Genomic DNA, 230,686 nt, shown 5'->3' with positions numbered 1-230,686 from the left:
ATCCTTTACCCGCAATTGAAACGGTATACTTAACCGGACCGTTGGTGAAATTGCTTGTTTTAGCGGTGACCGATACACCGGGATACGTAACTATACCGGGATTAAAATTATTTAGGTTTGTTCCCGGCATTACAGGGATCGTCACTGTTTTTTTTGCGGTATCAAAAACAACGTTGATGGGTTTAACCTGTTTTGAAGTTACATTGGTGATAACATCATCGAAAGGCAACCATTGCTTTACCAGTCTTTCCGCTTCCTGCCGGGTGATGGACATCACCGTGCCATGGCGGGGATGAAAGTTCATGGTCATGTCCTTATCTATCACCGTAAACTGCTGCAGGTCTTTTGTTTTAGTGAACTGGTATTTTCCTTTTGTGTACACGTCATACATCAGGATCCACTCATTCGCGTTGTTCAATTTAAATGTTCCTGCGCCTTCCACCGGATCAGTTGTTCCCTGCAGGTATTTATCTTCCATTACATAGCCTTCCGTTAAATTGTCAGAAACAGCTTGCTTAATACCATTGCCTGCGCCTTCTGTTTTGAAGAAGAGGTGATATTTGCCTAAGGCATACATGATATCGCCATCGATACAGCTTACATTCTGCGGATGAAAGAAGAGTTGTTTAGGCTCGCCTTCAAAATCGGTAAACTCCTTATTGGCGTACGCATAGTAGATCTTGTCGGGGTCATTGCCATGCTTCATGGAAAAATAGATCATGTATTTACCGGCTTTTGCATCGTAAATGGTTTGCGGCGCCCAAACGCGCAACAAACTGTCGTTACCCGGGTAACGCTTTTGAATGTTTATGACGCTGGAAGTCCAGTTAATAAGATCAGTCGACTTCAATAACACCATGGCCCGGTTCGAATTCCAGCCCAGGGCAGAAACCATATCGGTAACTACCATATAAAAAGTTTTGCCATCGGCGCCCCGGATAATATGCGGGTCACGAACGCCTCCTGTTGAACTGATCGTTTCTGAAGAAATAACAGCCTTATTGCTGTTCAGCGCCCGATAATGATAACCATCATTGCTAATGGCAAAACGAATGGCCTCATCGCTTTTGCTGTTACCGGTAAAGTATACAAAAAGATAAGCACTGTAAGGCTCTTTAACCGCATTACATTTACCAGATGGGTTGCTTTTGCTTTGCTGCGCCTGTACAAAATACACTATACTCAAGGCAAGCCAGGTAGATATAACCTTCTTCATCGTTAAGGGGTAATTTTTTGTATTAAATGGCAATTTAACAATTAATCCGATATAGTGCACTTCACCCCTTCGACTTCGTTCAGAGCATGGCCCGCGCAATGCTTTAAACCCGCATGCTCTTCGATCCTTCGACTTAGAATACTCGGAGTATAAAAATAGGCCACCCCGGTCTTACCCGGGATGATACGCCCAGTTTTGCCTAATTTACAATATTAGAATGCCTTTAAAGAGAGTGAAAAAATCGTGGGAGCCGTATAATGCTTTGACATTAAGGAGCCGGGCTTCAACCCTCTATTGATCACTCAAATTTCATGGTTGTAGTATCGCTATATACCGGCTGACGGTACTTCGTTACTTTTTCCAGGAAACTCCCGATCTCATCTTTTCTCCATCTGCTTAAAGCATTAATAACAGTACCATTATATTCATTACTTTTAAAAACTTCTATTTTAAATGTGTCTTTGGAGGTTGTTATAAAAACCATATTTGTTTCCCAAATTCTTGGGGGATGGCTGGGTGAATACACTTCTACCTTTCTTAATAGCTGCGTAATGGTGTCGATTTGCTTTTTATCAGTAATAATAAAATCCCTGCCCACTAAATTAACCTTCCAGTCTGGTTCGGAAGGTTGCAGGCGTATCTCTGAAATCACTTTACCATCCAACTCCGAAATTGAGTTCCATCTTCCAAATATTTGTCTGGGTAAAAAGGCCAGTGAGGCAACCATTATCAGAAAGGCAACAAATGTGAAACTGTTTTTTTTATTCCTTTTTTTATCAATTTTAAAAAAAGTTATTATTAAAATTGCAGCAAAAAGAAGCCAGATCAGGGGATAGTAATTCATTCAATTTCTTTTTAAGAAAAAGGCTTTTGTAAAAGGAAACATTCAAAAATTCGAATATACCATGATGAAAATAGTAAAAATCCTGCTTTTTATTTTACTGGCCGGTATGAAGCCGGCATTTTCTCAAAATGCCGATGCCGTAGTGGGCAACTGGCTCAACGCAGAAAAAGATGCGAAAGTGCAGATCTACAAAGCCGGCGGCAAATACTACGGTAAGATCGTTTGGTTGAAAGAACCCAATGAAGCTGATGGAAAAACACCTAAAAAAGACAAGAAAAACAGTTCGGAAGCTTTAAGAAGCCGGCCCATCCTCAACCTCGTTATTCTAACCGAGTTTACATACGATGACGGCAAGTGGGATGACGGTGAGATCTATGACCCTAAAAGCGGAAAAACATACAGCTCCAACATGAAACTGAAAGGAGATAAACTGGAGATCCGCGGCTACGTGGGCATCTCGGCGTTCGGAAGAACGACGACGTGGACGAGGGCGAGTTGAAACCTGGCGGTTGTTGTTTACTGCCATTTAACAAAAATCCCCTTTTCGACTACAACAACAGTAGATCAGGCTACAACTGTTTTCTGATAGTTGCAAACTTTGCAATATCAAAAAAAACAGCAATCATGAAAATAGTCGTTACAGGTTCGTTAGGAAACATCAGTAAGCCATTTTTTTATGGAATACGCCTTTAGCGAAAACAATAAAACAATTCGAATATTTTGATTACACGGTAAATGAAGCCTTGTTTGTTTCAGAAAAAGAAGAAGTAACAGTTACAGGCATTATTAAAAACATCGAGCAGGAATATCGTTCGAATATCGGCAAGTTCAGTCAGAACATCATCATTGCACAGCTTGAATTACTGCTCACCTATTCTGTAAGATTTTATCAACGTCAATTCATTACCCGCAAAATCAGCAATCATAAAATTCTCCATCGCCTCGAAGCGATTCTTGCAAACTGTTTCAATAGCGATACGCTGGCAAAAAAGGGATTACCAACTGTACAATACATAGCCAGCGCATTAAACGTATCGCCCAATTATTTAAGCAGTTTATTAAAAGTATTGACCGGACAAAGCACCCAGCAGCACATTCACAATAAGCTTATTGAAAAGGCAAAAGAAAAATTGTCGACCACCAATTTAACAGTCAGTGAAATTGCGTATGAACTGGGCTTTGAGCATTCACAGTCATTTAGCAAGTTGTTCAAAAGCAAAACCAATCTTTCGCCCCTGCAATTCCGGGATTCATTTAATTAAGCTCCATTGCTCATTTTCTTTTAAACGCTGCACTGAGCACTGCCGCCGGTTCGGGTTTGAACACGTATTGATTGGTTGTTTTATTAAACCAATAGATGCCGTATTCTGATTGATCACTATTTGTACGGTAAGTCCAGTAGGTAAACGGGATCTGGTATTGGTAAAAGATATCACATACATCGGTGAGATAACTTACGTTATTAGGACAACGGCTTCGGGCACCCATCTGGTTTACAAATACGGGAACGTTATACTTATTCCTGAACTGCACAGCCGGCTGAAGGATCTGCGTTAAATAGTCTTTATTAAGATTTACAGCATTGCCATTAAAATCGTTATAGGAACCCGGATACGAAACTATCGGCAGTCCTGCCTGCTCTCTTTTATCGGGTTTAATGTAATCGGTAGGCAGGTAGTAATTGAACGTGTAGATGATCTTTTTGTCTTTGGTGGTGATGGATTCTTCCAACAGGTTGATATCGTAATGGTCGTTGGGACCAATCATCAAAGGAGTGAGTGTATCGTGTTTACGAATGGCCGATATTACATCTTCATAAAAGGAAACTACCTGTTGATTTGTTACCGGCTTTTTGGGATGTGGTTCCGATAACAATTCATATGCTGCTATGTATGGCTTGTTCTTATACCGTTGCACCAAAAATTCCCATGTTTCAATAAACTCTTTTTTCAAGGATGCATTGGTCCAATAGTTTTCTGTTGAATCGCCTGCGCCCTGGTCGGAACCGGCAAACAAAAGCACCCATATTTTCTGCTCTGTACACCAGTTGATGTATTGGTCCAGCAATTGCAATCCTTCCGGTTTAATATGGCCCGGCGCATCGGTTTGGCGGATATTACTGCCGTCGCCACCAAAATACCACCGAAATGGCATACGAACAACGCGGGCGCCCATTGCTACCGCTTCTGTTGCATCCTGGGGTTGAGCGGTCTCCCACCATCCCCAGTTTACCCCGCGCAATTCAATGACGTTACCATCTGGTGTTTTAATATTCTTGCCTTCAATGGTAAGTCGTTGAGGCTTATCGTTTACAGGAGGGGGGTCATTGCTTTTTTGGCATGATGCAATAACAATCAGTGTAGAAAGTAAAACATACAGTTTCATAGCATTCAGGTTAAGCGAATTATCCATGGCCTCTTACCATGCTCACTATCGCCTGCTATGGACTGAAAAAAAGCGGTAAGGTTTAATGACGGCCTGACAACAAATGATTCCATGGCGCATGTGACTCAATTTAATTTGCTTAAAACTAACAAATTAATAAGACGATGGCGCAATCATGGCGCAATAAGGCAATAGGCAATTGCAATTAACAAACGAAAACACGACTGCACCACATCTTCCTTTCCCCCCTACTCTATCCAAGTCATTTCACCGTTCAAAAAAAGCTATCATTAATCGTGAACCCCGACGGTACCGCCGGGGATGGCCCTTCAATTCCGCAACCGACGGTTGCGGAATTACAAAGTGATGATAATCAAACCAATGCCAATAAACAGTTGCTGTTTTCCCAGATACCTTGGACCCACCACACTATACTTCTTGATAAAGCAAAAACGATGGAAGAGCGTATTTTTTACCCAAAAGAGGTTATTAGAAATGGTTGGACCAAAAATATGCTTAAAGTAAATATCGACACATGTCTGTATAACCGGCAGGGGAAGGCTATCACCAATTTCGATTCAAAACTATCAGAAAATCAGGCAGAGTTGCAACTGTAACAATGAAAAATCCATACATCTTTGACTTCCCCGATATTGAAACCCCAATACATGAGCATGATCTTGAAAGGGCTTTAACGAAACATATCCAAAGATTTTTGCTTGAACTGGGAAAAGGATTTGCTTATGTCGGCAATCAGATCAGGGAATTCAAACGCCTTTGGGTGTAGCCGAATATGAATTAATGCCTAACAAATAAAAGCCGAAATGCCAACCATTGAAGAACTGGAACAGGAGTTAGGAAAGGAAATAGAAACTATGCTGACCCCACTTGAGGAAAAGAAAAGCAAGTCTAAGGACATTCTTGCAGTAGTAAAAGATCAGAAAAATAAATAAAGGGAAGGGGATAATGACATAAAAGAAAAAAGACCGTGCGATGATGACGGTCTTTTTTCTTTTATAGGCTTCCAAATGTTATTACAATTTCGATATCGTAATATCTTCCACCATCCTCGATGTTGTGGCTATCTTATATTGCTCCACCGGTTTGTTTCCGGCTTTCAATTTAATCGTATACTCACTGATATAATTGTCTTTGGGAAATCTTAATCTTGAATGGAATCCTGCTTTATCAATTTCCTTTCTGAACAGCTCATCGCCACGTTCGTTTTCAATAACCAGTATCAGTCTTTTTGCTTCTGCATTGGAAACTTTTACTTCAACCAGTATTTCCACATCGGTAGAACCCGCCATGCTAACTTCCATTTGTGCTGCTTTTGTTTTATCGCCATCATGACCTGGCGTTGCATATACAAATGAAGTGCAGGTGATTGCAGCTACTAATAAAAGGCCGCTGATTAATTGGTTGATGCGGATGTTTGTCTTGCTCATATATTAACGTTTATTGTTACTATGGAAGGCAAACAATCTTGTTTTTTCGTTTACAGCACAAAGTTAATTCGCTGCTGCATTTGGCAATTATCATGCCACAGAGTTAATGCTTTGTTGATAAGGAAGTAACAAGAAGATAACATTAAAAATAATCATATTACATTTACGCTTCAGCGAATACTGTTTCCAGTTTGCTTTCCTGGATCATATCATTGAGAAATTCGTCTATTTTTTTCCTTTGATATTCCCGGCATACAGATCATGTGCGTCTATTCACCTTTGGTTAATACGGCAGACTTATTCATATGGCTTTTGCAATCTTATTAGGATACAAAATTTTAAAAAATAGTCATCACAACCATTCGATTTCACTTTTGCAGTAAAAAAAACTATAACCAGTCTAAAAAATGAGGAATTGAAATATTTTATCGTGTAATAAGGTGCGATGTATAATTGAAGACACGTATCTTAGTTGTTTTACCGGGTCATAAACACGGTGCTAAATTGATAAAAAAAATAAAAACCAGCTAAAATATTAAGCACTTATCGGAGCACGTTTATGCATTTTAGCCAATGGCTGCATCATAATGGTATTACAATAAAAAACAACAAGTTATGATCAGTTTTCTTGTACCCTACCTGTTCATCGTTTTAAATCACCTTAACATTAATAATGTACCTATGAACGAGTTTGAATTGCCAAAAACCTGGACAAAAGATTTTACCATTACTTATTCCTTTAGCACAACTAAATTTAAATTTTCCTACGATTCGTGTATTTATACAATACAACCTGGGATCAGCGTTCCCCAAACAGGCGTGTTTGCGATGACAGATCCCGACCGCACCGAAATCCTAAAAATGATGCATGAACTGAAAGTGAATACAATAAAATCTAAAAAGACCATAGCGGCGGTTTCTGATGGCTGGGAGAAGTCGCTTCACTTTGGCGTATATGTAATAGAGGCTGGAACCTCCTACACTATGAGCGATACGCATAAAGAAATATTTTCTAATGCCTGTGAGTATCTTCATGGTTTTGTACTTATGAAAAGAAGTAAAACAAAGTGATTAAAGTGAATTTTCATGGGCATTTTTTCTGTACGCATCTTTCCTTACACCTAAAACGTTGAGCCCTGTTCTTACATTCAATCCATTTCTTCATTATATAAAAAGTGTTTACCGTTAAACGATCTGGTCATTTCATTTCACGAAAGGTGTTTAACGATTTTTAATAGTGAACCCCGGCAATACCGCAGGGGTTGTTTTTATACAAATCCGACCAATTCTTTGTATTTTACATGCCTATTGCTTTATATGAATAGAAGACTATTAAGGCATTCATTTTCTTTATTGAACGTAGATCATGTTCGCCTGGATCAGAAATGGAACTACAAACATGTAATAAGCCCCTATTACCGGCTGTATTATATTGATGAAGGGGAAGGCTTCATATCAGGTGCGCACCAGAAACTGAAATTAGAGCCAGGCTATATTTATCTTATTCCCAGCTTTACCATCTTCAACATGCAATGCCCTTCTTATCTGAGCCAATATTTCATCCAGTTTTTTGAAGAGTCGCCCGATGGCATTTCGCTTTTCCAAAATAACAGAACGCTGGTGAAATTGAAAGCTTCGGAGCTCGACATAGCGAATTTCAAAAGGCTCCTGCATATAAATCCTGGCAGGGGCATCAACCGGTCCGATAACCCTAAAGTATATGAAAAGAATGTTTATTACAAGGAATACCAGGAACTGAATAACCGTCAAAGCGATGCTTTTTATATGGAAACACAGGGTATCCTTTTGCAACTTCTTTCGAGGTTCTTACCAGCGTCTCCATCACCGTTACCACAATCGCAACCCATACCATCGAAGATGCTGGATGTAATGAGTTATATTCAAATGCATTTGAAACAGCCCCTGACTGTGGCGCAGCTTGCAAAAAGAGTCAACCAGCACCCGGATTATTTTTCACGCGAGTTTTTAAAATATACAGGTGTACGGCCGCTTCATTACATCCATGAAAAAAGGATCGAAAGGGCACAGTATCTTATTACCACCACTAATATGCCTTATAGTGAAATTGCTTCGGAAACCGGCTTCGATAGTCTGCCGCACTTCTCGAAAATATTCAGGAAAGTAACCGGTTCAACACCCAACAGCTATCGCAAACAACACCAATCTGTGAATACGATTTGAAACAGATCTGTTCAACCCGCAGGTATCACTCCACCAAATTCATTTTTTTCAGCTCCGCCATCGCTTCAAATAACATGATGCCACTCAACTGTATGGTCAAATCAGTGGTATTGCCCGGCACTTTATCCCACGCACTGCCAAACAACACCAGGTTCTTATTGGTCCCTTTGCTCCAACATGTAGTGGCATTGCCGGTAATAAAATTCAGATACGCTGTTTTCTTCGTTGCATCGATACTGCCATCAATGATCAAACGGGTGAAATAACGGATAAAGATCCCTTTGAACAAACCGCCATCACCGCCACCTTCATCTTTAAGCACGCCGTTGTTTGTCAAAAAACCGCTGTTCAGTGTATAGTCTGTAACCTTATAGGCATCGTTCAGGTAATTGTTGTTACCGGTGATCAGAAACAATTCAAGCGCTGCTCCTAAAAAAGTACCCTGGTTATAAGTAAATTTCCAGGTGGTGTTTTTGGCACCGGTCTTGTCGATGTTATCATACACCCACCCGCTGGAAGCCTCATACAAAACCTGTTTCTGCCAATCGTAGATCTTTTGCGCCCATTGCAGGTCTTCGGCCTTATTGAATTTTTTATACAACCGGGCGGCCAGGATCGCAGCCGGCATGTTGGAGGGCGTATTTTTCGAAGAATTGTCTTTTCGCCACCAGACACCGCCACCCAGGTCGCTGCTCCATCCATTTTTAATGTCATTCCATAACAGGTCCGTCGCCTCTTTAAATTTCATTTCCCCGGTTGCGTTATAAGCGCGTAAACAGGCCAGGGCCATCCACTCCATATCGTCGTAATAATAATTGATCATGGTGTTGCCGTTCTTTGCCTTTACGCCGCCGATCAGGTCGAGCATTTGGGATTTCAAGGATGCGGAAGGATTGCGCAGGTAGGCATCTACCAACACATCAAGGCCATGCGCATTGGGCCAGTATTGCCCCCAATCGGAACTGGCGTTGGATGTAAAATAATATTTACCCGATGCAGACCAGAAATAATTGAGCGACCGTTCGGCCGAATCGGCAATTGCCGGCCAGTTATACGTGGCCGTTGGCTTGTTTTCCTCCGGCGGCGGCGGATCATCTGGTTTTTGTTTTAAACAGCAGGATAAAATGCATATCAATAATGCAGTTGGAATATACCATAGTAGAGAGAAATGTCTTTTATTCATAGTGTTTATTTTTTAGGCATCGCGGGAACGAGGCAATGATACAATGCGGCCCCTTGGTTCCTCGTTGCCTTTATGCCTAGTTGCCTAGTTGCCTTAATGCTTCTGATAATTAACCGTATACGCCGCATCGGTGGCGCGCAGGGAAACCCAGAAATCGGCTACACTGCCCTGTGTTAAATAGGTACGGTCAAATTTCCAGCTCCAGTCCCACTGACTGTCATCATTCCGCTCCATATTGATGGTTTTGTAAACCACGGTATGCGGATGTTGCCCCTCCTGGTCGGGACTATCGCTCGAAGCATAATTCAGCCAAAGGTTTTTATCACCGCTTCCTTCATTCAAGACCATTTTATATTTATGCCGTTGTTCAAAGCCCCACGGCATTTGCGTATAGTTTATCGTATGGTTATTGTATTTCCATACACCATTTCCGGCATAGGGAAGCGTAAACCAGAATGTATTGCCTGCACAATACCATAACTGTACTGATCTTACTTCCGTGAGCGCAGCAGCGAGGTTGTTGAAATCTATCTGGATACGCATTATTTTATCGGCGCCGGCGAAAGTAGTCTGCCCATTCATGCCAATGGTTTTATTACCATTGTCTTCATAGAGATAGTATTGTTTCGGCGAGCCGCTGTTACCATCAACCAATTTATACGTGCCGGCTTTTAGTTTAGTGAAAATTTCAAATACGCCATCTTTAAGTTTTTTCATTGGCAGTGCATTGGTGAGCACATCCCCGCCCTCGGTAGCATCGCCTGAAATATACAGGGTGGCAGGCAATACGACAAATCCGCCCGGCCGTTCCAGGTCGATGGTCCTTGCCGCTGCGGCCTGCTTCACATTAATACCTTTGGAAGCGAGCACCGTCCATTTGAATTTCTTTCTCTGGTAAAAGTCGGCGCCGCCCAGTGTAGCAATTTTATTCAGGTCGGCGTGGGTAAGCGTTAATTTATTCATCACGCCTTTGTTATCGGCTACTACTGTATAAAACGGGTGCGAAAAATCGCCATTCTCCTGGTCGAACGCTACTTCATATAATACAAGCGAGCCGTCTTCGGCTTTGGCCTGGCTCCATTCAAAACTTTCTGTTGCGCCCGACTTCGGGTCGAGCCTGATGTATTTTGCATCGGCAGGCGTAAACAGGTCAGCGACTTCTGTCAGCTGCAGGTTGATATCGCGTTCATCTTTTTTACATTGGAGATGTAGCAGGCAGATGATTGTTGTAAGAACGAGCAATAGTTTATGTTGCATAACAGGATTTTTTTACAGTCAGTTATTTTGTGAGCGGTGAGTAGTCAGTGGGAAGTGGCCGCTCAATTTTGAGCTTCGCTATTATTTCGAAGCCCATACAGTCGGGTTCTATTCACCATTCACCATCAATACCCACTATTCTGACTAAGATTATTATTCAATGCTCTTTCTGCAGGCGGCACAGGCCACAGGTAGTGCCGGGCTTTGTCGAATACCCGCAACTGTACCTGTATATAACCGTTATCAGTGGCCGGGTCGCCATATTTCGCTCCATGCACCCATCCGTTCATCACGTTCTCAGCCGTTTTCCAGCGGCGGAGATCATCTATGCGGATGCCTTCCATGGCCAGCTCTATCCTTCTTTCATTCCTGATAATTTCTGTGAGGTTGCTTCCTGTGCCGGGGAAGCTGAGCGCGGCCGCGTCGGTAAAACCGGCACGTGTGCGAATAGGCTTTATGGTTTTATCCCATACCCCGGCAGTCATTTGTCCCAATGCATTTTTCGCTTCTGCATACATCAATAATACTTCAGCATACCGGATCAGGTGCAGGTTCAATCCTGAGCTGAAACCAGGCGCCGCATAATTGGGGTCCCAGTATTTTCGCCAGTAGTAACCGGTAGCTGTTCCCTGTCCGGCCCTGCTGTATTCATTGGCTCCCTGCCCCGCGGGCGCAGAGCCCGGTTTGATATAAATGGTTTGTTTGGAATTATCAGGGTTTGTCCAACTGTACTGATCGTATACAATAGTTGCCGCCAACCTTGGATCGCGATTGTTGTAAGGATTGTTCTCATCATACCCGGAACCGGCATCGGTGATGGCTTTTCCATTGGTCATGATATAGGCATTTACCAGTTCCTGCGTGGGCGACAGGTTATTGGTACGGGCGCCGGCCGAGATGGGTGCGAAGTCGATATAATCGCCCCACACGCGTAACTGCGGAACGTATTGCAACGACAAAACCGACTCGCTGCTTTCCTTGTTCACCAATTTATCGCTGAACAAACCAGTATAGCTGCCAGCCAATGCATATGTTCCATTCTGCGCCTGATCGTTCATCAATTGTTCACAAACTGTTATTACATCAGCCATCCTGTTCCCTTCGTATAATAAGATCCGTGCTTTCAATGCCAGCGCGGCGCCCCGCGTAATACGGCCCAAATCGGCTTTGTTAATTTGCATGTTGGTGGGCAACAAAATGGCCACTGCATCTAGCTCATTCAAAATAAATTGTAGTACTTCGGCACGGGGTGTACGCGACACCGATTTTGCTTCGTTGGGCGTAATGTCTTTTTGCAACAAAGGCACGTCGCCCCACCACTTCACCAGGTTATAATGATGCCAGGCCCTTACAAAACGAACTTCGGCCTTCATGCGATCCTTAACAGTTTCCCCCAGCGTGCCGTTCTTATCAATGTTCTCTAAAAAAATATTGCACGATTTGATACCGCTGTAATAGTATGCCCAGTCGTTCTGAAAACGCGGCAGCGAAATGGTGAAGTTGCCGCTCGACAGGGCATCCACACCCGACGATACGCCCAGTTTGGTGAATGCATTATCTGAAAGGGCTTCATTGTAAAAGATGCGGTCGCTGGTATACAGGCCGCTGTAAATATTGTTCAGGGCGCTGTTCACATTATCGTTGCTTTGCCAGAACGTCAATTCGGTATACCGGTCGCTGGGCGCCAGGTCGAGCTTTTTGCAGGCAGTGACCAGCAGCAGCAAGGCCACTAACATGTTGGGATAATTTAACCGGGGGAGGATAAAGATGTCCTGGACCTTGTGCATTACTTTATGTGCCTTGTTTCTTTTTATAAACATATGGCGGTGCATTTTTCGTTGTTAAAAAGTTACATCCAGTCCGAACCCGTAAAAGATGGGCAGGAAATATGCCCGGGCGCTGTTGGCGCCTGCGCCCAGGTTGGTGTTATTATCAAACTCAGTGATCTCCGGATCGAGGAAAGTCAATTTGGTAAGCGTTACCAGGTTTTGACCGGTGAGGTATACTCTAACTTTTTGCATATGAGCCCTGGAACTGATAGTTGCCGGTATGGTATAACCCAACTGCACATTTTTTAACCGGGCATACGCTGCATTGAACAGGTAAAGGTCGGAACCTACGCGGTAGTTGTTTTTATTGGAAGCGGAACCATTCTCTGCCAGCCGCGGATATTTGGCATGAGGGTTCGAAGGCGTCCAGTAATCGGTTTGATGCGCATACATGGTACCGCCATAGCCTACGTGAAAAGGTTCTACCTGTTCGCCCCTGATCATGGCATCTCTTTTTCCCACGCCCTGGATGAATACCTGCACATCAAATCCTTTTGCCGTGGCCGTATAAGTGAACCCGAAAGTATACCGCGGAAAAGGATTGCCAAGGATGAATTTATCTTTATCATCAATGAGGCCATCGCCATTACGGTCAACATATTTAATATCACCCGGCGTTACTACCGAATTCGCAAACCTCGGCGCTTTATTAAGATCATCGAGCGTTTGAAAATAGCCATTGCGCTTATAGCCGCGATATAAGGTAATGGGTTGCCCTACCCTGCGTATGATCTCAAATTCTTCCTTAGGCTCCTTTTGTTCTCCGGTGCCGTAGGTAAGCGCCAGCAATTCATTTAAGTTATCAGCGAGGTTAACCGAAAAGGTCTGGCTTATTACTTTACCCGGCCAGTTATAGGAAGCGCGTACTTCCCAGCCCCGGTTTTTCACTTTTGCTACATTATAATCGGCAAACCCGGCGCCAAACAATTGCGGCACATCTTTACGGCCATATAAGATATCGCTGGTCGTTTTATCGAACCAGTCATAAGAAAATTCAAGTCGTCTGTTCAGTAAAGTAACATCTACACCTATATTGAAAGTGGCCGCTTTTTCCCAGGTAAGGTCGGGATTGCCGAGGTTATAGCCAGCACCACTTACAACAGAGTTATTAAAACCATAAGCACTTGGATAGCTGTTAAACGTGGTCTGGTACTGATAGGCGCGTACATTCTGGTTGCCCAGGATGCCATAGGAACCGCGCACTTTCAGGTTGTTTATTGTAGAGCGCAAATTGTCCATGAACGCTTCTTCGCTTATGCGCCAGCCGGCCGAAACAGAAGGAAAGAAACCCCAACGGTTGCCTTTGGCGAATTTGCTGGAACCATCGTACCGGAAATTAACTTCCGCAAAATACCGGTCGCTCCATGAATACGATCCACGGCCAAAAAGGGAGTGAATGCTTGTTTCAATAGTAGCTGGTGGGCGCGACAGATCAGAAAGATCTGTTCCATTGGAATTAAAACTGCGACCGGCATCTATTTTAGTACCCGTAACCGGAATACCCAATGCCGGATCGGTCAACGTCTGGTACAGGGCATTTTTTTCAGACCGGAACGATTCATTGGCAACACCTGCCAGCATCTGAACATAATGTTTATGAATAGTCTTACTGTATTCTGCAATCAACTGCAGATTGGTAAATATAGATTTATAGTTGTTATCGAAGATCTCGCGATCATCGCCGTACACGCCGCCCGGTATAAAGTTCAGTTGCATGCGACGGCCGAATGTATGGTTCGAGCGAAAGGTTCCGCCAAAAACGCCTTTTACTTTCAGGTCTTTTATCACCTGGTATTCTGCGCTGAGATTTCCGAATACTTCATCGTCATTGCTTTTGCGATAACCGCCTTTTTCCAAAATGGCTTTGGGATTGAACTGGGCCGAAACAGGATTGGTAAGGTAGTTGCCGGCACTGTCCTGATATGAATAATACAAAGGCACCCGGCTGGCGTCCACTATCAGGGTTCCGGCATTATAAGAGTGATCTTTACCCAGTACTTTTACATAGCTGAGAATGGTGTTCAGTTTCAGCCTGCCTATTTCATTTGTTTGATTCAGGCGCACATTATACCGCTTGTATCCGTAACCGGGACCGATAAAGTTATTCTGCTGATCGAGATACCCTACCGATAACAGATACATGTTATTAGCGCCACCGCCGCTAACGGAGATATTGTGTGTTTGCTGGGGTGCGTCGTGAAAAATATTATCAACGCGCCAGTCGCCATCGCCCCGGTTCTTAAATTCCTGTAGTTGCTCCGGCGTAAAGGCAGGCGACAAGCCTGAGTTTACCAGCGATTCATTTTTATAATAGGCATTTTCCCAGGCATGCACCGGTTTATAGGTGATGCGCGGTGTTTGAATACCATATATACCGGTATAGGCTACTGTGGGTTTTGCGTTCTTACGTCCTTTTTTGGTAGTGATCAAAATAACGCCGTTGGCAGCCCGTGAACCATAAATAGCCGCGCTACCGGCATCTTTCAGGATAGATACGCTTTCAATGTCATTGGGGTTGATCAGGTTCAGATCGCCGCCGAGGATACCATCGATCACCACCAGCGGCGTGTTATCGCCCAGGGTACCCAGGCCGCGGATATTGATGTTTACACCCTGCCCCGGTTCAAAATTCCGTTGCTGAATAATAAGGTTCGGCGATACGCCCTGCAATGCTGTACTGAGGTTGGTGACCGGACGACCCTCGATCGCCTTTTTGCTGATATTATCAACTGAACCTGTAACCGATATTTTGCGCTGCGTGCCATAGCCTATCACTACTACTTCACCAAGGTCTTTACTTTCTGCTTTCATTTGTATAAGCAATGGCCGCTTGCCGCCGAGCGGCACTTCCTGTGGCGTATATCCAATAGACGAGAAATGTAAAACACCATTCATTTGATCATCCCCAATACGTAATGAAAAGTAACCCCTGGCATTGGTGGTAGTGCCCAGTGAAGCGCCTTTTAACTGCACGTTGATATTGGCCAGCCCATGCTGGTTTTCATCAACCACCCGCCCTTCGATCAATGTATCGGTTTTCACCCGGGCAGTAGCAGCCTCAACCGTGCGGTTGGCCGTTACACCACTACTGCCTGCTGCTAAAGGGACGGATGTTCTCTCTCCTTTTAAAATGATCTTGTTCTTTATGATCTCATACCCAATGTGCAGCGGCGTAAATAATTCGCTCAATACATCCCGGAGCTCTTTTTCCTTAACCTGGATCGATAATTTCTGATCAGCGTCGATCTCATCGTTCGAGTAAACAAATGCATAGCCCGATCTCTTTTCGATCTTCCCCAGTATTACCTGTAATTTTTCATTTTTAATTTGCAGCGTGATCCTGGTTTCTTTTTCCTGGTAGAAGTGCATGGTATTGACCGGAGCCGCTTTGGCAAACTGGGCCGGTAAATGGGAAATGGTATGTAACAATAACAAAAGGGTTGTAAATTTTTTCAACATAACTTCTGTTTTTCTTAATTCATGACTAGGGCCCTATGGTTTGATGGCTTGATCATTTAGCAATCAACAACTCGCTGCTGTTGATCGTGTAATTAAAGTTTTTTGTTTTCGACAGGTAGAACAGGATCTCTTCCAGGCTGTTGTTCTCAAAAGCGCCGGTAAGCCGGTAATATTTGGGTTCGTCATCAATAAAGATCACCTGCTTACCAAAATTCCTTTCCAACTCTATGGCAATTTCTTCCAGGGTGATCGCTTTGAAGATCAGTTTACCTTCCGTCCAGGCTTTGTCTTCCGCCGCTGCAGTCGGTTCCACTTTAACCTGGTTGTCGCTGAGGGAATAACGTACCTTATTGTTCGGGGTTATATAAATTGTATCGGGTTGCTGTTTTGCAGTTGACCGATCGGGAATGAACGCCACCCGGCCGGTGGCCACAGAAGTTTCGATCAGTTTTTCATTATCATAGGCGCGCACGTTGAACGAAGTGCCCAGCACCTTAACAGTACCCTTGTTCAGGTGGATGATAAATGGTTTCTTCGGATCTTTGGCGACGTCGAAAAAAGCTTCTCCATTCAAATACACTTCCCGCAGGTGGCCGGTAAACGATGCAGGATATTTTATTTTACTATCGGCATTCAACCATATTTTACTGCCATCGGGCAGCACTATGGTGCTCTTGGTTCCTCTTGCATTTTGCTTTTCCAATAAGGAATCAGGAGTCGTATTTACATTTCGATTGGTAAAGTACCAAAGCCCCGTGCATCCCAATGCCATTACAACAACAGCCGCCGCCAGGCCACGCTTCCATAACCGGCGAGGATCTATTTTTTTTACCGGTGCAGACTGCTGCAATTGCAATTGCCCTAATACCTTTTGCAAAGCATCTTCTACCGCCGCCGGCGATACCGTTTCATGCTCGTTCCAGAACTGTTGCATCAATTTGTATCGCGCCAGCAAATAACTGTCCTGCGCAATCGCTATTTCCAGGACCGCCTGTTCTTCGGGCGTCGCTTCTCCCGACAAAACCCTTGACATCAGTTCTAATATATTTTCGTTATCCATGATTTTTGTTGTAAGAAATATTATTTATCCATTGTTTGATGGCTACATTGTTCGATGGTTAGCTCTTTGCGACTTATCAAGGTACACGGCTATTACTTTATCGAGCTTTTTAATAGCGCGAAACAATTGGGTTTCTACCGTGCGGGCAGAGATATTCAAAATTTCCGCTACCTGTTTATAGCGAAAGCCCTCCTCCTTGATCAGTTTAAATACTGTTCTACATTGCTCGGGCAACTGATCGATGGCCTGGTTGAGATGAAAACTGATCTCTTTCCATTCCAGTTGTTTTTCCGGATCGTTGAGGTTGATGATGGTCCCCTGCTCATGGGTGGCATCGGGCAATACATGCCAGGTGGAATATTTCGTCAGGTAATTGAGCGAGCGGTTGCGCACGGCTGTGAAAATATAGGTTTCGAGATGTTGCACCTGTTGCAGGGTTTGCTGCTTGTTCCAGATACTGATCATCACATCATTCACTACTTCTTCGGCAATCTCTCTTTTATGCACATACAAAAGTGCGAAATTAAGGAGGCGTGCATAGAACAACCGGTACAGGTCTTCAAAAGACCGCTGGTCGCCTTTGGCAACCTGTTGCTGCAGTTGCTGTAAAAAAACGGCGTCAATTTTCATTGGCAAGGCATTCAAATCGTTTCCCGATCCATTAAAGACCGGAAAATGATTTCGATTACTTACAACACTACAAAATATTTACAGAAATAATAGCGGGCCATATTGCTATAGAATTTTAGCTGAAGGTTTATATAACTGGGAACAATGGCCGGTGTAGTTGGTAAAATGAAAAAGACCGTCATTAACGACAGTCTTTTTCTTGTTGAGGTGATCAACCGGAAAGATCTTATTTGATAATATGCTTCGGCAAATCAATGATCTGCTCGCAACATACCTGCTCCATTACCTGCTTTAATTGTATTTTCAGCATTTCGATCACATGGTTGCCGCCTTCATCGCCCAGTGCGGCCACGCTGTACATAAACGAGCGGCCCATAAAAGTAAAATCGGCGCCGCTGGCCATTACCCGGGCCACATCGGGACCGGAACGCAGGCCACTGTCCATCATAATTTTTATTTTTCCTTTATAGCGATCTATGATCGGATGCATTGACTTTATGGCCGACTGACCAGCATCGAGCTGCCTGCCGCCGTGGTTCGAAACAACAATGCCATCTATGCCCAGCTTGATGCACATTTCGGTATCGGCCTCGGTGGCAATACCCTTCACTACAATTTTTCCTTTCCATTTATCGCGAATGGGCGCTATTTTATCTGCATTCAACCGGCCGGCAAAGGTGCGGTTCATGAAAAGCCCCAGTTGTTTCATATTTAATCCTTTTGGCATATATGGCTTTAACGTGGCAAAATTGGGCGTACCGTATTTCAGTGTTTTCAAAGCCCATTCCGGCCGCGTCATGATCTGAAGGATATTCCGCAGGGTCATCCTGGGCGGCATGGCCAGGCCATTGCGAATGTCTCTTGGCCGGAAACCAAAGGAAGGTACGTCGCTCAACAGCACCAGCACAGGGTATTGGGTGGCTTCGAGCCGTTTTAAAATATCATCACGCACCTCATCTTCGGCAGGATGATACAACTGGTACCAGGCCCGGCCTTCCGTTATTTTGCTTATGGTTTCAATATCGGCGGTAGTAACGGTACTCAATACAAAGGGAATATTATGCTTCAGGGCGGCTTTGGCAAGGATCTGCGGCGAATTGGGCCAGATGAGCCCCTGTAAACCAACGGGCGCAATGCCAAAAGGCGCATCATACACATGACCGAATAATTCGGTTTGCAGATTCGACCCCTTGTGTTTGCTCAGATAATAAGGGGCTAATTCCACCTCCCTGATCTCAGCCGTGTTCTTATGCAGGTTTACATCTTCATTACACCCCCCATCGAGGTATTCGAATGCAAATTTTGGGATCTTTCTCCTGGCTTTGCTGCGCAGGTCATCAATTGAAGGATAACTGGTGTTATACTTTACGGTCGGAACTTGTTTGCTCATTGACAGTTTGATTTCAAGTGCGCAAAAATAGTCCTTTTGTGCAGGCGGCGCATCCTGCTCTATGCGCTTCCGCGGAAAAGAGTAATTCAGCTTAGTAGCTTGTATATATAGCTTATAATTTTAAAATAAAGGGAGGGTAGATAGTGAATTCTGTTTGTGGTTTGTGGTTTGTGGTTTGTGGTTGATTCGTGCTTTGAATAGTTTTTACAATTTGCTGCAGCCCAATACACCATTGACCCGCTACCTGCGCCAGGCATTGACCTCAACTACCATTCCGCATGTCTCATTTTTAATTTTTCATCTCTTAAAGGAAGGGCAGGTAGACACAAGCCCTTTTTTTAAGTTTTTAATTTTACGTTCTTAGTTTACAGTTCTTAGTTGACGTTCGTAAGAAAGCCGATTTTCTCCTGTAAATAACGCTGGTACTTTGTAATGGATATAACACGGGCGAGCAGATGGCTGTATGAAGTAACTACATGCCCTTTGTTTTCATTGGTACCGAAAATGAGTGGTTCCCGATTGTTTTCATGAACGAAATAAATATGGTCCATTCCGGTGTAACCCTGTTTATAATACTGGCAGAATGCGCTGTGCTTCAATAAAAAATTTTTACAAATGGCCAGCTCCTCTTTCCAATACTCCATTTTTCCTTCCGAATCGTCGGGTTGAAACAAAACCGTTTTATATAATAAGGAGAAGAAATCCATGAGCCCGATAAATTTCGGCTTCAACGTTTTATAAAAATTGATCTCCTCCAGTTGATCGGCAAATTGATAACTATCAACTTCTGCCTGGATGCGAAACCAGGTTTTTGTAGCTACGCAGAATCCCCACTCTATCCATTTCTTTTCATCGGTTGCCGTGTTTTCAAAACCAGCTAATTGTTGCAGCATTTTTCTGTACAGCCGGGTACATTGTTGTTGAAAGCATAATTGGTTTGTCATAAGCATTGTACTTGTTCAATTAACAAAATCAATTGGTTATAAAAAAGGTAAGTGAATACAAACCTTTTAAAATGACATTCACAGGGCAGAATCAGCATTAAACACTAAAATAAAAACGGTAGTTCTTCACAGGTGCGTTACTATTTAAACGAATGCAAAATGATTTTTTACTATTGACTGAATAAATTTTAATCTCGTATGGCTGTGGCCTTTTAACTGCATTACTATTAAGACGAATGCAAAATGGCTTTCACACTATTTAATTACTGGAGACAAAAAAATTTTCCTTTCTTAAAATATCTAAAGTGGAGGTATTCTTCATAATCAGGCAGACAGTTAAGAGATCGATCAACGATTGCTAAAAACTCCTGTTTATTCAAGGGTATTTTCTTTTTTGGTAAGCGCGATTTATAATATGTGCAGAAAAAAGGAGGTATCCCCAAAAGGGTGGAGAAAAGTTTTTTGTGAGGTTTGTTCACACATAAGATGAAGATGCGTACTCTCAGAGTGTCTATGCTAAGTGTTTAAACATAATATAGGTATCTACCAGCCCCAGATCTTTATGTCTAAATCCTTTTGGAGTTGTACCGATTATTTCAAAACCGAACTTTTGCCAAAGTTTTACCGCATTTGTATTTGTGCTCACTACTATATTAAACTGGATGCCGAGATATCCTTTTTGTTTGGCGAACTCAATGGAATGTGCACATAAAAGTTTTCCTATTCCCCTACCCTGGTAATTGGGATTTACCATATAGCCGCAGTTCGCAATATGGCTGCCTAAGTCTATTTGATTGGGCTTTATTATATAGGTGCCACAAACTGTACCATCATCATCAACGGCAACAAACGTATCCATATAGTCGGCAAACCAATGCTTATCCAACGCCTCTTTCGGAGTATTTGGATCAAACACATACGTATCGCCTGTTTTAATAACACCCGAAAATATATTCCAAATATTTTCATAGTCCTTTACCCGATCTGCTTTTCTGATTTTCATATAACTTTTCTATAGATTTGTTTTTATAACAAATGGAAACTATCTGACTTAGCTGTTCCGTTATAATCATTTCAGCAAATCTACTGCATTGTATTGCTTAACCAATCGGGTGGCGCCTAAAGGTTAAATTCTCAAATATGCGTGGGTTATCTAAGCAGAAACTGAAGTATATGCAAACTTTTGCTTCAGCCTGGCCATTTTTCCCATTACACAGCAACGGCTGTAGAATTGTCTACCCGTGATGTTATCGAGGTTATATAGTCGTGTTGCGAGATAAAAATAATAACTTAGGGTATGTATACGTCAACGTTTCTTCTACTTCCCCTGCCGGCTATACGTCTTCTTCCCTGGTCCTGTACCGGTGATGGTTAATCTTTTCCAGGTGGAAGGAAGCGATGATTTCACCTGAATAATTCCTTTGGGGGTAATTTCCAATCCACCGAAGCCCATTAATACCGCTTGCAGTATACCACCAGCGCCGGTGGCGAAATAAGGATTGGTGCCGCCTTTTGTTTCGGCAATCACCCTGAACGGCGGGTTCAAATTGGGCAGGTACGCATCTTTAAACCAATGATAGGCTTTGTCTTCATCGCCCAGCCGCGCGTACAGCAAAGTAAAAATGGCTTGCGTCATAGCGGGTGTGCCTTCCGTTGGCACTCTTGTTTCGTAATACTCCAGGTCTCTTCGAATCTGTTTCGGGTCAGTGATCTCTTTTAACGGATAGGCAAGCAGGTTCACATCGGCCTGTTTAATGCCTTCTCCCTTATAGGTGGCATGCTCCTGTGTAACGCCGTTATCCATTTTTAAAACGGGGATGTTGTTCGCTACCTGCATCCAGTCTGGATCGGGCGTAATGCCTAAAATATTTGCCGCTTGGGTTGCATATTGCAGATTGGCCTTTGCTGCCGCATTGGTAAATGCATTGTTGTCTACATTCTCGGCCCATTCATCTGCCGCCACCACATTCTTTATATCATACTTACCAACACCATTCCGCTCTACCCGGCTTGCCCAGAAATCGGCTGTGGCGGAAAGTATCGGATAGCCTTTGTCGTGAAGCCATTGTTTATCCTGTGTTACGGCATAATAATTCCAGGCGGCAATGGCCACATCAGCCGTTATGTGATGTTCAAACGGTCCGCTCAATGCCCATACGGGTGTTTCTTCAACTCCGCTTTCTGCACTCTCCCAGGGATACATGGCTCCCTTAAATCCATTGGCAAATGCATTTCGCCGGGCAGCATCCAATCGTTGGAAGCGATATTCTATCATGCTTTTTGCCAATTCAGGATGAAGCACCAGCAAAGCGGGATACATCCATAGTTCTGCATCCCAAAATACATGGCCATTATAACCCAATCCGCTTAAGCCCATGGGCGAAGGAGAAAGCGCCGTTCCTTCCCGCACAAATGAATAAAGGTGGTACAGCATGCTGTGCACATCCTGCTGCGCCTGTGCATCGCCATCGATCACAATATCACTTTTCCAAAGACTGTCCCAGGCCTGCTGATGAAATTTCAACAACCGGTCGCGCCCTTCGAGCTTAGCATAAATGGTGAGGCGTTCTGCCGCATTCAACGGATCATCATGATGGGCAGAAGTGATGGAAGATCCTGCAATGGAGAAACGATACTGCTCGCCTGCTTTGATGGTCTTTGAAAATTTCATCAGGTGCATGTTGTTGTCCCACATTTCGTGGATAACCCGCGGCTCGCGGCCATGCGGTTCACTAAATAAAAAGGTGTTGGAAGCACACATCAGCAATTTTCCGGTGGGGGATTTTGCTGTAGAGGTAAGCAGGCTGAGCACCACATGCGGCCTGTCTATTTCGTTGTAATAATTCTGTACGTCTTTCAGGGCATCGGGCGCTTCCATTACACTGGCGCCGGTGATGGCAATGTCTTTTTTGGCGGTGATGCTTACTTCCATCAAAACGGTGTAAGGCAATTGGCGCAATGAATAATACGTATAACTGATGGTGGCTTTATCGGCATAGTCAAAAGAAGTGGCAAAAGCGGCCTGCCGCATATCGAGCTCCTGCCTGAAACCGGTAATGCTTTTGGCATCAACACGGCGGCCATCGATATCGAGCGACATGTTCAGCAGGTTGAAGCTGCGCAGAAAATTGCTCACGCGCCCGCGACCATACAGATCATAGGCGCCGGCCAGCACCACATCTTTTACCTTGAATGGTTCCGGCGACGACACAATTCCGATCATGCCATTGGCAACGGTGATGCCGTAATAGTTGGCGGGGTCAATTTGGGTGGCGGAAAGTTTCCAGGGATCCTGGGCAAATGCGCATTCAGCAATGAATAAGAAAATGACGAGGGCATGTTTCATAATGGCAATAGCTTTAAATAGTGAGGACTGAGGGTTATCCGTACTCAAAAATAATGTAGAAACATTCAAATAGCTCATTGCCTGGTGCTGCTAATAAAAGAAGAAGCCGCCGATTTTATTCGACAGCCCCTGTTAGATTACGGTCCGCCGAAGCAGATCGCATTAAGATCAATAAGTTATCCGCAAATTTTGTTATTCGCTATATACTGCTGGTATTTTTTTATAGCTATCACTTTCATCTTGATATAAACGGGGGAAGTTGTACTAATATTCAGGTGGTTAACATTAATTCCAAAAACAAGTGATTGCTGGTTGTATTGCGTTAAATACGAAAGCTCAGAAATTGAAGTTCGTTGATTATCACGGTAAAGCGTTTGATACTTTTCAATAAATTCTCCGCAACTGGTCAGTTCGCTTTTCCAATAATCCTTTTGCTTCGTCAGATCATCTGGCTGAAATAATACCGACTTATATAATAAGGTAAGATAATCGATCAGTCCGGTAAATTGGGGCTTCAGCGTTTTATAAAAATATATTTCCTCCTCATGGTCCGCAAAGATGTAGCTACCAGCCATTTTTTCTATCCGGTTCCAGGCCTGCATCGACAAGCTGAACGCCGATTCTATCCATGTAAGTTCATTTGATAGCGTTGCTGCATTTTCAATTACCTGCTGCATGGTTTGATACTCAATGCGGCATTGTTCCAATAACGACGGCTTTTTCATATGCGCTGCATTTTTTTTAAAACTTCAATGAAATTCAAAAAGAGAGGGTAAGTAAAAACAAACCCTGGCATTCAATCGTTCACAAGACGGATTTTAGTTGAAAATTTTGGCACTATGAATTTACAATCAGATAGATAAAAAGAGGGTAGTAAAATGTATTTCGTCAGGTATTCATACGTCTAAGCAGGGTATAAATTGTATTTTCAAAGGATATGTTTCGTCAACCCGTTCAAACGCCAGGTAGCATAAAGCTTTTAGCCAATCCGATTACCACAACAATCCTTCCTTTCACCACAATTGTTATAGCAGCAACCGGCCCCTGGTGCCTTCGTTACTGACCTGGTAAATTTAATGAGGGGGGTCTGCGAACAGTAAATACCCGCAATAAATTAAATCCCAAACGCACTTCGCCTTTTCCCCAGCCGCCTGTGGTATCGGTGATGAAGGCTTTTTCGTTCATGCCTGTGGCATTGGAAAAATGCAATTGAAATACGTGACCGCCTGTTTCAATATCAAAGCCTACCGACAAGGGGTCTTTGTACACATCTTTATCAAGTCCTTTTGCGATATAATGATAATCTGCAACAAAGGCTATTCGCTTTGAGAGTTTGAACACCGGGCGCCAATGCCCAGTGCATACACGTCGTTTTCTTCTGAAGCCAGCGCTACCAGGTTTCTATGAATAAAAATGGGCGACAACTGCAGGCTGAAGCGCTCACTGAACTTGCGGCCAGGGAAAGTGACCGGCGAATCCGTTCATTCAGAAGCTACATTTACCGTGTTGCTGGCTGATTATAAAATAGACATACCCTCGCTGGTAAAAGATAAAATTTCGCCGATTTCTTTCCTTTAGTTGATGTAATTCTTCACATTACTTTTTATATAAAGTTATTTTAAATAATTACCCGTTTCAATACTGTCATTTACTGTTAAAATGAAAATATATGCTTCATCAATTATTTATTATTATTTAAAATCAAACCAAAGCACGCCACTCATCGGCATATAGTTTAAATGGATGTTTTTTCCGCTTTGCGGGCCCATTACTTCGGCCGGCTGAAACTTGGTACCGATGGCACTGATGGCATGCATAAAGCCAATATTGCCTTTTGGAAATGCAGGATGTGTATAATCGTTAGGAGCTGCCGCCGGTCGTTGCGGTTGCAGCATTTGTAAAAAAACATTTTCACCGCCCGTATAAATAACAAAACCGGCTTCCTTGCTTTGCACCTGCACCCAGTATAGTCCGCCATGCCAACCCTTGAATTCAGGATACTCCCACGACTCACCGGTGATGGTATTATTGTAACTTTTTTCCCAGACACCAAACTGCTGTCCCTGCATCCTGTTTTTCCAAACACGATAGGGCCCCTGCCCCAGCCATTTCATTCCGGTAATTTGTTGTTCGGGGTAATTAAAAGTGATGCCCATATAATCTGCTGCCCCTTTGATCTTGTATGTATAATTCAGTTGCGGCAAACGCCCTTGTTGAAATGTCCACTTCACCCAAAATTGGTTGTCGCCTTTATAAACCGGTTCAACAATATACGTTTGGTCTTTGCGATAATGTTTGAATTCCGTTAATATCTGATCGGCTGTGGTAAGCACCGGGCCGCCGCTCAGTGAGATCTCCTGTTTACCATTGAACACTTTCTGCAGGTAACCGCTTGCTTTATCAAAATAATAAGTGATGCCATCCTGGTTGATGGTCAGCGTGGCTGCGTCTTCTTGTATATTAATGACAGCAGCAGGAACAACTGTGGCTTTTACTGATATGGTTTGCGGCAATTGTAATGGCCAGCTCCAGGCGGCAATTTCTTTATGACCGGCATCGTATGCGGTAAGATATATGGCATCAGTCAGGCTATCGGGTAATACAGGAAGTGATAGCCAGCCTTTTTCTCCCGGCGCCAGCGATGGCCCCTTTACAACGCCCCTGCTTTTTATAATGGCAACCGAAGAAGTATCATGCGCTTGGGGAAAGGCAGCCGTTTTCCATTCAAAGCTTACATTACTTAGGTTGGTGTACAGGTAACCATTCTCAACCTGTAGTTGACTGTTAGCAGGAAAAGTTTTGGAATGTACCATTACCGGCGACCATACCTTCTTTATTGTATAATAGCTTCCCTCCTTCTCCCGGTGCGGGCCAACAATGCCGTCGGGCGCCATATTGCCGGCAACATCAATTACTCCATCTTTATCGGTACGCACAATGCCCTCATCCACCAGCGACCACAAAAATCCGCCTGCGAAATAGGGATGCTTGCACATTTCATTCCAGAAATCTTCCAGGCTCGCGCCATGTCCGCCATCAAATAATCCATGCATGAACTCTGTTGGGAAAAATACCTCGGTCCCATACAACACAGCGTTAGCCACATAATTAAAATCAGGATAGTGCTTGGTATCGGTGCCATTGAATTTTTCCCAGGGATGAATTACAAACCGTTTCTGTGGGTCGTACAGGGCATAATCATTGTCCAGAGCCCTGTTCCACCCTCCTTCATTTCCGTTCGACCACATAATGATGGAAGGATGATTCACATCGCGCAACACCAGTTCCTTCACCAGCTTTTTTCCAACCACGGTATCATAGGCAGCCTGCCACCCGGTGAGCTCATCTATCACAAACAGGCCGAGCGAATCGCAGAGGTCTAAAAATTCAGGATCGGGCGGATAGTGCGACATGCGGACCGCATTCATGTTCATATCTTTCATGGCACCAATATCGAGCAGGTGAACATCGCGACTTAAGGTGCGGCCGCTTTCGGGCCAGATGCTATGCCGGTTCACCCCCTTGAGCAATACCTTCACACCATTTACATAAAAACCATCGCGGGCATGAAATTCGACCGTGCGAAAACCAAACCGCTGCGTAATGGTATGTACAACCGTATTTCCCTGCAAGATTGAGATAATGGCATTGTACAGGTGCGGCTGTTCAGGGTTCCAGGTTTTTACCCCGGGGAAATGGGCAGCTAAAGAAACACTATCCCCCGCCTGTATCGATACCTTCTGCCCTATTGCTGTGCCGTTCAGTTCCTGTAATTGCACCTCCACACTTTGCTGTTCATTCGTGTTTTGCGTATGTACCTGCAAGTTGAACTTTCCATCTGCCTTTGCATCAATGGCTACCTTGTTTATATGCGTGCGGGGACAAATTTGCAGATAAGCGGGCCGGTAAATACCGCCGAATTTCCAAAAATCGCCTTTTCGTTCCGCCCGGTTTACCGATTCATTCGCGGATCGTTTATTCACCTTTACTTCAAGCCGGTTGTTGCCATTCTTTTTTAACAGGTGCGTAATATCGTAGGAGAACCGGTAAAAACCGCCCTGGTGTTTATCGCCAGCCGATCGGCCATTAACAGTTACTTCCGCATCGGTCATCACCCCTTCAAATACCAACAGCACTTTCTTATTCGCCCAATTACCGCTGGGGAACGAATACCCGTAAATTCCCTGCTCATCGGTTTCTTTGTCAAAGCCGTAGACATAAGTACCAAAACCCTGCTGTTCCCATTGCGAGGGAACCGGTATGGTAGTGCGAACGCCGCTCCTGCGACCCTGGGTACAAACAAAATCCCAGTTCACCGGGTGATCTTTATCTGTTCCCGACAGGTATTGAATAATGGTTTGTTGTGCAAAAGAAAAGCTGCAGGCTGTAAGCTGCAGGCTGCAGGCAAAAACCAATGCTTTTAACAGGATGCCTTTTATGTTAGTTTTCATTCCAGTTTTTTTTCAATGGTAGCAGTATTGAATTCTGAGAACTGAAGATAGGAAAAGTTTGAAAGTCAATAAATCAGCTAATGCGTTTACAGGAGACGCAGTTAACAAAACGATACCCAGATTGAATCATCTCAATACCCTTGCTGCGTTCATTCAGTTATAATTTCCTCCTTTATTGCATGCCAAAACAAAATATTATACCCTCACTGTGGTCAAATTCCAGTCACCGGAAAATTGCTAACTTCATTGAAGTTTTTACCTGGTATTTTCATAATTGCCATATGCTTTCGCACTTAAAACCGAATATTAAAACAACGATTGTTGTATTGCTCTGTATTTGCATAGCTGGTATTTTACATGGGCAACAACAAAAAACGTATCATTTCGCACATCTTGATTTTAACCAGGGCCTGTCGAACAACCAGATAAGCTGTATTTATAAGGATACCCGGGGGTTTATGTGGTTTGGCACCATGAGCGGCCTCAACCGGTATGACGGCTATGCTTTTAAAACTTTCCGCCATTCAATAAAAGATACCCAGTCGATTTATGATGATTTTATTTCAAAGATTGTGACAGGCCCTGAGGAAAAGTTATGGGTGCTCACAAAGATGGGCTATAACATTTTCGATCCGTCAACTGAAAAATTTGATCGAAAGGTTGACAAACAGCTTATGCAGTGGGGACTTCCAGGGGCAGGCCTGAGTGATATCATTCAACAAGGGAAAGGTTTTTGGTTTATGTATCAGGACAGCGGCCTGTTCTATTTTGAAAAAAACAAGCCGGTTGTATCGTTGTTAAGCGGTCAATCGCTTTTACCCGATACCATTGCCGCAGTTAGAAAGGATTCAAAAAACAACATTTGGATTGTTTACAGCAACGGCATTATTGAAAAAGTAGATGGCGGAACAAAAAAAATCACCTTTCGAACCAATATCTTACAGCAAAAACAGGGAAGCAATAAAGTTATCTACAGGTTGTTCATAGATTCGGAAGACGATCTATACATTTATGCCAGCGGCATTTTCAATGGCATTTACAGGATCAACCCCAGGAATAATACATTGCAGCAAATAGCCAAAGATGAAGGCGTTCGTTTACTCAGCAGCAATATTATCTTTTATATAGAAGAAGACAACCAGGGTTTATTATGGATCTCAACCGATCATGGCGGATTGAACATCCTGAATAAGAAAAAAATGACCGTTCAGGTGTTGTTGAACAAACCCGGTGATGAAAAAACCATTACTCAAAACACCGTTACGGCATTATACCCCGACAATCTCGGCATTATGTGGGTGGGCACCTTCAAACAAGGCGTTAATTATTATCACGAAAGCCTCGTCAATTTCCCCTTATTCCGGCATCGGGAAGGAGATGCAACAAGCCTGCCCTACAATGATGTGAACCGTTTTGTTGAAGATGCAAAAGGCAATATCTGGATCGGCACCAATGGCGGCGGCCTCATTTATTTCGACCGCGCTAATAATAGCTTTAAACAATTCAGGCATAACCCCGCCAATGATAACAGCCTTAGCAATGACGTAATTGTAAGCCTTTTAATTGACCATAACAATATCCTTTGGATTGGCACTTATTATGGCGGACTGGACAGTTATGATGGAAAAACTTTTACGCATTACCGCCACCGCGCCGATGACCCTACCAGCCTGGCCGATAACCGGGTTTGGGAAATTTATGAAGACAAGAACTACAATTTATGGATAGGCACATTTGCATTTGGCCTCGACAGGTACGATCGAGCTAGTAACCGTTTTTTTCATTATAAACCTATGGCGCCTAACTCAGTGCATGTTAGCTATATTTCTTCATTCACAAATGACATACATGGCAATTTATGGGTAGGCACCGTTTATGGTGTAGATGTGGAGAACAAGAACACCGACTCTTTCACCCAACTCCTTCCAATCAATTCCAACCTCAGCAACGAAAATGTGATTTCCCTTTATACCGATAGCCGGGGCGTTACCTGGGTAGGCACCCGGGATGGCCTGAATATCTACAATTCAATAAACAAACGATTCCAGAATTTCAGAAAAGAAGATGGCCTTCCTGATAATACCATACTGAATATTGTTGAAGACAAATCTCAAAACATTTGGATAAGCACGCTCAATGGTATCAGCAGGATCAGTTACAAAGGCTCTATGAAAGATGGTTTTAAGATCAACTGCACCAATTACGACCGGCTGGATGGATTGCAGGGAAAAGAGTTCAATGAAAATGCAGCCCTGGTTACCCGCAAAGGAGAAATAATTTTTGGCGGCGCCAATGGGTTCAATCTCTTTAACCCGGCTACCTTGAAATCCAACACAAATATACCGTCGGTGGTATTGACTGGCCTGCAGGTGTTCAACCAGGATATTGAAGCGGGCAAAAAGATCGGTCCGCGGGTGCTGTTGAAAAAAGCGATCTCTGAAACAAATGCCATTACGTTGCGATACGATGAAAACATTTTTTCCCTGGAATTCGCAGCGCTTAGTTATATCAATACCCAAAAAAATAAATACGCGTACAGGCTGAAAGGGTTTAACGACAACTGGCTGTATACCGATGGCAATGCCCGCAAAGTAACGTATACCAACCTCGACCCGGGAAAATATACGTTCTATGTAAAAGCATCAAATGATGACGGCATCTGGAATGAACAGGGCATTGCTTTAGACATCATTATTCTCCCCCCCTTCTGGAAAACCCCGGCTGCTTATGCATTGTATCTGCTGGTTGCCTTAACTATATTGTTCTTTGCCCGGCAAATTGTGATTCAACGGGCAAGGATGCGGTTTGCACTGGAGCAGGAAAGAAAAGAAGCTCAACGCATGCATGATCTGGACATGATGAAGATCCGCTTTTTTACCAATGTGAGCCATGAGTTCAGAACACCGCTTTCCCTTATATTGACACCGCTCGAAAGAATGATCAGGCAATCGAATGAGCCGGCGCAAATCTCACAATATCAACTGATCCATCGAAACGCCCGCCGACTGCTCAACCTCGTAAACCAGCTACTCGATTTCCGTAAAATGGAAGTGCAGGAATTAAAGCTGCATCCAACCGAAGGCGACATTATAAAATTCATAAAAGAAACTGCTTGTTCTTTTATAGACATTGCTGAAAAAAAACGTATCCGGTTCTCTTATACTTCCACCCTGGAAAGCCTGCATACCAGATTCGACCACGATAAAATGGAACGCATTCTATTCAACCTGCTTTCCAATGCATTTAAGTTCACTTCTGAGAACGGAACAGTTACCGTTGAAATGCAGGCCACCCGACAGGCCGAAGAAACACTGCTTGAAATAATGGTAAAAGATACGGGAATTGGGATGCCGGCCGACCGGCAGGAAAAAATATTTGAACGTTTCTTTCAACATCATATGCCCGGCAACATCCTTAACCCGGGAAGCGGCATTGGACTGGCTATTACAAAAGAATTTGTAAACCTGTTCAATGGGACCATTTCGGTAGAAAGTACCGAGTTCAAAGGCTCTTGTTTTACGGTGCTGCTACCGGTAAAGGAAATTTCGCCCTCGGTCGTAATCGAGGAACCTGCTGTTGAAGAGCTATTGCCAGGCGAACAGCAGGTAACAGCCCAAGAGGATTCCGATGTGGTTGTTACATCACCAAAAAAACACACGCTGCTGCTGGTAGAAGATAATGAAGACTTCCTTTTTTACCTGAAAGACAACCTGCGGGAGTATTATAATATTGTAGAAGCCGCCGACGGATTAACAGGCTGGCAAAAAACACTGGCCACCCATCCTGATATTGTGGTAAGTGATATCAACATGCCCGAAATGAATGGCATTGACCTGTGTAAAAAAATAAAGACCGACCCACGCACCAGGCAAATACCGGTTGTTTTATTAACTGCCGTTACCAGCGAGGAGCAACAATTGCGCGGTATTGATACGGGGGCAGCCGACTACATCATGAAACCCTTCAACTTCGAGATCTTATTAAGCCGGATAAAGAATATACTGCAACAACAACAATCCCTGAAGCAAACATTTACTAAACAGGTAGCTGTAAAGGCGTCGGAAATTAAAATAGAGTCGGCTGATGAAAAATTTGTGCAGGATGCGCTGGCCATTGTAGAAAAAAACATTTCGAATGCCGATTTTACGGTAGATGACCTGAGCCGGGCCCTGCTGGTGAGCCGGGCGGCTGTTTATAAAAGAATTTTTGTACTTACCGGTAAAACGCCCACCGAATTTATTCGGCTGGTACGGTTACAAAGAGCCTCCCAACTTCTGGAAAAAACAAAAATGACTGTGGCTGAAGTGGCTTATGAAACCGGCTTCAATAATCCCAAATACTTTTCCAAATACTTCCGGGCTCATTTCGGGGTACTGCCCTCGGTTTACCAGACAGAAGCGAAGAAGAAAGGCAACGAGGCATAAAGGCAACGAGGGAAGCCAATTTGCAATTTGCAATTGACAAATTCCGGGGCTTAAACGGCCCGGGTTGACAAAACATGCCCTTTAAAAATACAATTAATACCCCTCCTTAACATATGATCACCTCACAATAGACGATTCATTACCATACTTTCATCTGTCTGGCTATATTTTCATATTGCCAAAACGTCCACCCAATTTTTAACTAACGACTAATTGTTTGCTTATGAGTTTATGTAAAATTTTACATGAAAACCGACTGCTATTCTGGAGTTTTTGTTGCCTGCTGGTGCTGTCCTTGCCCAGCTACGCACAGGAAACAACCCCTGCAAGAAAGATCACCGGTAAAATAACCGGCGCCAACGGCGAGCCGATTCCCAATGCAAATATTTCGGTAAGGGACAGCAAAAATTTTACTGTCACCAATCCGGATGGCTTTTTTGAAATTTATGCGGGCACCGGCCAAACACTGATTATTACAAAAGTTGGCTTCGACCAAATTGAGCGCGTGCTCAAAGCATCTGAGAATAATATCACCCTGACCCTTAAGCATGATTTCAATGATCTGAGCGAAGTAATCGTTATTGGGTACGGTAAAATGAAAAAAACCGATCTCAGCAGTTCGCAGGTCACTGTAACCAGCGAAGAAATGAAGCGCACCATTAACACTACCCTGGAGCATGGATTACAAGGCCGCGCTGCCAACGTGTACGTTACTTCAAACAGCGGTCAGCCAGGCGCTCCGGCATCTATAATGATACGGGGTGTAAATTCCATCAACTATAGTAACCAGCCATTATATGTTATAGACGGTGTGCAGATAAAACCTGAAAATCCGGCAGGTGGAGCATCCGCATCGTCCAATATACTGGCCGGCATCAACCCTGACGACATCGAAACCTTCAACGTATTGCAAGGCCCTTCTGCTACCGCTATTTATGGAGCTACCGGCGCCAATGGGGTTATTATGATCACCACCAAAAGAGGTAAAGTTGGTGAAACAAAAGTATCCTTCAATTCATTGACTACGGTACAAACCGAACCGGCAAAAGTTCCGGTAATGAACCTGCAGGAGTTTGCCGCGTACAGGAATGAAATGGCGAAAGCCGGCTCTATTGCGCCAGACCCTATGTTTTCAGATCCTTCTGTATTAGGCCCCGGTACTGATTGGCAGAAAGAATTATTCCGTAGTACGCTTTTGCAGAAATATGGCCTGGGATTAAGCGGCGGTACCGAAAAAACTACCTTTTACCTGGGAACAGAATATTTTAGCCAGCAGGGTGTGGTGCAGGGTTCCGGTTTTAAAAGGTATTCTGTACGCCTGAATGTAGATAATCAAACCCGCAAATGGTTAAAGCTGGGAACCAATTTGAGCATCAACCAAACGAAAGAAGTAGTAAATACTTCCAATGGCGATCTGCTGAATATTGCCATTAAACAAAACCCGGCCATATCGGTAAGAAATACCGATGGAAGCTGGGGCGGTCCTACCTCCACGCAATTCCAGTTCAGCAATCCGGTGGCGTTATCGAAGATCAACGACAACCGCAATAAATCAATGGCATTTATTGGCGGTATGTATGCCGATGTAACCCTGCTGAAAGGCCTGGTGTTACACAATGAACTGAATACATATTACCAGTTCACCAACAATTATATCTTCAACCCTTCGTATGAGTTTAATGGTTATAAAAATACCACCACCGTATCTACCCGAAGAAGCGGCAACAACTATTGGTGGGGTTTCAATTCCCGTTTGCAATATGATACCCGCATAGGCAAACACGGTATTTCGGTAATGGCCGGCCATGAATCATCTGAAAACGCAAGCGAAGGGCTCTATGGCACCCGGCAGAATTTTGTTACCAATAATATCCAGGAACTGACCGCAGGGGATGCCCTAACCGCTACCAATGGAAGCAGTAAAGGATCCAGTGCCAAGGAATCCTATTTCGGTCGATTGAATTACGTGTACAATGATAAATACATTTTGCAGGGTACAATGAGAGCAGATGGCTCGTCGAACTTCGGCGAGGAAAACCGCTGGGGTTATTTCCCTGCCCTTTCTGCTGCCTGGCGGATCTCGCAGGAAGCATTTATGCAGGACCTGTTACCTGTTGTCAATGATCTGAAATTGCGGGTTGAATGGGGTGTAAGCGGAAACTCAGCTGCCGCCGGTTACTATGCCGCTTTATACAGTGTGCCCACCGCCTGGGGAACCGGTTACCTTTCGCAAAATTTTTCCAACCCGTATTTAAAATGGGAAACCGATAAATCGACCAATATTGGTTTTGATTTAAGTATGTTCCGCAATAAACTGCAGGTGATAGCTGATTTCTATATAAAAGACATCTACGATCTGTTAACCACCAACGATTATCCTTTTTATTCGGGCGGCGACATGTCTTATAGCGCGGGATATATCCGTTTTCCCACTACCAACGTGGGTTCCATGCAGAACAAAGGTTTTGGTGTAACCATCAACACCGTCAATATTGAAAACCCATTCACCTGGAAAACCGGTATCAATTTCTCGATCGACAGAAATAAAATAACTTCTTTAAAGAACAATACACCTATCAATAGTACTTATGGTACCAGTTCGCTCATCAGTTCAACAAGAGTGAACGAACCGGCGGCATTGCTCACCGGCTATGTAGTGGAAGGTTTGTTTCAAAACATAGATGAAATAAACAACCATGCCGTGCAAACTGCCAATGGTGTGTTAACAGTTGATCCTTCACAGGGCTCCTGGGTAGGCGATCTGAAGTTCAAAGACATCAGCGGCCCTGCCGGAAAACCCGACGGCATTATCGATCAGAACGATCGCGTTGTCATTGGTAACCCCTGGCCCAAATTTACCTTTGGCGTAAACAACTCTTTTTCTTACAAAGGATTTGATCTGAACGTTTTCATTATGGGCGTACAGGGCAATGATGTATATAACTATACCCGTTACCTGAACGAAAATCCGCGCGGTACGGCCCCCTTCAGCAATTACTTTAAATCGGTAGCCAACTTTGCAAGACCAAGCAGTGTAACACCCGGCGATCAAACTGCTACGTTAACCAATCCAGGTCACCAGATCGCTCGCATTACCACCGGTGACCCTAACGGGAATTTCAAAGCGAACAGTTGGTATGTTGAAGACGGCTCTTACATAAGAGTGAAAAATGTAACCTTATCGTACACAGTTCCTGCAGAATGGGCAAAATTTGTTGCCATGAAATCGTTAAGGGCGTCGGTTGGTGTACAAAACCTGGCCACCATCACCAAATACAAAGGCTATGACCCTGAAATTGGCATGACGCCTAACTATGGTTCATTGACCGTAGGCGTTGATGATGCCAGATACCCTTCAACCAGAATGTACAACTTCAGCCTCGTTGCAGAATTCTAACCCAAAAATTGCTCAAAATGAAGAAAAGATATTTCAATTATATACTCCTTGCGATGGCAGTTGCTACTGTAACCGGATGCAAAAAAAATTTTTTAACCCGGCCGCCTGAAGATTCGATAGTAGCCGATGTTTTCTATAAAACAACCGATGAATTAAGAGCGGGCACAGCGCCGCTATATAATATTGTGTGGTTCGATTACAATGATAAAGCGGCATTGTCATTTGGCGACGCCCGTGCCGGCAACATGATCTCCAATGACCGCGACATGTTTTACAAGTTTGCTGTTACGGCAACCGATGTAAACACCTTGTTGCCTGCTTATAAGTCTTTTTACAAGATCGTTGCACAGAGCAATCAAACCATCCGGAACATTCAAAACAATGCCATTTCGGTAAAAGACAGTATTAAAAACGCAGGCATTGGGGAATGTCGTTTTATGCGCGCCCTGGCCTATTACTATTTGGTGAGCAACTGGGGAGCAGTGCCGATCATTTATGATAACCTTGCCCAGATGTCTGATGTGAATGTAAGGCGCAATACCGTTGAAAGCATCTGGCAGTTGATCATCATGGACCTGAAATTTGCCGCAGACAATTTACCGGCTGTAGCATTTGCCGACGGACGTCTTACCAAATATGCTGCAGAAGGCATGCTTGCCAGAATGTATTTAACAAGAGCCGGTGTAGGCAAATCGGGCGGCACACGTAACCAGTCGGATCTTGACAGCGCGAAGTATTATGCTGCAGATGTTATCAACAACGGGCCTTATGAGCTTCAGTCGAATTATGCCGACCTGTTTAAAAGTGAGAACCACAACAGCAGTAAGAACAATAAAGAAAGCCTGTTCTCTATTCAATGGATGCCGATCAAAGATCCCTGGGGCGTAAACAATTCCTTCCAGGCATACATGGCAAGGAACGGCGACATTACCGGCAGTTGGGATGGATGGGGCGCAGCGCATGGCGCCTCCGCCAATTTAATTGAATACTATCTGGATAACCCGGCTGATTCAATTCGCAGAAAGGCCACCTTCATGTTCAATAATGATTTTTATCCCGAGATCAGGAAAGACCTGGGTGGTTACAAGTTTACGGCGACAGATATTGCCAACACCAAGAAATACATCATTGGCTCGGTAAAAGACAATGGCGGCAAGGGAAGCGAAATGTGCGAGTATATCAATACCTATATGCTGCGCCTGGCCGAAGTGTACCTTATTTATGCAGAAGCTATCTTAGGCAACAACGGCAGTACTTCAGACGCCGAAGCATTAAAATATTATAATGCCGTTCGCACCAGAGTGAATCTGCCTGCCAAAACATCCATCACGTTCGATGATATTTTCCTTGAAAAACGAATTGAAACCGTATTTGAGGGCATTTACTGGTACGAGCTGATGCGGCTGTATTATTTCAACCCAGCTAAAGCGCAGTCGATTATAAACAATCAGAACAAGGGTTCGTATACCCTCACCCACAAAACAGGTACCGAAAATCCGCGGGAATACACAGTTACCTACGATCCGGTTAAATACCCCGTAACTAACAGCACCATGTACCTGCCGTTGCCCGAAGCAGAATTGGTGAAAGCGCCCAACCTGGCAGCCGAACCCGTAGCGTTTGATTTCAGTCTCTTGAAATGATTTTGAGATTCCAAAACCTGCCTGCCGGCAGGCAGGTTTTGGAATTTAGGGATTTTGAGATTTTATAAGGAAGCCAGCGGAGAAACAAATCCCGAGATCATAAAATTTCAAGATCAGAAATAATTAAACTAAAACTTCTTGCTATATGCGTACAAACAAATTAATAACCTTTATACTACTTGCGGCTGTTGTGTGTGCACAATATGCCTGCAAAAAAAACAGCAGCGAGGCGCCTGTTATTACAGGCATCAGGGCTTCTACTCCAGCACCGAATGACACAGCGCTTACCAAGGCAGGTCCGGGCCAGGTAGTGATTATACAGGGCGCCAACCTGGCTTCAGCCAAACAGATCTTTTTTAATGGTTATCCCGCTCCTTTTAACCCGGCATTGTTTGCCAACAATGCAATTATAGTGGCCATCCCTGCCGACATGCCTTTTGCGAAGCTTAACCCGGATGACCTCAATAAAGTGAAAGTTATTACACCAGATGGCGAAGCTGAATTCAGTTTTCCCATTGTTCCTTTTGCAGCAACAATCACTGCTATGAGTAATGAAAATGCCCTGCCGGGTGATCGCGTAACCATTTACGGCAGCAATTTCTTTTTTGTAAAGAAGGTAATTTTTCCCGACGGCAAAGAAGTAACTACCAACCTTACCGCCAATGATGCCGGTAACCAATTGCAGGTTACGGTGCCCGCCGGCGTTACTACGGGTGGCCCCATCACAATAGAAACGTCATATGGAACGGCCACTTCAGTGCTCCTGTTCAACGAGCTCACGCAAGGCGTACTACACAACAGCGACAATGCATCCAACTTCGTTTGGGGATGCAATGTAGTAACCGACGCCTCCTTATTTCCCGGCGGCCACGGTGCATATAACCAGATGACCTTTTCAAATGTGAATGGCAATGACTGGGGTTGGTGGAATAGCGGCCGTTCGTTGCATACAAGCAGCGTTCAATGGATCCCCGCAGCCAACCTGAATGACCCGGTAGCCAATTACGCGTTGAAATTTGAGATCAGCCTGAAAACAAGCTGGAGCGCCGGAAAACTATTTATTGTAAAGGATGGAAGCTGGAACTACGTAGCCTTGTACTCACCCTGGCTGAATGCCGACGGCACCACTGCAGCATTTACCACCAACGGCTGGCAAACGGTTACCATACCACTTACCAGCTTTAAAGGGAAAGATGGCAGCGGCAATGATGGTATGGGTACTTCAGCGGCATCATTGAAAGCATTAACCGGCAATAGCGGCGCGGGCGCCATAGATATCATGTTTATAAACAACAGCGCAACAGCCATTTCAAAATTCGATATGGCGATAGATAATATCAGGATTGTAAAAACCCAATGATCTGCGTGCACAGCAGATAAACCCAAGAACCGGGATGTCTATCCGGGTTCCTTTCATTAAGCGGTCATTGAACACAAAAATTATATGTATTTACTAACCCGTTCTTTACAATTTCCTGCAGCAACGATACGCATGGCTGTTTATGGCAACAGCGCCAACGTACACCTGGAAGAATTGTGAAAATTGAAGGGGGTGGTTTTATCTTAGGGCTCGTTTTTAATCCGTCATAAAATAAGGAAATGATGGCTAATGGGTGCTACGCTTAAAAAATACCATCGGTTGTCGGGGTTGGTCATTGCGGCCTTTATGCTGCTGCATATTACCAATCACCTGTTTGCATTGGGCGGGCCATCCCTGCACATAACCGTTATGAATTTTTTGCGGCACATTTACCTGTTCCCACCCGTTGAAATTGTATTATTGACGTGCGTGATGTTCCAGATCATAAGCGGTGTAACGCTGGTGTTTAGAAAAGGATTTTCACATCAGCCGTTCTATATAAAACTACAGGTGATGAGCGGCCTGTACCTTTCCTTTTTTATGATCATTCATGTGTGGGCTGTGTTAACGGCCCGTTATCACTGGAACATGGAAACCGACTTTTATTTTGCCGCCGGCGTAGTCAACCGTTTCCCTGAAAAACTATTTTTCATTCCTTATTATACCCTTTCGATCATCAGCACTTTTGTACATATAGCCAGTGCGCATTATGCAAAGCGGGTTGAACAATTGAAAGTGTTCCCCTACCCGATGTATGAAGAAATTTTCCGCAGTAAATACAGGCGGGAAGCGATCAATATTTGTATAGCCGGCTTCATCATTACCTTTTTAATAATGATTGCATTCAGCGGTGTGCTGTATGATATAAAATCCTGAGAAACCAGGTGGTCAGGGTTTCAAACCGTAGCACGGCGGATTTATTTCCCGCATCATATTGTTTGCATTACCCCAACGATAGGCGCCGCTAACATCAGTACGTGCGTAAATAAGATTGGGATCAATTTTACTGGTGATGGTTAATCAACCGGCTAAAAACACCCACTATACGGGTGCAATTTTTGCAATTATGAATCCGATGGCACAACAGCCTGAAAATATAGCCCTTTACGAGCAGCAAATGAAAAAGGGAACGCTCGACCCATTTCCATATGACCGGTTAATGATCTATTATCGAAAACAAAAAGAGTATAAAAAGGAATTGCAGATCATTAACCAGGCAATAAAGATCTTTAGCGACCAACTCGAAAAACAGGCAGGTCAACAAATTGAGGCTGCAAAATCCCGCGCATCTATTAAAAGACTTAGTGAAAAATTCAGTAAATTATCGGGGTTGGTGGATAAAAAGGGAAATCCGAAATATCTTCCCGAACCGCTTGCCCATTGGACGAAAAGAAAACAAACCGTTCAACAAAAATTAAAAAAGTAAAAATATGAGCCAGGCATTTGTAAAGGAAAATGATGAGCAGTGGTTGCATGAAATTCCGCCCACAACTACTGCCCTGGTCAATTACCTCACTAGAGAAAATAATGGCGTCCGGGTTTATGAGGTTAAAACCCAGGTTAGCCCTGAAGGAAAAACGTTGCACCACATGAGCAATGGTTTGCAATATTTTGTGAATGACCAATCACAATGGGAGATTAAGTGGTAATATGTTGTACGGCCGCTGTAATCGCAGCTTCAGCCATCTTCAGCCTCTGTATGATGGCATATAATCCCCTGTTACAAAAATTCCATCGTCAGATAGAGGAACAAATCCGCCGTTGCTAAAAAAAATGTTTCAGATGGGGAGGTAAAATATTACAAAGGAGTGATTTATAAAACGTCAACTTCCATTTCATGAGTTCACAATCAGTGCTTACAGCCATACCCGGCAATGGCTTTGTGCCAGGGCTACATGGCGTGCTTGCCACAAAAACGCCCAGGATGGAATAAACACGCTGGGTATTTTGTTGTGAACAGGAACTCGTTACTACAAGGGGCAATCTTCTAAAAAAATCCAATCTTATCTTTCTACAAAAGAAATTCCAGTGATCTTTTCACACAAGGCAAGGAACCTTTCCTGTACAACGGCATCATTAGCAGCCGGCAGATAAGGCACCTGTTTCTTATGATGGAAATAATGACCGCTAACGGTAGCTTCCCGGTCATTGCTCACGGCAAGCCATACCTGCGTTTCGAAACCTTTTTCAAGATTGTCGGGCGCACCGGCGCCACCCATTTTTGTTGGCACCCAACCCGGATTAACTGCATTGGCATATACCTGCTCCCATTTGCGCGCTACAGCCATTGAAAGAATTACATCATGCAGCTTGGTATCTGAATACGTGATATTTTGTGTACCTACTGCAATATTATTTAAGTTCGGATTGCCCTGACGATGCATGCCGGAACTCAGGTAGATGATCCGTTTCGGTTTATACATTAAACTGGTCAGGATATAGGGGGCCAGACTGTTCACGGCAAACAATAGCGGCAAACCGTCTGCAGTCATATTATTCCTGGGCACCTGGTAAACACCGGCATTGTGTATCACTGCATCAAAAGCGCCAGTCGCATTGGCCTTTTCAGCCAATGCTTTGGTTTCATCAATGCTGGAAAGATCTGCTGTCAATACATCTTGTGCACGATGCACTTTCACTAACGCCTGTTTTGCCCGCTCTGCATGGCGTGCATGAAGCACCACCTGATGGCCCAGGTTGATTAAGGCTTTTGCCGCCAACTGCCCCAGTCCATCTGCCGAGCCGGTGATAAATATTCTTGCCATGCTTTATTTTGTTTATCTATCAGTTTTTCGAGGATTTAGTTTATTGTACTGTTTAGTTGATCGTCTTAATAATTTTTGCAGGAACGCCAGCAAAGATAGTGGTGTTTTCATCTATTTGCCGGTTGATTATTTCACTCAACCGCTGCCTTATTTGGGTAACGTTTGTAGAAGTGTTGAGATCAGCCAACAGCGTTATTGTACGGTTCAACACCTGCAGCACTTTGAAGTATTCCGGGTCATTTAACCGGATGATTGCCGATTCACCATTCACCTTTGACCAATTAATAATTTAATAGTAATTTGATGGCAATCAGCATATTTAAACCCGCAAATAAAATGATAGTTGGTTTGGTTATATTCCTTATGGTTTCATGTAGTAAAGGGGGAGCTCCGGCTGCACCGCTACAACCATCAAACCCTTGTATAGTTAATGGTATCGACACCTGCGCCGCATCGAAAGTTATTAAAGCCAGTATTAATTTGAATCAGACATTCCAAACCATTCACAGTTTTGGCGCCTCTGATTGCTGGACGATCAAATTCGTTGGTAAAAACTGGCCTGAAGCAAAACGAAATGAAATTGCCGACCTGCTGTTTGGAAAAAGCTTTGATGCTAATGGTAATCCCAAAGGCATCGGGCTTTCGATGTGGCGAAGCAATATCGGTGCTGGAAGTTTTGAACAAGGAGCCGCAAGTAACATCAGTTCCGACTGGCGAAGGGAAGAATGTTATTTGAATAGTAACGGCACCTACGACTGGACAAAACAATCGGGCAATCGTTGGTTTTTAAAAGCCGCAAAAGACAGAGGTGTAGAAAATTTGTTGCTGTTCTCCATCAGCGCCCCGGTGTCGATGACTAAAAATGGTTATGCTTTCGGGCCCGATGGAGCAGAAAAAGGTAAATTGAACCTGGCAACAGGTAAAACCGACGCATTTGCCGATTTTCTTACCGAAGTAGTGAAACGGTATAACCAGGATAGTCTTCCCATAAAATATTTAAGTCCTGTGAACGAACCCCAATGGGACTGGACTGCCAATTCATCGGGCAAGGCATCGCAGGAAGGAACTGCTGCCACTAATGAAGAAGTCTCTAATTTTATAAAAGCAATCGATCAAAAAATAACCAATAAGGCATTGTCAGTTAAGATCACGGCAAGTGAAGTAGCTTCTTTGAACTATATGTACCAGACGGTGAGCGATAACCCTTTAAGAAGTGATGTTGTCAATTATTCCTGGAACCCGGCCAGCAGTGGCTATATTGGCAATTTGCCTTCCATGGAGAAAGCCGTTTTAGGGCACAGTTATTTTGCGCAACCGAATGTTTCAGGTCTTGTTTCCAACCGGGTTGCACTCCAGAATAAGATCAACGCTGTTAATCCCACACTTAACTTTTGGCAGTCGGAATATTGCATTCTTGGCAATGAAGACAATACGGCTGGAAATGGAAGAGACCTGGGCATTGAATCAGCGTTGTATATAGCAAGAGTTATGCATACCGATCTGGCATTGGCCAATGCAGCATCATGGTGCTGGTGGTTAGCGGTGAGCCCGGCTGATTATAAGGATGGATTGATTTATGTAGCCGATCTATCGGGTAATATGGGCGAATTGGAAGCCACAAAATCAGATGGCCTTATTTACAAGTCTAAAATGCTTTGGGCAGTTGGAAATTATTCACGATTTGTAAGACCAGGGATGAAGCGGGTTAGTGCTGCACTCGACAGTTACTCAAACGCCGAAGACGCAGCAAAAAATTTAATGATCTCAACATACAAAGATGAGGTCAATAAACAGGTTGTTATTGTTATCATCAATATGACTACGGCAGCTCAAAACATTAATCTCACAGGTGTGAACTTTGTTTCAGGGTCAGTAAAGTCATATACTACTTCTTATTCGAAAGATCTAAGCGTTTCATCCGTTTCTGATATAACGAAGATCCCTGTAGAAGGAAAGTCAATCGTTACACTGGTAGGCAACTACCAGTAATTTAATCACCCGTGCAAAATAAAAAAGCCCGTCCGGTAATTGCCAGATGGGCTTATAATGCAAACATTGCTTTAATAACTTTTACCCTTTATCTCCCTTAACAATTGTTATTTAAAATAATTTCTTATATGTTCTTCCGAAATATTAACCCCGGGCGCAAACGCTGCACTGTTCATATATTTCAACAAGCTGTATCTTAATTGCTTTGCCTGTGGCCGTTTGTCCAGGTGCGAGATAATATCAATACTGCAAAAAACCAGGCGACCCGTTTTCAGTTTTGCTTCAAACAAATTGGTAAGGCTTTGATTTCGCACAAAATTATCAATGACCCGTACGATAATTGCTTCATCTGGCAACGTACCGGCATTAAGCGTTTTGCTTTTTATTGTCAGATCCCACCACTGCCAGTTGCTATAGTAATCTGTTGGGAAATTATTTAATGCTTTATGCTTTTCTTTAATTAACAAGCCCATGGTGCCGGGTTGATCAGGAAAATGGACAGGGCTCCAGAAAACAGGAACAAACTTCCCTGTAATCCCTTTTAACGTATCAGGCGAAGGGCACAACAATACTTTGCGTCCTTTTTGTAAAGCAGGCAAAGCCTCCTCTAAAGAGCCTGTAATTAGCACATCTCCCTCCTCCCCTGTAAGCGCACCAGGGTAAACCCAAATGCTCCATTGATTTTGGTAAGTCGTTCCTTTTACAGATAATTCAATGGTCAACTTCTTTGCCGATGATACCTGCTTCAAATCAAATTTTAATTCTCCTACCGGCAAACAATTGCCAATGACATACTCTTTTTTTCCAAAGGTGCCGGTACCTAATACCGCTTTATTATCGTCAACAATTTCCCAAACTACTTCTGCATTAAGGGGTTTATAAAAATTGGCCAGTTCAACGCCGGCTGTAAATATTTCATTACTGGTATAAACAGCCTTTGGATAGCGAATAAGCGGCGTTAGTTCGCTGTTGTATTGACGAAATTCTTTTGCGGTCACCAACCCTTTGCTTTGCCAGAATGCATTGAGTAATCCTACCAGCGCGGTCCCCTGGCCGGGAAAATCCTGCAACTGTAAAAGATGAAATCCATCAAATCCTTTTGTCTTCAGCGCTCTTTCAATTTCTTCCTTGTATAACAGGGTCGCCAACTTGCCCGATGCATTCAGAAATGAGGAGGCCATTGGCAAAAGCCCCTTTTTTTGTACATCATTTCTAACGGCTATAAAATTCAGCGGCAAAAGATTTCCCTTATACTTTTCAATTTCTTTTATAGCAGGATAAACTGAATATTGCCCAATTTCATGAGAAATAAGCGGCACCTTAAGATCAGCAACAGCCTGACTGAAATCTTTTGAAAAACCGGGCGCTTCATCATTAAATACACCCTGTCCGCGCACCCATCCTTTTTTTGTCCACTGGGTCACATAATAATCATCCTGCGGTTGCGGGTTACCGGTTATTTCTTTTTGAAAGGTGAACGTGGTGGTGCTGTAAAGATGTCGTTTATCTTTTTGTTTCAAATTCCCCACCATGTCATTCAGCTTATTAAAGTCGCCCTCCAGCTCATTGCCCAAACTCAAAAACAAAAATGAAGGATGATTGCCGTATGCTTCCAGGATGCGTTCGGCTTCCCTATGCAGATAATTAAATGCGGCCGTATCATAGCCTGCCTTTAAATTCCAATGCGGCAATTCCACCTGGAAATAAAAGCCCAACTCGTCCGCTGCCGTGAAAGCCGCTTTTGGCGGGCACCAGCTATGAAACCGTAACAAATTCAAGCCATATTCCTTGGCCTTCTTAATAAGTGTGCGCCATTCATCTACCTGCATGGGCGGATAGCCTTTCAACGGAAAGATGATGCATTCAAGATTGCCCCTGACAAAAATTTGGTTATCATTTAAAAACAAATCGCCCTCTTTTGTCTTCAACTCCCTGATGCCAAATTTTGTGATAATGGTATCTGTGCCGCTATCAGATTGCAGCGTTGTTACCAAATGATACAACTTTGGTGTAAACTCACTCCACGTAATTACTTTGTCTGCAAATGAAATGTTACCGGTAATTTCCGCCTGTGCATACCCTCCATTAGAAAAAGAAGAAGACCATTTCTTACCCGTTTGCGGGTCAATCACAAAGGATTGCAGTTTTACATTTTTATCGCTTACATCATTTAAGCGATAACGAACTTCCAGTTTTTTGTTTTGCAGGCCAGGAAACACATTAACGCTGCTGACAGCTTTTTTTGGTTTTGCCACCAATGATACACTTCCTAATATGCCGTTCCATTTTATTTGTGTGTGATTGGTATATGCATGCGCCATTGGACTGCTTTCCACTGATGGGTATTGATGCGCATAGATATTGATACCAGGGTAAATATTGGAATTGTCAATACAGATAGTGATCGTTTGCTTCTTGCCAGGGACAATATATTCGGTAAGATCAAACTCATGCGGCACCACCAGACTTTCTCCATTTACTTTCACTTGCTTATCATCAATCCAAACAGTTGAATTCCACAATACCCTTTCCAGTATCAATTTTATTTGTTTCGATTGCCATCCCGGAGGTACACTAAATGTTTTACTATAATAAGCTTTTCCAACATATTGTACTTTCCTGGCCAGGTGCGCCAACGTAGCAATATGTAAAGTGGGTTCAATTTTATTAGCATACCCGATCCCGGCATCGTCTAATGTACCCGGAAGGGTTATTGTATATTCTTTTTTATCAAAAGAATCGAGTTTTACCTGCCAATGACCATTCAACGATTGCTCTTGCGCTATGCCATTGTGGTAGCTTAACAAAACACCTATAACAATAAAAAAATACTTTATAATGGCTGTATTCATCGTTAGTCCTGATTGTCAGTTTATGAAAATTGTATGCTAAGTTCAGGGGAAATAAGGTTATGAAAATGGCTTTACTTACGGAAATGATGGACAATTTTATTGACTGGTTTATTTCCCTTTATTTTGCCAAAAGCAGTGAAGAGCAGTTGGTTCAAAAGTTGATTGCTGATGTTTATTATTAATTTCTCAAAGTTAATTCAGGTATGCGCCCAGGTAAACTTATATCAATTCTTTCTTTGTTTCTGTGTGTTGTTATTCCTTTTTGTCTGAAAGCCGATACGGTTAAGATCGTACACCTGAAAACGGAATATACAGAAATGCCCCTGGGTATTGATGTAATACATCCCCGGTTCAGTTGGCAAATGAAAGCGGAGGAGCGGGGATCTTATCAGACAGCTTATCAAATTACCGTTATAGATGAAGCCAACCTGGAAGTATGGAATTCGGGGAAGATGCAGGAAGGTATCTCCTTAAATATCCGCTATGCGGGATTACCATTAAAACCGCGCACCCGTTATACCTGGAAAGTGATGGTATGGGACCAACATCAAAAGGAACATACAGCGCAATCCTGGTTCGAGACCGGACTACTGCATACCGATCCGCTTCTTTCAGCCTGGAATGGCGCGCGCTGGATAGGCGGCGGAAATAAGGACATGGTGTTATATTCTTCCTATCTTCCTGTTTTTAAGCTCAGCTTTTCTTTGCAGCTCGATAAATTGTCAGGTACTACCAGGGCCGGTTTTATTTACGGCGCCAATGATTCCCGTTTAATGGATAAAAACAAAAACCTGTACAGGCTGCAAAGCCCCAAAGACAGTTCATTTATTTTAATTGAATTGAACCTTACTACCCTGCAATCAAAAGGTGCTGCTACATTACATGTTTATAGAAGCGGCTATGCGCCAAAAGACACCAGGAACATTCCGTTCAAAAGTTTCTCCATTCCGGCATCGCTTGTAAACAAAGAAAATAAATACGAGGTTCATACCATTTACCTGTCTTCGGTTTTGGGCGATACCTACATTTATATGGATGGAACAGAAAAAGAAAACGCGATCGGCAGGGTTAATCTTAATCCCCTGGGACAAGGTGGCGACTTTATCGCTTACCCGGTAGTTGGCGACATTGGTTTTTCCCTTCCTGCAGGTCAGACTGCTATTTTCTCAAACATACAAATCCGCAATTACCGCAGCCCTTCGAATATTTTGTATTCCCAGGATTCCAGTTCTCAGATTACAGGCAAAGGCGAACCTTCCTTTGTAACGATCAACCCCAGCCGCAACTCATTGCCCATGCTGCGTAAGCCATTTTCAACCAGCGACCACCCAATAGCGAAAGCTCGTTTATATGCAACCTCCAGGGGAGTTTATGAAATGTACATCAATGGGAAACGAATAGGAAATGATTACTTCAATCCGGGATTAACGCAATACAACAAAACACATTTATACCAGACATACGATGTTACCAAAGAAGTAATAACTGGAAAGAATGTTATTGGCGCTATTCTGGCGGAAGGCTGGTGGAGCGGTGGCAGTACATATATGGGAGAATTCTGGAATTTCTTTGGAGACAGGCAATCCTTACTGGCACAACTTGTTATTACCTATACCGATGGAAAAGAAGAGATAATAACAACTGAGCCGGATACCTGGACCTATTATAACAATGGGCCGGTGGTGTATGGCAGTTTCTTTCAGGGAGAAGTGTACGATGCAACCAAAGAACCGCTCATAGCAGGATGGAATACTGCCAACTTCGACGATTCGCATTGGAGCAAACCTGTAGAAGTTACTTTAGACAATCATATCAGCAAGGATGAAAGGAACAAAGCTTTCAATATGCCAATGGTAGACGATTACAGGAACCTGGCTATGGTGGGACAGTTCGGCCAGACGGTAAAGAAGGTAAAAGAGATTACAGCCATTTCTGCAAAAGAAGTACGTCCCGGTGTATATGTGTATGATATGGGACAAAATATAGCGGGCGTTCCCAAAGTGAATTTGAAAGATATGAAACCGGGCAGCATGATAATGTTACGTTTTGCTGAGGTGAAATATCCTGATCTGCCGGAATACAAAGACCATGCGGGCATGATCATGCTTGAAAATATCCGTGCAGCAATGTCTAAAGATATTTACGTGGCAAAGGGCGGCGATGAAACAATAAACCCGCGGTTTACCTATCATGGCTATCGTTATGTAGAGGTAACAGGCATACCCAGGGCCTTACCATTGGAAGCAGTTAAAGGGGAAGTGTTAAGTTCTGTTCATGCGCTATCATCAAAATATGAAACTTCATCTCCTGAAGTAAATAAACTTTGGGAAAATATCACCTGGTCTACCCTGGCGAATTTTATGTCTATACCAACGGACTGCCCGCAAAGAAATGAGCGGTTGGGCTGGAGCGGAGACATCTCGGTCTTCTCCCGAACAGCAACTTATCTGGCAGATGTTCCGCAATTTTTTAGAAGGCATATGCTGGCAATGAGAGATGTGCAAAGAGAAGACGGCCGATTTACGGATGTTGCGCCCCTCGGTGGCGGTTTTGGCGGCGTATTGTGGGGAAGCGCGGGGATCACTGTGGCGTGGGAAAGCTATCAACAGTATGGCGATAAAGACCTGCTGGCAGAACATTATGAAGCGATGAAGAGATACATCCGGTTCCTTGTTCAGGATATTGATCCACAAACAGGCGTACTGTATGAAAAAGAACGGAAAGTATGGTCAAGCCTTGGTGATTGGTTAAGCCTGGAATATGAAAAAAGCGAGAAGGCGCTGCTATGGGAATCTTACTTTATTTATGACCTGGAACAAATGGCCAAAATAGCATCTATCCTCGGTAATAAGCAGGATGAAGAATGGTTTACCAAACTCAGTAAAGAAAGAAAATATTTTTTCAATAAAACCTTTGTGGATAGTAAGACCGGGAAAACTATTTTCCGGGGCAAACCTATTGACACGCAAACATCCTATGTGCTTCCTCTGCAATTCAACCTGTTCAATGAGGAGAACCGGCCCGCAGCCGGCAGGAACCTTGCGGCAACTATTAAACGGGAAAACAAAGCAGATGATGGTACGGTTTGCCCACCCTATTCACTCATGACCGGTTTTATTGGCACCGCCTGGATCAATGAAGTGCTATCTGAAAACGGATATACAGATCTCGCCTACCGATTGCTGTACCAAACGTCGTACCCATCGTGGTTATACCCGGTAAAGCAGGGCGCTACAACTATCTGGGAACGGTTAAATTCATATACGCATATAAATGGTTTTGGTGGCAATAACCGGATGAATTCATTCAATCATTATTCTTTTGGAGCGGTGGGCGCCTGGATGTATAGTCGTTCTCTGGGTATTAGCAGGGATGAGAACAACCCGGCATTCAGGCATTTCATTTTAATGCCGGAACCTGATCCTACCAAAAAAATGAGGTATGCAAAAGGATATTATGACGCTATGTATGGGACAATTGAAAGCAGTTGGAAGATAAAAGAACAAGAAACTATGTATCATTTTACCATACCTGCCAATTCTTCTGCCACCCTTTACCTGCATGCAGCTTCCCTAAATCATATTCTGGAACAGGATAAAGCATTGCAGCATTCCAAAGGTGTAAAATACGTGGGAATGCATAAAGGGAAATATGCTTTTGAATTACAATCAGGAAACTATAGCATCCAGGTAAGGAAATAATATTCTTAATTCACTCACCGCCTTAACCAGGGACGCGCAGTTTTCACAGAGTGGTTTTGGTCCGGGCTGCTATTTTTCGTCGGTTGTTGCAATCAATTTAAATACCTTACCTGTAGTGCCCTGGGGACCAGGCGTGGAAGAAACGGTGACATATATTTCACCATCATCGTCCTGTCCAAATCCTCTCAGGTAATAACCTATATCATCTGAATTGCTTTTTAGCGATACTTCGTCATATGACCACGAACTTCCTTCAGGCCTTGCTATAAAAAGTTCTCCATTGGGAGTTGTGGGCGTTTGAGAAAAGCTACCAAAAACATATTTGCCCTGCCAGCTTTTAATTTCATTGCCGCGATACACATATCCTCCTATGATTGTGGTTGCTTTGCCACCCTGGGGATTTTGCCAGTTGTTGAGTTCCAATACCGGATCGATGAATGCCTTGCCTCTATCATCTACAGAAGGACATGATGCTAATTCCTTTGAACTGTCGGCTGTACTGAAGCACCCTTTGCCTTCTTTTATATTCCATCCATAATTACCGCCTTTTGATAAAACATTTACTTCTTCTCTTAAAACCTGGCCGGCATCAGCAACAATTAGCTGGTGTTCGCCTCCCATATCGAATGACATGCGGTAAGGATTTCGAAATCCAAATGCAAAGATCTCATCTCTACCCGGTTTACCTACAAACGGATTACTGGCTGGTATGCTATAAGGGGTTCCTCCATCTACATCAATACGTAAGATCTTACCCAAAAAATTTGCTTCAATATTTTGTGCATTGCCACCGCCATTAATAAGGTACCAGTCATCAACATGTCCCGGCCCGGTATCATTGGCCCGGCCACCATCACCAATAGAAATATACAGGAAGTCGTCAAGCCCGAAAACCAGCGTTCCGCCATTGTGATTGGATTGCGGATCATCCCATTCCAGAATAATTCTTTCCGAGTTCATGTCTGCCCGCTGTGTTTCCAGGGAAACGGTGAATTCAGAAATACGGCTGAGGTTATTCCAGGATGCGCCAGGAACAGGTCCGCCGGCGCGCGGCGGCGCCTGGTAATAAACAAACAAACGGCCATTGGTTTTAAAGTCCTCGTGAAGTGCAATGCCCAGCAAGCCACGTTCGTCATAGGCCGGATTAAGTGTTACCAGCTTACTGCTTAGGTCCAGTAAAGGGGTGGGCCGCTTGTACCCATTTCCATCAACTACCCATACTTTTCCCACCTGGTCAACTACATACAAGCGTTCGCTATGGTGCGTAGTAACTACCTGTATGGGCGATACAAAATCTTCAGCTATCAGTTGCAGATCAACTGCATTCAGGTTGGGTTCATGATGCTTTTGACATCCCTGCAATACGAGCATGCCTAACAATACTACGGTTCCCAGTACAGTAAATGCAGGAATCGAACGGCTGGATCTTTTTGATTGATTAATTCTCATAATACGTCAATTTAAAAAGTTAAAATAGTTCAGACGAACGGTTAAGGATTCATACTACGCCAATGGATGAATTCTGGAACGCGGATAAGAATTACTACGTAAAAAATGTTCTTCTCTCTTTACTCAAAAAATAAGGCCGGCAAAAAATGGTTTATAGCATACATTAATTAATCAACAACCAAATGAAAACACCCATGCGTAAAACAGGTAACTTATTTAGAAAGAATCAGAGCGTATTGGCCGCATCCCTTTTACTCGCTTCATTGTACTCCTGTAAGAAAGGAGTTTTGGAACCGACCACTGAAATATTATCAAACAATACACTTACTAATACAGTTTCAGCCAGTTCAATTGCCCCTCTTTTATACCAGGAGAATGCAGATGGAACAAGTGTCTTTGGCACCTATGTAAAAAAACAAACGTTGACCACCTATGGTGTTACAGCTTCTACTACCAAATTTTACAACGGCACCAAATCGGCCCGCTTTGAATTAAGAGATACAGATCCAGAGGTTCAGAGTGGTTCAAGAGCTGAAATAAGTTTTCCCGACGCAACAAACCTTAACCGCTGGTATGCTTATGCTTTATATGCACCCGCCGATCAGTATAAGATAGATGCTGATGACGATGTTATCAGCCAGTGGCACCAGGGCGGCGGCGCTACACCGGCGCTTTGCCTGCGCGTAAAAAACGACCGCATTTATTTAAGAGTGCTCGGAACCTGGATCGATCTGGGCGTTTTTGAAAAAGACAAATGGCGCGCCTATGTAATGCACGTAAATCACTCGGCCGGTTCCGATGGATTAATTGAGTTATGGCGTGATGGTGTGAAGATCCTGAATCGTTCGGGCGCTAATATGTATAGCATTACCGGCGATTATCATGCGCCAAACTGGAAACTGGGCATTTACAAATCTGACTGGAATGGCACCGGCACTACTGCCTCTACCGTGCGAGTGCTTTATTTCGATGACATAAAGCTGGGCAACGAATTCGCCACTTATAATGATATGGTGCCTGTTCCTAACGACAATTTGCTAACCAAACCAACAGATAGCACTTCTACAACAACACCTCCTGTAACCGCTGCACAGAGCGTTGTGAGCTTTAAGCTCATCAACGCGGCTACAGAAAAAGAAGTACTGACTATAACAAATGGGCAAACCATAAGCCTTAACGCGCTTAAGCTTTCTAAAGTAAACATCAGCGCAGTTACCTCTGCTTCAGATGTAGGAAGTGTAAAGTTTCAATTAAGCGGTAAGCAAAGCAAAACCTATACAGATGACAAGGCCCCCTTTGCATTGCATGGTGATAGTGGAAGCGGTAATTTCTATTATGGCAACTGGGCCCCTCCTGCACTGGGCATCTATACGTTAAAAGCTACCCCTTACACTTCTGATGGTGCAAATGGTACAGCAGGTACTTCTCAAACAATAACGTTCACTATAGTTAAATAGCAGGGCTATTATTAATGGCAAAAGGCGGTTCCGTTGATAGCGTGAACTGCCTTTTTATTTGAGCACTTTTTTCCTTTTCCCGAGTACCTACCATTTTATTGTATTATCATGACCTTTGATTTCATAGTGCCCTAAACTCTTTGCAGCTTTGATCTTCTCCGCTGCTTTTCTCGATACACATTTTCATAGCCATAGCCGTAACTGTAACCATACATACCCTTCAAAATGCCTCTCGACCTGATGCCGTTGAATACGATATGAGGATTTTTTAATGCCCTGAATTTATTATTACTGTCAAGTATTTGCACCATTGCTTTGGGCGTACGGCCGTGCCGGATAACAAACAGGGTAAGATCGCAGTAATCAGAGAAAACATATGATTCAGAAACCGGATCAATAGGAGAAGCATCTAAAATAATGTAATCGAAACGAGGGCTGAGAAACGTCAACAGGTTGTTCAATCTCCCGCTTAAAATAAGTTCTCTTGAATTATCTTCTCCCCTGCCTGCCCCAACGACGTATAAATTTTCGTCCATGGTATCGGCAACGATCTCTTCAGGTAGTTTTTTTCCTTCGAGGAACTCAGCTACACCTGCAATATGGGCCACTCCCAATATGGAAGATGCTTTAGGTTTACGGATATCCAGGTCAACCAGCACTACTTTTTTTCCGGCCAACGCCAGGCTTTTGGCCAGGCTGGTGCTTATATAGGTTTTTCCTTCAGATGAAATACTGGAGGTAACCAGGATCCTTTTTACATTGATCTCTTTTTGCCGGCCAATCAATCCAATAGCAGCGCGCAGGTGCCGGAACTGTTCGGCAACAACAGAAACTTTGGAACCGGTCTTTAACAACGATTCCTTTTTTCTGTTCGCTGAAATTTCAGCAATAATGGGCGTCACGGTAAGTGATTCCAGTTCCGACCGGAATAAGACCTTTTTGTTCAGCATTTCGCGGGCCGAAACCAACCCGATGGCCAACCCTATTGAACAGGCTAAAACTGCCAGGTAAACAAGCGTTTTTTTGGGACTTACAGGGTCCGGGGAAGATCTGGCCATATCAACGATCTTGCTGTCTGAAACGGCTGATGAACTGGCAAGCGCAGTCTGCTCCCGCTTTTCCAGTAAATAATTATAAATGCTGGTCTTTATGCCCTGTTCACGACTGATGTTCATCAACTCCCGTTCCTTTTTAGGGATCGTACGCAACATGGAGTTATAACTACCGGTAATAGACGCCAGATCTTTCTTACTGGCATCCAGATTGATCCGGTGCGATCGTAGTTTTTCCAGGATCAACGGGCGGGTCTGTTCAATTTCTTTGGCCACCTCAATAGCAAAAGGATTGTTTTCGGCGGTGGATTTCATCATCTTCTCATATTCTACCTTGGCGTTATACATCCTTTGCATCAGCTCACCCAACACCGGATCGGAGATACCGAGTGTTGCAGGCACAACATCTCCTTTATTTTCGTTTGATTTTACATACCGTTCCATTTCTTCCAACGCCGCCAGTTGCATACTTAGATCAGCCATTTTCCGGTCATTGCTCCCAACATTTTCAAGATACTGTTTGCTCTGCTCGCCCAGGTCCACGATCCCTTTATCAGTCCTGAACGACTGTACAGTTCGTTCTATAGAGTCAAGTTCCTTTTCAACTTTTGACAGGCGGGTTTCAATAAATGTGAGCGTATTGGCTGCTGCTCCTTCTTTTTCTTCAATCGATAACAGGTTATAGGCAATCAGTAGTTTGTTTAAGATATCTTCTCCCCGTTCGGGCACTTCATCGCGCAGGGTAAGGTTAATAGTTGTTGACAGCTTACTGGATGATTTCACCTGGAGGTTGCTGATAATGGCGGGCGCCCTGTTTTTGGGTTTGTACAAGCGGAAAAACAGCGGAGCTACAACCGTATCTGATTGCCTGTTGTTGTTCTCAAATTTCAATTCGCCATACGGCGTAGCGCACCAGGTATTAATTGGATAGGCATTATTGTCAATGATCACCTCCTTCACTTTTTGCTTAATTAAACCATTGAACTCGCCCGCATTATTGTTTGAAAAATAATTAACAGAAAAAGGCACATCAACTTCACCAGTCTCCTTCAATTCATCGGGTTTTCTGGCGGTTATGGTTATTGGAGAACTGGTATAAGCAGAAGTAACATTTATTTTTCTTTTTTTAAAATCCGGCGCTTCAAAAACAGGGGCGTATAAATGAAGTTGTTCCACCACTTTCTCCATCAGTTTCCTGGAATGAATAACTTCCATTTCATTTTCAACAATATTCTTTATGGGATAAATTTGCAGCGCTTCCTGCACACCTGATTCATCCACGCCCTTTTTTTCATCTTTAACCATTATAGTGGCGTAAGTTTCATAAACAGGCGTAGCATAATAGGTAAGGTAAGCCCAGGCGCCTGCCAGTGCAAACACAATCAGCATCAGGAATAAAGGCCAGTATGGCAGGTACCAATTGATGGCAACTGAAACAAAATTCATCTCATTGCCTGTTTTCTTATTAGTTATCATAACTACCTGGTTAAACGATCAACAATCACAGCGGTCAGCGTAGGGCGGTTTAGCAATTGACGAGGAAATAAAATGATCAACAGTTTCCTTTGCTCCTGTTATTGATCACTTCTATATGTGACTTAGGTATTTCGGCCAGCATTGCATAGCCAAGAGAAGGCAATAACACCCTGATGGTTTTATCCATCACCTCCGTTACCCGGCCTTCCTGCTCCACAAATAATCCGTATTTTATTCGTACGGTGTCATTTACTTCAACAGCTATTTTTTCCAACCTAACGTTACTATGGTCAAACAGGAAATTTTTGATCAACTCAATTTCCGAGTCGCGAATTAAGGCAGGCTTACCCTTCCAGTTCACATAATTAAGAACGCCATCCGTTTGCAATACACTTATATTCTCTTTTTGACTTACCCTTACAAAGACATAAGAAGTGAACAACGGTTCATACACAATTTTTTTACGGTCGCTCCATTGCTTTAGCACTCGGTTGAGCGGACAATAGTTCTCAATTTCTTTACGGGCTAACAAGTTGGCAACCTTTTTCTCCCACTTGGCATGGGTATATACAGCATACCATTTCTTTATTGGTTCCATAAATAAAATTTAATTGTCATTGGGCCTAAATAGCGAGGCGCAAACTGAAATTCTTTCCTGGCGGGCAAAAGGCTACGCCTACCATAATCCCATTGTAACTGGATTAAGCTAAACAGCCTACGATCATCACTATCATTAAATGAATAGTGAAAACAGCATGATTAATAGATTAGTAAAAATTGGAACGAAAGAAGAATGGCTCAGGCTCCCCTGTACGGTTAATACTTATGCCTTTTAATCGAAATTTCCATTCTTTGCAGATAAGGCTCCTCGGAGGTAAGGCTTCGCCTATCAAAATCCCATCATAAGCAGGATTTAGATAGCATGCTAACGCTATTCTATTCTATGGGATAATGGATAGCAACAACACTAATAATGGAAATCTACAATATGGATAATGGATAGAAGAGAAATACGCAGGAAGAAAGAATGCAAAAAGTAAACCCGGTTATTATTTCAGATATTCAGGAGCTTCTTTTACAAGGAATTTTTACCTGCTCAACAGGACCGCATAGCTGTATTACATTTAAATACTAACACTATACCTTGATTCTTATTTGAATTTAAATTGATTATCCAATGCTCCAGGCAAAAAATCAAAGCTTAATCCCGGAAATGTTTTGTGTAAAATATTCAACAATTTAATAATAGCATACCACGATCACAAGCAAGTGAATTTTAGAACTTACGGTAATCATTTAGCGCATTTAGAGAAAAATGGCATCGATGTTGCCTGTTTGAATCCTTTTTATTTATTGTTTCAGCTTGCATAACTTTTCCAACTAAAACTTTAAAGGTATTAAATACCAATATTCTAGGTGCTTTCATTATTTTTTTTAGGGTTTTGAAAGAGTATAACAGAACGTGCACCTGCAGTTATTGTTTCATCGGGTTTATAAATAGTTCCTTCAGGAGTAATTTTATCTTTTGTTGTATTGATCACTTCTACCCATGTTTCACCATATTTTGCCTGCGGTAATTTAAACTGAACCGGCGCCGCATCCCCATTAAAAATCATATAAAAATTATCATCCATTATCTTTTCTCCCTTTGGTCCTGTCATACCGAGATCCTGACCAGTGAGGAATATGGCCAGCGATTTGGCGAATGCTTCATGTGAATTTTGTAAAATCTCCTTCCCGTCGGGTGAAAACCACTCAATATCTTTTAAATTGATCTCCTTGATCAAACGTCCTTTAAACCACCTGCGACGACAAAAAACAGGATGATTTTTACGCCAATGAATGAGCTGCCGGGCAAAATGAAGCAGGCTCGTATCTGCTTTTTGCCAATTGATCCATGAAATTTCATTATCCTGGCAGTACGTATTGTTATTTCCATTTTTGGTTTGGCTGATCTCATCACCGCTTCGTAACATAGGCACCCCTTGCGATAGCATAAGGGTTGTTAAAAAGTTCCTTTTTTGTTGCGCCCGCAAATTATTTATTCCTTCATCATCCGTATGTCCTTCTACTCCGCAATTCCAGGACCTGTTGTAATCTTCCCCGTCCCTGTTCTCTTCCTTATTTTCATGATTGTGCTTTTCATTATAAGACACCAGGTCATTTAGCGTAAAACCGTCGTGGGCAGTAATGAAATTGATACTGGCGGTAGGAAAACGGTAGTCGCTTTTATACAGATCGGCACTTCCTGTAAATCGTTCGGCAAATTCAGTCAACATACTTTCTGCTCCCCGCCAGTAATCGCGCATACAGTCACGGTATTTACCATTCCATTCGGCCCAGCCTGGGGGAAATTTGCCTACCTGGTATCCGCCTTCACCTATATCCCAGGGTTCGGCAATGAGTTTAACCTGCGATATAACCGGGTCCTGGTAAATAATTTCAAAAAAGGCGCTTAACCGGTTTACATCGTGTAACTCTCGGGCTAAAGTAGCTGCCAGATCGAATCTAAATCCATCTACATGCATTTCAATGATCCAGTAGCGCAGGCTATCCATGATCAATCGCAATACCCCCGGCAAATATGCGTTAAGCGTATTGCCGGTACCGGTATAGTCCATATAATACCGTTTATCCTCTGTAAGCCGGTAATACGCTTCATTATCAATTCCTTTAAAAGACAAGGTAGGCCCCATATGGTTACCTTCCGCCGTATGATTGTATACAACATCGAGTATGACTTCAATGCCCGCTTTGTGCAGTTCTTTTACCATATTCTTGAATTCCGTAACCTGCTCACCTTTTACGCCGCTGGCCGAATAGCGAACATCGGGTGCAAAAAAGCCTATGGTATTGTACCCCCAGAAATTGGTAAGCCCGGCTTCAACAAGGTGCCGGTCGGCTACAAAATGATGCACCGGCATGAGCTCAACGGCAGTAATACCCAGTTTTTTCAAATAATCTATTGTAGCAGGGTGAGCCAGTCCCGCATACGTTCCCCGTAATTCTTCCGGTATATCGGGATTGAGTTTTGTAAACTCCTTTACATGCACTTCGTATATTATTGACTGGTCATAAGGGATCTTGGGCGCCTCATCGTTTTCCCAATCAAAATACGGATCAATAACAACTGACCTCGGCACGTAGGGGGCACTGTTGGCTGCGCTAAAACTCAAGTCCAGGAATGGATCACCGACCTTATACCCAAATACAGCATCGTGCCATTCTATGATGCCTGAAATAGCTTTTGCATAAGGATCAAACAATAGTTTATGGGGATTGAACCGGTAACCGTTTTGCGGGTCATACACGCCATTTACCCGGTAACCATATAATTGGCCCGGCTTCACATCTGCGAGATACACATGCCAGATATGATGCTCTCTTTCTTTAAGTTTTATTTTCAGGAATTCAGTTTCACTATCCAGGTTTTCAAATAAACACAACTCTATTTCTTCGGCCTGCTCGCTATATATAGAAAAATTGACCCCCTGTCCATCGTAGGTTGCGCCCAGCGGGAAAGCTTTCCCGGGGTAAATACCTGAAACCACACTACCCGGTACCGGGTAGGTGGTAGAATTTTTTTCCGTAATCATACATTATTTATTTTGTTTCCCCGGTCAGTAGTGCAACCGGTAAATCACTACATACAGTGCTCAACGGTAAGCTATTTTCAACTGAGATCGTTTCTCCTGTAAATTCATTTCTCCAGCTTACAGGAGAATTGGCAGGCCGCAATAAATGAACATTCGCCAATGCTTCTTTTCCTTTAGCTGACAAAATAGTATCTGATACCGGCGCTGCAACCAACGCCCATTGGTTTTCATACTGCCGGGTAAATGCTATTATACCACAGTCAACAGAAGCATATAAAGGTATATAGTTGCCTAGCAGAAAAAGGGATGCCATCCTGTTCCGGCATTGCAATGCTTTCCATGTAACATATAATTTTTCCAGTCCTTCCCTTCTCTTTCCGGAGATATATTTTAACACGCCGGCAATGCCATTTTTCTCAAGTGCTTTCAGTTCCTGTAAATACTTCTTTCGTGTAACAAAATCTACCGGGCTACGATTATCCGGATCAACATAACTGGTATTCCACAATTCACTGCCCTGGTATATATCAGGCACCCCCGGCGCCGCAATCTTTATCAGCACCTGGGTAAGCGAAAAAACATCCGCGCATATGAGTGTGGATTCAAAAAACGGCAGGAAGCTGTTTAGAAAATCATGCCGGGAAGACAAAATATTTTCAATAAACCCACACCCTGCTTCTTCATACGTTTCATCAGGCGTTTGCCAGTTGGTATATAATTTAGCTTCCCTCACCGATTTAATGAAATATGCTTTTAACCGCGTTATATATTCCTCCGTCACCTTTCCATCGGCAGGGAAACCGGCAATAAGCGATTGATAAATAAAATATTCATCCTGCAAGCCAGGCGCCGGCTGCTCATTTACTATTAGTTTATATTTTTCGTTGATCACCCGCCAATATTCAACCTGTTGCTGCCAATATTGCGGGAACCAGGTAAGTGCGTTCACGCGAATGCGACCATCTTCTCCCCGCTTGGTATCGTGGGAGGAAGTAGCATTTAATGTAAATGGATATTCCTGCTGCCGCTGTAGTATCCATTGATGAAATTGATTTACTGAATAGTTGCTTATCTGCGGCGTATCGCCCACTTCATTATGTCCTAACAGGGCGTTATAAACATAAAAGGTGGTATCTTCTACGCCTTTGGCCATCAACGGACCGGTAAATTGCATCAGGCGTTTTTGAAAAACAAGCCGCCGGTTATTTATTTCGGGATCATTTTCCTCAACCTGCCATACTGAATACAGGCAACACAATTCTTTTTGCAAAGCAGGTTCTTTTTGACCAGCTTCTTCTATTGCCTGGCCGATCATTTCCAGAGAGTGCGGTTCGGGCGATTGCTCTTCCGGATACAACCGGTATACAGGTAGGCAACTCATAAATACCCCAAGCGCCTGTTTCATGGCATCTGGTTTAATAGTGCCCGGAACCAATTGCAATGCATATAAACTTCGTACCAGGTTATCCCATTCGCCCCCCATATAGGTTTGTAAAAAATGCCACTTCTTTTCAAAAGTAATTTTCTGATAATCGTTCTGTTCGGGAAACAGTGAATGATAATATGCCACCAGCTCTTTTGCGCCTTTTGTATTGGTCAATAACCAACTGATCTGCGAAGTGAAATCGTAACCGGTTGTTCCCTGCACTGGCCAGCGGGCGGGTAATTTTTCCTGCTGCTCCAGAATTTTTTCAACGATTATATAGCAATCATCACCAAACAAATGTCGAAGCCTGTTTAAATAAATACCCGGCTCCAGTAGTCCATCAATATGATCGATTCGTAAACCATGGATCAATTTCTGCTCGTACAGGCTTTTCAAAAATTGGTGATACTCATAAAACACTTCCTCATTTGCCATATTGGTAGCAATAAGCTCATTAACGGCAAAGAAGCGGCGATAATTTATTACCCGGTTCGCATCCAACCACCAGCTTAACTGGTAATATTGTTGACGCAATATGGTTTGTAACAGCTGCCGGTTTGAGTTGATCGTTTCCAACAGTTGATTTACCACCAGTACATTCTTTTCATTGGCCAGGAATGAATGTATAACCGATGATTTAATTTCTTTCCAATGAATTAATGACGGGTCGCGTATTGCTGCGGTAAAAAGCTGTTCTAATAATTCTTTAACTTCCTGCGGCGATTTTCCATTGACAGGCACCGCGATTATAGTATCATAAGTACTGATGGAAAGCGGAAATGACTGGCTCCCGTATTTAATGATAAATCCGCCGGGACATAATTCTAATTTAATTTCATTATCGGCAAGGCAACCGGCCAGGGGCTTACCCAAAAACGGCACCATTAACTTACCATACAGGCCTGGATCCGGAAGCTGCCAATCAATATCGAACCAATTGTAGTATTGCGAAAAATTACCTCTTTCCAGCACATCTGCCAACCGTTGATTCGTCATGGCATATACCATATGATTGGGCACCACATCCTGCAACCAGGTCATATTTCTTTTACGCATTTCGCCGTTGATCTGTTGCAATTGTTCTATAGTGCCGATCTCTTCATTTAATACCTGGGAGTCGCACACATCATAGCCATGCATGCTACCAGCAGTTGCTGCAAAAAAGGGGCTTCCATAAATAGTGGTAATACCCAGTTCATGCAGGTATGATAACAGGTCTGCCACCTCCTTAAACGGGAAAGAAGCATTCAATTGTAACCGGTATGTTGATACAGGTATTATCATAAGCTGCCAAATTCATCTGACTGATCGGTTGGTTCAAAAACACATACAGATAAAGGATTAAGCAAAAATGGTTGCCCCGGACGTATTATTGAAGAAGTAAGACTGCCATTGCCACCGAATTGATCGCCGGCTGAATCAATTAACTTTTTGTAGGTATGCGACTGTTCAAAAAGCAAACTTTCCGGTTCTTTACCAAAATTGAGGCAAACGATCAATGACTCCTCATTACCATGCCGTTCAAATTGTAAAACATTATTTTGAATGCGGATGTTCCTTACCGCATCATACCGCCTGAAATTCTGCATGGCTAATTTCTTTTTTCGAAAAGCGATCAGTTGCTGATAGAATATGAATAAGCCAGGCGATTCATTTGTTTTCCAGCTTAATTTCGACTGATTGAATATTTCCTCCGATTGCGGATCGGGCACTTCTCCTTCCCAGTTAAAATGAGCGAATTCCTTTCTGCGGCCCTCGCATAACCGGGCGATCAATTCTTCTTCAGAATGACTGGTAAAGAACAGGAAAGGGTTTTTCTCTCCGTATTCTTCTCCCATAAATAAAAGCGGAATATGGGGTGAAAGCAAAAGGGTTGCAGCGGCGAGCTTAAGGGCCTCGCCCGGCAATGATGCCGAAAGCCTGTCGCCCAGTAACCGGTTACCTACCTGGTCGTGATTTTGAATAAAAGCAACGCACTGGTTATAAGAAACGTTTTTGGGTTCTACCCCAAAGAATCTTTTACGGTGTTGCGAATATTGGCCGGTATACACGTAGGAGCATTGCATGGAGCGGGCCAAATGCTCCAGGCTTCCGAAGTCTTCATAATAACCGGTCAGTTCTCCGGTGAGCACAGCATGTAAGGCATGATGGAACTCATCTACCCATTGCGCATCCATTCCATAGCCGCCTTTTTCAACAGGAGTAACGTAGCGCGGATTATTCAGATCAAGTTCAGCGATCAATATTTTCCTTCGCTGGCTGCGTTGTTCCAGTTGCCGCACCTGTTCGGTCAGCTCTTCCATAATATGTTTAGCGCTGCTGTCGAAGATGGCATGTACCGCATCCAGGCGAAGGCCGTCTATATGGAATTCATCGAGCCACATCAGGGCATTCCGGATATAATAATTGCGGACCCCATCGCACCCCGCGCCGTCAAAATTTATTGAATCGCCCCAATATAACTTGTATTTATCGGTGAAGTATGGAGCAAAGTGATGTAAACAATTTCCTTCCGGTCCAAGATGATTATATACTACATCCAATATTACGGCTATGCCATGCTGATGGGCTGCATTTACCAGTTGTTTCAGATCGGCGGCGCTTCCATATTCGTTATGAATGGCAAAAGGGAAAACGCCATCATATCCCCAGTTATGATGACCGGGAAACTGGGCAATGGGCATAATTTCAATCGCCGTAATACCCAACGTTTGCAGATAATCCAGTTTTGAAATAATTCCCTGAAAATTTCCGGTAGGCGTGAAAGTACCGGTATGCAATTCGTAGATGATCAATTCCGATAATTCAATTCCCTGCCAGTGATCATCCGTCCAGTTAAAATCGGTGCTTACAATGGCGGAAGCACCGTGCACACCATCAGGTTGCCATCGGGAAGCGGGGTCAGGTCGTAGCAATTTGTCATCGAATTTATACCAGTATTGCATACCCGGAGTGGTGTCATCTACTGTTACCTGCCAATAGCCCAACTTTTGTTTTTTCATTGGCCAGGTATCTTCAGGTGCTGCATCTGTAACTACACTAATCGAACTACACATAGGCGCCCAAACTGAAAAGGAACATGTACCATCCTTATTTAATGACGCGCCAACAGGAACGTTTATGTTGATCAAGTTTTTTTATAAATCATTAAAATTGTTATGCCAGCCTGCCTGTTGAGCCGATTGCGGAGTGTGGGGATAATATTCTGCCCCTGAAAAGAGCCCTGCACAAGACCTGCGGTGGCATAAATTTTACATCGATCTCTTTATTAGGAACCTAAAATAACATTATATGGAACCAATGTATAAAACACAAAAGAAGGAAGGTAAAATTGCCAAAACAATTGAAGAACAAACTTCCAAACTGCCATCCGACGTGTTCCTTTGGGTATCGGTAGGCGCCATGACAACCGCATTTATACTTCAACTTGCCCGCCAAAAACACATGAGTTTATTTATTGGCCAGTGGGCAGCTCCCTTCCTCTTATTTGGTATTTATAATAAACTTGTAAAACAACTTGGGCACGACAAAACTGATAAGGAATAGCTATCAATGGGCAATTTGCAATAGGCAATCCTTCGACTTCGCTCAGGAGCAATGGGAGCAATTGGTAATAAAAAAATTACAATGAACAATTTGCAATAAAAAAGACTGCCATCACTGACAGTCTTTTTTGCTTTTACGAAGTTCATTATTTCTTTGCCCGGGTTTTCTTTACTTCTCCTTCAGTTAGGGCGCCCGCTTTATTGCCAAAGCTGTTACGTATATAAGTGAGCACATTAGCGATCTCTTTGTCGGTAAGGTAATTCAATGGCGGCATGGCATTGCTGTATTTTTCACCATCTACATCCTGCTGACTCAACCCTTTTAATACCACATTAATAAGACGCGTTTTGTCGCCCAATACATATTTTGTTTTAATAAGAGGCGGATTGAGATTACCCACTCCTTCCCCATCTACCTGGTGACAGGCCGCACAGTGTTGCATATATACCGCTTTACCTGCACTCATAGTTGCATTTGTAGCAGATGATACTTTGGCCACAGCTATAGGCGTTGCAGGCGTTTTTGTTTTGGCAACAACCGTTGAGGGCTTTTTAGCCAATGCAGCTTTTGTAGCAACTGGCTTTGTTACCGCTGTTTTTGTTACACTACTTTTTTGATCATAAGATATTTTGAAGATAGTACCATTCTTGTCATCGGTAACATACAGAGAACCGTCGGGGCCTTGTGCCAGTCCGCAGGGACGATGATCAGCACGGCCATTGGCGGTTTTTTCGGGAGAACCGGAAAAGTTATCGGCAAACACTTCCCAGTCACCGGCAGGTATTCCATTTTTAAAAGGTTGAAACACTACAAAATAACCAGCCTGTGGTTCAGGCGCACGGTTCCATGATCCGTGAAAAGCAATAAAGGCTCCATTCCTGTATTTTTCAGGAAACTGCTTACCCGTATAAAACAACAAAGCATTGGGGGCCATGTGGGCTGGATAGGCAGCAGCCGGATCAATGTATTCAGCGCTTCCCTCTTTTTTGCCATCACCACCATATTCAGGGGCCTGTATTTTCTTTTTTTGAAAACGATCATAATAAATAAAAGGCCAGCCGGCGTTATCTCCCTTGTTTAAAGCATACATACATTCTGCCGGCAGTTCGGCATTGTCTTTTGTTGTATACATGTCGGGAAAAATAGTATTCAGGTTATCTCTTCCATGCTGCATTACATACAGCTTATTGCTTTGATAGTTCCAGTCAACCCCCACCACGTTACGCAAACCGGTAGCATAACGAATACCATCGGCATAGGTTTGATCTTTCTGGTCACGCTTAAATACCCATACGCCACCACTTGTTTCAAGCAGCGGACAACCGGCAATTCCCAACGAACCTTTCTGGCGGTCCTTTTCCTGGCATGAGTTTGAAGGGCAGCCAATAGGTATATACATATTGCCCTCCTTATCCATCATAATAGATTTTGTATCGTGGGTGCCTTTGTCTACCATACCGGTCACAATTCGTTCTATGGAATTCGTATCTACCTGGTAGTTCGCGTCTACTTTATAACGGAATATTTCTGAGTTGGAAGAGGTGTACAAATAACCATCGCGCAGATAAATTCCTGTACCACCAAAATTACCAAAGCCGAATTTCACAGTCGCCTGTCCATTTTCCTCATGTAACAGCAGCGTGCCTTTGCCATTCACCGGCCGCGCAAGTCGTACGTAAATGTCGTTTTGAGGCGTCACTACCAGGTGCCGGGTTTTACCCAGCTTATCTGCAACAATAATAGCAGAAAAACCCTCTGGCAATTTCAGTCCTGTTGTGTCGGGGGTGGGCGTTTGTGTTGTTCCAGTAAAGGGTAAAAGCAATAATAAAAAAAAAGGTACCAGTAAATTGTTCTTATAAGAATTCATTTCTTCTTTCTTTACAATAAGCATGTTAATATTAAATTCCAAAACCAAATCATAAATCACAAAACCCCAATTCCCATTAAGCTGTTGTGGTTCTTATTTGGATCTTGTGATCTGTTTTTGTGATTTATATAAAATATGAATGATTTTTTATATTACTCAAAATAGCATCATTTGTCTTGTTTATGATCAACAAGTCTTAATTGCTTAATAAATTGCTATTCTGATTTAATTTATTAAGCATGAACAGCCCCAATAGTGCGCTGGTTTTTACCAGTCGAGCTTAAGCAATGAAACACCCTGCCGGGGTAAAGCAAAACGCACCGTTGCCTCCCCATTACTGGTTTTGATGTATTCGGGAGAGTTTAGCAGGTGCAGTTGACCGGCTTTTTCCAGTTCGGCAATCTGTTCTGGTGAAGGGTTTTGCGGCGAACCCATTTTTTTCCATACCTCATAGGAATTGCTATGCTCATCATCTATGCGGTAGTGTTGCAATAACACCTGCTTAGCGGGAATACCTTTCAGTTGAACGGTCACCTGTTCGGCTTCCGGTTTTACATCATCATCGTGGTAATTCCATAATAGCACCGTAGCGTTGTTGATATCTTTACAAGCCATGCCATTGATGTCGGAATATGCTTTTCTGAAACTTGAGTCCACAGCTGTACGAAGGTCGTACCCATGGTCAGATGAAACAGGTACACGGTTGCCTTTCATCATACCAAACATGCGAAATACATTCAGCACCGGTTTATCAATGCCGTTGGTAGCCAGGTCGCGAAAACCATAGAACCAGGGCTGGTCTTCAAACTCGAACGACCAGGACACCGCGCCTTTGAAGTTCACTTTGTATTGATCGGCCAGCGCATACTTGCGCGCAAAGGAAGCGGCCGTGTAACTCGAATACATGGTTCCGTTACGGTAGGCGTTTTCAGGATTGGTGTGCATACCACAAGCGGCACAACCTTCCGGATCAGATTCACCGATGATCACCGGTATATTTTTGAGCTGTGGGTAAGATGCAACAAATTTGAATCCGGCCTGAATGTCTCTTAATTGCGTTCCCATGTTCATGCGAACATGACCATCTATAAGCTTTGGCCCGCCTTTGGCATGGAACAAAATAGCATCAACGGGCGAACCGATCTTTTTAGTAACATAGTTGGTGTCGGAAAAACAATGTTTGGCAAAAGCATGCAACCATTTTTGAGCGCCTTCGCTACCGGTACCAGCAATATTGATACCGCCGATCTTTGCCGTTGGAAGGGCGCGTTTTACCGCATCGGCTGTGTAATCGTATAATTTAAAGAACTCATCCCTGGTCCCTTTCCAGTAACCATTCGGTTCATTCCATAATTCCCAATACCAGCTTTCCACTTCCTTTTTGCCATAACGGTCAACACTATGCTTTACCCATTGAAATACCAGTTCCGCCCATTTTTTATAATCCTTGGGCGGGTAGGCCCAGCCAGTCATAATTTTTCCATATGGATCGCCGGGCTTCCAATCGTGTTTGTAAGGTTGTGGTTTTACCGACAATGCTTCAGGCATGAAACCAATTTGGGCCAGCGGCTTCATACCCCGTTGAATATAGGTATCAAAAATGCTGTCGATGATCGTCCAGTCATACACCGCATTTCCATTGGCATCTTCGGTGTAAGCGTTTGTTGAGCCCCACTTCAAAGCAGGCTTGCCATCGCCTGTAACCAGCAGGCTGTGTGCGCGTACATACACAGGGACCGGACTGAGCGCAGCAATTTCCGACAACAACTTTTTCCCATCTTTCATGTACGTGTAATTGGGTTCATCATAACCAAACCAGGCCCATGCGGGATACATGGGACCAATTTTTTTATTCAGGTCAACCTGGATAACTGCTGACGTTTTATCGCTTTTTACGTTTTGCTGTCCAACACTTTTCAATGAAAAGACCTGAAAACCCAAACAAATAAATAGTAAATACCAATAGCTGAATGACACCTTTAAAGACCACATGGCAAGTCAAATTTTAATTTATAGTTAGTTGTTATGAGGCAAAAAATTACATGTGCGCTATCCAACATAAAAATTGAAAAGCACCGAATGACAATACAATAAATTTTAGCTAAACGAAAATATCCAGGTACGTCACTTCATCAGAAACCGGAATAATCCCGTGTTTTAGCACGGCATTAAAATACAGGCTGTCGCCGGTATTTAATAAATATTCCGTTTCGCCAACCTGCATCTTCATTTTTCCTTTTATTACATAAACGAATTCTTCTCCTTCGTGAGAAACTTCATGTGGCACCACCTCATCTTTTCGTGCTACAAACAAAAAAGGCTGCATTTTTTTCCCATGATATTCAGAAGCATATGGATAGATGTGATAGCCTTTCTCGGTAGGCGTTAGATTTTCTTTTGCCTGCTTCGCCCTGGAAAGAATAGCGTTTACCCAACCATCCTGCTCCAACAGACTGGAAATACTGGTACCCAATGCCTTTGCAATGTTTACCAACGCCGCTACAGAAGGAATGGCCCTGTTATTCTCAATTTTCGAGATCATACTTTTGGAAAGATCACTGGCCTCAGCAATTTCCTGCATGGTCCTGTTCTGCGCTATACGCAATGCCTTGATCCGGTCCCCGATATTTAACTTGTTCAGCTTTTCTAACAACTCATCCATTGGCTGCTGCTTTTACCACCTTGTTTACTTTTATTCAACTTTGTTGAATGCTAAGATACAGCATTTCCTATTTCGCAAAGCATTTTTTTATCTCTCCGGTTTCAGTGTATCGGTTATCAATACGCTGAATGGTGTTCCAAACAGTGCCCAAATCTTTTTGCGGATAATTATAAAATCAATTAGGGCTCGCTCTAATTTTGTAAATTAGAGTAAATGCTTTTTTATGAAAGCGGCTTGCCTGTTGACCATTGCCTTATGCTGTACGCTCACTGCGTTATCGCAGGATCTGCGTCGCCGGCTGCAGGCACAATTCATAGAATCACCCGATGGCGTCATCATTGAGCTTCCCGAAGGCCGTTTTCAACTCAATATGGCGTTGTGGATGGATGGAAAAAATAATATTACGCTGAAAGGAAAGGGAATGGATAAAACCATTCTTTCATTTAAAGATCAGCTTGCGGGCGCGGAAGGGATCAAGATCACCAATTCCACTAACATTACGATTCAGGACCTCACCGTACAGGATTCAAAAGGCGATTTGATCAAAGCGCAATTGGTAGATGGCCTTATGTTAAAAAATGTAAAAGCTGAATGGACGGGTAAGCCCTCTAAAGAAAATGGTGCTTATGCCTTATATCCGGTACAGTGCAAAAATGTATTAATTGATAGCTGCGTGGCCATTGGGGCATCTGATGCAGGCATCTATGTAGGACAATCGCAATACGTTGTTGTAAGTAACAGCAAAGCGTATCACAATGTAGCAGGCATTGAAATTGAAAATACGCTGTATGCAGATGTATTTAATAATGAGGCTACGGAAAACACAGGCGGTATATTGATCTTTGACCTGCCCAACCTGGTGCAAAAAAAGGGCGGTCATGTACGCGTGTTTAACAACCATGTGCACCATAATAATTATCCCAATTTTGCGCCAAAAGGAAATATAGTTGGGAAAGTTCCACTAGGAACAGGATTGATGATCCTGGCCACCAACAATGTAGAGATCTACAATAACCGCATCATTAACAACCGCACGGCAGGTACGGCCATAGCCAGCTATTATATTGCAGAAATTCCAATCAAGGATGCTTCCTATTACCCCTACCCCGGCCAAATTTATATTCATGACAATGTTTATTCCAGGAAACACCAACGAACCACGATGAAAGGAAGAATGGGGCTGATGTTCCGGTTGAAAGTAAAATTCGGAAAAGATGTGCCGCATATTATTTACGATGGCATCGTGGATGATAAAGTGCAACACCCTGCCATTTGTATCCGTAACAACGAAAACCAAAGCATCGGCAACATAAAAGCGGCGAATAAGTTCAAAGGGATCTCGAGAGAGATGAAAGCTTTTGATTGTGAAGGAATAAAGCAAAGAGAAGTGGAGTTGAATGTTGGAAAGTAAAACGAGCTACCAGCTGATAAACAATTGACGAATATGAAAAAACAGCTATTGATAGTATTGTTCCTGGTTATTACGGTGCTGGTTAACCTGGCATTGATGCCAAATGTTAGCCGGCCTGTTTTTGAGCGGAAACAAAAATTATCGGAGTATAATTTTTTTACCGGCAAGCTGGCTGACCTGCAACCTGCGCCTTCCGTTATTCCGTATGATATCAATTCGGTATTATTTTCCAATTATGCTGAAAAAATGCGATTCATTAAACTACCCAATGGCAGCAAAGCAAATTATACGTCGGCAGGAGCGTTGGATTTTCCAAAGGGCACCGTCATCATCAAAAATTTTTATTACGAGCATGATTTCAGAAAGCCCGGGGAAGGCAGGCGGATCATTGAAACAAGATTGCTGGTGCACGAGGAGAATGGGTGGACAGCTTATCCCTATGTATGGAACGACGAACAAACAGAAGGGTTTTATGATGTGGCAGGCGATGTAAAAAAAATTTCCTATATAAATGCTTCCGGCAAACGGATCAAAATCGATTATATCATTCCTAATAAAAACCAGTGTAAAGGATGCCATATACGCGGCGGTAATATGCAGCCGATCGGCCCTACAGCGGCGCAGCTTAATCGCGAGTATGTTTATGCAACAGGAAAACAAAACCAGTTGAGCTATTGGCAACAACAAGGTTTATTAAATGGTTTACCTGCAATACAAACTATTACTAAATTTCCGGCGATGGACGATCTGTCACAATCTTTGGATGCTAGGGCAAGGGCTTACCTGGATGTGAATTGCGGCACCTGTCATCATCCGCTGGGGCCCGCCAATACATCCGGGTTGTTTCTGCATTACAGCCAGGGGGCTTCCATTGAACTGGGCATTATGAAAAGTCCCGTGGCGGCAGGGCGCGGCGCCGGTAAGAATTCATTTGATATTGTTCCGGGCAAACCACACAAATCGATTCTTTCCTTCCGGATGCAAACGAACGATCCGGGCATTGCCATGCCTGAATTGGGAAGAGAGCAAATACACAAGGAAGGCGTGAAGCTCATTAAAGAATGGATAGAGAAAATGGAAAGTGTTGGCCCTTAACGAACAATGAAACAAAAAGGGCTGCCCAAAATTTTCTTTTGGAACAGCCACTTTCTGAGGTTTGCATGACGGAAAATAAAAAACCAAATCAACTGGGTACGGAATTGTTAAAACACAAACTTTCCAGGGCTATAGCGCTATCATTAATCTGCCAACGTATTAAAATCAGTTTCTTTTAATGGAAGTTTCCAGGTCCATTTATTGTTGGCATCAGGTGTAATGGTTACTGCCAGGCTCGTAATGAAATTACCTCCATTGGCATATACTTTTCTATTGATGGGGTCGTTCCATCTCTTCATATCAAACCAATCGAATCCTTCGCCCCATAATTCAATCCCCCTGTACAGTTTAATTTCATCCAGGAGCGCCGTACCTGTTAGGGTACAGGTATAGCTGGTATTTCGGCCCGATGTATTGTTCAGCGCCACCAGCAAATTCTGTACTTCGGCAACCGGTTTGTTCTGGCGGTATTTGGCTTCGGCCTCAATGAGGTACATTTCGGCTGAGCGAATGTGATTGAGATTACCCACTCCCGGCTGATCGTTGGCAGCAATTTTAAACTGCATATAGGCATATACGCTTGCCGCGCTGTTCAAAGCCGGACGCGTGGTGAACGCATGCTTATACAGCAGCGTAGAGGAGCCCGCGTTGCCGGTTGAGGTGGTATAGGTAAACCCTGTAGGATCGAGGAACAAACTTCTGCGTATGTCGGTGGCAGGTATTTTATTATACAGTTCCCTGCTGATCATTTTGGGAGTAGTTCTCACTGCGCTGGCACTGGAGTTGTACGCGATATAAGCAAAGTAGGAATAAAAGTGTAAGGTTTCATCCAACGCGCCATAGCTGCTCCAGATCCATTCGCGGTTTGGCGTACTAAATCCGGCATTGTATTCGGCATTGGTCATGAGCGGATAACCGTCTCTTGCTTTCACGGCGTAGTCTTCGGCAATCGCATAATCCTGCCGCGTTAATGCCGCTCTGGCATAAATGGCATAGGCAACATTAATATCCACTTCTGAATTTTTTGTTCTTTTCAAACCCGAGCTTTTATACAAAGCAATTGCCTGGTCAAGATCGGCATATATTTGTTTATAGGTATCTGCCAATGTAGCCCGGGGCTGATCCCCGGCCGACTCATCAATTCGTAACACAACACCAGGTGTGGAACCCGACTGTGAATCGTCCCATCGATTGCCATACAGTTGCGACAGCATTAAAAAGCAGTACGCCCTGTAGGTTAGTGCCTGCGCTTTCACAAAATCCTTTTGCGCTGCCGCTCCGGTAGCTTTATCAACATGCAGGATGATAGCATTGGCATTGCCTATTATTTTGTAATAGTAATACCAGGGATAATAACAGTAAATGCTTGTGGTGTTCTCGTTGTAAGTAGCATTGATAATCGGCGCCCATCCCGACAGGTTTATCGAGAAATGATTTCCGGGATAATTCCCATAATAATTCTTGATGGTGCCTTCCCCATTAAAACCCTGCTGGCTGAGGTATTGCTGGGTCATCATTTTGGCCAGGCCATTAACCGCCATTGAAGCATTATCGGCAGTTTGAAAAACCATAGCGGTTGAAATAGCATCGGTGGGTGCTGTATCGAGGTAACTTTTTTTACAGCTCACCATCGCCGAAACAGCCGTTACAATCAGTATATTTTTGAATATTCTTTTCATAGTACTTGTTTTTACAATCCAACATTTAACATGAACGATAAGATCCTTGGCGTTACAAAAGCATTTTCGATTATTCCGGTGTAAGACTGCTGTGGATTCATGCCCTTTAACTTTGTGCCGGTATACAGGTTTTCAGCACTTACCCCAACCGACAACGATTTTAAACTAACAGCGCTTAACAGTTCTTTTGGTAATTTGTAGCTGAGGTTTACATTTTTCACAACAAAGTAAGAGCCATTCTGAAGGAACTGTGTTGAAGTTGCGTTGTTCTTATCACTTCTGAAAAAGTCAACTACCGGAACGCCCTTTGCAGCAATTCGGTCGGCCGATGTTGCAGTCATGTCTTTGGGCACGCCATCCCAGGCGTTCAGCAGGTTTGTATGTAAAGCCGAAGGGTTGCCGCTCATGCTCATTAAAGCAACATAAGAGTTGTCGTATGTTTTGCCGCCTACAGCATAGGTAAACAAACCGGCGAGGGTTATATTTTTATAGCTGAAAGTAGAAGTAACGCTTCCAAATACGTTAGGAATGGCGCTGCCGCTCCAGTCTCTTTTTGCATAGGTAGTATAGGTGGTGTAGGTTTGTCCGTTAATAGTTACAACATATTGTGCCGGTATCGGATTAGCGCTCGTATAGGTAACTGTATCGGGTAAATACAGGGCATTACCGGTCATTTGGTCAACACCAACGAACTGTGGCAGCCAGAAGTCATAAATACTATGTCCTTCCATGATCTTCTTGGTGCCGTTGATGATCCCATTTTCCCTGTTTTCATCGGGCAGCTTCATCACCCGGTTCTTCATGAAAGTGGCATTGGCGCCCAGGTTGAAACGAAAGTCGCGTGTTCTTACCACATCAACATCGAACGTAAACTCCCAGCCTCTGTTTGATACAGAGCCGATATTTTTTGTTATTACCGAAACGGCGCTCGACGAAGAAGTAGCGCCAGCCGATAAAGGCAGGTTCACATCGAAGATCAGGTTATGCGATTGTTTGTCGAAATACTCCAGCATAAAATTAGCCCTGCCGAAGACCCGTCCTTCAATGGCAGCGCCATAAGACGCGGAAGTTTCCCATATCAGGTCTTTGTTTGCATTCTGGCGTTTATACAAAGCTGCGGCATTACCATTCTGGTTCATATCGTACAACGACATCCAGGCGTAATAACCAAGACCGGCATCGCTTCCTACTTCGCCATACGAAGTACGCAGTTTCAGGGTGTTCACCTTATCCACAAGCGTTTCGAAGAAAGGTTCCCTCGATATCATCCAGCTTCCGCCAACGGAAAAGAAATTACCCCACTTGCCAAAGAATTTCGACGACGCGTCTTTTCGGTAAGAACCATCGATAAAGTATTTGTCGGCATAGTTGTACCGGGCACGGCTGAAATAAGCTTCGGTACGGTATACATCTTTGTAGTCGGTAAGGCTGGAAATGTTTGTAAAATTTTCCAGTTGTACACCATTGGCAAATGATTCATTCGTTTTATAGGCGTACAAATAATTGTAGTCGTAATTGAAATTTTCATGGCCAACCATTACATCAATGGTATGTGCATTGAGTTTTTTATTCCAGGTAAGCGACTCCCTTACGGTATAGTTCCGGTACCTGTAATTGTTACGGGAGGCCCGGCCGTTATTGCCTGCACCATCTCCGATGACTGCATTGCTATAAACCTGCTCATCATCACTTCGCGCATTCATATCGGCTGTAACACCCAGGGTAAAATCATTTAAAAAATTAATATTGACATACGCCTGTCCCATCAGGGTATTTCTGAAAAACTGGTCTTTGTTCAACTCATTTTCCCAAATGGCATGGCGGCCCAGGAACTGGTTCCTGGAAGTACTGCCTTCATCATATTGCCTGTTACCCAGGGCATCCAATATATAATCGCCTGTGCCGGCCGCATGCAGGTGCACCGGATATATGGGCGCAATGTTCCTGGAAAAATAAATAGGATTCACAAAAGATGTGGAACTTGAGGTGGAGGCAGGCGTATTGTTCGACACCTGGTGTGTAGCGCCAATATTGAAGCCATATTTCAACCATTTGGCAGCCTGCAATTCAGCGTTTATTCTGCCTGAGAAACGTTTAAAGTCTGAATATTTGATATACCCTTTTTCATCGAGATACCCTAATGAAAAATACAGGGAGTTCTTTTCAGAACCGGCCCTTCCACTTAAATTATAATCAGACCTTTGGCCAAGCCGTTCATAATCTCTGTACCAGTCCATGTCATCAGCATAACCGGGGATGATCTGTGCATCGGACACCAGTTTACCATTCGCATCAAACAACGCATTGTCGGGCTTATTATAGATATTCAGTTTTAAATAATCACTGATCAATGACTGGGTAGCTTTCGCGCCGGCGGCATCATCTGTGGGATAGGTGCCAGGGTTAGTACTTCTGAGGTAGTTTCTGTAACCCTTCCACATAGTTTCCATAAACTGGTTGGCATTCATCTTCTGATACTCATTGATCCCTTTGTCGTACGCGCCCTGGTTCATGGCAAAGTGTAAACTGCTATTGCTTTTACCGCCTTTTTTGGTGGTCATGATAATAACGCCATTAGAAGCCCTGCTTCCGTATAAAGCAGAAGAGGCTGCATCTTTCAGCACAGAAATCGTTTCAATATCGGCCGGGTTGATGTCGGCCACATTACCACCAAATGGAACGCCATCTATAACATACAGGGGATCGTTGGTATAATTCACAGAAGCAAATCCGCGAATGCGCACCGTAGGAGAAGAGCCCGGTTGCCCAACTGTATTATTAACCTGAATGCCGGCCGCAGCCCCCTCCAGGGCAGCTATGGCATTGGTCAATGGCCGTTTTTCGAGCGAAGTGGCAGAAACGGTAGCCACCGCACCAGTTAATGATTGCTTACGCGCGGTGCCATATGCCACCACCACAATCTCGTTCATATGTTCTGTATCCAACGTAAGTGAGATATTATATTCAGTTTCGCTGGTTACCTGAATTTCCTTTACTGCAAAACCAAGGGCAGTAACAACGAGCGTTTTGACATCGGAAGGAATTTTCAAATGGAATGTACCTGCGGCGTCGGTAAACGTGCCTGTAGCGGAGGCTTTTACGTTAATGGTGGCGCCTACAACGGGAGCGCCTTTTTCATCAGTTACTTTTCCTTTTATAAACTGCTGGGCCATTGCACCCGAAGCAGTAATAAGGAATACAAAAATCATCAAAAACAAATGTCTCATGAACTTTATTGATTTGGTTTTTAAATAGGGCAGGGCATAGAACTCCCCGTAGCTTTCTATTCCTGTTTTATTGCTGTTCAATTACAGGCACGCGAAGGCAGCCCGGCAATACACGACAGGAATGGAAAGCATATCATATGCTTTTCTACTATGGCAATAAATCAAAATGTGATCGAAAAATCTTCAGTAGCGCATATACTTATAAAGGGCCATGGCATACTCCGGTTGATTTCATACCGGTTACATAATCATGCAGAGAAAGCTCCTATGGCGGGTGTGGTTCTCAGTAAATAATAGATAAATAAACAATCGCTATTAGTGTAGCAGTATGCTGTTATATGATGCGGGACAAATATATAAGATGATTTTAAACTATCCTATCCAATTAATTGGATTTTTATATGTTTTTTATGTAATACATATAATTCCGAAAGAAAGCATTTCAGTACTTCAACGTTTCTTTTTATAACCTTAAATGACCTGGCCTAATACAGGAATGAGGCTGTCTCAAAAGTAAGAGACAGCCTCTTTTTAACGCGTGTCCTATATGTACCCGTCTTCCCGAAATTTAAAATTTTTCTACACCTGCTACATTCATCTTTAATGCAGTTAACTTGTCTACCGGTCCTGTAATAAATAAGGTCTTTTCATTTTTACCACCAAAAACATTATTGGTAGCACCGCCACCTGTTGGTACATTGAATATCTTCTTCCCGTTTGGGCTAAAAGCGGTTACTCCATATGAGTTGCTTATATAAATATTCCCCCGCTCATCCATCGACATACCGTCCCCGCCCATATCGATAAACTTTCTCATATTAGTCAACCTTCCGTCAGGTTTAATATCGAACACCCAGGTGCCGGCCGTATTGATATCGGGCGCCCATTTGTTTACGTACAGCTTTTTCCCATCAGGCGTTCCAACAATGCCGTTAGGCCATCCATCAGCGTCCCATCCCATCGCCTCTGTTGTTACCCTCACCAGGGTCCTACTGCCGGGAGCCAGATAATAAACATATCCCCCCTTCCCGGTTTTGGCCTGTTCCGAATGAGTAGGCGGCCATCCTTGCTGGCGGGGATCACCGGCATCCCAGTAACCTCTTGGAAATATTGGGTCAGTAATATACAAACCACCGTTTTTGGGATTGATCCATACATCATTTGGTCCATTTAATAATTTGCCTTTGTAATTATTGACCAGTACAGTATGGCTTCCGTTGGGAGCTATTTTCCATAGTTCTCCGTGCATATCGGCACAGGTAATGAGATTCCCGGCTTTATCAAATGCCATTCCGTTCGAGCGTCCTGTACCTGTTAAAAATGTAGTGATGGCGCCGGTGTTAGCTGACCATTTATGAATTTTATCATTAGGCTGATCAGTAAAAAATATATTGCCCAGCTTATCAACTGCAGGACCTTCAGTGAAACTAAAACCATCACCTAATACTTTTAATTGGGCGTTGGAAGCAACCAAACACGTGGGATCAAATATACTCGTATCTGCCGGTTGACATCTGCAGGCAGCCGGGTAGGTTTCTAATTGGATGTTCCTGTTTTCAGGATCCGGATCTTCCGCCATGCCCTTTGAACAGGAATTAATTGTGTAGAATGGTATGACTCCCAGAAGGAGTAGCAGCTTTTTTTTCATAGCAAACAATTTATGTTGCTACAAAGTAGTGTACCTGCCTAAAAAAAACTTCCAATAAAAAACTATGATGAATATTAGACAAAAGGGGTTTCCAAGTTAACTTAATAACGGTTGCTTTGTCTTGCGCCGCTACCTGTGAAACCCGTTGATGCGCAACCATTTCATGGCCTGTGGCAGCCACGACTCGCCCATGGCTTTATTGTACATGGCAAAACCATGTCCGCCTTTGGGATAAACAAGTAACTGCCCGCTGATCTTTTTTGCGGTGAGCGCTTTGTAGTATGCGATGCTGTTACCCACCCATGAAGTACTATCGTCCTGTGCATGCACAAGCGCGCATTTCCGACAACAACCGGTACCACAAGGTAGTATCGAACATTATCGATGTAAAATATAAGGAAATTATGGAGAATAACTTCGCTTATGCAGACTCGATAAAGTATAACTAATAATAACATTAAAGGAAGGAGTAGACACTCCCTCCGTATCGACTAATGTTCACAAGAACGAAACTTTTGATCGCTATATTATTATTCCAACGGCGTTAAAGTTGCAATAAAACCGCTACGCCGAAGCATCATAACATTCAGAGAATCGGATCTATCAACAACAGCATAACTGTATAAACCGGTCATTGAGTTTGCTACCGCCATTCATCTGTTCTGAAAGGGATAGCAGGCAAACCTTCTGAGTTCACGAGATTACATTCAGGATTGTCGGCCCATGCATATCGCACAGCCACCGGTTCAGTAACTTTATCAGAATAAACAACAACTTCATTTCCCTCAATGATTGCTTTTGCCCAATAAAATTGTTTGTCTTTACCGGCAATGGCAAAACCTGTCACTTCCTTTCCTTCTTTTGTTGAAAGGCCTGAACCCGTGTTGGCAAAACTGATCCGGATACGACTGCCATTTTCCCTGAAACTTTTAAACGATGGTCCCGATGCGATGCATTCTTGTTTGTACACCATTTTATTGGCAATTAAAGCCAGGCGGCGGCCCACTTCCTGTTTATTTTTCGGATGGATATCATTCCCTTCTCCAATATCAATAGTGCAGGCCATCCCTGTGTTGGGCTGTGAAAGGGTCAGCGTTTGCGCTTCCCTCAATTCGGCCCATTCACTTTCTGATGGAAGCGGCTTTGTTTTCATATAATTGGCCAACTGAACATATAAAAACGGAAGATTGCCCTGCTGCCAGCGTTTTCTCCAATCTGCGATCAGCATGGGGAATAATTTCCGGTAATCATAAGCTGCTCCGGCATTCGCCTCGCCCTGGTACCAGATAAATCCTTTAATACCATAAGGAATAACCGGGTTTATCATGGTATTAAAGAGCACTGCGGGATAATACTGATAGTTTAGCATTTTCGGAAGAGCGGTTTCAACATCTTTATTATATAACCATTTCCCAGCTAAAGAAATTGTAGAAGCACCATCGGTAATATAAATGTCTTCTGCAGGCTGATTTAAACCACCACCGCCCCATAACATGGCTATTCTCACCGCAATGGTATTTTCTCCGCGCTGAACCAGGCTGGCAGGAATGGTATATGAATGCGTTGGATTGCCATACCAAACATTCTTACAAATTTCCTGACCGTTAAAGTAAAGCGAATAGTTCATTTCAGGGTGACCAAGGCTGATGGTTATATCTTTTTGATGAAACGACGCGGGCAGGGTGATCTTTTTTCTTAGCCAAACCATTCCTTCATAATAACCAATTCCAAAATCCTTTAGCACTTTCGGCATGTCAATGGTTGTCCAATCGGCATCATTATATTCGGTAGCCGATACTATCTTATCCGCATTATTTTGCGGATTATAAACAATGTCCCAAAAGCGGATCCCGTTCAAACTGTCCTGCACAAAATCTTCGCGGTCCACAGTAAGCGTATCAGCGCTAAGCGTTTTTGCCTTAGTGATTGGCGAAGTAAGCAGCATCTCCCTGCTTGTCCATGCTTCTATGGGTGTGCCGCCCCAGGTGCTTTGAATAATGCCAACCGGAACCTTTTGGTCGTGGTGAATTTTACGGGCAAAATAGTAAGCAACTGCAGAAAAGTCTTTCACATTGACAGCATCGCAAACTTTCCATTTTCCGGCTAAAATATCGGTTTGCGGTTTTACCAGTTTACTATGTTCAACAACCAAAAAACGTATTTTGGGGTAATTGGCGTTTGCCATTTCTTTTTCTGCATCCTTAGCCTGCTGCACCTGCCATTCCATGTTCGACTGACCGGAAGCCAGCCACACATCGCCAATAAGAATTCCCTTTAGTTTGATTTTAGAACCCGGTTTTCCTGATTCAACAATTTCAAGTACATAAGGCCCTCCTTCTTTAAATACAGGAAATGTAAGCTGCCATTTTCCCTGCTGATCAGCTTTCGCTGTTGCCTGCACGTTTCCCAACTTTGCAACGACAACAGCGCCGGGCCTTGAATTTCCCCACACCGGAATTTTGATGCTTCTTTGCAAGACCATACTATCACCAAATACTTTTGGTAAAGTGATCTGTGCATGAGATGATACTGGAAGAAGAAATAGTAATATAAACGGAAGCAATATTTGTACACGGGATCTCATTGTATCTTATTCGTTTGTTATTAAACCGTCAATAAATATTTTTTACATAGCAGGCACGAATCATTCAAGCACCATTACAAATCCACCATTTGCATTCAGCGTAACATCACATTTTTTTTGCTTTGCTGCATTAAGATTGGCTTTTGAAAACAATTCGTCCTTAATTCCATCTGTGAACAGCGTTGCCTTGCTTTTCTTAAATGAGGTAATGTCGAGATTGATTTTCTTTTCATTTTTATCTCCGTTGATACCCGCGATGTACCACCGGTTACCGCTTCGTCTGGCAATGACAACATATTTACCGGGGTGGCCTTCCAGAAATTTTACATCATCCCAGTTGCCGGGAAGCTTTCTTAAAAGCTCTTTCACATCATTGGGTACGCGCACCATTCCTTCCGGTGATTGTGCATAATGCTGTATGCCTGATAAAAACAGAACCGAAAGAGCCAGTTCAAAGGCAGGCGTGGTTTTTCGGATACAATTAGACGAAGTAAGTCCCGTAAGGTTCATGGGTGTAAAATCCATGGGGTCGAATGCGTTCCTGGTGAACGGCAACATAGCGCAATGGTTGGCTTGCACATCGGCTGCGTGCTGATCGAATGTTACCATCTCCATTCCATAAATTGCTTCGGCTGTCATAAGATGCGGGTATGTTTTTTGCCAGCCTCTTGGCAATGTAGCGCCATGAAAGTTAACCAGCAGCTTATATTTTGCAGCATCATTCAAAATGTCGATGTAGTATTGGATCATACTCTGGCCATCTCCACCGAAGAAATCGATCTTTACGCCTTTAATGCCTAATGCCTGCAGCCGGCTGAATTCCTTTTCCCTTCCTTCCCTGGTAAGCAATACATCTTTAGGATGATAGGCGATCGTGTTCCAGTCACCTGCAGAATTGTACCACAATAACAATCCAACATTTTTTTGTTTTGCATATGCCGACAGTACAGCTACTTTATCATATCCAATTTTGGTATCCCAGTCTGCATCTATCAGGCAATATTGCCAGTGCATGTCATAAGCATAGTCAATATATTTTTTTTGTTCGTTGAACGTGATGCTGTCATCCTTGCTGTTGATCCAACTCCAACTGGCTTTTCCGGGTTTTACAAAAGAGACATCCTTTAACAGGGCTGCCGGCGCCAGATCGGTACCCAATGTTGATTCAGCAATTGTTTTCAAACTTCCTATTGTTATAATACGCCATGGTGTAAGCCAGGGCTTATTGTTTTTTGGCAGGTAGCCACCGCCTGTAAACACTTCTCTGGGATCGGCAAAGCCGATTGAATAAACAGTCGAAGCAGAATCATTGATCAATCTTGTGCCGCAATAAGTGCCGTCAAGGGCTGCTTCTGTGATCAATACCCAGGTATCATTTGTTTTAAACAAAGCAGGGTATACCCAACCTGACCTTAACGGCGATACAGTGCCAACAGCAATGTCCTGCAAATAATGTTCTTCATAAGAGGGATGACAATGGTTCCAACCTGTTTTTGCTTCACTCATGGGTTGCAGCCAGGCTCGTGCGTTTTTGTCAAATGAAAACGAGGATTGCTCTTCAATTATCGTTTCATTTTCTTGTATCCAGGGAAAAGAATACCGGAAAACCGCCCCGTCGTTTGATAACCGGAAAATGATGTCCATTTTTTTCTTTTCGTTATTGGCAAAAGTCATCACCAATTGATTGGCCTGGTACAGCGTGCTGCTTCTTTTTGCATTCTTCGTTTGGTAGCTATGGGCTATACGTTCCGGTTTTGATGTGTTGACCAGTTTCATGCCCTGGGTAAAATCGTGCCCCTTCATCATCACGCCTAAAGCCGAGGGGTGAATGACTTTAACGCCGGATTTTTGTATGCTGTATTGAATTTCACCTGAAGCAGATAAAAATACATGTAGCGCAATGGACCTGTCAGGACTCTGTAATTGTGCAACCTGCCCTATCCCCCATTTATTCATGCCAAGGAGAAGCCAAACCAAAAGAATTACATTTTTTAAACTCATTTTCAAAACCATCATGAATTATAATTTTTTCAAATTCCAAATGACAACATCGATATTAAGGAGCAAAGCTACTTTGTGCTGCTTGGAACAAGGGAGGTCAAATGTTGCAGACTATGACATAAATGTTGCAAACAACTGGTTTACAGTAGATCCATAAATAATGTTGTTGAAAGGGGATAGGGCAACTAACGTAATGTCTTTTTTCTTGTTAATCTAAAGATGAAATAGGTAATTGCCAGCACGGAAATACTAATCACACAAACTCCAATTGCTGCAAATCTTCCTCCTTCCGGCGTTCCCCTCGGGAAATCGATAAGCTTTCCCCAGAGAAACAAGCTATTCAGCATTATTGTTACCATTGCTGGAATTATAGCAATCCAGGGTTTTCTATTTTTATTTTTGTTTTCCATTCAAATTAATTTTTCTTATACTAAATTATGAAGCTACTATAGATTTTCAGGCAGAAAAGAAACGCAGAGAAAATGCTCTATGTTTCCCTGCGTCTCTTCCTGTATAAATTCAATACAAACTAATCACAGATTTGCATTTCATTTATTTAGCGCTTGCAAGTTTTCCCAATAACTGGTGAAAGGTCTGTTATTTAACGATCAGCTTCTTAGTAACACTAACTCCTTTCGAATAAATCCTTACATGATAGAGCGCTGCCTTCAACTGCGCATCGATCTCTATCCTGTTACTGCTTTTTACAACCTTTTCATAAATCATCCTGCCCAGGTTATCATAAATTTTCACAACCACATTTTCGGAAATTTCCGGAAGAAGGACCGTAAACTTTCCCTTACTGGCGGGATTCGGATACAGGGTGACTTCCATTACTTGTCCCGATGTTCCCGAAGTATCGGCTGCTACGGTAACGTTAAAGGTCTGCGTGCTTTGGCATCCTCCGCTATTGGTATAGGTGGCAACGTAATTCCCGGCCTGGTTAACCTGGATATTTGAAATGCCGGCTTCGCGTGTAGCGGCGCTGAAATTATTCGGGCCAGACCAGGACCACGATCCTCCTGTTGCTGGTTGAGGGCTGAATTTCACCGAATCTCCCTGTGCAACTGAAGCTGTTGCTGTTTGTTGCCAGGGGCCTCCATTAACCTGTACGTACGGGGTAATGGCTGTTGGCGTACAGCCGGCAGGCTCCCAATAAATTAAACCTCTTCCGCCGCCGGCGCTCATATATACTCTTCCGGCAACGTTCATATCTCCTACGAGCAATGGCGCTCCTGCAAACTGATGGGCATCATCATTTATCCTGAGCCATGTAGCGCCCTCATCTGTTGATCTGAATAGGCCGGTTACGCCTGACACTGTTCCCCAAATGAAAATAGTAGGATAGCCGGCCCCGGGCATCGCCTTTCCTATTGCTACCGATCTGCAGTAAGTTACATTGGAAACGGTGGTGTAAGTAGCTCCATGGTTCTTCGAATATTTTAATCCATTGCCGGAGAGAGGCACCCATATATGCCCTTCAAAACCGGGCACTGTTCGTATCAGGGTCGACACCCAGGGGTGAAACGCCGTCGTCCAGCCTGGTGTACCTGCTAGGGAAAAACTGACTCCTTTATTGGAGCTTCTGAGCATTTGGCCGTTGGTTGGATTATAGATATAGAAGTAATTGGCATTTACCTGGTCAGCCACAGGAATTGCGTCTCCCAATGATACACCCGAACAACCTGACCAGCTTCCTCCGTTGTTGGTCGTATACCATGTAGTTGTTGACCCCCATGGACAGTGCAGGATGGTTCCTCCATCTGCGCTGATGGCCACCCTTCCCGACACACCCTTATTGGTTGCAGCTCCTGTCCATGAAGCACCCGTGTCGGTGGAATAGTAAACAACATTTCCTTCATTAGCAATTCTTACTACTTTGCCTGGGTTGGCGGCAGCATAAGCAATGCTATGATTATTATAACCACCAGCAGGAGAAAGTCTTTTTGATGGATAAGCAGTCAGCGGCTCATGCACAAAGCCCGATACGTCGCCGAAAGAGGAGATAACCGGACCTCCGGGAATGCTTGTTACGTCGAGCAATGCTGTTTCTTCAATGCCTATCACATCATATTTCCAGGAAGTATTGGTGGCGGTGATATCGGAGCAGGTATATACGCCACCGCCGCCGATCACGCGTACCTTATTAAGACTAGACTGGTCAAACTCGATACAGTCCATCCAGTTGATCGCCCCACCGCCCGACCATCCTATGCCGTTAGCATCATAGGTGGCGTTTGTACCGTTCTTAAGCGTCCAACTCGATCCTCCATCGGTAGTGAGGAAAATAAAGTCGCCCCAGCCGGTCCCGAACTGGTTGTTCCAATACATGCCACAGGTAGAAACTATTACTCTGTTCACATTGGTGGGGTCTATACTTACGCCTCCGTATGCATAATCCTTCCAATGAACGGGGGTAACGTTTGTCCACACACCTGTAGCCGTGTTAAGCTTATATAACTTTCCATCTCCACTGAGCGCCGGACCTGCACCATCCGCGTAGGTAACATACATCGTGGTTCCCTGCAACGCTACCCGGTGCGGCATAAAACCGGTGGTTGGCGTAATGTCGGTAAACGTGGCGCCGCCGTTGGTACTTTTGTAAATGTTCCCGCCGCCGGTACGGGAAACGCCAATGTAAATGGTTTGACTGGCTCCGTTTACCACACTGCTGGCAGGATCATAAAGGACAAAACATATTCCGTTACCATTGGCAGTGGTCGTTACCCCACTCCAGGCAAGGTTCCAGGTAACGCCGGCATCCGTACTCTTCCATAATCCGTTGGCCCGGGTTCCGCAGAATAATATGTTACTGTTGTTGGGATCAACTGCCAAACGTTCTCCGTTACCTCGTCCCTCGCCATTTCCATGCGCTTTGAATTTAGTGGTAACATCTGTATAGGTGAAAGTATTTCCTTTGTCGGTAGATTTCAAGATCGCCGTTCTTCCATTGTTGATATAAGAGGTGCCACAGAGTATATACACATTATTGGCATTCTGCGGATCAAGCGCCAACGCTTCCACGCCAATAAATCCGTTTTCTGATTCATTTAGCCAGTCCATCAACTGAATCCATTTGTTGTTCGCGGCATCCCAGCGGTAAGCGCCGCCCACATCGGTGCGGCAATACCTGTCGCCGGATGTTTTATGGGTGATGATGCCCGTTACAAATCCGCCACCGCCAATAGGCGCATTTTTCCAAACATATCCGCCAGTTTGCGAGAATACATTAATGGACATAAAAAGTGCGGCAACAAAAAGTAGTATAACCCGTTGTTTAAATAATGATAGTAGATTTTTTTTCATAATATTTACATTGAAAACCATCTATACAAAAATTGGGAATGCTTCCGGCGAAGCATTCCCAATAATTGATGAAGGATCTGTTATTTAACGATCAGCTTCTTAGTGAATATAGATCCTTTCGAATTTATTCTAACATGGTACAGCCCTGTCTTCAACTGCGCATCGATTGCTATCCGGTTACCGCCTTTAGCGATCTTTGCATAAACCATTCTGCCCAGGTTATCATAAATTTTTACGACCGCATTTTCGGTAATTTCCGGAAGAAGGATCGTAAACCTGCCCGCGTTGGCCGGATTTGGATACAGGCTAAAAGCATTCTCATTCATGCCGGCTTCCATGACTTGTGTTGTTGATTGTCTGGCGCCCGAACCGCCCGGAATGAACGGAGAGAGATAAGTTCCGGCAATTACCTGTTGTGTAATGCCGGGACCCTGCCAGGCCACTGCTATATTATCGCCGCCGGTAGCTTCCTTGTGAAGCACTTCAATGTAGTATTTCTGTCCGGCAACCAGGTTAATGGTGGTGGACTGCTGTGTGCTGTACTTATTCCATTCTCTCGAATTCGTCCAACCGCTCACGTAAGCTATCCTTGTTGCACTGGCCGGGTTGTCGCTGGTGCTCAGGTATAATTCCGTGTTGTCGTCGCCCGCTACCCAGAAGGTGTAGCTGCCGCTTGCAGTAGGATGGATATAGCCACGAATGCGGGTGCCATAGTTATCCGCCCAGTTGGTGGGGGCTTCGAGGCTGGTGAGCTGCCCGCTACCCGAAGGATTGTTTGGATAATTTGAATTGGAGGTCAGGTTGCTGATCGCAGTTCCGCTGATGCCTGTCCACCATTGTCTCAGTATGGAGCCGGTCACGGTTACGTTAAAGGTCTGCGTGCTTTGGCATCCGCCGCTATTGGTATAGGTGGCCACATAGTTGCCTGCCTGGCTCACCTGGATGTTTGAAATGCCTGCTTCACGGGTAGTAGCACTAAAATTATTCGGGCCGGTCCAGCTCCATGATCCTCCCGTTACAGGCTGAGGGCCAAACAGCACGCTGCCACCTGTAGCTAAAGTACCACTAGCTGTCTGCTGCCAGCTTCCGCCATTAAGCTGTACGTACGGTGTGATGACAGTAGGTGTGCAGGCAGTGGGCTCCCAGTAAATTAAACCTCTCCCGCCGCCGGCGCTCATGTATACCCTTCCGGCTACGTTCATGTCTCCGGCGAGCAATGGCGCGCCTGCGAACTGATGGGCGTTGTCATTTAATTTGAGCCAGGTAGCACCCTGATCGGTTGATCTGAAAAGGCCTGTTACGCCTGACACTGTTCCCCAAATGAAAATAGTAGGATAGCTGGCCCCGGGCATCGCTATTCCTATTCCCAGCGCTTTGCAATAAGTAACATTGGAAACAGTTGTATAAGACACCCCGGCGTTGGTTGTATACTTTAATCCATTGCCGAAAAGCGGTACCCACACATGCCCTTCAAACCCCGGCACTGCCCTTATCTGGGTTGGTTCCCATGGATAATTCGCGCTTGATGCGCCCGGCGTGCCTGCCAGGGAGAAACTAACTCCCTTATTGGTGCTTCTGAAAAACTCCCCGCTTCTCGGCGAGAAGATGTAGAAGTAATTTGCATTTACCTGGTCAGCCACCGGAGCAGCGTATTCTACGGATACCCCCGAACAGGCAGACCAACTGGCTCCGTTGTTGGTGGTATAGTAAGTTGTTGAAGAACTTCCGGGGCAGTGAAGGATAGTGCCTCCATCGGCGCTGATGGAAACCTTTCCATCAGTACCCATATTAGTGGCGCATCCCGTCCAGGTTGCGCCCTTATCGTTGGAATAGTAAATAACATTTCCACCGTTAGAAGCTCTTACGACCCTGTTTGTGTTGGCGCCAGCATAAGCAATGCTCTGATTATTCCCATCTGTAGGAGACAATTTTACCTGCGGAATAGCAGTCAGCGGCTCATGCACAAAGCCTGTTACGTCGCCGAAAGAGGAGATAACCGGACCGCCGGGAATGCTTGTCACGTCGAGCAATGCGGTTTCTTCAATGCCGGTCACATCATATTTCCAGGTAGGATTTGTGGCGGTGATATCGGGACAGGTATATACGCCGCCTCCGCCTATTACGCGCACCCTGTTAAGATTATCCTGGTCAAACTCGATACAGTCCATCCAGTTAACCGCGCCCCCGGTAGACCATCCCATGCCGTTAGCATCATAGATAGCGTTCGTCCCATTCTTAAGGGTCCACGTCGATCCGCCATCGGTAGTGAGGAAAACGAAATCACCCCAACCGGTAGTAAACTGATTGTTCCAGTAGATGCCGCTGGTAGAAACTATTACTCTGTTCACATTAGTAGGGTCTATACATATTCCACCGTAACAATAATCCTTCCAATGAACGGGGGTAGCGTTTGTCCATACACCCGTAGCCGTGTTGAGCTTATATATTTTCCCATCTCCGTTAGTTGATTGCGGACCTTCATTGTCTGAAAAGGTAACATACATGGTAGTTCCCTGCAAAGCGGCCCGGTGTGGCATAAAACTGGTGGTTGGAGAAATGTCGGTAAAGCTGGCGCCACCGTTTGTACTCCTGTAGAGGGTCGCGCCACCGGTGCGGGAAACACCGATGTAAATGGTTTGACTTGCTCCATTCACTACGCTGCTTGAAGGGTCAAAAAGCACGAAACAAATACCGTTGCCATTGGTTGTGGTAGTTACACCGCTCCAGGTCTGGCTCCAGGTTACGCCGGCATCTGTACTCTTCCACAATCCGTTCGCCCTTGTTCCACAGAATAATATATTACTGTTCTTGGGGTCAACTGCCAATCGTTCACCGTTACCGCGCCCACTTCCATTTCCATGCACTTTAAACGTATTGGTAAGGTCTGTAACAGTAAAAGTATTTCCTTTATCGGTGGACTTTAATATTGCCGACCTTCCTGTGCCAATGTAATTGGTTCCGCAGAGCATATAAACATTATTTGCATTCTGCGGATCAAGCGCCAGGGCCTCAACTCCATAAAGGTCACCTTGTGAATCGTCAAGCCAATCGAGCAATTGAATCCATTTGTTGTTCGCAGCATCCCAGCGGTAAGCGCCGCCCACATCGGTGCGGCAATATCGGTCGCCCGATGTTTTGTGGGTAACGATGCCGGTTACAAATCCGCCACCGCCAATAGGTGAATGCTTAAAGACGTAGCCGGAGGATTGCGAGAACATTTTAAAGGATATAAATAATCCGGCAACAAAAAGTAGTATAACCTTTTGTTTACATGGTGATAGTAATTTTTTTTTCATAAAGCTTACATCGTTTAAGTAAATAAAAGCGAAAAGGCAAGTTGAAAAGGGTAGTTACACCCATGACCAGCCGCCCTTTTATCACCGGCTGGCAGGGGCATCTTTTATCAAAATATCTCTATTGCCCCCCGGCAATCAGAGCATCAATCGTTCGTTGGTCTTTTACCGTATTGTTTCGCCTGTCCAAAGCACCGCCTGTATCCCACCAAAAAGGCTTTATTCCGCGTGCCAATGCTTCTTTTGTTGTAAAGGTTATCCAATAGTCTACCGAGGCGTTATGCAAGGCCAGGTCTTTTGGAATATTGGCAGAACCATCACGCCTGTAAGCGCCATACTCGCCCATGATAACCGGGATCCCTTTATCAACAAATTTTGTTTTAACCTTATTATAGTCGGAAATGTGTTCGTCTTCTTCTCCATACGTCGCGTTACGATCGGGTTCAACGGTTGAATGATATCCTTTGCCCCAGTAGTAAGCCATTTTACCCCAGCTCACATCCTGACCAAGGAAACAAAACTGTGATGGCAAATAGTTATGCACTTCAACCATCAGGCGTTTGGCCGTCGGGTCTTTGGGCAGTGTGTTCATTAAGTCGGATGTCAATGACGCGTTTGTATTCGGCCCCTGAACAATAAGTACGCGGTGGCTGTTTTTTCCACCTGTAGAACGAACAGCATCAACGAATGTCTGGTGGTATGATGCTAAGACTGCCATCTTCTCTGCATTATCAGCATTTGGTTCGTTAGCGCTGGCAAACATCAGATGCTCATCAAAGTCGCGCATGGCGGTAGCAATTTGCTCCCAAAATGCTTTTTGTTTGGCATTGACAGAATCCTGCTTTGCTTTAGTGATGTTATTTTCGAGCCAGCCGCCATCCCAGTGAATATTGAGCATAACATAGATGTCATTATTCACACAATAGCCTACTACCTCTTTCACCCTGTTCATCCAATTTTGATCTATGTGTGCAGTAGCTTTGTTATCAACATGAAGATCCCATGCACAGGGTACGCGAATAGCTGTAAATCCCAATTGCTTTACAGCTTTTACATACGCCTCGGTGATCAGGGGATTGCCCCAACTCGTTTCTCCACCGGTAGCTTCCAGTGTATTCCCAATGTTCCATCCTAATTTGAATTTGGCAGCCAGTTGCACCGCAGTACTCATTCCTGCGGAATCAGCCGCTTTGGGCGATGTATTGTAAGAAGGATATAATTCGGCAGTTTGTGAAACCGTTACTCTTCTCGCCTGTCCGTTATTGGCGTTTATTGTCAATACGGTAGATCGGGAAGCACCTGTATGATTGGCACTTGCCGTTAACCGGATCGTACTGCTGCCGCTATTGCCTGAGGTTTTGTTTAATTGCAACCAGGAAGCTGCGTTGCTGATGCTCCACTGTGCATTTCCGTTAATGGTAAGATCCGCTGCTCCGCCTCCTGATGGAAGGTTGATCTCTGATGGCGAAACGGAGAGTTCCGGAGCAGGCGAGTCGCCCTTTTTATTACAATTGGTAAAAAAAAGTATAATGAGCAGCCCCATTATTTTGGCTAACCTCGTAATTTTCATTTTTACAGTTTTCAAAGTGTAAGAAATTTTTGTTTGCGCCTTTATAGTTGCATTTGTTGAACAATTGACCTTAATTAGTTTTGATTTGAATAGTATCAATAAGTTCTGGTTTCCTGCAGTATGAGAAGATAGGTCCTGTGACGGCATAGCAATCATTTTGGCAGCATGAAATTAGAAGCCCTGCCCCAGAAGCATGGTAGCAGCCCGTCCAATTCAGGGTATCAAAATGTTGCCGGTTTTTGTGGGCAGTGGTATTGAAATGTTGCAGGGAGGAGTATTATTTGTGTCTGAATAGGCCTGTTCACACGTATAACTCATTCACCCTCACTATCAATCATATTTACCAGGAGAACCATTGGAAAATTATTTAGAATTGAAGGCGGTTGCAAGGGGCTTTATTCAAATCGGGGGGCCGCCTTAAATTTATCAACAAAAACGTATCGACTGCTACAATATTCAGAACAAATTGCCTACCGGCCTTCGGGTATATGCCATCTAAACGTTGCTGATTTTAAACCAGGCGATGTGGCCACTAACACTATGTCGCCTGGCTCTTTCGTTCTTTGCACAATCATCTGCGCCAGGCCGTTGAAGAGTTTTCGCTTCCAGGTTCCAGCGGGTAAAACGAGTTGAATTAAACCCGGATCGGTGTTCACATTTTCCCACTCATGTCGCTTCGGTATGGGCGTAGCCACAATAGCAATTACATTTTTGCCGGGCCGAAGCATGCTTTTGTTCAACTGGTAACCAGCCGCGGTTTCATATTCTTTCTGGTTGTGTGCAATTTCTTTCCCATTGATGTAAAGCGATTGCTCACGACCAATATTTTTATAAAATAACGTAATGGCCGACGAATCATAATTTTGAGGAAGCATAAAGCTGCCCCTGTATACATAAGCCTTCGCCAGATTTTTATAATCCCGGTCTTTGAAAGCCTCCTTCCAGTTTGTATCGTCTACCGCCAAACCTGTTTCGTTTGTAACATCTATACTATCTACAGCTTTCTCTTTCAGATCTTCGATCCTGACAGTTTGAATAGTTTCAATGAACCTGTCTTTTTCAAGCGAGGTGGGATCGCCATTTCCTACACCAATTATTTTACCAGGTCCCTGAATAGTAAAGGTAATTTCGTTATCTGCCATTGGCACAGCCAGATGGTTTTTATCGAGCGCATCCACCGTTACAATGGCTATGTCATCACAACCTGCAGTAAGTGAAGTTTTGTGGGAAGTTAACCGGATGGAATCGGGCCCGGCAGTCGTTTGAACCACATCGGTCAGCAGTTTTTTTCCGGCTTTGTACCCAACTGCTTCCAGTTTACCGGGCGCATAGGCCACTTTCCATTCGAGGTGCCCATTGATTGTCATTTTTTTTCTTCCAAGGCTCTTTTTATTCAGGAAAAGTTCTACTTCGTCGCAATTGCTGTAAGCCCACACATCGATCATTTTCCCCTCCTGCCCTTTCCAGTTCCAGTGCGGCAGCAGGTGCAAAACGGGTTGCTTTCCCCACCATGACCTCAGATAGTAGGCATTATCTTTTGGAAAACCACAAATATCCATCATGCCAAAATAAGATGTAACAGAAGGCCAGCCGTATGGAGTGGGCTCACCCCGGTAATCAAAACCGGTCCAGATAAACATACCAGCGAGGTATGGCCGTTCTGCATAAAACCGCCACCCTTCTTCAATAGTATAGAAAGTTGGCCGCGGCTTTCGATCATACGCTGCCTGGTAATGCTTGTTATCGTCGGTTACATAAATACCTCTTGTAGCAAAGGTTGACCCTTCTTCAGTACCCATACCAGGCTGGTTTGGAAACCGCTTCCGGTGCGCATCAATATCACCATTACCGAGGTAATTATAGCCCATCACCTGCATTATATCGGAAATACCGCTACGGAAACTTCCACTGATGCCTGCTGTTGCGGGACGCGTGCTATCGAGACTATTGGCAAAAGCCTGCAGGGTTGCAGCAATGCGTTCACCGGTAATATTGTTTTCAATGGCCCATTCTTCATTGCCGACCGACCAGCCGATCACAGCAGGATGATTGCGGTCGCGCATGATCATTCGCTTCAGTTCATTCAACCCATCGGCTGTCGTACGCATCAACCGGTTCTCATCAAGCACCAACATACCTAACCGGTCACAGGCATCTAACAATTCGGGCGTGGGTGGATGATGCGAGCAGCGGTAAGCGTTAGCCCCTATGTCTTTCAGGGTTTTAATGCGCCAGTACTGCAACTCGTCGGGTATGGCAGTACCAACGCCTGCATGGTCCTGGTGATTATTGGTGCCTTTCAGCTTCACGGGCTTTCCATTCAGGAAAAAACCTGCTGAGGCGTCAAAGCGAATGGTGCGAATGCCGAAGGTGGTTTCGTACTGATCTGTTGTATCTGCCCTTTCTTTAATTCTGGTGACCAGCCGGTACAAATAGGGCGAATCAATGTCCCACAGCTTTGCATCATTTACAGAAAGATGCGTAGTGATTTCCCTGGTTTGAAAGGGCGCCAGCGAAACAGCGCTGTTTGTTTTAGTGGTTATAACTTTTCCGTCAGCATCGACAATGGTTTGTATCACATCGATGGTCTTGCTTTCTTTCGCTTCATTCATCACATCTGTTTTTACGCTCACCACTGCGTTCCCTTCCTGTACCTGTGAGGTAACGAATGTACCATTCGCCGCTACATGCACGGGCGCGGTTTTAGTAAGCCAAACATGGCGATAGATACCTGCTCCTTCATAAAACCAGCCTTCTTCCATGGTCGCATCCACACGTACGGCTATCACATTATCGCCGCCGTAGTTCAGCACATCGGTAATATCATATTGGAAGCTGCTGTATCCGCTTTGTTCTGTACCGAGATAATGCCCGTTTACCCATACGATGGAATTACGGAAAACACCGTCAAAAACAATTGACACGCGCTTACCAAGATCGGCAGTTGGTATCGTAAACGTCTTTCGATACCAGCCTACACTTCGCTCAGGGAACGCCCGGCCGATGGCTTTGAACCCATGACTAAAGCTGGCCTCCGGGCTAAATGGCTGTTCAACGGCCCAATCATGTGGCAGATCCAGCTTACGCCAGGCACGATCATCAAAACCAGCCGCGGCTGCGCCATCTCCGGAACCTGCCTTGGCCAAATAAGAAAAATAAGCTGTACCTGCGCCAAAGTCCTGCTGAACATCATACGGATGACCAAAAGCAAAACGCCAGTCATGGTCCATTGGCAACCGTTCTCTTTTCACTTGTTCTTGTTGCGAAAAGGTATTTAAAACGTAAAGACTAAAAAGTGTTAATGAAAAAAGGTTCTTATAATAATTCATACATGAATATACTATGCAAAAAATTGGGAATGCTTCCGGCGAAGCATTCCCAATAATTGGTGAAAGATCTGTTATTTAACGATCAGCTTCTTAGTGAAAATTAATCCTTTCGAATTTATTCTAACATGGTACAACCCTGTCTTCAACTGCGCATCGATTGCTATCCGGTTACCGCCTTTAGCGATCTTTACGTAAACCATTCTGCCCAGGTTATCATAAATTTTTACAACCGCATTCTCGGTAATTTCCGGAAGAAGGATCGTAAACCTTCCTGCGTTGGCCGGATTTGGATACAGGCTGAAAGCATTCTCATTCATGCCGGCTTCCATCACTTGTGTTGTTGATTGTCTGGCCCCAGAACCGCCCGGAATGAACGGAGAGAGATAAGTTCCGGCAATTACCTGTTGTGTAATGCCAGGGCCCTGCCAGGCTACTGCTATATTATCTCCCCCACTGCCTTCCTTGTGAAGCACTTCAATGTAGTATTTCTGTCCGGCAACCAGGTTAATGGTGGTGGACTGCTGCGTGCTGTACTTATTCCATTCTCTCGAATTCGTCCATCCAGTGATGTAAGCTATTCTTGTTGCACCGGCGGGGTTGTCGCTGGTGCTCAGGTATAATTCCGTGTTGTCGTCGCCCGCTACCCAGAAGGTGTAGCTGCCGCTTGCAGTAGGATGGATATAGCCGCGGATGCGGGTGCCATAATTATCTGCCCAGTTGGTGGGAGCTTCCAGGCTGGTGAGCTGCGAGCTACCCGAAGGATTGTTTGGATAATTGCTATTGGAGGTGAGGTTGCTGATCGCAGTTCCGCTGATGCCTGTCCACCATTGTCTCAATATGGAGCCAGTCACGGTTACGTTAAAGGTCTGCGTGCTTTGGCAGCCGCTGCTATTGGTGTAGGTGGCCACATAGTTCCCTGCCTGGTTCACCTGGATATTTGAAATGCCTGCTTCACGGGTAGTAGCACTAAAATTATTCGGACCGGTCCAGCTCCACGATCCGCCCGTTACAGGCTGAGGGCCAAACAGCACGCTGCCACCTGTAGCTAAAGTACCATTGGCTGTCTGCTGCCAGCTTCCGCCATTAAGCTGTACGTATGGAGTGATGGCAGTAGGCGTACAACCTCCTGATTCGATAACAACCAGACCTCGTCCTACTGTAGCCATATACGCCCGGCCATATACGTTCATATCGCCCATTACAAAATTACCGTTACCCACGCCTCCCCACTCATGGGCATCGTCGTTTATTCGTGTCCATGAAGCGCCCTGGTCTGTTGAACGGAAAATACCTTTAACGCCGCTAACAGTTCCCCAAATATACACAGCGGGATAAGTAGCTCCCGTTGCAGCTTTACCAAATCCAACAGCTCTGCAATAGGTAACATTCGGAACAGTTGTCCATGAGGATCCATTATTTGTAGTATACGTTAATCCATTCCACAGCGCTACCCACACATGTCCCTCGTTGCCGGGAACAGCTCTTGCCCGAATTGAACCATCTGTACCAGGATTAGATGAAGAAGCGGTAAAACTTACACCTTTATTGGTGCTTACTAAGAGTTGTCCACTACCAGGATTATAAATATAAAACTTATTGGTATTAACGTAATCTGCTATTGGATGAGCATTCTCAACATTAGTGACTCCCGTACTTGTCCATGTTCCGCCATTGTTAGTCGAATAATAAGTAGTACTTGATCCACTGGGACAATGCAGTATGGTATTTCCATCTGCCGACACTGCGACTTTCCCATATGAACCATTAATAGAAGTCGTTTCTGTCCAGCTTGCTCCCTTATCGGTAGAGTAATACATTTTATCAGAAACCCTTATCACTTTACTGGTATTGTTAGCGGCATATGCCAAACCACTGTTATGTGGAGAACTAGGGTTAATTATCTCAGTGGGATAGGTATAAATATCCGAAGCGTACACTGCTCCGCGTTGGTCTCCCATAGCGGTTATTAGAGGACCTCCCGGTATGCTTATAGCATCAAGCACTACCGTTTCTTCCAGTCCTTTTACATCAAATTTCCAGGAAACGTTGGTTGCATTGATATCATCGCAGGTAAAAAGTCCATTCCCCGACATCACCCTTACTCTTGCCGTATTTAACGGATCAAAGTCAATGCAATCTGCCCAATGTATCCCATAAGGAGCGATCCAGCCAATGCCATTGGTGTTCAGGGTGCTTGTGCACGTCAACTTTGAGGTCCAGGTACTTCCTCCGTCGGTAGATAAGAAAATAAAATCCCCCCATGAGTTGTTGCAAAACTGGTTGTTATTCCAGACGTTAATCGTCGAAACAATAACCCTGTTTTTATTTGCCGGATCAACACTGACTCCGCCGTAAGGGTAATTATTCCCCTCTGGAGTAATGTTGGTCCAGGTTCCGGTAGCAGTAGCCAATTTGTAAACTCTTCCGCTGCTGCCGTTCGATGGACCCTGTTCATCTGCCAATGTTACATATAAAGTAGAATTATCGGAAGATAAAACAGCCCTGTGGGGCATAAATGAATTATTAGGCGTAATTGGAGTGAACGTGCTGCCGCCGTTGGTACTTTTGTATATATTATTGTCTCCCGTGCGGGAAACTCCTATATAAATAGTTTGGGTAACTCCTCCCGAAACGCTGGAAGGATCAAACACTACAAAGCAGATCCCGTTTCCATTGGCTGTAGTGGTTACTCCATTCCAGGCCTGTGTCCAGTTTAATCCTCCATCGGTACTTTTCCACAAACCATTTGATTTTGTTCCGCAAAAAAGGATGTTGCCGTTATTAGGATCCACAGCCAGACGTTCGCCATTACCCCTCCCCAAAGAATTTGCGTGCGTCTTAAATTTTGAAGTCACCTCCACTATAGAAAATGTATTTCCCTTATCTGTGGATTTTAAGATCGCTGTTTTTCCACCATTGAAGTAATCAGTCCCGGCAAATAAATATAGATTATTGGGATTCTGAGGGTCCAGCGCCAAAGCTTCCACTCCCTGATAGGTTGTTTCATCCTCAGAATTCCAATCGAGCAAAGGGATCCATTTTGAATTTGCGGCATCCCAACGGTAAGCGCCTCCAACATCTGTGCGGCAGTAAACATCGCCTGATGTTTTATGACTTATGATCCCTGTTATAAAACCACCTCCCCCAAAGGCTACATTACGAAATGTTTGTGCGCTTAGTTTTATTTGTGAAAAGCAAAAAAGGATCAGCGAAAAAGCCACTATAAATCGGGGCTTGCAATAAAAAGGGGTGAAGGCCCCTGCCGTTTCCACTGATCGTGAGTTGTGAGGAGACATCCTTAATGGAAAGTGTAATGAAAGGAATGTCTTTGAGCGGTACGCTCCCGTACCCTGTGTGTGTAATAGAATTTTTTCCATATGACTTTTTTTTGTTCGTAAAAAAAACTGTTACGACATCAATCGTTGAAAAAGGAAATCGTTGTAGTTGAATACCAATTAATTTGGCAGCATGAATTTAGTAGCCCTGCGTCACAAGCATGGTAGCAACGCGTCCCATTCAGGGTATCAAAATGTTGCCGGTTTTGTGCGGTGGTATCTAAATGTTGCGGGGAGGTGTATTATTTGTGTCTGAATGAACCGGTTCACAATCTGAAAATCATTCATCTTCATTATCATCTTTGCCCGGGAAATTGGCTGTGTCATGATAGGTGGAAGGCAACACGCCAAACTGATTTTTGAAGTACCGGGAAAAATATTTAGGATTATTGAACCCGGTTTCGTAGGCTACTTCCGCCACGGTTTTATTTGTTTTCAGCAGTAACAGGGCAGCTCTCTCCAGCCTTATCGTGCGGATATATTCAATAGGGGTTTTTCCGGTTAGTACAAACATTTTTTTGTAAACAGCCGAGCGGCTCATGAGTAAGGCGCGGCTGAGATCTTCTACTGAAAAGTCGGGGTTTGACATATTTTTTTCAATGATCGTTGTTGCGTTCTGAACAAACATCTCATCCGATCTTTCGTCTTTAACGGCTATATCCACATTCTTTACTTCTACCTTCTTCGTAAATGTTTTGCGCATCGACTGCTGTTGCAATAACAGGTTTTTTATTTTGCTCAGCAATATTTCAAAATTGAAAGGTTTGGTAAGATAATCGGCTGCGCCCGTTTCTATACTGCGCAATTGCTGTTCTTCCCCCGTCAAAGCGGTTAACAGGATTACAGGGATATGTTTCGTTCGCCGGTCGCTTTTTATTTTATGGCAAAGTTCGATGCCGGTTGTACCGGGCATAATGATGTCGCTTACTATTATATCAGGGTGGGCCGAAAGTGTTTTCTGCCAGCCTTCCTTTCCATTCACAGCTGTGATAATATTATAATACTCACCGAGGTTATCTTTCAGATAAAAAAGAAAATCTTCGCTATCCTCTACCAGCAAGATGGTAAATTTTTTGCGCCGTGATGCCTGGTGGAGGGTCGCTGTTTCAACAGCCTGACGGAAAGTACTTTCGCCGGTAATTGTAACCGGGGATGTATATTCTTTAAGCGGTAACTGCACGGTAAAACAGGCCCCTTTATACTCCCGGCTTTCTACACTGATTGTTCCGTTGAAGAGGTTCACAAATTCTTTGGTAATGGCCAGTCCTATTCCGCTTCCCTGGTTGATCATAGTGCCGGGAACATCATGCTGAAAAAAACGTTCGAATATTTTTTCCTGCCTTTCGGCTGGTATTCCAATGCCGGAATCCTTTATTTTGATTTCCAACAATGCGCCAACCGCATTTTTTACAATGGTTGCTTCAACGGCCACTTCCCCGTTTTCTGCAGTAAACTTGAAAGCATTTGAAAGCAGGTTAAACAGGATCCGTTCCAGTTTGTCGTGGTCGAAATGGGTAACCATGCTTTCTGAAGGCCCGTTATAAGAAAAGCGGATCTGCTTTTTTTCAGCGATATCAGTAAAGGAGTAGCAGGTTTCTCTGAGAAAATGTACAATATCTCCTTCGGCAGGATGCAGTTTCAGTTCGTGAACTTCCATCTTTCGAAAATCGAGCAACTGGTTTACCAGGTTAAGCAGGCGTCGTGCATTCCGGTGGATCAACTGGTATTGTGATTGCAAAGAAGGCTCTGTTGCAGAGCGGATTATTCTTTCGAGTGGCGTAATGATCAACGACAGCGGGGTTCTGAATTCATGGCTCATGTTGGTTAGGAACCGGATCTTCATCACATCCACTTCATGCATGCGTTGCGCTTCTTTTCGCTCCAGTTCAAGGGCAAAACGGGTACGGGCCCGTTGAATTATCATTCGCCTGGCAATAATCAATATACAAACAACAAACAGAACGTATACAAACCAGGCCAGCCTCGTTTTCCAGAAAGGTGGCAAAATAACAATGTTCACCGCAATTCCCTTTTCATTCCATATGCCATCTTCATTCGATGCTTTTACATAGAAGGTATATTTTCCGGGGTCCAGATTGGTATAGGTCACTTTACGCATGCTGCCATCACTGTAAAGCCAGTTGTTGTTAAATCCCTGCAGCCGGTAAGCATATTTATTCTTGCGGGAATTGATATAATTGAGCGCTGCAAATTCCAAAGAGAAAATATTCTGATCGTATTTCAGCCTGATCTCATTTGTTTCAGCGATCGCTTTTTCTAACACCACATGATTTCCGATCTTTTCATCCGCTGTAATCTCCTCATTAAAAACCTGAAGACCGGTCAATACAACCGTGGGTGGATAAATATTAATCTTTAATTGATCGGGATTAAACAGATTAAAGCCTTTGGCGCCGCCAAAGATCAATTCACCGCTGCTGGTTTTAAGCACTGCATTTTGATTGAACTGCTTTTCCTGCAGACCGTCGAGCCGGTCGTAATTAAGACAATTAATACCATAGCCTTTCCCCGGCAACTGCTGGTAGGTGACCCGGCTGATGCCGTTCGGTGTGCTGATCCATAAATGTTGGGCATTATCTTCAACAATATCCAGAATAGTATTATCCGGCAATCCATCTTCCTTCCTGAAAACCTGGAAACTATTGTTACGGGCATTGTAAATATTAAGGCCGTCCCTGGTGCCCACCCAAATTGAACCGCGGCTATCCTGGAAAACGGAATTCACATTATCGTTGCTTAAACCTGTACCTGTTGAGAGTAATTGTTTAAAGGATGGTGAGCCCCTGAATTTCACATCTATTCCATAGGACGTTCCAACCCATAAATTGCCCTGCCTGTCTTCTGTAATGGAAGTGATATGTCCTGAATGTACAGCATTAGGCGCACCTGGCTTGTAATGAATAAACTTTTGAGCAAGGGGATCAAATCTTTCAAGGCCCTCTTCAAAATTGCCAATCCAGAGATTGTTGCTTCTATCTTCATAAATTTCCCACACGCGGTCATCGGCCAGGCTGTTGCTGTCTTTGTCATTGTGGCGGTAGTGCTTAAAGGTCTTACCATCATAACTGTCCAGTCCGCCATAATAGGTACCGATCCATAATAAGTTGTTATGATCAACACAAAGGCTCACGATGACGTCGTTGCATAGGCTGTTATTATTTGCCGGATCATGCCTGAACTGTTTAAAGGTATTTTGTGCGCGGTTGAAGTAAATGAGTCCGCCGCCATTTGTGCCTATCCAGATATTGCCTTTGGCATCTTCTGCAAATCGATTTACATCATTGAAGGGAAGACCGGATGCATCTGATCCCTGATGCGTATATAAGGGGAATTTGCTGATCCCTTCCTGGTAATAATTAATGCCCTGCTTAAAGGTGCCTACCCACATGATGCCGAAATCATCTTTATAAATTTCTGTAAGACTATTTTGGGTTAAACTTTTATCGTCGCCCTCTTTGTTTAGCACTACCTGCACCCGCATGTTCCTTTTATCCAGGATATTCAATCCGCCATGATCGGTGGCGATCCACAAGAGCCCTTTATTGTCTTCTGCCATGCTCATTATAATATTACTGCTCAATATTGCCGTTCCTTCATCTTTGGCTATATGTTCAACCGTATTATTTTTCACATGCACGCGGTAGGCGCCATTAAATCCCCCGCCTGCATAGATCCAGCAGTCGTTCTGGGAATCAATAAAAAGATGGTATAAATTTTCTTTTGGGTTCCCTTTTTGTTGCAGCAAGGGAATGCGTTCAACCACTTTTTTGGAGGCGCCGTCTATCTTTTCAATAAGGGCGTTACTGTAAACTACCCAGATGTTATTACCTGCATCAGTTTTTACATCAGCTATGGTAAAGGGCTGCAGCGATCTATTCCGTAGTAAAGCAACAACCGGTTTATTATGTTCATAATAATAGAGGCCACTATCCCGAAAAACAAACCAGTATCCGGCCCCGGCCTGAACAATATCGGTAAGGCCGGCGCCGGGCAGCCCCAATTGTTGCAGGGATTTATCTGCACGACGCTCGAATTTTTCTGTTACCGGGTCGTAAATATTAAAGCCGGTCCGTAGCTGGATCCATAATTTTTTATAAGGGCCGCCTGCAATTTTTGCAATATAATCGTCACTTAGTGAATTGGAATCTTTTATAGAATGGTGAAAAGTTTTAACAACATAGCCATCATACCTGTTTAGCCCGCTCATGGTGCCAAACCACATAAACCCGCGGCTGTCTTTATAGATCGTTGTAACCTGGTTGTGCGACAAACCATGACTATAATCAAGATGGCGAAACTGATAAATAGGTTGTTGAGCTTGTAATGGACGGGTACAGCACAACACAAAGGCAATCGCAATCAACTTATAAAGCAGTTTCATATAGCAGGAATAGCAGTGAAGCACAATTTAAAAAATAATTCCTGCATCTAAGGCTGCCTGCAGCCTAAAAGTTGAAGGCTGCAACATTCTATACTGTTAATTGTAACATTTGGGCGCCTGGTTCAACAAAAAAAAGGGATACAAACATCGCTGGCGGCATCACCAGCAACCCGGTATCGGAGCGGCCTCGTGCTCTAATATTATCGGGCCCAGGCTTCACCTTCCGGCGAACGTCTCCATTTGAAATAAGCATCCAGTGCTTCAAGCGATTTTGCACCCGGTACAGGCCCCGTATGAGGTGTTTGATTAAAGTACATTACTACAGGATTTTTATCGCTGAATGCAGGCCAGTCAGGAAGGCCATTACCATTTGGATGGCCATACTTCGCAAAGTTCGTCCAGTAAGTAGCCATAGCTTCAGCTATTTCCAAATCGCTTTTAGTTGTCTGAGGGTTCGATGCGTCAAGATGTTTAAAAACATAAGCAACTTCCTGCGCATGCGGCGACCCATACCCGTAACGGGGGGAACCTGCAGGATAATCCGGATGCTGATCGAAAAAGTAATAAAACACTTTCGATTTGCCGGTCTTCGATTGTAACCTTGCCCAACTCCACGTATGCCAGCCAAATGCTGCATCGCGCATTAAATCTCTTGCTGTTCTTGGAACAGCTGTAGAATCAACCGGATAGGCTTTGAAAAGATCGTCAGCAAATTTGCCATAACGCGTTTTTACGGCAGTTATGTAATCGGCAGGTGTTTTTGGCGGTGAAAAGCTGGCGCCTTCGTCAGAGTTGTAGCCGATCAGGATATTAACATCATTGTACTTACCTGCTTCATACAATTTGTATTGATCATCCGGTATCACCCATCCATCAATAATTGGCCATGCCAGTCCGCGTATTGCAGGAAGTTTATCTGCATCCAGTTTTCTCAGATCTGCAATGGAAGAAAATCCTGCATTCTTTACATAGGCTTCGCCTGCGCTTTCTGCATCCCGGATCTTTTTTAAATTCTCTCCCGGAAAAGTAGTGATCCTTGGTGGCCCGAATGAACCACCGCTTTGTGAGATAGCACCACGGAATAGTCCTTTTGCGAGCGGCGATGCACACAACATGCTTACAGCAATGCCGCCTGCAGATTCACCGAAAATGGTAACTTTACGCGGATCGCCTCCAAATGCAGCAATATTTTTTTGAACCCATTTAAGCCCTGCTATCATATCCAGCAAACCATAATTTCCTGAAACATGGTTCGAACTTTCCGCACTTAATTCAGGGTGTGCTAAAAATCCCAGTTGCCCAACCCGGTAAGCTATGCTAACAACCAGCACTCCTTTTTTCGCTAATTGTTCACCACTATAATTTACATCAGAAGTAGCGCCGCCATTAAAAGCGCCACCATAGATCCATACAAGAACAGGCATGTGTTCATTTGAAGATGTTGCAGGCGACCATACGTTCAGGTACAAACAGTCTTCGCTTTTTCCTGAAGGAGGCGTCCACCCCTGCACAGGACCAGGTGCAAATTTTTTTGCCTGTAAAATTGTGTCCCATTTTTTTACAGCCTGTGGAGCACGCCAACGCAAATTGCCAACCGGAGGGGAAGCGAAAGGAATCCCTCTGTAAACAGTTAATCCATTTTCAAATGTTCCCTGCACCAACCCATCCTCCATTTTAATAACGGCAGGTTGTTGGGCAACAACGACGGAGGTGGAAAGTATTGCAAATAAGATAAACAGGGAAAATCGTTTTTTCATATAGCTTTGAGTAATGTATTTAGAATCGTCATTTCAAGTAACGCTTCTGCCCTACTGAGTTATTTTCTGCAAAACCTCATACCGTACATCATTCTCAGCAGGCACAACTTTGGGGCTTACACCAATCTGCATTACAGGAACGATAGGGCTACTGCTGGTTGTGGGCCAATTGGGTAACCCCGAACTATTGGGATTACCGGTTTTGATAAAGTTTACAAAGTACTGTTGCATCACGTTCGATACTTTATAATCATCATCAGTCCATCCATAATTTTTGTAGTAAGGCAAATTGCCCATGGCATATTGAATCTCTGCAGAATGCACCGCCCTTTTTGACAGGGGATGCGGATGCGTGTAATAATAACGATATACAGGACCTGTTCCCGTTTTTGTATGCAAATTGGTCCAGCGCCAGGTACCGAAACCTATGAAAAGGTCGCCCGCTAAATCGGTAGCTACCTGCGCTACTTCATCATCTGAATTTACTGCATAGACTTTTAATAGTTCCTCGGTTTTATTACCAAACGAATTTTGTACTGCTTTTTTAAAATTATCTTTTGTGAATGGATTGTTTCCCATAATAGCCTGACCACCCGATTCTTCTGAATTCCAACCTGCCAGCAAGGGCACATGCGCCTGTTCGCCAGCCTGATAAATAGCAAGCGGTTCTTTTGGAAAGAAGTAACCATCCATGGTCATCGGAAAATTAAAAACGCCATACTCGCCACTCAGTTTTAACAAGGAATCTGCATTCAATGCTCTGAGCGCTGTTAGTGAACTGGCACCGGCAGCTTTCGCAAACTTCGCTCCGTTCTCTTCTGTTTTATTCAATGGAACAAGCGGTCTTATACCCAACAAAGAACCGCTCTCGCCAATAGCACCGGCAATTAAATTTTTACTCAATGGAGAAGCCATTTGTGCACTTACCGACATGGAGCCGGCTGATTCGCCGGCAATGGTAATTTTGGCGGGATCGCCGCCAAAGGCAGCAATATTTTGCTTTACCCAGTTCAAAGCAGCCGACTGATCGAGCAAACCATAATTGCCCGATACATGATGGGGTGATTCTTTGGTTAACTCAGGATGAGCCAGTAATCCGAACACACCCAACCGGTAATTTACAGTCAGCGCTACAATGCCTTTTTGGGCCATGCTTTCTCCATCATAACGTGGCTCCGAACCATCGCCTGTAGCAAACCCTCCACCGTAAAAATATACCAGCACCGGTAATTTACCCTTTGTACCGGGTGTCCATACATTCAAATACAAACAGTCCTCACTCATACCGTTTGAACGAAAAACCATATCGGTAAAAATGGGTGGCTGCATGGCGCGGGGGCCAAAGTTTTTTGCCGCCCGCACTCCTTTCCAGCTTTGTACTGGTTGGGGTTCTTTCCAACGCAGGTTGCCAACAGGCGGCGCGGCATAAGGTATTCCTTTAAACGAAACGATGCCCGTTTCTTCGAGACTGCCTTCCAGCATACCATTGGCAATTTTTACCCGTGTGTTGTTTGGAGACGATTTTTTTTGTTGGGCAAAAGTGACGGGCATGAACTGCACAAAACATATGGCAAAAAACAACCATTTTTTCATAAAATAAGGTTGATGGTTTTATTAGCGAATTTAACTGACTGGAATATCTTTTTACTCTTTTTTTCCAGATCATTTGCCAGCCGGCGGTAGAACAATGTATTGCTGCCCTTTCTTCATTTTTACTGAAAGTACGAAATCAACACCTTCCTGTTTTGCCGGGACCGCATTTACAAGGAATCCCCTGTTGTTCCTGATCCGGCACACGCCATCTGTGGTCGCCGTGATCGTGGCTTTGCTCAGCTTTCCTCCTGCCCATTGTATATCTACCGTAAATCCGCCGCGTGCTTTCAATCCTTTTACGGTTCCTTCTTTCCATGCCAATGGCAGTGCGGGTAAAAGATGTATTTCTCCCAAATGGCTTTGCAACAGCATTTCCGTCATACCGGCGGTTCCGGCAAAGTTACCATCTATCTGAAACGGCGGATGCGCATCAAACAGGTTTGGGTAAGTGCCGCCGCCGCCTTTCCCATCGGCGCCGGAATAGTTCAGCAACTGACGAATGAGTTTATAAGCATGGTCGCCATCCAGCAAACGCGCCCACCAGTTGATCTTCCAGCCGCGGCTCCAGCCGGTACCGGCATCTCCCCTTATTTCCAGTGTTTTCTTTGCTGCTGCAAAAAACTCCGGCGTATTGTTCTTCGATATCTGCCGGCCCGGATGCAAACCAAACAGGTGCGACACATGGCGGTGCTGCGGATCCGTTTCTGCAAACTCTTTATACCATTCCAATAATTCGCCCTGGCTTCCTTTTCTCAACGGATACAGATCTTTTTTTACTTCGATTAACTGGTTGCGGAATGACTGATCTGTATTCAACTCTTCGGACGCTTCTATTACATTGGTAAAAAGATCCCAGATGATTGACATATCCATCGTTGTTGCAACCGATACAGCCTGTGCACGTCCTTTTTCATCGCGGAACTTATTCTCGGGAGAGGTTGAAGGCGCCGTCACCCAATAACCGCTACTGTCCTTCACCAGCCAGTCGAGACTGAACAACGCTGCCTGCTTCATGACCGGGTATGCTTCTGCCAGGAATTTCTTATCCCGTGTAAATGCATAGTGCTCCCACAAATGCTGGCAAAGCCAGTTGCCGCCCATATACCAGTTGGCCCAAACGGGATCACCGGCGCCCAGGTCTCCTACCGGGTTGGCGCAACCCCAGATATCTGAATTATGATGCGCCACCCAGCCATTGGCATGATAAAACTCACGGGCTACGCGGGCGCCGGTTACAGAAAGCGCCTTCAACCACTGCAGCAGCGGTGTATGCATTTCAGATAGATTGCAGCTCTCTGCCGGCCAGTAATTCATCTGTGTATTGATATTGATCGTATAGTTGGAACTCCAGGGAGCTCTCAATTCTTTGTTCCAGATGCCCTGCAAATTAGCCGGTGGCCCTCCCGGCCTTGATGAAGCGATCAGCAGATAACGACCGAACTGGTAGTATAAGGTCTCCAATGCAGGATCATACGCTCCTCCTGAATACGCTTTTAATCGTTTATCGGTAGAAAGCACCCGGTTGGTATTGGCTGCGGCGCCTGTATCCTTTACTATAAACGAAACGCGATTAAAATAGCGCTGATGATCTTTCAGATGCTCCTGTTGCAATACAGCATAGGATTTTTTTGCCGCCTGACCGATCAGTGCAGCAGCAATCGCCTGCTCATCTTTTCCTTCGCTATCAGGGCATTTATCAAAACCGTTGAAGCTGGTGGCAGCGGATACAATCAATACAAGGTCTGTTGCATTCTCCACATGCAGCCCCGAAGTGTCTGCAGTGATCCTGCCTGCTTTGGTAATTGCTCTTACCCGGCATTGAAAGCGCATGCCATTGCAGCCGGTAGTATCTTCATAAATGATTGGCTGCCGGTCTTTAGGATTATAATAACTTGGATCTACATGCGCGGGTGCCTTACCACTTATGATCAATTCATTATTCCCCTTTGCAGATAATCTATACCGCAAAGGGCTTTTTAATGCCACAGAAAGATCGATAGCGCCGGAAACGCTGGAGCGGATACGGATGACCATTACGTTAGCAGGCGCCACGCAAAAAACTTCGCGCGTATACTCCACCCCATCAACCGTGAAACGGGTAGTAGCAGTAGCGGTTTGAAGATCCAGCTCGCGGTGGTAAGCAGACGCCGTGCGGCCATTGAGCGATTGCTTCAGAAGCAGATCGCCCAGCGGCATATACGATTCGGTATAATACCCCTGCATTTTTCTGGCCAGTTCGTTTGCCTTTGAATAATCCTGCTCTTTCAGCAACGCTTCGCGTATGCGGGGAAGATATTGAAAAGCATCCGGATTGACCTGTTGTTTTACCGGACCGCCGCTGTAGAGCGTACTTTCATTCAATTGAACAAGTTCTTCCTCAACCCGCCCGAAAACCATTCCTCCTATATGACCGTTCCCAACCGGCAGGGCCTCCACCCACTCTGCAGCCGGCTTATCATACCATAAGCTGAGACGGGACTGCGCACATATTTGTTTTGTGGAAGTAAGCAGAAACATTGTCAGCGATACAGCGACAATACGCATAGAAGTCATTTTTTATACTTGAATATTTCTATTAAGGCTCTACTTTATAGGGATCAACGAGGCAGCGAACCCACCCCTGCGAAGCAACGTTACATCTACAGAGGCTGACTTGTCCACCACCATGTATTGCGTTGCAAAAGCTTTATCGTGCTTTCCATCGGCTATCAACGTCAATTTATATTTTACGCCCTCCCGCAAAAAATCAAATTTTACTGTTTTCTTCTTTTCGTTTTGCTCTCCATTGATGCCGCCTATATACCAATCATTTCCTTTGCGGCGGGCCATGATCACCTCCTTACCAGGATAACCATCCACCAATCTGGTATCATCCCACGCATTGGGCACATTCTTTAAAAATGTTTTGGCAGCATCGGGTAGCTCATAGTAGCCTTCGGGCCTGTCGGCCAGGTGTTGCATGCCCGATTCAAAGAGTACACTCAATGCCAATTCATGCCCGTAGGAAGTAATATGCGGGTATTGTGAATTGGTAAAGGTAACCGGTGTGTAGTCCATGGGGCCAACCACATTGCGGGTGAAAGGAAGGGTAGCATTGTGCTCCGGTGCAGGCATCGTAAAATCAGGTGTGTTGTTATACCACTCGGCGCCACGCACGGCTTCGTAGGTCATCAGGTTCGGATAGGTCCTTTCCCATCCTCTGGGCACAATGCAGCCATGGAAGTAAACCATCATTTCAAATTGGGCAGCATCTTCCAGGATGTCGAGATAATATTTGATCATATCCTGTTTCTCACTTTCAAAAAAGTCCACCTTTACGCCGGCAAATCCTAATTTTTTCAGCATGGAGAATTCTTCGACCCTGTTTTGATGTGTGAGCATCCGGTCTTTTGGTGTGGCCGTTACCCAGGTATGATTGCCACCTGAATTATACCAGATCAATGGCTTGATCCCTTTTGACTGAATATATTTCGCTGCATCTTCCAGCTTACCCCCATTGCCCATGGCATCCCACTCCCAATCGAGCAGCGTATAAGGCCAGCCCATTTCGGCAGCGAGATCTGCAAACACGCAAACCGTTTTATAGTCTTTGGTGCCATGATTGCTCGACCAATAATTCCATGAGGCTATTCCCGGTTTGATCCAGCTTGTATTTTTTATAACCGATGGCTCAGCAACATCATTTACTAAAGTAGATCCCACTATATCGGCAAGCGTTCCCATGATGATCACCCGCCAGGGCGATTTCCAGGGAAGGGTTATGACAGGTGCCGATTCTCCAAGTCCCCTTCCATCTTGTGGATTTGGAAAGGTAAGTTTGTATTTCTCAGCAGCAGCAGCATTGCTCAATTTGGTGCCGCAGTAATTTCTGTTCACATCCGATTCATGCAATAAGAACCAACAATCTTTATTATCTGTACTAAAAAGCGCAGGATAACCCCATTCACCGGAAACTGTTTTGTCTTTATTCATTGCAGCATAAAGACCTTCGTTGGCAGGATTCCATTTTTCCATCCACCGCGTGGTTTCTTTTGGAATGGTGTAAGCTGTTAATTCATCCTTTACAACAAAGCTTCCCTGCTTATCGGGAAACTCATACCGAAAAGCAAGGCCGTCATTATAAGCCCTGATAATAATATTGAGTTTTGCTTTCGTTGGATTTTCAAATGAGACTACTACCTCATTCGCAGCGTTCTTGCAAGCAGCCCTTTTACCGTGCAGTGCTGTGTATTCTTCGTTAATGAAAATTGGCTTACCTGCTTTCAAAAACTTCAAATCCTTTGAAAAATCCTGGTCGCTGCGCGATAAACCTAAATCAATACGGGGAATAGCTTCTATAATTGTTCCATTGTTATTGTAAGATGCTTTTATGTACCACTCACCAATATCATTGCTTTGCCCGGGAAAAAGCCCTACAACAATCTTTTGATCCGGAGATTGAACAACTGCTTTTTGCCCAAATACCATGCTGCTGAAAGCTGAAAACAGCATTACAAGAACTAACTGACGCATCATACTATTGTTTGCCTTTTATTGCTTCTTAAAATTTTACAGCTACTTTTTTCCCTGTATAGGAGATAACTTTGTCTGCCTGGCCCGTTAAATTTTCTCCAACACCTTTGTTCATACCAACGATCACCACATTGAATTTTCTTTCATTAAGCATTCCCGGAAATGATCCATTTCTATCGCTGATGGCTAAAGTCTTTTTAGTGTCATCCCATGTGAAAGTTATCGTTGAATAAACACCTCTCTCATAATTGTAATTATCATTTTCATCTTCGTACAAAACGAATTTTCCATTGGCGCCCGGATAAATTCTTATTTCAAGGTTGTCCCATTTCTTTTCTTCCGCGTATTGAACAGAAGGTCCTAAAGGAATAACGGAACCTGCTTTCACATAAAGCGGAAGGATATCGAGGGGCGTTTGCCTGCTTACTTTATTACCGCCGGAAAATCTTTCAGCAGTCCAGAAATCATACCAGTCAGCTCCTGCTGGTAAATAGGTTTCTTTTGACCTGATCGTGCTGAAGTCTTCCACCTGTATTGTTTCTTTTTCACCTGCACCTGGCTTCACATACATCGCATTGGTAACCGGACTTACCAACAGGGATTTACCAAACATAAATTCGTCGTTAATATCCAGGGCATTTTTGTCCTTTGGGAAATCCATCACCAGAGCACGCATCATGCTCGATTGATTGGCTGTTACATCCCATGATGCGGAATAGATATAAGGCAATAAATGATAGCGCAGGTTGATGTATTTTTCAATAGCATCGTAATATTTAGTTCCCTTCTGTCCAAATTGATAAATTTCCCTTGGCGCATCTGCACCATGTGAACGCATCATGGGAGTAAAAGCGCCAAACTCCAGCCAGCGAACATACAATTCGCGATACTCGGGGTCTTCTAATTTTCTTTTAAACTTTGAAAGAAAGAATCCGCCGATATCAGCATTCCAGTGAGGTATACCGGTAAGTGAAAAATTCAGGCCTGCAGAGATCTGACTCCTCAATGCATTCCAGGAGGAAGTCACATCACCCGACCAGGTATTAGCTCCATACCTCTGCTGACCGGCAAATGCTGAACGTGTGAGAATAAACACTCTCTTGCCGGAATCAACGGCACGTTGATGCGTTGATACGCCTCCCACAGTCATCAAAGGAAATGCATTGCGAACTTTCCTGAAAGATCCCAGATAAGTTTTATTATCAAAATCCGATGGTTTGGGATCAAGGTGATCCGGTTCCGATGAATCCATCCACCAGCCGTCTATTCCCAATGCAAACATCAGTTTCAAATAGTTCCAGTAAATATCACGGGCAGCAGGATTGTAGGGATCATATACACGAACACCGGAAGGATAATCACGTCGTACCGGCCATTTCTCAGAACCTGATTCCGGCCATGTTTTAAAATCCATCAACGCCCCAATCTTATCCAGGTCTTTGTATTGCTTTGTATGAGGGCCAAACGAATTCCAGATAGAAATGATCATATGTGCATTCATATCGTGCACATCGCTTACCATCTTCTGCGGATTGGGAAATTCAGGATTTAAAAAATCCATGGCATTCCACAAATAGTTGCTTCCCCAATATTGCCAGTCCTGTATAATACCATCGAGAGGAACACCAAGCTTGCGGTATTGCTTTACTACATCCACTAATTCATCCTGGCTTTTATACCTTTCTTTACTTTGCCAAAAGCCATAAGTCCATAGTGGGAACATTGGCGCCTGCCCCGTCAATTCACGCATGTGTGCAATTACACCATCCGCATTGCCACCGTACATGAAATAATAATCAACACAATCTCCGACCTCTGATTTGAATGATGTGCCTTCCGGATTATCGGTAAACACCGTGGGAGAATAGTTGTCCCAAAAAACACCATAGCCTTTTACCGATTGAAAGAAAGGAATGTAGTCATCCAGGTTTCCCTGCACCATGTTCAGCGTTACATTACGCTGACTCATCTTGCCTTCCTGCTGCTGGCCAAGGCCATAAATAGGTTCATCCCTGTCTAATATAAACAATTGCTGAACGGTTAAAGTATTAGTGCCAGCATCATTGAATGGTGCAAGTTGTACGCCGTCTTGCTTTTCTTTCAGCAATAATTCGCCTTTTACGGTTGAATAAATTATGTCACCGGTTTTTAGGTTAAGCGCAACATTGAGTGTTGCCGTTCTTAAGTTTACTACATCACCCTGCTGTTTAACACTGAACACTGTTTTTTGCGGCTTCTTAATAACGGAAAGACTTTCTTTAGTGAAAGGGCGGCCATCAGGAGATTTCAGTATTCTTACAGATGAAGGATTATAATATTGAATTTCGATCGCGGTGGATTTGATCTTTGCTTTAATTCCATGATCTGTTTTTTGATAGGATTGGGCATTACTACTGTTACTAATAAAGAGAGCAGTTAATAACAACAAAAATGTGCTCCATTTCATCATGACAAGACGGTTTTATTTTGCTTAATTGAAGTATTGGTTATTGCAATCGAAATGTCAAACCTAGTTCAAAAGCCTGCCCTTATTATGCACAAAACAGACTTTTTTTGTCCTTAATCCGACATTCTTTATCTTTTCCTGCTTCACTTCTTATAATCATATCGAAACCAGTCAACATCTATGTATCCCTTATCTTCTTTGGTATTGAAATTAAAGATCCCGATACGATCACCCCGGTAGCTGCCCCAGGTAAGTTGATAAGTACTTTCCAATGTTTGATACAATTTTCCGTCTGTACTAAAAGCATATCGACTTATACCGTTGGCATCCCAGGTAGAGCGAAGCCAGATGGACTTTCCGGCAATCGTGACTACTGTTGTATCTTTATCATTATAGGAATAAACCAAACTGCGTATTTCATTCTCCTGTCTGATACCAAACAAGCTATTGCTCGTAGTGGAAAAATGTGTCAATCCGCTGAACTGGCCATCGGCCATATGGCTGATGTCGATCTTTACGGTTGCTACATTGGCAAATGTACGCATACTGCGTTGTGTGAGTGTGTTTCCGGCCCGAAGTATAATATTTTTTTGTTTATTTGACGGAAGGGGCGTAAAAGCATACAACCGAAGAAAGCCTTTTCGCTGCGTTAAAGACCATTTGCCGGCCCGGGGTTGATAGTTCCATTCCCATTGCACATGTAGTTTCCCGGCGTTGAATTCATCAGTGCTTTGAATGGAGACTTTCCTTTTATAGGCTATAGGTTTTGCGCCCCGCCAAACCATGCGCCCTATTGTGTCGGCACCCGGCTCACCAATGACCGGCCAGCCATCGATCCAGTGAACAGGCAACAAACTGGCAGGGCGTCCTTCCCAGTCTCCGCTACCATGGTGGGTGAAAAAATACCATTTGCCTGATGGCGCCTGCAGTAAGCCACCCTGATTCGGTTCCCTGTCAAGCTTCCTGTCAACATGGTTTAATTGTTTGATCTCCCAGGGACCATACATGTTCTTTGAACGTTCTATCATAATGACCCGGCCTTCCGGTTTCACTTCGCTGAAATAGTGGTAATAAAACCCATTGATCTTGTAAAGCTTATTTGCTTCGCTTCCGTTGGATTGATGTATGATGGAGTCGGACCCCATGATGAGACTTCTTCCATCAGGCGCCATTTTAAATAAATGAATGTTGTACTTTTTATTGTTTTTAGGATCAAGGGCAAAATTGGTAGCAATAAAATAGAGCTGCCCATCGTCATCACAAAACGAACAGCAGTCGTCCCAGCCACTTACTTTCCATAATTGATGAACCCGTTCCCAGGGGCCTGCAGGATTGGTAGCCGAACTCATAAAAAAACCATCATCAGGTGTGCCGAAATACACCCAAAACTTATTCTTGTAATACCTGATGGAACCTGCCCAAATGCCTTTACCATAACAATTCATCCGGTCCCAGTTCAATTGCGGGCTAATGCGTGTGAGATCATCAACCACATGACCGATAATTTCCCAGTTTACGAGATCTTTAGAATGGAGCACTACCATGCCCGGCGAAAATTGCATGGTAGAAGATATGGCGTAATAATCATCACCTACACGTATGGCATCAAGATCGCTGTAATCTGCCGGAAGTACAGGATTAACATACCTTCCATTTCCCTGGTCGCCCCAGTTTCCATTCATTTGAGCTTTCGAACATAAACCTGCCAGGTGCCAGCAAAACAAGAGCGATACAAATCTGAGACGATTCATTTGAAAATAGTGCCGTTTTCTATTTAATAATTTTGTAACAGTTACTTATAAATATCATTCTTGTTTTTGTTCTTGTTTTAATTTTTCCCGGATCTGCTTCAATCCTTTCTCATCAATCACTCTCCAGTAGATCATGTAGCGCGCATCATGGATGCTTGAGAAAGGTTGAAGTACAAGATTTTTCAATGACAATGGATAGATCAAATTAGCTGCTGTGAAATGAAGTGGCTCACCTTTCACAGGTTTCAATTGCAAAGCAGGATCGCTTTCAGAAGTAACGATCATCGGCGCTTTGTCAATTGGATAGAGAGCCCCACCTGCCACATGGCCCATCCTGCTTCCGTCAGCTTTCAATCCGGCAAGATCTGAAGTGCCTGTTTTTGCTGCTAAAACTATTGGCCCGTAAATAAATGAAGCCCAGGGTGAGCCATCGGGCAAATATTCCATTTTTGCCTGCATCGGTAAATGAATGGAAACGGCATCACCTGTTCTCCATGTTCTGTTTATGATCACAAAACCATTTTTATCTTTTACCGCTTTTATTCTTTTACCATTCACTATGATCTGCATTTCTTCTTCCTTTACCCATGAAGGATAACGAATATGAACGCCAAATGATCTTGGTTGAGTGGTCGTAAACTTTAATGATGATGTTTGCTGATAAGGAAAGTTTGTTTGTTGAATCAACGAAACGCCTTTTTCTTTCCAATCCAATTTTGATGCTATAAACAAGTTCACAAAAAGGTCGTTCGCATCATGTGCATAAATCATCTGGCCATACTTGCCATGATTCTCCATTCCGGTTCCCACACAGCACCAAAAACATTCCTGCTGTTGAGAATACACCCGATAATGCTGCGGCCTCATTGGCGTGAAATAAACGAAACCGCCTTTGGGATTTTCGGAGGATAAAATATGGTTGAACACTGCCCGTTCGTAGTAATCGATGTAAGTACTTTTGGGATCAGACAAAAACAATTTCTCCGTCAGCCGTAGCATGTTGTAGGTATTGCATGTTTCAGGCCCCTGCGCGTCATCAATCATGGAAGAGAAGTCGGTTGACGGATTGAAGTGTTCATGAACACTGTTGCCGCCAATGGAAACAGTTCTATGTTGAACAACCGTGTTCCAGAAAAATTCCGCAGCATTTGCCCACGATGTATCTCCGCCGATCTCAGCAATGCGTTTGAAACCGATCACTTTGGGGATTTGGGTATTGGCATGCAAACCGTTCAGTGAATCTTTCTTTTCAAGAAGTGGTGACAGTATGGCTTTGTGAGAAAGCTTGCTGGCCATTATCAGATATTTATGATCACCGGAGATCGCTGCTACGTCTGCAAATACTTCATTGATGCCCCCATGCTCACTGTTGAGCATTTCTTGAATCTGATCATCGGAAAGGTTTTTAGTGAGATCAATGAACCAATCAGATAGTTTAATGAGAATTTCTTTAGCTTTTTCATTTCCCTGAATCAAATAAGCATCACGAAGTGCGGCAAATAATTTATGAATATTGTAAAGAGGCACCCATTTTTTAGAATAACTGCCGCCCTTGATCTTACCTGCTGATATTTCCTGCCACATGGCCTTACCGCCAGGCACTCCGCTTACATATCCATTCCCGTTTTTTCTTTGGCAGGAATCGATCCAGCCGATCATATAATTCAAACGGCGCAACACTTCTTTGTTACCGGTTGCTGCATACATGTTTGAAAGTGCAGATAAGTAATGTCCCCCGATATGTCCATCCAGTCCTGTGCTTTCCCAATTGCCATAGTTCTCTTTTTTAGGTGGTATGCCGGCTTCCTTAAGAAAGGGTGCCAGCAAGCGGTCAGGATCGAGTTGCAGCATATATTGCAGATCTGTTTCCCGGGCATTCCTGAAAGGGCTGTTTAAAAGCTGTACGGATGATAAAGGGAAAGCAGCTAATTTGTTTTGAGCAAAGCAGGTAATGTAAACAAAAGATGAAACAACAAATGCAATGACCTTCTTCATATTGATCGATTAAGTTCTAATAAATATACCACTCCCAAATACCATTGACGCCACTTAAAATTTTAACCCGTAAATAGCGGGCTTTACAATTCAGATTGTCCCTGTGTGGCGATTGTACAATAACCTGCCGATGTCCGCCACATGGCTTCCATGTTTTGCCATTATCAGAATACTCTAACACATAAGCATGTCCTGCGGTGGGACGAACAAAATACACTTCGCTGCGTTTAAGATGTTGCGACTTTCCCAGATCAGCAACGATCCAGGCCGTTGAATCTTCAGCAGCAGCCATCCACCTGGAGCCATTTGCATCATCGAAAGCAAACTGCGCAGAAAATGATTCCGTTCTTTTGAACAATGAATCCTGATTTCGTTTAATGAAAAGATCGGAGCGAACACTTGATGCCGTTGAGTTTACAATCCTGATCGTTTTTTCAGGTGGTACAGAACGAAGGGCCCCTACTCCGTTCATCGTCAGGTCAACGGGACGAATGGTTCCATCCCCGTTAAATTCCAACCTGTTCACATAGGTTTGCCGGTTAGTGCTTCTGCGGCCAAATTCCAGGTAAGCAAAATAGTAATCATCAGTGCCCGGAACGTTAAACACACTACCATGACCGGGACCAAAGATCTGCCGTTCATAATTGGTAGTGGCTATAATATCACTCTCAGGGAATTCGAATGGACCCAGCGGCGATGTCCTGCTCATTCCATAAGCATATTGGTATTTCTCATCACCACCGAGGGTGTACAGGTAGTAATAGATACCCTTCCGTTTAAAAAAGATGGGCCCTTCCGAATAACCTCCGCGCTTTGTAGAAATTTGAACGACAGAAGTAGTATCCACAGAAACCATATCCCTGTTCAGTTTAGCCGCAAACCGCCGCTGCCAGAAAACATAGGCCTGCCCATCATCGTCAATAAAAACCTCCGCATCTATACCGGCCGGACCTTTGGGGTGTTTTGATTGTAATAAGGTAGCCGGCGTAAAAGTTTTAGAAAACGTATCAACCCCTTTTGCCAGTTTAAATGGCCCGTCAGGTGAATTGGCAACAGCCGGATACATAAAACCATTCACCGTGGGATAAATATAGTATTTTCCGTTGGCTGCAATAACCTTGCTGGGCGCCCAGTATTTTTGTCCCACTGCAGACGGAAAATAAAAACCCGAAAAACTCCAGTGCACAAGATCTTTCGACTTCCATACTACCGGCGGCCCCGATGTGTTCAGGCCCTGATCATATCCATCTGTTGTTGCATAACAATAAAACGTTCCATCGATCTCCTGGATACTGGCATCAGCGATCATATCAGGAACCAGGGCATTGCCGAAGGGATTTACGCTTTGCGCTTTTGCAGCAAAAGCAAACAGGAATAAAAGACAGTTCAACAATGCTTTTTTCATAATCAATACGTAAATATAATTTACAACGGTAATTGTTCTTATGAAAGAACTTTTATGACGTTTGCATAGCTCAATGAATCGGTCATTTTTTCCGGTAAAGAAACGATCAGACCATTTTCATTTCTTTCAAAGCTGAGAGACTGTTTTGTAGCAACCCACTCCACTTTTTGAATTGCTGCCGGAAAGTACTGGCTGTTCTTTGCCAGGCTTTTTATAACCAGCTTATTATCTTCAGGCCAGCCCATAGCGGTTGCATACAGCGCATCGCCTTTTGTTGCAAAGCGAATGTCTTCACTGGTAAACGGCTTTCCTTTCCCTTCGTTAAACCCTTGTGCATTCAGAGCGGCCGCAGCCTGCTGGGCCGGGCCTTCCCCAAAGATTGTCCAGGGCCGGGTGCCATAAATGCTTTCGCTGTTTGCTTTCATCCATGCGCCTATTTCTTCAACGATCTTCCTTTCTTTTTCATCGATGCTGCCATCGCCCCGCACCGGGATGTTCAGCATTAAATTCCCATTCTTGCTTACTATATCAACCAAAGTTTGAATGACTGTCTTTGCTGTTTTGTAACCATTTCGTTCGTATATCGCACGCTCATAATGCCAACCTCCGATACAGGTATCGGTTTGCCAGGGCAATGGTTGGATCTCGTTGGCCTGTCCTCTTTCAATATCCCATACCATGGCCTTGCGCTGATGCTCATCCAACACTTTTCCGTTGATCACAGCCCTAAGCTCTCCGTGATCTTTAATACTCTTGTTATACAGGTGGGCGGCGATGCGTAAACCGGCGTCGCTAATGGGCCACAAGGGAAACTGCGAGTCATCAAAATAAAGCACCTCAGGGTCGTACTTGTTGATCAGATCTATAGTGCGGTTGTAAAATTTTTCAATAAAGGCTTTGTCTGGTTGACAAACGCCATTACTCCAATCCCACTGCCTGTGAACGGAGCCATTATTCCAACTATTTTCACTCAACGGATGATCTTGTGCATACAGTTCCTGGGGATCCAACCCGTCCCACCATTTTCCTTTTCCATCTGCTTTGGTCAATTTCCCATCATAAGGCACACCTGCATATGCACCGTTCTTATCTGAACGTTGTGCAGATTCATACCAGCGCCATGCATGTGATGCATGCACGCTTACACCAAACGGCAGTCCATTCTTTTTTGCCGCCTTCGCCCAACCAGCGATCAGATCTTTTTTTGGGCCGATCCTGGTAGCGTTCCAATGCTTTTGATACTTACTATTGTACAGATCAAAATTGTCGTGGTGGTTGGCCATCGCCATAAAATATTGTGCCCCGGCACTTTTATATAAACTCACTAATGCTTCGGGATCCCAGTTCTCCGCTTTCCACTCATTGATCACATCTTTAAATCCAAACTTCGAAGGATGACCATATTTTTCCAGGTGAATTTTATATTGCCGGGAACCTTCCTGGTACATGGCTCTTGCATACCAATCGCCGGCTTCGGGCTCACATTGCGGTCCCCAGTGTGCCCACATACCAAATTTTGCATCACGAAACCAATCAGGTGTTTTATAATTCTGTAAGGATTCCCAGGTGGGTTTGAAGGGACCTTTTGCAATGAGCTCACTTGAATATGCTGTTTGCAAAAGATCATTGCCTAATGCACGAGACAACCATAGATAAGGTAACGTGGATGCCATTCCTTTTATTAATGTTCTGCGTTTCATTTATACAAGATGGTGCGTTTTTAAAGAGTTTAAAGATAAGATTCGCGAGCTTTCATTCCTTAGAAATTTCCAGATACAGGGACGGTAGCAATAATGCTACCGTCTGTACTGGAATGACACCTGACTATACTTTAATAGAAAACTTTATCTGCAATTGCATTAAAGCTTCACGATCTTTTTGATAATGAGCCCTCCTCGGGCCTTTATCTGTAAATAATACATGCCTGCGGGTAATCCGCGAACCGGAATAGCTTCGGATGTACCTTTCACCAACAAAGTTTTTATCAGTGCTCCGTTCTGATCGTACATTTTTACAACAGTACCGGCTTCAACGCCACTTACCCGTATATTCAACTCTTCTGTAACAGGATTTGGATAAACAATGATCTTCCTGCTGCTTGCTTCCACTGATTCATTTTCTGCGTTGATGCGGGTAACCGATGCAGTACAATCACCCAGGTGATCGCCATGGTTTAAATGCGCCTGAACAGAAGAAGAGGCTACACAAATGGCATTGTTGTTATGACAGATCATCACCTTATCGTTGTTGTTGCCGCATCTTACATCGAGTGTATTCATAACAATGGCTGCAGTAGTTGTACATCCTTTACTGTCTGCCACCGTTAGGGAATAAGTACCTGCGGCACTTACACTAATGGATTGGGTACCTGCTCCATTGCTCCAGGAATACGTGTAAGGCGCCGTACCACCAGTAGCACTAGCCGTTACAGTAAGCGATGCGGGGCCATAGCCCATGTAAATGGTATTCTTAACATCTACTGCGGGGTTCATGGCATAAACATCAGGTATGGTTGCTGCCATCGAAGCATTCACGGTTACGATAGTTGCGGCAGTATCCACATTGCCATGAATGTCGGTTACTGTCCAGGTAATGGTCGATTGCCCGGCATTGAACACACCGCTGGCATCCGTTCCGATCCCGTTCCTGGCAGTAGCTCCGCTCACAGCATAACTTATCGAAGCAACGCCACAATTATCGGATGCAGTTAATGGCGGAACGCTGTAAGCGCCTGACTGGCTGTAACAGAAGAACTGACCGGCTGGTGCAGTAGCTGTGGGTTTTTGATCATCAATAACTGTTACCTGTGCTGTAGCAGTGCTGGAATGCCCATCTGCATCGGTACCTGTAAGTATTACTGTAATGGGAGAACCAATATCAGAACAGGTGAAGTTGGTTCTATCCAAACTCAAAGTCAATGCGCCTGCATAGCTTACCGAACCATCATCTACCTGTTGAGGCGTGATAGACGCATTGCCATTTGCATCAACTGCAATTTGAAGGTTCTTTGTTATTACGGTGGGCAGTTGATATACTGAGAGCTGTTGCGATACTGCCGTTGCAGCTTTGTAAATAGAATCTCCGCTTTGTGAGGCAGTGATGGTAGTGGTACCTCTTCCCACAATTCGAATAAGACCATTAACAATCATTGCTACAGTCGTATCTGAGCTGCTATATTTTACAGCAAGACCCGATGAAGCAATTGCACCAGCATTAAAATCATCATCTCCTACCTGTTTTTGTGAAAGGGCGTTAAAGGTGATGATTTGACTTCTTTTCATACTTTCTGCAATCTCCGCATCGCTTAAAGCCCTCTTGTAAATCTTAAATTCGTCAATTGAACCTTTAAACAGCGGATCATTAAACTGCGATTTACCCAGGTAGTTTAGCGAGGTGCCGGTGGTAGCGCCCGCAGGGGTAAGTTGCGAAGGCGTAATATTGACGTTGGTATTCGTACCAACCAAAGCTCCGTTGAGATACAGGCGGGCGGTATTGCCTGATTGAGTAACAGCCAGGTGAACCCAGGTGTTCAACGGAAAGGCATAGGGAGAACTTACGTTTAACTCTGTCCCTCCGTTTTTAATGGCATAACGAACAATTGATGACTTTGAGCCGTCTGAGTTAGTAACAGTTCCTGCCTGAACTGTCAGGAACATATATTGCGTAGTACTGTTACCTAAATCAAACACCCGCATCCAGTTGGCAAGGGCATCCATTTTCACCCAGGTGGAAACGGTAAAATCGGATAAAGAACTCACTATCCCGGTTGGCAGTGTAGCATAGGAAGCAGCCGTACCATTCAGTTTAAGTGAAGTTCCGTATTTCCCGGCGTCGCGGGCTGCTGTGGCTGCTAATGTTCCATGGATAGCACCCCAACTATCAACAGCACGTGTTCCGCTTGCTTCATCAAATTTCAGATACGTAAGCTGACCGGCATTCGGCAATGCCAGTACTTCTGTGCTCAGAGGCATTTCCCCTACACTATCAACTGCGGCAACCACATAGTAATAAATAGCTCCATTACTAACATTGGTATCAGTAAACCTGGTAGTATTCGCACTTCCGATAGCAGTATAAGGTCCGCCTGATGTAGTAGAACGCTTAATGCTATACGTAAGGTCCTGAATAGCATCCCATTCCAGGATATTTTCAGCATCACCTGAGGCAACAAGAACATTGCTTACCACATTATTCTGTACCGTTAACGTAATGGCTTGTGTACCCGGGATACCGCCATTGCTGGCGCCTATAACTACAGAGAAGGTGCCGTATTCGGTAGGTGTACCTGATATTACACCTGTAGTAGCATTTATGCTTAAGCCGGCAGGCAATCCTGTTGCGGTAAAATGGCTGTATGGCCTGTCAGTAATGGTATAGCTAAATGGCCTGCCCATTAAAGTACTGAGCTGAGTATTGGTAGTAATACCAACCAACAACGTTCTTGACTGTGATGCTGCGCCATAAATCTCATTCCCTTCCTGTGCAGCAGTAATGATTGTAGTTCCGGCAGATAAGATATGGACCGTTCCGTCTTCTATCGTTGCAACTGTGGTATCGGAACTGGTGAAAGTTACCGGAAGACCTGAAGAAGCAGTAGCCTCCAAATCAAAATCTGCATCACCCATTAATGTGGGAGCAAGGACATTGAAGGTAACCGTTTGGCCTACCATCATACTTTCTGCAACTTCCGAAGCAGGTAAAGCCCTCTTGTAAATCTTAAACTCATCAATAGAACCTTTAAAGAGCGGATCATTGAACTGCGATTTACCCAGATAGTTCAGCGAGGTGCCGGTAGTAGTGCCCGTAGGGGTAAGTTGTGAAGGATTAATATTGATGTTGAGTTTCGTAGCAACCAAAGCTCCGTTGATATACAGCTTGACTGTATCTGCCGATTGGGTAACCGCAAGGTGTACCCAGGTATTCAATGGAAAGGCATAGGGAGAAGTTACGCTTAACTCTGTTCCTCCGTTTTTAATTCCATATTTAACGGTTGATAACGTTACCCCATTCGCTGTAGTAGTTCCTCCCTGAACGGTAAAGTACATGTATTGGGTAGTACTGTTACCAAAATCAAACACCCGCATCCAGTTGGCAAGGGCATCCATTTTCACCCAGGCTGAAATGGTAAAATCAGTTACCGTACTCATGATTCCTGCGGGCAGTGTAGCATAAGAAGTGCTTGTCCCATCCAGCTTAAGTGCATTTCCTGTTTTCCCGGTATCACGTGTTGCTGTAGCTGCTAAAGTACCATACGTAGTTCCCCAGCTGCTGACACAACGGTTTCCGCTGGTTTCGTCAAATTTCAAATAAATCTTCCCTGCATTCCGCGATGCCAAAACCTCCTCACTGGTTGCTACACCATCCGGCGAAGCCACTATGTAGTAATAAGATGTTCCATTACTTACAGTGGTGTCGGCGAACGCTGTTGTGCTCACCGTGCCGATAGTGGTATAAGGCCCGCCTGGTGTAGTTGAACGTTTTATGTTATATGCAAAATTGGCGATAGGGTCCCATTCCAGGATGTTCTTTCCATCCGCCGCCGAAGCAGTCAGGCTTATCGGAACAGTTCCAACCGGCACAAAACGGAATGGGAAACTATAGGGAACCGGATCATTATTACTTCCAAGTACAGCAAGTATTTGATTGCCACTTTTATACCAGTACCCGTTTCCGGCATTTTGTGCCCGTTGAACTGCTTGCGAGGTACCGTTAGAGTAAATATTAAATGAATTGTAAGCGTCATTGTAGGCAATAACATTACGGCCAAATAAGGCATCCTCATAGATATAATTGCTAAATGCCGAAGGTGGTGCACTCAGACAGGTAATTTTATACCTGCCGTTTCCCTGCTTTTTCACATTCCACATTTGCACTAAGGGATTGGGATTGGGCACATCAAACAAAGGCTTGTTGGTCTCATTCCTGGTCCATAACGAATCGCTGGCAAGGGGTTTAATATAGTAATTCCCGTCAGCAAGTGTATTCGTAAAGTAATACATAGCCGCCTTATACCGTTCCATAGCATTCTCCAATATCGTAACGTAGTCATTCATCTGAAAAACTGTCGATTGCGGATTGTACAAGGACTGCACATAGGTGATGCTATCGTTCAACTGTACTTTGGCCGCTACCGGAAATTTACCTCCTTCAACGGTTGCACTCGTTTGGGTGGTATCGCGTAGTTTTATCGCCTCAGCTAACTTTTTAAGGTAAGCGGAGTCCATGTCTGATGCCGTAACGGGTTCTATTCTATAAATCTGATTAGGATTATCAAGCCATCTGTTCAGATTCATTGCGGCACCGTCTAAAGTACTTGAACTGGCAACCTCCAGCGCTTTCTGGCTTTGTTTTCCCACAATACTGAACGTTCCGTTCTCCCGGTCCTTAACAGACCATACCTGGGCTGAATCTGTAGCCGAATAAGTGCGCTGTTCGATGGCCGCACCATTGGCTATAGCATTGTTCACTACATCCATGGCTTTTCCACTCAGCAGATTTACAATCTTATAATCGGTACCGGATATAGGAGTTATTCTCCAATGCTGGTTACTTGAAGAAGAATAGGTATTTTGTCCCAACAAGGCCCCTTCGGCGGTTGAACTATTTTTAACCTCTACTGCTTTATTGCTATGAGTTACTATAATCCGGTATATCCCATTGAAACTATCGGAATTCAATACCTGCGGAACCGGCGGTGCTTCCGGAACACCTCCATCTCCTGGTGAATCAGCACTTGTGCCTGCAGCATTTACCGCACAAACCTTATAATAATAAGTTTGGCCATTGGCTACATTTTCATCCAGAAACGTATTTCCTGTAAGGCCTGTGGCAATGGTGGTATAAGTACCGTTTTCAGTGGCTGAGCGTTTAAGCGTATAGCTATCTGCCCCGAAAGAAGACAGCCAGCGAACACGCATCTGTTTATCTCCGGGATAGGCATATACAGAATGCGGAGCTTCGGGTGCAGTAACCACTCCACCCTGTCCGCCCGTAATGCTCACATTACTGAATGTAGCGGTATTTAAGGTACCATTAGCATTGGAACTTACCGCCAAACCAATATAAGCGTTGCCGGTAAAGCCTGTATACCTGCCCTCATGGGAGGCCGCCCAACTTGCCCCGTCCGGAGAATAATAAACGGCAACCATCTCACCTACCCGTTCAACTTTTACCCAATAAGGAATGCCAGTTATTGGCCTGGACGCTTTCTCATAATAAGAACCGCCCCTTAGTTCTGACCATCCATGCATAAACGCCTCGGCTTTCACCCCCGGAGTTACCGCTATCCATGCCCTTTGCGCTGAGGTAGGGGTCAGATCAGAACGGATCATTACCCCCGCCCTGGCATTAGAAGAACCCCCAATTGATTCCACTTTAGCGATGATGGAACAATTTCCTGCCAGCTCCTTATACACAAAGTGCAAAGCATCCGCTCCATGTGTCCAGATATCCCCACTTCCTTTTACCGTCCACACATTGTTATTGTAAGAACTGCTTCCGGCAGGGGATGCCGTGCCTATATCCAGCGACGTTAAGCCCCCTGCTCCAACTTTTGTCGGAACCGGAACAGTTTCCGTTTGCGGTGGAACAGTAGCCGTAGCGTTGTCTTCCGACTTATAAAACCAGGTGATGACCGGGTCAAAACGCCTGGGGATGGCATTTAGCAGTTTGTTCAGGTAAACTGAACTTTGCTTTTTGCGGATTACATAAGCCCCGTGAGCCAACGTCGGGCCAAACCTTCCCATATCCCAGGGAACTGTCACATCGTTTAAATAATAGGCATCAATAGTACCAAAAGGGACGAACGGGATGGGTATGCTTAAATTTTTCCTGGAAAAATATTCGGCATTGGCCAAAATCCGGTCCTCCAGGTCGGAATAAATGTCGATACCCTGTTTATAGAGCACTTCTGCAACGAAGGCCAGATTGTTCCAGGTGCCGTGGGCGTGTCCCTGGTCTCTTAAACTTTCTCCATTCTGCCCGTTGGGCAAGGTATTTTTAAGCCCGGTAGAAGCAATATATCTCGACAGGTAGACGATATGAGCCATTTTAGCAGGATCATCGGAAAAAGCCGCGATCACCGCTCCTGTGGCTAAACTCAGCGTACCTTTATTGGCCGGACCTAAAGCATAACCGCCACAACCTGAAGGCGGCCAGTACACGTTATTAAAGAGGTTTTTTACGGCTGCAGTATTTTCCGCTGTCCAGCCGCTCCAGGTTCCCCTCAGCATGGAGGCAGCGCCGCCATAGGCATAAGCGTAATCGCCCAAATCCAGGTTACCCAACTGCCCCCCAAACTGTGTTTGGGTAGTGGCCCAGGCTATTAAAATATCCCTCGCCTTTGCTGCATAGGCCTCATTATCCGTAAAATACCACATCAGCGATAAATTAAAGGCAGCCACCATATCGTTTCTCCATCGCCAAAGATTTAGATCCGGACTACGGGTAACCGTAGCAAAAGCCTGATAAGTGTAGGTCAACTGAGACTTGCCATCGGCTGCCAGAACATCGTAAGCCTGTTTCCAGGGATAATCACCGGCCTGGATATGCGCCTTCAGAATGTCGAGGTCAGACCTTGAAAGTGGAGCACCCGGATGCGTAAAGGTTTGCGCGCTTGCATGCGGGGAAAGGAAAAAAATGAAGAGGATCGCCCAAAGACGGCTAAGCATGCTGATCTTTGGTAAAGCTGTTAAAAATTTACTCATATGGCTCGTTTCGGTAAGGTTAAAGAAATTATTCTTTTATGATCTTTTCGGTTATAGTTTTGATTCCATTACTCACCTCCAGCAAGTATACACCTGAAGGCAGTTTCCCTGTGGAAAGTTGGTATTGACTGCCTTTTATTTTCAACCTGTAGAGCATTTTGCCGGAAACATCACTTAATCTAAGTGTAGCTCCACCGGCAAAGCCATTTTGCAACTGAAGCACTAATTGGTTGCTGACCGGGTTGGGATACAGCACTACATCTTTGGTTGATACAGGCGTTTGGGCTTCACCACTGCTTTCGGTTTTTCTTGCATTAGATTCATTGTTTGCGGGCACCAGTTTCCATTGCTTGTTGTAGGCGCCATTCCAGGTCCATTGTTGCACATTGGCGCCATCGGCTGTAGAACCGCTGGCTACTTCCAACACTTTTCCACTATGCACAGCCGTTATGCGGAAGTAATTGCTGTCGGTAACCGTGAAGGTGAACTTCTGATTGTTGCCGCCGGTACTTTGCCAGATGTGAACATTGGCTCCATCGGCGGTGGAACCACTGGCAACATCGAGGTATTTTCCGCTTTGCACGCCAACAATGCTGTATTGACCATTACCAAGATCATTCACATTCCATTGCTGATTGGCCCCATTAAGCCAGGTCCATTGATGAACATTGGCGCCATTGGCGGTTGATTTATTGGCCACATCCAATACCTTACCACTGTTACGGTTGATGATGCGGTAAGTGCCGTTTGCGATAGCTCCACTTGTTACGGTTACGCTATCGTATGTAGCAGTGTTTACATTGGAACTGTTTGAGGAAACAGCCAGTCCAACGTAATAAGTGGCACCCATCGATACCGTAACAGGAGCACCTACAGTAAACCATGTTCTTCCATCTGTAGATTGATAGGCAGTAACTGTATTACCTGCTCTTTGCAAACGAAACCAGCCGGGAGCGCGGGTATATGCATTACCTGTTTGAAAACTCATGGAACCACCCGTAGTCGTTCGGCGTCCGGACCTTGCTTCGCGAACCCCTCCGTCGCCGAAAGTCATACTGAACGCGATGGCATTGGCAGCAAGCGATTCGCGCATCATGATGCCCGTTTTTTGTGCACCGCCGCCAGCCCAGGTATTGGCTGCAACCCTTACGGTAATCGAAGCGTCGCCCGTTACACTTTTGTATACGTAACTCAATCCATCTGCTGTACCACCGATGCCGGCGCCGGAACCACTCACTACAAAAGTTCCATTACTCACATTCGCATAACCGGCGGAGCCGGCAGTAGCAACCGTTCCAATATCCTGCCAGGCCCAGCCGGCGGGCAATGCGCCGGTAGCGGCTGGCGTTGCATTTACCTGTAAAGAATTGCTACTCGTTCCCGCCTGATTGATGGCAGATACCACATAGTAATAAGTGATGCCATTGGTTACACTATCATCCTGATACAAGGGGTGTGTGCCTGTGTAAGTAGACACAGTCGTATACGGCCCTCCACTCGATGTAGCCCGTAAAACATTATAACCTCTTGCGGTTGCAACAGGTGTCCATCTTAACCACACCCTTTTCACACTTGCTGTTGCTTTTAATCCCGTTGGCGCCGATGGTGCAGGCGATGCAGGATAAGGCGATGCCGTTGCATTGAGTGTATAACACAATGTGCCGAAACCGATATTATCATCATTCACAAATCCTTCCGGCCGGTTCACTTCTGCCATCGCTTTTACATGGGGAGCGCTCAGGCCTTTTCTTACCACATAATGGTTATAGATCATTTCCCAAATGGGCCGCTGTAATCTTCCCCGGCCAAAAGCGTTATATTCGGAAGGCCAATAGTTCTGCACGTTATCACAATTGTTATAAGTAGTATAAGGAACATCTTTCCACAGGTTGTATTTGGCTGTATATTCAGCTCCTGCCAGCAGGCGGTTATTGTCGTAACCATACATATCCTGCCCCTGGTTCCACGCTATCTGGCAAAAGCTGCCGAGCATGCCCACCCCTAACAGCGCATGCTCCTGGTCGCGGCCGGTCTCCTGCCACTGGGCCAAACCGCCCGGATGTACAAAAGGAATGGCCTTAGTGATGTTGCCATTGCCTGCGCCGGATTTAAAATAAGTGATGGCTTCGTTAAACTTGGCTGTGTCATCGCACAAAACACCAATGCCTAAGATGGCGGTCATATTACAGATGTCCCAGTTAGCCCAGTAATGGCTGATACAGGCATTGTTGTGACGCGTTAAAAAATCATGGCAATTGGGATACAGGTAAGTGGTCATCATGCTTTTGAACTGATTAAAATCTGTTGATGACCAGTTAGGATACAGCCGCAGTATTTCGGCTGCTACTGCAAATTCATAAACGGCTATTCCCATTAACCCTGGAACATCCTGGCCACTCGGCACCTGGTTCACCGCATAAGCCCAGGCATTTAATATTCTTCGTGAGCAGGCTGCATAAGAAGTATCACCGGAGATGTACCAACGCAAAGCGTTGAGATAAGCAGCCACTGCATCGGCCGATGCCCTTTGGCGGCTTTCTCCCATGTTGCCTCTTGCCGCAGCAGTGTATGTATTTTGCGCTTTTGGGTGAGCGATCAATGCGTTCCAGCTATCGATCCAGGGATGCGCCCCTGCTGCCACCTGTGCTTTCATCCGGTCCAGATCGGTTTGTGTGTGCAAGCCGCCAGGATGCACAAAACTTTGTGCTGAGGCTGTAATGCTGTAAAAAAGCAACAGGAAAAATAACAAGTGTTTCGTCTGATTCATAGCAAGACTTTTGGTTTTAATGGTAATTGGTTATTTCACTTCTTTGCACTCGTCAAAGGCTGTTTTACTGGTTGCGAATTTTTGAACGTTATATTTTTTGAGAATTCTCCTACTTTAATATTCGCCTCTTCAACGCTGTTGATCAGTTTTCCGTTGATGCGAAGGTTTTCGAATGTCACATTCTGCACAAGATGATCTTTGTCTAAACCATTAATGATCGATGGAGAATTATTAAAGCCGTTATAACTTATGTTCTTAAAATAAATATTCTCTACTCCCCTGCCAGGAGCCGCATTGTATTTTTCGAAGAACGCGACCTTTAACTGAAGAAGCTTCCCTTCCTGAAAATTATCCACGCGGATATCTTCAAAGCGAACATTGCGCACCAGGTTCATGTCGGCTGCCTGGATGGCCATGCATCCCTCGGCAGACGGATCGTCTTCATCGAGCTCCAGCACCTCGATGTTCTTAAACAGTAAGTTCTCGATCACCTCACCTGTTTTTTCGGTATTACCGTGAACGCCGATGTTAATGGTATGCGCCACGTCGGCCCATAACGTTGAATTGGTAACCGAATAATTTTTCGCATCGCCATAAAACTCCCAGCGATGTGCATACACGGCGATACAATCGTCGGAATTGCGCATGAACACATCATCAACGGTAACATCGCTGCAACTCATAAAATCGAGCCCGTCGCTCCAGGGATTGGCGCTGAATGATTTCAAATTATTGATGGTAATATGATCCGACCCGCCGGCAAAAACAGTATAATGTTTTGGATTGACGACAATGATGCCATCTATCGTAACATTGCGTGAGTGCCTGATCTCTACCCCCCGCTGTGGCTGGTCGATAATTCCCCGCCCGGTGATGCGAACATTTTCCACCTTATCACACATTAATTTCCCTCTCACTATGGCGCCGCCGGCTATGTAAACCGTTTTACCCGAGGTAATGTTGAACGCATCACCGGGCAGGTCTTTCGGCACATGCACACCCGGACCGAAATACACCACATTGGGATCTTTGGGGTCGGGCCGGGAAGTTTCAATGGGATTGGCAAATACATGCAGGTTGTGCAGTTTATCGCCATCAAACTCTACTGAAATTTTCCGGGGTTCGGTTAAGGTAAAAGTGATGCTGTTGTCATTTAAAACCGGTTTTATTTCATAAGAGGCCGGACGGATCTTCACTGACTGCACATTCCCATTATTCTTTCGAACATATACTTCAACCGTTCCTGAAAAATCGAAATACACCATCGATGCATCCTGTGGTTTATCGAGATCCACTTTTACATTGTATTCATACAGGTCCTGCCATTCGCCGCCGGGCTTTCGCACTTTAACGGTGTAGTCATCATTGTGCATGGAATAAACAACTGCTTGCGGCGGAGGATAAGTAACAAGTTCCTGTGCTTTGCCCTGCACACAAAAAAACCATAGCAGCAACGAAAAAATAAATCGTTTTTTTTCCAACATATGAAACTTCATATCCTGATCGTTAGATATTTTTTTTAAGAAAAGTTAGCTCATCGTACCAAATATTGTGTAGCAAACGTGTCTATGCTTGTAGAATCAGGCCTGTAAATGGTTCTGTAAGTAAACTTTGATGTTTGATAATTAAATCCGGCCAATGCCGTTCTGCTGTCTTTAGCAGGAGTAATTACCATCACCGTATCACCTGTTGGGTTTTTAGGATACATTACCTCTGTTTGCACAGCAGTAGCCAAAGGTGCATCCCAATTGATAGTAGTGCTGTCTTTTGCTGCCGTGTATACCAGAGAAGTAATAAAACGATTGCCAAGCGTTTTGCGATAATTTTCTCCAAAAGATTTTCCTACTACATATACAGGGGTAGATTTATTTCCATCCACATCATAGCTATATACAGTGAAAGTGGTAATGCTTTCGGGCATTGGAAATGTTTGATCAAAAACATTTCCAGCCAGGCCTCCTTTTACTTCGTACACCAATGAATCCATTTTGTTGTTCCAAAAGATCTTAACTGCTGTGATCTTTGGGTCAGCATTAAACCTGCCAGTGATGCGAATCCTGTTCTTACCAGAGTACATTTTTACTGAGTCTAATTTTCCGGTATAAATGATCTCTCCATTTGCTGTGTACTTTTTGTAATCATCCCATTTTGTGCAGGATAATAATATTATGGCAGCCAGCAGCGCTGTAAGTAAAAACTTCATACTTGTATTTTTAATGAATTTTTCATGTTTGTTCTTCCGGAAGATGAACTACAGTTGCATTAATAGATAATACAACTGTAGAAGTGATCATGCCTTACCGGTTATCGCCGTACACCTTTATTTCATTAATGCTTTGGGCAGTGCCGCCGGCAAAGTTCTCAAGACATCGCACCCGAAGGAATCTTACTTTTGGGGCATTCAGATCAATATCCCAGTTAAAGCCGGCACTTGCCGTACTCTGATCTAATGCATTGTCTGTACCGATAGGAAGGCCGGAGGGTTTCACTACTTCGTATGTCCCTAATAACGTCCAGGAATTATCCAGTGCACCGGTTGCAGTAGGGTTGGTAGCGCCCCAGATCTCAAAACGCTTCATGGTACTTAAAAAATACCACCTGCTTCCTTCCGGATAAGGGCGAATCCAGATACGGCTTAGTTTACCAGTAATACCAAGGTCAAAAGAGATTATATGAGGAGCATTACCACCTTTTGCCTGATCGGTAAAACTTGTGTAAGGCCATCCCAAACGGTTATCCCAGGCATACTCCAGTTTTGCTCCGTTGGTCACCTGGGGTGCATCTCCCGGGAGTGTCAATGCTTTAAAGTTTGAAGGAGCGAATTGCACTTCATAGATAGGCGTTACATCTTTATAAACTGTATCTGTACTGTTTCCCCACCTGTCTTTTATAAAAAAGCCAATGCTTACCGTTACTGTGTCCATACCCCTGATCTTTGACAGGATATTTTTTTCATTGGTAAATACGCTCCAGTTATTGTTCGCCTCATACTCTTTAAACACATTTTTTGTGAGAACGACTATGCTGATATCTCCGCCTGTAGGATTGCCGGCAGCGATATTAAAACCTCCAAATGCATTAACGGCCTGCAGGCTCCTTAATACAGCGAAAATCGGCGCCTCAAGAGGTTTTATTTTCACTACCACTGGTTCTGATTGTGCGCCGCTACGGGATACAGCAAACAATTTTACTTCATGTTCCAATGTATCTGCAAAACCATCTACGATCAATGAATCTTCATAGTAAGAAGCCTTGATTTCAGCAGGCTTGCCGGAAGTAGGCGTAAATTCCGCTTTTACATAAAGTAAGTTCCTGTCGTTGGGCACCGTGTAAGTAATCCTGGCTTTACCGGGCCTGTTTTCAACCTGTACATTGGTTATACCGGCAGGAGCAGTTTTATCGGTATCGATAGGCTCCTTCACCACTTCTTTACCACACGATGCCAACAGCACTATTATTGTAACAGCAACCAATAAATGATTTATTATTCGGCTCATTTTTTTAGTTTTAAAAGTGAATTGGTTTTTACCATCCCGGGTTTTCTGCCAAAAAAGGATTCCGTCTTATGTCATAATTGCCAATAGGCCAGAAATAATCTCTTGGTGAAAGAAAACGCTGGCTAAAGATCACCCGTTCCTTATAATATGTATCTGCTGTTTTACCCAGAATATTCCAGCCGGTGATATCTTTATTCAACTCGTCGAAAGATTTTTTCCATCTGCGCAGATCCCATAATCGCTGTCCTTCAAAAGCCAGTTCAATGAGGCGTTCCCGGTGAATGATCTCTCTAAGGCCTGCCTGTGTACTGTATTTACCAGGATTGGTGGAATAATTGGTCCATGATTCTACCACTCCTTTTAAACCAGCCCGCTTTCTCACTTTATCTAAATAAGCGATTGCAGTGGCTGAAGCGGGTTCTGTTTCATTCAATGCTTCTGCATACAAAAGATACAGGTCAGCCAGGCGAATTTCCGGCCAGGGATATTGCTTGAAGGAAACAAGCGTGTTGCTCGATGATTCCCAGCTTACCAGTTTTTTGATGAAGTATCCCGTTTCGTTCCAATTCACAAAATGCCCAAACCCGGCTTTTTCTGTATTCTTTGCTTTTAAATAAAACGTGTTCCGGTCGTTACCCGTGGTAGTGCCGTCTTTCATATACCAAACGCCACCATCAAAACCCAGGTATGCATAATAGCGGGGCTCACGGTCAAAATTTAATCTTGCCGTTTGAAAACCTGGCTCAATGTAGTTTCTTTCAGCAGCGATAGATGTTCTTAACTTTTCGTAATCAGAAAAGTTAAGCGTCTTATCCTCATCAATAGGCACACCATTTTGGGTGTAAAACATTTTTACAATTTTTATTGGTGCGGCCCACACGCCCTTCAAGCTTCCACGGGTAGTAACCAGGTTACCGGTTTGCGAACGCTCGGTAGGCGGCATACACAGATCCTCATTCACAAAATAGCTTTGAGCACTGGCCCATACTACTTCACGATTCCATCTCGCGGTAACAGCATTTCTAATGCTTAACTGAAGTTTTGTGGTATCGGTAAGACCCAGGAAATCGGGTCCATACTCATACAAACTATTTCCATTACCCTCAGCTGATTGTATAGCTTCCAGCGCTGCATCCCTTGCTTTTTCCCATTTAGCATTATCGAAAGCCGGGTTAAACAACTGATGACCTTCGTTGTCAGTGAAGCCTGCATAATCAGTGTTGCCATTGAAAAGCGGACTTGCTGCCATTACCCACAATTTGGCTTTTACTGCCAAAGCGAAGGTCCCTGTTGCCCTTCCCAGTTCATTATTTTCATCTGCAATTCTTGGCGGCAGCTTTGCATAAGCTGAATCCAATAGCCCGGAAATGAAATTCACACAGGAATCAACCGGCATCCGCCTTGTATAAGAGCCTTCTACATCATCGGCCACGCCAATATTTTTGTTGATGATGGGAATAGGGCCATACATGCGGAGCAGGTAATAATGGTAGTACGCTTTTAAAAATTCTGCTTCTCCAATCCATCTTTCTCTTTCGGCAATAGAAATGTCAGGCACTTTACGCATGTCGTGCATATTCTCCAAAAAGATGTTACACTGCCGGATGGCTCTCCATATTTTGAAGTTATCCCGGTTCGTATTATTGCCTTTCCTTACACCGGCCCATTCGTCGAACAACGGAGCATCTTTGTTTTGCTGGCCACGGGCAATCCGGGATATAGGATGCCAGTGATCCTGTGCAGTTTCAGGAAGCCATATTTCATCCCCTGCCATAAAACCGGGATTGTACCAGCCATCCCCGCTTTTAGGCATGTACGAATAGAGTGTAAACAGGTATTTCTCTGCCTCGTTCCTTAATTTAAAAGCATGATCCAAAGTGGCCACGTTGTCGGGAACCACATCAAGATATTTTTTGCAGGAAGAAATGCCCAGGGCCAGTGCTGCAATGAAAATTGTTGTTCTTACAACTTTATTTTGCTGTACAAAACCATATATAAAACCATTCTTTTCAAGATGGTCAGTTAATTTTTTCCACTTCATGGTATAAAGACTTTTATTCATGATTTGAATGTGCTGAATTAAAAGTTTAGCTCTAATCCAAGACTATAAACAGATTGTACGGGATAGCCTAAACCATTTCCACCCATTTCCACATCCCATAGTTTGAAATTGCTTATGACAAAAAGATTGGTTGCCGATAAGTACACACGGCCACCTTCAATACCAACCGATTTTATTTTTCTAATGTTGTATCCCATGTCCACGCTTTTCAGGCGCAGGAAGTTGCCATTACGCATCCACCATGTGGACCTTTGCAGGTTTGGCTCTACTCTCCAGGGGCTTAATCGTGGCCAAAACGCATAAGGATTCTGATTGTCTTCGCTCCAATAATCATCGCTGATCACTTTCAACAGACCATTTTGATAGAGGTATTTGGTACCATTATCCGCCGTCTGAAAGAACGGTTGCATGGCTCTTGGATCGATAAAGAAAGAAGAACGTGCAGAACCCTGGAAATAAAAACTGAGATCAAGTCTTTTGTAACGCAATGAAGCGCCGAAGCCATAAATAATTTCCGGCTGTGTTGGATAGCCAATAGCTACCTGATCATCGCTGTTCACAACACCATCACCAGTAATGTCCCTGTATTTAATATCGCCGGCCAACAATCCCGCATCACCAAATTGAACGGGTGAATTCGCCACTTCTTTTTTATCGATAAATAATCTCTCCGCTATATATCCCCAGTTCTGTTTCAGCGAGTGGCCAACGGCAGACAGGTGTGTAAGGTCACTGTCATACTGAAGTTCATCAACTACCACTGCCTTGTTGGTAGCATAAGTAAATGTTCCCCTGATATTGGCGTACCAGCTTTTATTAAAAGCCTTTTCATACTTTAAAGAAAGGTCTATACCACGGCTCTCGGCTTTACCATAATTGGCAGATGGCACAGCCATTAAACCCATAGCACTTTCCACATTGCTTTTATTCAGTAAAATATGTGATCTGTTTTGTTTGAAAACGTCTGCGATCATCTCGAACGATCCAAACAGGTTGAGGTCTATACCAACGTTAATTTGCTTTGAACGTTCCCAGGTAATATTTGGATTGGCATATCTTGAAATAGAAACACCAGGCCTTGAATATCTGGGAGCACCATCGTCACGGCCGAAACTTGCACCATAACCGCCATCATTCAGGTTTACGTTGGAGAGATAAAAGAAGCGGTCGCCTACAGCACCAATCTGGTCGTTCCCAACAATACCATACGTAGCTCTGAACTTGAGGTCGCGGATCACTTTTTTCAGCGGATCAAAAAATTGTTCGTTAGAGATCCTGTAGCCGATACCGCCGCTCGGAAAAAATCCGTAACGATGACGCGAATCAAATCGTTCAGATCCATTATAGCCAAAATTGAATTCTGCCAAATAGCGGTCGTCATAGCCATAGGTAAAGCGACCTGATACACCATGATTTCTTTTAGGCAAAGAAGTATTAAGGTTTCCCCCATTTCCTGTTTCATAACTCGACATATAAGAAATGAGTGACGCTCCCACACGATGCATATCACGAAACAGGCGGTTGTAATCAATAGAACCTTCCAACCAGATCCTGGAGTCGATGTCTTTGCCTGTTTCTGAATAACCAAGATATTCGGAACCGGCAACACCTACGGAACCTGCTGAGCCATCGTTTAATGATATTATATTATAATCCTTGCCATCGCTATTTACCTGCGCTGCGTAATAAAAAGGATTGTAGTTCCTGCTTACCGAATAGAATGAAGTTCTTCTCAAATAAGCCATTGAGCGAAAGCTTAAACCTTTTGTAAGAAAGTCAAGCTTTTGCTTAAGCTCTATTTGCGGCTGTACATTAGATGATTTATAAGTACTATAGCCTTTTACCATTTCCGCATAGGGATTCACATACAGGTATTGGTTTAACGATCCGGATGGTATGGCTACCGCAGAACCAAATAAAGGATGCTCCAGATAAGGCATTTTTTCCCTCGGATAAACTGCCGGGAACATCACGGGGTTTGCTTTCAAGGCAAGGCCAAAAATATTACCGCCTCCGCCGATCGGACCATTATAATCGTCGAACTGGCCATACATACGTACAATTAACTCTGTACCTTTTGCAAGATAGAGGTTCACGTTAGATCGAAGTGAATACTTGGCAAGCCTGATATTGCTATTGAAATTATTGATAGGATCAACCTTCAATATGCCGTTGTCCCTGCCATAAGAAGCTGCTATGTGATAGGTAGCTTTTTGCGTACCACCATTAACACTTGTATAATAGTTTTGATTCACCGTGTACTTTCTAACCAACTTGTCTATCCAGTTATTGTTTGGATAAAGAGAAGGATCATCACCCGCAATGGTATGGTTTATTTTATTCTGCGTGTAAGGCACAATACCGGTTCCCGGGTTTCTTGTGGTGGCTGCCTCATTCGCGAGATTCATATAGGTAATATTATCTGCAAACGCAAAATTTCTGGCATTTGAAGATGCACGGGTTTCGCTTCTTACAAAAAATCTTGGCATTCCCTGTCGTCCCATTTTGGTATTGACAAGAACAACACCATTAGCTCCCCTGGCGCCATATACCGACGCGGCGGCGGCATCTTTTAATACAGAAAAGTCGGAGATATCATCGGCCTGTAAGCGGGCCATATCTGTAGGTGACGACTCCACCCCATCAATGAGAATAAGCGGTTCCTGCTTACCCGTACCAAACGTAGATAATCCCCTGATGTAAAATGTAGAGTTATCAGAACCGTTTCCGGGTTCACCACTTTGCTGGAAAGCGATCATACCCGCCACCTTTCCTGCAATGGCATTGGTCAGATTTCCGGTAGGCACCTGAAGGTCTTTTACATTCACAGTGGTTATAGAACTTACCAGGCTGGCCTTTTTACGGGTACCGCCAAACCCTATCACGGTCACATCGGAAAGATCATTGCTCTTTACCTTCAGGTGCAGATTGATCAAACCCTGGCCGTTGACCTTTACCTCCTGCGGCTCGTAACCGACCATTGAAAATACCAATACCCCATTGGAAGGAACGGTGATAACATATAAGCCACGGGCATCGGTTTGGGTGGCTTTTGTACCGTCTGATTTTAGAGAAATGGTGACGTTCTCAAGTGCAGAAGAATCGGAGCTGACCCTTCCGTGGACAGTAACCTGGTTTTGCTGTGAAAAACTCTGAAACGAAAACCAGAGAAATAGTAGCGAAAACAAAGCAACCTGCCCAATTTTTCTTAGAATGCTAAATTTTCTAAGCATAGCAGTTTTGGTTTTTGAAATGATTGTTATTATCTGTGTGTGATAAGGGAGAATGGCTGGTAACCTGAAATTTATTCACGTGCAAGTATAAAGGGCACCGCCCGGGAGGAGCAAAGTGCGTTTGGCGGCGTTTTTGGCCCGCAGTTAGTTTTTTTTTCATAATGGCAATTTTTAGAAGCAAAAAGATCGCTGTCAGGGCAAAACCCGTTTTTACCCTATTAGTTATTATCGATATTTTGGTTGATCACTTAATCAGTTAGTTGATTTTCATAGTTGAAGGTTCTGAGTGAACAATTTTCTTTTTCACTTTAGGATAAGTAGAATTTCTTACAATTAGTTTAACCGGCAACATTACCATTCTTCGTATTCTGCTCTCCCTTTCATTTGATAAAGCATTGAGCAATTGCCGAACTACTTCCTGTGCAATTTCTTCTATGGGTTGCGCTACTGCCGTGATGGATGGGGTAAATAAATTAAAGTGGGTGTTATCGTCAAAGCCTATTACCGCAATATCATCCGGTATTGCTAATCCCATATCTCTGATCGCCTGTAGCCCGCTTATGGCTAAATAATTGGTCGCGAAAATGATCGCATCAATTTTGTCATGCTGTTTAATGAACTCCTGTACCATTTCTGCGCTGAGCTCATGACTTAACTTGCTGGGAAGTTTTTGTACAACCGGCTGGCAGCCGCTTTCTTCAATTGCTTTGAGATACCCTTGCAGACGGGCATGCATCTGTGTTTGCTCCGAGTTCAATGTTAAGAACGCAATACCCGAAAAACCATTTTCAGAGAGATGTTTTACCGCCTGGTATGAGCCGGAAAAGTTATCAATGATCACCGTGCTGGTGTTAAGTGAAGGCAGGTAGCGGTCGAAAAGGATCACCGGTATATCATCATCCATGAGAGCCCTAATTTCCTCTTCTACGCCGGCAGGTGGCGCCATAATATATCCATCTACCTGCCGTTCCCTGAATACTTTTATCAGGGCTTTTGTTTTCTCCGTATCATTTTCGGTGCTCGCAAAGAATATTTTATACTTATGATTATATGCGATAGTTTCAATTCCCCTGGAAATGCAGGAGAAGAAAGGGTCGGAAATATCTTCTACCAGCATTCCTATAATGTGGGTTTTTCCTGTTCGTAAGCTTTTTGCTATCATGTTTGGCTGATAGCCTACCTCCTTTATATAATCCGATACCCTTTTCCGTACATCTTCACTGATCTTCTTTTCTTCCGCCTTGCCATTCAATACAAATGATATGGTGGTAGCTGAAAGATCAAGCGCTTTGGCTATGTCGTGTATGGAAATCTTCTTTTTCATTTGGCAAACAACCAGGATCTCTGTTATTTTTAGTTAATCGATTTAGTGATAGACTTAAAACAAAGAGCCGGATACAGCGGTCCTAAACCTGTGCATAAAGCTCCTTTTCTTATGCAATCGTTTTAAACCGGGGGTAAACCCGGTCTTAATAATTTTATACTGTAAAGCTATCAAGGTAAAACCAATTTTTCTGGAGATTCGGGAGGGGGGTAAACTCCCAATAAGGGGGGTGGAGACGCCAGGTCAAGAAGTTAATGAGTTGACAAGTTGGGATTCATTTTTTTTCAGGTTATCGGGATCCGCATTCCAAGTTTCAGGTTCCAGGTTTCAGGGCCTGCAACGCAGAAAATGATTTCCCGGTAGATAAATCCATTTAGTTGTCGGGGTTGAGTGATTCTTTATCTACCGTGTACTGCTTGCCATGGACCTGGCGGTACTTCTTTACATAGTCTGAAGGGTTCATGCCGAAAAGCTTGTTGAATTGCTCCCGGAAGTATTTAATATCCCTTATGCCAACGGTGTACGCGGTTTCTTTGATGCTGTAGTCGGAATTAATAAAAAGCTCTGCGGCTTTCCTGAGGCGGATCGACCGGATAAAAATATTTACCGGCTGGCCGGAGACGGATTTTATTTTACGGAGAAGGTTGGAATGGCTCATCCCCATTTCGTTGAGTAAAGTTTGAACACTAAAGTTCTTATCCTTTAAATGCTTTTCTACAATGGAAATGCATTTGTCTAAAAACTCCTTGTATTCGGGAGAAACCTTGAAATCGTTCTTGTTGAGCGTAATTTCGTTGAGAAAATATTTCTGAATCGTATTGCGATTCTTTAAAAGAGTGGTAACCCGTGCAACCAGCAATTTACTGTCAAATGGTTTTACAATATAATCATCCGCACCTCCTTCCACTCCCTGCAGCCTGAGTTCATCGGAGGTAGCACCGGTAAGTAAGATGACCGGGATATGGCTTAACTGCCCGTTTTCTTTAACCCGCTTGCAAAGTTCAATCCCACTCATCTCCTTCATGTGAATGTCGGAGATAATCAGGTCGGGTAAATACTTTTGAGCCCCAGCCAAACCAGCTTCGCCGTTTTCTGCCTGATATATTATATATGTGTCTTTAAACAGGCGCACAAGGTATTGCCTGATGGATTCATCATCATCTATAACCAGAATAGATTGTTTTTCGGACACCAGTTCCGTTAAGGGTTCTTCGCTTTCATTATCTTCCTTTATCTCAGCTTCTTCTTTCAGGGCTTCGAGCAACTGAGGTGCAGCTTCTGTTTCTGAAATAATAACTTCCGCACCAAAATGGTCTTTACCTTTTTGAAGACTTAATGTAAAAGTTGTTCCCTGCCCTTCCTCACTTTCGTAGGAAATCGTTCCGTAGTGCAGCTCTGTAAAATGTTTTACTAGGAAGAGCCCAATGCCAAAGCCTGCCCTGGAACTTGTTTTCGTTCTTTCTGCTTTATAAAATTTATCAAATAGTTTTTCCCCGGTTTCAGCTGGTATACCTGCCCCATTGTCTTCTACCTTAACAACAACATCCTCTGTTCCTTCTACAATAGAAAACCTGATACTTCCTTCAGTTGCTGTATATTTTAATGCATTTGAAAGAAGGTTATATAAAATGATCTCCAGCTTTTCCCGGTCGGCATAGATCGCTACATTCTTATTTGTGCAATCAAAAACATAATTGATGTGCTGTGTTTTTGCCTGTTGAATAAAACATAGATACACTTCGTACGCCACATCGTGAAGGTTGAGTTTAGATGGCTTTATTTTATCCAATCCACTCTCCGCCTTCCTGAATAAAAGCAATTGATCAACAAGACTGAGCATTCGCCTTGCATTGCGGTAAACAATGTTCAAATCACCCCGGTCTTTTTGTTCACCGGATCTTTTTTCCAACAGCTCTTTAACCGGATTAATAATTAATGTTAGTGGTGTTCTGAACTCATGAGAAATATTGGTGAAGAAAGAAATTTTCTTTTCATTGATCTCCCTTTCCTTTTCATTCAGGATCCTTTCTTTTTCCAATTCGGCATGTTCTCTTTCTCTTTCCGCTCTCTCCTTTTCCAGCTCCGCTTTCTCTGCCGCTAATTCGGCAAGGCTTCTTTCTTTTTCCGAGCGTTCATTTTCGGCATTCAGCTTTGCAATCTTTACTTCGTATTGCAGCCTGGTTTGTTTTGAACGGTATTGCAGGTAAAAATAAACAGCTGCGCCAATCATTACCGTATACATCAAATATGCCCACCAGGTCCTGTACCAGGGAGGCAGCACAATAATTTCGATCTGCACCTCATCCTTGTTCCATTGACCTTCGGCATTGGTATTTTTTACCCTGAAAGTGTACCTGCCTTCTGAAAGATGGCTATAAACTACTTTCCTTGTATTGCCGCAATAGCTCCAGTCTTTATCTGAACCCTGCATGTAATAAGCATATTGAATTTTATCGGGCGCCGAATATTCCAGCGCTGCAAACTCAAATGAAAGAACGGCTCTATTGTAAGGTACCTCGATGAGCTCGATACGATTGGCATTAGTTTGGATCGCGAGCGAAGAGTCTTTTTCAACAGACGTGTTGGCGATCTTTACATCCGTTAAAAAAATTTTCGGATTACCGCTTGCTGTGGTGATGCTTTCGGGGCGGAACAAAGAAAATCCCTTAATACCACCAAAAGCAAATTCGCCCGACCGTAATTTTAATGCAGCATGATAATTGAACTGGTTGCTTTGCAATCCATCGCCTTTATAATAGTTCTTAAATGTTTTGTTTTTAGGATTGAATTTGGCAATGCCATTAAAAGTGCTCATCCACAAATTACCCGCTGCATCTTCCAAAATGGTTAATATGGAATTGCTGCAAAGACCTTCATCTGTAGTATAACGGGTAATAATCTTTCCCTGCTTTCTGTCAAACAGGATCAAGCCCCCTCCTTCCGTACCTACCCAAAAATTATTTGAGCGGTCTTCCATTATAACACTGACAGGTTTACCAATATAATAAGAAACATGCTTTTTGCCTTCCCGATCAATTTTAACCAGGTGGTCTATGCCGCCTCCCCAGAAAATATGGTTCCTGTCTTCCTTCAATACATACAAATGCTTAAGCCTGTCATCGAACAATTCAAAAACTTTCTTCTGCCTGTTCAATTTAAACAGGCCGTATTGCTGGGTGCTCAGCCAGAATTTTTTATCAGCATCTTCAAGAAGGTTCGGGCCTATAGGATGAAAAATGAGCGCAGTGTTATCAGGGTCAACGCAGTTATAGTGTTCAAACTTCCCGTTGTTAAACCGGTTTACCCCCCCGCGATAAGTGGTCATCCAGAGGTTGTTTTGAAAATCCGATTGAATGTCGGTAACAAAATTGTCGCTTAATGAATATGGATCCCCATTGTCATGGCGATAATTGGTAAATTGGTTCAACCTTCTGTTCCAAATACTCAGGCCGCCACCATCCGTGCCAATCCATAGGTCATTGTTGGGTGCTTCGTAAAATGATAAAATATGATTGCTTATAAGCGTATTGGTTGTGGCAGGATTGGAAACAATATTTTGAAAACGCTCTTTATTGGGATCAATGACATTGATGCCGCCTCTTAAAGTGCCAATCCATTTTCTTGATTGCCTGTCAATCCAGATAGAATAAACAGCATTGCTTGATAAAGAATTAGGCTCTCTTGTGTTCGATAAAAATTGTGCTTCATCGGTCCCTGTATTCACGATAACAACACCGCCGCCATTGGTTGCAACCCACAATTCATTGTTTTTACTTGCCGTGATCCCTGCAACCGTATTGTAGTTTAATTTTTTGTTCGCTTCATTATAAACCTTGTCGAAGGAATTGGAGGCGATATTGTACCGGTACATCCCATTATTCGTTCCTATATATAAATAACCATTTGCGGCTTCAATACAATTGGCTGATTTGATGGTTGCATTTACCAATTTTGCTTTATTGGTTTTGTACTCATAAACATACAAGCCTTTATTGGAGACAAAGAGCCAAACATTTTTATCATTGCCTGCTTTAACAGAAGTCACATCATAAGGAAAATCGGCTTCGTTCTCTAATGGTATCCTGTAACCAACGCTTTCGCCTTTTTTATAAAAGATCAGGCCTTTGCCGGCAGTTGCAGCAAACATATTGCCCTGCAGGTCCGCTTCAATATCGTTTACGACCGAATGCAGCTGTTCCAGTTTTTTTTCGGCCGTATAATAATAAAGAAAGGAAAAATTGTTAGACAGACTTTGGTAAACACATGCCCCCTGCCTTGTGCCTATCCATAAATTTCCTTTTGCATCTTCATTGATGGTATTGATCCAATTGTTAATTAGAGTGCGGTTATTTTTTAAATTATTTCTAAAGATCTTGAATTCATATCCATCATAGCGGTTTAGTCCGTCATAGGTGCCAAACCACATAAAACCATTTTTGTCCTGGTAAATACATCTTACAAAATTGTTCGACAAGCCCTGGTCAATCCCAAGCCAGGCACTCACCGGATAGCCAGCAAAGGACGTATTCCAGGCAAGAAACTGAAAGACAACCACAAAACAGACAATTTTTTCAAAAAACGATTTCATATGACAGCGCAATTAGCAAATAAGGCATACTGCAATATAAGTGACCGCACGTAAAAACTTGTGAAATAAAAATAACTTTGTTCGAGCTTAATTTCCCGTCCCGCAGGAGAAACGACCCCAGGAAATGGACCGGTACAGCACAATACAAAAGCAATCGCAATCAACTTAAAAAGCAGCTCCCAATATAAATTTCCCTGCACCTAAAGTTGCTTGCAGTCCCAAAAAGGGTTGAAAATCAGTTGCCTGCAACATTCAATGCAGTTAATTGTAACATTTGAGAACTTCGTTCAACAAAAAAATCGGGTAATTTACAACAATCTATCAAGTGAAAGATTACTGTTTTATGAAAATACGATCGCTGGCGCTTGCCCCACTAAACGCTTCCCTGTTCTGGAATCAATTGATAAATTCCATGAGAAGATTCTTTTTAATGCTGTTGTTGATTTCCATCACACACAATTCCTTTGCTCAGGTAGTTGTAGATTCCTCCCTGTTGCTCTCGGAAAAAGACATGCAATGGTGGAAAGATTCCAAGTTTGGATTGTTCATTCATTTTGGATTGTATGCTGTTTTAGGCGAGGGCGAATGGGCTATGTTCAGCAAACAGATAGACACAGCTGAATATGGAAAACTAAAAGACTCATTCACTGTTTCAAAATTCTCCGGGAAAAATTGGGTAGCTATTGCAAAGCAGGCGGGATGCAGGTACATGGTGGTAACTTCAAGACACCACGACGGCTTTAGTTTGTTCAATACCAGTTTTGGTAATTACAATTCAATGAACAGTCCTGTAAAAAAAGATCTGATCAAAGAATATGTTGAAGCAGCTCATGAAGCCGGAATGAAAGCAGGCATTTATTATTCTCCGCTCGACTGGCGGTATCCCGGTTTCTTTTTCCCTGACTTGTATTATTCCAACGCCCTGGAAATGAAAAAGCAAACCTACACACAGGTTCGTGAGTTGTTAAGCAATTATGGCAAGATAGATATCCTGTGGTATGACGGCGGAGAAGATAACTGGCTTGGCTATGGAGGTTTACTGTGGGATGGCGGCAAAGGCTGGTACACACGCGGTTTCGAAAAACCTTACAAAGGAAAATTTAGCTGGGAGCCTGTGAGGCTGAATTCAATGGTAAGAGAACTGCAACCAAAGATCGTGATCAATCCCCGCAGCGGATGGATGGGTGATTTTAATACCCAGGAAGTAAGATTGAGAGGAAGAGAAAACCGGCCCTGGGAATTGTGCACAAACCTCAGTCAAACGGCGTGGGGCTGGACGCCTGATGCAACAGATCGGGTGCTCTCTCTCGACAGTTGCATCCGTTTATTGGTGTCTGTTGTATGTCAGGATGGAAATTTATTGTTAAACGTTGGCCCAAAAGCAGATGGAGAAATTGAGCCTGCACAGGTGCAACGATTGAAAGAGATTGGTGATTTTCTTTCCATATATGGAGAAAGTATTTACGCCACAAAAGGAGGCGTATGGGATGCAACATGGGGCGGAACAACTGTTACAGATAAAGCGATCTACGTTCATGTTTTAAAAGTTCCTTCAGATGGAAAAATAATTCTGCCGTCTGTTTCAAAAAAGATCGCTTCTGCAAAATATCTGGGAACGAATGTAAAGGTTAGCTTCACGCAAAGTGAGGGTAAAATTGAATTGAATGGGATCGCCAATAAAGAAAACAAAACAGATATAATTGTGAAGCTGAATTTGAAATAGCCTGGTTTCCTGTTCTACATATCGTTCAACACACCGCTAAAAGCGATCATTATTAGAAATGTAATTATAGCGCCCACGATACCAATACCGGCAACCTCTCTTTTATACATGTTCCTGAACCTTGTTTTAATTACGCCAACAGGCAGTTCATTTATCTTTTCGATTCCAATTTTATAATGTATACAGGCTATATGTGCAAACACACAAACAAGTGAAAGTGTGTAATAAGGAATAAAAAATAATTTTGAAGAATAGTTGTTCGCAACACCGGCTGCGAAATAAAAGTCAGTATCTACGTTCAATTGATACCGGCCAAGCATTACTGCCCCTACATGACAAATCATAAAAAATGAAAGATATAAACCGCTTACTATTTGTATGATCACATATAAAGGCTGTTTTAAAAATCCTTTTTTAAAAACAAGCGTAACACCGCTTATTACCTGATAAATCACACACATTAATAAAAAGATCTCTACAGGTAAAAATCGGTACACATGCCTGAACCAACTCATTACAAGTATGTGCAATGCGGGACCGCCCAATGCAAACAAATGATTGCTCAGATGCAACAGCAGAAAGGAAGCAATAACAATTCCCGATAAATGATGGAGCTTTTTTAAAGTTGTATTCATAAAACAAGTATGAAATACCCTCTCATTTTACGCAGAGTGCACTCCATATTTTATTGAATGCTGTAAAACTATAGCAGCGTCGTTTAAAGTACGCGGCCGAATGATGCAGATTATGGCATGAAATGCTGCAATACCTGATTTCATAATAATTTAAACAACAAAAGGGAGCCGGAGCTCCCTTTCTATCCACCATCCTAACCAAATTTTTGTAAAAAAGAAGGAGTTAAAACTCCTTCCGGTCTGCTTCAACTACCGGGGAAAATTTTCCGCCGGCATCTATTAAAACCAACGAACCGCGTTAAAGACGATCAATTATTTTTCGCTATTCAGATCCTGTTTGTATTCATACTTATAAAAAAGTTTTATAAGGGTACGGATCCATGTTGCCGGCTTTTCTGATAATTATGTATCATTTGCTCCCTGCGATAATAGCATCAATGGTACGTTGATCCTTTACGGTATTATTTTGTCTGTCCAATGCACCTCCTATATCCCACCAGAATGGTTTCATACCATTGGCTATCGCCTGCTTTGTTATATAAGTTGCCCAATAATCCACTGCATTGTTATGTGTTGTAAGATCTTTGGGAACATGAGCATTATTGTTTCGTCTGTAAGTACCATATTCGCCCAGGATAACGGGAATTCCTTTGTCGGCAAATTTTTTCTTCATTTTTGCAAAGGTGGTGTTCACATAATCTTCTTCTCCCCAGGTGGCGTTGCGGTCAGGTTCTATTGTTGAATGATGTGGTGCCCCCCAGTAATAAAACATTTTTCCCCAACTGGCGTCACCATCGAATAATAAACAGAACTGGGAAGGCCCATAATAATGTACCTCAACCATCATGCGGCCCTGCACATTATCTACAGGAAGCGTATTCATCAGATTCTCGCTCTTTTCAATATCTGTAGAAGGACCCTGAACAACAAGCACCCTGTAACTGTTCCTGCCGCCGGTAGATCGAACTGCATTGATAAAAGTTTGATGATAGGAAGTGAGAATGGCCATCTCCTCCGCATTTTCTACGGGCGGTTCATTGGCACTTGCCAGCATCAGGTGCTCATCAAAATCACGCATGGTTGTTGCAATTTGCTCCCAGTAAGCTTTTTGTTTGGCATTAATTGAGTCCTGCTTTGACTTTTTAATATTTCCATCCAACCAGCCGCCATCCCAGTGAATGTTGAGCAGCACATACATATCGTTCTTTACACAATACCCTACCACCTCTTTTACCCTGTTGAGCCAGTTTGGGTCTATGCGGGCAGTAGCCTTGTTATCTATATGATGCCAGTCCCACTGGCATGGAATACGAATAGCAGTGAATCCCTGCTGTTTTACGAATTTTATATAATCCTCGGTAATAGCGGGATTACCCCAGCCGCTTTCATTATTGGGCGCTTCCATGGTGTTGCCGATGTTCCAGCCTAATTTAAATTTTGCAGCCAGTTGCACGGCAGTGCTGCCCATTCCGGTAGCGTCAGGGGCCTTTGGCGACACATTATAAGAGGGGTAAATAGTTGGCGGCTGAGTAACGGTTACCCGCCGGGCCTGACCGTTTTTAGCGCTTACCGTCAATACGGTGGAGCGGGCGGCCCCGGTTCCATTAGCCATTGCCATTAACTGAATAGTGGTACTACCGTTAGTGCCGGTCAATTTACTTGATTGTAACCATGGAGAGCTGGTACTGGTACTCCATTCTGCATTTGCACTGATGGTGAGATCGGCTGTATCTCCTTCTGCAGAAAGTGTTATTTCAGAAGGTGTAACCGTTAGTTCCGGCGCCGCCACTTCCTTTTTATGACAGTACGTAAAAAACAATACCGTAACCAGAAATCCTACCATTGTATGTCGCCTGTTTATTTTCATCTTATTAATTTTCATAGTTGGATGAGTTTCTTCAATAGTGGACCTGGAAAGATGGAGCAATTTTCATTGTCCATCCCCCAGATCATCGTATGACGAGAGCGCCTCATCATTTGGTCACTAAAAAACATCATCTTTTCACCACCCTGAAATGGTCGAAGGCAGCTTTGAAAGTTGTTACGGTTGGCGAAGCACTATAATTATGCATGTAAAGTATCATGTCGCTTTGGCCGGTGCTTCCCACCAGATCGCTCAGGCTTGCTATTGGCGCACCTTTACCGTCGCCCAGCGTTGCATCATTTCTGCGGAAAGCGGATAAAGGAATAGTTACGGTTCGCCACCCTTTTGTTGAATACGCAGCGGTGGTAACCGAAGTAACCTGCCAGGGCTCATAGCGCGCCATATAACTACTATTGGAACTTTTAATACAAATGGTACCGCCATTCCATGGGGCCGGAACAAAGATCTCAAACTTCAGCGCCCAACTGTTAACCGGATCGCCCACATTGCCTGCCGACAGCCAGGGTACCCCGCTCATTCTAATGCCATTGCCAAACTCATCGCCATCGCCGCTTTTCAAAACCGCATTTTTCAACACGAGGAACATGGATTTATTACCGGGGAAAGCGGCATCGTATGGCGGCCATCCTGAAGCCGGGTCGCCGCTTGTTAATTCAGCGCCGCCCCACCAATCCCAACGGAACAATGGCCCCCATTCGAATGTAGACACTCCGCCTGTTGTTATATCATTCACATTGTAAGCAGTAGTAAATGAGCCCGCTTTTGTTTGAATTACAACGGGTCCGCTTTGAGAAAGTGATGGCAGTACAAATCCAATTGAATTGCCATCGTCGGCCGATACGAATGAAGAAATGGTTGTTCCTGCAAAACTCAGGCTTTGAACAGCGAAAAAATTATTCCCATACAGATACACCGAATCACCGGCGGTCGCATTTTCATTAGAAATACTGGTAATGATCGGGGGGCCAATAATGGCAATAGAGAAAGTACCTGTTCCTACTGCGTTTGTATAACTGATCATATTGGCCAACGTAGCATCGCCACCCGACAGATCTGCCGGCACCTGTACAATAGCGCTTGAATCGGTATACTCTACATCGGCTAAATTGGCTGCAACACCCTGGAAGGATATACTTACAGGATTGTTAAGATTGAAGCCTAATATATTCACTTTCTGACCAGGATATATGGCTTTGGCGATGGTATCATTGGGTGATGGAGCGGCGTTCCTTACATAAGAAATGAATGGCGCCCCAACGATGCTGATCTTGAAAGTAGCAGTGCCGCCTTCGCTAACCACCATAATTTCATTTGCCTTATCCTTCGGTACCGATTGAAACGTAATGGCAGGTATCTGTATAACGATACTTTCCCCGGTTAAAAAGGTGGAGTTGATGGTAGCCGGAACGCCATTAAAAAAGGCATGGGTAACTCCGCTTAAATTACTTCCCAGCAACACCACCCACTGGCCGGTACTCACCGAATGCACAACGGTATCGTTAGGCGCAGCCGCATAATTCTTCACAGTTGTAATAACCGGAGCGCTGGCTTTATCTTTTTTACATGCAGGCAGTATGCAGGCCGCTGCAAAAAACAAAAGCAGTAAAAAATGAATGTTACTATATAATATCTTGTTCATGCTGATTTTTTTTAACGGTTAATATTAGAAAATATGCACCGGTGGTTCGGTTAATTTTGGATTTGCCGTTACTTCAGCCGATGGCAGCGGGAACAGGAACGTATTGCTGTTAGCCGGCGTAACAATGCCGAAAGGCTGTTCCGGCGTTACAGTACCACTGGAATAGGTAAACGTACCCCGGTTCTGGTTGTTAAGAATGGTGATTGCCTTTTGGGGATTGTAGTAAGACAACCGTACAATGTCGTACCAGAAGTGGCCTTCACCCGCCAGCTCTATCCTTCTTTCATTGAATATATTATCCGCGTCGAGCATGCTTACCGGATCAACGCCCGCTCTCTGGCGCACTTTGTTGAAATATAAAAGTGCATCAGCATCGGCAGTTGTTGCATTGTTGCCCAATACGGCTTCTGCATAGATCAGGTAAACATCTGCCAATCTTAACAGGGAATTATGCTCGGTAGATGAGGTGAGGCCCATGGTGGGCGCATTGTTATCTACATTCGTTCCAATAATATGTTTCTTCAAACCGTTATCGCCCTTGAAAGTATAACCACCGCCTGCAGCATTCAGCTCGGGATAATAATCCCCTCTGAGCATGAAAGTAGCTTTGCGGCGCACAGAATCATTTGGGGTGTATAACTGGAACATATCAACCGTAGGCCTGATACTAAACCAACCAGCCTGTCCGTTTGCCGAGATCTCGGAGCCGCCGGGGGAATAGATCTGCAACATATTTCCTTCGAGCCAGCCACCGCCGGGCGCCCATTGCAGGGCAAATAAGGATTCAGGGTTATCGTTATACTGCGATCTGAAAAGATTGGCATAAGAGGGCAATAATGACAAACCGCTATTTTTACAAACATTGCCTGCATATTTTTTGGCGCTGTCTAAAAAAGCCTGATTACGCACGCCTGAATTTTGTCCCAAACCGGCCATAGTCAAATACACCTTCGCCAACATACCCTGTGCCGACCAGGTTGTTACTCTTCCCGGGCCATCGGTAACGGGCAGGGCTTGCGCCGCATAATTGAGGTCATTGGTAATAAACTTATAAACATCCTCCACGGCCACCCGGTTTACCAACGGAGAAGCGATCAGCTTGCTATTGTCCTCGATAACAGGCACTGCGCCCCATAATGTAGCCAGGCTGTAATAAGCAAACCCACGAATGAACCGCGCCTCGGCTATAGCGGCATTTTTATCTTTTTCGGGAATAGAAGCAGGCGATTTTTGCTGAATGGCATTGATAGTGATATTGCAATGGGCAATTACTTTATACATGCCGCTCCAGTTGGCAGCCATGATGCTGTTTTGCCCCGTAACGGAAAATGTAAGCAATTGTACCGCATCGCCCCAATAACCTACTGCCATATTACCACTCAGTACTTCTCCTACCGGCAAATAACAGGTATAGTTCCAGTCGCCCCAGGGCTTACCACCGTATAGTGCGGCCGTAGCCAACCTGAGATCGCTTGTTGTTTGATAAAAATTATCTGTGCTGATCTGTGACAATGGCGGACGATCGAGGAACTGTTTATTGCAGGCCGTTGAAAAGGCACCAGCAATAAACAGGAAGAAATATATTTTATATATGCGTTTCATTGTTTTATATTATTTGGTTAAAGCTACATTAGCACCAAAGGTGAATACACGCGGCTGGGGATAAAAACCGTTATCCATACCGGCACTCAGCGGATCCCAGGAACCAATTTCGGGATCCATGCCTTTATATTTTGTAATGATAAAGGCGTTGGTAACGTTTACGTAAATCCGTACTGCATTCAGGTGTGCCTTCGACAGTAATTTTTGAGAGAAGTTATAACCCAGTGAAATGCTTCTGCATCGGAGGAAATCGCCCTTTTCAATGAATTTATCGGAGATCCTGTTATTTTCATTCGTGTTGTCGTTCCTGATGCCTACGATCCTGGTACCGGGGTTCTCTACGTATACATTATTGATGTCAGTAGCGGAACCGCTGGGATCTATTAAAGCAAGTTTGGCATAGCCCGTCAATGACTTCAGGTAGCCATAGCTTGTTCCGGGATACTCGCCATTGATGCGCATTCCATTCAGCACTTTGTTGCCAATGTTGCCGCTGAAAAAGATGTTCAGGTCAAAATTTTTGTAATTGAAAGTATTGCCTAATCCAAACTGGAATTTAGGAATGGGCGATCCCAGGAAGGTTTGGTCCTTTTCATCGATGATACCATCGCCATTGAGATCTTTGAACATGAGGTCGCCATACCAGATACTACCACCGGCTGCGCCTACCGGCAACTTTACACCGTTCTTGGCAGGAATGGCATGCGTTTTAAAGTCCTCGGCGGTAGAAAAAACACCATCTACCACATAACCATAAAATTCGCCGATAGACCTTCCCACCACGGTGTTCGATGCAATGGTGCCGCCATAATAACCCGGCAGAGAGGCCCCGTCGGTATTAAGCTTTATAATTTCATTGATGTTGTGCGAAGCAGTAAAGTCGGTTCTCCAGGAGAAGTTCTTTTTCTTGATCATGGTAGCGCTCAACCTGAGATCAACCCCTTTGTTGTTGATGGAACCAATGTTCACATACGGTGATTCCAGGGCGCCTGGCGACCAGCCGGTGGCTGTTCCTGAATACCACGGTAAAGGAATTCTCATTAACAGCCCGTCTGTTCGGCGGTTATAAAAATCAAGGGAGAAGTTGAAGCGCCAGTTGAGGAACGCTCCATCCACTCCAACATTTGAATAATTTGTTTTTTCCCATTTTACATAGGGATTGGCAATGTTGGAAGTAAGCTGTGCAATCCCTGATAAACCGGTAGGTACGGTACCCAGCGTTGCGGTGTATGCATAATCCCTGATATTCTGGTTATTTGTTAACCCGTAACCCGCACGCACTTTCAGTTCATTTATATAACCCACATTCTTTAAGAAATCTTCATTATTGATTTTCCACGCGATGGCGCCGGAGTAGGTGGCTACCCAACGGTTATCAGGTGCAAATTTTGAAGAACCGTCGGCACGGAAATTACCGGTAAGCAGGTATTTGTCGTTTATAGTCAAATTCAAACGGCCAAACCAGGATTCCTGCGCACTTTGTCCTTTATCACCTGAGTTAGCTGCTGTAGTAGGATCGCCGCTATTGATGGCCTGTACATTATTTGAAGGAAAATTATTACGTGAGGCGCTTACACTTTCCGATGTGCTCAACTGGGCCTCATGGCCCGCCATAAGGTTGGCATTGTATTTATTTTTGAACAAATGACTATAGGTAAGGTAATTCCTTAGTGTTGTATAATAGTTTTGACCATAGTTATAGGATGCGCTGTTCTGGTTGCGCACCACAAGACCAAAAGTATAAGAAGGATTAAAGCGGTCTTCAGTGCCCATAGAAAAGCTTCCGGTCGCTTCATTTCTCAACACCAGGTCTTTGAGAAATGAAATTTCTGCATAAACATTGCCAAACAACTGGTTTCTTTTTCCCTGGTCCTTATTAATAAGCGCTATAGCATAAGGGTTCACGGTGGGGTTCACCCAGCCATTAGGATTATAGGCCCCACCCCAACTGCCATCTGCATTCTTTACCGCTATATCAGGCGTTTGGCTGAGCGCCGTATTGATTACGTTGCTGCTGGAGGAATTCACATTCTCTTTGATATTTACCAACTGAAGGCTCGTTCCTATTTTCAACCAGTCGGTGGTTTTGTTGTCGAGGTTCAACCGCAGGGAGATCCTTCTGAAATCTGACCCCAGCGCAATTCCTTCCTGTTTGAAGTAAGAACCTGAAAGCAGATACTGTGTTCTCACATCACCCCCACTTATGGCCACTGAATGATTCGACATGGGTGCGTTCCTGAATAATTGCTTTTGCCAGTTGGTACCTTCACCCAGGTACTCCGGATTAGCAAATTCGGGCCTGGTATCGAAACCCCAACCCATGCCGGTATTTCTTTCATTGATGAAACTGGCATACTCCCGCAGGTTCATCAGGGGAAGTTTTTTCAGGATCTGCTGAAAACCCGTATAACCATCATAAGTAATGCGCGGGGGCGCTACCTTACCTCTCTTGGTAGTGACGATAATAACGCCATTGGTAGCCTGTGAACCATAGATAGCAGAGGCCGATGCATCTTTCAACACGTCAATAGACTCAATCTCGGAAGGATTGATGCCTGCCAGCGGATTGGCGCCGGCCCCGGTAACACCGGCACCGCCAACGATCACTCCATCTATCACATATAAAGGAGTGGAAGGCCCGAAAGAAGACAACCCGCGGATCTGTATAGAAACAGCGCCGCCCGGTTGCCCGGAAATTTGCTGTACCACTACACCCGCCACTTTTCCCTGCAGGGCCTGGTCGAAGGTAGCGGGCTGCACTTTGCGGAGCTCCTCGCCGGAAACAGAAGATATGGCGCCGGTAACATCTCTGCGTTTTGTTCGGCCATAACCAATTTCTACCGTTACTACATCGAGCATTACGGTATTTTGTTCCAGTCTCACTTCCAGGGTATTGCTCTTGCCTATCTTTACTTCTTTTTGCATGTAACCAATCATGGAAATAACCAGTTTGTCGCCTGGACGGGCATCAATGGTAAACTGGCCGTTTATGTCCGAAATGGTGATGGCGGAGGTTCCGGGAATCGAAATGGAAGCATCGGATAATGGCTTGTTGTCGGAGGATGCGATAATTTTTCCGGTGATCTTTATTTTGCCGTTTTTTTCCTGAGCCTGGCTGTCCTGGGCGATCAGCAGGCACCACGCGAAACTCCATAACAGAGTTCTGTGTACAATCGTTGATAATCTCATAAGCAAACAATTACGTTAGCGTTAAAAAATAAACTGTTTAATTTTGGTTATTTTGGTTTTCCCTTAGGAACAGAACATTATTAGCCAATCGCTTTTGTTGGTTTCACATGTATATGCTTTAAATGAAAAAATTGTACGTACGCAGGAGATGCTGCCGATAAAACACCAGGAAGCGAGGGCATAGAGAACCCAAAAAACAGCATTGGCAATTTCATATCTGGCAGCAATTCAAGCGTTATTTAATTGCTGTAAAACTATTATTATGCCGTTTCACACAGGCGTTCAAATGTTGCAGATTATGGTATGAAATGTTGCAAAGGAATGATTTTCAAACTACACGATCCTTATCACATTTGCATACGTCAATTCGTCGGAGCTTTTTTCGGGCAACGCAACCACCAACCCCTCTCCGGTTCTTTCGAAGGTCAATAATTGCTTTGTAGGTAACCACTCCACTTTTTGTATTTCTTTCGGAAAATGCTGACTGTTCTTTGCCAGACTTTTTATGACAAGTTTCCCATCCTGCGGCCAGCCCATGGCAGTTGCATAGAGCGCCTCGCCTTTCATTGTAAAGCGAATGTCTTCATGCGTAAAGGGCTTTCCTCTTCCTTCATTAAAACCTTGTGCACTTAATTGCGCAACCGCCTCTTGTGCAGGTCCTTCACCAAATATTTTCCAGGGTCTTGTACCATAAATGCTTTCGCTGTTTGCTTTCATCCATGCACCTATTTGTTCAACGATCTTTCTTTCTTTTTCATCAATGGTGCCATCGCCACGCACAGGTATGTTCAACATTAAATTGCCATTTTTGCTCACAATATCAACCAGGGTTTGAATAACCGTTTTTGCTGTTTTGTAACCATTGCGTTCATACAATCCACGATCATAATGCCAGCTTCCAATGCAGGTATCCGTTTGCCAGGGCAGTGGCTGGATCTCGTTGGCCTGTCCTCTTTCAATATCCCATACCATAGCCTTACGTTGATGCTCGTTTAACATTTTTCCGTTGATCACTGCACGTAGTTCTCCATATTGCTTAATGCTTTTATTGTATAAATGAGCGGCAATGCGCAATCCGGCATCGCTAACCGGCCATAACGGGAGTTGGTCATCATCGAAATAAACTACGTCGGGATTGTATTTATTGATAAGATCTATCGTGCGGTTATAAAACTTTTCGATGTACGCTTTGTCGGGCGGATATACACCATTGCCCCAATCCCATTGCCCTACATCAAAATTATTATCAAAACTGTTCTTACTCAAAGGATGATTTTGAGCATATAACTCCTGGGGATCTAATCCATCCCACCATTTTCCTTTGCCATCTGCTTTTGTAAGTTTTCCATCATAGGGAATGCCTGCATACTGACCGGTTTTATCGGCCCGTTGCGCCACTTCGTACCAACGCCATGCGTGTGATGCATGAACACTTACGCCAAACGGAAGTCCATTTTTCCTGGCTGCCTTTGCCCAACCGCCAATCAGATCTTTCTTCGGGCCAATTTTGGTAGCATTCCAATGCTTTTGGTACTTACTATCGTATAAATCAAAATTGTCGTGGTGATTGGCCATTGCCATAAAATATTGCGCACCCGCATTTTTATACAGGCTCACTAATGCTGAAGGATCCCAATTTTGTGCTTTCCATTCGTTGATCACATCTTTAAATCCAAATTTTGAAGGGTGCCCATATTTTTCAAGATGGAACTTATATTGCCAGGATCCTTCCTCGTACATGTTTCTTGCATACCAGTCGCTTGCTTCAGGCTGGCATTGAGGTCCCCAGTGTGCCCAAATGCCAAACTTGGCATCACGAAACCAGTCGGGTGTTTTATAGTTCTGCAACGATTCCCATGTGGGTTGAAACGGCCCTTTTGCCATTGACTCACCAGCATACAGGTCTTCAAAAAAATTTTGACCCAACGCCCGTGATAACCATAACGACGGCAAAGTGGCCGCCATTCCTTTGATCAATGTTCTTCTTTTCATATTTCAAGTTGTGTGTTTTAAAAAAAGCTTATCCATAAAATCCACCACAGTTTTCCAATCACTGTTTCTGCCATGAGTTCATTCCGCACTCAAAACAGCCGTTGCCACAGGAAGCGATCCGCTCCTGGCTGTAATGGTTATTTCTCCTTTCCTGTCGGTAGATTGTATTATAGCCATACATTTCCCCTGCCAGGCTTCCATCTTGTTTCCCTTTAACGGGGTATGACTTTGTTGATCGCCGTTGCCAACTGCTGCCAGTTTACCTGCGCCGGTCACTTCAAACGTTATGTTATTGTTGGCAAAAGGCACCGGTATGTCATTGGCATCAAGGACCTGCACAGCAACATAACTTAGGTCCTGCCGGTTTGCCCTCAGCACTTTCCTGTCGGGCAACAGTTTTATTTTAGCCGGTTTACCGGCAGTATGAACAGCAAAGGACACTTTTTTTCCATCCGCTGTTTTTCCTATGGCTTCCAGTTTACCTGGTTCATAGGGCACTTCCCAAAAAAGAAAGGCTTCCCTGTTAAGGTCCCATTTGCGGGCGCCCAATGACTTCCCGTTCAATTTCAGTTCTACTTCGGGCACATTGGTATATACATGCACGGCCAGGGTATCTCCTTTCGTATTATGGTTCCAGTGAGTTTCTACAGATGGCCAGCTCCAGAAAGAGCACAGTTCCCGGTCTCTTGCAGATTCATCTGTTTGAACCGCAATATGTACCATGGGCTTTTCATTCCACAGCGCTTTCCTGAACCAATAGGCGGGTTTGGGAAAGCCGCACATGTCAATTACGCCGCAATTCGCGCCGCGCCAGGGCCAGGTTGGCCATTTTTCCCAGAATTTACAACCGGTACCTACATCACCAATGCCAGCTTCGCCGATGTAATCAAACCCCGTCCAAAGAAATTCGCCGGCCACATAATCTTTCAACTGCCCTTCGAGCCATTGCTCATAGGAACGCAATTGCCAGCAATTGCCGGGATGATAGGGATAGATCACTGTTTCAGAGCCAAAGATCACGCGGTGGGGATATTTCTCATGATCTGCTTTATAATAAGCCTCCTGGTAATTGTAGCCCACTATATCGAGTAAATCACCCATTCCAAATGAGTTCACATTAAGGATCTCGTTACAGGCTGCCGTAAACGGACGCGTGGTATCGTATTTACGCGAAGCGCTCATCAGCATGCTGGTTATCTTCAGGGCATTTTCTTTATTATACTGCTCTCTTACTTCGTTGCCAATGCTCCAGGCTATAACAGCAGGATGGTTGCGGTCGCGCCTGATCCAGTTCGCTACATCCTTTTCGTACCACTGAGTAAATTGTGAGGCATAGCCACCCGGTGTTTTCCCATCCATCCATTCATCAAAGATCTCGTCAATCACCACAAAACCCAGGCTGTCGGCAAGCGCCAACAATTCCGGCGATGGCGGGTTATGGCTCATACGAAGCGCATTGCAACCCATGTTTTTTAAAATCTGCAACCGGCGCTTATACGTGCCATCAAGTACAGCGGCGCCCAGGGGTCCGCCATCGTGATGGTTGTTCACCCCTTTCAATTTCACGTGTTTGCCATTTAATAAAAAGCCTTTATTGGCATCGAAACGAGCTATTCTTATCCCAAAAGGTGAAACGTATTTATCTACCACTACCCCACCCGATCTAACTTCTACCAGTAACTGATATAAACGGGGTTGCTCAACAGACCATAAAGCCGGTTTGTTAATTTTTATATGCTGATCGATTGTCAGCGCCCGGCCGGTTTGTGCTTCTACCTTCGATTCGGCCCGCGCCGCTTCCTTGCCTGCTGCATCTATGAACCTGGTTATTACTGTACAGGACTTGTCAACATTAAATTCATTGCGCAATTCTATGGTAATATCAACGCTGGCCTTTTCTTTATTTGCCTCTAGGGTACGGGCAAAAACACCCCATTGATCAATGTGCAGCTTGTTTTTGGCAACCAGCCATACGTGCCGGTAAATACCCGACCCTGTATACCACCTGGAATTGGGCTGTTCGGTGGTATTCACTTTTACGGCGATAATATTATCCTGCCCCGCGGGCTTCAAATGGGGGGTGAGGTCATAATAAAAAGAAGAATATCCATAAGGGCGAATGCCCAAATAATGTCCGTTGATCCATACTTCGCTGTTTCGATAAACACCATCGAACAAAATCGAAACCTGCTTACCGGAAATAGCCGGTCCTGTTTTGAAATGTTTCCTGTACCAGCCAATACCGCTATGCGCATAACCGCCCCCCGCTCCTGTAGCATAGGCAGAATCGAAAGCATGTTCGATACTGAAATCATGCGGAACATCGAGCAAGCGCCATTTGGAATCATCAAATTCAGGCCGTTCGGCCCCGGGATGATCGTTCAGCGCAAACATCCAGTCAAAATCGAATGGGATCGTGGTCTTATTAATTTTCTGCGCTGTTGCACCTGAAACTATTAGTATGAAAATTATCAACAGCCGAACCCGGGAAGTTTTGATCATTTTTCTTTACTTTTTCAAAATTGATTAGCAGCAATAAGAATGAAATTGACCTTTTAGCTTGTTTACCTGTTATTTTGAAAAACCGAGCCTATAGAAATAGGCCGGTTACAAGCTAATGAGAACCTGATAGCATACGGGTTTATATCAAATTATATACCGGGCATGTTAACCGATACCTTTTGCGTATTCATTACTACTTATTTGATATGCTTAATTGGAGAAACAATCTATTGTGCGTTCCCAGCCAATAAGATTGAAATGCAAAAAAGAAAACTGACTTCATAAATCCAGCAGATCCCTGGAAACCGGCCAGCAGCAGTGGTAATTTCATACAGCAATTCAAGGTTAATTGAATGCTACAAAACTATTACCGTACCGTTGAAACCAGGGAAGCGAATGTTGCACAATAAGGCGCTAAATGTTGCAAGAAACTGATTTTCATCTATTATATTGACAGGAGGCTTTATTCACTTTTATCTTTATTATTGGCAAGATATTGTGAAGGGGTAACATTAAATTCTTCTTTAAAAAACTTAGCGAAGTGTTTCGGGGTATTGAATCCCACTTCATAAGCAACCTGGGCCACCGTCATGCCACTTTTTTCCAATAACTGAGCAGCTCTTTTTAACCGTATGGAACGGATAAACTCCAGGGGCGACCTGCCGGTAAGCGAATGGATCTTTCTATACAGGGTAACACGATTCATATGCATATCACGGCTGAAATCTTCTACAGAAAACTCAGCATTATCCAGATGCTTTTCAACAATCTCCAGCGCCATTTGCAGGAACTTTTCATCAACAGATGTTACAGTTATTTCTGACGGATTGACCTCAATCTGCTTCTGAAACCTTTTCTGCAGTAATTTTTGCTGGGCCAGCAGGTTCCTGATGCGGGAAGCCAGTATTTCAAAAGTAAAAGGTTTGGTAATGTAATCATTCACACCCACCCTCAACCCTTCCAGTTGTTTTTCCTCGCTTCCCATGGCGGTAAGCAGAATGACGGGGATATGGGCAGTAAGGGTTTCCGTTTTAATTTTTTGGGCCAGTTCAACGCCGTCCATTAAAGGCATCATAATGTCGCTTACCACAAGATCGGGGTTCAGCAATTTTATTTTTTCCCACCCTTCTTTTCCGTTCGTGGCTTCTTCAACATGATATTCTTCCTTCAAATTGTCTTTTAAATAAAAGCGAAGGTCTTCATTATCTTCTACTACTACTATCGTTTTTTTCTTACCGCTCTTTCGGCTCTCGTCCAATAATATCTGTTCCGCTTCTCCTGCGGGTATTGCACTCATGGTGCTGCGGGTTACAGGTTCAAATATCTTTTTCGCAGGCAGTAAAACAGTGAAACAGGTACCTGTTCCGGGTTCGCTTTTTACGGTTATGATCCCATTGTGGAGTTTTACAAACTCTTTTGTAATGGCCAACCCGATACCGGTTCCCTGGTTCACCATGCTTTCCGGCACATCTGTTTGAAAAAACCTTTCGAAGATCTTTTCGTGCTTATCTCCAGGAATTCCAATGCCCGTATCTTTTACTTCCATGGCAAGCGTGCCATCGCCGCCCTCATTCTTTTCGGGTGGGTTATACGTTAGCTGCACGCTAACTATTCCGTTATCGTGCGTATATTTAAAGGCGTTGGAAAGCAGGTTGAACAAGATCTTTTCAATTTTATCTTTGTCAAAATAAATTTCGAGGCTGTCAATGTTGGATGAAAATGAAAATTGAATACCCTTATTTTCTGCGATATCCATAAAAGACTCACTGATGTCTTTGCTGAACCTGATAATGTCGCCTATTGAAGAATGCAGTTTTACTTCCTGTACCTCCATCTTTCTGAAATCGAGCAGTTGGTTTACCAGGTTCAATAACCGCTTTGCATTCCTTTGAACAAGATTTAATTGCTTTTTTTGCTCTTCATTGCCAGCCTGTTCAATGATCTTGTTTAATGGAGCGATGATGAGGCTTAACGGGGTGCGGAATTCATGACTCACATTGGTAAAGAATTTAGTCTTTAACTGGTCCAGGGCCTGCACTCTTTCTGCTTCCCGGCGTTGTTGCTGCAGTTTAAAGCGCATATGGATCCTTTCTAATGTAATCCGCCGTACCAGCAGGAAAATTCCTGTAGCTATCAATACATAAATTATAAAGGCAACCGGTGTTCGCCAGTATGGCGGTTCTATTTTGATCTGCAAAGTTTTTATATCGCTCCACAAACCATCCCGGCTTAAAGCCTTTACTTTAAAGGTATAATAGCCGGGTGCAAGGTTTGTATACGTGGCCCTCCGCTGGCTGCCATCGGTATACAACCAATCAGCATTAAAACCCTCCATCATGTACGCATATTTAGTCCCGGCGCCAGGGGCAAATTCGAGCGAAGTAAATTCAATGGAAAAAACATTTTCTTTATACTTCAGGTCAATACGTTGAACCTGTGAGATAGACTTTTTCAAAAGCACACGGTCATTGACCAGTTCCCCCGGTGCAATATCTTTGTTCAGGAGTTGCAAACCGGTAAAAAGGATCTTCGGACGAAAAGCATGCTGCTGAATGGCAGCAGGATTGATAATATTAAAACCCGAAGTGCCGCCGAAGATCAATTCACCGGCCCGGGTCTTAAGCACAGCATTTTTATTAAATTCCCGGTTTTGCAGGTTGTTGACCTCATTGTAATAAATCACAGAAAGATCAAAACCATTTTCCTTTTGCCTGGGAATGGCATTGCACAATCCGTTGGGTGTTGAGATCCAAAGTGTTTGGCGATCGTCTTCCAGTATATTCAATATTATATTATCCGGGAGCCCGTCTGATGTTGTGAATATTTGAAAACTTTTTGTTTGCTCATTGAACAGGTTCAAACCTTCCGAGGTGCCTGCCCATATTCTACCCTTGCTGTCTTCTAAAAAACAGAAAACATTATTGTTACTTAAACTGTTTTTCCGATTCGTTTGCTGATATAAAACAGGTTTATTGTTATTCTTTTCAAAAACAACAATACCCGATACGGTGGCAATCCATAAATTCCCTTTCCGGTCCTGCAAAATGGCTGAGATATAATTCAGGCTTTCCAGGCCGTCTTTAAACTGATAATGTGTAAACCGGTTTGTTTTCCTGTCGAGAAGATCTAAACCGCCACCCAAAGTACCTATCCATAAATGGTGTTCCCTGTCTTCATATATTTCCCACACCTTGTCATCTATCAAGCTGGAGGAGTCATTATCATTATGTTTGTAGTGTGTGAATTTCCGTCCATCAAAACTGTTAAGGCCGCCGAAGTAAGTGCCTATCCAAAGTAAGCCTTTATGATCAATACACAAGCTTACAATTACGTTATTGCTCAGGCTGTTGGCATTGTTTGGATCATGCAGGTATTGTTTGAATGTATTGTTCTTTCTGTCGAAATAGATCAATCCCCCGCCGTTGGTGCCAATCCAGATATTCCCTTGCTTATCTTCCACAAAGCGGTTTACGTCATCGTATTGAAGGCTCCTGGCATTCGATGCCTGGTGATGGTAATGCGGGAATTGTACTATGTTGCCATTGAAATAATTAACTCCCTGCTTGTAAGTTCCCAGCCAGATAATTCCAATATCATCCTTATATAAGGCATTAATACTGTTGTGACTGAGGCTTTGGGGATCTTTAGTATCGTTCAACAGGTAACTGGTTCTGAAGTTATTTTTTTTATCGATCAGCGTAACGCCTCCATGATCAGTCGCCACCCATATTAATCCCTTGTTATCCTGAACGATTTGACTTACCAGGTTTGAGCTCAACCTAGATGGAAATGATTTTTCGTTAAACGGCCTCACCGAATTGCTCTGCGCGTTAAACAGCAAAGCGCCATACGTGTAATGCCAAAGCCAGATATCTCCATCGCTGTCTACAAAAAGATTATAAGGCATGGTCTTTTTTTCCAGTTTCTGTACAGCCGTGCTGGAAAAAACAATTTTGTTTTCCTTTATGTCATATTCCTGCAAAAATCCATTTTGATACACCAGCCATAGCTTCCCATCTTTCGTTTCTTTAACGGAGGTAATTTTTGCAGAAGGGTTGAATGTAAAATGCGGCCGGAATGGTTTTACACTTTTTTCGTTACTTGAATACAGGTACAAATCAAGCTGGTCATATAGAAACCAGAATCTTCCATTGTTTCCTTTTTCTATATCAATGATTCCGCCCGAAGGCAACCCAAGTGAGTGCAAATAGTTATCATAATCTTTGTCAAACTTTTCTGTTTGCGAATTATAAATACAGGGGCCGCTTCTGGTTCCCACCCACATTTTTCTATCGGGAAGCTCGTACAGTGAAAGAATATTATTATCGTACAGCGAAGCGCTATCGTTTGGTTTTTTACGAAATATTTTATAGGAATATCCATCATAGCGGTTGAGGCCCGACATAGTGCCAAACCATACAAAGCCGTCGATATCTTTCAGGATAGTATTGACCTGGTTATGCGATAGACCGGAAAAAATATCCAGTTTGGAAAAATTATAACGCCCGCTTTGAGGAAAAACAGCAAGCGACAATAGCAGCAAGACAACGGAAATTAGAAAACGCATCACATCAAGTTTAACTACAAGGATTTTGCTCCATATCAGGCGGAAATCCTTTCCATAATTCTGCAAAATCGCGTATTAAGTTAACATATAGTGCAGGAACATGGATTTTTTTTTGAATGCATTTTGATCAAATGTGAGCAACAATGAGTTATAATTCCCTGCAGAAAACTGACGATTGTCAGTGATTTTATCCGGTTACAAAGATCACTTTATTCATTATTGTACAAAAAAGACTTTGTTTTACACAAATCCGACTTTTTATGTAGTGCAGGCCGTCAAACCTACAAATCAGCACACTTTATTTTAACTCTGCCTTACAAGTGTATTTTCTTTATAGTACCCACGTAGCAGATAATTATAACTTATCATCGGTTGATTAGCACCGTTAAAAAGATACGTCTAAAATAAATGTGTTTGGCCGAAAACTTTGTTATTATTTTGGGCGCATTCAATAACCTCGCCATAGGCATTACTGTAACTGCCTGCCTTTTCCTACGAAGTTGATAAATTTCGGTATTTCCGGGGAGTTTTTGAGCATGTATTTCCTACTCGATATACATGATACTGAGCCATGCTACCTACATGGCAACATCCATTAACATAACCAATCAGGCTATTCTTATCTGCCGTGTACAGATAGGAATGGTATTTCCATGCACGTGACTGTATAAGCGAACAAACAAACACCCTATATATGCAAAAGCGATTACCCAAACCGTTTACTCTTTTGATGTTCTTTTTTTTGCTGAGCAATTATTTATCGGCTACCCCTGATTGCCCTATTATCACAGGCAGGGTTACAACAGCTGATGGAACCACGTCTGACCCTTCCGCAACAGGCTGGTACCTGGATGCATCCCGTGTTGCTTCCACCGGTATATTTGCCGCAAAGTCAAGGCGCATTCATGCCCAGGAACTCGGAGGCGAAGGCATTTGGTATTCGCGGGTATTTTCCACCGCGGGTTATTCCGAATTCCAGGTAGCTGTAAAAGTTTCCTCTGAAGGGGATATGAACAGCTCAGAGTATGTGAGGATCTATTATAAGGTGAACGGCGGCGCTGAAACGCTGCTCGATTCGCGTACCGGTAATTTCGGCACCATCGACTTTATTTCCCCCGTACTTACAGGCAGCAATGTGCAACTGGTTGTAAAGCTCTATAACTATAACAATGGCGGGTCACAAACCTCCAAGTATTATATAGAAGAATACCGGGTATTTAAGGAAGCAGGGCCCTGCACTGTTTCTACTATTACTGCAACAGCAGCAGCAGGCAACGGCGGTGTACTTACCTGTACCAACCCGTCATTGGGTTTATCAGCCACCGCCACCGGTTCAGGCACTACCACCTGGAACTGGACGGGGCCTAACGGTTTTACCTCTACCGTTCAAAACCCAACGATCAACGCAGCAGGCACTTATACGGTGGTAGCTACCAACAGCAGCGGCACCGGTTCAGCCAGCGTTACCGTAACGGAGAATAAAACACCGCCCGAAATTACAGCTACGGGTGGCGCACTGGCCTGCGGATCGTGCGTAACCATCAGCGCCACCTCCAATGTGGGCAACGCTACTTATAGCTGGAGTGGCCCGGGCAATTTCACTTCCAACGCTCAAAATCCATCAGTTTGTGCAGCCGGCACCTATACGGTAACGGTAACCAACCCGGCCAATGGATGTAGCGCGCAGCAATCGGTATCGGTAACGGCTGGTTCATCTGCTCCTGCTACCTTCTGGTTGGAGGATTTTAGCGGTTTAAGCAATGGAACTACATCCGATGGGGGTACAACCGCCTGGACTACCTCCGCTACCGGTTCCGGTACCTATTCTGTACAAAACAATGAATACAAAATTTCATTCAGCGGCAGTCAGGGTGTGGGTGTTTGGACTTCCCAGGCGATAGACATCTCTTCAAAATCGAATGTCAGTTTTTCGGTTGATCTACGCAGCTCGGTAGCAAGCACCAGCGATGCCCTGGAAAACTCCGACTACATACGGGTGTATTACAAGCTGAATGGCGGTGCGGAAACGCTGGTTTTTGAAGACCTTGCAGGCATCGGAAGCACCACCAATACCACAGCCTCTACCACGGTCAATTCGTCTTCCCTGAACGGAAGCACCCTGCAGATCATTATTAAGACAAGTAATTCTGATCCTACCGAACGTTACTTCTTTGATAATATCAACGTAACCGGCACCGCCGCCAGCACCGGTACCGTTACCGTTACGCCATCGGTTAATGGAACCGTAACCTGTATCAACACCGCGCAATTGTCGGCAACGGCCACCGGTACCGTTACAGGCTGGTCATGGACCGGCCCCAATGGCTTTACAAGCGCAGCGCAGAACCCTGTTGTAAACGCAGGCGGACAATATATAGTTACCGCTACTTTATCTTCAGGCTGTGCGGCATCTGCTACCATTACAGTTCCTGAAAATAAAACACCGCCTGATATTTCTGCTACCGGCGGAACCCTGGCCTGTTTACCAAGTGTTACATTGAATGTAAACTCAACAGTAAACGGGGCTACCTATAGATGGACGGGTCCGAATAACTATAGCAGCACTTCTAAAAATCCAAGCGTAAGTGCAGCGGGCACCTATACGGTTACCGTAACCAACCCTTCAAACGGCTGTACGGCCCAGCAGTTAGTGTCCGTAACCACAGGATCATCTACACCTGCTACTTTCTGGTTAGAAGATTTTAGCGACCTCGGCAATGGCGCTACCTCCGATGCAGGCGTAACCGCCTGGACGGCTACCAGCGGCGGCGGCGGTACTTACTCAGTGCAGAACAATGAGTTCAAGACCAGCTTTACCAGCCAGGTTGAAGGCGTATGGACCTCACAGGCGATAAACATTGCAGGGAAATCGAATGTAACTTTTTCGGTTGACCTGCGTAGTGAAGCCACCCCCAACAACGCCTTCGAAACACTCGACTACATTCGCGTTTATTATAAGTTAAACGGCGGTGAAGAAATATTGGTTTATGAAGACCTCGCCGGAATCGGCTCTACCACGAACGGTACGGCCTCTACTTCTTATACTTCTGCATCGCTCAGCGGCAGCACCCTGCAGGTGATCATTAAAACAAGTACTTCAGCTGATAACGAGCGCTATTACTTCGATAATATTAAAGTTATCGGAAGCGATATTGTCGGCGAGAGCGTTACTGCAACGGCCGGCGGCGTCATAGGCTGTACCGGCAATTCGGTAACATTGTTTGGCAATGCAGCGGCTGGTGGTGTTAGTTATAGCTGGACAGGCCCGAATAACTTTACTTCTAATGCACAAAACCCGGTTGTATCTGCAACAGGTACCTATACATTAACAGTTCACAACCCGGCTACCGGGTGCAGCGGCACCGATACCGCCCTGGTTGCTTTGAACACATCGGCTCCAGGCGCCAGCGCCAGTGCCAACGGATCGATCTCCTGTAACTCAAGTTCTTCCGTTACCCTTTCCGGTTCGTCTTCCACTGCAGGCGTAACGTATAGCTGGACGGGCCCGAACAACTTTACTTCTGCAGCGCAGAACCCGGTAGTTACTGTAGCAGGCGTTTATAACTTAACGGTTACCAATCCGGTAAATGGTTGTACCAGCACGGCAAATGTTACTGTTCCCATGAGCAGCACCAGTACCGGCACTATTTGGCTTGAAGACTTTACGCTGGCCAATGGCGTTACATCCGACGCGGGCGCCACGGCCTGGACCACTTCCAAAAATCCGTCTTCGGCAGTGATCTCGGTGCTGAATAATGAGCTTAGGGTAACCAACTGTACCACTACCGGTGAAGTAGCATGGACTTCCGGCTCTATTAACATAAGCGGCAAAACCAACATTGTTGTTTCCGCCGGAACAAAAACCTCTGTCATCAACAATGTACTGATGAATGACAGCGGTGAATTAATGGATTACCTCAGGTTCTATTACAAACTCAACAACGGCGCTGAAGTATTGTTTGCGGAAAAGAGAGGCATCATAAACAACCATAGCACTACACCAACCCCGGTGTCTGTATCTATCCCGAATGGCAACTACAGCACCCTGCAGATTATCATAAAAAGCAGGGCTACTGCCAATGATGAGTTCTATTATGTAGATAACATACAGGTGGTAGCAACCACGCAGTCTTCACTCAATGCAGTGGCTACGGCTACCGACATACTTAGCTGTACCAGGAACAGTGTAGGACTTACAGGCAGCAGCTCTGCCACATCGCCGGTAAATTATAGCTGGACGGGCCCGGACAATTTCACTTCTACTGTGCAGAATCCGTCGGCCACCGCTGCAGGTATCTATACACTGACCGTTACAGATCAGTCAACTGGTTGCTCAGGCAGCGATACGGCGCTGGTTTCCTCCAGCACTACAGCGCCGGGCGCCGCTGCATCTGCTAACGGATCACTTGACTGTAACTCCGGTTCGATTACCCTTTCCGGCTCTTCTCCCACTTCGGGCGTAACGTATAGCTGGACGGGCCCGAACAACTTTACTTCTGCAGCGCAGAACCCGGTAGTTACTGTAGCAGGCGTTTATAACTTAACGGTTACCAATCCGGTAAACGGTTGTACCAGCACAGCATCGGCTACCGTTACCATGAGTAACACCAGTACCGGCACTATTTGGCTTGAAGACTTTACACTGGCCAATGGCGTTACATCCGACGCGGGCGCCACGGCCTGGACTACTTCCAAAAATCCGTCTTCGGCAGTGATCTCGGTGCTGAATAATGAGCTTAGGGTAACCAACTGTACCACTACCGGTGAAGTAGCATGGACTTCCGGCTCTATTAACATAAGCGGCAAAACCAACATTGTTGTTTCCGCCGGAACAAAAACCTCTGTCATCAACAATGTACTGATGAATGACAGCGGTGAATTAATGGATTACCTCAGGTTCTATTACAAACTCAACAACGGCGCTGAAGTATTGTTTGCGGAAAAGAGAGGCATCATAAACAACCATAGCACTACACCAACCCCGGTGTCTGTATCTATCCCGAATGGCAACTACAGCACCCTGCAGATTATCATAAAAAGCAGGGCTACTGCCAATGATGAGTTCTATTATGTAGATAACATACAGGTGGTAGCAACCACGCAGTCTTCACTCAATGCAGTGGCTACGGCTACCGACATACTTAGCTGTACCAGAAACAGTGTAGGACTTACAGGCAGCAGCTCTGCCACATCGCCGGTAAATTATAGCTGGACGGGCCCGGACAATTTCACTTCTACTGTGCAGAATCCGTCGGCCACCGCTGCAGGCATTTATACATTGACCGTTACCGATCCCTCAACAGGTTGTACAGCCAATGACACTGCACTGGTTTCCTCCAGCACTACAGCGCCGGGCGCCGCTGCCTCAGCTAACGGATCACTTAACTGTAACTCTGTTTCGGCTACCCTTTCCGGTTCTTCTCCCACTTCGGGCGTAACGTATAGCTGGACAGGTCCGAACAACTTTACTTCTACAGCGCAAAACCCTGTAGTTACTACAGCAGGTGCTTATAATTTAACGGTTACCAATCCGGTAAATGGTTGTACCAGCACAGCAAGTGCAACCGTTACCCAGAGCAACACCACCACAAGCACCTGGCTGGAAGATTTTGCCGGTTTGAACAACGGCACTACTTCCGATGCAGGCGCCACCGCCTGGACCACTTCTAAAACGGTTGCTGCGGCTGTGATCGCGGTTGAGAATAACGAGCTCAGGATAACCAACTGTACTACTACAGGCGATGTAGTGTGGACGTCGGCCTCGCTCGACATGACCGGGAAAACCAACATCAGCATTTCAGCCGGTGTAAGAAGCTCCGTTATCAATAACGCGGTAATGAACACAGATGCTACTTACGGCGATTACATCCGGTTCTATTACAAATTAAATAATGGCAATGAAGTATTGTTTGCCGAAAGAACGGCTGGCATCAACAACCACAGCACCACACCTACACCAGTGTCTGTTACTATCCCGGCTGGAAACTATAGTACCATACAAGTGGTGGTAAGAGCAAGAGCTACCGGCAATGATGAATTCTATTATTTCGACAATATGCAGGTAGTATCTACCGGAACCGCCAGTATCTCAGCCAGCGCAACAGGCGGCGCCATTACCTGTACCAACAATTCGGTTACACTTCAGGGAAGTTCTGCGGCATCAGGCGTAAATTATACCTGGAACGGACCGAATGGCTATACTTCTTCTGCCCAAAACCCAACAGTAACTGCACCGGGCAACTATACTTTAACAGTTGCTTTAGGTAGCTGTACAGCAACTGCATCAGCAACGGTGAGCCGGGATACAACGCGCCCGAATATAGTTGCTTCGGCCAATCCTATAAAGATCACCTGTATCGCCACCAATTCTACCTTAACCGGCAGTTCTACAACGCCGGGCGTTAGTTATAGCTGGAGCAATGCAGGCGGTGTAATTTCAGGCACGGCCAACGCTTCAGTAAATATGCCAGGTATTTACACGTTAACAGTGACCAACCCGGTGAACGGTTGTTCGTCAACCAGCCAGGTGGCGGTAACGCAGGACATTGAAACACCAACCGGTGCAACGGCTACGCATGCAGGTATTATCACCTGTACCACCCCGAGCATTGGTATCATGGCTACCATTTCAACGCCTAATTTAGTTTATAGCTGGAGTGGCCCTAATAATTACAGCGCTTCTACATTAAATGCGTCTGTAAACAGGGGCGGTACCTATATTTTCACCGCTACCAACCCTAACAATGGCTGTTATGATACAGCCACCACAGTGGTTGAAGAGAACACCACGCGGCCCGGGGAAATTTCAATCAACAACTCAGGGACCATTACCTGCCTTACCAAGAGCGTAACCATTTCGGGAAGTTCGTCTTCTTCAGGTGTTAACTATAGATGGGAAGGACCTAACAACTACAGCTCGAATTCTTCATCAGCCACTGTAAGCCGTGGAGGTATTTATACCTTAACTGCCACCAACCCGCAGAACGGTTGTACTTCAAGCAAGCCAACTACGGTTGCAGAGAACACGGCGGCGCCGGTAATAAATATTACCAATACCAGCCCGATAAGCTGCGCTAACCCAAATGTTACGCTGACAGCCAATACCAATACGCCTAATGCATCGTATATGTGGCTGGGCCCTGAAGATTTCGTAGATGTGATGCACACAACAACAGTTAATATTCCCGGCACCTATATCATCACCGTTACTAACCCGGCCAATGGCTGTTTTGCAAACGACTTTACGGAAGTAACGGAAGATTATTCTGATTGCGCGGCCCGAAGGTCAACAAACGTTGCCGCTACAAAGGCTGTTGAACAAAATACACCAGTTACAGTAGTAACCAGCTTTACGCATAAAGCGTATCCTAACCCGGTTATTACAAATGGGCTTATTGAGTTCACCTCGCCTCAAAGCACCAATGCAACGGTTGGCATTTACAATGCGCTGGGCACTTGCGAGAAAGTATTGTTCAAAGGCAATGTAACAGCAGGCCGGTTGTACCGGGTTGCCCTTCCTGCCACACAATTATCAGCAGGCGCCTATTATTACCTCATCAATACCGGCGGTAAAACCTACACCGGCAAACTGGTGATCGTGAAATAAGCAATTCAATTGTAATTAATACATAGAAAGGCCGTCTCTTATTTTTTAGAGACGGCCTTTTCTGTTTTTATGTTAGGTCTTTCTGATTCGCGCCTGAGAACATTATTCTCCCACAAAAGTATATACGCTTCCTTTGCGGGTGGGAACGTCATATAGCCAGGTTTCCCCGGTCACGGGTTGGGTAACTGTAGCTTTTGGCGATATAATGGGAGTAACTGTTTCATCTGTGTAATAGAATGGGTTATTATTATCGCCATGCGCCTTATGCAATGGGTCATTGTTCCCCGCCTTCATCGCATTCGGTACCCTTATCCGCAGGTTACCACCCAGGTTGGAGCGTATGGCAAACTTAACCAGTTTCTTGTCTTTCCATTCCATGTTAACGATCTCAAAGCCTCCCCTGGCCCGAAGCCCGCTCACCGTACCGGCCGGCCAGGCGTCGGGAAGAGCGGGCAGCAGGGCAACCGTTCCATCAGCACATTGCAGCAGCATTTCGGTTATACCAGACGTACAGCCAAAATTGCCGTCAATCTGAAAAGGAGGATGCGCATCGAACAGGTTGTTGTATGTACCACCGCCACCCGAATTCGTACCTACCGGCGACAACTGATTTTGGATCAGCTTATAAGCATGATTGCCGTCGAGCATTCTCGCCCACCAGTTTACTTTCCATCCCATACTCCAGCCGGTAGAAATATCTGTGCGCTGGATCAGGGTATTTTTGGCTGCACTATACAAAGCCGGTGTGCGGTAAGGAGATATTTGATTGGAAGGAAATAATCCATAGAGATGTGAAATATGGCGGTGGTGATCGTTGGGATCATCTACATCGTCGAGCCATTCCTGTAATTGTCCATGCCGCCCCACCTGCATGGGCGGAAGCCGTTTGCGCATTGCCATCAATGTATCTGCGAAAGCAGCGTCCTTACCCAAAATGCCAGCAGCCCGTATAACCGCACTAAACACATCAAATACGATCTGGTTATCCATTGTTACACCGGCGTCAAGCGATGACCCCTGATGCGCCTGTGGTGCATTCTCAGGCGACATACCAGGGTTAACAACCAGCCAATGATGCATTGGATGCTCCACCAGGTAGTCTACATAGAACAGGGCCGCTTCCCGCATAACCGGATAAATGGAAGCAAGGTATTTTTTGTCGCCATTGTATAAATAATGCTCCCATAAATGCTGTATCAGCCAGCCGCTACCGGCACTCCACACGCCCCATAAGGCGCCGTCAACTGCACCGGTGGCACGCCAGATATCGGTGTTATGATGCGCCACCCAACCACGTGCGCCATACATTACCCGCGCCGTTTCGCGCCCGGTGACTGCCAGTTCTTTCACCATTTGCAGTAGAGGCTGGTGTAATTCAGCGAGGTTGGTACGTTCCGCCGGCCAGTAATTCATTTCGGCATTTATGTTGATGGTATACTTGCTGTCCCATGGCGGCCACATGTGGTGGTTCCAGATACCCTGCAAATTGGCAGGCTGGCCACCCGGCTGGGAAGAGGAAATAAGAAGATACCGGCCAAATTGATAATACAGTGTTATCAAATGAGGATCGTTTGTGGTATTGAAATTCTTCAATCGCTGATCTATAGGTAGTTTTGCCGCTTCGGTATAACCAAGGTCGAGCTTTACCCGGTTAAAGTATTGTTGATAAGCTGCAATATGTGCTTTCCTGATAGCCGGGTAAGATAAAGCGGTTGCGCGTTGCAGGTACTCTGCAGCCCGTTTGTTCTCATCACCCTCAAGATCTTTGTAGTTGTTGAAATTCGTAGCTATGGAAATATAGATGGTAGCTGCATTGGCTCCCTGCACCATCAGCGCGGTATCATTGGTAAGTAACCGGCCGCCTTCCGGTTGTATACGCACAATTCCTTTAAACTTTACCATGCCGGTCACCCCTTCATGATCGATGGTAGTACCAGCAATGATCAGCTCTTTGTCAGCAGATACATTACGAACGGCTTTTGGCTGCGGTGTTGTAAAGAATGCATTAAATGAAAGCTTTCCTGCCTGCGAAGCCGTTAACCTGATTGCAACGACCCGATGCGCCAATGCCGCAAGTACTTCGCGCGTATAAGTAATCTCCCCAACTTTATAAGAAGTTTTGGCAACGGCATTTTCCAGGTCCAGCTCGCGGTAATAATCAGTGTATGACTCATGTCCTGCAAAAGCAAGCTGCAGGTTGCCTACCGGTTCAAATAGCTGGCCATGCGACTTTTTGCTGATGATGGCCTGGTTGGCTATTTTCTCCGCCTCTTTTTGTTTACCGTCAAAGATCAACCTGCGTATTTCTGGCAGGGCGGCAAATGCAGCAGGGTTATCGTTCCGGTTCGGGCTGCCGCTCCATACCGTATGTTCATTCAACTGAACAGTTTCTACAGGCACGTTGCCATACACCATGGCGCCCAGGCGACCATTGCCTACCGGCAATGCATTCTCCCAGGTATTACCCGAAGGTGTATCGTACCATAATTTCAATCCAGGGCCCTTCGGCGCTTCTTTAACGGAAGGTTGAGCAATAGAAAAATAAGGAAGTGCGGAAAGGACGATGAATAATAGAAATCTATTTTTCATAATGGCAGCAAATTGGGTCTTGCGACCAAAGTTAACGGCAGCAACACTGCTGCCATTTAACTAAATAAGACTTTTTTTTATACAAATCAGACCTTTTTGTCAAAGGCAGTGATGGTACGTTTATTAGTTCCCTGGCCGATACGCCAGGATATCTGCTGGTTGAATGTATTTCAACATATTATTTAAGTAAAGATTTAACTACAACGTTTTGAAATGGTTAGCAGCGCTTCTGCTTCTTAAACCCATGCAACGATGCCCAAAAATCAGGGTGCTTTTCACATTCGCAATATTTCAAAATAGAAGAGTCGGGCCAGGATGCCGGTTATTCAACATCAGGAAGTAGAACTGGCTCCTCCCGGCGAAGCAACTACACAGGTTAAACGGAACTGTTCCGATTTATTGGCACGGCCCCGTTCTTTATTTCACTAGTCGGGTACCGGTAAGCATTTTGTCACATACACATTAACGTTGTAACAAATTTGATAAATGGTAATTATAAAATTAAGCAGTATAAATATTTTTAGTAAAAAGATGAAGGTTTGTTATATTTTAACATTACCCGTATTGTTGCAGGCTGCTGCTGCATTAGCTCAGCCAGATACCATCAATGCTGTAAACAATAAGCTGCTAACCGGTAATTTGAAAGAAGGAACCACTGTATACCTGGTGTATACTACCGATAGCACTTTTGCCCGCACAAGCACCGGAGACATCTGGGAACGCACTACTACATTTAACACAACCAATAATCAACCCACAGTTGAATTTGGCTGGAAGTGGTATCACAACGATACTTTGCAAAGAAAAATTACAAATATCTGCAACAGGCAAACCCTTGCTCCCCTGTTCCATAAAGGGGTTTTTAAAACCGGGACCATTGCTTATGATTTCAAAGACAGCTTTATGGTGCCCAGCGATACCGTTCAGAATAATGCAGCGATCAAAAGAACAAAGGTGCCCCTACCCATTCCGGTTATCAGTTGGGAACAGGACCTTGAAACATATCCTCTTTTACCTATAAAAAAGGTGGGACAGATCTTTGACATTGCTTTTTATGACCCCAACGAAAAAGAGCCATCTTATCACCGCTATGAAGTAATAGGTAAAGAATACCTTCCCTTAAACAGTGATACCAAAATAAAATGCTGGCTGTTGAAAATACAGTACCAACCCGGATCCTGGGCCATTTTTTGGCTAACCGAAAAGTCGAAAGAGCTGGTGAAAATGAAGGAATACTTCAAAGGTCGCTACTGGTTTAAAGTAAAGCTGTATTAGATCAAAGATCAAGCGCCCTTATTGCCATTTCCCTCCTGCTCACACTGAACATCAATAATTCTTACTCGCAAAAAAATTGAAGAAATGAAACAAGTAACAGAATTCAAGGTAACAGTCGATCAGAAAGTATTAGATGATTTGAAAAACCGTTTGCAAAATACCCGGTGGCCGGGTGAAGCCGAGGGCTCGGGTTGGAATTTCGGCACCAGTGAAGTTTACCTGCAAGGTTTGGTTCGTTATTGGCTAACCGAATATGACTGGCGCAGGAACGAGTCATTACTAAACGAATATCCGCAATACATAGCCGATGTGAATGGGGTAAAAGTTCATTTTCAATATATCAGGGGCAAAAGTAAAAATTCGAAGCCCCTTATACTGACGCATGGCTGGCCCGACAGTTACTATCGCTTTCACAAAATCATTCCGCTGCTCACTGAGGGCGAACAAAGTTTTGACCTGGTAATACCCTCCATTCCCGGTTTTGGTTTTTCTGATAAAACTGCTCTTGCCAGTGAAGCAGTTGCCGACCTATGGAAAACATTAATGACAGAAAACCTGGGTTATGAAAAATTCTATGCGGCCGGTGGCGATGTGGGCATGGGAGTTACAAAAGCATTAGCTTCAAAATATGCCGAAGTAGTGGCGGGTGTACATTTTACAGATGTAGGCTATCCCATGGGACAGGAAGATCCAGCTACCATGACCGAAGCTGAAAAACAATTTGCACAGTTTGTACAACAGTGGTGGTATGCCGAAGGCGCTTATGCCATGGTACAAGCTACCAAACCCCAATCGCTGGCTTACGGCCTGAATGATTCACCGGTTGCACTTGCCGGTTGGATAATTAGCATGGTGAATGCAGGCGCAGCACCCGATATGATAGAGCAGGCATTCGGCGGCAAGGATGAGTTGCTGACCAACATCATGATCTATTGGGTAACACAAACTATTGGAAGCTCTGTCAGAATGTACAAAGCAGAAGCGATTGCTCAATGGGGTGGCTCGCAGCCATTGCAGAAAAGCAACGTACCGGCTGGTGTGGCCGTGTTCCCGCGGGAAGCGCAATTTCCAAAAGAGTGGGCCGAGCGCTTTGTACATGTAGTCAGCTTCAGAAAAATGAAAGAAGGCGGGCATTTCGCAGCGCTTGAAGTGCCGGGTATTTTTGCAGAAGAACTCCGGAGTTTCTTTTATAACATGAAATAAGCCTTACTATTTATTGATTATTTAATATTCCGGATATCATCTTATATTATAGTTTTCCATACTAACTATAACGGGCAAGTGGGTAATATAACAGGTAATTTTTCCTTTGGCATGAAATCTGTTCCTTTCAGTACTTCGTACATATGAACATAAACTAAAAATTACCATTCAATGGCCTATTCATCAATTATCGCGAACAATCTTATTGGCGCATCAAGAACTGCCGACTTTCAATGCAATCATGTTGTAAATGAAGTACTCACCGGGAGTAAATATGGCAAAATAGCAGCGGAATATCTTAATTATGGAAAAGTTATTGATTCCCCGATTGCCGGCGCCGTAGTGGTAGGGAAAGACGGGAAACATGTTGGCATTTTTATAAGTACAACTGAGTTTATTCATTCAAGCTCCAGCAAGATGAAAGTGATCAAGGCCTCCTTATCGCAACTGCCATTCGTTTTTCCCAATGGATGGGAATTCAGGATAGAATAATAAGCAAAACGTATTAAGTAAATGATCAATGGCTGGCAGGCACTTCCCTACCAGCCATTTTATTGAATTTTGTATATAAACAACGATCTGTAACTTTATTAACCTGATCATATTTTCTTATTGCAGTACTATCTTTTGTCTTCTGCCGATGACCTTACCATCCTGTGATAACCGCAGGAAATAAATGCCGCGAACAGGTGATTGTATAAGCATTGTATTCAATCCCGGGTAAGCACCCTGCTGTTGCAGCAGTTTGCCTTGCGCATCAAACAACTGCACCTTGGCATGTGCGGTAGCAGGCAGTTTTGTAGTAAACTGCAATACCCCTTTCTGCACTGGGTTCTGAAGCACCTGCCATACGGCCTTGCTGACAGCAAAGCTGGCAAAGATTACCCCGCTGTATGTAAACCGGTTGTTCACATCCACTGCTTTCAGCCGGTAATAGTTAGCGCCCTGCAGCGGCTGTTCATCGGTGTATAAATAAGCGGCGTTCGACACGCTGGCGCCCAGGGCCCTCACCTTCCCTATCGCATTCCAATTGATCCCATTGCTGCTTCTTTCAACGATATAATAACCGCTGTTTTGCTCCTGGCTGGTTTGCCAGTGCAGCACAATATTATCTGCCTGCTTCACCAGGGAAAAACCGGTAAGCGATACAGGAAGCACTACCGAACTGGCAATATAATTGGAGGTGGCGCCGCTCATGGCAAAATTGGTGAGTACGCCATGATTATTGTTGGTAGTATTGTCAATCAGTATCGTTAGCCCTGTATTTGTACCAGTGGGTATACCCTGGTCGGCTGAATACAGGGTTACCAGTCCGCTATGGCTGCCCGATAAACCTACCCCCATCAGGGCCTGGATCTGCGATTGTGTGCGCACCACATTCCATACCCTCACTTCATCCAGGTGGCCATCCAGAAAGCCGCCCGTGCTCCAACTACCCAAACGGGTGCTTGTTACAGTTAGATCATTGGGTTGAGAAAAATTACCGCTTGCGCTACCTGCCAGCACACCGTTGATATATAAGCTGGCGCCGCTTGAATTGAAAGATACGGCAATATGCGTCCAGGTGCCAGCCGAAACCGTAGTGGAACCGGAATTGAGCACCGCAACGCCATTTTGTGAATGATAATACACCACACCCGGCGTACCAGCAACAAGATTGCCCGATACATCGGCATAGTAGCCGACTGTAAGCGTGGCATATGTATTTTCACTATTGGATTGTTTAGACAGGATCGGCGCCTGGGTTAAGCTATTGAGGTAAACCACGGCCTCAATGGTGCCGGAAGGGAGATTATCAATGGCGGCTGCGGGAATGGATACATAATCGTTCACGCCATCAAAGCTCACCGCATTATTGCCAAACTGAACCGGTGAAGCGGCCCATGCAGGGTCGTTACCGGCAACGGAACTATTGGCGCCAACAGTACCATTATAAGCGTTGGTGGTAGCATCCCCCACCGTTTGCCCGCTGCCTTCATTCAAACCATAGTAAGCCATCAGGCCTGAGGTGGAAGCAGCTACTGTATTGTACATGCCGCTTTTTATCTGCTGGGCCGTACGGGCCACACTCCATATTCGCACTTCCTCTATTAAACCCTGGTAATAAGTTGAAATGCGGTTGCCTAACCTGAAGGTGGTCATTCCTGTATTGTTATAAGCTGTGCCGGTACCTACCTGCTTACCATCAACATATAAATACAGGCTGGTTCCCGAACGCACCCCCGCCAAATGATGCCAGGTATTATCGTGAAGGGTAACAGCATAGTCAACACCTACACCAGTACAGTTCAACCGTTCATAAAACGTAAGCGTATTGAAGGCAACACTGTATTGCAGAATGTTACCTGCACAGGTACCGGTATTACTGCCAAGGAAATAACAGGTGCCTGTAGCGGTGGAGGGAACTTTTACCCAGCATTCGATCGTAAAATCGCTTACGGCAGGAAGAATGTTGCCTATATTAGCATAGTCGTTTACGCCGTCAAATGAAAGGCAATAATTAGTCTGGCTCTTTGTGCTCACCGAAAAGGCAAACACACAGCTGAACAACACAATAAGGGGTTTCATAAAGTCACGGATGATTATATGTATAACGCGCTATATGTAACTTTTAATACATATAAATAAATATTTATTCTGGCATAAATATTTGGCCTTACATGTAGTACATAAGGCAACGACCGGTTCAACAATTACTTCACCATTGCATGGAACTCAATTAGTAATAATAGCATAATCATCAAACCCAACAGTTGATTTATTTATGTCATATGTTTGAACAATAAAAAAATCTATTAACCAACCGCAAAAAACCATGACAAAGATCATCTACACTATTGCTTTGTTGTTTTGTGTCGTAAGCGTATTGGCGCAAACGGCGCTGGTACCCACTGGTTCTACCTGGAAATACCTCGACAACGGAAGTAACCAGGGCACTGCCTGGAGAACCGCTTCTTTTAATGACGGAAGCTGGGCATCGGGCGCTGCTCAATTAGGCTATGGCGACGGGGATGAAGCCACCGTTGTAAGTTATGGCCCTCAATCGAATAACAAATACACAACTACATATTTCAGAAAAACGATTTCGGTTGCTGATGCATCCATCTTTTCCAATTATACTTTACGGGTGAAGAGAGATGATGGCATCGTTGTTTATATTAATGGAGTTGAAAAATACAGGAACAATATGCCCTCGGGGACCATTGCGTATAATACCTGGGCGTCCACCAATTGCAGCGATGATGGCAATACCTGGCTTTCCACCACATTGGCTGCCGGCTCTTTAGTTACAGGTACCAATGTAATAGCGGTGGAAATTCACCAGATCAATAAAACAAGTTCAGATGTGAGCTTTGATCTTGAATTGACCGGTACAGGCGTTTCAACTGCAGTACTCACCCGCGGACCTTACCTGCAAATGGGTAATCAAACGGCTGTTACCCTTCGCTGGAGAACCAATATTGCCACCAATTCAAAAATTGAAGCAGGCACTATACATGGCTCTTACACGTTGACTGCAACCGACCCGGCATCTACCACTGAACATGAAGTAAGAATAACCGGACTTACCCCTGACACGAAGTATTATTACCGGTTTGGAAGTACTACGCAAATAATACAAGCGGGAACTGATAATTTCTTTACTACAGCTCCTGCTGATACTACTACCCGCAAAATACGTATTGCTGCCTTTGGTGATTGCGGCAGAAATGATAACTCTTTCCAGACAGGCACCTTGAATTCGTATAGAAATTATGCAGGCAGCAATCCGGCAGAGGTGCTGTTGCTGTTGGGTGATAATGCCTACAACAACGGAACAGATGCCGAATACCAAAGTAATTTCTTCAATGCATACAGCGCCACTATTTTAAAGAACCATCAGCTCTTCCCCGCCCCTGGTAATCATGATTATTATGGCACTTCTCAAACATCCCGTACCGGGGCATATTATCAGAATTTCACCATGCCCACCGCTGCCCAGTGTGGTGGCGTGGCATCGGGAACAGAAGCGTTTTATTCCTGGGACTGGGGTAACATCCACTTCTTATCGCTGGATTCTTATGGTAAAGAAAATGCAGGAACTACCCGTTTGTACGACACTACCGGCGCGCAGGTAACCTGGGTAAAACAAGACCTTACAGCCAATACCAAGAAATGGACCGTGGTATACTGGCATCACCCACCTTATACCATGGGCAGTCATAATTCCGATACGGAATCTGAGCTGATCAACATCCGCCAGAACTTCATCCGTATTTTAGAACGTTATGGTGTTGATATCATCATCTGCGGGCATAGTCATGATTATGAGCGTTCCTATTTGTTGAATGGTTATTATGGTAATGAATCGTCATTCAACGTAAGTGCACATACCATCAGCAGCAGCAGTGGCAAGTATGATGGCAGCACCAATTCATGTCCTTATAAACCTGCCAACGGCGCTAACCATGGTACAGTTTACGTACTGGCAGGTTCTGCCGGCGCAGATGGTGGCGTTCAGAGTGGTTATCCGCATAACGCCATGCCTTTCTCTGTAGATGATGGCGGTATGTTTTATTTTGAAATAGAGAATAACCGGCTGGATGCAAAATTCATCCGGCGTACGGGTATTATCAGCGACCAGTTTACGATGATGAAAGACGTGAATAAGACTACCAATGTTTCTATTATTTCGGGATCATCTACCACACTAACTGCATCATGGCCTTCGGGAACCTATACCTGGTCTACCGGTGCAACCACCCGCAGCATCACAGTAAGTCCGGCTGCAAACACAACCTACACGGTGCGGGATAACGCAAGTGCAACCTGTGTAACGGATGTATTTAATGTAACGGTTAATAGCGGCGCAAGGGTTCAAACAGATGTGCCAGTAGCAGCGGCATATACTTTAAAAATTCAGCCAACGTTTGTAAAGAAAGGACAAAGCATCAATGTGCAAACGAATTCAGGCGAAAAAACAACCATTGCCATCGTTGATATTTCAGGAAGAATAGTTAAAACGGTGCAGTTTGCAGGCGCTGCTTTAATTGAAACCCATGGCTTGCAGGCAGGTACTTATTTCATAAAGGTAAAAGACAATAAAACTGCTGCTACCCAAAAAATTGTGGTAACAGAATAATGCTCAGTTAAAATGAGTATAACTGATCATTGTTTAGATTGAAAGCAACAGGGCAACGAGGCATAAAGTTAAAATCCTCGTTGCCTTTATGCCTCTATACCTTTTTATTTTCTTCCACTTGTATCAGTAAGCGCATGCATGAATGCGATCACTGCTTTTGTTTCTTTACCGGTAAGCTGTAATTTATCTGCAGGAAGTGTTTGCGTTTCGGGGGCAATCTTTAATCCACTGCCTCCCCCATCGTTATAAAATTCCATTACGTCTTCAAGCGTTGCAAAAACGCCGTTGTGCATATAAGGGGCCGTTAATGCAATATTGCGGAGCGTAGGCGTTTTGAAAGCGAACTGGTGTATGGTTGCAGTAGTAAAATCAAATTTTCCTTTATCACTATCCAGCACCGCATTTTTTTTAAGATTGGCGGCAGGTACGCCTAACACTTCCGACTCTGTTTCAGTAAATTCAGTGGGAACCAGGCCATTGAACAGGGGCATAAAATGACAGGTGCCACATTTGGCCTTGCCCATAAAAAGATTAAAACCGTTTTTCTCAGTGGTGCTTAATTTAGTTGTATCACCGCGCATGTATTGATCAAAGCGCGCATTCAATGCTACCAATGATCTTATATAGGAAGCAATGGCATTGGCAATGTTATATTGTGTAATTACATCTTTTTCATTGGAATAGGCCTTCGCAAAAAGTTGGGCATACACAGGATGCTGTTGTAACAAAGGAATGCTTTCCTGTAATGAACCTTGCATTTCCGATGGGTTGTGTACAACGGCACTTAATTGATTTTCCAGTGTGCTTGTACGCGAGTCAAAAAATTGTTTTGTCTGAAAAACGGTATTCCAAAGGCCGGGTGTGTTGCGGGTAAGTTTGGTTTTATTATCAATGGCCAGCGCTACAGGCAGGCCATCTGCAAATGCTTTTTGAGGTTGATGACAACTGCCGCAACTGCGATCCTTTGACCCCGACAATATGGGGTCATGAAAAAGCCGCCGGCCCAGTTCTATGCGTTCAGGTGTTGGGTGGTAGCGATCGTTTGGCGAAAAAAAACGAACATCAAAAGCGTTGCCTTCAAAGATGTTCAATGCATCGGGATTTACCGGCCTTAATTCTACGGGCATTTCAAAACCCAGTTGCAACCTCGTTTCTACAATAGCGTTTGAAATGGGGTTGGCATATTTAGTAATAAATTCCAGGCGGTTGAACTGGTTAAAACTGGTGCGGCTGTTTAATAAATATTGTTTTGCTGCCGCCAGTTTTTTCGACAACCTGGTATAAAGATTTTCATCCTTTTTGTTGATCTCCGGGCGATACAGGTCAATAATTGCCTGCATGCCATTGATGGTTGATGCGGCTTCCCGAATTGAGTATTGGGCTACCGGCGAATCAAATCCGCTGATGCCAAGGGTGATCATGCGTAAAGTGGCGGCGCGTAATGCATCAAATACGCTGAACTCTTTAAACTTATAAATCCGGTCAGGTTCATGGATCAACCGCTCAACCGTGTGCAGCATATTGTTTATCTCAGCAGTTAAAGCGGCATGATCGGGATGCTTCGTTCCGAAAAGCTTTTCTTCCACCACCTGGAAACCCGCTGGTTGAATTATAACCTGGGGGTTATCATCTTCCACTCTTTTCAGCGCGGGGCCATTCAGGTATTTTGTTTCGTACACATTGAAATACTCTGTTAATACAGCTACTTCCTTATAAGACAGCCTGGCATTTTTGAATTGCTGCTGTAAAATGGCAAGCGACTGTTTTTGCTCACAGGATTGCTTCAGTGCCTGCAATTTTTGTTTAAGCGTCTGCAACTCCGCTAAATAATATTTATCAACCATTAAATTGCTATCATAGCCTGCAGGAATTAAAAAGCCATTGAGCAATACCAGGAAAAACAAAGCAATGGGCGCGGCAATTATCCACTTTTTTAGCATACGCAAGTGTTTGACATTCTTTTACATATAAAAACCCGCCTGTTACAAATTTAAGAGAAAATCAGGCGTCATTAAACCATTTCATATATTAGTAATCTAAATCAGCAAATTAATAAAATGAAAATCCTTAAATCCTTACCATTACTGCTTTTGATCACCATTTTTGGGTGTAGCAAAAAAGTAGATGAAAACCAAGCTCCATCAATGTATTTTCCTTCAAATACCGATACTACCTGGGAAACAACATCGCTTTCCAGTTTGGGCTGGAATCAAAGCGCGGTACAACCTTTAAAGGATTATCTTCTTCAAACAAGTACAAAATCGTTTATGATTCTTGTAAACGGTAGAATTGTAATGGAAGAGTATTTTAATGGACATACTTCAACTACTTCCTGGCAATGGAATAGTGCAGGTAAAACATTGGTGGCAACCACCACAGGAATAGCACAACAAGAAGGATTGCTAAATATTAATAATAAAGTATCGAACTATTTAGGCACGGGCTGGACGAGCGAGCCAATAGATAAAGAGAACTTAATAACATCGAAACACTTGCTTACAATGACTTCTGGCATCAATGATGCGAGTGAGTTAGTGATAAAATCGAATTTAACATACCTCGCAGATGCAGGTACCAGGTGGTCGTACCATAATGTTTTTCAAAAACTGATGGATGTTGTTGCAGCGGCTGGTAACCAGGATTTTGAATCCTACTTCAATGCTAAATTAAAGAATAAAATAGGAATGGATGGCTTCTGGAATAACGGACTTATATTTAAAGTATACCATAGTAATACCCGTAGTATGGCCAGGTTTGGCCTACTGGCACTTAACAAAGGAAAATGGAACAACGAAACAATTATAAATGAATCTTTTTTAAATGAAAGCATTAGTACATCACAAAACATAAACCCGTCGTATGGTTATTTGTGGTGGTTAAATGGTAAAACCAGTTATATGGTGCCAGGGGGGCAAACCGTTTACCAGGGAACTTTAGTACCAAACGCCCCGGCCGATATGTATGCGGCAATGGGTGCAGAGGACCAGCGTATATATGTAATACCAGGTAAGAAAATGGTAGTAATAAGAATGGGGGACGCATCAGATTCAGCTAACCCCAGTTTTGCCGTTTCCGGGTTCGACAATGCCCTTTGGCAAAAGATAAATGCAGTAATAAATTAAATCAACTGACCGTTGACACCCTTGAGTTTGCGCCCATGCCGGGCGTACAAACAAAAACCTGCAAAATCAATGATTCTGCAGGTTTTTTAATTTCTTTATCGCTCGCCGGCAGTATGATCCTGTATGTACCTTCAGCCCTTCCTCCCAACAGCAGATCGTGCAATGGCTCATTCGTTGAAATTCGTAGCAAATTTGTTTAAAAGGTCACATCACCCTGAATTTATCAGTAACTTAGTTTCAGGAACGAACCGATTGCATGCCTGCCATATGAAAGTCAATGATCATGATATGCTCTGACCACCCCCACTTAATTACCCATGGAGCTGTGATCTAAAAAGCTTTGCCTATAACAATCTTCAGGCAACTGCATCTGTTTTTCCTTTCATTTATTTGATCGTTTGTTATTGCAGACATCCGTCTGCCGGAAGTATTTTGCCTTCACTCTCCTGTTGTTCTGGTATGGTCATGTGCGTAATCCCTTATTAGCGGTTGCTTACAAGCAACAACCGGTATTGCTTTGCCTGTATTAAAGGGCGAAAGGGAAAGCTATTGCATGTATTCTTTATCAATATTTCATAACCATTAAAAAGTTAAACTATCTATGAAAAAAGATCTGATCACCTTTCTTGCCATTGCGCTGCTTGTTACCGGCTGTTCTAAAAAAGGGAACCGCCCGGAGGCGAACAATGAGGTTACCAATCAGCCAAAAGAAGAAGCCACCGCTGTTATAAATGCCAATACCCTGCAACAAACCATTCAGGGATTTGGCGGCATGAGCGTGCCCATATGGATCGGTGACCTCACCAGCACCCAAAGAACGAGGGCTTTCTCGCCCACCGAGGGCATAGGAATGAGTATTCTGCGGGTAATGATTGTCCCCAACAGCAACCAGTTTGCTGCCGAAAAACCAACGATCGATGCAGCCAAAAGTTATGGCGCTAAAGTAATAGCCACCGCCTGGAACGCACCTGCCTCCATGATGAACGGCCTGTATTTAAGACAAAGCTCCTGGGCCGATTATGCCGCGCATATGCGGGCTTATTGCTCGGCTGTTGGCGGCGTGTATGCGCTTTGCCCCTGGAATGAACCGAATTATCTGGCTTCCGACTGGATGCACGGCACGGCAACGGAGATTGCGAACTTCGTAGCGGCCCATGGCGACAATTGCGGCGCTCCTATTATGGCGCCCGAACCATTTAATATGGACCAGAACTTCATCAACACCTACCTCAGCAATGCTACCGCCAAGGCAAAGACGCTTTTTGTAAGCGGGCATATTTATGGCAGAACCCCGTACAACTTAGGCAACATCGGAAAATCGGTGTGGATGACCGAACACTATACCAATTCCTCTATCAGCGGCAACGACTGGCCCAATGCCATGAACGCGGCCAAAGAGATCCATGACTGTATGAATGCCGGCTGGGCCGCTTATGTCTGGTGGTATATCCGCCGTTTCTACGGGCCTATCGACGAGAACAGCAATATCACGAAAGTGGGATATGTAATGGCTCACTTTGCCCGTCATATCCGTCCCGGCTATACTAAAATTTCCTGCACCGCCAATCCTACTACCGGTGTTTATACCACCGCTTACAGGAGCGGTTCCAGGATCGTGATCGTTGCCGTTAATACAAATTCAGCGGTTACCAATCAGCCATTCAGCATTGCGGGTGTTACTGTTAATAATTTCAATCGTTATGTAACTACCAGCTCACAAAACCAGGCAGCGAGCACGATTGCGGTTTCAAATAACAGCTTTAATATCAATTTGCCCGCATCGAGCATAACAACGCTTGTATCGTACTAAACAAATTGCAGACCTCAAAATTAATTGTGATGCAACGCTTACAATATATTGGAGCAGCCTGCCTGCTGCTGGTGCTGCTTGTCAACTGTTCCAAAAGAACAAGGGAACCGGATTCATCTGCCAATCCGGAAACCAATACAGCAGCCAAAGAAGAAGTTATTGCCAATCCAACCTGGTATGCAGAAGCCAGGTGCTTCCTCGATGGGCCGGCAGGCGCGTTTGATGACCTGGCCGTTAAAGACCCTTCCATTGTTTATTCCGGCGGAAGGTATCATCTTTTTTATACAGGCCGTGATAAAGGCGCCGGCGGCATGTGGCGCATGGGCTACGCCTCGGCTACTTCTATTGCCAACCTGAGAACGGCCGGTCGCACGTTCATGAGCAGCCTCAATGCTGGCGCTTACTTTTGTGCGCCGCAGGTATTCTGGTTTCCGGCAAAAGGAAGATGGTTCCTGATCTACCAAAGCGGACAGGGCGCTTCCTTTTCAACTTCCACCAACGTTGGCAGTCCATCTTCATGGACACCCGTACGAGGCATGGGGTTTGGAGACGGCATCGATTTCTGGTGTATCGCTGATGGTACTTATGTGTATTGTTTTTATTCAGCACAGGATGGGTCACGCACTATCAAAAGGCGCAGGACCACCATTGCAAACTTTCCTTATAATTGGGAAGCGCCCACCGTGGTGGCAACCAGCACTTTTGAAGCCGTGCATGTTTACCGCAATAAAGCAGACAGCAAGTATTATATGATCGTTGAAGACATCAACCGGTACCAGGAATTGTGGACAGCCACTAACCTGGGCGGTGCATGGACAAAAGTGGCTGAGAAATGGGCATCGATCGACAACCTCCGGTTCCTGTCGGAGGTATGGACAGGCCAGGTGTCGCATGTGGAAGCAATAAGATCAGGCACTGATGATAAAATGGAAATTGACAACATAGATCGTTGCCAGTTATTGATCCAGGGTGTACCAAATGGTAATTATGGCGATTATGGAAATATCCCGTATGACCTCGGAATCATCCGTAATTATCAATAAATAACAGAACAATAACTCAGGTAACAGAAGTAGGAAGTAAGAAGAACCCTGGCATTTGAATTTCCTACCTCTTACGTCTTACTTCCTACTTCCTGCTTCTTTTACCTGAAAATTAAGGGCGCAAACTGGTACAGGCACCGCCGCCAGGTATGCCATTCGTGCGCGGTCCCCGGCGATTCGTAATACACATGTTTAATACCTGCCGCGGTCAGCGCATTGCTTAACGCTTTTGTACGTTGCCCTTCAGCGGTACCGATTCCCAGGAATAATACCTTTACTTTTTTATTAAATGCTTCCGCATCGCTTAGTACACCGTTATAAGCCGACTTCACGCTGTCTGCCTGCAAACCGGCCCCACTAAAGCCGCCGATGTAGGCAAATTTATCGAGGTTGTTAAGCGTGATCTGGAATGTTTGGAAACCACCCCACGATAAACCGGCCATCGCCCGGCCTTCCCGTTTTGGAATGGTCCTGAACTTTGCATCGATCATGGGAATAACATCGTTCAATAAGGTTGGGGCAAACGAGGCGCCATATACGCTGCGTGCCCTGGCTGCATCTTCACCCGGTTTTGGCCGGAATGCAACCGCGATATTACCATTCTCCATTACCACGATCATCGGTTTGGCTTTTCCTTCCGCAATCAGGTTGTCGAGAATAAAATGCATATACCCCTGTGTAGACCAGCCGCGTTCATCTTCGGCCATACCATGCTGAAGGTACAATACCGGATAGCGGCTTTTTGTATCGCCGTCGTATCCCGGGGGTGTATACACGACGCAACGCCGGTAGGCATTCATTGTTTTGGAGAAATAGTAAACAGATCTTACATCGCCATGGGGCACATTCTTTGGCCGCCAGAAATCTTCGCCGGGGGTTGGCACTTCAATACCACTGGTCATTTTACCGGTGCCGAAGTAAGATTCGCTGGCCGGGTCGGCCACCCGTACGCCATCGATCACCAGCCAGTAATAATGAAACCCCGGCGCCAGGGGTTTCGTGATAACCGTCCACACACTGTCTGCGCCCATCGTCATATCCTGCAGGCCGCTCAGGTCAACCTGTACTTTTTTCGCATTTGGCGCTTTTACCCGGAAAACAGCCCTGGATTCGTTGTCAATGCGGGGATAATCGTACCCGGGTGAATTGGAAATGGGAGACCGGGAAATGGCCAGGGTATCAAAGGCGGTCTGGCCATACGTTGCCTGCATGAATACACTACATGCAATAAAAAGGAACATTCTCATATAAGGTTTGTTAATGATGATGAGGTATAATTATAAGCGTAAATCTATACTGCTGTTATGGCACATCCCAGAAAACGCGGGTGGTAAGATTATCAGCTCCCATGCTGCTCACCGCTTCCTGGTAGTGGGCGCTATTCCTTGCCGACTCTTCATTGGGCCAGGCAAAACGACGTACAAAACCACCCTGTAAATTATTGTTGTACTTGTTCGGATTGAGCACCGGATAACCGCTTCTTCTGAAATTGGCAAAAGATTCTGCGCCATTGGCAATGGAAGCTATCCAGTATTGGGTATTGATCAACTCCAGCGCATTACTGGTAACGAACGCCACCCCGGCCTGCGCCAGGTAGTTGTTTTGCTGGCTGGCCGGTATAGCCGGACTGGGCGTATTGGGGTACCTGTTATAATCATCCATAGAAGCCTTTACGCCTTCTTCATAGTATTGCTGGGCCGTTAAAACGCCCGGTAAACCGGTAAGCCAGCCCCGGTGCGCCGCTTCGGCCAGCAGCAGCCTCGTTTGTGCATTGGTTATATAGAAAACAGGCGCGGTGGCACTACCCAATACCAAAAAATTAAGCTGTGAATAGTTTTGCCCGGTACCATTGGTGCCCCTGTAACCCGGATAGTTCAACACGCTTGTTTGGTCGTACCCTACCGGAAAACCGAACTGGTTGGCCATGGTGGTATCGGGCGTTAATGCCAGCACCTGGTTGGGATCGGCGTATTTACCGGAGATATATTTGAGCCGTGGGTCGCCGGTTGATTTTAATTTATTGATAAACGGCTCGGCCAGGTAATAGAAGTAAGGATTGGTGCCGCGCGGTCCCGCATTTAACGGGTTATTATAAATGGCGTTGTATACAATAAATACATTGTCATTGTTCGTTTGTATTAAACCGCCGGCATAAGCTTCCCGTACAATGGACCTTGCTTTGGTTTGATCCAGTTTGGAATAACGCATACCCAGCCGGAACAACAACGTATACCCTAATTTTTTCCATTGTGCCACCTGTACGGCTACCGATGCTGCGTTACCAAAAAAAAGATCTTCCTTTACCATTTCCCCGGCCGGGTTCAGCGCTTCCGTAGCCGCTTTGATCTCTTTATACAGCTCCTCATAAACAAGCTCATCTTTATCGTAACCGGGATAAAAAACATTCTGCAGGTAAGCTTTACCGGCATCGTTATAGGGGATATCGCCATAGGTATCTGCCAGCGTCATAAAAATATACGACTTCCAGATCCTCGTCATGCTGTACAGGTTGGGGCGGGCATCGTCCTTCGCCACCAGGCTGGTTATTTGCTCCAGCAGCTTTACAGGCCCGGGGTAATTATCGTTCCAGCGGGGAACGTTAAAGTTGTTATTGTCTTCATTAAAATTAAACCCGGCCGTGGCGCCTGTATTATACGCATTCACAAACTGCTGCACTATTGTTTGTTCGCCTTCCCAGAAACCCGCGTGGGTAAGCCGCTGGGCATTGGTGAACAACTGGGCCGGATTGATATTTGTAAACGCGTATGGGTTGGTATTGATGCTTTCAAAATTTTTATCGCAGCCTGCAAGGAACACCAGTACAGGCACTACTGATTTTATACGATTCAATATTGTCATAAAACCCTTTTTTTTAAAATTTCACATTCAGGTTAACACCGTAATTACGGGTAGTGGGCAGCGTGGTTTGCTCGTAGCCTACCCGGTTATCGCCGGAGGATGCAAACGCTTCCGGATCCAGATCGGGTAAATATTTTTTGATTATAAGTACATTACGGCAGGATGCAGACAGCAACAACCCTTTTACGAATTTCAACCTGGCGCCCATTAACCGCGAGCAATCATACGTAAGGGTAATATTGCGCAGCTTGATGAAGTCTGATTTAAAAACAAAGGGATCGGCAATCTGTAAATTACGATAGTCTGTATAGAACAATTGGGGATCCACAGCGGTTTTATTGGGACTTCCATCAGCATACACGCCCGCGAATTGTACGCCGCCATCCCGGCCAACCAACGAGGCTTTGGTGTGGCCCTGTCTTAAACCATTAAGCGCAGTAGAGGAAAGTATTTTACCGCCTATCTTATAATCAACATGCACAAACAGGCTCAGTGTTTTATAGCGCAGGGTATTACTCCATCCGCCTGTAAACTTCGGCAGCGCGCTGCCAAACAATACATCGGCCCCGGCATTGGCCTGTAACCGGCCGGCATTGGTTAAAACCACCTCCCCTTTTGCATTTCTGAGATAGGTTTTAGCGGCCAGTTGATTCAGGGGCTTGCCCACTTCATACACCAGGGAGCCAATAAACTCATTGCCGCCAAACGACGCAACGATCTGCCGTTGCTGGCCCGGCGCCAGCGCCAGTACCTTGGTGCTGTTGGTTGCCACATTGAAAGCGCTGCTCCAGGAAAAATCATTCGTTTTAACAGGTATCACTTCCAGCATGCTTTCAATACCCCGGTTCTGCAACGACCCCAGGTTGAGCGGCGTTCCGGTATAACCGGAAGCATTCGAGATCACTACGGTGATGATCTGGTCTTTGGTTACTTTATCATAAGCCGACACATCCAGGTTGACCCTGTTGCCAAACAATTTCAATTCCATGCCTATTTCTTTTTCCTTTACACTGAAGGGCCTGAGCAATGAATTAGGGCTATTGGTATTGGAAATGGCCCCCAGGCTCATTCCATTGAACTGGTTGGGAAGGGTGCCATAGGTAAGGCGGCCCGTAAACGCACCAATCCCATTGGCACTGCCCACATCGGCCCAGGAAGCCCTTAGCTTTCCATAATTGAGCCACCTGGCGTTTTGGAGCAACTCCGAAAAAATAAAGCTTCCGCTAACGGATGGATAGAAATAACTGTTGTTGGCAGGGTTCAATACAGAGAACCAGTCATTACGGCCCGTAAGATTTACAAACAACAGGTTCTTATAACCGAATTCAGCAAACCCGTACACTGAATTAACCCGTTCCCGGTATATACTGAAATTAGTGGGATTATCAGGATCTGATTTTACAACGCCATTTTCGAACGAATACAGGTCCCTTACGGTAAAATCCACCACGCTTAAATTGGAAGTTCGGTTGTTATTGGTAAAAATATTCCCGCCTGCACTTACATCAATTGAAAATTCCCCGGCCTTGTGATGACCGCCCACCAGCAGGTCGATATTCATCTGGCGGCCGGTGCCGGTATTCACGCTATACGTTCCATTGAACCCGGTACCGGCCTGGTTAAGCGGTGTTGCGGTGCCAACCCCCGTGGGGCGGTTCCTTTCCAGAGAAGTGACTCCATAATCCATATTTACGCGGCCCTGCCAATAAAGCCATTTAAGCATTTCATACCTGATGACGGCCGTACCAAGCAACCTGTCTCTTTTATTGATAATAAATTGCCTGGGCATTAAGAAATAAGGATTGATGAGCGTTGTTTGAAAACCGGAGGTTTGCGTTTCGGTACCGGTAGGGGTAACCGCTTTTTCGCGCAACACATCGAGGCCTATGGAATTGGCTATGCGGTACAGGAAATTGGGCGCCCCGTCGCCCTGCACGCCTACCTGGGGCGGGTTATTGTTCTTTTCATAGGCATAATTGGCGTTCAACTGTACGGATAATTTTTCATTCAGTTTATAATTAACCCCCAGGTTGAATATTTTTTTATGGTAATCATTATTGGGCGTAATACCCAGCACATCCTGGTTGGCATAGGAAGCCCGGAAGCTTCCCTTGCCGTTTCCGCCGGAAAAAGCAAGTGTATTGGTCACGGAATTTCCCGTTCTGTAAAATTCTTTGATGCGGTTGCGGTGCGCTTCATACGGCCTCAGCACTCCGTCGAATTGTACGGTAGGCGCGCCATCTAACTTCTCACCCCAACCGAACTGGCCGGTGGTAATGGCCTGGCCCTGCGTGGCAGGCCGTTTCCCCGCCTGTCCCTGCCCGTACTCATATTGAAACTCAGTAAGATCGATCACCTCGTCGGCAGAATAATTCAGGTTATACTCCACCCCTAACCCACTGTTACGGCTGCCGTTCTTTGTAGTGATGATGATGGCCCCGTTAGCGGCGCGTGAGCCATACAGGGCCGCAGCAGTAGCCCCTTTCAATACGGTCATGCTTTCAATATCATCGGGATTTATTTGCTGCATATTATCCCCAAGATCAATGGAGTTATTGCCATCGGCGCCGCGTGCGCCCTGGTCCATGGGAAGTCCATTTATAACGATCAATGGTGCGTTGTTGGCGCCGGAAAAAGCCGACTGGCCCCGCATGCGGATCTTGGTGCTTGCACCGGAACCGGCTGTCGGCGGCGAAATATCCAAACCCGCTACTTTCCCTTCCAGCGCACTCATGAGGTTGACGGTGCGGTTTTGCTGCGTTTCATTGATATTTACCGTTTCTGCAGCATAACCCAGTTTTTTCGTTTCGCGCTTCATACCCAGCGCGATCACAATCACATTCTGCAGATTATCGGCTGCAGCGCCTGCCATAATAACGGAAAGCGTTGTGCGGCCGTTTATCGGCACTTCCTGGCTAACAAAGCCAACGGAAGTGAACACCAACACGGCCGATCTGTCGGCAACAATGCTGAATTTGCCTTCGTTACTGGTAACGGTGGCCTTATTGGTGCCTTTTACCATTACCGTTGCACCGGCTACAGCCTGATTGCTGGCATCGACAACCGTACCGGTAATGATTTGTGCAGAAACAAGGGAAGAAAAAAATAAGAGGGCGGCCAGCAGCATTACATGGCATGCGCCGGCAACCGGGCGTTTTACCCGGCGGTCATAATTTTTCATATAGCAAGTTGTTAGGTTAACATGGACTACTCCTTGAAGCGTCCATCGTACAATTATAAATTGTTTTAACCGTCAAAACTTCCAAAAAAGACCGCTGTACAATTCTGTACAAATTGTTTTTCGCATACAGCACGTTAGGGCGTGCCGGATAACCAGCCAGCCCGCCATCAAAAAAGGGAAGCTGTAGAAACAACTTCCCCTGAGTACGGATATCACATGAGAAAAATTTATCAATCGCCCTTTACGTCCAGCGCCTGGGTGATCCTTTCTGCCAGGTCCTGCAAATGATAACGGGTCATTTCATCTTTCATAAAAGGTATTGCAGCACGTATTCTGCTTTTCAGCCCCGCTAAACTGGCTTTTGTAACAGACACTACATCAGAAACAGCGTTAGCAGTTGGGCCGCTGCTCTTTTGCGGTGTACCCGAAAAGAATGCAGCAGCGGAGGAAGATGGCGGCTTCACGAAACCGGCCATTTTTTCAACATAGGCTTTTTGCAGGTTACGACGATAGATGCTGATGGGCTGATGGCTGTATAGTTCTCCCCAGATGCCTTTATCGATATCTTTAAACAATTGGCTAATATTGTAGGCAGCGGGGTTCATGGCCGACGCTGCCTGTAAATTACCAAGCACATAACCGTCGAGCAATCTGCCTAATGCCATTTCCTGCATATTATTAATAATAGCAAGGGGAGAAATGCCAACCAATGACAATACTTCATTGTTCACCAACCAGACCGGGGTGGTAAATACCTGTTTGTTTATAAATTCAACCGCTTCCTTTTGGGTTGCAGCCGTTACCCACTCATATACAGGCCCCGGTTGCTCAACGGCCTTGGGTGTTTCATAACGGCCACCTACATTTTTTGTTACATGACCAATGTAGCGGCTAAACTGGGAAAGCAATTCCGTATACATCTCATACAGATCCCCATACCCGTCATCGGGTGTTTTCGTCCATTGCACCAGGTTGGGCAATATCCGTTTCAGGTTCTTTATTCCATATTCACTTGCTTTCATCGCATTATCGCCAATGTCTTCATTTTGCGAGCGGGGGTCATTGGGGCTTCTTTCGTTACCGAACCAATATCGTTTATCTTTTAATTTTTCAATGATCCATTTGTTCAATATGGGCAATTCCTGTTCGGGTGTGGTGGCTTCCGGTATCCACCTGTATCCCCATTCAATAGCCCATTTATCATAATCGCCAATACGGGGGAATAAATTGCTTTGCGAAATACTGTCTTCCGGTTGCGCTACATAGTTAAAGCGGGCATAATCCATAATAGACGGCGTGTGGCCATGTTCGGTAAGCCATTTATTATCCCTTAATTTTTCTACGGGCGTGGTTGAACTGGAACCGAAGTTGTGCAGCAGGCCTAATGTATGACCCACTTCATGCGATGAAACAAAACGGATCAGTTGTCCCATCAGTTCATCATCAAACTGCATATGACGGGCTTTGGCATCAACAGCGGCAGTTTGTATGAAATACCAGTTGTGGATCAGCTTCATCACATTGTGATACCAGTTGATATGGGTCTCTATGATCTCCCCGCTCCGTGGATCTGCTATTTGCGGACCGCTTGCATTGGGAACAGCAGAGGGTTTATAAACCAATGCAGAATGACGCGCATCTTCCAGCGACCAGGAGGGATCTTCCTGAAACGTAGGCGCTCTTCTTCCCACGATGGCATTTTTAAAACCTGCCTTTTCAAAAGCACCGTTCCAGTCATTGATCCCCTGTAAAAGATAAGGCACCCATTTGGCAGGTGTGGCCGGATCGATATAGATCACAATTTGTTTTTTGGGCTCTACCAGTTCACCGCTTTTATATTTTTCTATGTCAGCCTCTTTGGGTTCCAGTTTCCACCTTTCTATAAATGACTGCTCTTTTACCCGTTGCGGATTCGCATCAAAGTCTGTATAACCTTTTGCAAAGTACCCTACCCGGTCATCGGCATAACGTATTTGCATAGGTACTTTAGGCAATAACACAATGGAAGTATTTATTTCCACCGTAAAATTGCCTGTTGGCCCCACCTGGCTTTGTATACCATTCAATAAAGTCATACCCTGGGCAGCCCTTGTATAGGTTTTCAGGGTTTTTATCTCCACATTGATAGGGAATGGCTTTACATCGATCACATAAGATTTATCAGCCTGGTAAGCGCCAATTTTAAATGCCTGCTTTGAAGGGCCAAAAAAGAAAAGATCATTATCGCCGTTGATAATATCTGTCAAATCAATAACGCTACTGGTTATTCCTGAAACAGAATCCTTCCGGATGCTTTTTATATCGAATACAAGGGTTATGGGCTGAATATTTGAATTCATCACTGCTTTGTACAGGGCCTGGGAAGAATCGGCCGAGCGTTCGCTGTACGACAGGTTACGCACAAACAGTTTGTTGTTGGGGCCTTTTTCAAAGCGCAGCACATTTTCATTTAACTCATCGCCGGCATATCCTGCCATGCTACCACGCGAACGCATATCGGCCGCCGCTTTTATCAGGCGGCTTACAACCAGCACATCCCTGCCTAAAATACTGTCGGGTAATTCGAAATAATATCTTTCATCTACTTTATGCACTGTAAACAAACCAACCTGTGTTCTGGCATTTTTAGTAATTACCGAAGCATAGGGCTTGGGACCGGTATTAGCTTTTGCACCGGGTGTAGGTAACGAATCACGGGTTTGCGCACTAACCAACTGGCAGCAAACAAGCGTTACTGCAGTAAAAAGGATCTTATTTATCATTTTATAAATTGTGAGTGATAGTAATGATGTATGCGTTTAATCATTCGCCTAACAAATGCTTCCCGAAATAATGCCGCACTTTGTTCTCATAATAGGTTTTGTATAAGCCTTCGTAATGATGGTTCTGGTTAGGCAGCACCAGCATATCAAAATCCTTTCCTGCTTTTATCAATGCATCGGCCATGCGGTAGGTGTTGGCAGGCTGCACATTATTATCTACTTCGCCGGTTACCAGCAACAAATGCCCTTTCAAATTTTTAGCCAGGGATTGATTCACTTCCACTTTAAATCTGAATGAAACTTTCCCGGTTGCGGTATCCGCTATTTCCTTAATTCCATTAAAGGTTTCGCCCCAACTGCGGAAATAGATGTTGTTGTCGTGATTACCGGCAGACGCCACTGCCACTTTATAAAAGTCGGGATAGGTGCAAATGGCTGTTGCTGCCATGGCGCCGCCGCCCGAATGACCAATAATGCCTACCCGTGAACTATCAATAAAAGAGTAGCGCCTGGCCAGTTGTTGCAATCCGCTTACGTCATCTGCCAGCGCATAGTCCCGCATGTTGCCATAGCCATAGGTTGCATAGGCTTTATTTCGATAGGGCGAACCGCCCCGATGCCCCATCACCACTACAATAAAACCCACCTGCGCCAGCGAAGTATTATTATACTTGTCGAACACGGTAAAGTTGGGCCAAACCGTTTCTATTTGCGGGCCAGGATACACCTGTGAAATGATGGGATATTTTTTGGTTGAATCAAAATCATACGGCTTCCACATGATGCCATACAGATCGGTAATACCATCCGCAGCCTTTACCATAAAAGGCTCGGGCATTTTCCAGCCAGTGGCATACAGGCTGTGGAGATCCGGTTTTATGATATCGCAAATGAATAAGCCCTTTTTGTCGCGGAGTATGGTTTTGGGTTCCTGGTCAATCCTGGAAAAATTATCAATGAAATAATTTCCCGTTGGGGAAAAGAAAACCCTGTGGTGTGCGTTTTCGGGTGTTAACAGGGTTTGCTTTTTACCATCAAATGATACTTTGTACAGGTGTTGCAGATAAGGGTTCCGGTTGGGTTCTTTTCCATAGCCATATACATAGAGTTCTTTTTTCAGTGTATCAATGGAAACAATTCTTCCCGCCGTCCAATTGCCGGGAGTGATCTCGCTTTTCAAATTTCCTGCAGAATCGTACAGATAATAATGTCCCCAACCGCTTCGGTCGCTCCACCAAATTATTTCTTTCCCCCCTTCAATAATGGAAACAGCAAACAGATCGGGATTGATATAGGGCCTGCTCACTTCATGGATGATCGTTCTTACATGACCGGTGGCCAGATCAACTGCGCATAACTCAATTTCATCACCCGTTCTTTTTTTTCGCGTAAAGAATATTTCTTTGTCGCTCGCCGTTGCATGCACAACAGCTATTGCCTGGTCGGCCCATTTACTGATATTTATTTGTTGTAACTGCCTGGATTGCGTATTGCCAATAAATAGTTCGTACTGTGTTACATCCTTGTCTGCGGGGTACTGGTATTTTTTGGTTTCGATCCAGGGCCTGGCTGCCATGGCGTGCATGAGAGAAACTGTTTGCACTTTGCGGTTGTCTTCCCGCACCACATAAAAATATTTTGAATCGCGCATCCAATGTGCCTCGGAAGCAAGCACATGTGTTGTGGATGTATCGAATTCATTGATGCAAAAAGAATAATACAGTTGTGCATCCCTGCTGAGTTGGCTTTCTACCGTGTCGCCTGCTTTTTTCAGGTACAGGTTGTGGTTCCGGCTGTACAACTGCCATTGCCGGTTTGGTGAAACATCCCCTGGTAAATGGGACTTTTCATTTACCGGTTTTGTTTTGGGTTCGGGTTTGTCATCCAGAAGCCGCACACTTTTTTTATCCGGGTCAACAAAGTAATAATTCCTTTTTCCATTCGCCTCCTCCCAATGAAACCAACACTTATCTGTTTCATTAATGAAAAACGGGACCAATTCCATGCTACCCACTACCTTTTCCAATTCAGGCACATCATATTTACCGGCAGCTCCATAATTGGCTTTTTGCGCGGGCAGCAGCAACGGAACGCAAAGTAATATCATCAGGAAGCAACGATCTTTCCTCATATAACGCATTTATCCTGGCTTTTTATTTTTTATAACTCCGGGCTGTTCTTACTAAATTTTGATTTTTGTTGCTTTGAATAATCGCATCCAGCACTTCCTGGTAATGCGGTATAGTTGTTGACCGGGGATTGCGGATCATAGAGATATAATCAAACCCTATCCGTTGATTTTCGGCGGAAAACCCGCCGATGTTCTTTGCCAGTAAAGCCGATACCCGCACCGTGTCTTTTTCCCCGGCAGCCTGTGCAATCATTATTAACGTTATCAATTGCTTTTTGTCTTCCAGCTCAGTACGGCCGATCTGCCTGCGGTAATTGTCAAATTCCTTTTTACTGTAAGGAAAGACCTCGTTATGGGCGTTTTTAAAATACCAGCCACGCAATGTGTACCCGGCAATTTTCAGGTACATATGACGCAATTTGCTTTCCACAACGGCTTTGCCCTGTACCTTAGCGAAATCGCGCCAATGATCGGCCAGGTAATTGAACGTGCGGCTATGCAATTCCGACAGGTACATGGAATATTTGTTCTCGCCAAACAGGAACCAGTTTTCGGGCAGTATCCTTTCTTCAGGCGTTAACATATCGAAGTATTCATTGCACATTTTTATGCCGACGGACACTTCCCTGCCATCCATTTTAATTTGTATGTATTCGCGCAAAAGTTCCTTGGAACGCTCACCTGCATCATATCGTTCATTGATGATAGCTACCTTGTTCGATGGGTTCATTCCCTTCCTGATCTTTGCCATAAAAGAATCTGATGTCATGCCCCCCACAAACCGGTACATAAGCTTCCCTGCTCCGTTCAACAGTAAATAGGTAGGATAGGCTTCTACATGATACTTATCTTTCATAGAAATGCCTTCGCCTTTTTCCATATCCATTTTTACATTAATAAACTGGCTATTGAAAAAATCAGCCACACTGTCCTGTGTAAAAACATGCGCTGCCATTGCTTTGCAGGGGCCACACCATACCGTATAGCAATCTATAAACACTAATTTGTTCGCACTGTCAGCTTTACTAAGGGCCTGGGAAATACTCCCATGCTCAAAATTGATGCTACGGCTTTGAGCATAGGAGTATACTGGATTTAAAAACGGGGCCAAAAACAAAAAAAGTAATCTCATGATCATGTAGGTTTAATTTAGTTGGCGGCATTCCCGATAGCCTGCAGGTCAACATTATAATTGGTGATATAATAATTCCGCACCTTGTTGTAGCGTGTCCGGATCTTTCCATTCACATCTTTGGTTGCATTCAATATTCCCCTGAACGTAGCATCTGTATTAGCCGTACTGGCATTTAGATTTGTTTCTGACATGCTCACCATCGCCATTATGTAGTACCCCCAGTCGAGATCGGCAGTAGGTGAGCTTGAATATGGGTACAAGATTCCCTGGCCATAAGCGGCCGCGTAAGTAGTATACGTAACACTATAATTGGCCACGGCGGCAAAATCAGTGGTTGCCTTCGCCAGTTTACGACCAACAATACTTTGGGCAAAGATCAGGTTTATCCTGGCTGTATACGCTTTCTTGTCAGCAGCTTTCATAGTGTCGATAGCCGGCCCCGCATTACTCACACATATATTGTCGTAATTATACCAGGCCCCCACCGCTTTTGTGCTTTTAACATAGGTTACCGGACTAAAAGAAATGAGGGTTGCATACACAGAATCTATTTTAGTGCAAAGCATAATTTTCGTTGGCAGGTATTCATTTAAAAACTTGTCGGTATAATAACGGAACCAGGTAGAGTCTAAAAGCGCCAGTTGCTTTTTTATATATAGCGGATTGGCCTTAACCATTTCGTATCCTGTGTTCCAAAACCCGGCTGTTGTTGTAGATGGGGTTGCATTTTTCCAGCCGGTGGGGGTCCAGTAAGTGTCTTTATCGGTAAACTCATACAACAGGTAAGTGCCGAATTTATTATAAAAGTTTACAATAGTAGCATCATAATCATTTGTTCCCTGGGGCACTACATACCCCTGATTTTCTTCCGATGGAGTTAATGCCGCTTCCTTTTTTGTGCAGGAACATAGTACTACAACCGTCATCATTATAATCGTAAATAATATTTTATTCTTCATCTGAAAATATTTTAAAGATTATTACCGGGGGTTTTGGGCCAGTTTAAAATTGTTTTCCGTAGCCGTATAAGGTATCGGCAATGCATATATTAAACTGTTGGCCCCTAATGTATAGGTGGTTGCCTGTGCATTGGCGTCAATGAATGTATGGGTTATGGGGGTGGCCCATCGTTTGATATCAAACCAGCGGTGCCCGTCTTCCAGGCACAATTCCCTTCTGCGTTCTTTTTGGTAAAAGTTCCATAAAGAATCTACCGTTGGGGCGTTTACCGGGGTATAACCAACATTCCTGGTATCGTACCGGCTTAAACGCAGGGCATTTAAATCGGTCAGGGCCTGGGTAAAATCTGCAGCCTGGTTATTTGCTTTATACCTGAGTATAGCCGCTTCTGCCCTGTTCAGGTACATTTCGGCTACACGTAACCCCTTGTCTCCATACACTTGTGTAGAACCGATCTTTGCGCTTCGTAACGGATATCGTACACTGGCGTTGATGTATTTGGCAAAGTAAGAAACAAACCGCAGGTCGCCCTGGTCAGTGCTTCCGGTTCCTTTATCATACAAATTACTCAGCTCATCTGATATGGAAAATGGCGGCGTGAGATTGGTGAAATTGACCGGCGGTATATACAGGGCTATATTTGTTGAATTAGAGCCATACACCCAAATAACCTCCTGGCTTGCATTTACATCATAAATGCCGGCCGTGCTAAAAACATTCGTTGCTGAAAAATAGGATTTTAATAAGGTGAGCGGTTTTGCATTTATTACTTCTGTAGCATATTGAATGGACTTATCCAGATCATCGCCGGCACTTCTATATAAATAGAGCCTTGACAATAACGCATATGCGGCATAGTGGCTTACCCGGAATGCATTGTCCGGAGCATAATTATTTTTCAGCAGATCGGCGGCCTGCAACAGATCGCTTTCTATTTGCGCATACACTTCTGCCAGCGTATTTCTTGTTTTCCTTTCATCTGATACCACGGAAGAAAGAATAAGCGGCACACCGGGGGCAGTAGTTGGGTCTATCCCGTTTCCATTGTATGGCTGGCCATAGATGTTTACCAGTTTAAAGTAATAATAGGCCCTCAAAAATAATACCTGGCCCAGCATGGCATTTTTTTCCTTTTCAGTACCGGTTACCTTATTTACATAATCTTTTATCAGGTTGCAGCCATTGATCAGTTTATAATAGATCTGCCAGGAGTCCTGGTCAGATAAAAGTCCGGCTTCATTTCTGTCGAACATGGCCGGGTTCCAGGTATATAACAGGACGCTATTGGTTAAGTAACTTGCATAGGTAGCATTAGGCAGACCGTTGCATTTTATTTCATCCGTCAGCATATCAAGGTAATAATCCGCCACTGTTTGATAGGGATACGCCGAACCGATCATTAAAGAATACAGGTCTTGCGTAGTAGTGGGCCTTATTTCATCGGGGCTCGACTCTTTCAAAAACTTTTTACAGGAACCTAATGATAATGCTGTAAAAAACAACAGTGTTATATATATGAATGAATGCTTCATGATTAATTTAATTTTTGTTTTAGAAACTGGCGGCGAACCTGATTGAAAAGCTACGGGTGCGGGGTTGTGCGCCGGTAGCTACTTCGGCATCCCTTCCTTTATAATCTTTGCTCACCCAGGCAAATACATTCGTTATGCCCAAACCGGCATTGATTGTTTTTGCTCTCATGATCGTGGTTATTCTGGCCGGCAGCGTATAACTCAGATTGATGTTATTAATCCGTAACGTTGAAGCATCTACTACCCGGGCTGAACTATAGTTGTACATTTCGTACACGTTGGAGAAAGTTTTGCCATCCGGTAATAAAACATTATTGGCAACTGCAGATGGCAAACCGGGGAAATTGGCCTGTTTGTTCCCGGGCGTCCATCTTCCCAGCAATTCTCTTGACAGGTTCTCATACTCGGTTGGCAAACCCACCGCTTGTTTTTCAAGCGTAGTATAGGCAGGCGTCAGCATTTTTTTACCGCCTACCTGTAAATACAGGGACGATGACAGCGAGAACATTTTGTACCGGAAATTAATACCCATGCCTGCCGTAAGATCAGGGTTCAGTTTGCCCATGTACTTCATATATGCCGTAGGGTCGGTGGCAGCACTCTTACCATTGGCAACAGCCAGGTTAATGGTGGGATATCCGGTTGCCGTATCGATGCCGGTAAAATCAAATGCCCATAACCCCGATACGGGATAACCATCTACATATAAATTACCCGAGGAGGCCACCCGCCAGTTCGGATTCTGAATACCGGCCCGGTTGAGGGTGTTATACGTTTTTGATGTATTGAAGCTGATACTAAGTGTATAATCTTTTGTTCGCACAGGTATGAACCCAAGGCTTATTTCCAACCCTCTGTTGGTAATGTCGCCGCCATTTACCGGCATGCTCGCAACGCCATACTCAACCGGCACCGGTAATGTAGTGATTATGTCTTTTCCTTTTTTGATATAATACTCAACGGTACCATTGATCCTGTTCTTTAAAAACCCAAAATCAACGCCGAGGTTAACCGTCGCCGTTTTTTCCCAGCGCAGGTCGCCGTAAGGCAGTGAACTCACTACCAATCTGGGCTCTCCGGTAAACAGGTCAACGATCTGAGATGTAAACTGGGTGGGCATTCTGGCAATCAGGTCGGGGCTTACAGTTGAAACCATATTCCGCTGGTAACCAAAAGTAGAACGCAAACTAAAAGTGGATAGCCAGTTCAATTGCCTGGCCCATTCTTCATACATCATATTCCATCGAACACCGCCGGCATATACGGGGTTAAATTTTTCTCCGGTGTATTGACCAAAGCGGTTGGAGGCATCGGCCCGTACACTGAAATTGAATACATACCTGTTATCGTAACTGTAATTAACCGTTCCATAATAACCCATATTATTGGTGATACGGTCGGTTAATATTTTTGCCATGTTCATGTTCAATAACGGATTGGGCGTATTACTACTGGTATAGGTAAGCGGCAACGCCACAAACGCTTTACCGCGTTCGGGTAAATAACCCAAATTGGTGTTGGAGAACCCTTCGTAATGGGAGCTGTTGGCTTCCTGGCCCAGCATTACCGACAGCGCATGTTTCAGATTGAAGATATGCGAATAAGACAGGCTATTGCGCAAGTTCCAGGATACATTCTGGATATTATCTTCATTGTATTCGCCGCCAATGGGCAGCCTGCTGTTCTTATATGGCACATCGGTTACTTTGGCTGTTCCGTAATCATAACCCCTGTAGTTAGCAGCAATATATTCTGTTCTTTCGGTAGCAGAAGAATAACCTACAATATTCGACTGGTTGAGGCTGAACAAACTGCTGAACCGGAGGCCATAGGCAATATCATAGTTAATATTGAAGTTCGTATTTATCGATGTGTTTTTATTGGAAGAAATTGAGTTGCCGAGTTCATTGTTGATATTAAATAAATACCCTGACCTGTTTTTATAAAATAAATTATTACCGGCAGAGTCATAGCCCGGAATGGCCCTGTTTACCGTAGAGGCATATGTGTAAGGGTTCACTCTATAAAACCCGTCGGTAGTAGCTTGCGAAGCAGAAATTCGTACATTAGCAGTAAGCTTATTACTAAGCCTTGTATTCAATCCCACGTTGGCTGTATAGCTTTTCATATCATTCCCGATAGCCGTTCCTTTTGTATCGGTATATCCAAAAGAACCGTAGTACCGGGTATTGGCGTTACCACCCGATAAGCTCAACGACTGGTTTACGCTAACCGGATTGCGGAAAAGTTTATCAAACCAGTTTACATTCACCGTTTCCAGATATTTCACTCTTGCATTGAATTGCTCATACGTGATCCTTCCAAATAAATAATCATCCAATGCGCCGGCATAACCAATGGTATTTACCGTAAAACCGGATGTAAGACCCCGGTCGAATATTTCTTTTGAAACAGCTACTCTTTCTTTGGAGTTCATTAGCTCCAGTTTATCATAAGTAACCTTCTCACTAATATTCACCGTATTGGAATAGGAAACCGTTACCGGGCCTTCTTTTCCTTTTTTAGTATTAATGACAATAACCCCGTTGGCTGCCCGCACCCCATAAATGGCGGTAGCGGAAGCATCTTTTAATACCGTTATATCTTCTATATCATTGGGATTTAACCAGGAGATGGCGCTACCAACAAAATTTCTTACGTAGTCAAAATTGTCGGGCGTAATAGCGCCCAGGGCACCTAAGGTAGCTGCTTTAAAAGGCAGCGGGTCGCTTTGGATAATGCCATCCACCACCCATATGGGATCTTGCGTTCCGGTTAAGGTAGAAACGCCCCGAACGATCGTTTTTTGCCGCGTGCCTACCAGTCCGTCATTATTGATCACCACAAGACCGGGCAATTTTCCCTGTAATGCCTGCTCCAGGGTATTGGTTCCGTTAAACGCCAGTTCCGAAGCCTTGATGGTGCTGGTAGCCCCCGCCACATTCGTTCTTTTTATATGCTGGTAACCTGTACTTACAACAACCGTTGCCGTCATTTCATCCTGGGCTATATTAAGCGTTATAGTATAAGTTCCATTTTCGCCAACCGGCAATTCTTTCGCAACATGCCCTAAAGCACTAAACACCAATATCGAACTTTTACTAACATTCTTCATGTAGAAATTTCCGCTACCATCGGTAACGGTAGCTCTGGATGTTCCTTTTAAAATAATAGAAACACCACCAAGCAGATCGCCTCTTTCATTTTTCACAACACCGCGTACATCTATGTAAGCCGACGGCTTTGCTGTATCTGAAGGAACAGGCGCTGAAATGACCAGGCTTTTTTTTACTACTACAGTAGTACCAATGATAGAGAAGGTAAGCGGCTGGTCTTTAAAACACAGATCCAGCACCTCTTTCAAGGGGGAGTTCACAACTTTGATACTGACTTTTTTTGCCTGTTTCAGCCACGCTTCATCATAGAAGAAAACATACCCTGTTTGTTTCTTTATTTCCTTAAACACTTTGTCCAGCGGCGCTTCCTTTTCGGAAAGCGTAACAATTTGACTGAAGCTGTTGGCGCTGGCCGTCATACAGGCAGCCAATACGATGATTGCAGTCAACTTCATAATACGCAATAGTTTGGTTATTCCCGCAGGGGGATACACAAATTGAGCCGTTAATAACATAACTTCGTGTTAGTTTGGGTTTTACAATATTTACTCCCGATGGTTATATCGGGTAAGCAGTCCGTCGAACGATTGTTATAATAGGGTTAACCCAGGCTATTCGCCGGGAAGTGTTACCAGCACAACCCGGTTTTTTTTTTGGATCAACCTGAAAAACTCATTTTTCTATACTAAATATTTTACCGTTTAATCGACAATCAGCTTTTTACCTTCCAGCCGGCATTTTATATTGCTTTCATTCAGGATCTTCAATACGTCGGAGAGGTTGGCGCTTCTTGAAATTTCGCCACCAAACGCGCGCTGCGGCACCTCGCTCTTATAAACAATATCTATATCATACCACCTGGCCAATTGTTTCATCAACTCAGCTACGCCGGTATTACCAAAATGAAAATACCCGTTCTTCCAGGCCATTACCTGATCAAGGTCAGGTGAGTGGTTAGTAGCAAGTAGCGAGTGGGCGCCCAGCACGGCCTGTTCTCCAGGTTGCAGGATCACTTCGTGTTTTTTGTAATCAGAAGCGGATTTCCCACTAGCCACTTGCCACTTACTAGTTGCTACCTTTACTTTCCCTTCCAATAAGGTTACTTTGGTATCCTTTTCATCATCATACGCATTCACATTAAAATGCGTTCCCAACACTGTAATTTCCAGATCCGCCTTTTGCACGATAAAAGGCCTGGAGGCATCATGGGCTACTTCAAAATAGGCTTCCCCGGTAACGAGCACTTTTCTTTCATTTTTTCCAAAAGCAACCGGGTAGGTAACAGAACTGCCTGTATTCAACCATACATGGCTTCCATCTGCCAGTAGCAGGTCAATGACCTTACTACCCCTGGGATTTTGCAGGGTATTAAACTGATTGTTGGTGGCCGTTTCCCCGGCAATTGGCTCATATGCTATTTTCCCATTGTCCAGCTTTACCAGTTTTACATTATCCTGAATAGCTAACTGCCCGTTGCCGGCGCTGTCGAGCAATACCTGTTGTCCATTTGCCAGTACAATGGTGGCCTTGTTATTGAGGGGGGCTTTAACATCATTTATTTGCTCATGGGTATTCACCTGGTCAGCTTGTTTACCTGGTTTATTAAATACCACTAAATAACCAATCCCTGCCACCAGCATAACCATTGCAGCCACTGCTGCCCCTTTCCACCATATTATTTTTTGGGGTGCTTTTTGTATGGTCGCCCCCTGTGGGGTTTGTAGTATCTGCCCCAGCATGTATTCCCAGTCAACATCTTTCACGGCTACCCCCTGTTCAATGTTATTATATTGCTGGTACAGAAAAGGATGCAGGGTCCCTTCATCTGTTACAGACATATATTCATACAACTCTTTCAACTCCTCCAAAGAGCAGGCCTTCGCAGCATTTCGTTCGAGCAGGTATTGTAACCTGTCGGGGGTTATTGACATTTATTAAAAATTTAAAGGTTTAATGATAAAAGGATAACCGTGTATTAATATAAACACATGTCACAAAAGGATAGGACCGGAAAATTTCAACTTTTTTTTAGAATAAGAGCTGGGCATATTTGATCCAGAAAAGAATAGCAATTAAATCGCTGTAAGGATGAAGGCTGCCTTTGATCTGTTTCAGGGCTTCTACCAAAATGTTTTTCACCCGGCTTTGCGATAAGCCAAGCATGGCGGCAATTTCAGCATGGGTAAGTCCCTGCTCCCTGCTCAGCCGGAATATGGTTTGTTTTTGTTCGGAAAGTTGGGATACCGCCTTTTCAATGATTTCCTTTACTTCAGCAGAACGAAGTTTTTCTTCGAGGGTATTATCCAGTTCGGCCTGGTTTGCCCACGCCTGAACAATAAGACGCTGGTCAGAGGCGATCTTGCGGATGTAGTTTAGTGTTTTATTCCGGGCAATGGTATAAATATATTGGGCGGGGTTATCTATTTCGGCCAGTTTGGGGGCAGTTTGCCAGACTTTCATAAATGTATCCTGCACAATTTCTTCCGCATCGGCCTTTGAATGAATTAATTGCTCAACAAAAACGAAGATGCGGTTTCTATAGAGCTCAAAAAACTCCCTGAAAGCGAAGGCATTACCTGCTGCAACCTGCTGCAACAGAAGTTTCTCTCTATAGTATGAAGTAGCTGCCAATGCCTTTTAATTGTACATTTCACGTTATAATAAAGACAATAATATTAAAAAAATGCCCAATTAAACAAACTGATTTTGTAAATGGTATAGCTTTTATTTAGTGCCCTTTCTTCTATTTTATTTATAATGCCATCTATGATTTTTTTGGGCGCTGCGTTTACCGCTTTTCAAATACGTTTATAGTATGCCCCGGAGCCGGAATTATTATCTATTAATAAAAACGATGGCCTTATCTTCTTCCACAGGCAATGTTAGTTTACTGAATGTATGTTCTTTCACCTTGTTCAATATCAACACAGGCAACGTATTGCAAACGGGAATATTCAGTTCAGTTAATTGCAAGGCAGTAACATCATCAAAAATACAGGCGGGCCTGTAATCTGGCTGTTGTAATTTCAATTGAACGTTCTGCAGGGTTATTCCTTTTGCATGCCGCACATACAATGCCCACGCAGGTAATTCACCAAACATAGAGAACTCCGGATAGCCGGATGCATTTTCGGGTACGTTCGGCAGGCTATCCCAGCCGAAATATGCTTTCTCTTTTGCACCGCCTCCTTCGTATGTGATGACAATATTTTTAAGTTCCACATCTTCCACTTCATGACCTGGTAACCCAACTATGGACGACGGGAATACATTGTGCGGGAATTTATGGGGCGGTCCTTCAACCGGATACCCGATATCGGGTTTACCCGCCGGCACCTGTACCTGAACATCGGCAATGCGTATCTTTTTTATAGTGCTGTATAGCGAATCTGTATTACGATGGCCCAGCCTGATGAAAATGGCATTACCCGTATTCACCGCTTTTACCTGTTGAATATCCACGTTCTCCAAAAAACCACCATCTACTGCTTCCAGCGCTATGGCCGACCGGTATGTATCAAAAACAACCAGGTTCTTTACAACAATATTCCTGAAGCCGCCTCTTGACCCGGTTCCCAATTTAAAGGCGCTGGCACTGCTCCGCAGGGTGCAATTGGCCACGTATATGTTCTCACAGTAACCTGGTCCACCTTCCGATTTTAAACAAATACCATCATCTGCTGCATCTACATAACAATTGGTAATGGAAACGTTCTGTGAGTTTACAATATCAATTCCGTCATTGTTCCAGTATTCTGTGCTATTCACCGTAACACTATCAATAACCACGTTGCTGCAATTCCGGTAATCCTGCACCCAACCGGCGCTGTTCTTCACAGTAATGCCTTTCACCAGCACATCCATACAGCCGGTAAATGCAATTACACCGGGCCGGTTCCTTTCCCCTGGTCGTTTTATTTTCCATTGCGCATCCTTTAATACGCCCTGGTGCAATAATTTAAACAGGCTCTTTACTACTTCCCTGCCCTGGCCGTCAATTTCACCATAACCGGTAATAGATACTTTCTTTTGATCCGTTGTGGTGATCAAATTCCCGGCAATCTCTTTTCCATAATCCAACCGGTTGGTGCTGCCCAGCAATACGGCATCTTTTTGCAGAACTAAATTAACGCCGTTCTTTAACCGGATGGTGCCGGTTACAAACCGCCCTTTGGGAACAATGACCTTGCCGCCACCGGCAGCAGTTGCCTTATCAATGGCTTTTTGTATAAATGAGGTATTAAGGGTACGACCATCACCTTTGGCGCCGAATGAGATAATATTGTAAGTTTTTTGTTGGGCGCACAGTTCTGTAGCCGAAGCAGTTACGAAAAAAAACAGCATTATTTTTTTCAAGCTATCTGGTTTTAAAAGGTGCTTTCAAATTACACCACAGGCTTCATTGCAAAAAATGCCCGCGGCGCCGGGTTACCAATGTAAATTGGCGTATTCATTACCCAGGTAGTAAAATATATTTCTTTGTAGTTTTTTATTGATTGTTTTTCCATTTATCTCTACATGCCGGCTGAAAAATAATCGACTACTTGCCCGTTAAAATCCAACCCAATGAGATCTTATTACCTGTCGCTTTCTTTCTTTACCATTCATCGGCCCTCCTGCCATATTATCATCACATTGTTACTCTTAACCTTATTAACGGACAGCGTACATTCACAGGTAAATGCATACGCAAGCGTTACCGCAATAACCACAACGGCAGGCAAGCCGGAGCTGGCAATCGCTCACATTGATCAAACCTATCATACGTTTGCCGTGGGTGAACAAGTTGTTATAATTCAAATGCAAGATAATGTAATTGGCTCCAACACGGGTAATAACGCCGACTTCGGCAGGCTTTCAACCATTGCAGGCGTAGGTTTGTATGAAGTTGACACCATCAGTTCAATTACTTCAACGACCATGACGCTTACCTCTCCGCTGCACAATACTTATGCTATCAGTAATAACAGCAGTGTTCAGGTGGTAAGCTTTACCAGCCTTGGGTCATATAATTTTACTACCACAGCCAATATAACTGCAGTACCGTGGAATGCAGCCCTTGGGATAGGCGGCGTGGTGGCGTTTCAGGTTCATGGCACTTTAACGCTAAACCATTCTATTATTACAGACGGCCAGGGCTTTGCCGGAGGCAATATTTTTATTGACTCCACTAAGCAGGCTTGCAATGTTTCAGCATCTGCCTATGCTACAGCCACAACAATTTATGCTGCAAAAGGCGATGGTATTTATATCAACACAACGGGTTTTACCCGTGGCCGCGCTCCGCTACTTACGGGCGGCGGTGGCGGAAGCGCTAATAATGGAGGGGGTGGCGGTGGCGGCAATTTTTCAATGGGTGGCGAAGGCGGGCCGGGCTTTAACTGTACTCTTAACCCTACAGGCGGCCTGGGCGGTATTGCCATTGGAAGTTATATGGCCGCAGGTTCCCGGTTAGCAATGGGCGGTGGTGGAGGTGGCGGGCAGGGAAATGAACGTTCGCAAACACCAGGTAGCAGCGGTGGCGGCATAATTATTATAAAAGCTGATACGTTGACGACAGGTTGTTCAGATGCGACTGTAAAAATTTCGGCCAACGGCATGAATGCAATTCCAACCACGAGCCCGGGCAACGATGGCGCGGGCGGTGGGGGTGCCGGCGGTACTATCTATTTACAGGTGGGTCATTACAATGTGCCATCTGCCTGTCAGCTCACCATTCAGGCAAACGGCGGCAGTGGTGGTAATGTAAACCACCGCGATGAACATGGCGGCGGCGGTGGAGGCGGGCAGGGCGCAATTATTTTTCAAGGTTATTTACCCACTACTAACATAACTGCTACTACATTACCAGGCCAGGGGGGCCTGAATGGGAATTTAAGCGGCGCAACGAGAGCCGGTAGTGGAGAAGGGCCTGATAATGCCGGTATCATTGTTTTAGGTGTTATACTACCTGCTCGATTGCTGTATTTTTCTGCGGATAATATCAACAACCAGGCAGTATTACATTGGACAGGCGAAGAGGATGCTGCTGTTTCCTATCATGTTCAACAGGCTACTGATGCCTATAAATTCATTGACATCGGAATAGTAAAAGGAACCGGTGATGGTTCCACTATAACAAACTATACCTTTACAGATCCCAAAAGCAGAACCGGAAAAAATTATTACCGGCTTGTAATTACTGGTGAAGCTTCTGCCATACCGTCCTACTCATCTATCGTTTCTATAAATCTTTCATCTTCCGATGAAATACCTGTTGCTTATCCTAATCCGGCACATGATCATTTCAGGATTCGGGTGAACGATGTAAACAATCATAAAAATTATCGGGTCACCATTACTGACCTGGCCGGTCATATTATTTTCACTTCTATTTGTAAGCAGGTCAGCGGTATAATAACTGTAACTGGTGTAAAACATTTAAAGACAGGTTTATACTTATTTAAAGTAACCGGTGAAGGCTACGGGAAAACAGGCAAACTTTTGATTAAATAAAGCTTAACGGGCAAGCATTCAGGCAAATGCATACATTAACGAATTCTATGGTGCATTTTCAACTTATTCCATAATCTTTGCAGCTATATAAAGCCTGAATGCCCATAACCCCTAAACCAGGAGTTTTCAGTCTCCTTATTTTAACCAGTTGCCTTACATTGAATGCCCAGCGCATAATGAAGGACTTTAGCATTACTAATTATAACAGCGACAATCTTTTGCCGCAGAACAGTATTAAATCGATGACCTTCGATAAAAACGGGTTTCTGTGGATGGCTACGGAAATGGGTATTGTGCGATTTGATGGCAGGTATGCCAAATACTATAATACTGATAATACCTCTGCACTGCACACTAACCGGTGCGACCTGGTAAAAACCACCGGTGCTGCATGTAAACTGATCATTGAACCCGAATTCGGGAGCCATATTCTTCTTACCCCCACCCATGATTACCAACTTGCGTATGACAGCAGCCTTTCGGGTGACACACTGCAGTCGAATTTGTGGAACAATCAGCTCTTTCATTTCAAACGGCTTTATAAACAGCAGGCACATGCAGGCAAATACCAGGCACTTTTAAACGATCTTGACAAAAACAAGCAGATAGTTACAGTAAATGAAAAACAGGCTTATGTAAAGAAAGGAAGCGAACTTTATTTCATGGATGAAAATACCGGCCAGATCCAGCGGCTGGCCCACATGAATAATCTTCGATGCAGGCTTATGTTCAGCGTTGATAGCCTCTTTTTTTATATTGATGAGGCTAACAAGGTACATGCATTTAAAAACGGGCTATTACAGCCCAATATCGTAGCCTCACAAAAACTTAACCAACTACTGCAACAACCTGGTGCTATAGACAAAACGGAATTTGTATTGAGAGATTCAAGGCATACTTTCCTGCAGGGTAAAGGTTCCATAATGATGCTTGTTGTAGAAAACAACCAATTGCATTATCATACGATAGTTTCGAATATTCCAAATAAAGATATCAGTTGTATTATTTACAATGAACCCGGAAAAATTTTATATCTCGGAACCACAACCAACGGCCTGTACATTTTAAAAAAACATGATTTCAAGGTTCTTACTTTCGACAATACCCGTGCTGACATAAATTGCCTGTATGCCCAGGTAGAATTGGACAATGGCAAAATACTTACAAGTTCGGGCATCCTCACGAACGATAAAAAGAACAACCGTGCTTTTTCCAAACCCTTCGACAATTATGCTATCCTGAAAGCGCATGACGGGTGGTTGTGGTATTCATCTAACCACTGGCTTATGAGATCTGATCCAACGTTTCAGATTAACACCCGGGTAAAGAACATAGGCGAACTGCTGACGGGCATCCTGGAAACCGATAAGAAAGAAATTATTTACAGCACACTTTCGCAGGTAATTATGCTATCAGGCAATGAAGAAATTGTATTGGTGGCTCACTCCGGGCTATTAAAGGGAGCTGTCATTTCAGCCCTCGGATACCTGGGTAAAAATATTATCTGGATAGGCACTAATAAGGGATTGTACAGGTATAATATTACTAACCGGACCCTTATGAAAGAAAACGAACTTTCAAATGCCAATGTAAGAATGATCTATACAGCCAGAGACAGCAGTATTTGGATAGGCACCTACCATGACGGGTTTTATAAATACCACAAACAGCATTTCATAAGGATGCCGCAGGATGCCCAAAACAGATTGTCGGGCGTTCATACTTTTATGGAAGACAAAAAAGGATATTTCTGGATAGCAACCAACAAGGGACTTTTTACAGTGAACAAAAAAGAACTGGATAACGTCTCCAATGGCCAAAAAGATGCTGTGTTTTATTATTATATCGACAAATCATCAGGCTTCAGAACCAATGAATTTAACGGCGGCTGCACACCCTGCGGCATTGTAACGGAAAACAGGCTTTTCTCATTGCCATCGATGGATGGACTGGTTCAGTTTAATCCCGACAGCGTTTATCTGGCGCCCATTGACAAGCCTGTATTTGTTGACTATATTACAGTAAATAGCAAACCGGTGCAACCGGACACTATACTACGTATTGCACCACCGTTTCAACAAATGGCAATAGGCTTTTCTTCACCCTATTTCGGCAACCCGGCCAACCTGCACCTGGAATATTCGATACCGGAGGTAGACAAACAATGGTACAGGTTGGCCGACGATCATACACTCGTTCTTACCGGGCTTGCCAAAGGAGCGTATACCCTGCTGGTTAGAAAACAGGTCAACTACCGGCAGTATATTTATAAAACAATCCATTTTACCATTATTCCCAGGTGGCACGAAACAACCTTGTTCAGGCTGCTGGCCGTTTTCCTGGGCATCGGATTATTAGTTACCTACTTCCTTACCCGCTATGACAGGCAAAGAAAAAGATCGATTTACCTGGAACAAAAAGTGTTTGAAAGAACTCATGAATTATCGTTAACGGTAAAAGAACTGGAGCGATCAAACGAAAGCCTTAATATTACAAAGCAGAACCTGTCTGAAAGCAACCGTGTTAAAGAAAAAATGCTCTCGATCATCCTGCACGACCTGCGGTCTCCGTTGAAATTTCTTCACATGCTGGCCACCAGGCTGGAACAGGATCACAGCACTATTACCCCGGAAGAACATAGCCCGCTTTTATCGCAGTTTCGCCAGGCAACAAGTGATCTGTATGTTTTTATACAGGATTTCCTGGTATGGACGAATTCCCAGAAACAGGGCGTAATGATAAAAAAGGAAACCATTGTGCTGCGCGAGACGGTAAATGATATTCTTTCCCTGTACAAAGTGGGTTCCCAGATCAAGAATAATATCATTACAAACAATGTCCCCGAACACATCCGGATCACTACAGATGTGAACATCCTGAAACTCATCATTAGAAACTTAATCGATAATGCCAATAAGTATTGTACTAACGGAAAGATAATGATCGATGTACTGGAAACCGGTACACATTTATCACTTACGATCAGTGATACCGGCCGGAAGATGGAGCGGTCATTGATGGAAAAGATCCTGAACAATGCATATACCCAAACAGACATCAGCCATGGGTTTGGCTTCAAGGTCATAAACGAATTATTAGTGAAGATCGATGGCAGGCTCCAGATCGATCTTACCGATGCTGAGCCAGGTAACCGCATAAGCATCCTGTTCAAAAAAGAAAGTTTATAGATCAAATAAAGTAGCCGGATATATAAATTGAAAAGTAATTAATCGATCCCCTGTTTTATTTAAAACTTAATGCAACACATGAAAAAATTTTTAATTGCCGACGATCACTTCATTGTAAGAAGCGGAATTAAATTAATTCTGAAGGAGGACTTTATAAATGCAACCGTAGATGAATGTAGCGATGGTTCGGGTGTATGGGAAATGATGGAAAAAGAGTTGTACGACCTGGTCATAATGGATATCCATATGCCCGAAACAGATTCAGTTAACCTGCTAAAAAACATTTTCAGCATGCATCCGGCGCAAAAAATATTAATATTTACCATGAGTGATGAAGAGATATACGCCAAAAAATACCTTCAGTTAGGCGTAAAAGGGTTTATAAATAAAGACACCGACGCTACAGAAATACGAAAAGCCATTGATCTCGTTTTGAATAATAAAAGATACCTCAGTTCAAACCTGCAAAATATTCTTACAAAGGAAGCCATTGAAGGTAAAACCAGCAATCCTTTTGATTTGCTTTCCTCCAGGGAACTTGAAGTAGTTACCCATCTTGTAGCAGGCAAAAATATTTCGGAGATTGCCACTATGCTATCCGTTCACACGTCTACCATAGGTACGCACAAAGCCAGGATACTTCATAAGTTAGGTGTTAGCAATATTGTGGAACTGATTAATCTTATCAGAACATTTAATGTAGTACAACAAAGCTGATTATACTGCCTGTTGGCAATAAACCCTGGCCAATAAGTTATTGACCAGGGAAACGCTGATTGATAGCTACCGGTCATAATTTGTAGCACACGATTTCCAGCGGCGAGGGCTTGTAATAAACGTGATTATAAAGTGCGTCGAGATCGTATTCAGGTTCTTTATCGTTCCTGATATCGATTGAATTCATAAGACTTCCGTCATTTTTGCTTACCTGGATCAATTGATTGCCCTTTTTTTCCTGAACCGTCATCATCATAACATAAGAAGGAGTATTTTTAGAAGCTTTGTAACGGGCGCTGAACTGTTGAAAAGCTTCTCCGGAATAAGCAAAACTGGTTTGTCCCAACTTGTTAAGTCCCTGTGCTATTTGTTGCTCAACACCTTTTACAGCGGGTTCATTTGATGATGACGCTGCCTGTTCAAATGCGGCAGAATACATAGACGCCGCTACGCCGGTATAAGCTGCTCTGACAGACGCGGCCACAAGTAACACCCGCGTTAATGCGTTCTCCCTGGGAGCTGCATAGTATTTCACAAATTTAGTTGTTCCGTCAAAACCTATTTTAAGGATGTTTTGCTCCGAGCGAAGGATCAACCCATCGGAAACTTTTTCAATTTCGCCGGGCTGTTCTTTTCCCTGGAATCCGATTTTTGCAGTATTCAATGACTGGTAGATACCTGCTGATTTATCTACTTTAAAAACAATCCCTTCCCTGTTTGAAAAAACATACAGGGCTTTTTCATCGTGTGCTATTGGTAATGTTCTTCCTTTTTCAGACATAAGTGACGACCCGTCAACTTCAATGGATTTATCCCAAACGATGTTCCCCGTATTCATATCAAGGATGTTAACTTCACGGGTTGTTACAAACAACAGTCCTTTGGGCACGATCATGGAACTAACCAGATCTCCTTTAAGTTTTACCGGCTTCTCAAATTTTAATTTGCCTGCTACCGGATCTACAACATTAAGGTAATATTCTTCTGATTTGCTGTTCCATACATTATCGTAAGTAGTAGCTATAAGTATCCCATTCAACGTGTTAATGTAACTTATTACACTGCCCTGGGCTTTTATGCCTTTACCTTTATTTCCCCACATAGTAACCCCTGTTTCATAATTGATCAGGTTTATCGTTGGTTTCTTATCAGAAAAAGGACAAATCATAATACCATTCTCCTGCATAACAACCAGGCCGAGATGATCGTTCTCTTTGGCCGGCTTGCTCCACAGGGGGGCTCCGGTATTGCTGTTGAAGGCATAATATACGTTGGAGGTATACGTTTGTTGTCGATTCTCACCGCCGGTAGTACTTGTAAAACCAAAACCGGATGCTGTTTCCACTTCTGTGGCCACATAAGTGATCCCCTTTTTATACGGTGAAAAATAAACAGCGGCCTTAATGGCCGTTTGTATCTGGCTTTTCCAAACCACCTCCCCTGTTTCAGACCTCAGCTTGATAACATAGCCCGGATGGGTAACTATAATATGTTGGTGATCCACTTCAACCGGTTCACCGATGAGTTGTTTTATATTGTTTACCTGTTGGCTAAGGGCCTGCAATTTTCCTATAAACCCTTTGGCGCCTGAGTCATTGCCTTTAAAAAGATCTTCGTTTACCCACAATTGCCTGCCTGATTCAATGTCGTACATGTACAAAGTGGCAACCATATTTTTCAGATCGCCAGGTTTCACCCCTATTACCAACAACCGTTTCGACATTGGCATTACATGCTTACTCAATACTCCTAAATTTTCTTTTTGCGAGTCGAATAACACTTTTCCACTGCTTACTTCAACCAGCGATTGAATGGGCAGGGAAGAACCGGGTTCCTTTCTGTAAGTAACTGCCAAAAGACCGGTACCTTCAACTTCCGTTATCATTGATCTATCAATGCCGGCTAAAGAGGCATTCTTCCAGATAACGTTTCCGTTCGATGGACTGATACCATAAAGGCCATCCGCGGAACAGGCAACTATATATCCCAGCGAGTGTACATGTTGCCAGATAACAGTGGTATTAAATTTTACGGTCCATGCGGGCTGTAACTTTGATTGGCCGATACAAGTAGATTGAAAGAATAAAAACGCAAAAACCACCAGGGTACGGAAAAACATTTTCATTAAACTGCTTTTTGATTGAGATTTTTTATTGGGGTCATATTGTATGAGCTCCCGGTTTTAATAAAAGATACCGAAGTCTGTCTGAAAGTACATTTTGTAATATCTCAATTATACAAGGTTATTCGAGGTTGCCTGACAAAAACTGGTTGAAGTTTACCTTGTTGGTATCGAAAGTAAATATGCCACTTACTTTGTAGTAATTTTTTGGGTCAGTGATGTACCGGTAAGCATATTTAGCAAAAGATAGTTTTGTTTCTTCAAAATTGAACATCTTGCAAATCTCCATTACCTGCATTGTGGAAAGACTATTGGATGAAGCAATATTTTTTGCCGTGGACAGCTTTGAATCTTCAAAATTTGCGGCAGCAATGCTTTTTTTGGCATCAATAAAATCAGGGTCCCGCATTGGGTAAACTTTGTTTCCTGTACCTGATGAACCGTTATATGTACGTTCAGATATAGGTCCACTCACTGTACTGGTATTGGTAATAGTAGTTGTTTCCGTGTACAATGGAGCACTAACCGTTACGTTCACGCCCCCCGCATTCATACTAATTGTGCCAACAGGTGGGCTCGTAACGGTAGAAGTCACCACGATGTCCGGGGCAACAACAGGCTGACCAAAACGATGAACATACAATCCGGCAGGAGGTATGAAGCCCTGCTGCGAGGGCACCGAGGAATAGTAATTAAGCTGAGGTTTGCCGCTTTTGGTTATTCCAATGCGGTAAGTTACATCAGACATAATTCCGTCGGGCCCCGCAATCATAAGGTTCTGCCTGGCAATATTCCCAAGCATCGAATCCTGAAAGATGATCCGCACATTATAATAAGGCTGTAATAACTCTTCAACCCTGATGTTTGACTGGGCAACCTCATTTTGCCTTTCACCATTAATTATAAGAAAAAAACGATGGCCATCCTCTGAAAAAATAGTCAAATTACCAATAGGTTGAGGTTGAGCTTGGGCTTGCAGCCACATTATGGAAAATAAAAATACTTTGACAGTAAAAATGATTTTCTTCATATGGGTAACTTTTGGGTATTTTAAAAAATACAGGTTCGTCTATTATATCAGAATATTTCCCCTTGTTAAAGGTGGCCCAAAGTCATCATGTCATTTGTAATTAATTGCGCAGATATCATTAGAAAATTTACTACAGCAGATTATTAACCATTTTTAATTTTCATCGCCTGGCAGGGCAGATCAATAATTCAATATTTTTTTAAGGGCGGTCCACCTTAGAAAACCGCCCATACTGTTTATTCCTGTGTTATCTTTCCAATCCAGCCAAGGTGTGTATGCTTAAAATTGTCTATATGCTTTAAGCCGAAACCGAACATCCGGTCTAACGAGCTATGCCCCAGCACAATCAGGCCGGCAAAAATGACCCGGTTATCCTGCATGATATAGCCGCCCACGATTAAAGCAATGCCAACTGTTTGATGATGCGCCAGGTTATATATATATGCGCCCCAACGGCTGTTGATCATATAACCGATGATACTGATGTCGGGAACCAACAGGAACAGTATAAAAACAAGGGGACTAAATCCAATTTCCCAGGAAAAATAAAAGGCAGCGGCCAGTTTTGCGGCTTCTTCAAGCCGGATAATATATTTCATAAATACAATTATTTTGAAAATCTGTAACCAATGTGGATCGTTGGGAAAAATGTCGTTTTGTTTTCTTTAAAGGGTGCTGCCGAAATCTTTACTTCATCATAAATGAAACTGTAGCCAATGCCAGCCCAGGGATTTATATACAACCCTTTTAAAAGTCCTTCCCTTTTTATAAAAGGAAAATAACGGTAACCAGCATGAATGCCCAGGCTGTAACTATGCCCGGTATCACCTTCCCCGGTTTTGTTGAACGTAGCCCGGGTTGAAGCATAGCCACCATCAAGACCGGCATAGAAACCCTGCACATCTTTAAAAAGATAGTTTACCTTTAAACCTATCCCCTGGGTTTTAACTTTAAATCCTTCATTGCCATGGGCAAACTCCGGTTGTTCAATGCCAAAAACACCCAGATCGAACCGCAAATGGTTGCGCTGGTAAATACCATGTAAAGAATAGCCATTGAGCATATAAGCGATAGGATCTACTTCTACTTCAAAAGCATGTTTGGAGGTGGTAGTTTGTGCCAACAGTTGACTCACAAAGAAAATAAGGCCGATAAGGATCACTGATTTTTTCATACTTGCGTTTTTAAGTTTATGGCTCAAAATTCAACTGAAAAAAATCGGATCTCGACATTCCTGCGATGCGCGAACGTCTTCTTTTCGAAAGTCGGACGTTTCTAACTCTTTAATTTTCTGTATTCAGAAGGAGTTGTGCCGGTTATCTTTTTAAAGGCATTGTTGAAGGAAGACTTTGAATTGAATCCACAATCCATGGATATGGCCAGCACCGAAAAATGATTGTAAGCAGGGTCTGCCAACCGCTTTTTGACCTCGTTTACCCGGAACTGGTTAATAAGATCAAAAAAGGAAACCTCGTAATGCCGGTTAATGATTTCTGATACCTGGTAAGCCGGAATGCCCAGGTTCTCGCTGAGGTGATTCAATGAAAGTTCGGGGTTTAAATAAACCTGCTGTTCCAGTAATATCGCCCCCAGCTTATCAGCATATTTCCGGAATTGTTCTTCAGACAGGTAATAATTCAGGCGTTTCCGTTCGGTGGGTTCCTGGCGGTTGGGAACAGCTTCCGCTTTGGGCAAAACGGCGGGTGAAATGCCAGGGTGGTTCCAGTTAACGTACGCCAATGAATAAATGAGCAGGCCCACAGACAATCCGGCTATATTATTTACTACAACAAAATCCATGGGATGAACCAGGCTAACGATACAGATCACAAAACAGATAGCGATGATGATAGCATAAAATTTTAGAATATGTATCGACTGGTGGAGTTTGAATTTATTGAGATCGGAAAAGGATTGTTTTAATTTTTGCTGTAATGAATGTATTTGTCTGTATGCAAAAAAGATATATAGGCTTACATGAAAGAGGCGGATAACCTGACCCCACATGTTAGAAACTTTTTTATTGACCTGTGCTTCAATGAGCGCTATTTTTTCGGCCGGGGGCAACATATAAAACGGGAAAAGAAAAGCCGTATAAATTACAAACGGCAGGAAATGCAGATAGAAATACCGCGGTGGTTTCCCTTCAGAAAGTACAAAAATATAAATGTACAATAGTGGGCCAAAAAGTAAAGCTAATGGTTCACTAACACGGATAAGATACGGAAGCTGCCGGTAATACCCGGTAATGCCCAAAACCGGCCCCAGAATGGATAGGGAAACTATCAGAACAAGGAGTGCCAGGTAGCGATATTCGAGTTGATCACCTTTTTTATTGATGAGCAAATAAGCCAGGAAAATTCCCTGAAGGGCAGCGGCAAAATTAAAAACACCCAATAAAATCATGGTTGCAAAAATAGGGAACAAGGAGGCGGTAACTGTAAAGTTGCATAAAACTAAAAAAGGACCGCTTTTTAGCGATCCTTGATTGTGAGGTTCCGACCAGATTCGTTAAACCCCTATTTTTAATTGAAAATCAGGTGTCGCATTTTTTAGTCGAGCAATGGTCGATTAAAATGGGCTAATTATCGGTGCAATCCGGCTAACCCAATTGGTAGATCATTATGCCAACATTATTGGAACCCTGGCTGAAAAACCCATTCTCATCGGTCATTCAATGGGAGGTTTGATCGTTCAGCTATTGTTGCAAAAAGGGCTGGGTGCCGCAGCAACCCCCTTTCTAACCATATCATTCCCGTTTAACAGTTTTTTTTAAACGTCGTCGCTTAGTTTGTAATAATATCTACCTCAGCATAGCCTGTGTCATCAGTGCCCTGCGTATTGTTCAATGCCCGGAATTTGATATAACGGATTTTTTCCGTCGCAAACCTTTTAGTTTGCCACAACGGGTTGTTTTTGATGTTGGAGAATTCCCCTTGCTGTACCAGTTTCCATTCTGTATTATCCACTGAAACATAAAACTGATAATTAGTAATGATGCCGGGATTCCACATGTCTGAATCAGGCAGGTACCTGAAACCGCATACATTTTCCTCCCTGCCCAAATCAATTACCAGGTCAACAGGCATTTTTTTATCACCCGCCTGATGCCATGCAGTGGCCGGGTTGCCATCAATGATCGCGTATGCCTTTTGATCTTCCAATCCGACAATTTTCCAATCCTTCCGGGGAATGTCGAATTTTTCGTAAGCAACCGGGCTGCTTTTCCCGGAAGTTTGATCATAGGCTATTGCCTTTATTTCCAGTTTCCCTTGTGTTTGAAAAGGGCCTTTATATTTTTTTGATTTCGGGGTAGGCAGGCTTCCGTCCGAAGTGTAGTAAACAACCGATTCTGAATCAACAGGTGTTATGCTCATTTCACCGGATTGATCTCTGATGATGGCGGGAGCTGTTAGTAGTTGCGGCGCATTATAAATACCGATATTGGAAATTACGGGACAGGCTTTTGAGCCGGTAATATTGAAACGAACTTTTGTTGCCTTTACTCCCGGGAAGCGAAGTATGCGTTTATAACCGATAGTGGTAGCTTTTGCCAGTTCTTTCCAACTTCCGTCAACAAGGGCTTCAACTGTAAATGATTTCACCCGTTGCCCCAAACGAATATATTCCTGTACCAGGAAACAGTTGAAAGTGGTTGGTTTGTTAAAATCGAAGATCAGCGAAGCGTTAGTTACATTTTCGTCGGTAGTCCAATAGCTGTTTTTATTGCCGTCTATCGTCTTAGCTGCATCAAACTCTTTTGAATTTCCCCGAACGTTCGAAGCTGTTGCTTTTGCGTTTGCAGTAAGATCCACAGCAAACGCGTTCCTTACTGCACTGGCAAATGCAAGCGCTGCTTTTTCATCGTTTTCATGGATCAGGCCTCTTGTATCGATCGGAAAGTTAAGTAACAATGAACCGTTACGCCCGACAGAATTGTAGTAAGTGTTCATCAATTGCGGCACTGTTTTCACCCTGGTGTTTTCACCGGGGTGGTAAAACCATTCCGGCCTGATGGATGTATTTACCTCGGCAGGCACCCAGGAATCGCCGTTTTCCAAACCATAATGGAGCATGTTCCATGAAACTTCCCCTTTGGCATTTAGTAAACTCCAGTTCGTTTCGCCAACAAAGCCCGCTTCGGTTCCCACCCAGCGAAGGTCTCCCCTGTCGCCACCGTCGTTCCATATCACGATATTGGGTTGCAACCTGCGTATCAACTTATAGGTATTCGACCAGTCGTAATAGGTAGTGCGGTCTATTTTCCGGTTTTCATTAGCGCCGCCATAATATCCTGTACCGCCATTTGCGCCATCAAACCATATTTCAAAAACGGGTCCGTAGTTAGTAAGAAGCTCTGTAAGCTGGTTGCGGAAATAAGTGATGTATTCCGGTTTGCCATAGTCAGGATGGTTCCTGTCCCATGGCGACAAATAAACCCCTAATTTCAAACCAAATTCTTTACAGGCATTGGCCATTTCGCGCACCACATCGCCTTTGCCATTTTTCCAGGGAGCGTTCTTAACAGAGTATTCTGTATATTTCGAAGGCCAAAGACAAAAACCACTATGGTGCTTTGCCGTCAATATCACCCCTTTCATACCTGCCTGTTTGCAAATGCGCGCCCATTGACGGCAATCCAATTTTTGGGGATTGAATAGTTTGATATCTTCATTTCCATATCCCCACGATTGATCAGTATAAGTGTTCAATGAGAAATGAACAAATGCATAGTATTCCATTTCCTGCCATCTCATCTGATTCTCCGTTGGAACAGGACCATAAGGCTTAGGCGCCTCAGGCTGCGCAAAAGCAGCGTTCATTAAAAAGGAGGAAAACAGGAGTCCGCTGAAAAGATTTTTTAACATAATACTTTATTTTACTGCTTTCAATTCACACCCTTAAATATCATTGCAAGATCGGGATCCTGCCCGACTTTAGATCTTTTATGTCTGAACTGGTCCCATAAAAAAATTCATATTCCCCGGGAGCGATCGCCATTTTCCGCAGGCTCGCATCATAAAATTCAAATGAAGAAGGCGTGAGCTCAATGGCAACCTGTTGCGTTTTTCCTGCCGGTATTTGTACACGCATAAATCCTCTTAATGTTTTTAACGGGCCTTCATTATCGTTCACTTTGCGAACATAAACCTGCACCACCTCAGCCCCATCGCGCTTACCTGTATTAGTTACAGGTATCGTCAACAGAAGGGCTTCCCCCGCTTTAATGGAGGTTTTATTTACCTTTGCCTCGCCAATTTTAAAGGTTGTGTAACTCAACCCGTAGCCGAAGGGAAAAAGGGCATCGTTCATGAACCGGTAGGTCCTTCCTTTCATGGAATAATCTTCAAAATCGCCCAACCGTTCCGAATTTTTATAGAATGTAACAGGTAGTTTACCCGAAGGATTATAATCGCCGAACAGCACATCTGCAACGGCCTGTCCGCCCGATTGCCCGCCGTACCAGGCTTGTAATATGGCGTCACAAGTTTCAATTTCGGGCATCAATGCAATAGCAGAACCGGAGCAATTAACGAATACTATTTTTTTGCCTGCTTTTTTCAACGCCTGCAAACATTTGCGCTGCGATTCGGGCAGTTCAATATTGGTTCGGTCGCCCCCTTTAAAACCGTGGAATTCTACAGGCATTTCCTCTCCTTCCAGGTTTGGTGAAATTCCACCAACCAAAATCACTACATCTATTCCTTTCAGTTTGTTTATCAATTCGCCATAATTAACCGGCATCTCCCTGCCAATATTTAATTTAAGGCTTGCGTCCATCCCCTCGTAAATCGCTGAAAATTTAACCTCGATCCTGTAGTCTTTTCCTTTTTCCACCTTATACGGAAGCCTGATTGGCGCTAATTGCCATACTTCTTTTGAAAACAACGTATCGTTGTTTACTATCACATCGCATTTTCCGCCAAATTCCAATCTTATAACTATTTCCTCCGATTCACCGGCACGGTAAACCGTTTCATATTTTGCGGAAAAGTTTTTAAGATTTACCCCACGGCTGAATTGGGTTTGACCTGCAGTAGTTAATTGTATAGGACTTACCATCTGTTCCTGTGCCACGGCATCTCCCTTAAACGCTGTGTTATTCCAATAAGTAGCCTTCATCCCCGCTTTTCCATCAAAGGAGCAGTTCCCGAAAAGGCTTTGGGTAATCATGTCTTCAATCAAATCGCAGCCTTTATCGTAAAATATTTTATCTGCAGGCAATTTTGTTTTAACACCCTCCAAAATTGTAGTGATACCTGACGGGAAACCATTGTAATTGCCCAACAGCATAGATTCATCATCGGCATTTGGTCCTATTACTGCAATTTTTTTTACTGATTTTGACAATGGAAGGATGTTGTTTTTATTTTGAAGCAGCGTCATCGACTCCCGGGCCATTGTAAGCGCCAGTTCCCGATGCTCTTTTGAATCAATGACCGACATAGGGATCTTTGACCATGGCACCAATGAATCATTATCCATTTCACCCAGGTCGAAACGTGCTGCCAACACCCTCGCCAAACGTTCATCTATTTCCTTTTCATTGATCAATCCTTTATCAACAGCCTGCGGCAATTTATTGTATGCATACCCCCAACCACACTCTACATCGGTACCAGACAGAACAGCTTTAGCGGCTGCATGCACATCATCTGACGAAACTTTATGATTAGTATGAAAATCAGCAATAGCGCCACAATCGGAAACAACAAGGTATTTGAACCCCCAGTCGTTGCGAAGTATCTTTTGCAACAAGCGTGTACTGCCGCAACAGGGTTCATCATCCAACCGCTGATAAGCACACATCACTTCCCGCACATCGGCTTGCTGAACCAGGGCTTTGAACGCCGGCAAATAAGTTTCCCACAGATCACGCTGACTAACGTTGTTCAGGTTCAATGTATGTCTGCTCCACTCAGGGCCGGAGTGTACTGCAAAATGTTTGGCGCATGCCAATAGTTTTTTATACTTTGAACCGGCAGGTCCCTGAAGTCCATTTACAACAGCAACTCCTATACGAGTGGTCAGGTAAGGGTCCTCTCCATAGGTCTCCTGTCCACGGCCCCAGCGCGGGTCCCTGAATATGTTTATGTTTGGTGTCCAGACAGACAGGCTCATAAATCGGCTATTTTCCTTCCCGGTCCTTTGAGCCTCGTGGTATTTAGCACGAAATTCATCGGAAACCGCATCGAAGACCTGGTGAACCAGTTGATCGTCAAATGACGCGGCCATCCCAATAGATTGAGGAAAAACAGATACGTTATAGCCATATCTGATGCCGTGCAATCCTTCGCTCCACCAGTTGAATTTCTTAATGCCCAAACGGGGAATAGGCTCCGAGATATCGCACATCAATGTCGCCTTTTCTTCAGGCGTTAAGCGGGAGATTAAATCCCGGGCCCTTTCTTCCGAACTTAAATCCGGGTTTTGAAATGGATATTGCGCTGCCAGGAAATCATTAAAAACTAAAGCAAATAAAAAGCTCAGCACAAGCAGAAATCTTTTCATATACAGCAATTCTTTGGCCTTATGAATATTGTAAATCTATTGCAGTATTGATAAAAACAGGGTACCGAATTGGTGCAAACTACGGCCCAAAATGATACAGGCAATTGATTTAAAAAGTTTTTCAATATGCGCACTAACAACTGTGGCGTTTTAGTATTGGAAGCCATGGAAGCTCTCCCACGACAATTACAATTTTATGTGCAGCTTTAATTCTTTCTGGTTACGGAAAAGCACAACATCAGTTTCTGTGCCGATGACCGACCTACGGGCATCCAATAAGTCATGCAGTTTGTTTACCTGCCTGTTATTGAATGAAAGGATCACGTCATTCGGTTGCAAAAATCCGGCGGCTGTTGATCCTGCCGTAACTTCAATCACCAATACGCCCCTCGTATCGTCCATTCCGGTGGCCGAGCGTTCGCCCTGTGTAGCCAGGTCTTTTACTTTGGCCCCTATAAAATCGATGATCTCTTCGTTAGCTGCTTTTCCGGATATAATAATTGATGGTAACAGCACATTTTTGGCTAAAACTTTCAAGGCTGGTGAAACAACGCCAAAACTATCCATTGCAAAATTTTTAAATCCAACAGAAAAAGCTACCGAGCCTTCTCTCAGGCGGAAATCTCCCTGCTGTGGATCTACAAAGATCAATGTTCCGCAAACCGAATTACTATCTGTGCCTCTGCCCTGTGCCGCTTTAAGTGAAGCAGAATCCGGAAAAACATTATGATCAGTTGAACGCCCCCATGTTGTAATGTTAATGGGCATGTACCCGTTTGAAACAATATTATGGCGAAATACATCTTTGCTGTTCCTGAACCACACATGCGGATGAAAGGTATTATTGATCATAATATTATTTTCAACCAACCGGTTCACCCCTTCGCGAAGTTTTATTCCACCATTCAAACATAGATTATTGTAGATCCTGTAATTGCCTGAACCATCATCGAGATCAATGTCCCAGCCGTGATCGCAACGGAAACGGTTATTTCGGATAGTAATAGGCTTAACAACATCGAGCATGGTAAGATCGAAGTTTGTTTCAACAATAGAATCAAGGACCCTCTTATCGGGATGCCAGTAGCGGTCGCGCCCCCATGAGTTAAACGATCCATGGTCGCCGCTTTCCTTTACCGTATTAAACACATCGTTGAATTCAATAACATGTCCGCCCCAGGTTCCTTCATTCACATTTATTCCGGCACGCGGCACATCGTAGATGGTATTATGACTTACACGAATATCCTGGCACATGGATAACTGAACTCCGGCAGATTGCTTTTCGGTCAATCCCAGATCGTACATAAGATTGTCGAATACCAGGCAATTTGCAGGATAATTATTTGTTTTTGGGCCGGGGGTTCGGTCAATTTGTGCCAATGGCACGAATTGATTATACTCGAAGCTGGGGGAACGCACTGCATTTGGATCACCAACAAAACAAAAAGCACTGGCGCCGATCTTTGCAATCAAACATCCGGATACTTTACAATCCCGGTTGTAGTTATTGAAGAAGATGGCATTGCCTCCCAGATTGTCGAGTGTGCAATTTTTAACGGAACAATTTATGCCCCCGTTGAACAACACGGCGCCACCGCGGTAAATGGTCCAGTCGCTGCGAAGTAATGGTTCTTTATTTTGCATGAAGGTGCGAAGCGTTTGGGTAAGCCGTACCCCTTCGACAGCAATATTTCTTACGGGGTTTGTTTCGGTACCTTTAAATTCAAGCAGGTGGGCTATCTGCGGCGTTTCGAATTTTGCCCTGTTTATATCCAGTCCTTCAGGCGGATAATAATAAAGTGTTTTTGTTTTTTTATCATAAAACCACTCGTTCGCCGTATCCAGTTCCTCGAAAACATTTTCAACAAAGCGGTATTTGTCGTGCATGCTTATGCGCCGGTTGTTTTGCCATCCGCCTTCAAGCGCCAAATCGCCTTTGATGTTTTTTCCTGTGATAACATAATGAAAGTCGCCCCATTCAGAACGATGCAATGCGTGCACATAGCCTCCGGCCGGCGATTGCCATTTGGCGGCCCTTTCTGAGGAAATTGCATCTGCAGCCGTACCTCCTAAAAAACGGGCAGCCGGATCGAAGTTCGGATACCTCGCCATTCGTTGTAATTCACCATTAACAAACAACTGATCGAAGATCAGATCCTGTTTTACTGTAGCCTTCCATATTCCTTTCTTATATTCTTTCCATTTTACATGTAAAACAACTGCTCCGCTGATGGTGGCTTTCTGATTGTTGAAACCGGTTAAAGTCAGTACTTCATTTTCTTTTCCGGAATCCTTTGCGGTGAAAACAACAGGATGTTTTAAATAATAGGTTCCTTCCAACAGATATACCACTATTGGCCCTGATGTTTTTTGCCCTACTGCCAACGCCTTGTGTATTGAAGCAAATGGTTTGGTTTGCGTTCCCGGATTTGCATCATTACCTTTTGGAGAAACATAAAATTTAGTTTGAGCCAATAATGCAACCGGCCACAGCAATGCAAATGCTACAATTAATCTCTTAATGATATGCATAAAATTGAAACCTCCTGTGTACACACATTATTAATACCCGGCCGTTATAGTGATCTGAGTTTCTTTAAGATCTTCAGAAACGGCTTTTAATCTTATTTCCCCTGCTTCTTTTTGTGATTGAACAAGCACCAGGCAATATCCGTTGAATGCCTTACGCTGGCTGGCTTTATCCGGTTCATGACTGCCGGGATTGCCATTACCTGTGCCTATGATCGTTCCAGGGCCTTCAATCGAAAATTTCACCAGGTTATCAGCGGTGGGTACCACCCTGCCCTTTCCGTCTTTAATTGCCACTCTTATAACAGCAACATCACAACCATCGGCTTTCAGTTTATAAGTGTCGCTGTTCAAATTTATTTGTGCGGGTGCTGTGGTCGTTTCTACAATGCCGGTAGTAACTACCTTACCTTTTTTATATCCACGGGCTTCGAGTTTGCCGGGTTTATAAATCAGTTTCCAAATTAATTTTGTGTAAGGCACAGCTTTTTGTTTTCCAATACTTTTCCCATTTAATAACAATTCTATTTCTTCGCAGTTGCTGTAACAGTGTACCTGAATGCTATCTCCTTCTTTTCCGGGCCAGTTCCAATGCGGAAAAATATGCACGACGGGTGTGTTTGTCCATGCTGCTTTATAAGCATAATATCCATCTTTAGGAAAACCGCAAATATCCATAAAACCGAAATGAGAGGTTACACTGGGCCACTGGTAAGGTGTAGGTTCGCCCCTGTAGTCGAAGCTGGTCCATACAAACGTGCCGCCGAGATAAGGATATTTAACGATGTCGGCCCAATCTTCGCCGGGAAATGGCCCCCAGCCGGGTTCCCATTTACTCAGGTTGGAAACATAGGCTTTTTCCCAATTGTTGGCATATTCGCCGCGGGTAGAGATGAAACTTGTTGACTCGGTGCAAAACAGTACACGTTCAGGATATTTTTCTTTATCCTTTACGTAAGCCAACTGTTTATCGCCATAATTATATCCCACCACATCCAGCACATCACTGTATCCGCCGTCATTGCGGCCATGATTCATAGCGGCGGTCGCTTTTCGGGTTGGATCAATCTTATGAGTGGTTGCAACCATTGTTTCAAGTATTCTTGTCCCCTGCACTGTTCCCTGTATCCATTCTTCATTCTCCATGCTCCACATAAAAATGCAAGGATGATTGCGGTCCCTGTATAACATGGTGGTAAGGTCCTTTATTCCCTCTTCACTACTTGACAGAAAACGGTTTTCGTCCAAAACCAGCAATCCCATGCTGTCGCACATATTCAATAATTCCGGTGTGGGCAGATGATGTGAACAGCGGTAAGCATTGCTGCCAACTTCTTTCAGCAATTTCAATTTGTACCAGTTTATTTTATCCGGAAGCGCTACACCGATGCCTGCAAAATCCTGGTGATTGCAGGTGCCTTTTACAGGGTACAATTTTCCATTCAGGAATACGCCGTTCTTGTTTACATCTATCGTTCTTACACCAAAGGTTGTTTCATAGGTATCAACAATATTGCTGTTGTCGACCACTTCAGTCAAAACTTTATAAAGGTTGGGCGTTTCAGGCGACCAAAGCAATGGGTTTTTGATCTGGCCTTTTTGAGCTATTTCCATCTGACTATACGCCGGTAACGAGTCTGAAGCAATTTTTGTATCAATTACAACCCCATTGCTGTTAACTATCTTTGAAACGAGTGTGATCTTTTTTGTTTCCCTGTATTCATTTTTCAACGTGGTGCTTATGCTTACGGCGGCTTCAGCATCCGACACCTGCGGTGTAGTAATATACGTTCCAAAGCGGTGTACATGAAGCCTGTTTGTTTTAATGAGCCATACATGCCTGTAAATACCAGCGCCTTCATACCACCAGCCTTCATACTCGCTTGCATCTGCTTTTACAAGAATTACATTTTTACCTTCATTACCATACCGCAAAACATCGGTAAGGTCATAGTTTGATGGCGTATAACCGCTCAGGTGGTTACCCATAAGATGTCCATTCACCCAAACCGTGCTGTTCCTGAAAATTCCGTCAAATTCGATCGAGATCTTTTTACCCTTATCTGTTTCGGGTATTTCAAACTCCTTTCTGTAAAAACCTGTTCCGGTTGGTAAATATCCGCTTACCGCCGGTTGGTTACCCATTGAATTATCGTGAACGAAGGTCCCTTCCACAGCCCAGTCGTGCGGCAGATTTACCTGCTTCCAATCGGCCGGATAAAATATTTTGTAGCTGCCGGCATCCATGTAGTTTATGATGGTATCACGGGCAGTAACCACTTTCACATTTACATCAGTGATGCCGCCCTGCCCGCCGGCTTTCACAATTTTCTTAATAGCAATATCGCCTTTGTGAAACTGCCAGTTAAAATCAAAGTTATCCCTGATCCTTTTTGATGAATTGGTTTGTATAAGATCCTGGCCATACACATCAACAAGGCTTAATAGCACCAATACACTAAAAACACCTATTTTTTTCATCGTGTTTATTTTTTACTCTGCATATTCAAGAATAAACCCATACTGATAAGGCTGGTTGCCGGGATTGGTATATTTTTCCATTGTTTTAGCCCCCCAGGTATCATCGCCACCTACCCCGTGTATATTCAAATCAATATTCAGGTTTATAAAGTTGCGAATGGGAAGCTGGTAATCATGATGTGCCGCTTCCAGATCTTCTTCTGCGTAAGGCCATGCACGCAAACAAAGGGGCTGCAGGCCTGTTACTTTTATAACGCTGTTATTTTGTGCGCTCATAGCAAACCAGCGCACATCGCAACGGTTGGCATTGTCTTGCGGCGCCGGGTAAGCAGTGATGAAACCGGCTAATCCGGAATTATATAAACCAATCAAAGAAGCGGTTTCCCTGTCGGGGTAATTTTCATATGGACCGCGGCCATACCAATCTATCTGGCCTGGAAATGAGAACGCCAATCCTACTTCTGCCTGAAGCTTATAAGGAAAATATTTTTCAATCTTCTTAAATTCGGCGGCTATCTTTTTGTATTCATCGAATTTTCGATTTGGAATGCCATCCCAATCGAGCATGCCTTCCAGGTATTGCTCTTCGCCGCTATGCATGCTTTGCC

125 protein-coding genes and 1 pseudogene (2 of these 126 cut by a window edge) are annotated in these 230,686 nt (G+C 44.2%); 32 read left to right on the top strand and 94 right to left on the bottom strand.

The window, feature by feature from the left end; genetic code table 11:
• Together FAM09_RS10275 and FAM09_RS10270 are read right to left on the bottom strand one after the other, a co-directional pair.
• A protein-coding gene (locus tag FAM09_RS10275) for a family 43 glycosylhydrolase (RefSeq protein WP_136576997.1) crosses the window boundary here: on the bottom strand, positions 1-1,216 show its 5' portion. It extends 962 nt beyond the left edge of the window; only the first 1,216 of its 2,178 coding nucleotides appear in the window; its start codon is at positions 1,214-1,216; its stop codon lies beyond the left edge, outside the window.
• A 298-nt stretch (positions 1,217-1,514) separates the two neighbouring features.
• On the bottom strand, positions 1,515-2,060 hold the full coding sequence (locus FAM09_RS10270) for a hypothetical protein (RefSeq protein WP_136576996.1): 546 nt from the start codon (positions 2,058-2,060) through the stop codon (positions 1,515-1,517).
• Between the two features lie 61 nt (positions 2,061-2,121).
• Between FAM09_RS10270 and FAM09_RS10265 the strand changes: the two genes are divergently transcribed.
• A complete protein-coding gene (locus tag FAM09_RS10265; protein ID WP_208025532.1) occupies positions 2,122-2,559 on the top strand; it encodes a DUF2147 domain-containing protein in 438 nt (145 codons plus the stop codon).
• Positions 2,560-2,731: 172 nt separating this feature from the next.
• Positions 2,732-3,322 (top strand): annotated as a pseudogene (locus FAM09_RS10260) (helix-turn-helix domain-containing protein); the annotation flags it as partial.
• Positions 3,323-3,332: 10 nt separating this feature from the next.
• Here FAM09_RS10260 and FAM09_RS10255 read toward each other — a convergent pair.
• Positions 3,333-4,445: a glycoside hydrolase family 5 protein gene (locus FAM09_RS10255; RefSeq protein ID WP_166437085.1), complete on the bottom strand. Its 1,113-nt coding sequence runs from the start codon at positions 4,443-4,445 to the stop codon at positions 3,333-3,335.
• Positions 4,446-4,741: 296 nt separating this feature from the next.
• Between FAM09_RS10255 and FAM09_RS10250 the strand changes: the two genes are divergently transcribed.
• The 3 genes from FAM09_RS10250 to FAM09_RS31405 are packed head-to-tail and all read left to right on the top strand — an operon-like array spanning position 4,742 to position 5,398.
• Positions 4,742-5,062 (top strand): DUF1016 N-terminal domain-containing protein, encoded by a 321-nt coding sequence (locus tag FAM09_RS10250; protein ID WP_166437084.1) that lies wholly within the window; start codon positions 4,742-4,744, stop codon positions 5,060-5,062.
• Positions 5,063-5,064: 2 nt separating this feature from the next.
• Entirely contained in the window at positions 5,065-5,232 is a 168-nt protein-coding gene (locus tag FAM09_RS31535; protein ID WP_166437083.1) for a PDDEXK nuclease domain-containing protein, read from the top strand.
• A 37-nt stretch (positions 5,233-5,269) separates the two neighbouring features.
• Entirely contained in the window at positions 5,270-5,398 is a 129-nt protein-coding gene (locus tag FAM09_RS31405; RefSeq protein WP_262711653.1) for a hypothetical protein, read from the top strand.
• An 81-nt stretch (positions 5,399-5,479) separates the two neighbouring features.
• On the opposite strand, the gene FAM09_RS10240 is transcribed toward FAM09_RS31405, so the two are convergent.
• On the bottom strand, positions 5,480-5,893 hold the full coding sequence (locus FAM09_RS10240; RefSeq protein WP_136576992.1) for a hypothetical protein: 414 nt from the start codon (positions 5,891-5,893) through the stop codon (positions 5,480-5,482).
• 615 nt (positions 5,894-6,508) lie between these two features.
• On the opposite strand from FAM09_RS10240, the gene FAM09_RS10235 reads away from it, so the two are divergent.
• Both FAM09_RS10235 and FAM09_RS10230 read left to right on the top strand, forming a co-directional pair.
• Positions 6,509-6,964, top strand: coding sequence for a hypothetical protein (locus FAM09_RS10235; RefSeq protein WP_136576991.1), 456 nt, complete (start codon positions 6,509-6,511; stop codon positions 6,962-6,964).
• A 246-nt stretch (positions 6,965-7,210) separates the two neighbouring features.
• Positions 7,211-8,095 carry a helix-turn-helix domain-containing protein gene (locus tag FAM09_RS10230; protein WP_136576990.1) on the top strand — a complete coding sequence of 295 codons (885 nt, stop codon included), beginning with the start codon at positions 7,211-7,213 and terminating at the stop codon, positions 8,093-8,095.
• Positions 8,096-8,120: 25 nt separating this feature from the next.
• On the opposite strand, the gene FAM09_RS10225 is transcribed toward FAM09_RS10230, so the two are convergent.
• The 14 genes from FAM09_RS10225 to FAM09_RS10165 form a co-directional block, all read right to left on the bottom strand.
• A complete protein-coding gene (locus FAM09_RS10225; protein WP_136576989.1) occupies positions 8,121-9,278 on the bottom strand; it encodes a glycoside hydrolase family 76 protein in 1,158 nt (385 codons plus the stop codon).
• Positions 9,279-9,371: 93 nt separating this feature from the next.
• Complete coding sequence (locus tag FAM09_RS10220; RefSeq protein ID WP_136576988.1) at positions 9,372-10,535, bottom strand: SusE domain-containing protein; 1,164 nt, start codon at positions 10,533-10,535, stop codon at positions 9,372-9,374.
• Between the two features lie 125 nt (positions 10,536-10,660).
• Positions 10,661-12,355 (bottom strand): RagB/SusD family nutrient uptake outer membrane protein, encoded by a 1,695-nt coding sequence (locus FAM09_RS10215; RefSeq protein ID WP_243751644.1) that lies wholly within the window; start codon positions 12,353-12,355, stop codon positions 10,661-10,663.
• 21 nt (positions 12,356-12,376) lie between these two features.
• Positions 12,377-15,823 carry a TonB-dependent receptor gene (locus FAM09_RS10210; protein ID WP_208025531.1) on the bottom strand — a complete coding sequence of 1,149 codons (3,447 nt, stop codon included), beginning with the start codon at positions 15,821-15,823 and terminating at the stop codon, positions 12,377-12,379.
• A gap of 52 nt (positions 15,824-15,875) precedes the next feature.
• Entirely contained in the window at positions 15,876-16,883 is a 1,008-nt protein-coding gene (locus tag FAM09_RS10205) for a FecR domain-containing protein (protein ID WP_136576987.1), read from the bottom strand.
• 42 nt (positions 16,884-16,925) lie between these two features.
• Complete coding sequence (locus FAM09_RS10200) at positions 16,926-17,513, bottom strand: RNA polymerase sigma-70 factor (protein ID WP_136576986.1); 588 nt, start codon at positions 17,511-17,513, stop codon at positions 16,926-16,928.
• A gap of 226 nt (positions 17,514-17,739) precedes the next feature.
• A complete protein-coding gene (locus tag FAM09_RS10195) occupies positions 17,740-18,903 on the bottom strand; it encodes an alpha-hydroxy acid oxidase (RefSeq protein ID WP_136576985.1) in 1,164 nt (387 codons plus the stop codon).
• A gap of 374 nt (positions 18,904-19,277) precedes the next feature.
• Positions 19,278-19,847 carry an RteC domain-containing protein gene (locus FAM09_RS10190; protein ID WP_166437082.1) on the bottom strand — a complete coding sequence of 190 codons (570 nt, stop codon included), beginning with the start codon at positions 19,845-19,847 and terminating at the stop codon, positions 19,278-19,280.
• 511 nt (positions 19,848-20,358) lie between these two features.
• Complete coding sequence (locus FAM09_RS10185; RefSeq protein ID WP_136576983.1) at positions 20,359-20,850, bottom strand: GNAT family N-acetyltransferase; 492 nt, start codon at positions 20,848-20,850, stop codon at positions 20,359-20,361.
• Between the two features lie 315 nt (positions 20,851-21,165).
• Complete coding sequence (locus tag FAM09_RS10180) at positions 21,166-23,193, bottom strand: glycosyl hydrolase family 95 catalytic domain-containing protein (RefSeq protein WP_136576982.1); 2,028 nt, start codon at positions 23,191-23,193, stop codon at positions 21,166-21,168.
• Positions 23,194-23,369: 176 nt separating this feature from the next.
• Positions 23,370-23,918: a hypothetical protein gene (locus FAM09_RS10175; protein ID WP_136576981.1), complete on the bottom strand. Its 549-nt coding sequence runs from the start codon at positions 23,916-23,918 to the stop codon at positions 23,370-23,372.
• A gap of 331 nt (positions 23,919-24,249) precedes the next feature.
• Complete coding sequence (locus FAM09_RS10170; protein ID WP_262711652.1) at positions 24,250-24,534, bottom strand: DUF5777 family beta-barrel protein; 285 nt, start codon at positions 24,532-24,534, stop codon at positions 24,250-24,252.
• Positions 24,510-24,617: a hypothetical protein gene (locus FAM09_RS31400; protein WP_262711651.1), complete on the bottom strand. Its 108-nt coding sequence runs from the start codon at positions 24,615-24,617 to the stop codon at positions 24,510-24,512. The genes FAM09_RS10170 and FAM09_RS31400 overlap by 25 nt, the downstream gene beginning before the upstream one ends.
• A gap of 267 nt (positions 24,618-24,884) precedes the next feature.
• Positions 24,885-27,644 carry a glycoside hydrolase family 2 protein gene (locus tag FAM09_RS10165; protein ID WP_136576980.1) on the bottom strand — a complete coding sequence of 920 codons (2,760 nt, stop codon included), beginning with the start codon at positions 27,642-27,644 and terminating at the stop codon, positions 24,885-24,887.
• 281 nt (positions 27,645-27,925) lie between these two features.
• Here FAM09_RS10165 and FAM09_RS10160 point away from each other — a divergent pair, with 281 nt between their 5' ends.
• From FAM09_RS10160 to FAM09_RS10130, 7 genes are all read left to right on the top strand, one after another.
• Complete coding sequence (locus FAM09_RS10160) at positions 27,926-32,068, top strand: hybrid sensor histidine kinase/response regulator transcription factor (RefSeq protein WP_136576979.1); 4,143 nt, start codon at positions 27,926-27,928, stop codon at positions 32,066-32,068.
• A 223-nt stretch (positions 32,069-32,291) separates the two neighbouring features.
• Positions 32,292-35,465 carry a SusC/RagA family TonB-linked outer membrane protein gene (locus FAM09_RS10155; protein WP_136576978.1) on the top strand — a complete coding sequence of 1,058 codons (3,174 nt, stop codon included), beginning with the start codon at positions 32,292-32,294 and terminating at the stop codon, positions 35,463-35,465.
• Positions 35,466-35,482: 17 nt separating this feature from the next.
• Positions 35,483-37,108: a RagB/SusD family nutrient uptake outer membrane protein gene (locus FAM09_RS10150; RefSeq protein ID WP_136576977.1), complete on the top strand. Its 1,626-nt coding sequence runs from the start codon at positions 35,483-35,485 to the stop codon at positions 37,106-37,108.
• A 145-nt stretch (positions 37,109-37,253) separates the two neighbouring features.
• Positions 37,254-38,468 carry a glycan-binding surface protein gene (locus tag FAM09_RS10145; protein WP_136576976.1) on the top strand — a complete coding sequence of 405 codons (1,215 nt, stop codon included), beginning with the start codon at positions 37,254-37,256 and terminating at the stop codon, positions 38,466-38,468.
• Positions 38,469-38,717: 249 nt separating this feature from the next.
• Positions 38,718-39,344, top strand: coding sequence for a hypothetical protein (locus FAM09_RS10140; RefSeq protein ID WP_136576975.1), 627 nt, complete (start codon positions 38,718-38,720; stop codon positions 39,342-39,344).
• 190 nt (positions 39,345-39,534) lie between these two features.
• Entirely contained in the window at positions 39,535-39,894 is a 360-nt protein-coding gene (locus FAM09_RS10135; protein WP_136576974.1) for a hypothetical protein, read from the top strand.
• A 4-nt stretch (positions 39,895-39,898) separates the two neighbouring features.
• A complete protein-coding gene (locus tag FAM09_RS10130; protein WP_136576973.1) occupies positions 39,899-40,117 on the top strand; it encodes a hypothetical protein in 219 nt (72 codons plus the stop codon).
• 354 nt (positions 40,118-40,471) lie between these two features.
• Here FAM09_RS10130 and FAM09_RS10125 read toward each other — a convergent pair whose 3' ends face one another.
• Both FAM09_RS10125 and FAM09_RS10120 read right to left on the bottom strand, forming a co-directional pair.
• Positions 40,472-41,233, bottom strand: coding sequence for an SDR family NAD(P)-dependent oxidoreductase (locus tag FAM09_RS10125; RefSeq protein ID WP_136576972.1), 762 nt, complete (start codon positions 41,231-41,233; stop codon positions 40,472-40,474).
• A gap of 52 nt (positions 41,234-41,285) precedes the next feature.
• Complete coding sequence (locus tag FAM09_RS10120) at positions 41,286-41,504, bottom strand: hypothetical protein (protein ID WP_136576971.1); 219 nt, start codon at positions 41,502-41,504, stop codon at positions 41,286-41,288.
• Between the two features lie 32 nt (positions 41,505-41,536).
• Between FAM09_RS10120 and FAM09_RS10115 the strand changes: the two genes are divergently transcribed.
• Positions 41,537-43,222: a glycoside hydrolase gene (locus FAM09_RS10115; RefSeq protein WP_394347804.1), complete on the top strand. Its 1,686-nt coding sequence runs from the start codon at positions 41,537-41,539 to the stop codon at positions 43,220-43,222.
• Between the two features lie 107 nt (positions 43,223-43,329).
• On the opposite strand, the gene FAM09_RS10110 is transcribed toward FAM09_RS10115, so the two are convergent.
• Positions 43,330-46,074 (bottom strand): sugar-binding domain-containing protein, encoded by a 2,745-nt coding sequence (locus FAM09_RS10110; RefSeq protein ID WP_136576969.1) that lies wholly within the window; start codon positions 46,072-46,074, stop codon positions 43,330-43,332.
• Positions 46,075-46,277: 203 nt separating this feature from the next.
• On the opposite strand from FAM09_RS10110, the gene FAM09_RS10105 reads away from it, so the two are divergent.
• The gene (locus FAM09_RS10105) at positions 46,278-49,775 is read left to right on the top strand and encodes an alpha-L-rhamnosidase (RefSeq protein ID WP_136576968.1); all 3,498 of its coding nucleotides are present in this window, start codon (positions 46,278-46,280) and stop codon (positions 49,773-49,775) included.
• 69 nt (positions 49,776-49,844) lie between these two features.
• Here FAM09_RS10105 and FAM09_RS10100 read toward each other — a convergent pair whose 3' ends face one another.
• On the bottom strand, positions 49,845-51,224 hold the full coding sequence (locus FAM09_RS10100; RefSeq protein ID WP_136576967.1) for a PQQ-dependent sugar dehydrogenase: 1,380 nt from the start codon (positions 51,222-51,224) through the stop codon (positions 49,845-49,847).
• Positions 51,225-51,406: 182 nt separating this feature from the next.
• Between FAM09_RS10100 and FAM09_RS10095 the strand changes: the two genes are divergently transcribed.
• Entirely contained in the window at positions 51,407-52,681 is a 1,275-nt protein-coding gene (locus FAM09_RS10095; protein ID WP_136576966.1) for a polysaccharide lyase, read from the top strand.
• A gap of 131 nt (positions 52,682-52,812) precedes the next feature.
• Here the strand turns inward: FAM09_RS10095 and FAM09_RS10090 are convergent, their stop codons facing one another.
• The 5 genes from FAM09_RS10090 to treZ form a co-directional block, all read right to left on the bottom strand.
• A complete protein-coding gene (locus FAM09_RS10090; protein ID WP_136576965.1) occupies positions 52,813-55,209 on the bottom strand; it encodes a GumC family protein in 2,397 nt (798 codons plus the stop codon).
• Positions 55,210-55,285: 76 nt separating this feature from the next.
• The gene (locus tag FAM09_RS10085) at positions 55,286-55,807 is read right to left on the bottom strand and encodes a UpxY family transcription antiterminator (RefSeq protein WP_136576964.1); all 522 of its coding nucleotides are present in this window, start codon (positions 55,805-55,807) and stop codon (positions 55,286-55,288) included.
• 814 nt (positions 55,808-56,621) lie between these two features.
• Positions 56,622-58,805: a glycogen debranching protein GlgX gene (gene glgX, locus FAM09_RS10080; protein WP_136576963.1), complete on the bottom strand. Its 2,184-nt coding sequence runs from the start codon at positions 58,803-58,805 to the stop codon at positions 56,622-56,624.
• 7 nt (positions 58,806-58,812) lie between these two features.
• Complete coding sequence (gene treY, locus FAM09_RS10075; RefSeq protein WP_136576962.1) at positions 58,813-61,515, bottom strand: malto-oligosyltrehalose synthase; 2,703 nt, start codon at positions 61,513-61,515, stop codon at positions 58,813-58,815.
• Positions 61,512-63,362, bottom strand: coding sequence for a malto-oligosyltrehalose trehalohydrolase (gene treZ / locus FAM09_RS10070; RefSeq protein WP_136576961.1), 1,851 nt, complete (start codon positions 63,360-63,362; stop codon positions 61,512-61,514). The genes treY and treZ overlap by 4 nt, the downstream gene beginning before the upstream one ends.
• 160 nt (positions 63,363-63,522) lie before the next feature.
• Between treZ and FAM09_RS10065 the strand changes: the two genes are divergently transcribed.
• Positions 63,523-63,777: a hypothetical protein gene (locus FAM09_RS10065; protein WP_136576960.1), complete on the top strand. Its 255-nt coding sequence runs from the start codon at positions 63,523-63,525 to the stop codon at positions 63,775-63,777.
• Between the two features lie 145 nt (positions 63,778-63,922).
• On the opposite strand, the gene FAM09_RS10060 is transcribed toward FAM09_RS10065, so the two are convergent.
• From FAM09_RS10060 to FAM09_RS10050, 3 genes are all read right to left on the bottom strand, one after another.
• Positions 63,923-65,668, bottom strand: a complete 1,746-nt coding sequence (locus FAM09_RS10060) for a c-type cytochrome (protein WP_136576959.1) — start codon at positions 65,666-65,668, stop codon at positions 63,923-63,925.
• A 243-nt stretch (positions 65,669-65,911) separates the two neighbouring features.
• Complete coding sequence (locus tag FAM09_RS10055; RefSeq protein ID WP_136576958.1) at positions 65,912-67,636, bottom strand: GH39 family glycosyl hydrolase; 1,725 nt, start codon at positions 67,634-67,636, stop codon at positions 65,912-65,914.
• 109 nt (positions 67,637-67,745) lie between these two features.
• Positions 67,746-68,306 carry a helix-turn-helix domain-containing protein gene (locus FAM09_RS10050; RefSeq protein WP_136576957.1) on the bottom strand — a complete coding sequence of 187 codons (561 nt, stop codon included), beginning with the start codon at positions 68,304-68,306 and terminating at the stop codon, positions 67,746-67,748.
• A gap of 223 nt (positions 68,307-68,529) precedes the next feature.
• Between FAM09_RS10050 and FAM09_RS10045 the strand changes: the two genes are divergently transcribed.
• Both FAM09_RS10045 and FAM09_RS10040 read left to right on the top strand, forming a co-directional pair.
• Entirely contained in the window at positions 68,530-69,717 is a 1,188-nt protein-coding gene (locus FAM09_RS10045) for a parallel beta-helix domain-containing protein (RefSeq protein WP_136576956.1), read from the top strand.
• A gap of 33 nt (positions 69,718-69,750) precedes the next feature.
• Positions 69,751-70,812, top strand: coding sequence for an SO2930 family diheme c-type cytochrome (locus FAM09_RS10040; RefSeq protein ID WP_136576955.1), 1,062 nt, complete (start codon positions 69,751-69,753; stop codon positions 70,810-70,812).
• Positions 70,813-70,955: 143 nt separating this feature from the next.
• Here FAM09_RS10040 and FAM09_RS10035 read toward each other — a convergent pair whose 3' ends face one another.
• From FAM09_RS10035 to FAM09_RS09885, 31 genes are all read right to left on the bottom strand, one after another.
• Positions 70,956-72,491, bottom strand: a complete 1,536-nt coding sequence (locus tag FAM09_RS10035; RefSeq protein ID WP_136576954.1) for a RagB/SusD family nutrient uptake outer membrane protein — start codon at positions 72,489-72,491, stop codon at positions 70,956-70,958.
• 11 nt (positions 72,492-72,502) lie between these two features.
• Positions 72,503-75,718 carry a SusC/RagA family TonB-linked outer membrane protein gene (locus tag FAM09_RS10030; RefSeq protein WP_136576953.1) on the bottom strand — a complete coding sequence of 1,072 codons (3,216 nt, stop codon included), beginning with the start codon at positions 75,716-75,718 and terminating at the stop codon, positions 72,503-72,505.
• Positions 75,719-76,286: 568 nt separating this feature from the next.
• Entirely contained in the window at positions 76,287-77,366 is a 1,080-nt protein-coding gene (locus FAM09_RS10025; protein ID WP_243751643.1) for an SMP-30/gluconolactonase/LRE family protein, read from the bottom strand.
• A gap of 129 nt (positions 77,367-77,495) precedes the next feature.
• On the bottom strand, positions 77,496-77,696 hold the full coding sequence (locus FAM09_RS10020) for an alpha/beta hydrolase family protein (RefSeq protein WP_136576952.1): 201 nt from the start codon (positions 77,694-77,696) through the stop codon (positions 77,496-77,498).
• 313 nt (positions 77,697-78,009) lie between these two features.
• Complete coding sequence (locus FAM09_RS10015) at positions 78,010-79,848, bottom strand: sialate O-acetylesterase (protein WP_243751642.1); 1,839 nt, start codon at positions 79,846-79,848, stop codon at positions 78,010-78,012.
• Positions 79,849-80,010: 162 nt separating this feature from the next.
• Positions 80,011-81,966 carry a glycoside hydrolase family 97 protein gene (locus FAM09_RS10010; protein ID WP_243751641.1) on the bottom strand — a complete coding sequence of 652 codons (1,956 nt, stop codon included), beginning with the start codon at positions 81,964-81,966 and terminating at the stop codon, positions 80,011-80,013.
• Positions 81,967-82,136: 170 nt separating this feature from the next.
• The gene (locus FAM09_RS10005) at positions 82,137-82,361 is read right to left on the bottom strand and encodes a hypothetical protein (RefSeq protein ID WP_136576950.1); all 225 of its coding nucleotides are present in this window, start codon (positions 82,359-82,361) and stop codon (positions 82,137-82,139) included.
• A gap of 187 nt (positions 82,362-82,548) precedes the next feature.
• Positions 82,549-85,257 carry a T9SS type A sorting domain-containing protein gene (locus FAM09_RS10000; protein ID WP_166437081.1) on the bottom strand — a complete coding sequence of 903 codons (2,709 nt, stop codon included), beginning with the start codon at positions 85,255-85,257 and terminating at the stop codon, positions 82,549-82,551.
• An 80-nt stretch (positions 85,258-85,337) separates the two neighbouring features.
• Positions 85,338-88,553, bottom strand: coding sequence for a T9SS type A sorting domain-containing protein (locus FAM09_RS09995; protein ID WP_136576949.1), 3,216 nt, complete (start codon positions 88,551-88,553; stop codon positions 85,338-85,340).
• A 118-nt stretch (positions 88,554-88,671) separates the two neighbouring features.
• On the bottom strand, positions 88,672-90,120 hold the full coding sequence (locus FAM09_RS09990) for a cellulase family glycosylhydrolase (protein ID WP_136576948.1): 1,449 nt from the start codon (positions 90,118-90,120) through the stop codon (positions 88,672-88,674).
• Positions 90,121-90,590: 470 nt separating this feature from the next.
• A complete protein-coding gene (galA, locus tag FAM09_RS09985; RefSeq protein WP_208025529.1) occupies positions 90,591-93,371 on the bottom strand; it encodes a beta-galactosidase GalA in 2,781 nt (926 codons plus the stop codon).
• Positions 93,372-93,520: 149 nt separating this feature from the next.
• A complete protein-coding gene (locus FAM09_RS09980; RefSeq protein WP_136576946.1) occupies positions 93,521-96,826 on the bottom strand; it encodes a T9SS type A sorting domain-containing protein in 3,306 nt (1,101 codons plus the stop codon).
• Between the two features lie 238 nt (positions 96,827-97,064).
• Positions 97,065-101,186 carry a two-component regulator propeller domain-containing protein gene (locus FAM09_RS09975; protein WP_136576945.1) on the bottom strand — a complete coding sequence of 1,374 codons (4,122 nt, stop codon included), beginning with the start codon at positions 101,184-101,186 and terminating at the stop codon, positions 97,065-97,067.
• A 200-nt stretch (positions 101,187-101,386) separates the two neighbouring features.
• Positions 101,387-102,943: a carboxylesterase/lipase family protein gene (locus FAM09_RS09970; RefSeq protein WP_136576944.1), complete on the bottom strand. Its 1,557-nt coding sequence runs from the start codon at positions 102,941-102,943 to the stop codon at positions 101,387-101,389.
• A 51-nt stretch (positions 102,944-102,994) separates the two neighbouring features.
• Positions 102,995-104,536, bottom strand: coding sequence for a carboxylesterase/lipase family protein (locus tag FAM09_RS09965; protein ID WP_136576943.1), 1,542 nt, complete (start codon positions 104,534-104,536; stop codon positions 102,995-102,997).
• Positions 104,537-104,605: 69 nt separating this feature from the next.
• Positions 104,606-107,080: a glycoside hydrolase family 95 protein gene (locus FAM09_RS09960; RefSeq protein ID WP_243751640.1), complete on the bottom strand. Its 2,475-nt coding sequence runs from the start codon at positions 107,078-107,080 to the stop codon at positions 104,606-104,608.
• 39 nt (positions 107,081-107,119) lie between these two features.
• Positions 107,120-109,051 (bottom strand): glycoside hydrolase family 97 protein, encoded by a 1,932-nt coding sequence (locus FAM09_RS09955; RefSeq protein WP_208025528.1) that lies wholly within the window; start codon positions 109,049-109,051, stop codon positions 107,120-107,122.
• Between the two features lie 25 nt (positions 109,052-109,076).
• A complete protein-coding gene (locus FAM09_RS09950) occupies positions 109,077-111,497 on the bottom strand; it encodes a glycoside hydrolase family 31 protein (RefSeq protein ID WP_136576941.1) in 2,421 nt (806 codons plus the stop codon).
• A 140-nt stretch (positions 111,498-111,637) separates the two neighbouring features.
• Positions 111,638-113,245, bottom strand: coding sequence for a glycoside hydrolase family 43 protein (locus FAM09_RS09945; protein ID WP_208025527.1), 1,608 nt, complete (start codon positions 113,243-113,245; stop codon positions 111,638-111,640).
• Positions 113,246-113,299: 54 nt separating this feature from the next.
• Positions 113,300-115,240, bottom strand: coding sequence for a glycoside hydrolase family 127 protein (locus FAM09_RS09940; RefSeq protein WP_136576940.1), 1,941 nt, complete (start codon positions 115,238-115,240; stop codon positions 113,300-113,302).
• A 16-nt stretch (positions 115,241-115,256) separates the two neighbouring features.
• Positions 115,257-116,645 carry a family 43 glycosylhydrolase gene (locus FAM09_RS09935; RefSeq protein WP_136576939.1) on the bottom strand — a complete coding sequence of 463 codons (1,389 nt, stop codon included), beginning with the start codon at positions 116,643-116,645 and terminating at the stop codon, positions 115,257-115,259.
• Between the two features lie 38 nt (positions 116,646-116,683).
• Positions 116,684-118,345, bottom strand: a complete 1,662-nt coding sequence (locus FAM09_RS09930; protein ID WP_136576938.1) for an alpha-L-fucosidase — start codon at positions 118,343-118,345, stop codon at positions 116,684-116,686.
• 159 nt (positions 118,346-118,504) lie between these two features.
• Complete coding sequence (locus tag FAM09_RS09925; RefSeq protein ID WP_136576937.1) at positions 118,505-125,350, bottom strand: LamG-like jellyroll fold domain-containing protein; 6,846 nt, start codon at positions 125,348-125,350, stop codon at positions 118,505-118,507.
• Between the two features lie 28 nt (positions 125,351-125,378).
• Positions 125,379-128,117: an RICIN domain-containing protein gene (locus FAM09_RS09920; RefSeq protein ID WP_136576936.1), complete on the bottom strand. Its 2,739-nt coding sequence runs from the start codon at positions 128,115-128,117 to the stop codon at positions 125,379-125,381.
• Between the two features lie 35 nt (positions 128,118-128,152).
• The gene (locus FAM09_RS09915) at positions 128,153-129,613 is read right to left on the bottom strand and encodes a glycosyl hydrolase family 28 protein (RefSeq protein WP_208025526.1); all 1,461 of its coding nucleotides are present in this window, start codon (positions 129,611-129,613) and stop codon (positions 128,153-128,155) included.
• A gap of 38 nt (positions 129,614-129,651) precedes the next feature.
• Entirely contained in the window at positions 129,652-130,320 is a 669-nt protein-coding gene (locus tag FAM09_RS09910; protein ID WP_136576935.1) for a DUF4998 domain-containing protein, read from the bottom strand.
• Between the two features lie 94 nt (positions 130,321-130,414).
• Positions 130,415-131,614, bottom strand: a complete 1,200-nt coding sequence (locus FAM09_RS09905; protein WP_136576934.1) for a DUF4959 domain-containing protein — start codon at positions 131,612-131,614, stop codon at positions 130,415-130,417.
• 28 nt (positions 131,615-131,642) lie between these two features.
• Positions 131,643-133,676, bottom strand: coding sequence for a RagB/SusD family nutrient uptake outer membrane protein (locus tag FAM09_RS09900; protein ID WP_208025525.1), 2,034 nt, complete (start codon positions 133,674-133,676; stop codon positions 131,643-131,645).
• A 17-nt stretch (positions 133,677-133,693) separates the two neighbouring features.
• Positions 133,694-136,909, bottom strand: coding sequence for a SusC/RagA family TonB-linked outer membrane protein (locus FAM09_RS09895; RefSeq protein ID WP_136576933.1), 3,216 nt, complete (start codon positions 136,907-136,909; stop codon positions 133,694-133,696).
• A 256-nt stretch (positions 136,910-137,165) separates the two neighbouring features.
• Positions 137,166-138,233 carry a LacI family DNA-binding transcriptional regulator gene (locus FAM09_RS09890; protein WP_136576932.1) on the bottom strand — a complete coding sequence of 356 codons (1,068 nt, stop codon included), beginning with the start codon at positions 138,231-138,233 and terminating at the stop codon, positions 137,166-137,168.
• Positions 138,234-138,606: 373 nt separating this feature from the next.
• Positions 138,607-142,821: a hybrid sensor histidine kinase/response regulator transcription factor gene (locus tag FAM09_RS09885; RefSeq protein WP_136576931.1), complete on the bottom strand. Its 4,215-nt coding sequence runs from the start codon at positions 142,819-142,821 to the stop codon at positions 138,607-138,609.
• 343 nt (positions 142,822-143,164) lie between these two features.
• Between FAM09_RS09885 and FAM09_RS09880 the strand changes: the two genes are divergently transcribed.
• Positions 143,165-144,544, top strand: a complete 1,380-nt coding sequence (locus FAM09_RS09880; protein ID WP_136576930.1) for an alpha-L-fucosidase — start codon at positions 143,165-143,167, stop codon at positions 144,542-144,544.
• A gap of 14 nt (positions 144,545-144,558) precedes the next feature.
• Here the strand turns inward: FAM09_RS09880 and FAM09_RS09875 are convergent, their stop codons facing one another.
• The 8 genes from FAM09_RS09875 to FAM09_RS09840 all read right to left on the bottom strand — a co-directional run bounded on the left by FAM09_RS09875 (position 144,559) and on the right by FAM09_RS09840 (position 162,555).
• A complete protein-coding gene (locus FAM09_RS09875) occupies positions 144,559-145,179 on the bottom strand; it encodes a hypothetical protein (RefSeq protein WP_136576929.1) in 621 nt (206 codons plus the stop codon).
• Positions 145,180-145,588: 409 nt separating this feature from the next.
• A complete protein-coding gene (locus FAM09_RS09870) occupies positions 145,589-147,061 on the bottom strand; it encodes a cellulase family glycosylhydrolase (RefSeq protein ID WP_208025524.1) in 1,473 nt (490 codons plus the stop codon).
• 112 nt (positions 147,062-147,173) lie between these two features.
• On the bottom strand, positions 147,174-148,703 hold the full coding sequence (locus tag FAM09_RS09865) for a glycan-binding surface protein (protein WP_136576928.1): 1,530 nt from the start codon (positions 148,701-148,703) through the stop codon (positions 147,174-147,176).
• 24 nt (positions 148,704-148,727) lie between these two features.
• Entirely contained in the window at positions 148,728-150,305 is a 1,578-nt protein-coding gene (locus FAM09_RS09860) for a RagB/SusD family nutrient uptake outer membrane protein (RefSeq protein ID WP_136576927.1), read from the bottom strand.
• Positions 150,306-150,314: 9 nt separating this feature from the next.
• Positions 150,315-153,494, bottom strand: a complete 3,180-nt coding sequence (locus FAM09_RS09855) for a SusC/RagA family TonB-linked outer membrane protein (protein ID WP_136576926.1) — start codon at positions 153,492-153,494, stop codon at positions 150,315-150,317.
• 333 nt (positions 153,495-153,827) lie between these two features.
• Positions 153,828-155,486: an alpha-L-fucosidase gene (locus FAM09_RS09850; RefSeq protein ID WP_136576925.1), complete on the bottom strand. Its 1,659-nt coding sequence runs from the start codon at positions 155,484-155,486 to the stop codon at positions 153,828-153,830.
• 78 nt (positions 155,487-155,564) lie between these two features.
• A complete protein-coding gene (locus tag FAM09_RS09845) occupies positions 155,565-157,988 on the bottom strand; it encodes a glycoside hydrolase family 2 TIM barrel-domain containing protein (protein ID WP_136576924.1) in 2,424 nt (807 codons plus the stop codon).
• A 463-nt stretch (positions 157,989-158,451) separates the two neighbouring features.
• Positions 158,452-162,555, bottom strand: coding sequence for a hybrid sensor histidine kinase/response regulator transcription factor (locus tag FAM09_RS09840; protein WP_136576923.1), 4,104 nt, complete (start codon positions 162,553-162,555; stop codon positions 158,452-158,454).
• 694 nt (positions 162,556-163,249) lie between these two features.
• On the opposite strand from FAM09_RS09840, the gene FAM09_RS09835 reads away from it, so the two are divergent.
• The gene (locus tag FAM09_RS09835) at positions 163,250-170,161 is read left to right on the top strand and encodes a T9SS type A sorting domain-containing protein (protein WP_136576922.1); all 6,912 of its coding nucleotides are present in this window, start codon (positions 163,250-163,252) and stop codon (positions 170,159-170,161) included.
• 102 nt (positions 170,162-170,263) lie between these two features.
• On the opposite strand, the gene FAM09_RS09830 is transcribed toward FAM09_RS09835, so the two are convergent.
• Positions 170,264-172,750 (bottom strand): glycoside hydrolase family 95 protein, encoded by a 2,487-nt coding sequence (locus tag FAM09_RS09830; RefSeq protein ID WP_136576921.1) that lies wholly within the window; start codon positions 172,748-172,750, stop codon positions 170,264-170,266.
• Between the two features lie 486 nt (positions 172,751-173,236).
• On the opposite strand from FAM09_RS09830, the gene FAM09_RS09825 reads away from it, so the two are divergent.
• The 3 genes from FAM09_RS09825 to FAM09_RS09815 all read left to right on the top strand — a co-directional run bounded on the left by FAM09_RS09825 (position 173,237) and on the right by FAM09_RS09815 (position 175,720).
• Positions 173,237-174,025, top strand: a complete 789-nt coding sequence (locus tag FAM09_RS09825; RefSeq protein ID WP_136576920.1) for a DUF3108 domain-containing protein — start codon at positions 173,237-173,239, stop codon at positions 174,023-174,025.
• 84 nt (positions 174,026-174,109) lie between these two features.
• Complete coding sequence (locus FAM09_RS09820; RefSeq protein WP_136576919.1) at positions 174,110-175,228, top strand: epoxide hydrolase family protein; 1,119 nt, start codon at positions 174,110-174,112, stop codon at positions 175,226-175,228.
• Positions 175,229-175,399: 171 nt separating this feature from the next.
• Positions 175,400-175,720: a hypothetical protein gene (locus tag FAM09_RS09815; RefSeq protein ID WP_136576918.1), complete on the top strand. Its 321-nt coding sequence runs from the start codon at positions 175,400-175,402 to the stop codon at positions 175,718-175,720.
• 117 nt (positions 175,721-175,837) lie between these two features.
• On the opposite strand, the gene FAM09_RS09810 is transcribed toward FAM09_RS09815, so the two are convergent.
• Complete coding sequence (locus FAM09_RS09810; protein WP_136576917.1) at positions 175,838-177,796, bottom strand: LamG-like jellyroll fold domain-containing protein; 1,959 nt, start codon at positions 177,794-177,796, stop codon at positions 175,838-175,840.
• 247 nt (positions 177,797-178,043) lie between these two features.
• On the opposite strand from FAM09_RS09810, the gene FAM09_RS09805 reads away from it, so the two are divergent.
• Complete coding sequence (locus FAM09_RS09805) at positions 178,044-180,350, top strand: metallophosphoesterase (protein ID WP_136576916.1); 2,307 nt, start codon at positions 178,044-178,046, stop codon at positions 180,348-180,350.
• A gap of 104 nt (positions 180,351-180,454) precedes the next feature.
• On the opposite strand, the gene FAM09_RS09800 is transcribed toward FAM09_RS09805, so the two are convergent.
• Complete coding sequence (locus FAM09_RS09800; RefSeq protein ID WP_136576915.1) at positions 180,455-182,290, bottom strand: cytochrome-c peroxidase; 1,836 nt, start codon at positions 182,288-182,290, stop codon at positions 180,455-180,457.
• Positions 182,291-182,407: 117 nt separating this feature from the next.
• Between FAM09_RS09800 and FAM09_RS09795 the strand changes: the two genes are divergently transcribed.
• From FAM09_RS09795 to FAM09_RS09785, 3 genes are all read left to right on the top strand, one after another.
• Positions 182,408-183,472, top strand: coding sequence for a serine hydrolase domain-containing protein (locus FAM09_RS09795; RefSeq protein WP_166437080.1), 1,065 nt, complete (start codon positions 182,408-182,410; stop codon positions 183,470-183,472).
• Between the two features lie 601 nt (positions 183,473-184,073).
• Entirely contained in the window at positions 184,074-185,282 is a 1,209-nt protein-coding gene (locus FAM09_RS09790) for a glycoside hydrolase (protein WP_136576914.1), read from the top strand.
• Positions 185,283-185,311: 29 nt separating this feature from the next.
• Positions 185,312-186,325 carry a non-reducing end alpha-L-arabinofuranosidase family hydrolase gene (locus FAM09_RS09785; RefSeq protein ID WP_136576913.1) on the top strand — a complete coding sequence of 338 codons (1,014 nt, stop codon included), beginning with the start codon at positions 185,312-185,314 and terminating at the stop codon, positions 186,323-186,325.
• Positions 186,326-186,426: 101 nt separating this feature from the next.
• On the opposite strand, the gene FAM09_RS09780 is transcribed toward FAM09_RS09785, so the two are convergent.
• From FAM09_RS09780 to FAM09_RS09725, 12 genes are all read right to left on the bottom strand, one after another.
• The gene (locus tag FAM09_RS09780; protein ID WP_208025523.1) at positions 186,427-187,572 is read right to left on the bottom strand and encodes an alpha/beta hydrolase; all 1,146 of its coding nucleotides are present in this window, start codon (positions 187,570-187,572) and stop codon (positions 186,427-186,429) included.
• Positions 187,573-187,627: 55 nt separating this feature from the next.
• Entirely contained in the window at positions 187,628-189,184 is a 1,557-nt protein-coding gene (locus tag FAM09_RS09775) for a SusD/RagB family nutrient-binding outer membrane lipoprotein (protein ID WP_136576912.1), read from the bottom strand.
• Positions 189,185-189,197: 13 nt separating this feature from the next.
• A complete protein-coding gene (locus tag FAM09_RS09770) occupies positions 189,198-192,365 on the bottom strand; it encodes a SusC/RagA family TonB-linked outer membrane protein (RefSeq protein ID WP_136576911.1) in 3,168 nt (1,055 codons plus the stop codon).
• A gap of 230 nt (positions 192,366-192,595) precedes the next feature.
• Positions 192,596-195,127, bottom strand: a complete 2,532-nt coding sequence (locus FAM09_RS09765; RefSeq protein ID WP_136576910.1) for a zinc-dependent metalloprotease — start codon at positions 195,125-195,127, stop codon at positions 192,596-192,598.
• A 40-nt stretch (positions 195,128-195,167) separates the two neighbouring features.
• A complete protein-coding gene (locus FAM09_RS09760; RefSeq protein WP_243751639.1) occupies positions 195,168-197,258 on the bottom strand; it encodes a S9 family peptidase in 2,091 nt (696 codons plus the stop codon).
• 22 nt (positions 197,259-197,280) lie between these two features.
• Positions 197,281-198,390, bottom strand: a complete 1,110-nt coding sequence (locus tag FAM09_RS09755) for a thioredoxin family protein (RefSeq protein WP_166437079.1) — start codon at positions 198,388-198,390, stop codon at positions 197,281-197,283.
• Between the two features lie 17 nt (positions 198,391-198,407).
• Positions 198,408-199,352, bottom strand: a complete 945-nt coding sequence (locus FAM09_RS09750) for a hypothetical protein (RefSeq protein ID WP_136576907.1) — start codon at positions 199,350-199,352, stop codon at positions 198,408-198,410.
• 21 nt (positions 199,353-199,373) lie between these two features.
• A complete protein-coding gene (locus FAM09_RS09745; protein WP_136576906.1) occupies positions 199,374-200,885 on the bottom strand; it encodes a RagB/SusD family nutrient uptake outer membrane protein in 1,512 nt (503 codons plus the stop codon).
• Positions 200,886-200,904: 19 nt separating this feature from the next.
• Positions 200,905-204,456 carry a SusC/RagA family TonB-linked outer membrane protein gene (locus FAM09_RS09740; RefSeq protein ID WP_208025522.1) on the bottom strand — a complete coding sequence of 1,184 codons (3,552 nt, stop codon included), beginning with the start codon at positions 204,454-204,456 and terminating at the stop codon, positions 200,905-200,907.
• Between the two features lie 246 nt (positions 204,457-204,702).
• Positions 204,703-205,932 carry a FecR family protein gene (locus FAM09_RS09735; protein ID WP_136576904.1) on the bottom strand — a complete coding sequence of 410 codons (1,230 nt, stop codon included), beginning with the start codon at positions 205,930-205,932 and terminating at the stop codon, positions 204,703-204,705.
• A gap of 97 nt (positions 205,933-206,029) precedes the next feature.
• Positions 206,030-206,632, bottom strand: coding sequence for an RNA polymerase sigma factor (locus FAM09_RS09730; RefSeq protein WP_136576903.1), 603 nt, complete (start codon positions 206,630-206,632; stop codon positions 206,030-206,032).
• A 204-nt stretch (positions 206,633-206,836) separates the two neighbouring features.
• On the bottom strand, positions 206,837-208,357 hold the full coding sequence (locus FAM09_RS09725; protein ID WP_136576902.1) for a glycoside hydrolase family 28 protein: 1,521 nt from the start codon (positions 208,355-208,357) through the stop codon (positions 206,837-206,839).
• A 210-nt stretch (positions 208,358-208,567) separates the two neighbouring features.
• Here FAM09_RS09725 and FAM09_RS09720 point away from each other — a divergent pair, with 210 nt between their 5' ends.
• The 3 genes from FAM09_RS09720 to FAM09_RS09710 all read left to right on the top strand — a co-directional run bounded on the left by FAM09_RS09720 (position 208,568) and on the right by FAM09_RS09710 (position 214,401).
• Positions 208,568-210,496, top strand: coding sequence for a T9SS type A sorting domain-containing protein (locus FAM09_RS09720; protein ID WP_136576901.1), 1,929 nt, complete (start codon positions 208,568-208,570; stop codon positions 210,494-210,496).
• A gap of 176 nt (positions 210,497-210,672) precedes the next feature.
• Positions 210,673-213,684 carry a ligand-binding sensor domain-containing protein gene (locus FAM09_RS09715; protein ID WP_166437078.1) on the top strand — a complete coding sequence of 1,004 codons (3,012 nt, stop codon included), beginning with the start codon at positions 210,673-210,675 and terminating at the stop codon, positions 213,682-213,684.
• Positions 213,685-213,762: 78 nt separating this feature from the next.
• Positions 213,763-214,401 (top strand): response regulator transcription factor, encoded by a 639-nt coding sequence (locus FAM09_RS09710; protein ID WP_136576899.1) that lies wholly within the window; start codon positions 213,763-213,765, stop codon positions 214,399-214,401.
• Positions 214,402-214,474: 73 nt separating this feature from the next.
• Here FAM09_RS09710 and FAM09_RS09705 read toward each other — a convergent pair whose 3' ends face one another.
• The 10 genes from FAM09_RS09705 to FAM09_RS09655 all read right to left on the bottom strand — a co-directional run.
• Positions 214,475-216,526 carry an outer membrane protein assembly factor BamB family protein gene (locus FAM09_RS09705; RefSeq protein ID WP_136576898.1) on the bottom strand — a complete coding sequence of 684 codons (2,052 nt, stop codon included), beginning with the start codon at positions 216,524-216,526 and terminating at the stop codon, positions 214,475-214,477.
• Between the two features lie 118 nt (positions 216,527-216,644).
• On the bottom strand, positions 216,645-217,553 hold the full coding sequence (locus FAM09_RS09700) for a DUF4476 domain-containing protein (RefSeq protein WP_136576897.1): 909 nt from the start codon (positions 217,551-217,553) through the stop codon (positions 216,645-216,647).
• A gap of 236 nt (positions 217,554-217,789) precedes the next feature.
• Complete coding sequence (locus FAM09_RS09695; RefSeq protein ID WP_136576896.1) at positions 217,790-218,152, bottom strand: DUF4260 domain-containing protein; 363 nt, start codon at positions 218,150-218,152, stop codon at positions 217,790-217,792.
• Between the two features lie 8 nt (positions 218,153-218,160).
• Positions 218,161-218,727 carry an autotransporter domain-containing protein gene (locus tag FAM09_RS09690; RefSeq protein WP_136576895.1) on the bottom strand — a complete coding sequence of 189 codons (567 nt, stop codon included), beginning with the start codon at positions 218,725-218,727 and terminating at the stop codon, positions 218,161-218,163.
• 101 nt (positions 218,728-218,828) lie between these two features.
• Positions 218,829-219,959, bottom strand: coding sequence for a helix-turn-helix domain-containing protein (locus FAM09_RS09685; RefSeq protein WP_136576894.1), 1,131 nt, complete (start codon positions 219,957-219,959; stop codon positions 218,829-218,831).
• Between the two features lie 380 nt (positions 219,960-220,339).
• Entirely contained in the window at positions 220,340-222,421 is a 2,082-nt protein-coding gene (locus FAM09_RS09675) for an alpha-L-fucosidase (protein WP_136576893.1), read from the bottom strand.
• Positions 222,422-222,461: 40 nt separating this feature from the next.
• Positions 222,462-225,065 (bottom strand): xylan 1,4-beta-xylosidase, encoded by a 2,604-nt coding sequence (xyl3A, locus tag FAM09_RS09670; RefSeq protein WP_136576892.1) that lies wholly within the window; start codon positions 225,063-225,065, stop codon positions 222,462-222,464.
• A gap of 186 nt (positions 225,066-225,251) precedes the next feature.
• Positions 225,252-227,600, bottom strand: coding sequence for a right-handed parallel beta-helix repeat-containing protein (locus tag FAM09_RS09665; RefSeq protein ID WP_136576891.1), 2,349 nt, complete (start codon positions 227,598-227,600; stop codon positions 225,252-225,254).
• 30 nt (positions 227,601-227,630) lie between these two features.
• Entirely contained in the window at positions 227,631-230,078 is a 2,448-nt protein-coding gene (gene galA, locus FAM09_RS09660) for a beta-galactosidase GalA (RefSeq protein ID WP_136576890.1), read from the bottom strand.
• 12 nt (positions 230,079-230,090) lie between these two features.
• Positions 230,091-230,686, bottom strand: partial view of a beta-galactosidase small subunit-related protein gene (locus FAM09_RS09655; RefSeq protein ID WP_208025521.1) — the 3' portion only. It continues 193 nt past the right edge of the window; 596 of the gene's 789 nt are visible here — the last part of the coding sequence; its start codon lies off the right edge, out of view; its stop codon occupies positions 230,091-230,093.

This window comes from Niastella caeni (assembly GCF_004834005.1).
Taxonomy (GTDB): domain Bacteria; phylum Bacteroidota; class Bacteroidia; order Chitinophagales; family Chitinophagaceae; genus Niastella; species Niastella caeni.
This window is presented reverse-complemented; position numbering and strand designations above follow the sequence as displayed.

Excerpts from the sequence above, each read along its gene's own strand:
- FAM09_RS09695 (WP_136576896.1), bottom strand. The coding sequence starts at position 218,152 with ATGAAATATATTATCCGGCTTGAAGAAGCCGCAAAACTGGCCGCTGCC.
- FAM09_RS09910 (WP_136576935.1), bottom strand. The coding sequence starts at position 130,320 with ATGAAGTTTTTACTTACAGCGCTGCTGGCTGCCATAATATTATTATCC.
- FAM09_RS10150 (WP_136576977.1), top strand. The coding sequence starts at position 35,483 with ATGAAGAAAAGATATTTCAATTATATACTCCTTGCGATGGCAGTTGCT.
- FAM09_RS10235 (WP_136576991.1), top strand. The coding sequence starts at position 6,509 with ATGATCAGTTTTCTTGTACCCTACCTGTTCATCGTTTTAAATCACCTT.
- FAM09_RS10155 (WP_136576978.1), top strand. The coding sequence starts at position 32,292 with ATGAGTTTATGTAAAATTTTACATGAAAACCGACTGCTATTCTGGAGT.
- FAM09_RS09870 (WP_208025524.1), bottom strand. The coding sequence starts at position 147,061 with ATGAAAATTAATAAGATGAAAATAAACAGGCGACATACAATGGTAGGA.
- FAM09_RS10085 (WP_136576964.1), bottom strand. The coding sequence starts at position 55,807 with ATGGAACCAATAAAGAAATGGTATGCTGTATATACCCATGCCAAGTGG.
- FAM09_RS09690 (WP_136576895.1), bottom strand. The coding sequence starts at position 218,727 with ATGAAAAAATCAGTGATCCTTATCGGCCTTATTTTCTTTGTGAGTCAA.
- FAM09_RS10030 (WP_136576953.1), bottom strand. The coding sequence starts at position 75,718 with ATGAGACATTTGTTTTTGATGATTTTTGTATTCCTTATTACTGCTTCG.
- FAM09_RS09715 (WP_166437078.1), top strand. The coding sequence starts at position 210,673 with ATGAAGGACTTTAGCATTACTAATTATAACAGCGACAATCTTTTGCCG.
- FAM09_RS09760 (WP_243751639.1), bottom strand. The coding sequence starts at position 197,258 with ATGAGGAAAGATCGTTGCTTCCTGATGATATTACTTTGCGTTCCGTTG.
- FAM09_RS10125 (WP_136576972.1), bottom strand. The coding sequence starts at position 41,233 with ATGGCAAGAATATTTATCACCGGCTCGGCAGATGGACTGGGGCAGTTG.
- FAM09_RS09995 (WP_136576949.1), bottom strand. The coding sequence starts at position 88,553 with ATGAAAAAAAAATTACTATCACCATGTAAACAAAAGGTTATACTACTT.
- FAM09_RS31405 (WP_262711653.1), top strand. The coding sequence starts at position 5,270 with ATGCCAACCATTGAAGAACTGGAACAGGAGTTAGGAAAGGAAATAGAA.
- FAM09_RS09835 (WP_136576922.1), top strand. The coding sequence starts at position 163,250 with ATGCAAAAGCGATTACCCAAACCGTTTACTCTTTTGATGTTCTTTTTT.
- FAM09_RS09710 (WP_136576899.1), top strand. The coding sequence starts at position 213,763 with ATGAAAAAATTTTTAATTGCCGACGATCACTTCATTGTAAGAAGCGGA.
- FAM09_RS10225 (WP_136576989.1), bottom strand. The coding sequence starts at position 9,278 with ATGAATAAAAGACATTTCTCTCTACTATGGTATATTCCAACTGCATTA.
- FAM09_RS09865 (WP_136576928.1), bottom strand. The coding sequence starts at position 148,703 with ATGAACAAGATATTATATAGTAACATTCATTTTTTACTGCTTTTGTTT.
- FAM09_RS10050 (WP_136576957.1), bottom strand. The coding sequence starts at position 68,306 with ATGGATGAGTTGTTAGAAAAGCTGAACAAGTTAAATATCGGGGACCGG.
- FAM09_RS09930 (WP_136576938.1), bottom strand. The coding sequence starts at position 118,345 with ATGAAACGCAGAACATTAATAAAAGGAATGGCATCCACGTTACCTTAT.
- FAM09_RS10195 (WP_136576985.1), bottom strand. The coding sequence starts at position 18,903 with ATGAGCAAACAAGTTCCGACCGTAAAGTATAACACCAGTTATCCTTCA.
- FAM09_RS09830 (WP_136576921.1), bottom strand. The coding sequence starts at position 172,750 with ATGAAAAATAGATTTCTATTATTCATCGTCCTTTCCGCACTTCCTTAT.
- FAM09_RS10015 (WP_243751642.1), bottom strand. The coding sequence starts at position 79,848 with ATGGTCTTGCAAAGAAGCATCAAAATTCCGGTGTGGGGAAATTCAAGG.
- FAM09_RS09880 (WP_136576930.1), top strand. The coding sequence starts at position 143,165 with ATGAAAATACGATCGCTGGCGCTTGCCCCACTAAACGCTTCCCTGTTC.
- FAM09_RS10040 (WP_136576955.1), top strand. The coding sequence starts at position 69,751 with ATGAAAAAACAGCTATTGATAGTATTGTTCCTGGTTATTACGGTGCTG.
- FAM09_RS09810 (WP_136576917.1), bottom strand. The coding sequence starts at position 177,796 with ATGAAACCCCTTATTGTGTTGTTCAGCTGTGTGTTTGCCTTTTCGGTG.
- FAM09_RS10240 (WP_136576992.1), bottom strand. The coding sequence starts at position 5,893 with ATGAGCAAGACAAACATCCGCATCAACCAATTAATCAGCGGCCTTTTA.
- FAM09_RS09990 (WP_136576948.1), bottom strand. The coding sequence starts at position 90,120 with ATGAAAATTACGAGGTTAGCCAAAATAATGGGGCTGCTCATTATACTT.
- FAM09_RS10105 (WP_136576968.1), top strand. The coding sequence starts at position 46,278 with ATGCGCCCAGGTAAACTTATATCAATTCTTTCTTTGTTTCTGTGTGTT.
- FAM09_RS10230 (WP_136576990.1), top strand. The coding sequence starts at position 7,211 with ATGAATAGAAGACTATTAAGGCATTCATTTTCTTTATTGAACGTAGAT.
- FAM09_RS09825 (WP_136576920.1), top strand. The coding sequence starts at position 173,237 with ATGGTAATTATAAAATTAAGCAGTATAAATATTTTTAGTAAAAAGATG.
- FAM09_RS09955 (WP_208025528.1), bottom strand. The coding sequence starts at position 109,051 with ATGATGCGTCAGTTAGTTCTTGTAATGCTGTTTTCAGCTTTCAGCAGC.
- FAM09_RS09795 (WP_166437080.1), top strand. The coding sequence starts at position 182,408 with ATGAAAATCCTTAAATCCTTACCATTACTGCTTTTGATCACCATTTTT.
- FAM09_RS09890 (WP_136576932.1), bottom strand. The coding sequence starts at position 138,233 with ATGAAAAAGAAGATTTCCATACACGACATAGCCAAAGCGCTTGATCTT.
- FAM09_RS10115 (WP_394347804.1), top strand. The coding sequence starts at position 41,537 with ATGGCAATCAGCATATTTAAACCCGCAAATAAAATGATAGTTGGTTTG.
- FAM09_RS10035 (WP_136576954.1), bottom strand. The coding sequence starts at position 72,491 with ATGAAAAGAATATTCAAAAATATACTGATTGTAACGGCTGTTTCGGCG.
- FAM09_RS09915 (WP_208025526.1), bottom strand. The coding sequence starts at position 129,613 with ATGAAGTTTCATATGTTGGAAAAAAAACGATTTATTTTTTCGTTGCTG.
- FAM09_RS10200 (WP_136576986.1), bottom strand. The coding sequence starts at position 17,513 with ATGAAAATTGACGCCGTTTTTTTACAGCAACTGCAGCAACAGGTTGCC.
- FAM09_RS09860 (WP_136576927.1), bottom strand. The coding sequence starts at position 150,305 with ATGAAACGCATATATAAAATATATTTCTTCCTGTTTATTGCTGGTGCC.
- FAM09_RS09735 (WP_136576904.1), bottom strand. The coding sequence starts at position 205,932 with ATGTCAATAACCCCCGACAGGTTACAATACCTGCTCGAACGAAATGCT.
- FAM09_RS09935 (WP_136576939.1), bottom strand. The coding sequence starts at position 116,645 with ATGAAAAAAGCATTGTTGAACTGTCTTTTATTCCTGTTTGCTTTTGCT.
- FAM09_RS10100 (WP_136576967.1), bottom strand. The coding sequence starts at position 51,224 with ATGAGAATTAATCAATCAAAAAGATCCAGCCGTTCGATTCCTGCATTT.
- FAM09_RS10095 (WP_136576966.1), top strand. The coding sequence starts at position 51,407 with ATGAAAACACCCATGCGTAAAACAGGTAACTTATTTAGAAAGAATCAG.
- FAM09_RS10215 (WP_243751644.1), bottom strand. The coding sequence starts at position 12,355 with ATGTTTATAAAAAGAAACAAGGCACATAAAGTAATGCACAAGGTCCAG.
- FAM09_RS10160 (WP_136576979.1), top strand. The coding sequence starts at position 27,926 with ATGCTTTCGCACTTAAAACCGAATATTAAAACAACGATTGTTGTATTG.
- FAM09_RS09765 (WP_136576910.1), bottom strand. The coding sequence starts at position 195,127 with ATGATAAATAAGATCCTTTTTACTGCAGTAACGCTTGTTTGCTGCCAG.
- FAM09_RS09925 (WP_136576937.1), bottom strand. The coding sequence starts at position 125,350 with ATGAGTAAATTTTTAACAGCTTTACCAAAGATCAGCATGCTTAGCCGT.
- treY (WP_136576962.1), bottom strand. The coding sequence starts at position 61,515 with ATGATAATACCTGTATCAACATACCGGTTACAATTGAATGCTTCTTTC.
- xyl3A (WP_136576892.1), bottom strand. The coding sequence starts at position 225,065 with ATGAAAAGATTTCTGCTTGTGCTGAGCTTTTTATTTGCTTTAGTTTTT.
- FAM09_RS10180 (WP_136576982.1), bottom strand. The coding sequence starts at position 23,193 with ATGAAACATGCCCTCGTCATTTTCTTATTCATTGCTGAATGCGCATTT.
- FAM09_RS09750 (WP_136576907.1), bottom strand. The coding sequence starts at position 199,352 with ATGAAGAATAAAATATTATTTACGATTATAATGATGACGGTTGTAGTA.
- FAM09_RS09960 (WP_243751640.1), bottom strand. The coding sequence starts at position 107,080 with ATGCGTATTGTCGCTGTATCGCTGACAATGTTTCTGCTTACTTCCACA.
- FAM09_RS10090 (WP_136576965.1), bottom strand. The coding sequence starts at position 55,209 with ATGATAACTAATAAGAAAACAGGCAATGAGATGAATTTTGTTTCAGTT.
- FAM09_RS10210 (WP_208025531.1), bottom strand. The coding sequence starts at position 15,823 with ATGTTGAAAAAATTTACAACCCTTTTGTTATTGTTACATACCATTTCC.
- FAM09_RS09980 (WP_136576946.1), bottom strand. The coding sequence starts at position 96,826 with ATGGAAAAAATTCTATTACACACACAGGGTACGGGAGCGTACCGCTCA.
- FAM09_RS10270 (WP_136576996.1), bottom strand. The coding sequence starts at position 2,060 with ATGAATTACTATCCCCTGATCTGGCTTCTTTTTGCTGCAATTTTAATA.
- FAM09_RS09675 (WP_136576893.1), bottom strand. The coding sequence starts at position 222,421 with ATGTTAAAAAATCTTTTCAGCGGACTCCTGTTTTCCTCCTTTTTAATG.
- FAM09_RS09905 (WP_136576934.1), bottom strand. The coding sequence starts at position 131,614 with ATGAGCCGAATAATAAATCATTTATTGGTTGCTGTTACAATAATAGTG.
- FAM09_RS09970 (WP_136576944.1), bottom strand. The coding sequence starts at position 102,943 with ATGAAAAAACGATTTTCCCTGTTTATCTTATTTGCAATACTTTCCACC.
- FAM09_RS10165 (WP_136576980.1), bottom strand. The coding sequence starts at position 27,644 with ATGAAAACTAACATAAAAGGCATCCTGTTAAAAGCATTGGTTTTTGCC.
- FAM09_RS09800 (WP_136576915.1), bottom strand. The coding sequence starts at position 182,290 with ATGCTAAAAAAGTGGATAATTGCCGCGCCCATTGCTTTGTTTTTCCTG.
- FAM09_RS09875 (WP_136576929.1), bottom strand. The coding sequence starts at position 145,179 with ATGAATACAACTTTAAAAAAGCTCCATCATTTATCGGGAATTGTTATT.
- FAM09_RS09705 (WP_136576898.1), bottom strand. The coding sequence starts at position 216,526 with ATGAAAATGTTTTTCCGTACCCTGGTGGTTTTTGCGTTTTTATTCTTT.
- FAM09_RS09900 (WP_208025525.1), bottom strand. The coding sequence starts at position 133,676 with ATGAATAAAAGTCTTTATACCATGAAGTGGAAAAAATTAACTGACCAT.
- FAM09_RS10145 (WP_136576976.1), top strand. The coding sequence starts at position 37,254 with ATGCGTACAAACAAATTAATAACCTTTATACTACTTGCGGCTGTTGTG.
- FAM09_RS10010 (WP_243751641.1), bottom strand. The coding sequence starts at position 81,966 with ATGATGGTTTTGAAAATGAGTTTAAAAAATGTAATTCTTTTGGTTTGG.
- FAM09_RS10000 (WP_166437081.1), bottom strand. The coding sequence starts at position 85,257 with ATGAAAAAAAATCTACTATCATTATTTAAACAACGGGTTATACTACTT.
- FAM09_RS09815 (WP_136576918.1), top strand. The coding sequence starts at position 175,400 with ATGGCCTATTCATCAATTATCGCGAACAATCTTATTGGCGCATCAAGA.
- FAM09_RS10190 (WP_166437082.1), bottom strand. The coding sequence starts at position 19,847 with ATGACAAACCAATTATGCTTTCAACAACAATGTACCCGGCTGTACAGA.
- FAM09_RS09745 (WP_136576906.1), bottom strand. The coding sequence starts at position 200,885 with ATGAAGCATTCATTCATATATATAACACTGTTGTTTTTTACAGCATTA.
- glgX (WP_136576963.1), bottom strand. The coding sequence starts at position 58,805 with ATGATTACGGAAAAAAATTCTACCACCTACCCGGTACCGGGTAGTGTG.
- FAM09_RS09740 (WP_208025522.1), bottom strand. The coding sequence starts at position 204,456 with ATGAAGTTGACTGCAATCATCGTATTGGCTGCCTGTATGACGGCCAGC.
- FAM09_RS10220 (WP_136576988.1), bottom strand. The coding sequence starts at position 10,535 with ATGCAACATAAACTATTGCTCGTTCTTACAACAATCATCTGCCTGCTA.
- FAM09_RS09790 (WP_136576914.1), top strand. The coding sequence starts at position 184,074 with ATGAAAAAAGATCTGATCACCTTTCTTGCCATTGCGCTGCTTGTTACC.
- FAM09_RS10265 (WP_208025532.1), top strand. The coding sequence starts at position 2,122 with ATGATGAAAATAGTAAAAATCCTGCTTTTTATTTTACTGGCCGGTATG.
- FAM09_RS09700 (WP_136576897.1), bottom strand. The coding sequence starts at position 217,553 with ATGAAGAAAATCATTTTTACTGTCAAAGTATTTTTATTTTCCATAATG.
- FAM09_RS09805 (WP_136576916.1), top strand. The coding sequence starts at position 178,044 with ATGACAAAGATCATCTACACTATTGCTTTGTTGTTTTGTGTCGTAAGC.
- FAM09_RS09885 (WP_136576931.1), bottom strand. The coding sequence starts at position 142,821 with ATGAAATCGTTTTTTGAAAAAATTGTCTGTTTTGTGGTTGTCTTTCAG.
- FAM09_RS09775 (WP_136576912.1), bottom strand. The coding sequence starts at position 189,184 with ATGACAATATTGAATCGTATAAAATCAGTAGTGCCTGTACTGGTGTTC.
- FAM09_RS10175 (WP_136576981.1), bottom strand. The coding sequence starts at position 23,918 with ATGAAAAAGCCGTCGTTATTGGAACAATGCCGCATTGAGTATCAAACC.
- FAM09_RS09965 (WP_136576943.1), bottom strand. The coding sequence starts at position 104,536 with ATGAAAAAATGGTTGTTTTTTGCCATATGTTTTGTGCAGTTCATGCCC.
- FAM09_RS09755 (WP_166437079.1), bottom strand. The coding sequence starts at position 198,390 with ATGAGATTACTTTTTTTGTTTTTGGCCCCGTTTTTAAATCCAGTATAC.
- FAM09_RS10065 (WP_136576960.1), top strand. The coding sequence starts at position 63,523 with ATGGAACCAATGTATAAAACACAAAAGAAGGAAGGTAAAATTGCCAAA.
- FAM09_RS09845 (WP_136576924.1), bottom strand. The coding sequence starts at position 157,988 with ATGATCAAAACTTCCCGGGTTCGGCTGTTGATAATTTTCATACTAATA.
- FAM09_RS09770 (WP_136576911.1), bottom strand. The coding sequence starts at position 192,365 with ATGAAAAATTATGACCGCCGGGTAAAACGCCCGGTTGCCGGCGCATGC.
- FAM09_RS09950 (WP_136576941.1), bottom strand. The coding sequence starts at position 111,497 with ATGATGAAATGGAGCACATTTTTGTTGTTATTAACTGCTCTCTTTATT.
- FAM09_RS10185 (WP_136576983.1), bottom strand. The coding sequence starts at position 20,850 with ATGAAAATCAGAAAAGCAGATCGGGTAAAGGACTATGAAAATATTTGG.
- FAM09_RS09975 (WP_136576945.1), bottom strand. The coding sequence starts at position 101,186 with ATGAAACTGCTTTATAAGTTGATTGCGATTGCCTTTGTGTTGTGCTGT.
- FAM09_RS09850 (WP_136576925.1), bottom strand. The coding sequence starts at position 155,486 with ATGAAAAGAAGAACATTGATCAAAGGAATGGCGGCCACTTTGCCGTCG.
- FAM09_RS09855 (WP_136576926.1), bottom strand. The coding sequence starts at position 153,494 with ATGAGATTATCAACGATTGTACACAGAACTCTGTTATGGAGTTTCGCG.
- FAM09_RS09685 (WP_136576894.1), bottom strand. The coding sequence starts at position 219,959 with ATGATTTTATTGGGTGTTTTTAATTTTGCCGCTGCCCTTCAGGGAATT.
- FAM09_RS10130 (WP_136576973.1), top strand. The coding sequence starts at position 39,899 with ATGAGCCAGGCATTTGTAAAGGAAAATGATGAGCAGTGGTTGCATGAA.
- FAM09_RS10140 (WP_136576975.1), top strand. The coding sequence starts at position 38,718 with ATGGGTGCTACGCTTAAAAAATACCATCGGTTGTCGGGGTTGGTCATT.
- FAM09_RS31535 (WP_166437083.1), top strand. The coding sequence starts at position 5,065 with ATGAAAAATCCATACATCTTTGACTTCCCCGATATTGAAACCCCAATA.
- FAM09_RS10255 (WP_166437085.1), bottom strand. The coding sequence starts at position 4,445 with ATGAAACTGTATGTTTTACTTTCTACACTGATTGTTATTGCATCATGC.
- FAM09_RS09780 (WP_208025523.1), bottom strand. The coding sequence starts at position 187,572 with ATGAGAATGTTCCTTTTTATTGCATGTAGTGTATTCATGCAGGCAACG.
- FAM09_RS10205 (WP_136576987.1), bottom strand. The coding sequence starts at position 16,883 with ATGGATAACGAAAATATATTAGAACTGATGTCAAGGGTTTTGTCGGGA.
- FAM09_RS10025 (WP_243751643.1), bottom strand. The coding sequence starts at position 77,366 with ATGAAAAAAAAGCTGCTACTCCTTCTGGGAGTCATACCATTCTACACA.
- FAM09_RS10135 (WP_136576974.1), top strand. The coding sequence starts at position 39,535 with ATGAATCCGATGGCACAACAGCCTGAAAATATAGCCCTTTACGAGCAG.
- FAM09_RS09895 (WP_136576933.1), bottom strand. The coding sequence starts at position 136,909 with ATGCTTAGAAAATTTAGCATTCTAAGAAAAATTGGGCAGGTTGCTTTG.
- FAM09_RS09820 (WP_136576919.1), top strand. The coding sequence starts at position 174,110 with ATGAAACAAGTAACAGAATTCAAGGTAACAGTCGATCAGAAAGTATTA.
- FAM09_RS10055 (WP_136576958.1), bottom strand. The coding sequence starts at position 67,636 with ATGTGGTCTTTAAAGGTGTCATTCAGCTATTGGTATTTACTATTTATT.
- FAM09_RS09720 (WP_136576901.1), top strand. The coding sequence starts at position 208,568 with ATGAGATCTTATTACCTGTCGCTTTCTTTCTTTACCATTCATCGGCCC.
- FAM09_RS10045 (WP_136576956.1), top strand. The coding sequence starts at position 68,530 with ATGAAAGCGGCTTGCCTGTTGACCATTGCCTTATGCTGTACGCTCACT.
- FAM09_RS10110 (WP_136576969.1), bottom strand. The coding sequence starts at position 46,074 with ATGAATACAGCCATTATAAAGTATTTTTTTATTGTTATAGGTGTTTTG.
- FAM09_RS09945 (WP_208025527.1), bottom strand. The coding sequence starts at position 113,245 with ATGAATCGTCTCAGATTTGTATCGCTCTTGTTTTGCTGGCACCTGGCA.
- FAM09_RS09920 (WP_136576936.1), bottom strand. The coding sequence starts at position 128,117 with ATGAATCAGACGAAACACTTGTTATTTTTCCTGTTGCTTTTTTACAGC.
- FAM09_RS10005 (WP_136576950.1), bottom strand. The coding sequence starts at position 82,361 with ATGGAAAACAAAAATAAAAATAGAAAACCCTGGATTGCTATAATTCCA.
- FAM09_RS09840 (WP_136576923.1), bottom strand. The coding sequence starts at position 162,555 with ATGCGTTTTCTAATTTCCGTTGTCTTGCTGCTATTGTCGCTTGCTGTT.
- galA (WP_136576890.1), bottom strand. The coding sequence starts at position 230,078 with ATGAAAAAAATAGGTGTTTTTAGTGTATTGGTGCTATTAAGCCTTGTT.
- FAM09_RS09785 (WP_136576913.1), top strand. The coding sequence starts at position 185,312 with ATGCAACGCTTACAATATATTGGAGCAGCCTGCCTGCTGCTGGTGCTG.
- FAM09_RS10060 (WP_136576959.1), bottom strand. The coding sequence starts at position 65,668 with ATGCTTATTGTAAAGAAAGAAGAAATGAATTCTTATAAGAACAATTTA.
- FAM09_RS09665 (WP_136576891.1), bottom strand. The coding sequence starts at position 227,600 with ATGCATATCATTAAGAGATTAATTGTAGCATTTGCATTGCTGTGGCCG.
- FAM09_RS09940 (WP_136576940.1), bottom strand. The coding sequence starts at position 115,240 with ATGAAGAAGGTCATTGCATTTGTTGTTTCATCTTTTGTTTACATTACC.